Raw genomic sequence first — 230,686 nt, 5'->3', positions numbered from 1 at the left:
AAGGACGGCTTGACTCAGGTCGCAGTCAAGGCCGCTGGCAACAGGCTCAGCGAGAAGCTCGAAGAGAAACTCGACAAGGTCAACCCGCAGTTGAAAGACGCCCTTAAAGGCCTGTTCAAACGATGAGAAACGAGCAGTTTTCACAGGCAGTGCTGGACTGGTACGACCGCCACGGTCGCCATGACCTGCCCTGGCAACAAGGCATCACGCCTTACCGGGTGTGGGTCTCGGAGATCATGCTGCAACAGACCCAGGTCAGCACGGTGCTCAATTACTTCGACCGTTTCATGGCCTCACTGCCGACGGTCGAAGCCCTGGCCGCCGCGCCGGAAGACGAAGTGCTGCACCTGTGGACCGGCCTGGGTTACTACACCCGCGCACGCAACCTGCAGAAGACCGCCAAGATCGTCGTCGCCGAATACGGCGGCGAGTTTCCCAAGGACGTCGAAAAGCTCACTGAACTGCCCGGCATTGGTTTGTCTACCGCCGGTGCGATCGCCAGCCTGAGCATGGGCCTGCGCGCGCCGATCCTCGACGGCAACGTGAAACGCGTACTGGCGCGTTTTACCGCGCAAGAGGGCTACCCAGGCGAGCCCAAGGTCGCCAAGCAGCTTTGGGCGACCGCAGAGCGCTTTACGCCACACGATCGCGTCAACGCCTACACCCAGGCGATGATGGACATGGGCGCCACGCTCTGCACCCGCAGCAAACCGAGCTGCCTGCTGTGCCCGCTGGAAAAAGGCTGCGAAGCCCATATGCTCGGCCTGGAGACCCGCTACCCGATCCCCAAGCCGCGCAAGACCATCCCGCAAAAGCGCACGCTGATGCCGATGCTGGCCAATGCCGAGGGCGCGATTCTGCTTTACCGTCGCCCTTCCACGGGCCTGTGGGGCGGTTTGTGGAGCTTGCCGGAGCTGGACGACCTCCAAGACCTGGAACACTTGGCCAACCAGCACGCGCTCGAGCTGGGCACGCCGCATGAACTGCCGGGGCTGATCCACACCTTCAGCCATTTCCAGCTGGCTATCGAACCCTGGCTGGTCCAGGTCGAGGAATCCGCCCATCACGTGGCCGAGGCCGACTGGCTCTGGTATAACCTCGCCACCCCGCCGCGCCTGGGCCTTGCCGCCCCGGTGAAAAAACTGCTGAAGCGCGCGGCCGAAGTATTGAACGCAGGAGTTCCGTCATGACCCGCACCATCATGTGCCGCAAGTACCACAAAGAATTGCCCGGCCTCGAACGCCCTCCGTACCCAGGTGCCAAGGGCCAGGACATTTTCGAGCACATCTCTGCACAGGCCTGGGGCGACTGGCTGAAACACCAGACCCTGCTGATCAACGAAAAACGCCTGAACATGATGAACGCCGAAGACCGTAAATACCTGTCAGGCGAGATGGACAAGTTCTTTTCCGGCGAGGATTACGCCAAAGCCGACGGTTACGTACCGCCTGCTCAATAATTGATCAAAAACCGGGGTCGGCACGTAAGCGACGGTAATAATTAAATATTTTTTGAAAACTTGCTTGACGACCCCCTGAAAAACCCGTTTAATGCGCCCCGTTGCCCAGATAGCTCAGTCGGTAGAGCAGGGGATTGAAAATCCCCGTGTCGGCGGTTCGATTCCGTCTCTGGGCACCACTAATACCGAAAAACCCCAAGCGAAGATAATTCCTTGGGGTTTTTTATTGCCTGCGATTTAATGGCCGAGGCTTATTTATCGCCCGGCTCAATCGTTTAGCGGGTACTAAATTTTTTACTGCAAGGTAGTTATTGGATGACCCGGTACTTGTTCTGCACGCTATTACTGCTGACAGCGCTGCTCAGTGGATGCGCCACGCAAATGGACGTAGCGATCAACGCAACACCCGACCCGGACTATCACTTTGATCGACAGGCAACGGTGCTGGTAACGACCTCCGTTGGCGGCAGCGCAGAAAGCACGCTTAACGCCCGCTACTACCTGCGCGATATGGTCAGCGCCATGAAGGACCAGGGTTTTCAAAAAGTGTTTACCGACACCACCCTGCCCAAGAACCACGCACCGATCAAAATGACCATCCTCCTCGATGTCGACAGCCACCAGGTGACCTACCGCTACACCGCCACCGAATATGGCCAGGTGCCAACCAGCACCACCACTCAGTGCAAGAAGAACAAGAAAAAAGAAGACCAACTGACCTGCACCAGCAAACCGAACACCACCTATGGCCCGGTGGGCACCTCAGAGCGAACCGGCTACACCACGCTCACCACCTTCACGGCCACGGCACGCGATGAAGTCAGCAGGCGTGCGGTGTACCTGTTGCGGGCGACGTCCTACAACGAAGACTGCCAGGCTGCCAAGGTCGAGGCCTTTCTGGTGGAACAGGGGCTGCAGAACCTGAATTTCCATGACCGCGTGCAACGCAACTACACCGTCACGATGCCTGAGGGGTACCGCTGCAAATAGCCAGCGGCTCATCCCCTCTCCTTTGCCCGCTTATTTGAGTAAAAACACCATCAGCGGGTTGTCGTTCAGCCGGCCCTCGAAAACGGGGGCCTGCGACGCCATCGGTGTGCCCTTCAACAGCGCAGTCTCCTTGCGCGACACAACAACCCAGGACGGCCTTGGCAACGTCGCCAACTTTTCAAGCTCATAGCCCGCGACGAACAGCGGCTGCTCATCGTGATCCAGGTTCATCATGTAGCGCACCGCCCAGGTGTCGCGACCCAAATTGACGAACACCAAAGGCCCAGGCTCGGACACACGCAGCGCCTCGACCTGGCTGACAAACTTGTGGGTATCGAATTGCAGGTCCTTAGCCGGGTCGATCACCACCACCAACAGCAACCACTGCGCCGCCAGGGCGATCAGGCTGAGCCACACCAAGCGCACGGCACGGTGCCAGGCAATCAACGCCGCCACTTGCAGAACCACCAGCCCACCGATCAACAGCGGCAACGGCACGTCCGGCCAATAGCCGCGCTTGTGCCAGGACTGCCGACACACAAACAGCACCACCACGCACAACGCCGGCAGCGCGGCGACGAGCCCTTCATAGCAGCGACGCACGCCGACCAGCCAGTTTTGCGCCTGGAGCAGCCCATAGGCGGCCACAGCGGCAAACATCGGCACCATCGGCAGAATGTAGTAGGCGCGTTTGAAGTGCGGCACCGACAGCCCGAGCAAAATCATCAAGCCGCAGGCCCCCAGGCGCACGACCAGCTGGACGTCATCATTCACCCAACGTTCAGACCAGCGATGGCGCAGCGCAATCATCGTGGCCAGGGCCAACGGCACGACGGGGAAGTAGCGGTACAAACTCAGCTTGAAGTAAAAATAGAACGGCTCGCCGGACTCATCCAGGCGCCCGCCGACCTGCATCTTGAACACCTCATCGGCAAAGGCATCGCCCCCGCTGATCCGCGCCAACTTCATCAGCACCCACCAGCACGCCACCAGCAACGCCAGCCCAACGAAGCCGTGGATCAACACCTGCTTGACCCGCTGCCCCGGCCGACCGAGCGCCCAATACACGCAGACCACACCACAGACCTCGATCAGCCCCAGTGGCCCGCGAATCGCAAAGGCCAGGGCAAACAACGGGAATACGGCTAGCTGCCTCACTCGCGAGCCTAGACGCTCGCCGCTGTGCAGCAGGTAGAAACTGCCTACGCATAACAGCGCGATCATCAGGTCCAAGCAGACCGAGCGCGACTTATCGAGCAATTGGGTGGTGAGCAGCGTGAGCAGCACCGTCAGCAACGCCCAAGGCCGGCTGGACGGCGCCAGCAGGCGATAGACCACGGCAATCATGCCCGCCGAAGCAAGCGCGGTCGGCAGCACATTGGCCAGGTGATTCGGTGCACCGAACAAGCGCGCGAACACAAAGCTGAAGAAGGTCGCAGTACCGGGGTAATCCGCGTACGGCTGGCCGTAGGTGGTAGGGAAAAGACTCGCGCCATGGCGAAACATTTCCTGCATGAACAGCGCCCAACGCCCATCAAAGCCCTGGGGCTGCTCATCCCAGATGCCCCACGTGAACAACAACAAAGCAATCAGGAAAATGCCCAGGGACTCCAGGCGAAAACGGCTGCGGTGATCCATCGAATGTCCTTTCAGGTAGGCTGCGCCGACTCTATGGTGCCGACTCAGCCCCTGAATAGCGCCTGAACAAACCCGAACATTTATGGATTTAGCGACCGACGCGCCACACCAGCGCCGGAATCAGCCGGATATAGACCAGCTCGCCCACCAGTTCAAGCAGGGTTTGCAGGATGACCACCGTGGCCGCCAGCCCGCGCACGTCTTCAGGCAACGCCAACGCCAGGGGCAGCACCACCAAGGAGTTACGGGTCGACGCACTGAACGTGACCGCGCGCGCCGTCACCGCCGGCAACGCAAACAACCGTGCAGCCAACGCGCCCATCAGCGGCGCCAGCAATAGAAAGCCCACATACACCGGGATTACCGGCAATAACAAGCCGATATCGCGCACCACCGAGGTGATCTGCGAGGCGATCACCACAAACAGCACCAATGCCATCGCCGGTACCGGTAACCAGGCCCAGGCGTTGTTCCACGCGTTTATCACGCTTGAGCGCCGCGCCAGGGATGTCGTCAGCACCGCCAGGATCATCGGCAGCACAATCAACCACAGGAACGCTTCGACAAACGGCCCCACCGCCACCACCACGGCGGATTGCGCACCCAGCATGAAACCCAAGTAAACCGGCAACAGCACCAGTTGCAGCAACAACAGCACTGGCGTCGCCGCCAACATCAGCCGCGAATCGCCCTTGCCGATATGGGTAAACACCACCACGTAATCGATACACGGCGTGAGCAATACCAGCAACGCCCCCACCAGCAACGCCGGGCGCTCCAGCAGGCCACGGGTCAATGCCCACACCAGCAACGGCACCAGAATGAAATTGGCCAACAGTAACGCCGAAATAAAGCGCTTATTGCCCAAGCCTTGGCGCAGGTCCAGAAACGGAATTTGCAGGAACATCGCATACATCAGCACCGCAATGGCGGGCGTGACCAATACACCGAGGCCGTGGGCCGACAACGGCGCGAGCACACCAAATGCGGCCGCCAGGAGGACGGCGACGAAGTAGATGGGGATTTGGTGGTGTTCGAGGGTGTCGCGGGTCATGGGCCGACTCTGGCAGATCAATAGATCGCAAGCCTAAGCACCCAGGGAGCTAAGGTCGAGCATCACGATATTTCTTACGCCCATGCCGCCCTAAATTTGTTAATTTCGGTTTCTTATAAAAGCGCGTGGCCCTACAGCCCACACCAAAAGCGCAAGGATCAAGCCGACCTATGAACCTGCCCACCCGACCCGCCCCAGAAGCATTCCGCGAGCCCGCGCCGGATAACTACGCTGTTGGCGGCTTCACTTGGCGCCATGTCAGAACCGACCCGACACGCCCAGTCGTCATCATCAACGCCGCCACCTCCGTACGCTGCCGCCACTACTCACGCTTCGCCGACTACCTGTTTGCCAACGGCTTAGACGTGATCACCTACGACTACCGTGGCATCGGCGAATCCCGCAGCGGCTCACTGCGCGGCTTCAAGGCGTCGTGGTCGGATTGGGGCGTGCTGGATTTCGAGGCGATGTTGCAGCGCGCGCAACGGGAGTTTCCGGGGCAGCCGATTGATGTGGTCGGTCACAGTTTCGGCGGTTGCGCAGCAGGGCTGGGCGCGTCAGGTGCGGTGATTCGCCGAATCGTCACGGTCGGCGCGCAGTTTGCGTACTGGCGCGATTATGAAGCGAGCAGGCGCTGGCGAATGTTCGGCAAATGGCACGTGGTGATGCCGCTGGTGACCGCGCTGTGCGGTTACTTCCCGGGCAAGCGCCTGGGCTGGCTGGAGGATACGCCGGCTGGCGTGGTGCGCGACTGGGGCACGCCGACGCCCAGGTATGAAACCCGCCCCAGTGGGCGTGCCTTGGGTGAGTTGCCCTTTGCCCGCGTAAAGGCTCAGATGCTGGCCATCAGCATCACCGACGACCCGTTTGGCACGGTGGCGGCTATTGAGCGGTTGCTGAGCTATTTTGAAGGCAGCGCGCGTACTCATCTGCGCATTGCCCCCGAGGATATCGGTGAAAAAGCCGTCGGGCATTTCGCATTTTTCCGCAGTGAGTATCAGGATCGGCTGTGGCCGATTGCACTGGCTTGGCTGCAACGAGGCGAGTTGGCACAAAGCACCCCCGGCCAGCGCGTTTAGAAACCCTTGGGATTTCCCCCAACCTGCGCTTCAATACCCCACCCAGATCCTGAACAAAGGACGTGAGCCCATGGCCTCGCCGAACAAGCAGCAAAAACGTGCCCACCGGGCAAAAGCCAAGGCCAAGCAAAATCGTACCCAGCGCGCCGTTGCGACCAAGCCGGATGCGTTCTCCGGCGATGACAGCCGCATTGACCTAGAGTCAGTGGATTTGACCGAGTTGTTTGTAGAGATGCGTGCGGCGGGCGAGACCAGCCAGCAGGCGCTGTGTGCGGTGTTCCTGGCGCACCCACTGCTGGCGTTGGTGCTGGAGCAGGAAGGCGAAGAGGAAGCTACCGACTTTATCCTCGCGGCACTGATCGAGTATCGGCAGTGGGCGACGGATTCCGATGATGAGGCGGCGGCGTTGGCGTGGATCGAGTCGGAGGAGTTTCAGGCGGATTACGTGGCGGCGTCCCAAGCACTCGCCAACTCAGCAGACTGACACAAACCAAATGTGGGAGCCGGGCTTGCCCGCGATAGCGGTGTGTCAGCCGATGAAGATATCGACTGTCAGTCCGTCATCGCGGGCACGCCCGCTCCCACATTAAAAACCGCATTTCATTACATCAATTGAGTACCGCAGCGCCTACCTTCTGCGCCTTGCGACGGCTCGCCACAAACAACCCCGCCAGCACTACCAGCAAGCTCAGGATACCGGTCGCGATGATCTCGACCCGGTGCGCTTCCTGGAACAGCATGATGGTCAGCGTACCGACGATGAACACCATCACCGCATAGGTCAGGCCAGGGAACAGCCACATCTTGAAGACAATCTTCTCGCCCGCCGCCGTACGCTTCTGACGCATGCGCAGTTGCGACACGGCAATCACCAGGTACACCAGCAACGCGATAGCGCCGGAGCTGGCCAGCAAGAACTCGAACACCGCCGCCGGGGCCACGTAGTTGGCGAATACCGCCAGGAACGCCGCGCCAGTGGACAGCAGCACTGCACAATAAGGTGTGCCGCTTTTGTTGGTGCGCTTGGCCATGGCCGGTGCGTCACCGCGACGGCCGAGGGAGAACAGCATGCGCGAGGCGGTGTACAGCGCCGAGTTCAGGCAACTGGTCACGGCAACCAGAACCACCAGGTCGACGATCAGCTTGGCATTCGGGATGCCCATGCGTTCCAGCACGGTCTGGTAGGAACCTACGGCCGCCAGGGTCGGATCGTTCCATGGCACCAGGGACACAACGATGAAGATCGACAGCAGGTAGAACAAACCAATTCGCCAGATCACCGAGTTGGTGGCCTTGGTGATTTGCTGGCCTGGGTTTTTGGATTCAGCGGCAGCGATGGTGACAATCTCGGTGCCCATGAAGGAGAACATGGTGGTCAGGATGGCGGCCAGTACTGCGCCCATGCCGTTGGGCATGAAGCCTTGGGTGTCGAACAGGTGCGACACGCCGCTGACCTGGCTGGTCGGCAGGAAGCCGAAAATGGCGGCCAGGCCGAGGATCACAAAGGCCACAATCGCCACGACTTTGATCAGCGCAAACCAAAACTCGAATTCACCGTAGTTCTTCACGCTGAACAGGTTGGTCGCCGTCAGCAACAAAGTGATGATCAAGGTAAACGCCCAGATGGCCACGTCGGGGAACCAGGCGTGGAGGATGGTCGCAGCGGCGTTGGCTTCCAGCGGAATCACCAACACCCAGAACCACCAGTACAACCAGCCGATGGTGAAACCGGCCCAGTGACCGATCGCGCGGTCGGCGTAGGTAGAGAACGAACCGGTGTCGGGCGATGCTACCGCCATCTCGGCGAGCATGCGCATCACCAACACCACCAGCGTACCCGCAGCGGCGTAAGCCAGCAGCACTGCAGGGCCAGCGGCAGCAATCGCGTGGCCGGAGCCAACAAACAAACCGGCACCGATGACGCCGGCAATCGACAGCATGGTGACGTGCCGCGGTTTGAGCCCCTGTTCGAGGTCATTGGAGCTTTGCGTACTACTCATTGACACACCTTTACGAGGAATTGCGAAAACGGTCCACCCGGCGCGCGATCTTTTTCGTGAAAAGAAACCAACGGGGCGTTCTTTATTTTTTACGCAAGATTTGCGCCAAAATGTTACAGAGCCGCAATTGACGCGGCCTGTAGGACAATTGATCAGCCCTCGCAAGTCGTTGAGAACAATGGCATTCCGCTATAGCGTTACCGTGCGACCCACATTCCAGCCGCATGCGCGCACCAAAAACACACACAAAAAGTGCGTGACGCCCCACAAAAGGGCTGATGTGCACCGTTTGCCCGGTTAACCCTTCCAACACCCGCCCAAAGCTGGCACCATCGCGCCCTTTTTTACGCGAAGCCTGTGGATTTATCGGGTTCAAACGTCTGTTAGGTTGTTGATAGCGCGACACGCTGCTGCGCTGATGCGACACCCTGACGCAGACCACCTGTTAACCGTCCGCAGCGCTGTTGGCTGCCATCTGAGCGCTATGCTAGCTTGGCGCCTCGCCAGGAAGGCGGCCCAACAGCAAGAACGCACTGAACACAATGAGGACCGCACATGGCCGAGGCCGCGCCCGCGCTTGAAATCCGCAACTTGCATAAACGCTATGGTGAGCTGGAGGTGCTTAAAGGTATCTCGCTGACCGCTCGCGACGGTGACGTGATCTCGATCCTGGGCTCCTCCGGTTCCGGCAAGTCCACCTTCCTACGCTGCATCAACCTGCTCGAAAACCCGCACCAGGGGCAGATCTTCGTTGCCGGTGAAGAGCTCAAGCTCAAGGCCATGAAAAACGGCGAGCTGATGGCCGCCGACGGCAAACAGATCAACCGCCTGCGCAGTGAAATCGGTTTTGTGTTTCAAAACTTTAACCTGTGGCCGCACATGAGCATCCTCGATAACATCATCGAGGCGCCGCGCCGTGTGCTTGGCCAGAGCAAGGCCGAGGCGATAGAAGTAGCCGAAGCCCTGCTGGCCAAGGTCGGCATCGGCGACAAGCGCCACGCTTACCCTGCGCAACTGTCTGGCGGCCAGCAACAACGGGCCGCCATTGCGCGCACCCTGGCGATGCAACCCAAGGTCATCCTGTTCGACGAGCCGACATCGGCGCTTGACCCGGAAATGGTCCAGGAAGTACTTAATGTGATCCGCGCGCTGGCCGAAGAAGGCCGCACCATGCTGCTGGTCACCCATGAAATGGGCTTTGCCCGTCAGGTTTCCAGTGAAGTGGTGTTCCTGCACCAGGGCCTGGTCGAAGAGCAAGGATCGCCACAGCAGGTGTTTGAAAACCCGCTTTCGGCGCGCTGCAAACAATTCATGTCCAGCAACCGCTAACGGAGCAACATGCATGCAGAACTATAAAAAATTCCTTCTGGCCGCGGCCGTTTCGATGGCGTTCAGCGCCACGGCCATGGCAGAAACCTTGAAAATGGGGATCGAAGCGGCCTACCCGCCCTTCAACAATAAAGACGCCAGCGGCAACGTCGTCGGCTTCGACAAAGACATCGGCGACGCCCTGTGCGCGAAGATGAAAGTCGAGAAGTGCGAAGTGTATGTGTCTGACTGGGACGGCATCATCCCGGCCCTGAACGCCAAGAAGTTCGACTTCCTGGTGTCCTCGCTGTCCATCACCGATGAACGCAAGCAGGCTGTCGACTTCACCGACCCGTACTACTCCAACAAGCTGCAATTCATCGCGCCTAAAGCCACTGCGGACTTCAAGACTGACGCGGCTTACCTGAAGGGCAAGATCATCGGCGCCCAGCGCGCGACGCTGGCCGGTACTTATCTGGAAGACAAGCTGCCGGACACCGAGGCCAAGCTCTACGACACCCAGGAAAACGCCTACCTCGACCTGACGTCCGGCCGCTTGGACGGCATCCTCGCCGACAAATACGTGCAGTACGAATGGCTCAAGAGCAAAGACGGTTCGGCCTATGAATTCAAAGGCGACCCGGTTGTAGAAAGCGACAAGATCGGTATCGCCGTACGCAAAGGCGACCCACTGCGCGAACGCCTGAACAAAGCCCTGGCAGAGATCAAGGCAGACGGCACCTACAAGAAGATCAACGACAAGTACTTCCCGTTCAGCATCGAATGATCTGAACGGCCTGACCGGCGCGCTGCTTTGAGCGCGCCGGCTTTCAGCAATGCCTGCCGCGATATGAAAACACCATGAATTTCGATCTCTACGGATTCGGCCCGGCGCTCGCCGCCGGCGCGCTGATGACCGTCAAACTGGCGCTCACGGCCCTGTGCCTGGGGCTGGTGCTGGGCCTTGCCGGCGCCCTCGGCAAGACCTCCCCGTACAAGCCGCTGCAATGGCTTGGCGGCGCATACTCGACCATCGTTCGTGGCATTCCCGAACTGTTGTGGGTACTGCTGATTTATTTCGGCACGGTCAATTTGATGCGTGCCCTGGGGGAGTTTTTCGGTAACCCCGACCTTTCGCTCAGTGCCTTTGCCGCCGGGGTTATCGCCCTGGGCCTGTGCTTTGGCGCCTACGCCACCGAAGTGTTTCGTGGCGCGATCCTCGCCATTCCCAAGGGCCACCGCGAAGCCGGTGTGGCGTTGGGGCTGTCAAAGTTTCGGATTTTCACCCGCTTGATCATGCCGCAGATGTGGCGCATCGCCCTGCCGGGCCTGGGCAACCTGTTCATGATCCTGATGAAAGACACCGCACTGGTGTCGGTGATCGGCCTTGAAGAAATCATGCGCCATGCTCAGATCGGCGTGACCGTGACCAAACAGCCGTTCACCTTCTTTATGGTCGCCGCCTTCATGTACCTGGGCCTCACCGTGCTGGCCATGACCGGCATGTACTTCCTGGAAAAACGCGCCGCCCGCGGCTTTGCGAGGAGCACCCAATGAGCGGTGACTACAGCTGGCTGTCGCACTTCGACCTGGGCCTGAACTGGGCCGTGATCATCAAGTGGCTGCCCAAACTGGCCCAGGGCGCGACCCTGACCCTGGAACTGGTGGCCATCGCCGTGATCGCCGGTTTGCTGCTGGCGATCCCACTGGGCATTGCCCGCTCCTCGCGCCGTTGGTACGTGAGCGCCCTGCCCTACGCCTACATTTTCTTCTTCCGTGGTACGCCGCTGCTGGTGCAGTTGTTCCTGGTCTATTACGGCCTGGCGCAGTTCGATGCTGTGCGTGAGAGCATCATGTGGCCGTACCTGCGCGACCCGTTCTGGTGTGCCACCGCCACCATGACCCTGCACACCGCCGCCTACATCGCCGAGATCCTGCGCGGCGCGATCCAGGCCATCCCGCCGGGTGAAATCGAAGCGGCGCGCGCGCTGGGCATGTCCAAGCCCAAGACGCTGTTCTACATCATCCTGCCGCGTGCCTCGCGCATCGGCCTGCCGGCGTACAGCAACGAAGTGATCCTGATGCTCAAGGCCAGCGCCCTGGCCAGTACCGTGACCTTGCTGGAACTGACCGGCATGGCGCGGACCATCATCGCGCGCACCTACCTGCCGGTGGAGATCTTCTTCGCCGCAGGGCTGTTCTATCTGCTGATGGCTTACATCCTGGTACGCGGCTTCAAACTGCTCGAACGCTGGCTGCGCGTCGATGCTTGCCAAGGACGTTGAAGCACGCTTTGCGGCGCTGGATGCGTTTTTAATCGAGCACCAAGGGCTGTGGCGACCACGGCCCTTTACCCATCTGCATTTACCCTGGGAAACCCAGCACCCCGAGCTGGCCCAATGGCTGCGCCAACGCTCGTTAGCCGATGCCGACAGCTGCCACAACCACCCTCATGACCTGCCGGCGCCCGCGCCTTTTCCACAGCTGGCCGAACAGGCGCTGCAGCTCAGTGCTGTGGATAAATTACCGACACAGGCGCTGCAACCCGCTCGCCATCGACTGAATGTCGACGTGCCGGGCCGCAAGTGGCAACAGATCGAAGCCTTCGGCGCCGCGCTGCATTTCGCGCAAACGCCCACGCACTGGCTGGACTGGTGCGCCGGCAAAGGCCACCTCGGCCGCCGCCTGCTGCAACCCGGCCAGCAGCTGACGTGCCTGGAATACGACCCGGCCCTGATCGCCTCGGGTCAGGCCCTGAGCGAGCACCATGGTTTGCCTGTCACCCATCGCCTGCAAGACGTGATGGCGGATGTGACGATCAGCTCCGAGCAAACCCCCGTCGCCCTGCATGCCTGCGGCGACCTGCACGTGCGCCTGCTGCAATTGGCCAGCGCGGCTGGCTGCAAACAACTGGCGCTGGCGCCCTGCTGTTACAACCGCATCAATGCCGACCGCTATCAAGCCGTGTCTGGCGCGGGGCGCGTGTCGAAACTTAAGCTGTCGATTGATGACCTCGGCCTGCCGCTGAGCGAAACGGTCACCGCTGGCAACCGTGTACGCCAGCAACGGGACTCGTCCATGGCCCGGCGCCTGGGGTTCGATCAGCTACAACGGCAACTGCGCGGTTGCGACGAGTACCTGCCCACACCGTCCCTGCCCGCCAATTGGCTGGATAAACCCTTCGCTGACTATTGCCGAGCGCTGGCGAGCCTCAAAGGTTTATCCACAGGTGAACAGGATTGGGCGGCGCTGGAGGCGCACGGCTGGCGGCGCCTGGCCCACGTGCGAAACCTGGAGTTGGTGCGCGGTCTGTTTCGGCGCCCACTGGAGATGTGGCTGGTGCTGGATCGGGCACTTTTTCTGAAGGAACAGGGCTACAAGGTCAAGATAGGCAACTTCTGCGAAACGACGTTGACCCCGCGCAACTTGATGGTGCTGGCCGAGCGCGATTAGAGGGCAAAAATCTTACACGCGCCCTGTGGATAACTCTGTTGATGAAATCTTTACAGAGGCTGTAGTTATCAGCGCTACAGGGCAAAAGGTGCCCTGGTCATTTTTTGTTCATAAAATAAAATGCACACAAAACAGGCAGTTGCAGCGCATTGAGAACAGCGCCACAAAATGGCAGTTTGTGGGCAGGTTCAACCAACCGATTGTGCATAAGCATCTGGCGTTAAGCGTATAAACCGCACTTTAGGCGCGTCTTTTCGGCGCCTTCAGCACCCGACAAATCTCGCCGATATCGTCACTCGCCAAGCGTTTCGCCACGTTGTCCAGCGGGTCGGCGGCGAACGCCAGTGCCTCGTTGATTGCCATATCGCGATGAACCTCCAACGGCGCCGTGCCAAGGCGCTGTTTGAACGCCTCAACCATGTCCAGGCTGAAAGGGTTGCCCTCATCCACCTGATTGACCACCACCTGCACAGTCGGTGGGTTGTCGCCCTCAAGGTGCGGGGCGAGCAGCACATCCAGATGATCCAAGGTGCCAAGGCACGCGGCATCGGCTTGCACAATCACCAACACCACATCGGCGACGTTCAGCGCCTGATGGAAGTAGACGTTATTGCCGGCGGGGGTATCGATGATCACCGTCTGCCGCTCGCTCAGCCCCAAAGACGCAAGGCGCTGCGCCAACCAGGTGGGCTCGTGCTTGAGCCAACGCTCGAGGTTTTCCTGCTGCTGAATGTCGATATCGCCAAAGGTAATAACCTGGCAACCGGCAAAGCCGAGCTGCTGCAAAGGGCTCCACTGCCCGTGCTCCAGGCTGGTGCGGCCGATACCGGGCAACGCGGCACTGACGCCAAAGTGATGGTGCAAGGCGTTCTGCGGGTCCAGGTCCAGCGCCACAACGGATTCGCCATAACGCTGCAAACCGCTGCTCAAGGCCGTGGCCAGGGTGCTGCGGCCGACGCCGCCATTCATCGACACCAACGCCACCACTTTGGGGCGCAGCGCTGCGATATCGGTCAATTGGGAGTGGGCAGGGAGGGTTTCATTAGCAGGCACGCTGCCAAAAAAGTGCATGCGCGCATTAATGCCTTCGGCATCATGGGTGACGTTCTTGCCGAACAACGCCAGAAGTTCTTCGCTAAGGCTCATAGCCAGCTCCTCACGACGCAGCTTAAAGACGTGAAGGTCGGCAAGCAGGCACTTACCGCAGGTCTTATTATGGGCGTCTTAGTAAGGCATTCTGTGACAGGCGCAGGAAAGTGTCATTATTTTGATGTTTTGACTGGTTATTTTTTAGACAGGCGGTAAACAGTCAAATTAATGGCCTTGGTGCAGTCGCCCCTTCAAGGCCCGGCATAAAGCATTTATATCCTGGCCGCCAACACTGTTAAGCGACGGGTCGAGCGGGTCGCGCCCGTAGGCCTGGGCCTCGATGAAAGCAGGGTCGCGGTGCACCGCACCCAGCACCGCATCGCCCAGGCGCAGCTTGAACACCCCGGCCATGTCCTGGCTGAAGGCGTGGCCAGCGTCCACTTGGTTGATCACGTAAAACCGTTGCAGTGGAGATTCGCTGGCGAGGTAAGGCGCGAGCACTTCGTCCATTTTCGCCAAGCGGCGAAACGAAGCCGCGTCCGGCTGGACCACCACCAACACCGCATCCGCCACCGACAGCGCCTGGCTGAGGTACACCGAATTACCCGCAGGCACATCGATCACCACCGTGTCCTGCCCATTCAACCCGAGCCCGGCCAGACGCTTGCGCAGAAACTCGAGGTCCTGCCCCAGCCAGCGATTCAAACTTTGCTGCTGCACCGGGTCGGTCTCGCCAAAGGCCACCACACGGCACCCGGCAAACCCGCGCTTAGGCAAGGCCTCCCAGGTCTGGTTGAGCAGGCTCACAGCCCCGAGACCCGGCAAATCAAACCCCGGGCACAAGTGATCACGCAGCGCGTTTTGCGGGTCCAGGTCCAACGCCAACGCCGGATGCCCCTGACGCTGCAAACCACTGGCAAGCGCCGCCGCCAACGTGCTGCGCCCCACACCGCCCGTGGCAGAAACCACCACCACGACCGTCGGCGCCGAAGCATCCGAATACACCTCGCCATGCGGGCCTTCAACCACCTCAGGCGGGCGAAGAGATTGCGCAACGCCTTGGTTCAGTTGCTCGAGCAAACGCTGCAAAGGCTCAGCCAGCGCGGTGCTTGGTGTTGAACTGTGATCTGCACGCCCCACTGACTGCTCCCCGGCTTAAACCGCTGAATTATTGTGGCGCGCATTGTGTGATATCAAACTGATGCTGTCAGTATTTGGATGTTTGTAACGAAATGCTTTCAGATGAGTGGCATGACGCCACGCAATACACAACCCGACAAAACCCGCACACAGCCCAGCTACCTCCCAGGCATTCAATGAGCCCAACCCACCGTTGATGCCCCAGAGGACGCCCGCACGGGCTACGGCGTAGTGAATGCGCGGATGACGTATCTGGACTCCAAGGGCCAGGCGCAGATGCTGAAATAGCTGAAATTCACCGACGATTGCGGCGACGGGAATTGAGCTGATTTGCAGGCCCTGAAGCGACGAAAAAGCGGTGATCGCAAAAAAACCTTCACTTCTGCAAAAATAGTCAGAATTCAGGGGTTTACAGAAGCTTGCCAATCGCTATAATCGTCGCCCTAACACGCCGGTATAGCTCAGTTGGTAGAGCAACTGACTTGTAATCAGTAGGTCCCGGGTTCGACTCCTGGTGCCGGCACCATATAAGACGAAGCCCTCACAGCAATGTGAGGGCTTTGTTGTTTCTGGGGTTTGGGTGTACGTCATGCGTTGAAATAGACGGGTTATAGCCCCGGAAGCCACCTCCTCCGCTGGCACTTCTATCTTTATGCAAAATTATGGCTGGCCAATAATTATGGCGTATCCATAAAACAAATAATTTCCTCAGCAGCCTATCCATCCCGCTCGGATAGGCTAAAAAACAACCAATCCATTTTCCCGATTGCTCCCCTCTCCCCACCACGCTAACCTCCGCTCCGTCACTGCCAATGCAGCGACCGGGCCTGAGAACCCGATTTTGATGCAGGCGCCCAAAGCGCCACGTATTCGTTGAAACTACGAACGTGGTAGCTCTCACTCGATATGGGAGTCTCACCAATGACCGTTACAAATCCCTCCGCGTTAACCACCCTCGGCGTCACCCCTTTCTCCTTCCACTGCGATCAACCTCTATTCCGAGTTAACAGCGGCGTCCCTCTGCATGAAGCCTTGCACCACGTTTCCGATTTGCTCCACGTCGCCAAACTGCTAGCAGAAGATGCGGCGATGACGAAGGAGACGGACCGTTATGCTTGGGCATCGCATTATTTGCAGAAGATGGTAAAGGCGGTGATTGATGATGTGGTGAAGGTGTTGGAGTCGCCCTGCAATGCTGAGCAGTAAGATGTGAATGGGCTGGCCGGGCGGGCGCTATCGCGGGCAAGCCCGGCTCCCACAGGTGATCTACATAGGTAGTTGATAGAGCGCCCCGGTCTGAGCAGGCCGGGGCGTTTTTTGTCAGTGCCCGGCGCTTTGGCCGCCGTCCACGTGCAGGATCTCGCCGGTGACGAACCCGGCGTTTTCCAGGTAGATGATCGCCTGGGCAATGTCACTCGCTTCGCCCATGTGCCCGACCGGATGCAGGCTGCCCAACGCCGCGTGGGTTTCTTCGTCGTGCATGGGCGTTTTGATAATCCCGGGGCTCACTGCGTTCACGCGAATGCCGCGTTTGGCGTATTCAATTGCCAGGGATTTGGTCGCGGCGTTCAGGCCGCCTTTGGTCAGCGAGGCCAGCACTGACGGCACGCCGTCAATCGCGTGGTCGACCAGGCTGGTGGTGATGTTGACGATGTGCCCGGCGCCTTGTTTGAGCATTTCGGTGATCGCCAGTTGGGTGATGTAGAAGAAGCCGTTGAGGTTCACGGCCAGCACGTTTGCGTAGTCTTCGTGGGTGTAGTTGGTGAAGGGTTTGGCAACAAAGATGCCGGCGTTGTTGATCAGGCTGTCGATGCGGCCAAAGCGCGCCACGCCTTCACGGATCACGCGCTCGGCGGTGGCTGGGTCGGCGATGTCGCCGGCCACGGTGTGGATGTTCGGGTCGGTGTAGGCTGGATCGAGCGCGAGGTGGCGACCACGCGGTAATCGAGGGCGCGGTAGGCGTGGACCACGGCGGCGCCGATGCCTTGGGAGGCGCCGGTGATAATGACGACTTTGCTCATGACAATGCTCCGGTTCAGGCTTGGGATTTGCGGTATTGGGTGGTGGTGATACCGGCGTAGCCCCAGTTATCGGTGTCGACTTCTTCGATCACGATGTGGGTCAGGTCGGGGCGTTTGTTGAGGACGCGTTCGAGGGTTTCGGTGAATTCGGCGATGACCTGGGCTTTTTGCTCCGGGGTAACGCCGTCACGGGTGATGCGCAGGCTGACAAAGGGCATGGCAGTGGCTCCAGTGGCCGGCCATCGGGGTGATGGGCGGGCAAGTGGGGCTAATTTAGGCGTGCGCCTGAAGGGCATAAAGGTGGCGCGGAGTACTTCATTAGTACTGCGATGTAACAAGTCAGAGGCCGGTTGGCGCGCATAAAAAAACCCCGAACCAGTCGGGGTTTTTTATCGCCTGGAATCAGGCGCGACGCCGAATCAATTAGAAAACGTTGATTGGGTAGTCGGCGAACAGACGGATTTCGTTACCGCCTACGTTGTACTCGCTGGCGTTGCTGGAGACGCGCAACCAGGAGGCACGAGCGCGCAGGCTCAGGTCTTTGGCTGGGCCGCTCTGAACGACGTATTTGAACTGGTTGAAGATTTCACGCTCGGTGCCACGGCCGCGGTTGGTACCGTCGTCAATGTTGGTGCCGCGCACGTAGGCGATGTTGTAGGTCAGGCCAGGCACGCCGAAGGCGCTGAAGTCCAGGCCGTAACCTGCTTGCCAGGAGCGCTCGTCCTTACCGTTGAAGTCGGACCAGTAGGAGTTGGCCAGCAGGATGGTGTTGCCGCCGTCGCCGATGCCGCCAGCGTTGCGGTAGCCGCCGTACAGGTAGCCGGTGTCGCCGGTGCTGCGCTGGTGAGCGACGGTGAAGCTGTGCGGGCCAACAGCCCAGGTAGCGCCCAAGCTCCAGATTTTGTTGTCGCGGGCGTCTGCATCACCTTGGTTTTCCAGGGCGAAGCTGCGGTCCAGCTTGGTTTTGTAGCCGTTGAAGTCAAAGGTCAACGATTGCTTCTCTGGCAGGGCCAGCACGTAGTTGACGTTGACGTATTGCTTCTTCAGCACGTCTTGCATGTCGGAGGCATACAGAGCAGCCGACAGGCTTTCGGTGAATTTGTAGCTACCACCGATGTAGTCGATGCTTTTCAGGCGACCGCTGTCGGTGCCTTCGGCGCTCTTGCGCGCTTCTTTGGTGAAGTGACCGGCGTCCAGTTGCAGACCGGCGATCTCTTTGGAAACGATCGAGGTGCCCTCGTAGGTTTCCGACAGCAGACGCGAGCTGTCGTATTGCAGAACGGGTACGGCTGGCATCTGCTGACCGTATTTGATCACGGTGTTGGAGATGCGCGCCTTGACGGCTGCGCCGCCTTTGGCCAGGTCGTTGGCTGCTTCGCCGCTGTCGCCTCGTTTGAAGAAGTCGATACCGCCCGCGCCGCTGCGACCTTTACCACCGTCCAGACGAATAGCGTATTGACCGATCACGTCCACACCCACACCGACGGTGCCTTGGGTGAAGCCGGATTCGAACTTACCGATGAAGCCTTGGCCCCATTCGGCTTTGTCTTGCCTGCCGTTTTTGTAGTCACGGCTGATGTAGGCATTACGTGCTGCGATATTCAGGTGGCTGTCTTCAACAAAACCCTTGGATTGCTCCTGGTCGTTAGCCATTGCCTGAGTGGCGCTCAAAATCCCCAGAGCGATCAAACCCATCCGTTGCTTCAACATTTCTTATATTCCTTATTACTGGTTGAGTACGCGCTGTGACACCAGGCCCCGTGTTGCTTTTCTGGTGTCAACTTTCTCCAGGAAAAAGAAGGCCCGCGGACGACTGAACTGCCGCAGGCCTTTTTTATTGGATGAGTTATGGCTGTTAGCCACAGGCGTTGGGCGCAATCGTATGCGCGCGTTGAACTATGTGTCAATTTCGTGAATCGTCTGTATTTATTCAAAAAAAGTCTAAAGACGGCTCTAAACTGCTGATACAAAACGCTGAAAAATCTTCTTACACCTCTCAGAAACACATCAAGTAACAATATTTAGCGCCTACATGTTTGGGAATAGATAACGCACGCAAATGCAAAGCATTAACATTCGCGCGTTTTTTACTTCCCGAACTTTTTGGATGCCTGCCCCCATGCCTGCCTCTCGCCTGACGCCCATCACCCTTGGGCTTTCTGTTTTGCTGTCTGCCGGTTTTGCCGGCGCGACCACGGTCTTACCCGCCACTTCAATCAGCACCGAAGCTGACGAAGACGACCCACGCGTCAAAGAGACCAACACCGCCACCCGCACGGCCACGTCGGTGCGTTATGTGCCCCAGGCCATCGACTCGGTCAAAACCGAAAGCCTGCGCTCTTACGGCACAAACGACCTGGGCCAGGCACTCAGCGGGATTCCCAACGTCAGCAGCGGCGCCGACACGCGCTTCGACAGCCTGCGCATCCGTGGTTTTGACGCGAGCAATGACTTCTACCTGGACGGCATTCGCGACGACAGCCAGTACGTGCGCGACCTGCACAACATCGAGCGCATCGAAGTGCTCAAAGGCCCGGCAGCCGTGCTGTACGGGCGAGGCGGCCAGGGCGGCATCGTCAACCGCGTAAGCAAATTGCCCACGGCGGGGCAAAAATCCAGTATCGAAGCCCAAGGCGGCAGCAACGACCTGCGCAGCCTGTATGCCGACCTCAGCACCGACCCCACCGACACCATCAGCCTGCGCCTGAACATGGGCAACCAGGACAACAACAGCTTCCGTGATGGCGTCAGCGGCAACCGCCAGCTGTTCGCGCCGTCGATGAGCTGGCAGCTGACGCCCGACCTGAATTGGTTGGTGCAATACGAATACAGCCGCTACAACCGCACACCAGACCGTGGCATCCCCGGGGTCAACGGTCGCCCGGCGGACGTGAGCCGCAGCAGCACTTACTTTGACAGCCGCGACTACATCGACGACAAATCCCAGTCCCTGCGCTCCAAGCTTGCCTATGAACTCAACGCCAACTGGCAACTGCGCCACACCCTCGGCGTGTTCAAGCTCGACAGCGATTTCGACAACACCTACCAGACCGGCTACGACCCCAAAGCCAACCAGGTCACGCGCCAGCGTTGGCAGCAGGACCTGACCACCCGCAACGTGTTCAACAACCTTGAGCTGGAAGGTGGGTTTGACACCTTCGGCCTGGAGCACCGCCTGCTCACCGGTATAGAGCTGGGCAGCCAACGTCGCGATCCGAAGCTCTACAGCGCCACCGCCGTCAACCGGGGCGGCCAGGCCGTACCGAGCCTGGACCTCAACCAGCCCAACCGCCACCTGAGCCACACTGGGCGGATGAGCCTTTCAAGTAACAACCACACCGAAGTCGAAAGCCGTGCCGTGTACGTGCAGGACCAACTGCGCCTCAACGATCAATGGCAACTGCTGGCAGGCCTGCGTTACGACCACTTTGAAGTGGACACCACCAGCAAGGTGCTCAACACACAGCAGGACGTCGACAGCCGCAGCACCAGCCCGCGCGTAGGCTTGGTGTGGACGCCGCTGGAACAGCACTCGTTTTATGCCTCGTGGAGCAAGACCTTCTCCCCGGCAGGCGGCGGCCTGATTGGCATCACGCCGAATGCCGCCGGCAGCGTCAACGACCTGAGCCCCGAGCTGACCAAGCAAAAGGAAATCGGCGTAAAAAGCGACTGGCTCGACGACCGCCTGAGCACCACCCTCGCCGTGTACGAGCTTGAACTCTACAACCGCCGCACCAGCGACCCGCTGGACCGCACCATCACCCTGCTCAGCGGCCTGCAACGCTCACGCGGCGTGGAGCTGACCGCCACCGGCAAGATTGTGGATAACTGGTATGTGCGCGGTGGCGTCGGCCTGCAGGACGCCAAGGTCGAGAAAGACAACAACGGCTTTGCAGGCAAGCGTGTCAGCGATGTGGCCAAGCGTAATGCCAGCCTGTTTATCACCTGGAAACCGGAAATGGGTTGGTATGCAGAAACTGGTTTGACCTTGGTAGGCGACCGTTATGCCGACAGCCTCAACACTGTGGTGTTGCCGGGTTATGGTCGCTGGGATGCGTTGGCGGGGTTCCGCCAGAAGGAATGGGACGTGCGCGCGGCGCTGAACAATATCGCTGACAAAAACTACTACGCCTCGGCGACGAGTGCGGCGCAGATTCAGCCGGGTGAGCCGCGTAGCTTGGTGGTCACAGGCACCTACAGTTTCTAACGCCGATCACGCTCTAATGTGGGAGCAAGCTTGTGGTGAGGAGCGGGCTTGTTGTTGAAAGCGGGCTTGCTCGCGAAAGCGGTGGGTCAGTCAACATCCATGTTTGCTGGGCCGACGTCTTCGCGAGCAAGTCGAATCGTCGCACCGCCGCTCCCACAATTGATCGTGGTGCTTTTTCAGTTTTGCATCAACTCACACAACGCATGCACTTCATCCTCACTGAACAACCCTACCGGGTAACGTTCACTCATCACGCTGCGCAAGTCAGGCTGTTGCCTTGCCTGTCGCGAGCCGTTTGCCTTCAACCAAAGCGCCAGCGCCTGGATCGCCTCACCGTTGACCCGCGTGGGGTGGAATGGGCGCGTGTGGATCAGGTTGATATCGGCATTCATTTCAGCGCTCTCTCCTACTGCTTGAGCGGCTAACTTACTCAAGGTTTATGACAGAACTGTGCAGTCACGACCTTGGGTTACTGTGCCAACACCGATACAAGAGCTATGCCAATGTCCTGTGTTTATAGACATTCGAACACAAAAAAGCCCGCGGCCTTGCTGGGCCGCGGGCTTGCTGTGAGCGCTATAAACAGGTAGCGCCGGGGTTTCGCTCAAGCGCTGTTACAACTGCACTCAGTTTTTGTGCGGCGCCGGCTGTTGTTGGGTCAGGCAGTGGATATTGCCGCCGCCCAGTAACAGTTCGCGGCCCGGCACCATCACTACTTCGTGCTGCGGGAACAGGTTCTGCAGGATTTCCTTGGCCTGGCGGTCCATAGGGTCGTCGAAGCTCGGCGCGATGATGCCGCCGTTGACGATCAGGAAATTCACGTAGGAGCCGGCCAAGCGCACGCTCGGGTTACGTTCCTGGCTGCCATCCACCGGGTCCACACCGGCGCACTCTTCTTCGGTAGCGTACAACGGGCCGGGGATCGGCATTTTATGCACGGTGAACGCGCGTCCCTGAGCGTCGGTGCTGCTTTGCAGCACGTTCATGGCCGCGTGGCAGCGCGCGTAGTTCGGGTCTTGCGGGTCATCGGTCCAGGCCAGCAGCACTTCGCCCGGGCGTACGTAGCAGCAGAAGTTATCCACATGGCCGTCGGTTTCGTCGTTGAACAGGCCGTCCGGCAGCCAGATGATCTTATCCACAGCCAGGTTGGCGCTGAGCACCGCTTCGATGGCCGCGCGATCCAGGTGCGGGTTGCGATTGCGGTTCAACAGGCATTCTTCGGTGGTGATCAGCGTGCCTTCGCCGTCGACGTGGATCGAACCGCCTTCCAGCACAAAACCCTCAGTGCGGTAACGCGGCGCGCGCTCGATCTCGAGGATCTTGCCACCCACCTGCGAATCACGGTTCCACGGCGAGTACAGGCCGCCGTCAAAGCCGCCCCAGGCGTTGAAATCCCAGTTCACACCGCGCACTTCGCCGCTGTTGTTGATCACGAAGGTTGGGCCGGTGTCGCGCACCCAGGCGTCGTCGTTGGACATTTCCACCACACGGATATTGGGCACGTCCAAACGCGCACGCGCGTTTTCGTACTGCCCGGCGGACACACCGACCGTCACCGGCTCGAACCGCGCAATGGCCTTGGCCACGGCCGCGTGGGCCGCCTGCGCCGGCTTGCCGCCCAGGCGCCAGTTGTCGGGGCGCTCAGGCCAGATCATCCACGTTTGGGTCTGTGGCGCCCATTCGGCGGGCATGTAGAAGCCATCGGCGCGAGGTGTGCTGTGCAGGGTGGTCATGGCGTTCAGGACTCCGAATGGGATGAAGGCCGATTTTATAACGGATAAAAATCGGCCTTAAAAGCGATTGAATATAATAGCTGGCAAACATGACGGTTAATAGCCGATAACAATCGGCTATCTAGCGTAGCTCCTCCAGCACCTTCGACAGCATGTCGACAAAGAAATCCACACTGCGTTTAGAGGTGACCATTGGCGGTTTGATCTTCAAGATGTTGAGGTAGTCGCCGGTCGGCTGCATGAAAATCCCCAGTTCCCGCAAGCGATCACACAGCAGCGCGGTTTCTTCTGTGGCGGGTTCCAGGGTATCGCGGTCGCGCACCAACTCCAGGCCCAAATAGAAGCCGGAACCATGAACCGCCCCCACCAGCAGGTGGCGATCAATCAGTGCTTGCAGCCGAGCTTTGAAATGCCCACCAACTACTTGGGCGTTTTCCCACAGCTTTTCTTCCTCCATCACATCCAGCACGGCCATGCCGATGCGACAACTGACCGGGCTGCCGCCCGACGAGGAGAAGAAATACCCCTCGGCCTCCAGCGCTTCGGCGATTTCGCGCCGGGTAATCACCGCGCCCAGCGGCTGGCCGTTGCCCATGCCCTTGGCCATGGTGATGATGTCCGGCACCACGCCCTGCTCCTCAAAGCCCCAGAAGAAATGGCCCATGCGGCCGTAACCCACCTGCACTTCATCGGCGATGCACACGCCGCCCTGGGCGCGCACCAACCCGTACACCTGCTGCAAATAGCCCGGCGGCAGGGAGATGCCACCGGCGTTGCCGTACACCGGCTCGCAAATGAAACCCGCCAACTGGCGTTTGCTCTCGGCGATTTTCGCCAGGTTGTGTTCCACACTTCGCACGTAGTCAGGCGCACTGCCCTGCCCACGGAACTCGCCGCGATAGGTATTCGGCGCCGTCACCGGGTGCACCCAGTCCGGGCGGCTGCTCAGTGCCTGCGGGTTGTCGGCAATCGAGGTGGACACCGCATCCGACGCTACCGACCAGCCGTGGTAAGCCTCCAGCACGCTGAGCATGTCGCGCCCGCCGCTGTAGGCCCAGGCCAGGCGAATCGCCAGGTCATTGGCCTCGGTGCCGCTGTTGACCAGGAAGACCCGGTCCATGCCTTCCGGCGCCAACGCCAGCAAACGCTCGGAGAACTCTGCAATTGCTGCGTAGTGAAAGCGCGAGTTGGTGTTGAGCAGCGACCATTGCCGCGCCGCCACCGCCGCCATGCGTGGGTGGCCATGGCCCAGCACCGCCACGTTGTTGAGCATGTCCAGGTAGGAACGGCCCTGCATGTCGATCAGGTGGTTGCGCCAGCCGCGCTCGATGCGTGGCGGGTCGACGTAATAGTGTTTTTGCGAACGGGCGAAGCTGGCATCACGGCGCGCCAGCAAGGCCTCGGCGTCCAACTCGGGTTCAGCATCACAGGCCAGCCCCAGCAGCGTGGCGGGCGATGGGCAGAGGGCCTGCCAGGCCTGCGCCTGAGACGGCGTGCAGAACAACGGCGGCTCAAGGTCGGCGCGGCATAACTGCACGGTGAGCGGCGCGTGGACCTCACCGAGGAGTTGGCCTTTCACCAGCACCGCGCCCGGTTTCAACGCGGTGGTTACACCCCATAAACGCAGGCTCAACTGGGCGTCATGCACGCACAGCAAACCGTCGGCGCCCTGGCGCAGCGTCCCGCCAAACGGCGCGTCCAATACTGTGCCATGGGGCAGGTGCAATTCCACGTGAAGCGGGAACGTTTGCGGCTCGATGGCACTGTCGGCACAGGTCCGCGACAGCCGGTATTGCCCATAGCGGCTGGCCGCCAACCCATGCACTGCCGCCGCTTCATCCAGCAACCGCCGGTCTATGCCGGGCAACGCCCAATTGCCGGCCTCGAAATGCGGGCTGAGTACGCCCAAGTCGATCAGCGCAAATTCACGCCCCACCAGGCCCGGCAGCAAAGGTGCGAAGTCTTGGTCGGCCATCGGCGGCAATGCTTCACCGACACACCCCAGAACCGCCGCTTCCATCAGCTCAAACGGCACCGAGGTCGCCACATGGAAGATTTCCCACTCGTGCTCGGCGTTTTTCAGTAAGTAGGTGTTATCCGGATCCAGGCGTTGCTGCTGTTCGCTGCTGAGCACCAGCACCGCCGCGCGCGCCACGATCAACGGCCACAGCGCTTGCAGCTCCTGGCGCCGCAACGGTGTCACCGCGTGACACGCCTGGATCGCCGGCAGGATGGCAAACGGGTCACCGTCAGCGTGGTGCAACAGGGCTGCGCAGGTCACCGACAAGTCGGCAATGCGCCAGGTGTGCACCAGGTCGCCGAAATCAATCACGCCCTGAACCTGCCAGTGCCGCTGGGCGTCGCGCTGCCAGACCACATTGTCATCGGTAATGTCCATGTGCACGGCTTGCCACGGCAGGTGCTCGGCCAACGGCCGAATGCGCGCCTCTACGTGCTCGCCCACCCGCTCGATAGCGTCGCGATGCGGCAGGTTTTCCAAGGTGGCCAGCAGGTGCTTGATCAGTGCATGCGCATGGCGCGGGTCCCATTGCAACGTGCGGTCCAGGCCGGGGTGTTCGAACCGCGCGAGGGCATGGCTGACCTGGCCGCACAGTTCACCGAAGCCTGCGATTACGTCGCGGCCCAGGTGAGGTAAATGGGTCAGGGGCTGGCCGTCGATGTAGTCCAGCACCCTCAGGTGCACGGTTTGCCCGTCGACGGCCACGCTCAGCAACTCCTCACCGGTCAGTGCGCGGATAACCTTGGGTACGCGTACGTGTGCTTGCAGGTCATGGAGGGCGGCATGCTGGGCGTGCAGCTCAACCGCCGCGTAGTCACCCCGGCAGATTTTCAGAACAAACCGGCCACGGGCGCTGTCGATTCGGTAATTGAGGTCTTGTTGGCTGCCCAGCGACTGCAATGTGCCTGTCAGGCCGTAATGTTGCTCGAGCAACTGCGCAGCTTGATCAGCACTCACGTCTGGGCAAGGCAAGCTGGCACGGTGGATCAACGTGGCGAGTAACATTGTGGCGACCTCTGCGTTTTCAGGCGCCTATATCGCCATTGTTCGGGGGCGTTAATCAACCCCTCACGCATACCGCGCTTGCACGGGCCCGATTCACAACTCAAGCTATGTCTCATTCGCCCAGTGTCCGTCTAAGGAAAAGGCCCTCGACATGCGTATTCTCATCACCGGCGGTGCCGGCTTTATTGGCTCCGCCCTGGTTCGCCACCTGATTCAAAACACCGAGCACGAAGTGCTCAACTTGGACAAACTCACCTACGCCGGCAACCTGGAGTCGCTGACCAGCATCGCGTCCAACAGCCGCTATGAGTTCGTGCAGGCCGATATCATCGACCAGGCCGCTGTCAGCGCCGTGCTGGCGCGCTTTGAGCCCCAGGCGATCATGCACCTGGCCGCCGAGTCGCACGTCGACCGTTCCATTGACGGCCCGTCGGATTTTATCCAGACCAATATCGTCGGCACCTACAGCCTGCTGGAAGCCACTCGTGCTTATTGGCAAACGCTGCAAGAGCCGGCCAAGAGCGCGTTCCGCTTCCACCACATCTCCACCGACGAGGTCTACGGCGACCTGCATGGCGTGGACGACCTGTTCACTGAAACCACGCCTTACGCGCCCAGCTCGCCGTACTCCGCCAGCAAAGCGGCGTCCGACCACCTGGTTCGCGCCTGGCAGCGCACTTATGGCCTGCCGGTATTGCTGACTAACTGCTCGAACAACTACGGGCCGTTCCATTTCCCTGAGAAGTTGATCCCGCTGGTGATCCTCAACGCCCTCGCAGGCAAGCCACTGCCGGTCTACGGTGACGGTTTGCAGGTGCGCGACTGGCTGTTCGTCGAAGATCACGCCCGCGCGCTGTTAAAAGTCGTGACCGAAGGCGTGGTAGGCGAGACCTACAACATCGGTGGCCACAACGAGCAGAAGAACATCGATGTAGTGCGCGGCATTTGTGGCCTGTTGGAAGAGCTAGCGCCACAACGCCCGGCCGGTGTGGATAAATTCACCGACCTGATCACATTCGTCAAAGACCGCCCAGGCCATGACCAACGCTACGCAATCGATGCGAGCAAGATCGAGCGCGAATTGGGTTGGGTTCCGCAAGAAACCTTCGAAACCGGCCTGCGCAAAACCGTGCAGTGGTACCTCGATAACCTCGACTGGTGCGGCCGAGTCCAGGACGGTAGCTATCAAGGCGAACGGCTTGGCAACACCGAGCCAAAAGACCTGATCGCATAACAAAGCATCACGCACCACAGCTAGGCATAATGCGCCTGTACCCACAGGCGCACGACTCCCATGACTCCTCCCCTCCCGCGAAGACCCCGCTGGCGCAGCCTCGCCTTGTTGGCGTTGTGCCTGGCACCGCTGCTGTGGCCGCTGGAGCACTTGGCCGAGCGCTATTACCGCAGCGAACTCGCCGGGCAAAACCGCCAGACCCTCGACCTGTACGTCGCCAACCTGCTCGGCACGTTGCACCGCTATGAAGTGCTGCCGCAGATCCTCGGTGACTTGCCGGCCCTGCGCACCGTGCTGGATGCGCCCCACGTCAGCACCAACCTAGCCAATGCCAACCTGCTGCTCAAGGACGTCGCCACCCAGGCCGGGGTGGAAGTGATGTACCTGATGGACACCACCGGCAAGACCCTCGCCGCCTCCAACTGGGATAAACAGGACAGCTTTGTCGGCCGCAATTTCTCATTTCGCCCCTACTTCAGCGAAGCCATGGCCGGGCGCCTGGGGCGGTTTTTCGGCTTGGGCACCACGTCGGCCAAGCGCGGCTACTTCTTCGCCGCCGCCGTGCGCGATGGCGACACCATCATTGGCGTGCTGGTGGTCAAGGTCGACCTGGACCACACCGAAAGCCTGTGGGGCAACACGCCGGAACAACTGCTGGTCACCGACCATAACGGCGTGGTGATCCTCACCTCGCGCCCGCAATGGCGATTCCGCGCCACGCGGCCACTGACCGCCGAAGAGCACCAGGCAATCATCGCGATCCAGCCCTACCCAACCCGCGACCCGCAGCCGCTGGCACTCAGTTCCACGGCGTGGTTGCGCCAATCCACCGCCATCGCCGAGACCGGCTGGAATGTGGAAATCCTCGCGCCACGCTCGCTGATCAACCGCCCGGTGCGCACGGTGGTCGCTGTGGGTGGTGCGACGTTGCTGGTGTTGATGTTGCTGCTGGGGTTGATGATGCAACGCCGTCGCCATTACCTGGAGCGCATCGCCTTCGAAGCCAAGGCGCGCCGTGAGCTGGAAGCCCGTGTGGTCGAGCGCACCAGCGACCTGGAAGGCCTTAACCGGCGCCTGAAACAGGAAGTGCTCGAGCGCGAACACGCCCAGCAGGAGTTGGTTCGCGCCCAGGACGACCTGGTGCAAGCCGGCAAACTGTCGGCGCTGGGAACCATGTCGGCGAGCATCAGCCACGAACTCAATCAACCGCTTGCGGCGATTCGCAGCTATGCGGAAAACGCCGAGATCCTGCTCGACCACGAGCGCACCAATGACGCTCGCGGCAACCTAAAACTGATCAGCGAACTGACCGGGCGCATGGCCTCGATCATCGCGCATTTGCGTGCGTTCGCCCGGCGCGACCGTCACGCCCCGGAAAGCGTGGCCCTGCAGCCAGCGCTGGATGATGCGCTGGCGTTGCTGGCCAAGCGGCGGCGGTCGATGGAAGTCGAGCTGATCCGCGATTTGCCGGAGGCGACCCTGTGGGTGCAAGCCGGGGAAACCCGTCTGCGCCAGGTGCTGGGCAACTTGCTGGCCAACGCCCTCGACGCCCTCACCGAAAAAGGCCCGCCGCGCAAGCTCTGGCTGAGTGCCGAAGCCACCGAACAGGGCGTCAACCTGTACATTCGCGACAATGGCCCAGGCTTTTGCATGGAAGCCCTGGGCCGCGCCAGCGAGCCGTTCTACACCACCAAGACCCGCACCCAAGGCTTGGGGTTGGGGCTGGCGATTTGTGACACGCTGATGCGTGCCTTTGGCGGCGATTTGTCGTTCGCCAACCACAAGGAAGGCGGCGCGCTGTTAACCTTGAAATTGCGTGCCGGCTCGCCGGGCGTCAGTCTGCAACCGTCCGAGGACCGCAGTGTATGAGTATCGATAACCAGATTCAGGTGGTGCTGATCGACGACGATCCACACCTGCGTCAGGCCCTGTGCCAGACCCTGGACCTGGCCGGGCTGAACGTCCTGACTCTGGGCGAAGCCACCGGCCTCACCGCGCGCTTGTCGCGGGACTGGCCGGGCGTGGTGGTCAGTGACATCCGCATGCCTGGCATGGACGGCCTGGAGCTGCTCACCGAACTGCACGGCCAGGACCCGGAGCTGCCGGTGCTGTTGATCACCGGCCACGGCGACGTACCGCTGGCGGTGCAAGCGATGCGCGCCGGCGCTTACGACTTCCTGGAAAAACCCTTCGCCAGCGACGCGCTGCTCGACAGCGTGCGCCGCGCCCTGGCCCTGCGCCGGCTGGTGCTGGACAACCGCAGCCTGCGCCTGGCCCTCAGTGACCGCCAGCAATTGAGCACGCGGCTGGTGGGGCACTCGCCGCAGATGCTGCGCTTGCGCGAGCAGATCGGCGCCCTGGCCGCAACCCGCGCCGACGTGCTGATCCTCGGCGAAACCGGTGCCGGTAAGGAAGTGGTGGCGCGTGCGCTGCATGACCTGTCGAACCGGCGCAGCGGGCCGTTTGTGGCGATCAACGCTGGTGCCCTGGCCGAATCGGTGGTCGAAAGCGAGCTGTTCGGCCATGAGCCGGGCGCGTTTACCGGCGCGCAAAAACGCCGTATCGGCAAATTCGAATTCGCCAATGGCGGCACGCTGTTTCTCGATGAAATCGAAAGCATGAGCCTGGATGTGCAGGTCAAGCTGCTGCGCCTGTTGCAGGAGCGTGTGGTCGAACGCCTGGGCGGCAATCAGCTGATCCCGCTGGATATCCGCATCATCGCCGCCACCAAGGAAGACCTGCGACAGGCGGCCGATCAAGGCCGCTTCCGTGCCGACTTGTATTACCGCCTCAACGTCGCGCCGCTGCGCATTCCGCCGCTGCGCGAGCGCGGTGAAGATGCCTTGATGCTGTTCCAACATTTTGCCGACGAAGCCAGCAGCCGCCACGGCCTACCCTTGCACGAGCTGCAACCGGGCCAGCGGGCGCTGCTGTTGCGCCACAGTTGGCCGGGCAACGTGCGCGAGCTGCAAAATGCAGCCGAACGCTTTGCCCTTGGGTTGGAGCTGGCACTGGACGCCACAGCGGATAACCCCGCCGCCGGCGTGCTGACTTCCACCCCAGGTGGTTTGAGTGAGCAGGTCGAGCAGTTCGAAAAAAGCCTGATCGCCGCCGAACTGACCCGCCCCCACAGCTCCGTGCGCAGCCTCGCCGAAGCCCTGGGCATACCGCGCAAAACCCTGCACGACAAACTGCGCAAGCACGGCCTGAACTTCGCCGACAGCGCCAGCCACAGCGCCGACGACGAATGACCCCGCCCACCCGCCAAGAGGCCGCCATGAGCCGCAACAGCCGTTACCTGGAATCCATCCTCCACCACGACATCCCCTTGACCCGAGAAATGGGCCTCAAGGTGCTCGACTGGCAACACGGCCAACTGCAACTGCACCTGCCCTTGCAAGCCAACATCAACCACAAGAGCACCATGTTCGGTGGCAGCCTCTACTGCGGCACGGTGCTGGCGGGCTGGGGTTGGCTGCACCTGCAATTACGTGAAGAAGGTATTGAAGACGGGCATATCGTGATTCAGGAAGGGCAGATCAGTTACCCGCTGCCGGTCACGCGGGATGCGACGGTGGTGTGCCAGGCGCCAGAGGAGAAGGTGTGGAAGCGCTTTTTGGCGACGTACAGGCGTTATGGCCGGGCGCGGTTGACGCTGGAAACGTGGGTTGTGAATGAGGGCAGTGAGGAGCAGGCGGTGACCTTCACCGGCCAGTACGTCCTGCACCGCTAACCGCCACAACACAAAAACCAATGTGGGAGCTGGCTTGCCTGCGATAGCGGTAGATCAGTCACTTAAGCGGTGACTGTCAGATCGCTATCGCAGGCAAACCAGCTCCCACATTTTGATTTTTTGAGGCCTTAAGAACGGGCCAGGGTCAGCAGGCGCTCGCGCCAGGCGGCCTTCGCCGGCAACGCCAAAAAGAACGGGTTCAGCAACGATTCCCGCGCCGGATAGCTGAAGGGTTTACCACTCAACTCCAACACTTCGCCGCCCGCCCCTTCCAACACACCCTGGGCCGCAGCCGTGTCCCACTGCGAAGTCGGCGCCAAACGCGGATAGCAATCGGCGCTGCCCTCGGCCAACAGGCAGAATTTCAGCGAGCTGCCGATATTCGCCAGTTTCAGCTCACCCAAGCCTTCGCTCAAACCGTCGAGCAGGCGCTCCTGCTCCGGGCTGGTATGGCGACGGCTGGCCACCACGGTAAAAGCCTCGCCCGCTGCAGGGGCCCGACGAACTTGAATGTGCTTGGGCGCTTCATTCACATCGGAGCGCCACGCCCCCAGGCCCGCGCCACCAAAGTAGCACCGGCCACTGGTAGGCATCGACACCACGCCAAACACCACGCGGCCTTGTTCGATCAAGGCAATGTTGACGGTGAACTCTTCGCTGCCCGAGATAAATTCCTTGGTGCCATCCAACGGGTCCACCAGCCACCAGCGCTGCCAGGCCGCGCGTACACTTTGGTCGATATCCGCGTCTTCTTCGGACAACACCGGAATGCTTGGGTCGAGCGTGGTAAGGCCGGCGAGAATCAGGTGGTGAGCGGCCAGGTCCGCTGCCGTTACGGGCGAATCATCAGCCTTGGAGGTGACCGCCACATCGGCGCGCCAGTACGGCAGGATCACTTCACCGGCCTGGCGGGCCAGTTCAATCACAGGGGCGATTAACGGGTGGCCTAAAAACAGTTCGCTCATGCGCTAAACGCTCCACGCTGGGTCAACAAATCTCGTACCAGATACAGCGCAGCCAGGGCGCGGCCTTCGCTGAATTGCTCGTTTTGCGCCAGTTGCGACAACTCGCGCAGGTTGACCCGCTCCACGCGCATCGGCTCAGGCTCATCGCCTTCCAGGCGTTCTTCGTACAGGTCGGTGGCCAGCACCACCTGGATTTTCTGGCTCATGTAGCCAGGCGACAGCGACAGCTCGGTAATGTGTTCCAACTGCCGCGCACCGTAGCCGGCCTCTTCCTTGAGTTCACGGTCGGCGGCCGCCAGCACGTCTTCGCCGGGTTCAATCAGGCCCTTGGGCAACGACAACTCATATTCGTCGGTGCCGCCGCAGTATTCTTCGATCAGCAACGCGTGGTCCTCATCAATCATCGCCACGATCATCACCGCGCCGTAGCCGGCACCGCGGCCTACCAGGCGCTCGTAGGTCCGTTCAACGCCATTGGAAAAGCGCAATTGCACTTCCTCCACGCGGAACAAACGGCTACTGGCGACTATTTCGCGGGCGAGGACGGTGGGTTTCTGGCGCATAAGCGGCTCCTTGGCGTGATCGGGTTACTATACCGTGGCTTTTCCGATTGTCTGTGTCGGATATCTTTACTTACATGAGAACGCCCCATGCCCGCTTTGAACTGGCACGCCATCGACACCGTCTTGCTGGACATGGACGGCACCTTGCTCGACCTGCATTTCGACAACCACTTCTGGATGGAGCACCTGCCCCAGCGCTACGCCGAGCTGCACGGGGTGAGCCGCGCCATGGCGCAGATGGAATTGCAGCCGCTGTTCGAGCGTAACGCCGGACAGTTGCAATGGTATTGCCTGGACTTCTGGAGCACGGAGCTGAATATTCCGGTGCGCGAGCTCAAGTTGGAAACTGCCCACCTGATCGCCCTGCGCCCGGACGCGGACACGTTTCTGGCGGCGATCAAACAGGCCGGCAAGCGCGTGATTCTGATCACCAACGCTCATCGTGATTCGCTGTCATTGAAGTTGGAACGCATTGAACTGGCGCCGTATTTCGAGCGGCTGATCAGCTCCCATGACTACGGTTTCCCCAAGGAAAACCCGCAATTCTGGGCAGCCCTGCAAGCCGACATCCACTTCGACCCGGCCCGTAGCCTGTTTATTGATGACACCCTGCCGATCCTGCGCAGTGCCCGGGATTTTGGCGTGGGGCATTTGCTGGCGGTGAAAGAGCCGGACAGTAAGAAGGGGCCAAAGGACACGGCGGAATTTGCGGCAGTTGATGACTACCGGGACCTCATTGCCGGACTTTAATCAAATGTGTGCGCTGGCTTGCCCGCGATGCAGGCACCTCGGTTTATCAATTGCACCGAGGTGATGTTATCGCAGCGGTTCGACAAGCCAGCGCCCACACAAGCGCGCTCTACAGAGAGTGCTTACTTGGCTGGAATACGCAGCGTCTGCCCAGGGTAGATTTTGTCCGGATGCGACAACAGCGGCTTGTTGGCTTCGAAGATCTTGTTGTACAGATTCGCATCACCGTAAACAGTCTTGGAGATAGCGCTCAGGGTGTCGCCCTTTTTCACCACGACAAAGGTGGCTGCAGCGACTACAGGCCCAGAAACGGTGATCTGGTCATCTACACTGCCAACACCGGCAATATTGCCTGCCGCCAGGATGATTTTTTCTTTCTCTTCCTGGGTGGCAACTTCGCCTTTGACGGTGACTTTGTCGCCATCAACGGTTGCGGTGACATTCGGATTTCCAAGCCCAACATCGCTGATGTGCTTCTTCAACTCCTCACTTGCGTTCGCATTACCCGGCGTCAACAGGTCAATAAGCTTCTCGCCAGCTTCCTTAACAAAGCTAAAAATACTCATGGTGCGCTCTCCTTGGGGTTTAAGTTCCAGATGCCCAAGACTAGACCAGTCCTACAGGCTTGGGTTCCAGGCCGACCAAAGACCCAAACGCGCTAGAATCCCCCGCCATTGGAATAAGCCCGGAGCGAAGATGGACATCAAACAGCTGAAATTCCTCATCGCCCTCGACGAGACCCGGCACTTCGGCCAGGCGGCAGCGCGCTGCCACATCACCCAGCCGACCCTGTCGATGCGCCTGCGCAACCTCGAAGAAGAGTTGGATTTGCCGCTGGTCAATCGCGGCCAGCGCTTCGAAGGCTTTACCGCGCCGGGCGAACGCGTATTGGCATGGGCCCGCACCGTGCTGGCGGCGTATGACGGCTTGCAGGCCGAAGCAGCGGCGTGTCGCGGCAATTTGGTCGGTACGTTGCGCCTGGGCGTGGTGCCACTGTCGAGCTTCGACCCCTTGACGCTGATGCAGCAACTGCATAAAGAGCATCCGAGCCTGCGCTTTGAGCTGTCGGCATTAAGCTCCGAGCAAATCCTCGAACAACTGGCGAGCAATCGCCTGGACTTGGGCGTGTCCTACCTGGAACGCCTGGACAACGAGCGCTTCGACTCGCTGGCCCTGGGCGAAACCCGCATGGGCCTGCTCTACGACCAGCGTTTTTTTAGCTTCGGCGACAAGCCGTTGAGCTGGGAGGCGCTGATCGAATTGCCATTGGGCATGCTCACCAGCGGCATGCACTTTCGCCAATCCATCGACCACAACTTCCACAGCCGTGGGCTCAACCCGCAGCCTTTGTTGCAAACCGATGCGGTGCACCAATTGTTACAGGCCGTGCACGGCGGCCTGTGTTGCGCCGTGATGCCACTGGATGGCGGCCTTGATGCGCTGACCGAGCACCTGCGTCTGCAACCTATTGAGGACGCTCACACCCTAGCCCGCCTTGGGCTGATCATGCGTCGCAGCGCGCCGCGTTCGGCATTGGCAGAAGCTTGTTTTGCGCTGTTTCAGAAATCGCAGCAAGAGCCTTGATCGACGTCATCTATCGGTAGATCAGTACTGGCAATTAGACGCGACGCTTTGTCGCGCCTAGTCTGAACACTGATCAATCCGCCGGTGGTACTGCCCCATGAACGCCAAGCGCCCAGTCTGCGCGGCGCCCGCCCTCGAAACGCCCGCGCCCGCCGCCAGCCAGAGCTACCAGTTTTGCAACCTCGAACACACAGAAGTCGCCAGCACTGCGTTGGCGGAAGAAGTGGCGTTGGCGATTGCTTATAACGATATCAGCCAGGCCGTCATGCTGGTGACGCCGACGGACCTGGAAGACTTCATCGTCGGCTTCAGCATCGGAAGCGGCATTATCGCCGACGTTAGCGACATATATGATCTGAAACTCAGCGGTTCGGGCTCAGCCCAATACGCCCAGGTGCAGATTTCCAGCCGGGCCTTTTGGAACCTCAAGCAGCAGCGCCGCCAATTGGCCGGCACCAGCGGCTGCGGTTTGTGCGGTGTGGAGGCGGTAGAGCAAGCCTTGCCCGACCTTCAAGTGCTGCCCGGTGCGCCCTTGCCACCCGCCGAATGGCTCGACGGCCTGCGCCAACGCATCAGCGCGTTCCAGCCCTTGGGCCAGTACAGCGGCGCGGTGCATGCGGCGGTGTTTATGAATAACCAGGGCGAATTGCTCATGGGCCGCGAAGACATCGGCCGGCATAACGCCCTGGATAAACTGATCGGCGCCCTGATCCGCCAAAAAATTCCGACCGACGGCGGCCTGGCGATTGTTACCAGTCGCTGCAGCCTCGAATTGATCCAGAAAGTCTTGCGCGCGGGCATCCAGACCTTGGTCAGCCTGTCGTCGCCCACCGGCCTGGCCCTGCAATGGGCGCGCCGGCACAACCTCAACCTCATCCACCTGCCGCAGAAAAGTGCGCCGCGGGTCTACAGCCCCGCGATGGAGAACCAGCCATGAGCATGCATCACCAAGCCGACCAAACCCCGACCCCGCGCTACAAGCCCTACAAAGGCGCGGCCGGCGGCTGGGGCGCGCTGATCAGTGTGGCGCAGGCCTGGCTGAGCAGCGACAACGCGATGAAAAACCTGCGCATGATGCTCAAGACCAACCAGAACGGCGGCTTCGACTGCCCGGGCTGCGCGTGGGGCGATTCGCCGGAAAGCGGCATGGTCAAGTTCTGCGAAAACGGCGCTAAGGCAGTTAACTGGGAAGCCACCAAACGCCGTGTGGATGCTGCATTTTTTGCCAAGCACAGCGTCACCGCGCTGCTGGAGCAAAGCGACTATTGGCTGGAATACCAAGGCCGCCTGACCGAACCGATGCGCTATGACGCCGAAACTGACCGCTACAAGGCTATCAGTTGGGAAGCGGCGTTCGATCTGGTCGGCAAGCACCTCAACGCCTTGCCAAGCCCGGACATGGCCGAGTTCTACACCTCGGGCCGGGCCAGCAACGAAGCGGCGTACCTGTATCAGCTGTTTGTGCGCGCCTACGGCACCAACAACTTCCCGGACTGCTCGAACATGTGCCACGAAGCCAGCGGTGTGGCCCTGGCGCAAAGCGTGGGCGTGGGCAAAGGCACCGTGACCTTTGATGACTTCGAACACGCCGATGCGATTTTCGTGTGGGGCCAGAACCCCGGCACCAACCACCCGCGCATGCTCGAACCGCTGCGTGAAGCGGTTAAACGCGGCGCCCAGGTGGTGTGCGTCAACCCGCTGAAAGAGCGCGGGCTGGAACGCTTCCAGCACCCGCAACACCCGCTGGAAATGCTCACCAACGGCGACAAACCAACCAACACCGCGTACTTCCGCCCGGCGCTGGGTGGCGACATGGCCATCTTGCGTGGCATGGCTAAGTTCCTGCTGCTGTGGGAGCGCCAGGCCCAGGCCGAAGGCAAAGAAGCGGTGTTCGATCACGACTTCCTCAACGAGCACACCACCAACGTGCTCGAGTACCTCGGCCAGATCGACGACACCTCGTGGGATGAAATCGTCGAGCAGTCCGGCCTGACCTTGGTTGAGATCGAGCAAGCGGCGCGCATGTATGCCAAAGGCAAAAACGTGATCATGTGCTGGGCGATGGGCATCACCCAGCACCGCCATTCGGTGCCGACCATCCAGGAAATCGCCAACCTGATGCTGCTGCGCGGCAACATCGGCCGCCCAGGCGCAGGCCTGTGCCCGGTGCGTGGCCACAGTAACGTGCAGGGCGACCGCACCATGGGCATCAACGAACGTCCACCAGTGGCGTTCCTCGACTCACTGGAACGTCGCTTCCAGTTCCAGGTGCCGCGCCACAATGGCCATAACGTGGTCGAAGCGATCCACGCGATGCTCGAAGGCCGCTCCAAGGTGTTTATCGGCCTGGGCGGCAACTTCGCCCAAGCTACGCCAGACAGCCCGCGCACTTTCGAAGCCCTGCGCAGCTGCGACCTGACCGTGCAGATCAGCACCAAGCTCAACCGCAGCCACCTGATGCACGGTAAAGACGCGCTGATCCTGCCGTGCCTGGGCCGCACCGACATCGATATCCAGGCCGAAGGCCCGCAAGCGGTGACGGTGGAAGACTCGTTCAGCATGGTTCACGATTCCAATGGCCAGTTGCAGCCGCTGTCGAAGCTGATGAAATCCGAGCCTGCCATCCTCGCCGGTATTGCCGCCGCGACCCTGGGCAGCAAACCGGTGGACTGGAACTGGCTGGTGGCTGACTACGGGCGCATCCGCGACCTGATCGCCGACACCATCCCTGGCTTCAAGGATTTCAACGAACGCCTCAAACACCCGGGCGGTTTTTACCTGGGTAACTCCGCCGGTGCACGCCGTTGGAACACGCCTTCGGGCCGCGCCAACTTCCGCCCGAACGTGCTGCCCAAAGACCTGATCCACGAACGCACCCACGCCACAGGCCGGGTGCCGGACCTGATCATGCAATCGATGCGCTCCCACGATCAGTACAACACCACCATTTATGGCCTGGACGACCGCTACCGTGGCGTGAAAGGCCAGCGTGACGTGCTCTTCGTCAACGAAGCCGACATCATCCGCCTGGGCTTCAAACCGGGGCAGAAGGCTGACATCGTTTCGCTGTGGGAAGATGGTCGTGAACGCCGTGTGAAAGGCTTCACCTTGCTGGCGTTTGATATTCCGGCGGGGCAGGCAGCGGCTTATTACCCGGAAGTGAACCCACTGGTGCCGCTGGAAAGCACTGGGGATGGCAGCCATACGCCGACGTCTAAGTTTGTGGCGATTCGTTTGGAAGCGGCGAGCGCGACGGGCCTGATCATGGCGCATTCGGCCTGACTGGGATTGTTGCGGCGAGCCGGCTTGTCGAATCGTCGCACCGCCCCCAATAACGTCACCGCATTCTTTCAGTCAGAACGCAGTGCCTGGACCAGGGGCCGCTGCGCAGCCCAACGCGGGCGGTGCGACGATTCAACAAGCCCGGCCGCCACAATAAAGCGTTAACGACTACTAATTCCGCAGGCACAAAAAAGGCCGCTTTTGCATAAAAGCGGCCTTTCCCAAGTAGCTAAAGACTCGCAAAAACGACTTAAGTTCCTCATACAAAACAGTAACTTAGCAAATTGTATACAACCCATACCACCGGTCGGTTTTCGATTGTCAGCGCCTCGATACAACCTCAGGATCGCGCCGTCATCCTCTTGAGGTCTCCCTATGAAGTTCTCCTCGATTCTCTTGTTGTCCCTTGGCCTGGTCAGTGGCGCAGCCATGGCCGGTGGCACCACCGAAGCCGGTGTGGGCGGCGCATTGGGCGGGGTTCTAGGTTCGGTTGTCGGCCAGCAGATAGGCGGTAACACCGGTTCGGCCATCGGCGCAGCCTTGGGCGGCGCGGGCGGTAGTGCGGTCGGCGCCGACAAGCGCAGCCGTGGCGAAGCCGCTATCGGCGGCGCACTGGGCGCGGCAGGCGGCAACGTGGTAGGCCGCAGCATGGGCGGCAACACCGGCAGCCTGATCGGCGCAGCCGCCGGCGGTGGCGCAGGTGGTGCGCTGGGCAACTACATGGGCAACAAGAGCGATGACGACGACCGCCGTTATCGTGGGCGGGATAACCGTCGTTATGACCGCGATGATCATCGTGGCCGTGGTCATGCCTATGGGCATCGCAAGAACAAGCATCACTACCGTAATCATCGGTAAGCCAACGGTCTAAAGCACAAGGCAAATCCCTGTGGGAGCCGGGCTTGCCCGCGATGGCGTACTGTCAGGAAACACATTTGAACCTGACACATCGCTATCGCTGGCAAGCCAGCTCCCACAGTTGATCTTCGCTGATCAAAATGGCGAGTCACACCACCAACCGCTGCAACGCCTCGCGCAACGCCCCCGGAATCGTCACCGGCTGGTTCGTCGCCCGATCCACAAACACATGCACAAAGCGCCCAGCCGCGCAGGCGTCCTCTTCGCCTGACTTGAACACCGCCAACTCATACTGCACCGAGCTGTTACCCAACTTGCCGACCCGCAGGCCAATTTCCAGGCGGTCGGGAAACGCGATCGAGGCGAAATAATCACACGCCGAACTCACCACAAATCCCACCACTTCACCGTCATGAATATCCAACCCGCCCTCTTCAATCAGGTAGGTATTCACCGCCGTGTCGAAAAAGCTGTAGTAAGTAACGTTATTCACATGGCCGTACACATCGTTGTCGTGCCAACGCGTAATGATCGGCTGGAAGTGACGGTAGTCGGCGCGCAAAGGCATTGAGTCAGGCATGGACAAGTCTCGTGAAAGTGGGCTTACAGATCATTCAAATGGGCTTCGGCCCACTCGCGCACTTCGGCGTAGGGATAGTCCTCCAGCGCCGCAAAACCCGGAATCCCCCGCGCTTTGAGCTTGGTAAACAACGGCACGCTGATACCACCGAGGAAGCGCGCCAGTCGCTCCGCGCCAGGCAAACTCCCGGTGTGCTCATGATGCCTGTGGATAAAATCACCGCACAGCCCCATGAAGTTTTTATCCACAAGCGGCGGCAGGCTTGGCGGCGCCGGCAAATGCGCAACGTGGCCGTGGCACACCGAACAATGCCCGCACCGCAGCGGCGCGTTTTCATCGCCAAAGTACTGAGCCAAACGCTGCCCCAGGCAATGCTCGGTAGCGAACAGGTCAAGCATGGCGTGTATCCGCGCCACTTCCGTCACCTCGTGTTGCTTGAAGCCTGTGTATAACTCCTCGCTCAATACCTGCGGATCGAAATCGGTATTCAGTAAGCTGTAGACCTCGGTCATTTGCTTGCTTTCCAGCTCGATCAGGCCCTGTTCCTGGAAGTAATCCAGCGCCTTCACCACACGGCTGCGTTCAGCATTGTGCTGTTGATAAAGCGCGTCGAAATCCACGGTCGCCCAGGTCCTGGCGCGGCTGCACACCTGAACAATCGCCGCGACAAACTGCTGCCGCTCACCGGAAAAACGCGCCAGCAAGGCCTCGGGCTCAATCAGGTATTTGAAGCGGTATTCGGCATAAAACGCGTAGCGCGGCGCGATCACGCCCTTAAGCTCCAACTGCACCAACAGGGTCTTGAGCGGCAGTTCGCGGATGTTGCTGTGGTCCGACAGCGACCTCAGTAAGAACTCCCACTGCCCCTCGCCCCGCGCCGCCTGCAACTCCTCCAGCACACGACGAATGCCCTGCTGCTCCGGCGTGTCGCCGTACACAAAGTTTTCCAGCACGTTGAGGCTGTCACGGTTGGCCAATACCAGGCACTCGGACGGCTGCCCATCACGCCCTGCACGGCCGATTTCCTGGCTGTAGTTCTCGATGGATTTGGGCAAATCGAAGTGCACCACATTGCGGATATCACTTTTATCGATCCCCATGCCGAACGCGATGGTGGCAACGATGCAATTGGAGCGCCCGCCCATAAAGCGCTGCTGGATGCCCTCGCGCTTATCGTGGGGCAAACCCGCGTGATAGGCCTCGGCCTGAATACCGTTGCGGTTCAGGTGATCGGCTATCTGCTCGGCGGTTTTCTGCAAGGTGACGTAAACAATGCTCGGCTGATTGGCGCGTTCGCTCATCCATTCGACCAAGCGCCGACGCTTGTCGTGACCGCTCACCGGCTCCACCAGCAAGTTGAGGTTGGGCCGGTAGAAGCCCGTGGTGATGACATCGTCCGGCGCAATGGCGAACTTCGCCTGCATGTCGGCAATCACCTTGGGCGTGGCCGTAGCCGTCAGCAGCAAAGCTTGTGGGATATTGAACTGGCGCTGGTAGTCCGGCAGCTTCAAATAGTCCGGGCGGAAGTTGTGGCCCCACTCCGAAATACAGTGCGCCTCGTCCACCACCAGCAGCGAAATCTGCACGCTTTGCAGAAAATTACGGAAGCGCTCGTTCTTCAAGCGCTCCACGGAAATCATCAGGATTTTCAGCTCGCCGGAACGCGCACGTGCCATTACGTCATTGGCGTCTTCGCGGCTCTGCGCCGAGTCGATACTGCCCGCGCAAATGCCGTGGCGCTGCAGGAAACCCAGCTGGTCCTGCATCAACGCCAACAGCGGCGACACCACCAGCGTCAGGTGCGGCAGCAATACCGCCGACAGTTGATAGCAAAGAGACTTGCCCGAACCGGTGGGGAAAATCGCCGCCGCAGAGCGACCGGCCAGCACCGCGCTGACCGCTGCTTCCTGGCCCAAACGAAACTGTGGATAACCAAAGACCTGTTGGAGGGTGTTGTGCATAAGCTGTCACTCCATTGACCGCTGAACGAGTCAAAAACATAGTCCAGCGATCAGGAAAAGGTCGGGAATAAACGCTACAAACTGATACAGAGAAAACCAGCAAGCCTGCGCAAAAACGCAGACAGTAGCACGCCTGATCGCAAGCCCCGACAAGGAGTCGTGAATGCCCAACACACTCCTGTTTTCCCTGCAACGTGCCGCCTTGCCCGCATTGCCCTTGCTGCTGATGGGCTGTGCAACACCACCCAAACCACCATCCGAACAATTAGCCGCACATGCCTTTGAAACCCCCGAATACTTTGCCTCAAACGCCCTGCCCACCGTTAAGGCATCCACTCTCTACGCTCGCGGTGGCAACGGCCAGGGCGTGAAAGTGGCATTGATCGACTCGGGCCTCAACAGCACGTTGCCGCAGTTCCAAGGGCGCCTGGCCAGCATGGGTTACGACTTTGTAAGCCAACAGCCCGACGTCGTTGACATCAAGGGGCACGGCACGCAAATGGCCGGCATTCTTGCCGCCAACAAGAACGATCAAGGCATGCATGGGATCGCCTTCAACGCTCAGTTGATCCCTATGCGTTTCGGCGACGACAAGGAGCCGCTGTGACCTGCTGGAAGCAGCGCAGCACGTAAAGCTGCAACCGGCGGTCGATAAGCAACCACAACCAAGCCAGCCACTGAGCTAAAACCTGTAGGCGCTGGCGTGCCCTGCTCACTCATTTGATGGTTGCTGCCCAAAAAATCACTGGTAAATCGCAAATACCGGAAAAGGCCGTGAGAAACCGTCACACATCACGTAGTCCCCTTCCCAAACTACTTAAAACACCTGCTCCCCCCCTACATAACTCACCTGCGCATGACTGAAACTAGCGCCCTCTCAACTGTCCCGGCAGAAACAGCGTGAACTTTTATTTAGAGTTAGCCTTGATCGTCACTCTGCAACTGCTGACCTTTTGGCTGATAAAAAACTACAAGTATCGGATAGGCCTTGGGCTCACCTTGCTAGTCAGTGGGCTAGTACTGATATTCGCACCGATGCCCACGCCGACTTTTTCTGCACACGAGCCTATAAACAGTACCATCGCCTATATCATCCTCTTCACTGGCATTGGCTTTATGCTGGAACGAAACAAACACCGACGCGTAACGTCGCCCGGCCCAACCCACCCACTCCTGCGTGCCACCACCATGAACCTGGCCCCCAACTTCCCCGAAGACCCCGTCATGCAGCAGCTCCTGCAATTGCTGCACGAAGAAATCGGCCTACCGAAACACAAGACTCTTCGCCTCGAAACCTCGATCAACCTCGACCTCGGCTGCGACGGCGCCGAGGCTCAGCAATTGATGGAAGCGATGGAGCAAGCGTTTGCCCTCGACCTGGGCGACTACGACGCTTATCGTTACTTCAAACCACCGGCGTTCGATGTGTTCCTCAAGCGTCGGGCCAAAGGCCGTGGCGACAAGGTGCCGCTGACCATCGGCATGCTCTACCTGGCCATCAAGACCCATAGCTGGGACACGCAGACCCTGGAAAACCTCAGCTGACCCCAAGCCCGCTCCCACATTGGATATGCGCTAACCTGGCGAATTGCCTACCTATCAAGGACCGTACATGGACGTAATCATGGGCCTGCTGGCCGCCCTGCTCTGGGGCGGCACGGATTTCCTCGTGGGCCTCAACGCCCGGGCCGTCGGCGTTAAACGCGCCGTGTACTTCGGCCAAGCCCTCGGTTTTTTGATCATGACCCTGCTGCTGGTCATCTTCCCGGCCTACCTGTTCAAATCCCTGAATGCCCCGTTGAGCGTCTGGCTCCTGGGCCTCACGGCTGCGCTGCTCACCGTCTCCGGCGCCCTTGCGCTGTCCAAGGCCTTCGCCCTGGGCAAAGCCGCCATCGTCGCGCCGCTGGTGACGTCCTACGGCGTTGTCACCACACTGCTGTCCTGGGCCAGCGGTGAACACATCAGCCTGATCCAACTCGGCTGCATCGGCCTGTGCGTCGTCGGCGTAATCCTCTCCAGCATCCACAAAGACAACGGCGTCCCTCACAACAACCCGCGCCTGTCCATCGCCTACGCCCTGCTCGCCGCCTTGCTGTACGGCACCAGCTTCTGGCTGCAAGGCCGCTACACGTTGCCCGCACTGGGGCCGATCACCATGTTGTGGCTGGGTTACCTGGTGGGCCTGTGCGTACTGGTGGTGATGGTGCTGAAGATCAAGGACGGCCTGAAGATTCCGCCGCTGAAAAACTGCGCGACGTTGACCGGTGCGAGCTTGATGAACCTGGGTGGTTTCTCGGCGTTTTCGTGGGGCGTGATGGCGGGGTCGGTTTCGGTGGTGACGGTGATCAGTACGTTGTCGGGTGGGATTGCGGCGATTCTGGGGTTTGTGTTTTTCAAGGAGCGGTTGTCAGCGGTTCAGGTGCTGGGGGTGGTGTTAGTGCTGGTCGGTGCAGTGGTTTTGCACATCGCCGACTAACCCTTCGCGCACAAAAAAGCCGCCCACAAGAGGCGGCTTTTTCACAACAACCGAACCTTACAACTTAGGCCCAGCCGCCTTGATCGCGTCGCTCACTTCAAACTTCTTGAAGTTCTCGACGAACAGAGCCGCCAGCGCTTTCGCCGCTTCGTCGTAAGCAGCCTTGTCGGCCCAGGTGTTACGTGGGTTCAACAGGCCAGTCTCAACGCCCGGTACGGCCAATGGCACGTCGAGGTTGATGGTGTCGAGGTGTTCGGTTTGCGCACCGATCAACGCGCCGCTCTGGATCGCTGCGATGACGCCGCGAGTGGTCGGGATGTTGAAGCGTTTGCCGACGCCGTAGCCGCCGCCGGTCCAGCCGGTGTTGACCAGGTAGACCTTGGAGCCGAAGCCGCGCACGCGCTTGATCAGCAGTTCTGCGTATTCACCGGCCGGGCGAGGGAAGAATGGCGCGCCGAAGCAGGTGGAGAAGGTCGACTTGATGCCGCTGCCCGAACCCATTTCAGTCGAGCCCACCAGCGCGGTGTAGCCGGACAGGAAGTGGTAGGCCGCTTGTTCTTCGCTGAGGATCGACACGGGCGGCAGTACGCCGGTCAGGTCGCAGGTCAGGAAGATCACAGCGTTTGGCTCGCCGCCGAGGTTTTGCTCGGAGCGCTTGGCAACGTGCTCCAGCGGGTAGGCGGCACGGCTGTTCTGGGTCAGGCTGACATTGGTGTAGTCGGCGTGTTTGGCATCGTCGATTACCACGTTTTCGAGCACGGTGCCGTGCTTGATGGCTTTCCAGATAACCGGCTCGTTCTTCTCGGAGAGGTCGATGCACTTGGCATAGCAACCGCCTTCGATGTTGAACACCACGCCTTCGCCCCAGCCGTGTTCGTCGTCACCGATCAGGTAACGGCTTTCGTCGGCGGACAGGGTAGTTTTACCGGTGCCCGACAGGCCGAAGAACAGGGTCACGTCGCCTGCTTCGCCGATGTTGGCGGCGCAGTGCATTGGCAGCACGTCAGCGGCCGGCAGCAGGAAGTTCTGCACCGAGAACATGGCTTTTTTCATTTCACCGGCGTAGCGCATGCCGGCGATCAGGACTTTTTTCTGTGCGAAGTTGAGGATCACGCAACCGTCGGAGTTAGTGCCGTCACGCTCTGGCACGCACTCGAAGTTGGCCACGTTAAGCACTTGCCACTCGTCACGGCCGGCGGGGTTGTACTGGGCCGGGTTGATGAACAGGCAACGACCGAACAGATTCTGCCAGGCAGTCTGGGTGGTCATTTTCACGGCCAGGTAGTGGTCTTGCGCAGCCCCTACGTGAACGTGGGAAACGAAATGCTCTTGCGCGTTATTGAATGCTTCTACGCGGTTCCACAGGGCATCGAACTTGTCGGCCGGGAACTTGCGGTTGATCGGGCCCCAGGCGATTGCGTCCTGGGTAGAAGGCTCTTCAACGATGAAACGATCGACCGGAGAACGGCCGGTACGGTGACCGGTTTCTACGACCAGCGCGCCAGTATCGGCAAGCACGCCTTCACCGCGCTGCAGGGCTTCTTTGACCAGATCGTCAACACTCAGATCGGTGTATACGGCGTTATTGGCTTGCGTCATGAGGTTCCCCGTCGGCCTATGGCCGAGTGCTCCAAACGTTTTGTAGTAGAAAGTTGCGCACTACTACCGCGAAAAAAGTGGGCCGGATTATGCCAGAAAAGCCCAAAAAGAGTAGGGCCCTCCCGTCAGAACTGCGCTAATCCGGCGTTTGTCAGGTGATTTACCTGTGCTTAAACGTTTTAGTGGCGGGTATCGGAAGGGGTGTCAATGCCTGCACCGGCGAATAATTGGGCGACATCGGCGGCATCGAACAGGTAACGCTGGTTGCAGAACTGGCAGTCGATCTCAATATTGCCGCCGTGCTCCACCACCAGATTTTGTGCATCTTCCAGGCCCAGGCTGACCAAGGCATTCGCCGAACGCTCGCGCGAGCAACTGCAACGGAAGCGCAGGCCCTGTGCGTCGAACAGGCGCACGGCCTCCTCGTGGTACAGGCGATGCAGGATGGTTTCGTTGTCCAGGCCCAGCAGCTCTTCGGCGGTCAGGGTGCCGGCCAGGGCGGTCAGTTTGCGCCAGCTGTCGGTGCGCTCGTCGTCATCCTTGATGCGGTCGGCCGGCAGTTGTTGCAGCAGCAGGCCACGGGCGCGCTTGCCGTCGGCATTGAGCCAGAACTTGGTGCCGACTTGCTGGGACATCACGAAATAGTTGGTGAAGCAGTCCGACAGGGTTTCGCCGTCGAGGTCGACGATGCCCTGGTAACGCTGGCCTTCCGTCGGGTCGACGGTGATCGCCAGCACGCCGTTGGCCATCAGGTCGCCAAGGGTCGCGTCCGGCGCGATCAAGTCGGCGTCGTAACGGGCCAGGCCACGGATTTCGCGCTCGCTGGAGCACTCGATCATCAGCATCGGCACCGGGCCTTCGGAACGCGCCTGCAAAATCAGCAAACCGTCGAACTTCATGGTGCCCACCAGCAACGACGCCGCCGCCATCAGTTCACCGAGCAGCTGCGCGACCGGCTCCGGATAGGGATGCTTGGCGAGGACTTCGGCATAGCTGCGCTCCAGCGAGACCAGTTCGCCGCGGGCGTCGTTCTCGTCGAAGATGAAGCGTTGGGTGAAGTCGGTATCCGGTAGATCAGTCATAGGTCTGGGTATCTGAATTGATGACAAAATGATTACAAGGTTTATAAAATTAAACGCTTTAGCACCATATTGGTGCGGCTTTCTCCTGGAAACGGAGAGCTAAATAGAGCGAAGAGGGACAGTTTATGAACAATCCGGGTTTGTTCCAAGCCAAGTGGAACCTCCGGCGATGGGCTCTATGCAATCTACTCGCTATCGGGCTGCTGTGTTTTTGGCTGTGGCCCACTGGCCAGATGCTGTGTGTGATTTTCGACGAATGGCTGTTTCACCTGCTCAATGACCCACTGGCGAGCAATTCGACCTGGCTGCATGTGTGGGCAGTGGCCAGCTTGCGGCCGTTTGATGCCGTGGTCGGAGTGATTTTACTGGCGCTGCTGATTCGCGGTGATTGGGTGTTCAAGGCGGTTCAGGTACGCCAGGCGTTCTTTGGTTTCCTTGGCATTCTTCTGCTGTTGCTGTTTATCCGCATGCTGTTCTCCAAGCTTGCCGCGCAAATGGGCTGGCAACACAGCAGCCCGTCGATGATGATCAGTGGCGCGACTCACATGAGCGACTATTTCCCAGGGCTGGAGAAAACCTGGGAGCTGAAGGACCGTTCGGGTCAGAGTTTCCCTGGCGATCATGCGTCGGTACTGTTGATCTGGGGCATGTTCATGACGGTATTTGCCAAGCGCATCGGCCAAGTGCTGGTGATCTGGGGCCTGGCGCTGCTGTTCATGATGCCGCGACTGGTGGCGGGTGCGCATTGGGGGCAGGACGATTACATCGGCGGCGTGTTGCTGGCGTTGTTGGCGCTGGGGTGGGGTTACTACACGCCGTTTGCGGCGAAGGTGTCGGGCGCATTGTTGCGGGTGACGGCACCGTTGTTTGGGTTGCTGGGCAAGTTGCCGATAATCGGGCGATTGAGCGTCATGCGCACTGCCGCGTAACACCGCCTATTCATGTGGGAGCTGGGTTGCCGGCCCCCACAGTTGATCTCCTTGTTTGCTGCAGATTTGCACGATCAATCATCATTGCCACTGCCGCGAAATTTGAACAAATCGCGACGCTGCTTCTTGCTCGGTTTGCCATCGGTGGTCATGCCGGTAGCCCCCGCCTTACGCATGGCCGCCGCGTTTTCGCGCTTGGCGATGCTGGCTTCGGTTTCGGTGTACAGCGCCTGCGCTTGGGGTGCACCGCGACGCACAACGGACAGGGCCTGCACCACGACGGTCTTTTCATCAAACCCCACACGAATCTGCAGCTCATCACCGACGCGCGGTTCCTTGCCCGGCTTGCAGCGCTCCCCACGATGGTGCACTTTACCGCTCTCAATGGCGGCCTTGGCCAGGGCACGGGTTTTAAAGAAACGCGCGGCCCACAGCCACTTGTCCAAACGGACTTTTTCTTCCTCTTCCTGCTTTTGAGCCACTTGAATTCCTCGCTCTGAAAAATGTCGCAACTTTAACGTTGAAGACCTTCGACGCAGAAACCCCAACGCTCACCTAAGATACGCCAGGCACCACCCTGTTTTCGCGAGGATACGCTGTGACCGACTTCCCTGCCTCACTCACCTCGCCCGACCAGCGTTGCGTGGGTTGCCAGCAAAGCGAACCCCTGGGTTTCGATTTTGCGTTCGCCTATCAGCCTATCGTAGACCTTAGGGATCATTCGATCTTCGCCCACGAAGCCTTAGTGCGAGGCATCAATGGCGAAGGGGCGTTATCGGTGCTGGAGCAGGTCAACGAAAGCAACCGCTACCGCTTTGACCAGCGTTGCCGTACCAAGGCGATTGCCGGCGCCGCTGCCTTGGGGATGCAAACCCATCTTTCGATCAACTTTATGCCCAATGCCGTGTACCGGCCGGAGCTGTGCATTCGCAGCACCTTGGAGGCGGCCCGTGCGCATAATTTTCCGCTGAACCAGCTGATTTTTGAAACGCTGGAAAGCGAGCACGTAGATAACTATCGCCATTTGACCAATATTCTGCGTGAATACCGCGAATTCGGCTTCAAGACCGCCATCGACGATTTCGGCGCGGGCTATTCGGGGCTGAATCTGCTGGCCGATTTCCAACCTGACCTGATCAAACTCGACATGGCGCTGATTCGCGATGTCGACCAGGATCGTGTCCGCCAGGTAATCGTCCAGGGGATTGTCACAATCTGTGAGCAGTTGGGCGTTACTGTCATTGCCGAAGGCATCGAAAGTGCCGGCGAGCGTGACTTCCTGTCCGACTGCGGAATATTTCTGATGCAAGGCTACTGGTTCGCCAAGCCTGCATTCAAAGCCTTGGCCGAGGTTCCACCTCACGCCTGGGCGAACTGATCGGTTACCCATATTGAAGACATTTGACCATTTGACCGTTGTGGGTCTGCGTGAGTGGGTGGCACTTCCCGACTTGGGAGTGGCGGGCCTGCGCGCAAAGATCGACACCGGTGCCAGCACCTCGAGCCTGCACGCCACCGATATCGAGCCATTTGAGCGCGACGGTGAGAAGTGGGTGCGCTTTACCGCGCACCTGGGCAGCGTGGTGCAACTGCGTCACCGGCGCTGCGAGGCGCCGGTGGTGACGATGAAGACCATCAAGAGCTCCAACGGCCATGCGCAGGTGCGCTACGTGATCAGCACCACCCTGGCGCTGGGTGATCGGGTATGGCGGGTGGAATTCACCCTCGCCTGCCGCAAGGCCATGCGTTATCGCCTGTTGCTGGGCTCCAAGGCGCTGATTGACGGCCATTTGGTGGTCAGTCCCGGCGTCAAGTACGTTCAAGACAAGCCGGTGTTCCCGGTCTCTACTATTTCTGCCCCAGGTGCTGCATGAAGATTGCTGTGCTGTCGCGAAACCCGCGTCTGTATTCCACCCGCCGGCTGGTCGAGGCCGGCACCGAACGTGGCCACGAAATGGTGGTGATCGACACGTTGCGTGCCTACATGAACATTGCCAGCCACAAGCCGCAGATCCACTACCGGGGCAAGCCGCTGGAAGGCTTCGATGCGGTGATCCCGCGTATCGGTGCCTCGGTGACGTTTTATGGCTGCGCGGTGTTGCGCCAGTTTGAAATGATGGGCGTATTCCCCCTCAATGAATCGGTGGCCATTGCGCGCTCGCGGGACAAGCTGCGTTCGCTGCAGCTGCTGTCGCGGCGCGGTATCGGCCTGCCGGTGACCGGCTTTGCGCACTCCCCCGATGACATCCCCGACCTGATCGACATGGTCAACGGCGCGCCGCTGGTGATCAAGGTGCTGGAAGGCACCCAGGGCATTGGCGTGGTGCTGTGCGAAACCGCAACTGCGGCAGAGTCAGTGATCGAGGCGTTCATGGGCCTCAAGCAGAACATCATGGTGCAGGAATACATCAAGGAAGCCGGCGGTGCGGATATCCGCTGCTTTGTGGTGGGCGACAAGGTGATTGCGGCAATGAAGCGCCAGGCCAAGCCGGGGGAATTCCGTTCCAACCTGCACCGTGGCGGCAGTGCCAGCCTGATCAAGATCACCCCGGAGGAACGCATGACTGCGCTGCGGGCGGCCAAGGTGATGGGGCTGGCGGTAGCAGGCGTGGATATCCTGCGGTCAAACCATGGGCCGTTGGTGATGGAAGTGAACTCATCGCCGGGTCTGGAAGGGATTGAGACCACCACCGGGAAGGATGTGGCGGGGATCATCATTCAGCATCTGGAGAAGAATGGTGGGCCGAATATGACACGGACCAAGGGTAAGGGCTGAATCAGCTCATTTATCAAACACCACAAAACAGTGTGGGAGCTGGCTTGCCTGCGATAGCGGTGGGTCAGCAACCTATACGTTGACTGATACACCGCTATCGCCGGCAAGCCAGCTCCCACATTTGATTTCTGTTGCTTGTTAAACCGCGTCTCGCGGCAGCATCAGGCCAAGCGGCAACCGCACGCGCGCTTCCAGGCCGCCCTCCTCGCGGTTGCGCAGCTCAACATTGCCGCCATGCATCGAGGCAATCCGCCGCACAATCGCCAGGCCCAGGCCCGTGCCCTTGCCACCACGGGCACGGTCGCCACGGGTGAACGGGTTGAAAATACCTTCCAGCTCCGCCGGGTCGATACCCGCGCCACGGTCCATCACACTCAACACCACATAAGGCGCAGCACTGTCGCCGGACACATACGCTGCCACTTCCACATCGGAACCGGCATGGTGCAAGGCATTGCCGATCAGGTTGTTCAGCAGGCGCTTCATCGACACACGACGCAACGCAAACGGCTGGATCGGCTCCAGGCGCATGCGCACCTGTTCGCCGTTCTGGTTGTAGGGCGCTACCACTTCGCGCACTAGGTCCGTCAGGTCAACTTCTTCAACCACTTCATCGCGGCCATCGCGGATAAACGCCAGGAACTGGTCGAGAATCGCATCCATGTCCTCGATGTCACGCACCATGTCATCCGTGAGGTCGGTATGCTCGCCCATCAACTCCAGGGATAACCGCAACCGCGTCAACGGCGTGCGCAAGTCATGGGACACGCCCGCCAGCATCAGCTCGCGTTCGCGACCGGCCTGTTCGACGTCTTCCGCCATCTGATTGAAGGCGCCGTACACCTCAGTCATCTCACTGGGCGTGTCGCTGACCGGCAGGCGAACGCTGCGCCCCTGCCCTAATTGGCGGGCGGCAAATACCAGGCGTTTGAGCGGTTGGTTGAGCTGGCGCACGAAAATCCACGCGGACGCCGTTGAGAGCAAGCCTATCGCCAGGAACCAACCCAGCACGTTCCAGATCTTCTGCCCCCGCAACGGGTGCGGGTAAAGCGGCACCTTGATCCAGGCGTCCCCCAGGCTCGGCGCCCTCACCCATAGCGCTGGCGAAACATGCATGCGCAATCGCACCTCGGTATCGTCCCCCAGCTCAGCCTGCATCTGGCGCTGATAAATCTCGCTGTAAGGCCAATGCTGCTCGCCTTCAGGCACACCGGCGCCGTCGACCCGGATAAGCGTCGAGGCCTTGGCTACCTTTTCGCGGTTTTCGGGGTCGACGGCCCAATAGGCACGAAGCGTCAGGGCAACGCCGTGGCTGTACTGCCGATCCACCAGCACATCTTCGTTCATCAATAGATAAACCAGCGTCAGTGCCTTGGAAAACAGAACGACGATCAGCACCAACCAAAGGGTGCGGGAGAAGAAACTTTGCGGGAACCACAACGGGGTTTTCATAGGAGACTGCCAGACAGCTTGCAGAAACGAGCGGCGCTCGCAGAAATGCAGACGCCGGGCTGCCCGTCGACCCTCATGGAGTCAAACGCCGGGCTGCCCGCGCCTGCAAATCATCGATTACTTGGTTGCAGTGCCATCCGGCACAAACACATAACCCACGCCCCATACCGTCTGGATATAACGCGGCTTGGACGGGTCCGGCTCGATCATCCGGCGCAGACGGGAAATCTGCACGTCGATGGAGCGCTCCAGGGCGTCCCATTCCCGACCACGGGCCAGGTTCATCAGCTTGTCGCGCGTCAGCGGCTGACGAGCGTTCATCACCAGGGCCTTGAGCACGGCGAATTCGCCGGTGGTCAGCATGTGTACTTCTTCGCCACGCTTGAGCTCACGGGTCGCCAGCGACAGTTCGTAGTCGCCAAAGGTGACGCTTTCGTCTTCGCTGCCTGGCGCGCCCGGAACCGGTGCTGCCTGGCGGCGCAATACGGCTTTGACCCGGGCCATCAGCTCGTCCGGGTTGAACGGCTTGGCCAGGTAGTCATCCGCGCCCAGCTCGAGACCCTTGATGCGGCTCAGCTCATCACCCTTGGCAGTGAGCATGATGATTGGAATCTGGTTGTTCGCACCGCGCAGACGTTTGCAGGCGGTGAGGCCATCTTCGCCGGGCAGCATCAGGTCGAGCACGACCAGATTGAACACTTCACGCCCCAATAGGCGGTCCATTTGCTCGGTGTTCGGCACCGCGCGGGCACGGTAGCCCTTGGAGTTGAAGAAACGCTCCAGCAGGCTGCTCAGCCCCGGATCGTCGTCAACGATGAGAATTTTTTCGCCTTCAGCAGTTTGTGCAGTGCTGCTCATTAGATGCTCCTCTTATCTCGGCGCGCATTATGGCGTAGCTGCCGTTATACGCACCGTGTGCATTGTTAGCAGATTTTTCCTTCACTGCCAGTGAAGCCGTGCCCTGTAACCTCAGGCACAGTACCCCTCAAGGGCAGAACGCTGGTTATAATGCGCCGCCTTTGTAGGGGCTAATGTCAGACTTTACTGCTTACTGCCTCGCCAGTTTTTTCAGTGCCGGGCAGCAATTTTCCGATTTCGAGGGTCATAAGCGCGCCTCTTGACCCAGGCAGCGGCGCCAGTCGGGCCGCTCAACCAGCCTCGCAACGCCTTGTTTTCCGGGCCTGCGAGCTGCTTTCAGAATTTCAGGTGGTTTTATGGACAGCATCAACAGCCGCATCGCCGAGGAACTCGGTGTACGCCCACAACAGGTCGAAGCGGCCGTCGCTCTACTGGATGAAGGCTCCACGGTGCCTTTCATCGCCCGTTACCGTAAAGAAGTCACCGGCAGCCTCGATGATATCCAGTTGCGGCATCTGGAAGAGCGCCTGCGCTACCTGCGAGAACTCGACGAACGGCGCATCAGCATCCTCGCCAGCATCGAGGAACAGGGCAAGCTGACTCCGCAACTGGAACGCGACATCAAGCTCGCCGACACCAAGACCCGCCTCGAAGACCTCTACCTGCCGTACAAACAGAAGCGCCGCACCAAGGGCCAGATCGCCCTGGAAGCCGGCCTCGGCGACTTGGCTGACGGCTTGTTCAACGACCCGTCGCTGACCCCGGAAGCCGAAGCTGCACGCTTCATCGACGCCGAAAAAGGCGTCGCCGACGTCAAGGCGGCCCTCGAAGGCGCCAAGTACATCCTGATGGAGCGCTTCGCCGAAAACGCCGGCCTGCTGGAAAAATTGCGCACTTACTTGAAGCAGGAAGCCATCCTCAGCGCCCGCGTCATCGCCGGCAAAGAGGAAGAAGGCGCCAAGTTCCGCGACTATTTCGAACACGACGAACCGCTCAAAAGCATGCCGTCCCACCGTGCGCTGGCGATTTTCCGCGGCCGCAACGAAGGTATTCTCAGCTCCGCGCTGAAAGTCGGCGACGAGCTGCCAGGCACCATGCACCCCTGCGAAGGCATGATCGGGCAACAATTCGGCATCCAGAATCAGAACCGTCCTGCGGACAAGTGGCTCGGTGAAGTCGTGCGCTGGACCTGGAAGGTCAAGCTCTACACCCACCTGGAAACCGACCTGCTCGGCGAGCTGCGCGACGGCGCCGAAACCGAGGCGATCAACGTATTCGCCCACAACCTGCACGACCTGCTGCTGGCCGCCCCGGCCGGCCCACGCGCAACCCTGGGCCTCGACCCGGGCCTGCGTACCGGCTGCAAGGTGGCGGTGGTCGACTCCACCGGCAAGCTGCTGGACCACGCCACTGTGTATCCGCATGTGCCGCACAACAAGTGGGACCAGACCCTGGCCATCCTCGCCGCCCTGTGCGCCAAGCACTCGGTGGACCTGATCGCCATCGGCAACGGCACCGCCAGCCGTGAAACCGACAAGCTGGCCGCCGAGCTGATCAAAAAATACCCAGCCATGAAGATGACCAAAGTCATGGTCTCCGAGGCGGGCGCTTCGGTGTACTCGGCGTCGGAACTGGCCTCCAAGGAATTTCCGGACCTCGACGTGTCGATCCGTGGTGCCGTCTCCATCGCCCGTCGCCTGCAGGACCCGCTGGCCGAACTGGTGAAGATCGACCCTAAATCCATCGGCGTAGGCCAGTACCAGCACGACGTGTCGCAGCTGAAACTGGCGCGCGGCCTGGACGCGGTGGTGGAAGACTGCGTGAACAAGGTCGGCGTGGATGTGAACACGGCCTCGGTTGCGCTACTGGCCCGTATCTCCGGCCTCAATACCACCCTGGCGCAGAACATCGTCACTCATCGCGACGAAAACGGCGCGTTCAAAACCCGCGCGGCTCTGAAAAAAGTCGCACGCCTGGGTGAAAAAACCTTCGAACAGGCTGCCGGTTTCCTACGCGTGATGAACGGCGATAACCCGCTGGATGCCTCGGCAGTTCACCCGGAAGCCTACCCGCTGGTGCAACGCATTGCCGCCGAGACCGACCGCGACATCCGCTCGCTGATCGGCGACGCCGCGTTCCTCAAGCGCCTGGACCCGAAGAAGTACACCGACGAAACCTTCGGTGTGCCGACCATCACCGACATTCTGCAAGAGCTGGAAAAACCTGGCCGTGACCCGCGTCCCGAGTTCAAGACCGCCGAGTTCCAGGACGGCGTCGAAGACCTCAAGGACCTGCAACTGGGCATGATCCTCGAAGGCGTGGTCACCAACGTGACCAACTTCGGTGCTTTCGTGGATATCGGCGTGCATCAGGACGGTTTGGTGCATATCTCTGCGCTTTCGGAGAAGTTCATCAAAGACCCTCGCGAAGCGGTGAAAGCCGGTGATGTGGTCAAGGTCAAGGTCATGGAAGTCGATATCCCACGCAAACGCGTCGGCCTTTCGATGCGCATGAGCGACACGCCCGGCGAGAAAATCGACGGTGCCCGTGGCGCACGCCCAGGTTCCGCGCCGCGTCAGTCGCAAAACAACGCACCGCGTAAGGAAGCCGCCACCGCAGCGCCGAGCAACAACGCCATGGCGTCGCTGTTCGCCAATGCCAAGCAGTTGAAGAAGCGCTGATGGAAATTCCAGCCGGCTTGACCCAGAGCGCGTTCAGCGAGCTGATCGGCTGCCGCCTGCAACGCCTGGATGAAGGCGTTGCCGAGGTGGCCCTGACCCTGGAGCCGCAGCTGCGCAACCGCGCGGGCAAGCTCCATGGCGGGGCGATTTTCAGCCTGGTGGACATCACCATGGGGTTGGCGTGTTCCAGCGCCCATGGTTTCGACCAGCAGAGCGCGACCATCGAGTGCAAAATCAACTATATCCGTGCCGTAGAAGACGGTGACGTGCTGTGCACCAGCCGCGTGATTCACGCCGGTCGACGCACGCTGGTGGTCGAAGCCGATGTGCATCAAGGCGAAAGACTTATCGCAAAAGCACAAGGTACCTTCGCTGTCCTCTAGCTCCCCGCCCTCGATTTGAGTTAATTTCGGCGCTGTAACAACAGCGTCGGAATTTTCTTGCTGCGCTATAGCCCAATTCATGGAGTGAAGTAGGCTTTTTTCAAAGCGGGTCAAATCGACTCAAAACCAGGCGATAACGCCAGTTTCAACTTCACCCTTGTAGACCGTCCTGCCCACCCCCATATTGGGGCGACTGACGCGTGAAGGAATCCAACTTGAGCGAACTTCTCAACCGCCGCCTGGCTTTGCTCGGCAAGCGCGAACACCTCTCCCTGCTAGAGCAGTGCTTGCACGGCATCGAGCGCGAATGCCTACGCGTCACAGGTGAAGGTCGCCTGGCGCAAACGCCGCACCCCGAAGCCCTGGGCGCCGCGTTGACCCACGAGCAGATCACCACTGACTACTCGGAATCGCTGCTGGAGTTCATCACCCCAGCCCTGCCCAACCCGGCCGATACCCTGAGCAGCCTGGACAAAATCCATCGCTTTGCCTACAGCAAGCTCGGCAACGAGTACCTGTGGAGCCCTTCGATGCCGTGCCCGTTGCCGGCCGAGGAAGATATTCCGATTGCCTACTACGGCACCTCCAATATCGGACAGCTCAAGTACGTGTACCGCAAGGGCCTGGCCCTGCGTTACGGCAAGACCATGCAGTGCATCGCCGGCATCCACTACAACTTTTCCCTGCCGGAAGCGCTGTGGCCGTTGCTCAAGGAGACGGAAGGCTTCGTGGGCACCGACCGCGACTACCAGTCCACGGCCTATATCGCACTGATCCGTAATTTCCGTCGTTACAGCTGGCTGCTGATGTACCTGTTTGGTGCTTCGCCGGCCCTGGACGCCGGTTTCCTGCGCGGGCGCTCGCACCAGTTGGAAGTGCTGGACGCCGACACGCTCTACCTGCCCTACGCCACCAGCCTGCGCATGAGCGACCTGGGTTACCAGAGCAACGCCCAGGCCGGCCTCACACCGTGCTACAACGATCTGGCCAGCTACACCGACAGCCTGCGCGAAGCGGTGGCAACACCCTACGCGCCCTACGTCGAAGTCGGCACGCATAAGGACGGTGAGTGGGTTCAGCTCAACACCAACATCCTGCAGATCGAAAACGAGTACTACTCCAATATCCGCCCCAAGCGCGTGACCTACACCGGCGAGCGGCCGATCCAGGCGCTGATGGCGCGTGGCATCCAATACATCGAAGTGCGCTGCCTGGACATCAACCCGTTCCTGCCGATGGGCATCGACCTACCGGAGTCGCGTTTCCTCGACGCGTTCCTGCTGTATTGCGCATTGAACGACAGCCCGCTGTTCGCCAATAACGAATGCGGCAATGCCACCTCCAACTTCCTCAGCGTGGTCAAGGAAGGCCGTCGTCCGGGCCTGCAGTTGCAGCGTCAGGACCAGCCTGTGGACATGAAGGAATGGGCCACCGAGCTGCTGGAGCAGATCGCGCCGTTGGCGGCCCTGCTCGATGAGAGCCAGGGCATCACCGAGCACAGCCAGGCGTTGGATGTTCAGTTGGCGAAGGTCAAGGATCCGTCCCTGACGCCATCTGCCCAGGTGTTGGCGGCGATGGCAGAACGTAAAGAGAGTTTTGCGCAGTTCTCCCTGCACCAGAGCGAGGTGCACGCCGAATATTTCCGTAAAGAGCCGTTGCCGGCGCAAGAGCAGGCACGCTTTGAAGAACTGGCGCGCAATTCGCTGGCGCAGCAGGCGGAGTTGGAGCAGAACGAAGTGGGCGACTTTGATGTGTTTGTCGGGTCGTACCAGGCGAGCATCTTGGCGATCAGCAACTAAAAGCATCACGCCGCCCCTGTGGGAGCGGGCTTGCCTGCGATAGCATCAACTCGGTGCATCTGGAATACCGAGTCGTGCGCATCGCAGGCAAGCCCGCTCGCACATTTGGCCGATGCGCCCTCAACATCAGCATTCACTCTTATCCTAATAAGCTAATTCGAAAAGGTTATTTATTTTCGGATTCTTAGATCATTTAGTCTCCTCACACGCCGACCCTCGGCCGCCTGATTGAGGAGCTTCCCCTTGAAACGTTTAACCCCTCTGCGCCTCTTGGCCGCATTGTCCCTGGCCGGTGCCAGCCTGTTTGCCCAGGCGGCGGATGTGACGATCGCTTACCAGACCACCGTGGACCCGGCGAAAGTCGCCCAGGCCGACGGCGCGTATGAAAAAGCCACCAACGCCAAGATCGACTGGCGCAAATTCGACAATGGCGCCGACATCATCGCCGCCATCGCCTCCGGCGACGTGCAAATCGGCTACCTCGGTTCCAGCCCGCTGACCGCTGCCGTTACCCGCAAAGTTCCAGTGGAAACGTTCCTCGTGGCCACCCAAATCGGCGGCGCCGAAGCTTTGGTGGCGCGCAACGGTTCAGGGATCAACAGCCCGCAGGACCTGATCGGCAAAAAGATCGCCGTGCCGTTCGTGTCCACCGGCCACTACAGCCTGTTGGCCGCGTTGAAGCACTGGAACATCGACCCCGCGAAAGTCACCATCCTCAACCTCGCGCCGCCGGCAATCATCGCCGCGTGGAAACGCGGTGACATCGACGCCACCTACGTGTGGGACCCAGCCTTGGGCGTGGCCAAGGAAAACGGCAAGGTGCTGATCACCTCCGGCGAACTGGCCAAGTTCGGCGCGCCGACCTTCGATGCGTGGATCGTGCGTAAGGATTTCGCCGAGAAGCACCCGGAAATCGTCACGGCCTTCGCCAAGGTCACTCTGGATGCCTACGCCGCGTACCGCAAAGACCCACAAGCCTGGCTCGCCGATAAAGGCAACGTCGACAAGCTGGTGAAGCTCTCCGGCGCCAAGGCCAGTGACATCCCACTGCTGCTGCAAGGCAACGTCTACCCGCTGGCTGCTGACCAAGTGACCTTGCTGGGCGCACCGACCACCAAGGCTGTGACCGACACCGCCGTGTTCCTCAAGGAACAAGGCAAGGTCGACGCCGTGCTGCCGGACTACGCCCCGTACGTCAGCGCCAAGTTCATCAACAACTGATTCAGGAGTTCATTGCGATGGCCTTGCTACAACTGGAGCGCATCAGCGCACAGTACCCAGGCGCCACAGAACCGGTACTGTCTGATATTTCACTGGACCTTGGGCCCCAGCAATTGCTGGTGGCCCTGGGCCCGTCCGGCAGTGGCAAGACTTCGCTGTTGAACCTGATTGCCGGCTTTGTTGAACCCTCTGCCGGGCGCATCACCCTCGATGGCGTGCCGGTCAAAGGCCCAAGCGCCGAGCGCGGCGTGGTGTTCCAGGACGACGCCCTGCTGCCCTGGCAGGACGTACTGGCTAACGTCGGTTTCGGCCTCGAACTGGCTGGCGTGCCCAAGGCGCAACGCGAAGTGCGCGCCCGGGAAATGCTCGCGCTGGTCGACCTGGCGGGTTTCGGCAGCCGGCGCATTTGGCAGCTTTCCGGCGGCCAAAAGCAACGTGTGGGCCTGGCCCGCGCACTGGCGGCCGACCCGCGCGTGTTGCTGATGGACGAACCCTTCGGCGCCCTCGATGCTTTCACCCGCGAACAAATGCAGGAATTGCTCCTGCAAGTCTGGCGGCGCACGGCCAAGCCGGTGTTCCTGATTACCCACGACATTGAAGAAGCGGTGTTCCTCGCCACCGATTTGATCCTGCTGGCGCCCAACCCCGGCCAGATCGTCGAGCGACTGCACCTGGACTTCGGCCAGCGCTACGCCGCCGGTGAATCGGCGCGGGCGATCAAGTCCGACCCGCGCTTTATCGAAACCCGCGAACACGTGCTGAGCAAAGTGTTCTCGCAACGGCAGGTGTCCGCATGAGCAGCTACGAACTCCCCGCCACCGCCACCGCCGCCAAGCCGGCAGCGCACGCGGTTATTCCGGTGCGTCGCAGCCTGAGCACACATTGGGTCAGCGTACTCACCTTGGTCGTCTTGCTGGCGATCTGGTGGGCGGTGACCGCCACCGGCTTGATCGAACCGTTGTTCCTGCCACCGCCGTCCGCTGTGCTGCAAAAAGGCTGGCTGCTGGCGACCACCGGCTACATGGACTCCACCTTGTGGCAGCACTTGGGCGCAAGCCTGCAGCGTATCGGCCTGGGCCTCGGTTTTGCGGTGCTGACCGCCGTGCCGGTGGGCATTGCCATCGGTTCCAACCGCATCGCGCGCGGCATTCTCGACCCGCTGATCGAGTTTTACCGGCCGATTCCGCCCTTGGCCTACTTGCCGCTGATCGTGATCTGGTGCGGCATCGGCGAGCTGTCCAAGGTGCTGCTGATTTACCTGGCGATCTTTGCGCCCATCGCCATCGCCACTGCGACTGGCGTGCGCACCGTCGACCCCGCCAAGCTGCGTGCCGCTCAGTCGTTGGGCGCCACCCGTGCCCAGCTGATTCGCCATGTAATCCTGCCGAGTGCCCTGCCCGACATTCTCACCGGTGTGCGCATCGGCCTGGGTGTGGGCTGGTCGACATTGGTCGCCGCCGAGCTGATCGCAGCCACCAGCGGCCTGGGCTTCATGGTGCAGTCGGCGGCGCAGTTCCTGGTCACCGATGTGGTGGTGCTGGGGATTCTGGTGATCGCCCTGATCGCCTTCGCCATGGAAATGGGCCTGCGTGCCCTGCAGCGTAAATTAGTGCCTTGGCATGGCCAGGCACACTGAGTGAGAACCGCATGAGCAGCCTGACCGTTACGCCAATAAGCACCGCCTTGGGCGCCCTGATCAGTGGCGTCGATATCACCCAGCCGCTGAACCTTGAAGAACGCGACGCCATCGAGCAGGCGTTGCTCAAGCACTCGGTGCTGTTCTTCAGAGACCAAGCCATCAACCCGCAGCAACAGGCGCGGTTCGCGGCGAATTTTGGCGACCTGCATATTCATCCGATTTACCCCAACGTGCCGGAACAGCCCGAAGTGCTGATCCTCGACACCGCCGTCACCGACGTGCGCGACAACGCCGTGTGGCACACCGACGTAACCTTCCTGCCCACTCCGGCCCTCGGCGCGGTACTGAGTGCCAAGCTGTTGCCGGCGTTTGGCGGCGATACGCTGTGGGCCAGCGGGATTGCAGCGTATGAGGCGCTGTCGGCGCCGCTCAAGCGGCTGCTCGACGGATTGACTGCCACCCACGACTTCACCAAATCCTTCCCGCTGGAGCGCTTTGGCAATACCGTCGAGGACTTGGCCCGCTGGGAAGAAACCCGCAAGAAAAACCCACCGCTGTCGCACCCGGTGGTGCGCACGCATCCGGTGAGTGGGCGCAAGTCGCTGTTTGTCAGCGATGGGTTTACCACCAAGATCAACGAGCTGGAGCCGGCCGAAAGCGAAGCGATTTTGAAGCTGCTGTTCGCCCACGCGACCCGCCCCGAATTCACCATTCGCTGGCGCTGGCAGGAGAATGACGTCGCGTTCTGGGATAACCGCGTGACCCAGCATTACGCGGTGGATGACTACCGGCCGCAGCGGCGGGTGATGCATCGGGCGACGATTTTGGGCGACGTACCCTTCTAAGCCACACCGCAAATCAGCTGTGGGTGCTGGCTTGTCGAGTCGCCGCATCGCTGCGATAGCGGTGGGTCAGCCAATATCTTCATCGGCTGAAACACCGTCATCGCGGGCAAGCCCGCTCCCACATTGACCGAGTTATGCCTGCTAGATCGTTCCCACGCTCTGCTTGGGAACGCAGCCCACGGCGCTCTGCGCCTGCTTCTAGAGCCGTGACGCGGAGCGTCACAGGGGGCATTCCCACGCAGAGCGTGGGAACGATGTGGTGGGTTATTCAGCGGTGGATGGCTTCTCCCACAGGTTAATCCCGCCTTCCTGCGCAAACCGATCAATCTCCGCCAGCTCTTCCACGCTGAAGCTCAAGTTCTTCAACGCCCCTACGTTCTCGATGATCTGCTCCGGCCGGCTTGCGCCGATCAGCGCACTGGTCACCCGTGGGTCACGCAGGGTCCAGGCCAGCGCCAGTTGCGCCAGGCTCTGGCCGCGACGCTTGGCGATTTCATTCAGCGCACGCACGTGGGCGATGTTGGCTTCGGACAGGTGCTTGGCCTGTAACGAGCCGCCACCCGGGCGGTTAACCCGCGCATCCGCCGGCACGCCATTGAGGTACTTGTCGGTGAGCAAACCCTGGGCCAGCGGCGTGAACGCAATCACCCCGGCACCGAGTTCTTCGGTGGTCTCCAGCAGGTCTTTTTCCACCCAGCGGTTAAGCAGGTTGTAGGCCGGCTGGTGGATCAGCAGCGGCACTTTCCACTCGTTGAGCAAGGCTGCGATTTCACGGGTTTTCACGCCTGAATAAGACGAGATACCGATGTACAACGCCTTGCCTTGTTGCACGGCGGTAGCGAGGGCGCTGGCGGTTTCTTCCAGCGGGGTGTCGGGGTCAAAACGGTGGGAGTAGAAAATATCCACGTAGTCGACGCCCAGGCGTTGCAGGCTCTGATCCAGGCTCGCCAGTATGTATTTGCGCGAACCGCCGCCCTGGCCGTAAGGGCCGGGCCACATGTCCCAACCGGCTTTGCTGGAGATGATCAATTCATCGCGGTAGTGCTTGAAGTCTTCGCGCAGCAAACGGCCGAAGTTGATCTCGGCGCTGCCGTAGGGCGGGCCATAGTTGTTGGCCAGGTCGAAGTGGTTGATCCCCAGGTCGAACGCGGTGCGCAGCAAAGCGCGCTGGGTGTCGATTGGGGTGCTGTCGCCAAAGTTGTGCCACAGCCCCAAGGACAGTGCAGGTAGCACCAATCCACTGCGGCCTACGCGGCGATAGGGAATAGATTCATAGCGGTTTTCGGCAGCAATATACGTCATCGAATCCTCTCTGGGCTTAGGGCAAATAAGGCCTGGGAATAACGATATTCCCAGGCCTTTTAACCCGCTGAATCGCTTAACTATGCCCTTCCGTTTTACAGCAATTACCTACCAGAGTGGAACGACATAGCTGACATAGAAGCGATTTTCATCTTGCACGGTGGCACCGGTAATGTCCGGGCTGGCGTGCGCGTTTTTCCAGGTCACGCCAAGCCCTTTGAGGGTGCCGGTCGGTACTTGGTAGGCCACCGCAATGTTGCGTTCCCATTCGCTGGTGGTGCCTTGTGCAGTGCGGATGTCATCGCCGTGGGCATAGGCGGCGGAGAACGTCAGGCCAGCGAGACCGAGTTTGCCGAAGTCATATTTGTACTGCGCAAGCCAGGTGCGTTCGCCCGCGTGCTGGAATTTGTTCAACTGCATGTTGGTCAGTGCCGGGGTGTCGGCACCTGAGCCTGGGCCCTGGCGCGCGTCACCGCTGTTCAGGCCGGAATCGAGGTACGGGAAGTCGCTGTCACCGCTGTTTTTCTGGATGCCAAGGCCCACGGTATGGCCGTCCAGGCTGTAGCTCTCAAGCAAGCTGGCGGTGGTCTGGTTGATGCGGCCTTTGCTGGTGCCGTCACCGTAGAGGCCGGCACCGGCAAAGTCCTTGTCGCCATCGGTGTTGGCGCCCACACCCAGACTGCGGAACACCCGCACGTCGGTGTCGATCGCGCCCACAGACAATGCGTCATGACGCTTGGCGCCGAGGAAGAACTGCTGGTAGTAATTCTCAAGGTTGGAATACCACAGGCTGACGGTGGTGTTCTGGATGCCGGTGTAGTCCGCACCGCCGAACAGGAAGCGATCACTTTCTTGGGTACCACCGGCGGTGATCATGCCCTGGTCGCCGGTTTCGTTGCGAATCTTGGTCTTGAAGATATCGCCACCGGTAAAGGTGAAGTCGCTGAGGTCCTTGGACACCAGTTGCACACCGGTATTGGTCTGCTGGTACAGGCGCCCGTCAGTGTTGGCCAACACTGGGTTGTTGCCGTACAGCGTGCCCACGCGCAGCTCATCCTTGGCGAAGCGCATCTTGAACGTGGGGCTCAGCACGCCAAACTGGTCGGCGGATTTGCCGTCGTCCAGCGGGAACATGCTGCCGGGGTAACGGCCCTGGTGATCCTTGTCGTTGAGGTCACCACCGGAGTCCAGTTTCAAGCCGTAGAACGCCTGCAAGTCCAGACCAAACCCGACCGGCCCATCGGTGTAGCCGGACTTGAAGTTGAACTCGAAACCCTGGCCCCAATCACGCACGCTGTGGGCCTTGGCGTTGCTGTTCACCACATCACGCCCTTGCTGGTTGAGGTAGCGGTTGAGCAAGGTCACATCGGCGTGGCTGTCGTCAATAAAATCGGCGTGGGCGGACAGCATAAAGCTCGCCATGGCGACCCCCACCATGGGGCTTATTAACGTCTTCATTGTTACCGGTCTCCGTCACTGTTCTGAAATGAAAGCGTCAAACGCTTCACACAATTACGCAGTGGCCAGATGACAGTTGCGCGTCAAACCGGGGCTTGAGCGAATGAAATTAAATTTAAGAAAGCCCCGTAGGACGGGGCTTTGCGGGCTTTTTTGTGGGCGCGGGCTTGCCCGCGATGCAGGCAACTCGGTGTATCTCAAACACCGAGCTGATGCGATCACGGGCGAGCACAGGGGACTAGCGCACCAGGTGCAGGAACTGCAGGTGACGCTCGTACTGGTCGAGGATGTCGTTGATGATCTGCTCCTTGGTGTAGCCCACCAAGTCGTAGTCCTGGCTGCCCTCACTCAAGTGCACTTCCGCCCGATAATAGCGACGGTTGTTGAGCTGCTTAGAGCCCATGCCACCGCGTGCAAAGGACGGCGTGAAATAGCCACGCATCTGCACCTGATACACGAACGGATGCTCTTCGCCGTGGCCGATTTCCAGGCTGACGCTGTCGTTGGACGGGTCGGGCTGGGTGACGACGTTGAGGCCTTTTTCGACAAACACCGCCGTCACTTCTTCGATCGCCGGGCGCACCGTGGTTTCAAGGAACCGGTACACCTCATCGCGCGACGGGAAATGCACGGCCTGGGTCAGACGCTGGCGCCAACCGCCCGTGCCCTTGCGTGAACCGGACACCGGCGCGAGGGAATGCATCTGGGCGATCTGCTTTTGCGATTCGAGGTAGAACGCCTTGTGCAGCCCCCACATCATCAGCAACAGGATCAGCGAGAACGGCAACGAGGTCAGCACCACCGCGGATTTCAGCGAGTCGATACTGCCGGCGAACAGCAAAGCACTGGTGACCAATGCAGTCATCGCGCCCCAGAACACGCGTAGCCATTTCGGCCCGTCTTCATCGGCGTTGCCGCCTTTGGACGACAGGGTCGACAGCACCACGGTGCCGGAGTCGGCTGAGGTGACGAAGAACACGAAGCTGATAAACACCGTGACCGCGATGACCGTCTTGCTCCACGGGTAGGTCTCCAGCAGCAGGTAGAGGCTCATCGACGGGTCATCAATGGCCGACTGGCCGAGCGCGGTCATCCCGTGGTTGAGCACTTGGTCGATGGCACTGTTGCCAAAGATCGACATCCACGCCAGCGTGAAGCCGAGCGGGATCAGCAGCACGCCAAAGACGAACTCACGGATAGTGCGGCCACGGGAAATACGCGCGATAAACAGGCCCACGAACGGCGACCATGCGATCCACCAGGCCCAGTAGAACACCGTCCAACCGCCCAGCCAGTCGCTGGGTTTGTCGTAGGCGTACACATCGAAACTCTTGGTCGGCAAGGCGCCGAGGTAGTCACCGATGTTCTGGATCAGGGTGTTGAGCAAGTGCTGGGTGGGCCCGGCGAACAATACAAACAGCAGCAGCGCGCAGGCCAGCAGCATGTTGATGTCGGACATCACCCGCACGCCCTTGTCCACGCCAGCAACGGCGACGAGGATCGCGGCGCCCATCATCAGCGTGATCAGGCCAACCTGGATCCACTGGGTGTGGGCAATGCCGAACAGGTAATCCAAGCCCGAGTTGAGGTGCAACACACCAAAGCCCATGTCGGCGCCGAGGCCAAACACCGTGGCGATGATGCCGAAGCCATCCACCGCGTAGCCGATAGGGCCATTGATGCGCTTACCAATCAGCGGGTAAAGCGCCGAGCGCAACGCCAGCGGCAGGTTATGCCGGTAGGCGAAATACGCCAGGGCCATGCCGACAAAGGCGAACACGCCCCAGCCGTGCAGGCCCCAGTGCAGAAACAGGATCTGCATGGCCTGGCGGGCAGCATCGGCGTTCATCGGCGCGCCCTGAGGCGGTTGCACCAGGTGCGTCAGCGGCTCGGACACACAGAAGAAAAACAGCGTGATGCTGATCCCAGCGGCGAACAGCATGCCGGCCCAGGACAGGTAACTGAATTCGGGTTCGTCGTGGTCGGCACCGAGTTTTATCTTGCCGTAGCCCGATAGCGCGGTGACCACCACGAAGACCAGATACAGGGTCATCGCCAGCATGTAATACCAGCCGACCGTGTTGGCCGCCCAGTTTTGCGCGGCCAGCAGCCAGGCACCGGCCTGTTGCGGGATCGCGATGACCGTGATGCCAAATAGCAGGATGAAGCTGGCGGCAAAGTAGAAAACGGGCGCATTCATGCGCACCATGCCGCTGGATGGGGTGGACGATGCACTCATGAACGATGCACCCCTACGGTGTGGGATGTGGCTGTAAATAACGGACTCAGCAAAGGTAAGCCTCCTGTTGTGAGCGGGCAGCGAACCACCGGTTTAACTTGAACGAACATTCAAGTTAAACATGGATAGGCGGTCTGGGACTAATCGCAGGGCTGAGCGGTAGACAATTCCTACACTAGCTCAAGGATTGGTATGACGGGTGGAGATGGCAAATCGTTCAGCGATGGCTGAGTGAAAACCGGTTCAAATTTGAAATGCAGCCCAATGTGGGGGCTGGCTTGCCTGCGATGGCGGCGGATCAGACATACCGCTACCGCAGGCAATTCAGCTCCCACATTGGATCGGGTGTGTGGCTCAAGCACTACTTCTGCGCCCCATCCTCATGCTGCAAATTCGCCTGGGTAATATTCGCCCCCGCCGGCACGCTGCGGGTTAGCCACACATTGCCGCCAATCGTCGAGCCCTTGCCGATGGTAATTCGCCCCAGGATCGTCGCCCCGGCATAAATCACCACATCGTCCTCAACAATCGGATGGCGTGGATGGCCCTTCTGCAACTGCCCGTCCTCATCCGCCGGGAAGCGCTTGGCGCCCAAGGTCACCGCCTGATAAATGCGCACTCGCTCGCCGATGATCGCGGTTTCGCCAATCACCACGCCCGTGCCGTGGTCGATAAAGAAACTCGGGCCGATCTGCGCGCCGGGGTGAATGTCGATGCCGGTGGCCGAGTGGGCAATCTCCGCGCTGATCCGCGCCAGCAGTGGCAACCCGGCGCGATATAAGTGGTGCGCCAGGCGATGGTGAATCACCGCCAGAATCCCCGGGTAGCACAGCAGCACTTCATCCACACTGCGGGCGGCCGGGTCGCCGTGGTAGGCGGCCAACACGTCGGTGTCCAGCAGGCTGCGCAGGGAAGGCAAGGCCAGGGCAAAATCCTGGATCAGGCGGATGGCCAGGGCGTCGACCGCGCTGTCATCCTCGCCGCCCTGGCGTGCGGCGTAGCGCAGCTCCAGGCGCGCCTGGCCGAGCAAGGCATTCAAGGCGACGTCGAGGGTATGGCCGACGTAGAAATCTTCACTTTCCTCGCGCAAGTCCACCGGCCCCAGGCGCATCGGAAACAGCGCGCCGCACAGCGACTCAAGAATCTGCGCCACCGCCTCGCGCGACGGCAACTCTCGGCCGCCGTGCTCGCCACTCAAGCGGCCATTGCGCGTACGCCACTGGTCCCGGGCGCCGCGCAGTTGGCTGACGATGGTCTGCAATTGCCAATGGCTGGAACGCTCACTCACGGTATTCACTCCTGACGTAATGGCCATCACTTTACGGTATGCACCCTGGCCGCCCTTAAGAACCAATGGTGTGATGCAAAGAACCAGACGGAATAAGCGATTGGCGGTTGCCCGATGAAAAGTGCCTGCCTATAGTCGCCCAATCACTTAGCCACCGTGCGTAGCCATGATCAAACAACAGCTCGACCGTTTTAACCGCCTGGAACTGCTGGGCGGCGCCACTGCCCTGGAAAAACTCGAGCGGCTGTCGGCCTGGCTGGGCAGGGACATCTACGTCAAACGCGACGACACCACGCCGCTGGCCATGGGCGGCAACAAACTGCGCAAACTTGAATACCTGGCCGCCGATGCCATCGCCCAGGGTGCCGACACTTTGGTAACTGCCGGCGCCATCCAGTCCAACCACGTGCGCCAAACCGCTGCGCTGGCCGCCAAGCTCGGCCTGGGCTGCGTTGCGCTGCTGGAAAACCCCACTGGTACCGAAGACCCTAACTACCTGGCCAACGGCAACCGCCTGCTGCTGGAGCTGTTCGACGCCAAGGTTGAATTGGTCGAGAACCTCGACAACGTCGACGAGCAACTCAACGCCCTCGCCGATCGCCTGCGCAGCAACGGTAAAAAGCCGTACCTGGTGCCTATCGGCGGTTCCAATGCTCTCGGCGCCCTCGGCTATGTACGCGCCGGGCTGGAACTGGCCGGGCAGATCGAAGACAGCGGGATTGAATTCGCCGCTGTGGTACTCGCCTCGGGCAGTGCCGGCACCCACAGCGGCCTCGCCCTGGCCTTGAGTGAAGTGCTGCCGAATTTGCCGGTGGTGGGCATTACGGTGTCGCGCACCGAGCAAGCTCAGTTCCCGAAAGTGCAGGGCCTGGCCGAACGCACCGCCGAATTGCTCGGCGTGGATATCCCCGAGGCGTTCAACGTGATTTTGTGGGACGAATATTTCGGCCCGCGCTACGGCGAACCGAACGCCGGCACCCTCGCTGCGGTCAAGCTATTGGCGAGCCAGGAAGGCCTGCTGTTGGACCCGGTCTACACGGGCAAAGCCATGGCCGGTTTGCTGGATGGCATCGGGCGGCAGCGGTTTGAGGACGGTCCGATTATTTTCCTGCATACCGGCGGGGCGCCGGCGTTGTTTGCCTATGACTCTGTTCTAACGGACTGAACACGGACCACATGTGGGAGCTGGCTTGCCTGCTCCCACATTAGATTGAATGTCATATTCTAAAAAAGCATAACAAATTATATTTATATTATTTTCAAGTCTTAAAAACTCGCTTTATAGTCGCGCCGAAGGCGAAGACGCGCTTCGCGCTTTAAGGCAGGATACGACTACTGCGTCACCTGCTTCGCTCACCATAAAAACACAGGGGCTGTTCATGACTATTTCTGTATTGCGTCGCACGTTGCTGGTTGGCACATTGGGCTTGGCACTCGGGGCTGGCCTGATGGGCCAAGCCATCGCTGGTGAGCAGCTGGGCAACATCAAGAAAGCCGGCGAGATCAAGATCGGCCTGGAAGGCACCTACCCGCCGTTCAGCTTTGTCGATGAGAGCGGCAAGCTCAGCGGTTTCGAAGTGGAGCTGTCCGAAGCGCTGGCCAAGGAGCTGAGCGTGAAGGTCAAGCTGCAAGCCACGCCGTGGGACGGCATCCTCGCGGCCCTGGAGTCCAAGCGCCTGGACGCCGTGATCAACCAAGTGACCATCTCCGAAGAGCGCCAGAAGAAGTACGACTTCTCCAAGCCCTACACCGTTTCCGGTATTCAGGCGCTGGTGCTGAAGAAAAACGTCGACACCATCAAGACTGCCGACGACTTGGCCAGCAAAAAAGTCGGCGTAGGCCTGGGCACCAACTACGAACAATGGCTCAAGGACAACCAACCTAAAGCCATCATCAAGACCTACAACGATGACCCAACCAAGTTCCAGGACCTGCGCATCGGTCGTATCGACGCCATCCTGATCGACCGCCTGGCGGCACTTGAGTACGCCAAGAAAGCCCCGGACACCGCAGCAGCCGGTGATGCCTTCTCCCGTCAGGAAGCCGGTATTGCCCTGCGCAAAGGCGAGCCTGAACTGCTCGACGCGGTGAACAAGGCCCTCGACAAGCTGCGCGCCGACGGCACCTTGAAGAAGCTGTCCGAGAAGTACTTCAACGCTGACGTCACTCAATAATGGAAGCAGGTTTCCAACTCGCGCTGGACTCCGCGCCCTTTCTGCTCAAGGGCGCGTACTACACGGTGATTCTTAGCCTGGGCGGAATGTTCTTCGGCCTGCTGCTGGGCTTCGGCCTGGCCCTGATGCGGTTGTCACGCTTCAAGCTGGTCAGTTGGATTGCCCGCGTCTATGTGTCGTTCTTTCGCGGCACGCCCTTGCTGGTGCAGCTGTTTTTGATCTACTACGGCTTGCCGCAAGTGGGCATCGAGCTGGACCCGATTCCGGCCGCCATGATCGGCTTCTCGCTGAACATGGCCGCTTATGCCTGTGAAATCCTGCGCGCCGCGATCAGCTCCATCGAGCGCGGCCAGTGGGAAGCGGCAGCCAGTATCGGCATGACCCGCGCGCAGACCCTGCGCCGGGCCATCCTGCCGCAGGCCATGCGCACGGCATTGCCGCCGCTGGGCAACAGCTTTATTTCGCTGGTCAAGGACACGGCGCTGGCCGCCACCATTCAGGTGCCGGAGCTGTTTCGCCAGGCGCAACTGGTGTCGGCGCGTACCTTCGAAATTTTCACCATGTATCTGTCCGCCGCTCTGATCTACTGGGTACTGGCGAGCATCCTGGCGCATTTTCAAAATCGTCTGGAAGACCGGGTCAACCGGCATGACCTGGAGTCTTGAAGCATGATCGTGGTTGAAAAACTGACCAAACAATTCAAAGGTCAGGTGGTGCTCAACGGGATCGACCTTGAGGTCAAGGAGGGCGAAGTGGTCGCCATCATTGGCCCCAGCGGTTCCGGCAAGACCACCTTCCTGCGCTGCCTGAATTTCCTCGAAGAACCCACCAGCGGCCGCATCAAGGTGGGTGACATCGAGATCGACAGCAACAAGCCGCTCAACCAGCAACAAGGCCTGGTGCGGCGCTTGCGCCAGCACGTGGGTTTCGTGTTCCAGAACTTCAACCTGTTCCCGCACCGCACCGCGCTGGAAAACGTCATCGAAGGCCCGATCGTGGTCAAGAAGATGCCGCGCGAGGCCGCGATTGCGCTGGGTCGCAAGCTGCTGGCCAGAGTCGGCCTGGCGGGTAAAGAAGAGTCTTACCCGAGGCGCTTGTCCGGCGGCCAGCAACAGCGCGTGGCGATTGCCCGTGCACTGGCCATGGAGCCGGAGGTGATCCTGTTCGACGAACCCACCTCGGCCCTCGACCCGGAGTTGGTCGGCGAAGTGCTGGCGACCATCCGCAGCCTGGCCGAAGAAAACCGCACCATGGTTATCGTCACCCACGAAATGAGCTTTGCCCGCGATGTAGCCAACCGGGTGATCTTCTTCGACAAGGGCGTGATCGTGGAACAGGGCGAAGCCAAGGCGTTGTTTGCCAACCCCAAGGAAGAACGAACCAAGCAGTTCTTGAGCAAGTTTCTGGCTCATTAATTTCCTCAGAGCAGGCCCGCACTGTGGCGAGGGAGCTTGCTCCCGCTGGGCTGCGTAGCCGCCCCAAAATCTTGGGAGCGCTTCGCGCTACAGCGGGTGCAAGCTCCCTCGTCACAATAAGCCGCTCCTACACGAAATCCTCATTGCAACGCATAAAAATCACCGCTGTACCCGCCTCAAAATCCCCCGCCTCGTCAGACTCGTCTGAATCTACCCCAACCCGCCGTTTAGCCCTTTGCCGCCATTGACGCCCCCCGGCCAACCCTCTTATCTAGCGCCCAGAGGATTGGATCCTATCCCGGCTATTCACTGAATCGTTCCTTTCGGCACCCTGCGCACAACCGCGCCACGGGCGCCGGAACGATTGCTGCTGGCTGCATCAAGGAGATTACTTATGACGCGCACTGCAACCCCGGCCCTGCTCACCGCCCCGACCCTGCCACAGGCTCATCCACATGGCATCAATGCCCTCGCCGCCACCCAACTGCAGGTGGACATCGCCCCCTACCCCGGCATGGAGGAAGGCGACCTGATCGAGTTGTTCTGGAACAACTGCTTTGCCGACGCTCGGCGCGTGACCGCGTGCAAAATCGGCACACCCACACGCCTGCGGGTTCCGGAAAGTTTTGTGCTGGACGGACTGGCGCAGGTTCACTACCAAGTCATGCAGATCGGCCACGGCCCGGCATGCTCAGCCATCACGCACGTGCAGGTAAAAACCAACTACCCAGGGGGCCAGCCTTCGGCGCTCTTGCGCGACGAAAACCAGAACCTCGCGCCTGTGAGCCTGCCCGACACGATCCGACGCTACGGCATCAATGGCAGCCAGGTACGGCGCGGTATTCCGCTGACCATCGAGCCGTACCTGAATATGGCAAGCGGCGACGCCATTACCCTGCGGTGGGGTGACGTGCGTCTGGACCTGCCGACAATCCAAGCCAAAGGCGTCGGCCTGGCGGTACACGTATGGGTGCCCTCAACGGTGATCATCGAAGCGGGCGACGACAGCCGCCTGGACGTGACGTACTGCATCCTTGACCGTGTCGGTAATAATTCACGCTGGGCACCGGTGCGCAGCCTGACCATTGCCACCTGCTCTCCACAGACGCCGCCCCGCCCGGCCAGGGCCGCGTCGACCTACCAACCGCGCCAACCCGGTTCACCGTGCGAACCTGGGTGACAGCCCTTCTATGCATATTCCTATAAGTTAGTTTATTTAAAAATTTAACACGCTTAGGGTATATGCACCGGACCACCGGACATCTCTGATTTTTCTGTTTCTATTTCATTGAATGCGAGGTCGGTATGGTCAGAATTACCCCGGTGCATAACGCCAGGGCATTACGTGCAGCCAAGGAGCGGCGCTGATGTCTAACTTGGCTCTAACACCCCCCCAGAGTGATCTGGATGTAGCCCCATTGCTGTTGCCGGCCGCTGTGCTGCGCAACGACGCGCAAGCGTTGAGCGCAGCCCATGAATTGGCCCAGGCCGCGCGCCTGCAAGCGGCCAAGCGCGACCAGCAGCGCAAGCTGCCATGGGCACAAATCGAACAATTCACCCGCAGCGGGTTGGGCAGTATTTCCATTCCCCGTGAATACGGCGGCCCACAGGTGTCTTTCACCACCTTGGCCGACGTGTTCGCGATCATCAGCGCGGCGGACCCAGCCCTGGGGCAGATCCCGCAGAACCATTTCGGCATCCTGCACCTGGTGCAGGGCGCCGCCACCGAACGCCAGAAAAAGCAGCTGTTCCAGAGCGTCCTCGACGGCTGGCGCATCGGCAACGGCGGCCCGGAACGCGGCACTAAAAACACCCTGGAGCTCAAGGCGCGCATCACCGCTGAAGGCGACGGCTACGTGATCAGCGGCCAGAAGTTCTATTCCACCGGCGCGCTGTTTGCCCATTGGGTGGCGGTCAAGGCGCTGAACGATGACGGCAAGCAGGTCATGGCCTTTGTGCGCCGTGGCAGCGAAGGGCTGCGCATCGTTGACGATTGGTCGGGCTTTGGCCAACGCACCACCGCCAGCGGCACCGTACTGCTCGACCGAGTGCCGGTGGACGCGGAGCTGGTAGTGGAGAACTGGCGCATCGGCGAAAGCCCGAATATCCAGGGCGCCGTCTCGCAATTGATCCAGGCCGCCATCGACGCCGGCATCGCCCGTGGCGCGCTCGATGACACCATCGCATTCGTGCGTGAACGCTCACGCCCGTGGATCGACGCCAAGGTCGAACGCGCCAGTGATGATTTGTATGTAATCGCCGACATCGGCAAGCTGAAAATCGAACTGCACGCCGCCGAAGCCCTGTTGCGCAAGGCCGGCAAGGTGCTGGACGAGGTCAGTGCCGCGCCGATCACCGCGCAATCCGCTGCGCGGGCTTCGATTGCCGTGGCCGAGGCGAAAGTGCTGACCACTGAAGTGTCGTTGCTGGTCAGCGAAAAGCTCTTCGAACTGGCCGGCAGCCGCGCCACCCTCGCTGAATTCAACCTTGACCGCCACTGGCGCAACGCCCGGGTGCACACCCTGCACGACCCGGTGCGCTGGAAGTACCACGCCGTGGGCGCTTATCGACTGAACGGCACTTTGCCTGCTCGACATTCCTGGATCTGACCGACCAGACCTCTGGAGAAACTTATGACTTTTTCCCCTAACGTCGCGGTCATCACCAGCGACGAACAAGCCCTCATTGTCGCCAGCGACCTGGCCGAAGATTTCCGTCGCGACAGCGCCCAGCGCGACCGCGAACGTCGCCTGCCGCTGCCCGAGCTGGACGTGTTTTCGCGCTCCGGCCTGTGGGGCATCAGCGTACCGAAGGAGCACGGCGGTGCCGGTGTGTCCAACGTCACCCTGGCCAAGGTTATTGCGTTGATTGCCCAAGCGGATGCGTCGCTGGGCCAGATCCCGCAAAACCACTTCTACGCCCTGGAAGTGCTGCGCGTGAATGGCAGCCCGGCGCAGCAAAAACGCCTGTATGCCGAAGTGCTTGCCGGCCAACGTTTCGGCAATGCCTTGGCGGAGCTGGGCACCAAAACCGCTCACGACCGCGTGACCAAAATCACCCGCGACGGTGACGGTTTTCGCATCACCGGCCGCAAGTTCTACTCCACCGGCGCCATCTACGCCCAACGCATCCCCACCTCGGTGGTGGATGAACACGGCGTGCAGCAACTGGCGTTTGTGCCCCGTGACAGCGAAGGCCTGAGCGTAATCGACGACTGGAGCGGCTTCGGCCAGCGCACCACCGGCAGCGGCTCGGTGGTGTTCGACAACGTGTGGGTCGCAGCGCAAGACGTGATCCCGTTCCAGAGCGCCTTCGAGCGCCCGACCACCGTCGGCCCGCTGGCGCAGATCCTTCACGCCGCCATCGACACCGGCATCGCCCGCGCCGCCTTCGAGGACGCGCTGCACTTTGTGCGCACCAAGACCCGCCCGTGGATCGATTCCGGCAACGACAAGGCCACCGAAGACCCGTTGACGCTCAAAAGCTTCGGCCACCTGAGCATCCGCCTGCACGCGGCGCAAGCGTTGCTGGAACGCTCGGGCGAATTCCTCGACCGCGCCCAGGCCGACAGCACGGCCGAGACCGTTGCCGCCGCGTCCATTGCCGTCGCCGAAGCGCGCGCCCTGAGCACCGAGATCTCGCTGGCCGCCGGCAGCACCTTGTTCGAACTCGCCGGCAGCCAGGCGACCTTGGCCGAACACGGCCTCGATCGCCACTGGCGCAACGCCCGCGTGCATACCCTGCACGACCCGGTGCGCTGGAAGTACCACGCGGTGGGCAATTACTACCTCAATGATGAAAACCCGCCACTGCGGGGGACCCTCTAAATGGCAAAGAAAAAAATCCTGCTCAATGCCTTCAACATGAACTGCATCGGGCACATCAACCACGGCCTGTGGACGCATCCACGGGACACCTCGACGCAGTACAAAACCGTCGAGTACTGGACTGACCTGGCGCAAACCCTCGAACGCGGGCTATTCGATGGTTTGTTTATCGCCGACATCGTCGGCGTGTACGACGTTTACCAGAACTCCATCGACGTGCCGCTCAAAGAATCGATCCAACTGCCGGTCAATGACCCACTGCTGCTGGTCTCGGCCATGGCCGCCGTCACCAAAAATCTTGGCTTCGGCCTCACCGCCAACCTCACCTACGAGCCGCCGTATCTGTTCGCCCGGCGGATGTCCACCCTCGACCACCTGAGCCGTGGCCGGGTCGGCTGGAACATCGTCACCGGCTACCTCGACAGTGCCGCCAAGGCCATGGGCCTGACCGAACAGGTTGAGCATGACCGGCGCTACGACCAGGCCGATGAATACCTCCAGGTGCTGTACAAACTCTGGGAAGGCAGCTGGGAAGACGACGCGGTCATCAACGATCCGCAACAACGGGTCTATGCGCAGCCGGGCAAGGTGCACAAGGTCGAACACCACGGCGAGTTCTATCAGGTCGAGGGTTATCACCTCTGCGAGCCGTCGCCGCAACGCACGCCGGTGCTGTTCCAGGCCGGCAGTTCAGAGCGGGGCTTGCTGTTCGCCGGCCAGCATGCCGAGTGCGTGTTCATCAGCGGCCAGAACAAGGCCGCGACCAAGGCCCAAGTGGACAAGGTGCGCGCCAGCGCGGTCGAGGCCGGGCGTAACCCGGAGGACATCAAGGTGTTCATGGGCCTCAACGTGATCGTGGGTGCCACCGAAGCGCTGGCCTGGGCCAAGCACGCCGAGTACCTGAGCTATGCCAGCCCGGAGGCCGGTGTGGCGCATTTCTCGGCATCGACGGCGATTGATTTTGCCCAATACGAGATCGATGAACCGATCCAGTACGTGAAGAGCAACGCGATCCAGTCGGCCACCAAGAACCTGCAGAACAACGACTGGACCCGGCGCAAATTGCTCGAACAGCACGCCCTCGGCGGGCGCTATATCACCTTGGTCGGCTCGCCCGAACAGGTCGCCGATGAGCTGGAATCGTGGGTCAGTGAAACCGGGCTGGATGGCTTCAACCTCACGCGCATTGTGACGCCGGAAAGCTATGTGGACTTTATCGACCTGGTGGTGCCGGAGTTGCAGCGTCGGGGGTCGTACAAGACCGCTTACGAGCAGGGAACGCTGCGCGAAAAAGTGTTCCAGGGCTCCGCTCGCTTACCCGAACAACACACCGGTTCTACCTACCGTCACTAATCAAAAAATGTGGGAGCGGGCTTGCTTGCGATAGCAGTAGATCAGCTAAAAATTTGTGCCTGACAGACCGCTATCGCAGGCAAGCCAGCTCCCACAGTAGACCGCATTGTTCTTAACTAACCCCCTTATGACTGGAAAACCATTATGAAAAAGACACTGCTCACCCACCCAGTCAAAGCACTGGCCCTGGCCCTCGGTTTATTCAGCTCGGCAGTGTTTGCCGCCGATGCACCTTTAAAAGTCGGCACCACCCCCGCCTTCGCGATTCCTCTGGAAGCCGCCGTCGTCGAGGCCGGCAAGCAGGGCCTGAAGGTCGAGCTGGTGGAATTCACCGACTGGATCGCGCCCAACGTCAGCCTGGCCGCCGGCGATATCGACGTGAACTACTTCCAGCACATCCCGTTCCTGGAAAACGCCAAGGCCGCCGCCGGTTTTGACTTGGTGCCGTACGCGCCGGGCATCATCAACAACGTCGGGCTGTATTCGAAGAAGTACAAAAGCTTCAATGACCTGCCCCAAGGCGCCAGCGTGGCAATCGCCAACGACCCGATCAACAGCGGCCGCGGCCTGCAACTGCTGGCCAAGGCCGGGCTGATCACCCTCACGCCGGGCGTGGGCTACAAGGCCACCGAAGAAGACATCGTCGCCAACCCGAAAAAGATCAAGATCCTGCAGGTGGAAGCCGTACAACTGGTACGCGCCTATGACGATGCTGACCTGGTGCAGGGCTACCCGGCGTATATCCGCCTGTCCAAGACCTTCGATGCCGAGTCGGCGCTGCTGTTCGACGGCCTCGACCACCCGGAATACGTGATTCAATTTGTAATCCAGCCTAAAAGCAAAACCGACCCGCGCGTGATCAAGTTCGTCGACATCTACCAGCACTCGCCAGTAGTGCGTGCCGCGTTGGATAAATCCCTCGGCAAGCTCTACCAAGTGGGCTGGGAAGATAAAAAATGACCGCCGCCAACACTCAACTGCGCGACCTGGGTTTACCGCCCAGGGACGCCGAGCAGACCGAACTGCACCCGGATTTGAACCGCGCCCATGTGCGCTTTATCAACCTGGGCAAAACCTATGACGGCACTGTGCATGCACTGCAAGGCATCGACCTTGCTATCCAGCGCGGCGAAGTGTTCGGCATCATCGGCCGCAGCGGCGCCGGTAAGTCCTCGCTGATCCGCACCATCAACCGCCTGGAACAGCCCAGCAGCGGGCGGGTGTTGATCGATCAGGTGGACATCGGCGAATTTGACGAAGACCGCCTGGTGGCGCTGCGTCGGCGCATCGGCATGATCTTCCAGCACTTCAACTTGATGTCGGCCAAAACGGTTTGGCAGAACGTCGAGCTGCCGCTGAAAGTCGCCGGCGTGCCCAAGCCGCAGCGCGAGCAAAAAGTGCGCGAGCTGCTGGAACTGGTGGGCTTGCAGGACAAGCACAAGGCCTATCCGGCGCAGCTCTCCGGCGGCCAGAAACAGCGCGTGGGCATCGCCCGTTCGCTGGTGCATGACCCGCAGATCCTGCTATGCGACGAAGCCACCTCGGCCCTCGACCCGGAGACCACTCAGTCGATCCTCGGCCTGCTGCGCGAGATCAACCAGCGCCTGGGCCTGACCATCGTGTTGATCACCCATGAAATGGCGGTGATTCGCGAAATCTGCGACCGCGTGGTGGTGCTCGAACACGGCAGAATCGTTGAGCAGGGCCCGGTGTGGCAAGTGTTCGGCAACCCGCAACACGAGGTCAGCAAAACGTTGCTGGCGCCGCTGCAACACGGGCTGCCGGAAGAACTGCAAAGCCGTCTGCAACGCACCCAAACCTCGGCCGACGCGGCGTTGGTGCTGCGCCTGCAGTTCACCGGCAGCGCCGCCGATGAGCCCGACCTGGCTGCGTTGTTCAACGCCCTCGGCGGGCGCGTGCGCTTGCTGCAAGGCGGCGTAGAACGGATCCAGGGGCATGCCCTGGGGCAATTGCTGTTGGCGGTGAGTGGCTCACCGCACAACGCCGAAGAACTGCGCACCCTTGCCGGGCGTTGGGCGCAACAGGTGGAGGTGCTGGGCTATGTGGTTTGATCGTTTATTGCAGGGCGCCATCGACACCTTGTTGATGGTCGGTGTGTCGTCGTTGATCGCGTTGTTGGTGGGGATTCCGTTGGCGGTGTTTTTGGTCACCAGCGACAAAGGCGGCATCTATCAGGCACCCGCGCTGAACCGCGTGCTGGGCGCATTCGTCAACCTGTTCCGCTCCATTCCGTTTTTGATCCTGATGGTGGCGCTGATCCCGTTTACCCGACTGATCGTCGGCACGACCTATGGTGTGTGGGCGGCTGTAGTGCCGCTGACCATCGCCGCCACGCCGTTCTTCGCGCGCATTGGCGAAGTGAGCCTGCGTGAGGTCGACCACGGCTTGATCGAAGCCGCGCAAGCCATGGGCTGCCGCCGCTGGCACATCATCTGGCATGTGCTGTTGCCGGAGGCGCTGCCGGGCATCGTTGGCGGGTTCACGATTACGTTGGTGACAATGATCAACTCATCGGCCATGGCCGGTGCGATTGGCGCGGGCGGCTTGGGTGATATTGCCTACCGTTATGGCTACCAGCGTTTTGATACGCAGATCATGCTGACGGTAATCGTGCTGCTGGTGATTCTGGTGGCGGTGATTCAGTTGGGCGGGGATCGGTTGGCGCGAGTGCTTAACAAACGCTGAGTGCCGTTCAAATCGCCGCATACATGCATCGCCCCCACCAGGGCGATGCGCCACTCGTCGGCACTGTCAATTCTGACAGTAGATTCGGTTAATACCCCAAGCGCTTCATTCACCTTGCCCATCGCGCGGTTCCCGCGCGCCCTGAACCAGCAAGGTAATGATGATGACGACTCCAACCGGCTCAACCGTTGACATATCCCTGGATCCACCCACCGCGACCTTCGGCATCCAGCTTGATAAAACCGACCCGCCAGATAAGCTCGATTACCCTGAAAAAGCTAAATGGGCCTTGGGGCTACGCGCCAGCGACCCTTATGCCGAGTTCTCCTCCGAGGCTTGGTTCGCTGACACCATCGGTGACGAATTCTACCTGTACGGTAATGGCAAAGAGTTGAGCAAGGGCAGCATTACCACCAAGGCACCGCGTTACTTCTTGAACGTCCTCCTGAACAACCTCCTCCCGACCAGCCTGCAGGAGGGCTTAGTCGATGTTTACTGGGAAGTGGTGCGCAAGGCTAGCGGTCAGAGAAGTCGTTCGACTACCGAGAAGTATCTGGTCAAGAAAACCCGCCCTGCCGGCATAGACCGTAGGCCGGACATCTTCGGGCACGATGGATTGCGCGTGGTGGCTGAAGGTTTTTCGGCAGACGCGGATATTGATGCAAGCACAGCAGCAAACGGAATGTGGGCCCTGGTTGATAAGTATCAGAACGCCCGTGAGAACGACGAAATTTTCGTCTATTTGGACGGTATCGCCACCAAACGCCGTTTGAGCGCCGCAGAGGCCGCCGGGGCGGGGCCGTATCGAGTGTTTATTCCGTCGGCGGTTTTCCAGAGGATCAGTCAATCGGGCACCGTAGCGCTCATTTGCACCGTGATAGATGTGGCCGGAAACATCCCGGAGGGGAACGATAAGTTTTCGCCGCCCTACCTATTGAGCAGCAACCTGGACCCCGCGCTGTTTGATCCACCGTTGTTTTATGTCAATGGCCTTGAGTCAACGCTGTTGGACCTGGGCACCCAAAGTAATCTCCCACTCAGCGTGCTGGCGACAGTGCGACGCTCGATAGCAATCGCCAGCCCACCCAACCAGATCGTTGTGACGCTGACCCTGACCAAGGCTGACGGTACACAAACGAGCAAGCGCTTGGCGCCGTTTTCCCACACGCAAAGGGCCGGCAATCAAACGCCGGTGCCCAATGAATATTTCAAAGAGGAAGGGTTTGTTCGCATGTCGTTCGAGCTGTTCACCCCAACAGGGGTATTGCTTGGGCGCTCGGGCAGCAGCACGGTGCGGGTGCTGGGCACACCGGTATTGACGTATCCGGCGCCGGCCTTCGACAACATGTCAGGGCCTCAGACGATCACGCTACAGAACTATCTCAATGGCGCCGCTGTGGCGGTGACGTACCGGAGCATGTCCCCTGCCGATGTAATCCGCCTCATCTGGAGCATTCCAAATGGCAACGTCGTCAACATTGCGCCACAGACCGGGACAACCGGTGGAACAGTGCTATTCCCCATCAGTGCGCAAATCATCAACCAGAGCGCGGGCCAACTTAGCAAGTTAAGTTACCAAGTGACGGTGGGGGGCAAAACAACGACGTCAGATGTTCAAGAAGTGACGATAGTAGGCCAACTTAAGATTGCGCAAGAGCCCATGACTCTGAGTGGGCTGTCTATCAAAGTACCGTGGTGGGCAAAATCAACAGGATTGGAGTCAATCGGTAATTCGGGTAGTCGCGTCGCTACGGGTGGTTTGGGGACACTCACCTATACTTCCCGCAAGCCCAGCGTTGCATCAGTGAACGCCCAAGGGTTGGTAATCGGCAATGGCTGGGGTTCTACGACAATTGATGTGAGAGATCAGTATGGCACCATGGTCTCGTACCCCGTTAACGTCAGTAATGTATACCGCTTAGTGCCAAGCGAGGCGGGGACCGATTTCAATGTGGCACTCGGATTCATTAATTCCGGTCACAGGCAACTAGGCTGGGATGGCGTCGCTGATTTGCAACGTGTCTATGGCCCCAGACTGCCGGTGAATCAACATTATTGGTTTGGGCCTACCACAGACCCCTCCACCGCTGTTTTTTACCATTGGCAAAACGGCGGTATTGCTTCAGGCGGTCGTACTAACCACGTGTTCGGCGCTTGGACGTTGGTGCAATTAATCGGATAGTGGGCTGAGTACGCCATCAAAATACAACGGAGCGGAGGAGTACAACACTTATCCGCTCCGTTTTTTTTGAGCCCTGCCATGGCGTATAGTCAGCGTCTCTTCAGACCTCGAAGCCCCTCCATGAAACTCGCCCCCGACGACCTGAACCAGATTACCTCCGCGACCCTGGGCCACTACAACAATGTGGCCGAGGACTTCCGTGACGGCACCCGCGATCACGATGTGAGCCAGAACATCGACGCCCTGCTGCGACACATCCAAGGCACGGCGCCGTTTACCGTGCTGGATTTCGGCTGCGGGCCGGGGCGGGATTTGCAGACGTTTACACGCATGGGCCATATCGCCGTAGGGCTCGATGGCTCTGAACGGTTTGCGCAAATGGCGCGCGAGGACAGCGGCTGTGAGGTGTTGCAGCAGGACTTTCTCAAGTTGGAGCTGCCGGCTGAACGCTTCGACGGGGTGTTTGCCAATGCGGTGTTGTTTCATATTCCCAAGCAGGAATTGCCGCGCATTCTCAAGCAACTGCACAGTGCGTTGAAGCCTGGCGGTGTGTTGTTCAGTTCCAACCCACGCGGTGAAAACCAGGAAGGCTGGAATGGACCGCGGTATGGGTCTTATCACGACCTGCAAGCGTGGCGGGCACTGCTGACAGCGGCCGGCTTTGTGGAGTTGGAGCATTACTATCGGCCGGCCGGGCTGCCTCGGGAGCAGCAGCCTTGGTTGGCGAGTGTGTGGCGCAAACCATAGACTTTCGTCGCCCGGCCTGACATCTTCGCGAGCAAGCCCGCTCCCACAGGGGAATGCGTTCCAAATGTGGGGGCGGGCTTGCTCGCGAAGGCCTCACCGGCACCGCTAATGCGCCTGATACACCACAGGTTTTTCGCCCACCACCATTGCCGTCACACTGCGCCCGGCATAGCCCTGTTTTTCTTCAGCCGAGAAATTCGCCACCAACCGCGTGCCATCGGCAAACGTGGTCTCCTGCACCTGCTTGTCTACCGTCAGCCAGCGAAACCCCGTCATCGCCTGAGTCGCCAAGCGTTCATGCAGCGGCCTGAAAAACTGATCCTGGCGCTGCATCAACGGTATCCGCTGCTTAAGCGTCGCGGCACTGAGGTGATACAGCGGCGGCACGTTGTACAGCAGTTGGGTCAACTCATTCTCAGCCTGCACATTGCCGAGCTTGAGGCTATCGAACAGCCAATGGTGAGTGGTAATCACCGAGCCGTGGAACACCGCCTGATACAGCGGTAGACGCATCGTCGGCTCGAAATACACCGTGCGGAACGGCTCATTCAACGGCACCGTTTTGAAGAACACCGTGGGTTGCTCAGGCGGGTACCAGTTGCCGACGTAATAGGGCGACTGCTTGTCCTTGGTCATCTCCCGATCCCCCCAACCAATCACCGGCGTCTGCATGCCGTGGGCGAACAGAATGCCCTGGGCGGTGATGGCGTTGCCGTCTTCGGAACCGGCGGGCAGCTTGAGCGCCGTATTCAGCCAGCGGGACGCGTCGATATTGCCTTCGGCGTTTTGCGCCTGGGTCATTTCGGCACCGTCACGGTAGCTGTCAAAGAGCATGCTGGTGGCGTAGACATCGAGGAACCAGGCGTTGAAACCGGCCTTGGCTTGCACTGCCTTCACCCGCGCTTCCAGCAGTGGCCGTACGCAACGCGGGTCGGTGTAATGACCGGATTGCTGGAAGCCGGTCTTGAGCTTGCCGTCTTTCAACACGATAGCGCAGTCGCGATAGGCCTTGCTGCCCAGGTGGGCGGTGGTCCAATCCGGGTTTTCGGTGGTGGATAACGCGGTTTCATAGGAGTCGTACGGCGCCATCAGGTAACCCGCCTTAACGCCCGACTGAATCGCTTCGGGGTGCCAGAGGCCGCCTTCCCAGCCTTCGCCCAAAGTCAGCAAAAGGCGCTTCAGCCCAGCATCTTGCAGCGCTTTGACGGTCTTGGCCGACAGCGTGCTACCCCAGGTCTCGGGGCTGTCGCTCAAGGCGCCGGCAAACGCTGTGGCCAGTTCACGGCGAAGTACACCATAACCGTCGGCAAGCGTGAGCATGTCCGGCTCGTCGGTGGCCTGCCAGGTTTGCCGGGCCTTTTTATTGATCGCCGCGTTGAGGCCACGCAGCAGCACGGTCTTTTGATAGCCATCCAACGTGCCGGTTTGAGTCAGCACCTGCGTGGCCTCTTTGTCCAGCAAGCCCTTGAGTTCGTGGCCGCGCAGCAATTTCACCAGCAGCGGCCAGTCGCGCACATCCTCCGGCCCTAACAGGTCATTGCCCCACAGGTAGGCATGGCTGGCACCCAGCAGCTTTTCAGCCTCGGGAGTCTGGCGCAGCTTGTCCGCCAGCGGTTCATAACGCCCCTGCGCCACCAGCCACTCGCGATAGCGCTTGGCCCCGGCCAACGGGTCGGCATCGCCCAGGTGCAGGCGCAGGGTCATCGGTGCGGTGGGCTCAAGACGGGTGAACTCATGCGCCACTGAAAGCGCCAGCCCGCCACCGTCTGCTTGCCATTGCAGATGGTTGTTATAGGGATTGGTGAGCAACCAGTTAAGCGTGAAGCGCCCATGATCCACGCCCCATAACGGCAGGCTGAGGTCCTGCGTGGAATTGACCTCGCCCTGTTCCAGCAAAAACGCCTTCCATACAGGGTTATCAGCGGGAACGTAATGCCCTTCGGCCAAGGGCCAGATCAAGCCTTTGCCCATGGCCTCGGCGGGTTGGCGCAAAAGGGCTAACTCACCCGGCTCGCGTGCACTGATGGTCAGGGCAAGGTCGCGCTGCTCAAGGCGAGCGGTCAGGTGATAGCTGCCGTTGTCCCATTGCCAAGTGGCCTGTTCGGCATTGGCCTGCATCTCGGCGACGGCGTGCGCGGCTACACCGCTGGAGGCTTGCACCGAGGTTTCGCCTGAGGGCGTAACGCGCAGCGCTAACGTGGCGGGGTCGAGTTCGACGCGCCACTGCGCATTTTCCAGCACGGTGGCGGCAAAGAGTTGAGGAGACAGCAACAGGCTAAAAACCAGGACTAAACGGCGCATGACGCAGGCCTTCCAAACAAGATCAGGCCCGGAGGGTAAAACAGTTAACGCCAGGCGCGCTGTAGGGAAAGTGTTTCCAAGAGTCTTCCTACATCCTTGCAGGAAGGCACGGATGGTCAGGCCTGTTGTTTTTTCGGCTCGCGAATCTTGTACCACGCCACGTAAAGCGCGGGCAAAAACAGCAGCGTCAGCAAGGTGGCGATGATGATCCCGCCAATCATCGCGTAGGCCATCGGCCCCCAGAACACTTCACGCGCAATCGGGATCATGCCGAGGCTGGCCGCCGCTGCGGTCAGTAGGATCGGCCGACGCCGGTGCTCGGTGGCTTCCACCACCGCATCCCACGGCGTATAGCCGTCGCGCTCATATGCATCGATCTGCGTCACCAGAATCACCGAGTTACGGATGATGATGCCGATCAGCGCCAAGATGCCGAGGATCGCCACAAAACCCATGGGCGTGCCCGTGGGGATCAGCGCCAGCACCACGCCGATCAGCCCAAGCGGCGCGACACTCGCCACCAGGAACATCTTCTGCACGCTGTGCAGCTGGATCATCAGGAAGGTGGCCATCAAGAACAGCATCAGCGGCACCACTTTGGCGATAGGGCCTTGGGCCTTGCCGCTTTCTTCGACGGTGCCGCCAGTGGCGACGGTGTAGCCCACCGGCAGGCCGGCGCTGAACTTATCGATCTCGGGCTTGAGTTGTTTGACCAGGTCGGTCGGCTGCATCTCATCGCGCACCGAAGCCTTGATGGTGATGGTCGGCTTGCGATCACGGCGCCATACCAGCGGCTGCTCCAGCTCATACCGCACGGTGGCGAAAGCCAGCAACGGAATCGAGGTGCCGTTGGGCGTGACGATCTGCAGGTTCTGCAAGGTTTCCGGGGTGCCGCGTTCGGCGTCTTCGGCGCGCCCCACCACGTTGATCAGGTAAATATCGTCGTGCACCTGGGTCACCGAGGCACCGCTGACCACACTGTTCATCAGTTGCGCCACGTCTTCCGACGACAGCCCCAATTGCCGCGCCTTGTCTTGGGCGATGTCGACCCGCAGCACTTTGCCCGGCTCGTTCCAGTCGTAGATGATCTCGCCCAGGTGAGTGTTTTTATCCAGCAAGGTCGCCAGTTCAATGGCGTGTTTGCGCACCTGATCGGTGTCTTTACCGGACACGCGGTACTGGATCGGCCGCCCTACCGGCGGGCCCATTTCCAGTGGCTGCACATAACTGCCGATGCCGACAAAGTCATCACGCAGGCGTTTTTGCAGCCGCGCAATCAACGCGCCGCGCTCTTCCAGGCCTTTGCTGACGATCACCAGCTGCGCGTAGTAGGGGTTTTCCAATTGCTGGTCGAGGGGCAGATAGAAACGAATCGCGCCCTGGCCGATGTAGGTGCTCCAACGCGCAATGTCCGGGTCGTCCTTGATGATCGCTTCGAGGCGGTCGACAGCCTTGCGGGTCTCGTTGATCGAGGCGTTTTGCGGCAGGTTCAGGTCAACGAGAATTTCCGGGCGGTCCGACGAGGGGAAAAACTGGTTCTGCACAAACTGCATGGAAAACACCGAGGCCACAAACAGCCCCACGGTGATACCGATGGCCCACCAGCGGTGGCGCATGGCCCAAAGCATGCCGCCATTGAAGGCACGGCCGATACGCCCCGGTTCGGCATTATGCGGTTTCACGTTGGCACTGAGGATATGCACGCCAATCACCGGCGCAAACAGCACCGCCACCACCCACGACACCAGCATGGCCACGGCAATCACCGCAAACAGGGTGAAGGTGTACTCGCCCGCCGAACTGGCATTGAGGCCGATGGGCACGAAACCGGCCACGGTCACCAGCGTACCGGTGAGCATCGGGAACGCCGTGGAGGTGTAGGCGTAGGTCGCCGCCTGCTCCTTGGTTTCGCCTTTTTCCAGGCGCGTGATCATCATTTCCACGGTGATCATCGCGTCGTCCACCAACAGGCCAAGCGCAATGATCAAGGCACCCAGCGATACCCGCTGCATGGTGATGCCGCTGTATTCCATGAACACGAACACCAGCGCCAACACCAACGGAATCGAGCACGCCACCACCAGCCCGGCACGCATGCCGAGGCTGATAAAACTCACCACCAGCACGATGATCACCGCTTCAAACAGCGCGCTGGTGAAGCCGCCGACGGCCTCTTCCACCACTTCCGCCTGATCGGAGACTTTGTGCACGCCGACGCCCACCGGCAGGTCGGCGGTCAGTTCGTCCATGCGCGTGTGCAGGGCCTTGCCGAAGGACTGGATATTGCCGCCCTTCTGCATCGCAATGGCCAAGCCGATCGCCGGCTGGCCGTTAAAGCGGAACATCGGCCGCGCCGGGTCAACATAGCCACGGCTGATCTCGGCGATATCCGCCAAACGGTAGAAACGATCATTGAGCCGCAGGTTAACGTCCGCCAAGTCCTTCTCCGAGGCGAACTGGCCCGAGGTGCGCACGGAAATTCGCTCCGGCCCCGCCTCGATCACCCCGGCGGGGGTGACCGCGTTTTGCGATTGCAGGCTTTGCACAACCTGGCGCTGATCAATCCCCAATGCCGCCAGTTTGCGCGTGGAGAAGTTCAGGTAAATCACTTCGTCCTGCTGGCCGATCATCTCGACCTTGCCCAGCCCCGGCACCGCACGGATCTCGGCGCGCACCTGCTCCACATAGTCACGCAGCTGGCGCATAGAAAGGCCGTCGCCGGTAAAGGCGTACACCGAGCCGAACACGTCACCGAACTCATCGTTGAACGACGGCCCCTGCAAACCCTGGGGGAAAGTGCCGCGAATATCGTCGATCTTCTTGCGAACCTGGTACCAGATCTCCGGAATGGCCTTAGCGCTGGTGGTGTCCTTGAGGAACACAAACACCGTGGACTCACCCGGCCGCGTGTAGCTTTTCACGTAGTCGAGGGAGTCGAGTTCTTCGAGTTTTTTCTCGATGCGGTCGGTGACTTGCTTGAGGGTTTCTTCCTGGGTCGCGCCCGGCCAGCGGGTCTGGATCACCATGGTTTTGATGGTGAACGAAGGGTCTTCTTCGCGCCCGAGGTTCATGTAGGAAAACACGCCCATCAGCAGCGCGACGAACATCAGGTACCAGACGAAGGACTGATGCTTGAGGGCCCAGTCAGATAAGTTGAAGCTCCCTTTCATCGCGGGCTGTCCTCGTCGATTTTGACTTTTTGCCCGGGTTTCAGGCTGTTCACGCCGGCAGTGACGATGCGTTCGCCGGGGTTGACGCCACCGTTGAGCAAGGCACTGTCGGCGTCGCGGCTGACCACCGTGACGTCGCGCGGCTGCACGGTCTGGCTTTGGGTGTCGAGCAGCCAGATGCGGGTCTTACCGTCCACTTCCTGCAAGGCGCTCAGCGGCAGTTCGATACGCGGCGCGATGGCAGAACTCAAGGTCACGCTGATGGCGGTGCCAAGGCGAAAGGCCGGCGGTGTCTCGGCCAGGGTCAGGCGTGCGCGGCGGGTGCGCGTGGCGCTTTGCGCCTGGGGTTCGATCTCACGCACGATGGCGGTGGTGTGCACGTTCGGGTCGAGTTGCCCGGCGACCAGAAACACCACATCGGTGGGCAGGCGCTCGGCGAGGCCCGCCGGCAGGTCGATCACCGCTTCCTTGATATCCGGACGCGCCAGGGTCACCACTTGCTGGCCGGCGCTGACCACCTGGCCCGCCTCGGCATTCCAGGCGGTGACGATGCCGGCGTGGTCGGTGCGCAGTTGGGCGTAGTTGAGCTGGTCCTTGGCCTGGTTGACCGAAGCCTTGGCCTGATCGAGGGTGGCCTGGGTGGTTTTCAGGTCGGTCTGGGCCACATCCAACTGCGCCTGGGCGCCGACGCCACGGTTGAATAATTCCTGCTGACGGCGGGCGTTAGCTTGGGCATTGATGAACTGCGCCTGCACACGGGCGAGGTCGCCTTGGGCGGCGCGCAATTGGTTCTGCTGGTCGGTGGGGTCGAGCACGGCGAGCACGGCGCCCTTCTCCACTTCGGCGCCCACATCGACCGTGCGGCGGGCGATACGGCCGGGCACGCGAAAGCCCAGGTTGCTTTCGTAGCGGGCCTGGATAGTCCCAGCGAAGCGGCCAAGGTTTTCCTGGTCTTCGGCCTTCACTTGCATCGACAACACCGGGCGCACAGGTTCAGGCGCAGGTTCTTCCTTGGAGCAGGCCACCAGCAACAGGCTGGCGGCGAGTACAGCCGTCAGGTGTTTCATGGCTGCACTCCTTGGGCCTGGGCGTTGTCAGGCGGCTGGGCGATCTCGACAAGCATGCCGGGGTGCAGCAATTGCCCACCGGCCACCACGACCTTTTCGCCGCCTTTGAGGCCGTCGCCAATGATCACGTTGCCGGTGAGGTAACGCGCCACGCTGACCTTGTGCAGTTGCGCCTTGCCGTCACCGTCGATCAGCCACACAGCGGGTTCGTTAAGGTCTTTGGTCAAGGCCGACCACGGCAGCTCGATGCTGGCCTTGGCCGGGCCATTCGCGGTGGCACTGACCACAGAACCTAAGTGCATGCCTTTGGGCAGGGATTGCAGGGCGATTTTGACTTGCACGGTGCCGGTATTGGCCGCCACCGCCGGCGTGACTTCACGGACCTTACCCACGGCCTTGATGCTCGGGTTATCCAACAGGCTGACGGTGATCGGCGCATCTGCCGGCGGCTCTACCAGCAGCGACTCATAGACATCGAACACCGCATCACGCTCGCCATCGGTCGCCAGGCTGAAAATCGGCACGGTGGCCTGCACCACTTGGCCGACTTCAGCCTGTCGCGCCGTAATCACCCCGGGGGCATCGGCGATCAGCGAGGTGTAGCCCAGTTGTTCGCGGGCATTGGCCAACTGCGCTTGCGCGGCGGCCAGGGCGCTTTGGCTGCTGCGCAGCGCGGCTTGAGCGGCGTCGTATTCGCTGCGGCTGGTGTAGCCCTTGGGCAGCAGTTTTTCCTGACGCACAAAGGCGGCGGCGGTTTGCTTGACGCGCGCCTGTTCGGCCACGACCTGGGCCTGGGCGGAATCGACATTGGTCTGCAAATCCTTGGGGTCGAGCTTGGCCAGCACTTGCTTGGCGGTCACGCGGTCGCCCACGTCGACCATGCGTTGGATGATCTTGCCGCCCACGCGAAAGGACAAATCGGTTTGCACACGTGCCTGGATATCGCCGGTCAGCGTGACCGCCGCAGCAAAATCCGCCGGCTGCACCGTCTGCACAAACACCCGCGAATGGGCCTTGGGTTCGGCCTTTTCCTGGCCGCAGCCGCTCAACAGCGCCAACAAGCCAAGGCTGAGTACAACTATCGAAATGCGACCGCCCATGCAGGCTCCTTTGCGTGACGCGATGTGCCAGTGTGTATGCGACTGTGAGCTTAGATCAGGGTTCCTTATCTGCATGGAGGCTCCCATACTCCAATGGTTCCCACGCCGACTGAATACCTATGCTCAAAACCCTCGCAATCGCCAATTATCGCTCGATCAATAAATTGGTGGTGCCGCTGGACCGGCTGAACCTGGTCACCGGCCCCAATGGCAGCGGCAAGTCCAACTTGTACCGCGCCTTGCGCCTGCTGGCCGAAACCGCCCAAGGCAGCGTGATCAACGCGCTGGCCCGTGAAGGCGGGCTGGACTCGACCTTCTGGGCCGGGCCGGAAACCATCAGCCGGCGCATGCACAACGGCGAAGTGCCGGTGGAGGCGGTTGTGCGCCAAGGGGTAAAACGCCTGCGCCTGGGGTTTGCGGGGGATGATTTCAGCTATGCCATTTCCTTGGGGTTGCCGGAACCTGGCGCGTCGTGTTTCTCCCTGGACCCGGAAGTGAAGAAGGAATGTATCTGGGCCGGCCATATCTATCGCCCTGCCAGCCTGTTGGTGCAGCGCTCCGGCCCTATGGTGCGGGCCCGTGAGGGGCGCGCCTGGGATGTATTGGCCCAGCACACGCCCAACTATCACAGCCTGTTCGATCAGGTCGGCAGCCTGCGCGGCTCGCCGGAGGTGTTGCTGCTGCGCGAAAGCATTCGTGGCTGGCGCTTTTATGATCACTTTCGCAGCGATGTAGAGGCGCCCGTCCGCCAGCCACAATTGGGCACGCGCACGCCGGTGTTGCACCACGACGGGCGCGACCTGGCAGCGGCATTGCAGACCATTCGCGAGATTGGCGACCCCGAGGCGTTGCAGCGCGCGGTGAGCGATGCGTTCCCCGGCGCACGCTTGAATATCCATCCGTTGCAGGGCGGGCGCTTTGCAATTGAGTTTTATCAGGAAGGTTTGCTGCGGCCGTTATCAGCGGCGGAGTTGTCGGACGGCACCTTGCGTTACCTGCTGCTGATCGCGGCGCTGCTGACGCCCAGGCCGCCGACCATGATGGTGCTGAACGAGCCGGAAACCAGCCTGCACCCGGATTTGCTGCCAGCGTTGGCGCGCTTGATTATCCAGACATCGAACCACTGCCAGGTATGGGTCGTGTCGCATGCCAGCCGTTTGATTGCGGCGTTACAGCAGGATGAAGGGTGCAATTCGATTGTGTTGGAGAAGGTGATGGGAGAGACGCGGATAGTGGGGCAAGGGATTTTGGATGCACCGGCGTGGCATTGGCCGCAATAGTCGGCGCCTGCACAGGCCTCATCGCGGGCAAGCCCGCTCCCACATTTTGATTTTGAAGAGCGTCCCCACGCTCTGCGTGGGAACGCCTCCTGTGGCGCTGCGCATCACGACTTTAAAAGCGGACGCGGAGCGTCCAAAGCTGCATGCCCACGCAGAGCGTGGGAACGATCATCAGCCCTGCCACTTACCACCCTCAACAATCACGCTCTCAGGCTGGGTGTCATCGCTCAGCTCTTTACGCACATATTGGTCATACAGCTTGAGCAAGAACTTCTCCTCACCCAACTTAGCCAACTCGGCATTCACCCAGTCGCGCAGTTCGATATTGCCCTTCTTCACCGCCGGTGCAATCGGCGCTTCATCACCGAGCTTCTCTTCCAGCACCCGGTAGCCAGGGTTCTGCTTGGCCCAGCTGAACAGCACCAGGTTGTCTTGCGCATACGCATCACCACGGCCGGCCGACAGCGCTTGCAGCGACTCGGAGTTTTTCTCGAACTTGAGCAGCTTCCAGTCCGGGTGGTTCTTGGTCAGCCAGATATCCGCCGTGGTGCCGGTGGTGACGATGATGGTGCGAGTGGCCAGGTCATTCAGGCTTTTCACCGAGCTGTCCTGCGGCACCAAGGCCTGTACCGCGACTTTCAGGTTGGGGTTGGTGAAGTCCACCGCCTCCTTGCGTTCCGGCGTCACGGTCATGTTGGCGAGGATAAGGTCAACCTTGTCGCTCTGCAGGAACGGAATACGGCTGGCCGGCTCCACGGCAACGAATTCAACTTTGTTCTCGTCGCCCAGCAGGTCTTTGGCGAATTGGCGGCCGATGTCGGTATCAAAACCCACGTAGCGACCGGCTTCGTTCACAAAGCCGAACGGCGGTTTGTCGGTGAATACGCCGACGATCAGCTTGTCGCGCGCCTTGATCTTGTCGATGTAGCTGGCGGCAGCAGCCGCTGGTTTGGCGGGCTCTTCGGCCTTCTTATCGCAGCCGGCCAGCAAGACGACGGCAAACAGTGGCAGCAGTAACTTTTTCATATCAGCTCCAATTCCTTGGTTTTCTTGGGCAGTGTTGACACAAAGGAGAACTTCTCCAGGAACTGCTGCGCGCGTGCGGTTTGCGGGTTCGTAAAGAATTCTTCGGGGGTGTTGTGTTCGAGGATGCGACCGGCCTCCATAAACACCACGCGGTCGGCGACGGCGCGGGCGAAGGCCATTTCGTGGGTGACGATCAGCAAGGTCATGCCATCGCGGGCCAGGCCCTGGATCACCTCCAGCACTTCCTTGACCATCTCCGGGTCGAGGGCGGCGGTGACTTCGTCAAACAGCATCACTTGCGGGTTCATGCACAGCGAACGGACGATGGCGATGCGTTGTTGCTGGCCGCCGGACAGCTGACGCGGGAAGGCGTCGCGCTTGTCGGCCAGGCCTACGCGTTCCAGCAGTTTTTCCGCCTGGTCGCGGGCTTCACGCGGGTCGCGCTTCTGCACTTTCAGCGGGCCGAGCAGGATGTTGTCGAGCACGCTCATGTGCGGGAACAGGTGGTAGCTCTGGAACACCATGCCCACGTCCTGACGCACTTGGCGCCAGTCGGTGTGCTTGTCCAACAGTTCCTTACCGGCAAACCGCAGGCTGCCGCTGTGCGCCACTTCCAAGCCGTTGAGGCAGCGCAGCAAGGTGCTTTTGCCGCAGCCACTGGGGCCGAGGATCACCACCACTTCGCCGCTTTTCACGCTCAGGTCGATGCCCTTGAGCACCTGCTGCTCGCCGAAGAATTTGTTGAAACCCTGAAACTCGATCAATGCGCTCATGCTTGGGCCCAGCGCCGTTCCAGCACCTTGGAGGCGGCCGACAACGGGTAGCAAATAAAGAAGAAAAACAGGAACAGCACGCCGTAGATCAGCACCGACTCATAGGTGCGCTCGATGATTTGCTGGCCGACCTTGATCACGTCCACCACGCCGATCAGCACCGCAAGGGAGCTGGTCTTAATGATGCGCGTGTAGACGTTGATGGTTGGCGGCGTCAGGCGTTTGAGGGCTTGGGGCAGCAGCACGTAGCCGTACAGCTGCGGATCGGACAACCCAATCGACAACCCCGCTTCGCGCTGACCACGCGGCAGCGAATGCAGCGCACCACGGACCACTTCGCCCACCTCGCTGGCGCCCCACAGCGACAGCACCAGCACCGCGCACCAGAAGCTCGGAATGCTCAAGCCGAAGAAAATCGGCAGGCCGAAAAACAGCAGGTACAACCACACCAGCACCGGGATCGCGCGAAACAGCTCCAGGTAAACCCGCAGCACCGCGTTGATCAGTGTGTTGTTCAACGTGCGCAGCACGCCATACAACACGCCGCCGACCGTACTGAAGGCGATGCTTAAAAACGAAATCGACAGCGTTTGCGCAGCGCCCTTGCCCAGTTGCGGCAACGACACCCACAACAACTCAAGACCCGAACTGGCCATGCTGGAGCCTCCTTTCCAGGCGGCTGAGCAGCAGCGACAGCGGCAAGAACAACAACACGCAAATCAGCGTCAGCACGGCGAGCATTTCGTAAGTCTTGTAGTAGAGCGCGATGTAGCTCTTGGTGGTGTAGAGAATCTCCGGCACCGCCACGGCCGACACCACCGTGGTCTCCTTGAGCAGGAAAATGAAATTGGCGAACAGCGCCGGCAGGCTGAGGATGCCGGCCTGGGGCAAAATCACATGGCGCAGCAGTTGCCAGTCGGACAGGCCGATGGACTTGCCCGACTCGATCTGCGCCAGCGGCACCGCTTCCACACCGGCGCGCAGCACTTCGGTGAGGTAGGCGCCGCCGAGGAAGGTCATGGTGATAATCGCCGCCCAGAACCCGGAAATATTCAAACCCAGAGCCGGCAAGGCGAAATACACGAAGAACAGTTGGATCAGCAGCGGCGTGTTACGCGCCAGCTCCACATACAGCGCCACCAGGCGCGACAGGTACGGCGTGCGAAACACCAGCAGCGCGGCGTTGATCAACGCCACCAGCAAGGAGGTGGCAATAGCGATCAGGCCCACTTGCAGCGTCACCCCCACGGCGTTGAGAAACGCCGGCAAGGTGCTGAGGATAAAAGCGAAATCGAAGGTCATCGTGAGTCCATAACGCCGCAAGGGTAATGCGGCGAGCGCAGTCTGTTCCGGCGTGGGTAACGTCGGGTAGCGCGAACTTTAAAGGTATAAAAAGTAAAATTTAAATACCGAAATAGCATATTGATATCACGCAAAAAGATAACCGCCGGATTCGCGGGTTTGACCGGGGGCGGCTATGGTCTTGGGTCGAGGGAAAGCCGAATCGAGGGAATGAGAGATGAACGAGGCGAAACCGATTGATCCGCAGGAGCTGGTGAAGTGGTTGGTGGCGTTGCGCAGGGCGATCAATAGCCGGGCCGCATAGCCCCTGATCATTCCCACGCTCTGCGTGGGAATGCTGCCCAGGACGCTCTGCGTCCGCTTCTAACATTGTGACGCGGAGCGTCACAGCAGGCACTCCCACGCGGAGCGTGGGAACGATCAAAAAAACGCCGACGCTATGCAAGCCGTCGGCGTTGAAACCTTGAAGGGGGTTTTGTTTACATCAGAACGCAGGCACTACCGCGCCGCTGTACTTCTTCTCAATGAAGGCTTTGACTTCAGGGCTGGTCAGGGCCTTGGCCAGCTTCTGGATAGCGTCGCTGTTCTTGTTATCCGGGCGTGCCACCAGGAAGTTCACGTACGGCGACTTGGCGTCTTCGATGATCAGCGCGTCTTTGGCTGGGTTCAGGCCGGCTTCCAGGGCGTAGTTGGTATTGATCACGTCCAGGTCAACCTGGTCCAGCACGCGTGGCAGCAAGGCCGATTCCAACTCTTTGAATTTGAGATTTTTCGGGTTGCTGGCGATGTCTTTCGTCGTGGACAGGGGATTAGTCGGGTCTTTGAGCGTAATCAGGCCGTTCTTTTGCAGCAGCAACAGGGCACGGCCATTGTTGGAGCCTTCGTTCGGAATGGCCACGGTGGCGCCATCTTTGAGTTCGGAAATATTCTTGATCTTCTTCGAGTAACCACCGATGGGCTCAACGTGCACACCGATGACCGTGACCAGGTTGGTGCCCTTGCCCTTGTTGAAGGTTTCCAGGTACGGCAGGGTTTGGAAGTAGTTAGCGTCCAAGCGTTTCTCGGCAACCTGTGTGTTGGGCTGTACATAGTCAGTGAAGACTTTGATCTCAAGGTCCACGCCTTCTTTGGCCAGGGTCGGTTTGACCAGCTCAAGGATCTCGGCGTGCGGGATCGGAGTGGCGGCAACCACCAGTTTCTCGTTGGCCTGGGCGAAGCTTGCAGTCAGGGCAGCCGCCAGAGCGGTAAACAACAGAACCTTTTTCATGCAGTGTCCTTATCGAAATTCCGGGGCGTCTCTGACGACCGTTTTTATGGTGTGCCAGCGAAGTGCTATCGCGGCGTGGAATGGACAATACCTAGATTTTTTATTCCCGAACAATATCTTTTATTCACTTTGATATTCCATTTTGTTCATGTAGCTGCTGTTCATTTAGAAAGCTGAGCAGGGTCTGCTGCTCAGCCGGGCTGGCACTGGCGAAAATCTGCTGCACTTGCGCAAGCGGCGAACCCGCCGCCGGCAGATTCAGATGCTCGGGCAAAATTTCATCGCCACTGCTGACCAGCAACGCAAAGTGAATAACGTTTTCCAGCTCGCGGGTATTGCCCGGCCAGCTGTGGTGCTCCAGCACGCGCTGGGCGGCGTCGCTGATCAGCGGCACCGGCAGGTCCAGGCGCTGGCTGTAGATGCCCAGGAAGTATTCCGCCAGGGGCAGGATGTCGCCGACGCGCTCGCGCAACGCCGGCAAGTCCAGACGGCCTTCGCTCAAGTAGTGGAACAGGCGCTCATGAAACTTTCCCGCCGCCACGGCCTGGGCCAGGTCGATGCTGGTAGCGGCGACTAAGCGCACATCCACCGGGCTTGGCTGGTGGGCGCCGACGCGGGTGACTTCGTGATTTTCCAGGGCGGCGAGCAATTTCACCTGGATCGGCAGCGGCAAGTCGCCGATCTCATCCAGGTACAAAGTGCCGCCGTTGGCCGAGCCAAACCAGCCGGCGCGGCTGCTGGCTGCACCGCTGTGGCTGCCTGCGGCGTAGCCAAACAGTTCGGCGTCGGCGTAAGTAGGGCTGATCGCGCCGCAATTGACCGAGACAAACAGCCCGCTGCGGTCGCTGCCACGGTGGATATGCCGCGCCAGCAGCTCTTTACCGCTACCGGTCTCGCCGCGAATCAACACGGGCAAGGCGCGCGGCGCCAGGCTTTCCAGGTCTTCACGCAGTTGGCGCGAGCGCGGGTCGACAAACACCAGTGCTTTGGCACGGATGCTCAGCGGGCTCTTTTCGGCGTCGGGGAAGGTCAGCAGTGGCTGACCGAAGGTTTCATGACTCATGGCAGGCTCCCGCCCCAAATCCACTCAGGGACGGGGCGTTGAAAAGAATTTAGGCACTGCGCCGGGCGTGATGCTCGAGGCGGTTTTGCAGGCGATAGAGGTAGGCGAAACCCTGCTCCCAGCGCTGGTGGCCGGACTTCACATTGATATGCCCGGCACCGGACAAAATCCCGGCCTCCGCGCCCCAATTGCGCGCCAGTTCCAGAGCCCGAGGGGCGCTGACGGCGCTGTCGTTATCGGCGCTGACCACTTGGCTGGGAAACGGCAGCAGGTCGCTGGGTATCGGCGCAAAGTTGCGCAGGGCCGGTGAACAGGCAGGGCGCTCGACATCCGCCGGCGCCACCAGCAAGGCGCCGCGCACTTGACGCAAAAAATGCACAGGAGCGGTGGCCGCCCAATGGGCGACGGTGATGCAACCCAGGCTATGGGCGATCAGGATGACGGGGGTGCTGTCGGCGGCGATGGCCTCGGCCAGTGCAGCCACCCAGTCTTCGCGTCGCGGCGTCAGCCAATCGGCCTGCTCCACCCGCGCGCTGTTGGGCAGGCTGTTCTGCCAATGACTTTGCCAATGATCTTCTGGCGATCCTTGCCAGCCCGGCACGATCAGATAACGAATCGACTCGCTGTGCATGGGTGTGCCCTCCTGCAGCGTTTAACGTTGCTGACCAGTATAGGGACGAGGGTTATATTCGTTAAGGAATAAGAAGCTATTTATTAATAACCAAAATATCAAAACTACCGACATTCGAAATGTGGGGGCTGGCTTGCCTGCGATAGCGATCTTTCAGCGACAGAGGTGTTGGCTGATAAACCGCTATCGCAGGCAAGCCAGCTCCTACATTGACTGGGTTACACATTGGAAATTGGGATACCAGGTAAATCCCAGGCAAAAAAAAGGCCGCACCCTGCCAAGGAAAACGGCCAAAAACTTGTCGAGGCTTTTGAAACTAACGAGCAGTAATCACCGACAGCTTGGTAATGCCCGCACGCTCGATAGACGCCATGGCTCGCGCCACTTCGCCATAGTTAACGCCATCGTCAGCCTGCAGTTGCACCCGCACATCGGGGTCCTTGGCCTTGGCCGCCTGCAGGTTGAACTCCAGCAGGTCCGGCTGGATTTCGTCCTTGTTGATAAACAGTTTGCCGGCGCCGTCGATGCTCACCACCAGCGGGTCCTTTTGCTCAACCGGCGCGACCGCTTCGGTCTTGGGCAGGTTGATCGGAATCGCGTTGGTCAGCAGCGGCGCGGTGACGATAAACACCACCAGCAGCACCAGCATCACGTCCACCAGCGGTGTGACGTTGATCTCGCTCAGCACCTCATCACTGTCTTGCGTGGAGAAGGCCATCTCAGGACGCCTCCTTCACTTTTTGCGGGTTGCCCGCCGCGTTTTTGGTCAGCGCAGGGTGCAGCAGCACGCGGAAGGAATTCTTCTGCGCCAGGCTGTAGAAGTCGTGGGCAAAGTCATCAAGGTCAGCCGCCGTCAGCTTCAGGCGACGCAGGAAGTAGTTGTAGACCAGCACCGCCGGTACCGCGACGGCGATACCTACGCCGGTGGCGACCAGCGCCGCACCAATCGGCCCGGCTACAGTTTCCAGGCTGGCGGAACCGGCGGCGCTGATGCCCTTCAGCGCTTCCATGATCCCCCACACGGTGCCGAACAGGCCGATAAACGGCGAGGTGCTGCCGATACTGGCGACCACGGCCAGGCCGGTTTCCAGGGAGCGGCGTTCACGCACGATCTGCTGGCGCAGGGCGCGTTCGAGGCGGTCCTGGTGGTTGATCGCCTGGCTCAAATCTGCAGCGTGTGGCGCGTCACCGACCTGGATCGCGGCATAACCGGCCTGGGCCACACGGGCTGCGGCGCCGGGTTGGGTTTCGGCCAGTTCAGCGGCAGAGTCGAGACTCGACGCCGCCCAAAACTGTTTGTGGAATTTGCGATCCTGGGCCTTGAGGCGACCGAACTGCACGCCCTTGAGCAAGGCGAAGCCCCAGGTGGCGACCGAAAAGGCCACCAGCAGCCAGATCACCGTGCTTTCGATGGATTCAAGTGGAGATGCTAATGCCATGATGTTTTCCCTCTGTGCAGGTCGCGGCGTGTCCAACACACCGCTGCCGAATAGTTAGTGAATCTTGAAATCGACCGGAACGCTGACCCAGCCGTCCTGGGCCACATCGCCCTGCTTGGCCGGCACGAAGCTCCAACGCTTCACGGCGGTCAGTGCGGCGTCATCGAGTTGCTGGCGGCCGCTGCTTTTCTGGATCTGGATCTCACCCGGCTTGCCGCTGGCCAACACATGCACCCGCAACAACACCGTGCCTTCCCAACCGCGGCGCTGGGCCAGTGACGGGTATTCAGGCGCCGGGTTCTTCAGGTACGCGGCGTTGGCCGAGGCCGGTGTAACCGGTGCCGGCGACGGCGGTGCGGCGGGCGCGGGCGGTGCAGGTGGCGCTGGCTTCGGTGGCGCGGGTGGCTGCTCGACCGGTTTCGGTGCGGGCTTGGGCTCAGGCTTCGGTACCGGCTTGGGTTTAGGTTTTGGAATCGGTTTTGGCGGCGCCGGTTTGGCGGCCAATTCATCCACAACCGGCGGCGGTGGCTCGACCACGGGCGGTGGTGGCGGTGGGGGCGGAACAAGTGGGGGCGGTTCAACCACCGGCGGCGCCGGCTGGGAAAATTCGATGGTCATCGGCGGGATTTCCGGCGGCACAATCGGCAGCACCGGCGTGGGCTTCTGGCTCACCCAATAGATCACCGCGCCGTGCAAGGCCAACACCAGCAAGCCCAGCAGAAGCCCTTCACGACGGCTCGAGAAGCGCTTCGGGGTCTTCTGCAAACGCAACTGCCCTAGTGGTGCGCGGTGCGGCCGGCCAAGGTCGACCAACTCACCACCCGGTGCCTGGCGCCACTGCGCCTCTGGTGCACTGGCGGCGGTCTGGACATTGCCCATTGATTCACTCCCTACGGTTTTGAAACAAAAAAACCGACAGGCCTGCCAAAGCGGCCGTCGAGGGCTGAATCATCGGGGCCAGACGCTTATCTCTTAAAGTAATCTTTAAAGTTATACATAGATCTAAATTGAATAAACGAAACATCCTGATATGCCAAAGCCACGACCGGCGCGGCCTGTGGTGAAGGGGTTGTTTTTCAATGCTTTTCAGGCATGAAAAATATTCATCGAAGGCATGGGTTTGCCCTCGATTGTCAGTGTGCGCAGCGTTCGCTCCGAAGGGCGTCAGACCCGTCTTCGGCCTACTGGCGAAGGGTATTTATTCGCACACTCGCCTGGAACCCAAACCCGCCATGAACCACCAAGGGTTCAACACGGCGAGCTTGAGAGCACGTCGATACACATTCGATAACGCGCGCGAAAGGCTCCCTGGTGCTGGGAGATCGCTCTTAATTGGAAAACCCCATGAACATCGGCTCCCAACTCAGAAACTTGTTCGCTAGTTACTCGCCCCACGCTCCCCAGCCAGGCACGCAGGATTCCGCCCCGAACGTGCCACGCGCCCGACAGGGATCTCAGATTAACTTTGGTAGCGATAATAGCCCGGCACCCAACTCAGCCTTCAGTGCAGCGAATGCTGGGAACACGAACCCGGCCTCGCCGGAAGCCTGGGACCTAATCAGCTCTTTTATGAGCAAACTCGCAGCAATTTTGAGTGGTTCGGATCAGAACAAAGCTCAGCCGCAGGCGCAGACCTCAAACGCCAACAACCCGGGCTCCAGCCCTAATGCCATTAACTACGATAACTCGGCGAAGCGTGCGAGTGGGGCAGGCCAGAGCAATGCACAGCAAGGCGGGCAGGCTTCATACAGCGGCCAAGCGGGTGACGTGCCCAAAAAACGTGGCCCCTATAGCGAGACGGAACTTGTGGATGGATTTCGACAAGAAGGGGGCACGGAGAATTGTGTAACCGTCGGTGCGATAAAGGCAGCCATGCAAAAAGAGGGTGGCCCCAAAGAAGTATACGAATCGGTAGAAGAAAGCGGCGACGGCTTTGACGTCAAAATGAAAGACTCTGACAAAATCTACCATGTGAGCAAAGCAGAACTCGATGAAGCCGCCCAGAAATCAGGGTTCAAAGGCGATAACAAAGAGATGCTCAAAGATGCCAACTTCATGTATGCGGTCAGCGCCAAGCGGGAACAGGAGGAAAACGGTGGCAGTTTCGGCGATGCCTTGGGCGCTCTGAACCACTCTCAACCTGCCATAAACGGCTTTAAGCGCCTGGGCCTGCAAAACCATGTCGAGCAGGCGACTGCACGGGAGCTGGCCAATGGCGCGGCCGGGGTCATAGCCCAAAACGACCACGTTGCCGCAGTGCTCAATGGCAAAGTAGAAGACTACGGCACGTTGGGGCGCACGCCGGACGCAGGGGTTTTCGCCTTGAAGTTGGTTTAAGCGCCCTAGGACACACCCTGCCAGGCTTAGATTTAAATTCAAAATACCTCGACGGCTCCGCATACTGCATGCCTCTTTTGCGCACCCGAGAGGTCATGCATGCCGCTTAACCCATCACTCATGGGCAAACTCGCCGGCTGGGGCCTGCTGGTGGTCCTGGGCCTCAACCTGCGGCCGATCCTCAGTTCCATCAGCCCGTTGCTTGGCGAGATTCGCCAGGCCACCGGCCTGAGCTTTCAGAGCAGCGCCTTGCTCACCAGCCTGCCCGTGGTGTGCATGGGCCTGGTGGCGCTGGTCGGCGTGCGTGTGGAAGCGCGGCTGGGCGAACGGCGCGGCATCGCCCTGGGCTTGATGATGATTCTGCTGGCGTGCCTGGTACGCTGGCTGATGGGCCAGGCCTCGGCGCTGCTGGTCACCGCCTTGCTCGGCGGCGCCGGTGTGGCGCTGATCCAGGCGTTGGTGCCGGCGATGATCAAGCGTGAATTCCATCACCGTGTGCCGGTGGCGATGGGCGTGTACTCGGCGTCGTTGATGGCCGGTGGTGGGTTGGCGGCGCTGCTCAGCCCGGTGGTGGCCACGCACTTTCAGCAATGGCAGGCGGGGTTGGGCGTGTGGCTATTGCCGGCGCTGGGGGCATTGTTGCTGTGGGCGTGGCTGCCGTTGGGTGCGCCGAGAAAGCTGCAGGCAGCCCCCGCGTTCAAAGGCCTGCGCAATCGCCGCGCCTGGCTGTTGGCGTTGTATTTCGGTTTGGTCAACTGCGGCTACATGAGCATGGTGGCGTGGCTGCCTGCGTACTATCAGCAGCTGGGCTGGGCCGTATTGCCGAGTGGTTCGCTGTTGGCGTTCATGACCATCTTCCAGGTGATCGCCGCGCTGTTGATGCCGGTGTTGGCGCAGCGCGGTATCGACCGCCGCCCACTGCTCAGCATCAGCCTGTTGGCGCAGACCATCGGCTACCTCGGCCTGATCCTCGCGCCGCTGGAGTATCCGCACGTGTGGGTGGCGCTATGCGGCTTCGGCCTGGGCGCGTGTTTCGCCCTGAGCTTGCTGCTGACCCTCGACCACCACCGCGACCCACGCCAAGCCGGGCAACTGGCGGCCTTCGTGCAAGGCGTGGGCTTTTTGATCAACGCGGTTTCGCCGTGGCTGACCGGCTGGCTGCGCGAACTCACCGGCAATTTCGTCAGCGCCTGGGTGGTGCTGACGGTCACGGTGGTGGCGATGCTGCTGGTGACGCGGGTGTTCAGCCCGGCCACCTACCGCACCGGCTCAGAAGTCGTAGCGCCCGGTCACGCCTAGCGTACGCGGGGTGCCCAGCAGGCCTTCATAGCCGCCGTTACCGCCGGTCCACAGGGTGGTGTAGTAGGTTTTGTCGAAGGCATTTTTCAGCCACAACGACACATCCCACTGCCCTTGCTGGTAGTTGCCGCGCAGGCCGGTGGAGAGGTTGACCACCGCGTAGGCAGGGATCTGCCCGTAGTCGGAATCCTCCACGGTGCCCACCGCTTTGGAGCGGAACGCATAGCTGGCGGTGACGTAAGGTTCGAAGCCGTTAGCCAGGTTCCACTTGTATTCGCCGTTGGCGTTGGCGATCCATTTGGACGCGCCAACCACCTGGTGCCCGGTCAGGTCGCAGGACGCCGGTGCACCGCGGCGCAGGCTGATTTCCGGCGGGCACGGCGCATCTTTGTAAGACAGGTAACTCACATCGTTGAACGAGCCGTTGAGGTTCAGCGTCAGGCCCTTGATCGGCACCAGCGTGCTTTCCACTTCAACCCCGCGCGAGCGCACGGAGCCGGCATTGGTCAGGTACTGCACCCGGTTGTCCTGGTCGTAGGCGTTGGTCTGGTAGCCGTTGACCTGGGTCCAGAACAGGTTGGCGTTGAGCTGCAGGCGGCGGTCCCACAGCGTGCTCTTGAAGCCCAGTTCGGCGTTGTTGGCGCGCTCGGTGCCGATCAGCAAGGAATCGGCCCCGGCCGTCGGCGCGGAACCCACGGCCAGGTTGACCCCACCAGACTTCTCGCCGTGGGACAGCGTTGCGTAGCCGAGCAGGTTTTCGTTGAAGTGATACGTGAGGTTGAGCAGCCCTGACGGCGTGGCGCTGTACTGGCTGAGGTCGCCCGAGTCATACACCCCGGCACGCCCACGCTGCGCGGTGGCTGCCGCGCCGGTCACCGCAGCGCCACCCACTGGCGCGTTACGCGTGACCCAGGCGCTTTTCTCTTCATAGGTGCCGCGCAGGCCGGCGGTGAAATCCAGGCGCTCGGTCAGGTGCCAGGTGCCTTGGGCGAACAGCGCAAAACTGTCGGTGCGGATATGCCCGTTGCCGACGCTGCTCACATTGTTCAACGCACCGGTCGGCGTGCCATTCCAAATATCGGCCTTGGGCCCGTAGTAGGCGAAGGATTTGTTATCCAGCGAATTGCCGAAGTAGTAGGCGCCCAGCACATAGTCGAAGAAGCCGCCGGTGGGTGAGGCCAGTCGAAACTCCTGGGACCACTGTTTATCCTCCACCGACACGCCAGCGTTGTACGAGGCCGGGACGTTGAGCCCATCGTCGTTGCGCGGGGTGAAATTCCACCAGCGATAGGAACTGACCGAGGTCAGGGTGAAGTCACTCGGCAGGGTCCAATTGGCCTCCACCGATGTGCCGCCCTGGAACACCGTGACGTGCTGGTCGTTGTCCAGGTTGACCTTGCGGTGGGTGCCATTCACCAGGGTCGCCCCCGCCGCCGCTGCCCGGGCTTGATACAGGTTGGTGCCATTGATCGTCGGCCCGGTGCTATACAGCACGCGCGTGCCAGCGCTGGAATCTTCCTCGTTGTAGTCACCGATCCAGCGCAGGTTGAATGTCTCGCTGGGCTTGTACAGCAATTGCCCGCGAAAGCCCTGGCGTGAACCGCCATTGAGATCATGGCCGTTGTATTCGTTCTTGATGTCGCCGTCGCTGCGCGTGCGATAAGCCGAGAAACGCCCGGCCAAATCATCGGTGAGCGGGCCGGAAATGGTGCCCTTGGTCTGGAAATAACCGTCCTCGCCCAACGAGGTTTCGATGCTGCGCTCCGGGGTAAAACTCGGCGCGCGGGTGCTGATGTTGATCACGCCAGCGGTGGTGTTTTTGCCGAACAGCGTGCCCTGCGGGCCACGCAACACTTCAAGCTGCTCAATGTCCATCAAGTCGAACACCGCCATGCCCGGTCGCCCGAGGTACACGTTGTCGATGTACAGCCCCACGCTGCCCTCCAGGCCGTCGCTGGCCGGGTTGTTGCCCAGCCCACGGATCGACACGCTGGACTGACGCGCATGCATATAGGCGACGTTGACGCTGGGCACCAATTGCTGCAAATCCTGAATCCGATACACCCGTTGGCTCTCCAGCGCCTGGCCGCCGATCACGCTCATGGGCGTGGGCACCTCCTGAGCACTTTCGGTACGCCGCCGGGCGGTCACGGTGACTGTTTCAAGCCGGCCGCTGGCGCTTTCAAGCTGGCCGCTGGCGTTTTCGCCCTTGCTGGCAGGTGCGGGGGGTTCGGCCGCCTGAGTGGGCGACCAACTGGTGCTGCCGGCCACCAACATGGCCAGGGGCAAGGACTTCAACAGACTCATAAGCGGCTCCGAAACCCAGGAATATCCAACACCAGATATTCCATTAGGTTATTTATTTATGTTTTTACGAACATTTACTGCATAAGAGATAGCCTTTATAAGGAGTCGACCTAATGCATAGCCAATGCATTTCCCGGATATTTTTGATGTGAAAAATGCATATCGATTTGCGCCAGCTTCGCCACTTCATCGCCCTCGCTGAACAACGCAGTTTTGTCGCGGCTGCGTTGGCCGTGAACCTCTCGCAATCGGCGTTCAGTCGCAGTATCCAGGCGCTGGAACACAGTGCCGGTTGCCTGTTGGTGGACCGCGGCCGCAAGGACCTCGCGCCAACCAAACAAGGTCAGGTATTGCTGGAACATGCGCGGCGGCTGGTCAGCGGCGCCCAACAACTGGCCAACGAGATCAGCCAGTTCAATGGCCTGGAAGCCGGTGAGCTGCGCTTCGGTTGCGGCCCGGCCCCGGCGGGCGGGTTGATCCCGCGTGCCATCGGCAGTTTTATCGGGCGTTACCCCAAGGCCCGCGTGCAGTTCCAGGTGGATGACTGGCAAAACCTGAGCAAACGCCTGCTCAGCGAAGAGTTCGAATTCTTCGTCGCCGACACCCGCCACTTCGAAGCCAACCCGGACTATCACACCTACCGCCTGCGCGCGCGGCGTTGGTATTTCTGCTGCCGCGCCGGGCACCCGTTAGCGGCGCGCGACAGCGTAAGCGCCGCCGAGCTGATGAGTTATCCGCTGGCCGTGACCATCCGCCCACCGAACTTGCGCAAGGTCATCGTCGACCTCAGCGGCCGACCGGATTACCTACCCAATGTGGAATGCGAAAACGGCTACAGCCTGATGGGGGTGGTGCTGCGCTCGGACGCCATCGGCATCGTCAGCGCCAACAGCGATGTGCTGCACATGGCCCGGGGCGAGTTGGTGTGTTTGAAGATTGATGGGCTGGCTGAAGACTTGGAGGAGCGTTACACCCGCTATGGCATCGTCAGTCGCGCGGGGTATCGGTTGTCGCCGTTGGCGCAGGCGATGATTGAGCAGATCAAGCAGATGGATGAGTTGGATGAGGAGGTGTGTGCGCTGGAAAATGTCGCTGTCTGAAAGGGCGCTACCGCAGGCAAGCCAGCGCCCCCATTTGAAATGCATTCATTGCATATAACCCAGTCCTCAAATGCACTTGCCAGTGCCCCATCCGAACAGCGAAAACCGTCATCTTTCTTCTGTTCGGTGAAGCCCCATGTCTCAACCAAAACCCGTGCGCAATGTGCTCTACATCATGTGCGACCAACTGCGTCGCGATTACCTGTCGTGCTACGGCCACGCGCATTTGCACACGCCCAATATCGACCGCCTGGCCGCGGCCGGCGTGCGCTTCAGCCGCGCCTATACCCAAGGCACCATTTGCGGGCCATCGCGGATGTCGGCGTACACCGGGCGCTATGTCAGCAGCCATCAGGTGGCGTGGAACGCGGTGCCGCTGCCGCTGGAAGAGCTGACGATTGGCGACTACTTGCGCCCCCATGGCATCCGCACTGCGCTGGTGGGCAAGACCCACGCCACGCCGAATCTGGAGGCCTTGCAGCGCCTAAATATCGACCCCGACAGCGAGCAGGCCGAGCCGCTGAATGAGGTTGGCTTCGACGCCTATTTCCGTCACGACGGCATCTACCCCGACAGCCCGCTGTTCGACGACAAACGCGAGTCCGCGCCTTACACCCATTACCTGCGCGCGAAAGGCTACGACGGCACCAACCCGTGGCATGAATGGGCCAACGCCGCCGAGGGCGAAGGCGGTGAAGTACTCAGCGGCTGGCACATGCGCAATGCCGGGCTGCCCGCACGGGTGGCCGAGGAGCATTCGGAAACCGTCTACACCACCGATCGCGCCATCGACTTTATCCGCGAGCAGGCCGAGCAGCCGTGGTGCCTGCACCTGTCCTACATCAAGCCGCACTGGCCCTATATCGCCCCGGCGCCGTACCACGCGTTGTATGGCGCCGAGCATATCCAGGCGCCGATTCAGCCCCAGCACACGAGCGATCACCCGGTGTACCAGGCATTTCGTCAGCATCAGGAGAGCCAGAATTTCTCCCGTGATGAGGTGCGGCTCACGGTGATTCCGACCTACATGGGCCTGATCAAACAGATCGACGATCAACTCGGGCGGCTGTTCGACTTTCTGCAAAGCAACGGCCGTTGGGACGACACGTTGATCGTGTTCACCAGCGACCACGGCGACTTCCTCGGCGATCATTTCCTCGGTGAAAAAGAATTTTTGCTGGAGCCTGCGGTGGGTGTCCCGCTGATCGTGCGCGACCCGCGCGCCAGTGCCGACATCAGCCGTGGCTCGGTGGACGAACGCCTGGTGGAAACCATCGACGCCCTGCCCACCTTCCTCGACGCCCTGGGCCTGCCCAACGCCGACCATCGCCTCGAAGGCCGCTCGCTGATCCCACTGCTGCACGGCGCGCCCCTCACCTGGCGCACCTACGCCATCGCCGAATACGACTACGCCTTCCAGGCCCCGGCCCGCGAGCGCCTGGCGCAGCCGATCGACCGTTGCCGCATGACCATGGTGCGCAGCGAACGCTGGAAATACCTGGCGTATGACGGGTTTCGTCCACAGCTGTTTGACTTGGAAAATGATCCACAGGAGTTGCACGACTTGGGCGCCGACCCGGCCTATGCGGCGGTACGCGAGACGCACTTGGGGTATTTGTTCGAATGGCTGCGCGGGTTGAAACGGCGCACCACCATCAGCCACGCGGAGATTGATCAGCGTGGCCAATGGTTTCGGTATGGCGAGCCGGAGGCAGAGAAGGTCGTACAGATAGGCGTCTGGTAAACACCACAAATCAAATGTGGGAGCAGGCTTGCCTGCTCCCACACAAACCTGCTCCCACATTTGGAACTGTGTTCGCTTAGAGACCTTTGGTGGTCTGGCTACGCTGCCCTTGCACACCCACCGGCACATCGCCCTTGAGCGTCACCCGGCGCACGATGCGTTCCTGGGTGCCGTAGTCGTCCACTGCGTAATGCTGGGTGGCGCGGTTGTCCCAGATCGCCACGTCGCCGGTGTTCCAGCGCCAGCGCACGGTGTTTTCCAGGCGGGTGACGTGGCTTTGCAGCAGGTTGAACAGCTGCGTCGAGTCCGCCTGGGAGTAGCCTTTGAGGCGCTTGACGAAGTGCCCCAGCAGCAAGGTTTTTTCACCGCTGACCGGGTGCACGCGCACCACCGGGTGTTCGGTTTCGTACACCGTAGAGGTGAAGACCTTGCGGTATTCCTCAAGCTTTTCTACCGACACATCCGGCTTGCGCCCGGCGTAGTCGTATTCGTTGCTGTGCACCGCCCATAGGTTGTCGGCGAGTGCGCGCAGCTCCACGCTGAGGTCGTTGTAGGCGCTGGCGGTGTTGGCCCACACCGTGTCGCCACCGGCCTTGGGCGCCAGCACCGAACGCAAGATCGAGGCTTTCGGGTAGGCGTCGACGAAGGTCACGTCGGTGTGCCAGGAATTGGCGCGCTGGCCGCGCGTGCCGTCCAGTTCCAGCAGGAACCGCGTACCGTCACGCACCGGAACCGTCGGGTGGGCAATCGGCTCACCCAGCAAGTGGGCGAAGGCTTCCTGGCTCTGATCATCGAGGTGGGTCTGCTCGCGGAAGAAGATCACCTTGTACTGCACCAGCGCATGCTGGATGGCTGCGACGGTGGCGGCGTCCAGGTCACCGGACAGTTTGATGCCACGGATCTCGGCGCCGATGCGGCCGGCGACCGGGTGGATGTCGAGTGCCTGGGCGACGGGTTGAACAGCTAATGCGGCGTTGCTCATTGTGATGACCCTCTTGTGCCTGCTGATGGTGGGATGCTTTCCAACAACGCTCTATTCATATGCATTTTAGATCTAGCAATTGAACAAATGCTTCGTTGACGGAATAAGAGCTTGCATTTAAAACCTCAGCTCCCACGGTCGCAAATGCCTTCGACCTATTTTTCAAATGCCGGGAAAGCATATGGATCTTCGCCAACTTCGGTACTTCATCGCCCTCAACGAACACCGCAGTTTCGTGCGTGCGGCGGACGCCATGGGCATCACCCAACCGGCGTTCAGCCGCAGCATTCAGGGGCTGGAACAGGAGTTCGGCTGCGTGCTGGTAGACCGCGGCAACAAGGATTTGCGCCCCACGCCCGAAGGCCAAGTGGTGCTGCAACACGCCCTGAGCCTGGTGCACGGGGCCGCCTTGCTGAGCAGCGAAGTCACGCGTATGACCAAGCTCGACGCCGGCGACCTGCGCTTCGGCACCGGCCCGGCGCCGGCGGTGAAACTGGTGCCGGATGCGGTGGCGCGCTTTATCGGCGCGCACCCAAAAATCCGCACCAGTTTCCAGGTGGATAACTGGGAAAAACTCAGCCGTGCCTTAAGCCGTGAAGAGATCGAATTTTTTATCGCCGACATCCGCCAGTTCGAGCCGGACCCAAACTTCCAGACCCGCGCACTGACGCCCAAGCGCGGGGTGTTTTTCTGCCGCCCAGGGCACCCGCTATTGGCCAAGGACAGCCTGTCGACCAACGACATGTTCGACTACCCGCTGGCCTCGCCGCTGATCTCCCAAGGTATTCGCAAATTACTGGCGAACCTGAGCGGGCGCATGGATTTTTCACCAAGCATTCAGACCGAACATTTCCCGGCATTGGTAAAAATCGTGCTGCAGTCCAACGCCATCGGCGTGGGCACTGAGGAAGCGTTTGCCGAGGACATCGCAAGGGGCTCACTGGTACTGCTGCACTGGCGCAACCTGCCGCAGAACATGGAGACCATGAGCGCGCGGTGTGGGATTGTCAGCCGCACGGGGTCGCGGTTGTCACCGGCGGCGAAAGCGATGATTGAGACGTTGGTGGAGGTCGACAGGCAAGAGGTGAGTGTGGCGGTTTGAGGGCCTCATCGCAGACAAGCCAGCTCCCAAACTTTGAATGTAGGCACCGTTCAAAGGTGGGAGCTGGCTTGCCTGCGATAGCAATAGCCCATACACCACCCGACTCAGCGCCCCGCCGCAGCCAAGTTTGGCGCCACCCAATCACTCACCTGAAACGACTTGCGAATCAGCCGCTCTTTGGACGCCAGATCCACCGCGTCCTGCAATTTGCCGAGGAACACCGGGTCCAGGGTCGAGGGGAAAATCTCGCTGAGTTTCTGGTCTTTCAAATCATTGGCCAGGATGACCGGCGGGTAACTGGCCCGCCCCGACACCAGGTCAATGTAGGCCTGCTTGTTGCTGTCATCCGTCAGCCACTGCACCGCTTGCTGCTGGGCCTTGAGCAACTTGGCCACAACCTCCGGGTGTTCATCGACAAACTTGGCACTGCCCACCAGCACTGCCTGCACGCTGCCGGCGCCGCCGATGTCTTTGGTGGTCAGCGGGATCTCGGCCAGGCCCTTGGCTTGCAGCCCAGTGAGGCCGGAACCGCCCCAGGTAGCGTCAATCTGCTTGGCGGCCAGGGCGGCAATGGCTGCGCTGAAATCCAGGTTGATGACTTTGAGGTCCTTCTCACTCAGGCCCTGGCTGGCCAGCGCGGTGTCAAACGACAACTGGCTCGCCGTGCCACGGAACACCGCCACGCGCTTGCCCTTGAGGTCTTGCAAGGTCTTGATGCCAGAACCCGGCACCACGCCAAGGTAGTGCTTCACACCGCGCGCCGAGGCACTGAGCAGGCGAGTGTCCAGGCCATTGGAGCGGCCGATGATCGCCGCCAGATCGCCCAGGTAAGCCAGGTCCACCTGACCGTTGGCGAAAGCCTCATTGATCACGGGGCCTGCGCCCTTGAAGTAATTCCACTGGATCTTGATGCCCTGGTCGGCAAAGGCTTTTTCAAAGATCTGCTGACTTTGCAGCACGTCGGTCACTCCGCCGCCGCTGTGCTGGCTGCCCGCGCTGAGGTCGGGCACGGCAATGCGAATTTCCTTGAGGTCGGCAGCGTGCACCAGCCCGGCCAGGGCGGTGCCCGCGAACAGGCTGATCAGACGTTTGAAGGGCAGTTTCATAAGCGCAGCTCCTGGTGGGCGACGGTCGCCTGGGGAGCAGAAAGTAGGCACAGGCTGATCAAAACTTTAAATACTATAAATTCACAATTTAATAGCTTTTAGGACTATGCGAGCTAAAACGCAGGCTCCAGAGGGATATGCATAAACAGCATCGAAAATATTCTTCGAATGCATTGGATGCGTGCCGGGCGGAGGCTTTAAATGATTTTTCTTATCCCTCAATCATCTTGATTGCGTTTTTATAAGATCGAAATCACATAACGCCCTCGACGACAACGGAGGTCCTCCATGGCCCGAATTTCACTTCTGAGCCTACCTCTTGCGGCCCCCAGCCATGGCGCCGTAGCGCGCTGGCCGAAGCTGAACGAACGCCTGCTGCCATGGCTGCTACCACTGGGGCTGTTTGCGTTGTGGTGGCTGGCCAGCCGCAATCACTGGATGAGCGAGCAAATTCTGCCGCCTCCTTCGCTGGTGTGGAGCAGCGCGGTGGAACTGGCCGGCGGCGAGCTGTGGAGCCACTTGGCGATCAGCTTGCAGCGTTTGTTCTGGGGGCTGTTGGCGGGTGTGAGCGCCGGTGCGTTATTGGGCGCGCTGTTGGGTTTCAGCGCGCGGGCCGAGCGCTTGGTATTCCCGACGTTCAGCGCACTGTCGCAAGTGCCGACCCTGGCCTGGATCCCGCTGTTCATGGTGTTTTTCGGCATCGGCGAAACCCTGAAACTGGTGGTGCTGGTGAAGGCAATCGTGGTGCCCGTCACCCTGCATACCTTGGTCGGCGTGCGCGACGCCCAGCCCAACCTGCGTGAAGCCGCGCGCGTGCTGCGCCTGCCCACGCACCTGTTGATCCGCCGCCTGATCCTGCCCGCCGCGCTGCCGGCGTTCATGGCCGGTGTACGCCTGGCGCTGGCGGCCGGCTGGACGTCGCTGCTGGCGGTGGAGTTGCTGGCGTCGAGTGAAGGCATCGGCTACCTGATGGTCTGGGCGCGCCAGCTGTTCATGCTCGACATCGTCTTCGTGTGCATCGTGGTCATCGGCGTGTTAGGCGTGGTGATGGATCGCGGCATTGGCGGGCTGGATCGCAAGTGGGTGCACTGGCCGCACCCGACCACCGCGCAGATTCGGCGCGGGCCGCGCTATGAAGGTTGGCAGCGCCTGCAACCGTGGCTGTTGCCGCTGCTATTGCTGACGCTGTGGCAGGTGGCGACGCAACAGGGTTGGGTTGACCCGAATATTCTGATCAGCCCATGGTCGGTGCTGCACACCGCAGCCGCCGGCGTGTTGGATGGCAGCTTGTCCGGCGCCTTGGGCAAAAGCCTGGGGCGCACGCTGGGCGGCTTGATTCTGGGTGGCGGCTTGGGCTTTGCCATGGGGTTGTGGCTGGGGCTGTCGCGGCGCAGTGAGCGGGTACTTGGCCCGACCTTGGCCGCGCTGCGCCAGATCGCGATTTTCGCCTGGGTGCCGTTGCTCACCGCGTGGTTCGGCCTGGGTGAATTGGCCAAGTCGGTGTTTATCGCACTGGCGGCGTTTTTCCCGCTGTTTATCGCCACGCAACGCAGCGTGCTCAACCTCTCGCCGCAGCTGCGTGAAGCGGCGCAAGTACTGCGCCTGAGCCTGTTCCAACGCCTGCGCCGCTTGGTGTTACCGGGCGCGGCGGCGGGAATTTTCGCCGGCCTGCGCCTGAGCCTGATCTACGCCTGGCTGGGCACCATTGGCGCGGAATATTTCATGCCGTCCAACGGCGGCATCGGCAGCCTGATGATCGGCGCCCAACAGTTGCTGCGCATGGACGTGATCATGAGCGGCATGCTGCTGGTCGGCCTCACCGGCGCCACCCTCAATTTTATCGGCCAACGCATCGAAACCCGCGCCACCCGCTGGAGACACGCATGAACGCACCTATCGTCAGCTTCAACCAGGTGGGCAAGTCCTTCGACGTCGACGGCTTCGAGTTGGAAGCCATTCGTGAATTCAACCTGGAGATTGCCGAAGGCGAATTCGTCGCGATTGTCGGCTCCAGCGGTTGCGGCAAATCCACCCTGCTGCGCCTGTTGGTAGGGCTCGACACGCAGTTTCGCGGCGAGATTCAGGTCGACGGCAAAGCCGTGAGCGGCATCGGCGGCGAGCGCGGCATCGTGTTCCAGGAGCACCGCCTGTTTCCCTGGCTGACCGTGGCGCAAAACATCGGCCTAGGGCTGGTCAACGAGCCGCTGAGCGAGGCCGAGCGCAACCGGCGCATCAGTGATTTTATCGAGCTGGTCGGCCTTACCGATTTCACCCGCGCCTACCCTCACCAACTGTCCGGCGGCATGGCGCAACGCGTGGCGATTGCCCGGGGCCTGGTGGCCAGCCCGCGCATTTTGCTGCTGGATGAGCCCTTCGGCGCCCTCGATGCGCTGACCCGCCAGCAGATGCAGGACGAGCTATTGGCGATCCGCGCGCGCGCCAAGATCACCACGGTGTTGGTGACCCACGATGTGGAGGAGGCGATTTTCCTCGCCGACCGCGTGGTGGTGATGGAGCCCCGGCCCGGGCGCATCAAGCAAGTCGTCGATATCGCCCTGCCTCACCCGCGCCAGCGCAGCAGTTTCGAGTTCCACCAACTGCGCGAAGAACTGCTGCATGAACTGATCAGCGATGACCACTACCAGCCGCCCGTGCGCGAACAGATTCGTGACCTGCCGCTGGCTTTTATTGCTTGCTGAAAGAGAACTGCCTTTTCGTTGTTGTAGAGGCCTAAAGGACTCAATTCGCGAACGCGACAGTGACCACGGCGCACTAAACTTACTGTCGCTTTCGGGGCCTGGTCAAATGCCTAAGCCAGTATCGAGGCATTGCGACTGGCGGGCGTTTTTGCACAGGCGCCAGAGGCAACTGCCGACAATTGATCAGCCTGACAAGGGCGTACGCAGGGTGACAAACTCTTCCGCCGCTGTTGGGTGCACTCCGATAGTTTCATCGAAATGCTGCTTGGTCGCGCCCGCCTTGAGCGCGATAGCCAGTCCCTGGATGACTTCACCCGCATCCGGACCCACCATGTGGCAACCGAGGACCTTGTTAGTGTCTGCATCGACCACCAGCTTCATCAGTGTGAGCTCCTGGCACTGAGTCAACCTCAGTTTCATCGGCTGGAAGCGGCTTTCGAAAATCTGCACCGTATGGCCGTCAGCCTTGGCCTGCTCTTCGCTCAAGCCAACGGTGCCTATGTTCGGCAGGCTGAACACTGCCGTCGGGATCATCGTGTAATCCACTGGACGATAATGCTCAGGCTTGAACAGGCGACGAGCCAACGCCGTGCCTTCCGCCAGCGCTACTGGCGTCAATTGCACACGCCCGATCACATCGCCAATGGCCAGGATCGACGGCTCGGCCGTCTGGTACAGGTCGTCCACTTCAACGAAGCCACGCTCGTCCAGTTTGACGCCGGTGTTTTCCAACCCCAGGTTATCGAGCATCGGGCGTCGACCCGTGGCGTAAAATACACAATCGGCTTCCAGCACGCGGCCGTCTTTCAACGTAGCCCTGAGGCTACCGTCGGCCTGTTTGTCGATGCGTTCGATATCAGCATTGAACTGCAAGTCCATCCCACGTTTGGTCAGTTCCTCCTGCAAATGCCTGCGCACCGCGCCGTCAAAACCGCGCAGAAACAGATCGCCGCGATACAGCAGCGTCGTGTGTGCGCCAAGGCCATGGAAAATTCCGGCAAACTCCACCGCGATGTAACCCCCGCCCACCACCAGTACGCGCTTGGGCAACGTGTTGAGAAAGAAGGCTTCATTGGAGCCGATTGCATGCTCATGCCCCGGAATGTCCGGGATCTGCGGCCAGCCACCGGTGGCGATCAAAATGTGTTTGGCAGTGAAGCGCTCACCGTTGATCTCGACTTGATGAGGGGAAACCAGGCGCGCATGCCCTTCATGCAGGGTCACGCCGCTGTTGACCAACAGGTTGCGATAAATGCCATTGAGGCGATTGATCTCGCGGTCTTTGTTGGCAATCAAGGTTGCCCAATCAAAGTTTGCCTCTCCCAGGGACCAGCCAAAACCACTAGCCTGCTCGAAGTCTTCTGCAAAGTGAGCGCCGTAGACCAATAACTTCTTCGGTACGCAGCCGACGTTGACACACGTCCCGCCCAGGTAGCGGCTTTCAGCCACGGCCACCTTGGCACCAAAGCCTGCGGAAAAACGCGCAGCCCTGACACCGCCAGAACCGGCACCCACTACATAAAGATCAAAATCGTAGGCCATCTCACCCTCCTCGGCAGGCTAGCTGCAGACTCATTTACATAGCAAAAATTGCTGCGCTGTTAGACGACCAATCTTGGCCGTGACTACTCGGCGAAAGCGGCTTCTAGATTAAGTTTTGCCGCACCGCCTTCCCGTTGAAAGCCAGGCTGGTTCAACTTTACGGACCATACGTAGTCGTGTTTGGGACCCACGTTGTCGATGTGGCATTGGGCGCACTGGGCACGCGCTCGCGCTGGAGAAAATTGTTCATAGGGCGGCGCCTGATGCCCAAAACTGAAGTACGACCAACCGCCTGGCTCGTCGGGATAGCGTTTGCTGTCCTTGAGCATTAGGCTGAGCCCTGTTTGCCCGTGGGCAAAAATGACCTTACTGCTACCGAGGTTGCAAAGATAAGCTGGCGGACCATCGCAGTTCTTCGGATCAATACTCGTGATACTGAACTCCTTGACCATCAGAGAGCCTTCCGGCCATTTCCCTGTTTTCATGAAGGCGCGATAGGCATTTGGCTCAACATAGACGCTATGGAATTCGGGCGTCTTCGTTACGGTGCTGTCCAGGGGAGTTACAGTGATAGATTCCCACGCGGCATAGGCGTGCACCCACGAGCGGTAGCCTTTCGGGAGGGCCGCCTCACCGTCTTCGTTAAACACGAGCTTCACAGCTGGGAGAGGCTGTCCGACATCGTTGGATTGCTTCTCAATGGTTCCAGCCAGGGCATAGGTCCCCGCCAAGGCTACCGCCGCCATCATCAGCCCATAGGGCACTACTCGAGCCATACATCCTCCTAGAAACGCTGCCGGTGAGAACGTTCTCACTGCATCGTTCGTTTTCCTTCAAGGTAGAAATAATCGAAGTACTTGATCTTGAGTTCCGTTCTAATCGCTGGTCCACCTGTTGCTGTAGTGGACCAGTGACGGTTTTAGGCTAGAGCGCTGCATGCTCCCTATCAGTCTGTTTGGCGCGTGCCGTCAATTGTTGCGCCGCGTTCTTGAGCAGCACCAACGAGCCGGCCATCAACACCAGATCCTTGATCAGGAAAGAGGTGGCGCCGCCCATGGCGGGGAAACCTCCGGCCGAAGCCTCCCACCCACCCGGAGTGGTCAGGAGCAGACTGGCGGTTGTCAGATAAGTCACAGAGGAGGCCGCCGCGGCAATCAGTGTGACTCTCGATGACCATGCGCCGATGGCCAGACTCAGACCGATCGCCCATTCAGCTGTGCCTAGCGCATAACTCGCGCCCTGAATGCCAAACACACCGTACATCCAAGAAAGGAGGGGGCTGTTACTAATCAGCGGAATCAAAGCCTGGGCTTCGTAATCAAACCATTTTGTGTAGCCAAACATCAGAAATATCAAAACCAGCACCCAGCGCATGAACTCGACCTCAAACGGCTGACGAAGAAAACGGGAATACAGTGATGAGTGCATGGGGGTTTTTCCTTAATGACAATGAGAGTTACGGACGTAGAGTTAGATCAAAGCGATGCATTACAGTGTTTGTAATTTTTTTCGAAAAACGTAGGAGGTCACACTGGCTTTCTGGCCAAACGGCAACGATTGAATCACGCCCAGCCCAATGTTCTGACATAGTTGATTAACACTAAACCACATGCCAGGAAGCTATCGCACGCAGCATGGCAACGAATCCAACTATGCGTTGCGCCTATGTTTTTTTTCGATGGCGTGTTTGGCAAAACAATCAACCTCCAGCAAGTAGCTTTTACCCAACAGCTTCCCCGCTCCATACCAAGGCATTCGGTTGAAACTCAGGTTCAGCCCGTCGTATCCGAACTCAAAAAGATAGCCATTGTTGCTGGTGAACTTGAAGTTGCTATCGGAATACTCAACCAACGAGTACTGGGCATTCTGCCCCTGCGCATAAAGGTCCTTGACCCGCTGCAAGTACAGCGGGGCGATGGCCGCGAACTGTATTTTGGCCTGCTGAGTGTATTGCTCCAGCGTCAGGCCTGAGGTCTTCTCCAGCCGGGTGGCAATCAGCGCGAAAAAGTAAGCATCGGCTTTCGCGATGGCCAGTTGTATGCCCAGGAAATAGTTGAGTTTTTGCGGGTCGACGTTCAGCTTCTTCTTGCCCGAAACGGGCGCGGTGTTTGCCTCCACCATGAACTCGGACGTTTTTGGCAGCATCATCACTGAGGTGGCGATGTAGGCCGCACACGCGGTGATGCGCCGAGACAGATCCGGATCAACCAGTAACGACAGCGGGTGGCCTTGTTGAGGCACGCGACTCAGGTCAACGCCTTGTTGCAAAAGGTTCTGAGCCACCTGCTGCTGCGTGCTTTCGCCGCGTGCCAACGCACAGACCTGGCTCATCATCAATTCATTGCGCTGACCATCGGGCATTGGCACCAGCGACATGACAGCGCCTTGAATAATTGGCAGTGCCGGCAGCGCTACGCCTTGTTTACCTTGGGTGGCGACAGTATGAGAGCCGTTATCACAGCCGATAAGCAACACCACAGGGAGCAACCATCCAGACATCTTGAACAACGACATAGGGCATTAGCCTTGGGCGGTTATGGATAGCGCCAAGCTGCACGGGCGCAGCCTGGTCGTTCGGTACTAAGCCTTACCACTGGTAGCCGACACCAACGCCCACACCCGCATCACCCTGGGTATTAGTCGTAGCCTGAAGTTTGCCGACCCAATGGCCATTCCTGGAGATGCTCGATACACCAAACGACAGCGCCGATTGCCCACGATAATTGGCTGCACCGATAGACGTCATGCTCGCGCCGGGTGAGTAGGGCTGTGGCAGGCTCGCCATGGCCATGGCGCCGGCGATCCCCGCGCTCAAGGTGGCGTCCTGTTTCTTCAGGTCACGCTTGAGTTCCGAGTAGCGCTGGTCAGTGTAGGCATTCACGTTGTTGGTAACGTTCGACACGCTTTTATTGAGCTGATCGAAGTTCACCGCGTCAGTGCCCTGGGTGGCGGCCGCCACATTGGTGATCTGCCGTTCGCTGCCCTTCGCACCGACCGAGACGCTGTTATTGCGATCCGCCACCGAGTTGGCGCCCAGGGCCGTACTGTTGCTCCCCGTGGCGCTGGCGCCGTTACCAACAGCCACGGCGTTGGCCCCGGACGCCTTGGCATTGGTGCCGACTGCTGCACTGTTATTGCCGGAAGCCACCGAGCCAGCACCACCGGCAACTGCGTTGGCACCCGTGGCGGAAGGTTTGGCGCCAGCACCGGTGTTGTTCACCTGGAACATGCCGTCGGTGCCGTTCTGCACCTTGGTGACATTGCTTTCTACCTGGGTGACCCGGTTATCCACGGCGGTGATGGCACCCGTCACGTTCCCGATGTTGGTGTTGACGGTTTTCAGCGAATCGTCGGTGTACTGCTTGGACTCGGCCACCGCACCATCGAGTTGCCGCACGTTGACCGCATCGGTGGCCAACCGGCCATCGGCAACGTTGCTGATCGTGCGGGTCTGGCCTGTGGCGGCATTGCCCACCGAAACCGTGCCCACACTGGCGTTGCCGGCATTGGAGTATTTGCCGAGGTAGTTCTCCGCGCTGCGGCCGTTGTCACTGGCACCTTGGCCAACGGCTACGCTGCCATCGGCACTCGCCGTGGCGCCATTGCCGAGCGCCACCGCCCCTGCACCGGTTGCCTGGGCACCGTTGCCTGAGGCCACTGACGCAGCGCCCGACGCCTGGGCCCCCTTGCCCGAGGCTACCGCGCCATTGCCCGAAGCACTGGCATTGCCGCCGATCGCCACCGAGTCCACGCCGCTGGCTACCGAGTCAGCCTGGGTAGAGTTGGCGTGGAAGTACTTCACGCCACCACCGTTGGTGATGTTGTTGATATTGCCCTCAATGGAGGTGACCCGCCCGCCGAGGTTGGTGATGCTGGTGGTGTTTTGCGCCACTTGGTCACCCACTGCCGTCAGTTGCTCTACGTTCACCGCATCGTTCGGCGCTGAGCCCGCTGCTACGCCGGTGATTTTGCGATTACCCGTCACGGTGCCAATGCCCAACTCGCCGACAGACGTCTGCGGTGTGCTCAGGCCGTAAGCGGTGTAGCCGTTCTGGGCGCCAACCGTGGTGACCGAATTGGAGCCCAGCGCGATGCTGGTGGCTTGACTGGCCACCGCACCGGCACCGAGAGCCAGCGACTGCTCGCCCTGAGCCTGGGCCTGGGAACCGAGGGCAATGCCGGAGGCCAGCAGTACCTGAGTATTGCGACCAATCGCAATGCCGCCAGCACCTGCCTGGCCAACGGTGGCTTGGTTGCCGATGCCGATACCGTTATCGCCATTGACCATGGTGGCCGGGCCGACGGCAATCGATTCCTGCCCCACCGACAGCGCGTCTTGCGGGTTGGTTGAGTTGGCGTGGAAGTACATCGTACCGGTGGTACTGATCGAGCCAATCGCGCCGGTCAGTTGGCGCAACGTCACGGCATCCTGGGCGCTGGTACCGTCCGCTACGTTGGTGAGTTGACGGTACTGGCCAGTTTTACCCAGTGATACGGCACCTAATAAGGTTGCGTCGGAGGTGTCGTAGCGAATGGTGCCATTACCCACTGGAATCAAACCGGTGGAGGGCGCGATGGCACGATCCGAGACCGAGCCCTGGCCCAGCGCCACACCGCCCAGCACTTGCACGCTGCTCTGGTTACCCAGGGCAACGCTGCCCGTTGCGTTTGCCACTGCACCGGTGCCGGCCGCGAAGGACTGCGCGCCACCCGCTACCGATTGTGGACCAATGGCCACGCTGTCGATGCCCGTCGCGGAGCTATCGGCCAAGGTCGAATTGGCGTGGAAATACTTGATCCCCGTACCGTTGTTGATGATGTTGTTCACCGAAGTGCCAAGGCCATCGACTGCTGTATTGGTGGCGAACAATTGGCTACCGTTCACGGCATTGGTACTGGTCCCCGTGACTTGGCCGGCCGCTACGTTGGTGATTTGCCGTTCATTGCCCGCTGTGCCCAGGCTGAGTACACCCACTGGCGCGCCGCCGGCGTAGGTGTAGGCCGTGCCGTTGAGGGTGCCACCGGTGGTGGCATTGGCTGCGGCGGTGGCGGCACCATTACCCAGCGCAATACTGTTGGCGGTGTCGACATTTGCGCCCTCGCCTATCGCGATACCGTTGATAACACTGGCGATGGCCTGTGTACCGATCGCTATCGAGTTATCGGCACGCGCTGTCGCGTTGAAGCCTAAAGCGGCCGAATTGGCACCTAACGCTTCGGAGTCGTAACCCACGGCAGTAGCGTTATCACCGTTAGCCCACGTATCGCGGCCTACGGAGACAGCCCGATTCCCCAGCGCTTGCGTATTACTGGCACCGATGGCGATAGCATCCTGACCCGTTGCCGTTGGTTTGAAGCTGCTATTCGTCGACCCCGTGCCACCGATCGCGATGCTACCGTCACCTTCCGCCGACGTATTGCCCACCGAAATCGCTCGAATACCTGCTGCCGAAGCATTGGCGCCCAGAGCCGTGGTGTCCAGTCCGGTTGCGGACGTGTTGTAGCCGACAGCCGTCGAGGCGATGCCATCGGCGACAGCTAGCGGCCCCGCCGCCAGGCTGTTGGTACCGACTGCATTTGAATCGGGAGCCGTCGAGTTGGCATGGAAATACTTGATCCCCGAACCGTTATTGACGATGTTGTTCACCGTAGTGCCAAGGCCTTCTACAGTCGTATTGGTAGCAGACAACTGACTGCCGTTGACGGCTTCCTGACTGGCCGAGGAAATATCTCCGGCAGACAAATTAGTTATTTTGGCGCTGGAAACATCTACCGTACCTTGAGTGGATTTCAACGTTATGTTCGCCCCCGAGACGGTCGTACCGTCAGCGTTGACCACCACACTGTTCTCTCCAGAAGGGCCGCCACCAAACCAAAGACCACTACTTTTTGATCCTGCCCACACGCCCCCTCCGGTCTCGGACGACGCTGACGAGAGATAAGCTAACTTCAACCCCATAACATCAGTTGCGGTAGAGCTCCACTTCGCACAACCGCCTCGCCACGCAGCCCCAGGCGCATTAATGCAAGGTGATGAACTTCCCGTCTGCATGCCAATATAAGGATCCAACACGCCTGCATCAGCATAATTAAAAATACTTAATGAAACTGCCCAAAACGAGAGAATAAACCTTCCACTAACAAGTCTCGAAAGAGAAAATATATTCATTTTTCATCCCTGTTTTTTAAGCGCCATCAAGAGGTGGCCCGGCCACCTAGTTAGGCAGTAACGTTGGCTTATACACGTGAGTCGCTGAACGGATTAATACTCAGGCCATCAAGACTATATTTAGAGAAAGACCAAACTTTAAAAACAAAACCCAATCACCGACCAACAGTCCAGCACGACGATTGAACCAACTAAAGCATATTCGGCAGACTCAAGGGCAACCTCTGCACGGGCTATATAAACGCCCGTAACACAGACCCATAACAACAACACACCTGAATAACATTCTTGAAAAAGCGGTTGCCCTACACACTCTCAAACTAAAGAGTGCGCCCAAAGAAACCACTGACACAGACTCTTTACTGACTACCCTTTCAGCTTCACCGCTAAATCCGATTGCACGGCCTGGCCACACCAAACATCCTCGACGCCTATGGTCGATGGGATGGCATCGCTATACAAAACCGACAACACCCCTGCGGCAGTGAGCTTGATGCCACCTAAGCCTTAGTCGCCAAGCCTGTATTTTCCCTGAGCGATCGCCTCCCCCAGCGCAACGCTAGCCAGATTCACGGTATAGTCCGCGCGATAATTACCCTCTTACACACGATGTTACTTACCGGTAAGTAACATGTCAAGTGCAGCGGGACCTATACCAAAAAATAGGCGTTATGTGATGGCTAACACTTCAACGGACCAGGTACCGCCTGCCGAAAAATTGGCGAGTTCAATTCCGCCGCGAGAGAGAATCTTGCGTGCTGCAGGCGAGATGTTTCACAAATACGGCATTCACGCCGTCGGCGTTGAGGCGATTGCAGCAGCAGCGCAGAGCAACAAAATGACCTTGTATCGGCATTTTGCCTCTAAGGAGATGTTGATTGAAGCCACCATTCGAGAGCATCACAAAGCGAGTGAAGCTGCGTGGAAAGCCTTGCACGAGGCGCATCTGAATGATCCGCGTGGAGAACTCAACGGCTGGTTAGAAATGATGTATGCCTATATCCAGTCGCCAGACGAACCGACCTGCAAACTCATGGATAAGGCACTAGATGTCAGCGATGCTGAACATCCAGCGCGAGTGGCGCTTGATGAGATCAAGCACATACACCTCGATCATCTGATCGGGATGTGCCGTGCCGCAGGCTTCAAGAACCACGAGGTACTGGCTATCAATTTGCTCATTGTATTTGAGGGCGCACGGGAAAGCCGCTACGTGGGGACTCATCGTTTGGCACTATTGCTTCCCCAAACGGTACAAACGCTGATGGCATCCCACGAGCCGCATTAAAGGCCGCATCCGCCATGGGTTTAGCCGGTGCGCGCCACCCCGGCAAGCCGTGGTTGGGTTTCCTGGCGGACAAAACCGGCGCGGCACTCAGCGCATCGCCGTTTCAGCCGGATTAAGCCGGGGCTGCGAACGCTCCTGGCGTTCAAGCCGATTGGCCCGGGCAAAGGTGCCGAAATCATTGAAGCGCACGCCCATTTCGCGCATCACTTTATGCGCCACCTTGGCCGTCATCTGGCGGATGTAAAACGGCTCTTTCACCACAAAATGGTGAATGCCATGGGTGCTGCCGAAGTTGAAGCAGAACGCTTGCAGCGGCCACATCCACCACGGGTTCAGCACTTGGGTTTGCTGGATCACATTGCCCAGCTCCACGTCCCCGTAGTAGTGCATGTTGGAGCTGACAAAGTGCAGGCAAAAGGTGCGCAACACGTTAGGGCCAATGATCACCACGGCGGCGATGTCGATCACCTGCATCATCTGCAAGGTGCCGGCTGACCACTCGATCGGCGCGCCCATCAGGCTGGCAATGCCATTGGCCGCATGAAAGCCCAAAAACACATACCACGCGCCCCAATGCAGCAGTGCCAGCGGGGCGTACACCAGCAGCGCACGCTTGAGGATGTTGAATTTGTGCTTCCAGGTTTTGGCGCGCAGCATGCGGATGAAGGCTGACATGAGGTTGTCGCCCACCATCAGCAACCGCGCGATGCCCCAGGGCTCGCCGTTGGTGATGGCGCGCTCTTCCATGTCGGTCTCGGTGCCCGACACCTTGTGGTGATTGAGGTGCAGGTGCCGGCGTATCCACGGGTTGATGGTGCTCGGCCGCGCCAGCCACACCAGCCCCATCATCAGGTTGTGCGCCAGGCGCTGCTTGCGAAAGTACATGCTGTGGATCAGGTCGTGTTCCAGCTCGTGGGTCAGCGAGGCGAGGAAGGCGTTGAGCAGCAGGCACACCCACCAAGCCATATGGCCGCTGATGTAGAGCGCCGCCGAGCCGAGCATGCCGACCAGCGCAAACGCCAGGATGCCCGCGCCCAGCGCGTCCTGATGCAGCAGCCAGGGGTGCTGCTGGCGCAACCTGACGCCCTCGGCCAGCACCACTTCGCGGATATGCGCTGAGCGTTGTTGCGCGTTCATCTGTTGGGGGCTTGCACAAGTACCGTCCATGCTTCCATTCTCTTGTTCATTGATACGTCCATCCTGCCCCAAGCGATCTGGCAGGACGCTAGCCGCGGACGCCAACTTGTTGACCGCAAGCGCCAATCGTCATGACCGAAGCCACCTCACTCGCCAGCTGGACCCGCGCCCTGCGCAAGCAGCTCGATGCCCTGGACCTCGACAGCGCCGCGCTGTGCGCCCAGGCCGGGCTCGACCCGCAGCAGATGGATGACCCTAACGCGCGCTACCCGCTGTCGGCGACCACGCGGTTGTGGGCGCTGGCGGTGCAGGCCAGCGGTGATCCGGCGATCGGCTTGCGGGTGTCGCGGTTCGTCAGCCCCACCACCTTTCATGCACTGGGTTATGCATTGGTGGCCAGCGGCAGCTTGCGCGAGGTGTTCGAGCGGATCGTGCGCTACCACCAGGTGGTCAGCGATGCCCTGACGCTGGAACTTAGCCGAGACGGCGAACGCTACCGTTTTCGCTTGCTGCAACCGCCGGGCAACCCGGCACCGGCGCTGGAAGCGATTGATGCGTTTGCGGCAATTTATGTACGCACTTGCCGTAATCGGCTGGGCCGTGAATACGCGCCGCTGGCTGTTTATTTGCGCCGTCCGCAACCCATTGACCCCAAGCCCTGGCACACGGTCTTCCGCGCGCCGGTCTTCTTTGGCGCCGAAGAAGACCGCCTGGAGTTTGCCGCGCATGACTTCGACAGCCACCTGGATGACGCCAACCCGGAGCTGGCCGAACACAACGAAACCGTGCTCAAACGCACTCTCGCCCAACTGCAACCGCTGACCTGGGAGCGCAAGGTCCGCGCGGCCATTGAGGCGCAATTGCCGGAAGGTGAACCGAGTGCCGAACGGATTGCCCAGGCGCTGCACTTGAGTTTGCGCAGTTTGCAGCGGCATCTGGCGGATGAAGGGTGCCGGTTTGATGCGTTGCTCAATGAGTGCCGGGAGAATTTGGCGCTGCTGCACCTGCGGGACCCGCAGTGCTCATTGGCCGAGATCAGTCATTTGCTCGGGTTTGCCGACACTAGCAGCTTCAGCCGGGCGTTCAAGCGCTGGACGGGGATGACGCCGGGGCATTTTCGGGAAAGTGTGGGGTAACTGCGCCCCAAACTTATTGCTCCCTCTCGGCCACCCGTCCACTAGCCTAGCCAGTGAACTACAACACCGTGAATTTGATGATGCCCGAAAGTGGGGATCGCTCACGGTTAAAGCTTTGAAAGGCAATTACCGATTTAATGCCACGGTCAATTCTTTGGGTAAATTTCCATTTCCCCCCCGGATCGACGAGAGCACCTTGGAGCTGTTGATTAGCTGCATCAATTGGAACGAGTGTAAGCCAGACGAGCCAACCCGGAGCGCCAGTACCCGAAAACTCGACCATTTGCGAATACCTGCCATTTTGGGCCGGCGATATAACAACAGGAGCAGTATCCCTGCCGGAAGTAGTAGTTGACATGATGTTAATTCCTTGAGCGTCAAAATTGACAACTCAAGTGTGCTATTCCGATCATCGTTCATCTACTGTCAAACTTGACAGGTATGCACCTGTCAGCGGCCTCGATCTCGACGCAACAGCTTGGCTGATCGAGCCGCTAATGCACGGGCATCAAACGGCTTGAGCAAATAATCATCCTCATGTAATTCCAACCCACGCAGACGGTCTTCAATCCCGCCCGTCGTGGTCAGGAACAACACCGGCGTGGCACCCTTCAACCGAATAGCCTGCTGCAACTTCCAGGCATTCAAGCCCGGCAGCATCACATCCAGAATCACCAGCTCGTAGTCGGCGCTCTCCACTAAACGCAACGCCGCCATGCCGTTGGCTGCGACTTCGACGCTGTAGCCGGCCTCGTTCAAGCCTTGGGCCATCCGCTGTGCCTCTTCGGATTCGTGTTCCACTAACAGGACGCGCATAACACACCTCGATTAATCAGGCTTGCAGGCTACCACCCTCAGGTGTGCGCCGCCTCACGCAGTCGTTGGGCATCCAGGATTTCGATCTCGCCATAACCCAGGCGCACGATGCCCTGGGCTTGCAAGTCCTTGAGCAAGGCGTTGGTGGTCTGGCGCGACAGGCTCAACATCGCCGCCAAGTCTTCCTGGGGCAGTTGCACCACGCTTTTTGCGTGTTCGGTATCGCCGTAACCTTCAACGATCATCAACAAGCGGTGCGCCAGCCGCACCGAGGCCGGCATCAGGCTCAGTTGCTCGATATTGATAAAACTCAGGCGCAGCTTCTGGCTCATCAACAAGGCCAGGTCGCGCCAGTATTGCGGGGACTCATCGAGGATGTTCAGCAGCGCCTGCTGCGGCACCTGCAACAGCGTGCATGGCCCCACGGCGCAGGCGTCATGGGTGCGCGGCAGGCCGTCGAACAGGCAGATTTCGCCAAACCAGTACGGCAGCTCCACCAGGCTCAATAGCGCTTCCTTGCCATGCTCATTCACCGCGCTGATGCGCAAGGTGCCGTCGAGCACCGCATACAGGCCACACGGCGGGTCGCCGCGCTTGAACAGGTATTGCCCCGCCGCCAGCTGCCGCTGCCGGGCGTGGGCCAGCAGGCTATGCTGAAACGAGGCAGGCAAGTGGCTGAACCAATGACCCGTGGCCAGCCGCGAGTGCCATTTCTCTGTGCCCATGAGAACTCCGATGATTGTCGCCCAGCTGACAGTCAGGCGCAGGCTGGCAGGGCATGATCAAGCATCCTACAGGAGGAACAACAATGAAAAGCCTCGTCGACCACCTCAGTCAATACGCCGCCTACCACCGCGACCCACGCAATATCGCCAGCCACTTTATCGGCATCCCGCTGATTGTGGTCGCCGTGGCCGTGCTGCTGTCACGCCCCGAATGGGCAGTGGGCGGCCTCTGGCTGTCGCCAGCGGTGCTGCTCGCGTTGTTCTCGGCGTGGTTTTACCTGCGCCTGGAACTGGCGCTGGGCGTGCTGATGACGCTGTTGATGGGCTTGTCGGTGTGGGCCGGGCATGTACTGGCGGCGCAGAGCACGCTGGTGTGGCTCAGCAGCGGCATTGGGATGTTTGTGGTGGGCTGGGTGATCCAGTTTGTCGGCCACTATTACGAGGGCAAAAAGCCCGCGTTTGTGGATGACGTGTCGGGGCTGATCGTCGGGCCGTTGTTTGTGGTGGCGGAGTTGGCGTTTTTGCTGGGGTTGCGCCAGGGGCTTAAGCAGCAAATTGAGCAGCGGTCAGGGCCGGTGGCGGTGCGCGGAAAAAGGGCAGCGGTCTAAGGGTTAATAGAGATCCAATGTGGGAGCCGGGCTTGCCCGCGATGCAGGCACCTCGGTGCTTCAGTCACACCGAGGTGTTGCTATCGCAGCGGTGCGACGATTCGACAAGCCAGCTTCCCCATTGGTTTTTTGCAGGGTGCTTAAGCTTTTTGCCAGACCTTGGGTTTAAAGAACAGGGTCTCGCCACGGGCCAGGCCGGTCAGGCTGTCGTGGTCTTTCACCACTTCAGCCTCGATGAGTTCGCTTTGGCCTTCGACCTTGAGCGTTACCCGAGTGGTAGCGCCCAACGGCCGAATATCACGCACCTCAGCCGCGTGGTGATCCTCCAACTCATGCCGCGACAGCGACACTTCATGCGGCCGGAACAGCACGTGCTTGTCCTCGCCCAGATGCAGACGGTTGGAATCACCCAGGAAGTGGTACACAAAATCGCTGGCCGGGTTTTCGTAGACGTCACCCGGTGAGCCGATCTGTTCGATCACACCCTTGTTCATCACCACAATACGGTCGGCGACTTCCATGGCCTCTTCCTGGTCGTGGGTCACGAATACCGAGGTCAGGTTGATGTCTTCGTGCAGGCGCGCCAGCCAGCGGCGCAGCTCTTTACGCACCTTGGCGTCGAGGGCGCCGAAGGGTTCGTCCAGCAGCAGCACTTTGGGCTCTACCGCCAAGGCGCGGGCCAGGGCGATACGCTGGCGCTGGCCACCGGAGAGTTGCTCCGGGTAGCGATCAGACAGCCAATCCAACTGCACCATGTTCAGCAGCTCGTGCACCTTGACCGCAATCTGGCTCTCGTTCGGGCGCTGGTTTTTCGGCTTCATGCGCAGGCCGAAGGCGACGTTGTCAAACACGGTCATGTGGCGGAACAGCGCGTAGTGCTGGAATACAAAGCCGACGTTGCGATCACGCACGTCGTGGCCGGACACGTCTTCACCGTGGAACACGATGCTGCCGTCATCCGGGGTTTCCAGGCCGGCGATGATGCGCAGCAAAGTGGTCTTGCCGCAGCCGGACGGGCCCAGCAACGCCACCAGCTCGCCACTCTGGATGTCCAGATTGATGCTGTTCAGGGCCTTGAAGGCGTTGAAATTCTTGCTGACATTACGGACTTCAATCGACATGACTTATTCCTCACCGGCGCTTTTGCGCAGGCGGTTGATACGGTTCTCGCTCCACTGCTTGAGCAGCAGGATGAAGAGCGCCAGGATCAGCAACAGGCTCGCGACGGCAAACGCGGCAACGTGGTTGTATTCGTTGTAGAGGATCTCGACGTGCAGCGGCAAGGTGTTGGTCACGCCGCGAATGTGGCCGGACACCACCGACACCGCACCGAACTCACCCATGGCCCGTGCGGTACACAGCACCACGCCGTAAATCAGGCCCCATTTGATGTTCGGCACGGTCACATGCCAGAACATCTGCCAGCCATTGGCGCCGAGCAAGCGCGCCGCCTCTTCTTCCTGGGTGCCCTGCTCCTGCATCAGCGGGATCAGTTCACGGGCCACGAACGGCACGGTGACGAAGATGGTTGCCAGTACGATGCCGGGCAAGGCGAACACGATCTGGATGTCGTGGTCTTGCAGCCATGGGCCGAAGAAACCCTGGGCGCCGAACATCAGCACATAGACCAAACCCGCGATCACCGGCGATACCGAGAACGGCAAGTCGATCAGCGTGACCAGGATGCTCTTGCCACGGAACGAGTACTTGCTCACGCACCACGCGGCGCTGACGCCGAACACCACGTTGAGCGGCACAGAAATCAACACGGCGATTACTGTGAGTTTCAGTGCGGATAGCGCGTCGGGTTCCAGGATGGCGGTGAAGAACGCGCCGAGGCCATTCTTCAAGCCCTGGGACACCACGATAAACAGCGGCAGCAGCAGGAACAGGAAGAACACCAGCCAGCCCAGGCTGATCAGGATGCGCCGGGACACCGCGCTGCCACGACGGGCAGCGTTGGCCGAGGACGCAGCGGAAATAGACGATTGGGACATGTTCCGCGCCTCCTTATGGACGTTCGATGCGCCGCTGCAACAAGTTGATCAGCAGCAGCAAGACAAAGGAAACCACCAGCATCAACACGCCAATGGAGGTGGCACCGCGGTAGTCGTATTGGTCGAGCTTGACCATGATCAGCAGCGGCAGGATCTCGGTTTTCATCGGCATGTTGCCGGCGATGAAAATCACCGACCCGTACTCACCCACGCCACGGGCGAAAGCCAGCGCGAAGCCGGTCAGCCAGGCGGGCAGCAATGCGGGCACGAGGATGTAGCGGAACACCTGCAACGGCTTGGCGCCCAGGCAGGCGGCGGCTTCTTCGATTTCCCGGGGGATATCGGCCAGCACCGGCTGCACAGTGCGCACCACGAAGGGCAGCGTGACGAACGTCAGCGCCAGGGTGATACCCAACGGGCTGTAGGCGATTTTGAAGCCCAGGTCAGCGGCGAACTGGCCGACCAGGCCGGTCGGCGTGTACAACGCGGTCAGCGCAATACCGGCAACCGCCGTGGGCAGGGCAAAGGGCAGGTCGATCATCGCATCGATGATCTTGCGGCCGGGGAAGGTGTAGCGCACCAGCACCCAAGCCAGCAGCGTGCCGATCACGCCGTTGATCAGCGCAGCGTACAAAGCGGTGCTGAAACTCAGTTTCAACGCCGCCAGCACGCGTGGTGCGGAAATAATGGCCCAGAACTGATCCCAAGTGAGTTGAGCGGCGTGTACAAACATCGCCGCCAGGGGGATGAGTACGATCAGGCTGAGGTACACCACGGTGTAGCCCAGCGTCAGCCCGAAGCCGGGTATGACGGGGGAAGTACGACGCGACATAAGAGTCCTTGGTTAAAAGGTAGAAACCACGGTAGGAGCGCGCTTTCTGTGGGGGCCGGCTTTTCTGTGGGAGCCGGACTTGCCCGCGATACAGGCACCTTGGTGTGTCAGTCACACCGCGGTGATGCTATCGCAGCGGTGCGACGATTCGACAAGCCAGCTCCCATAGAAGCCCAGCGCCTACAGAAAATCAGGCCCCTACAGGTACTTTGGCTTACTGCGCCGAGTAAATCTGGTCGAACACGCCACCGTCATTGAAGAATTTCGGTTGGGCAGTTTTCCAGCCGCCGAAGTCTTTGTCGATAGTCACCAGGTCCAGTTTCGGGAACTGCTGGGCGTACTTGGCGGCGACTTTCTCATCGCGTGGGCGGTAGAAGTTCTTCGCCGCAATCTCCTGGCCAGCGGGGCTGTACAGGTGCTTGAGGTATTCAGTGGCGATTTCGGTGTTGCCCTTTTTCTCGGCGTTCTTGTCGACCACCGCCACTGGCGGCTCGGCGAGGATCGACAGGGAAGGCACGACGATGTCGAACTTGTCGGCGCCGCCGTCTTCTTTCAGCGCCAGGAAGGCTTCGTTTTCCCAGGCCAGCAACACGTCACCCTGACCGTTGTTGACGAACGTGATGGTCGAACCGCGAGCGCCGGTGTCGAGAATCGGCACGTGCTTGAACAGTTCTTTCACGTATTCCTGGGCCTTGGCTTCGCTGCCACCGGCTTTGAGGCCGTAGGCCCAGGCGGCGAGGAAGTTCCAGCGCGCACCGCCGGAGGTTTTCGGGTTCGGGGTGATCACGGAAACGTCTTTCTTGATCAGGTCGCCCCAATCCTTGATGCCTTTAGGGTTGCCCTTGCGCACCAAAAACACGATGGTCGAGGTGTACGGGGTGCTGGCGTCCGGCAGTCGGGTTTGCCAGTTTTCCGGCAGGGTCTTGGCCAATTTGGCGATTTCGTCGATGTCGCCGGCCAGGGCCAGGGTCACCACGTCGGCGCGCAGGCCGTCGATCACTGCTCGGCCTTGTTTGCCCGAACCACCGTGGGATTGCTGGATCTTGACGTTGTCGCCGGGGTGGGACTGTTTCCAGTGGTTGGTGAACTCAGCGTTGTAGTCCTGGTACAGCTCACGGGTAGGGTCGTACGAGACGTTGAGCAACTCGTAATCCTTGGCAACAGCGGAACCGGCAAACACGGCGCTGGCCAGTGCGGCCAGGGCGTAACGGCGAATCGACGACATAGAAGGCTCCTGAGAATTCTTGGTGTTGGCTTTTCTTATAGATGCGGGGGTCTATCGCCGTGAGTGCTTAGCTCGGTTTGTTACCCGGGTTTTGCAAACGGAATTTTTCCTTGCGTTCGATCTGTACCACTTGGGCGTTGTGCACAGTGATTTCCACCGCGCCAAACCGCAGGTCGCGCAAGGCGCTCTGGATCTCACGCAAAATGGCTGCTTCGTCCTGGCCGTCGACGCTACGTAGAGATGCGCTCATGGTCTCGCTCCTGAAATGAATAGTGCCTGGCAGTGGCGGCACTGCTTGCGGCGTGAGGGCGATAGTAGATAAGCGCGGATATTCTTAAAAATACTATTTAAGAATGTTTATATAACCAGAAAGAATTTTCTGGCAGGACGTGGGGTTGCGCGGGTTTTCGCGCGCTCGACACGGAAAATAAGCCGTGTCGAGATCCAAAGGTGGGAGCGGGCTTGCTCGCGAATGAGGTGGGTCAGCCACAGATGTATCGACTGACACTGCGCATTCGCGAGCAAGCCCGCTCCCACATTTCACTGTATTTCAGATTGAAAACGCGTCGACTATTGAATGGCAGGCGCACGCTCCCAATCAATTTCACTTGCAGGAATCGGGCGCCCAAACCAATACCCCTGCCCCATATCGCACTCCTGCTCCAACAAGAACCGCGCCTGCTCAACCTGCTCGATACCTTCGGCATGCACCTGCATGCCCATGCTTTTGGCCAGGGCGATCACCACGCGCACAATCGCCGCGTCGTCTTCGTCCCACGGCAACCCGGCGACGAAGCCCTGGTCGATCTTGAGCTTTTGCACCGGCAGGCGCTTGAGGCGCAGCAGCGAGGAATAGCCGGTGCCAAAATCGTCGATGGCCAGGCGCAAGCCCAGCTCACGCAGGCGGTGCAGTTGCTCAAGGGCGACCTCCGGGTCATCCATTACCGCGCTTTCGGTGACTTCCAGTTCCAGGAACGCCGGGTCGAGGCCGGTGGCGTGCAGCACCTGGGCGACTTGCTCGTACAGCTCGCGCCGGGCGAACAGACGGCTGGAAACATTCACCGCAATAAAGCTCAGCGGTGCGCCATCGGCCAGCCATCGGCACATCTGGCGGCAGGCCTGGTCCATCACCCAGGCGTCGATGTCGGCAATCAGCCCGGTACGCTCGGCAATCGGAATGAACTCGCCCGGTGGCACCAAGCCGCGCGCCGGGTGCTGCCAGCGCACCAGCGCTTCGACGCCGACCAGGCGGCTGCCGCGCAGGTCGTACACCGGCTGGTAGTAGACGCGCAGTTCCTGCTGATCGAGGGCGCGGCGCAGTTCGCTGGCGATTTCCACGCGGTTCTGCGCGTGGGCGGTCAGCTCTTCGGTGTACAGCGCGTAGCCTTCGCGCCCGGCGCTCTTGGCCTTGAACAACGCCGAATCGGCATTGCGCAGCAGCTGTTCGGCGCTCAACGCGTCGCTGGGGAACAGGCTGATGCCGATGCTGGCGCTGATAAACAACTGGTTGCCATCAAACACGAACGGCTCCTTCATCGCATCGAGCATGCGCTGCGCGATCGCGGCGGCCTGCACCACCTGTGGACAACTTTCCGCCAGCACAGCGAACTCGTCGCCACCCAAGCGCGCCAAGGTCACGCCGGGGCCGAACAGCCCTTTGAGCCGCTCGCCTACGGCCTTGAGAAACTGGTCGCCAACGTTATGGCCCAGGCTGTCGTTGATGATCTTGAAATGGTCCAAGTCCAGCAACAGCAAGGCACAGCCGCGTTTATGCACTTGCGCCGAGGCCAGCGCCTGCTCGGCACGGTCAGTGAACAACAGGCGGTTGGGCAAGTCGGTGAGCGGGTCGTGGTGGGCGAGGTGCGCCAGTTCGTGCTGGGAATCCTTGATGGCGCTGATATCGGAAAACACCGCAACGTAGTGGCTGACCTTGCCTTGGTCATCGCGGATCACGCGGATGGTTTGCCACTGTGGATAAATTTCACCGCTTTTGCGTCGGTTCCAGATTTCGCCGCTCCATTCGCCCGTTTGCTCCAGGGTCTGGAACATCTGCAGGTAGAAATTCGACGAATGGCGCCCCGACTTGAACAGGCTCGGCCGCTCGCCCATGACGTCCTTGCGGCTGTGGCCGGTGATCTCCATAAACGCCCGGTTGACGTGCACGATCAGCCCGTCGGCGTCGGTGACCAGCACGCCTTCGCGGGTGCAATCGAACACGGCAGCCGCCTGGCGCAGGCGCTCACGATTTTCTTTCAGGGGTTGCTGCACCTGGTGGGTGCGGGCAAAACGCGCGCACAGCAGGTAAATCGCCACCGCGCTCAGGGCCACCCACACATAGTCGCGCAGCTGCAGCCAGCGGACCAACTCCCGTGGGTCATCGAGAAAGTTGATCAATAGGTGGTGGCTGAGCTGAAGCCACACAATGGAAACCAGCAGATATACCAGCCCCACACGCAGGGCACCTCGGTATGAAAACAGCATAGAGTCAGTAATCCTTACCAAAAAACAAAATCGCCCCACAAAGGCTGCGGATTATAGAATAAGAAACATCCAGTCACTTCTATCTGAAAGGGCGGCTGGTTTTCTCTGTAGGCTTAGTGATAATGCGTGAGCTGTTTTTTTCTTTATCTGAGGGCCATACAGCCTATGTGGTACAACGGTTTTCTTGACTTGTCAGCCTGGCAACTGGTTGCAGTCACTCTGTTGATGACCCATGTGACCATCGTTGGGGTCACGGTCTATCTGCACCGCTATTCAGCCCATCGCTCCCTGGAGCTCAATGCCGGCCTGAAACACTTCTTCCGCTTCTGGCTGTGGCTGACCACGGCGCAGAACACCCGCGAGTGGACCGCTATCCACCGCAAACACCACGCCAAATGCGAAACCGTCGACGACCCGCACAGCCCGGTCATCAAAGGCCTGTCCACCGTGTTGCGCAAAGGTGCCGAGCTGTACCGCGCCGAGGCCGAAAACCCCGAAACCCTGCGCATCTACGGCAAGAACTGCCCGGATGACTGGATCGAACGCAAAATCTACACGCCTTACCCGCTGCTGGGCGTGGCGATCATGGGCGTGATCGACCTGCTGCTGTTCGGCACCATCGGCATCACCATCTGGGCGATCCAGATGATGTGGATTCCGTTCTGGGCCGCCGGCGTGATCAACGGCCTGGGGCATGCCGTGGGCTATCGCAATTTCGAATGCCGGGACGCGGCGACCAACCTGGTGCCGTGGGGCATCATTGTCGGCGGCGAAGAACTGCACAACAACCACCACACCTACCCCAACTCGGCCAAGCTGTCGGTGAAGAAGTGGGAGTTCGACCTGGGTTGGGCGTGGATCAAAGTGTTCAGCTTCCTGCGCCTGGCCAAGGTGCAGCGCGTGGCGCCTATCGCGCACCGCGTGGAGGGCAAAGGCCACCTGGACATGGACACCGCCATGGCGATCCTCAACAACCGCTTCCAGATCATGGCCCAGTACCGCAAGTTGGTGATCGGCCCACTGGTCAAGCAGGAGCTGGAAAAGGTCGATCATTCGGTGCGCCACCAGTTCCACCGCGCCAAGCGCCTGCTGTCGCGTGAAACCAGCTTGCTGGATGACCGCCATCACGTGCGCATCCAGAGCCTGCTGGAGCACAGCCAGGCGCTGACAGTGATCTACGAGAAGCGCCTGGCGTTGCAGCAGATCTGGCTGAAAACCAGTTCCAATGGCCACGACATGCTGGCCGCGATCAAGGAATGGGTGCATGAGGCCGAAGCCAGCGGCATCCAGTCACTGCGCGATTTTGCCCATCAATTGAAGACCTATTCGCTGCGCCCTGCAGCGGTCTGACCGGGCATGCACACCCCGCTCGTTCCTGTGGCGAGCGGGCTTGTTGCCACAACAAGCCCGCTCACTAAAACCGACCCATTCAGCACAGGGCTTGGCTTACCACCGGTTTTTGGCGCCATTTCTTAGTTAGCCCGCTCACGGAACTTCACTGCATTTACCCTCTCTCAGAGAACACTTCGCCATCATGGTGAACCCTTGTAGTGACCGCTGCTCCATCCTGCGGCGCGCCCAGAGAGAGTTGTACCGATGGTTCACGAACATCCCTACCTGCCAGATGCCCCTGCTGCCGAGGCTCCCCGCCCGGCCGCGGCGGCAACCCTGTTGGCGTTGATGCATGCCCAGGGTGAAGTCGAACGGTTGAGCGAACGCGAGCAGTTGCTGAGTTCGTTGCTGGTCAGTGTAAATGCCGTGCTGTGGGCCATCGATTGGGAAACGCGCCGTGTGCTGTATGTGAGCCCGGCCTATGAGCGGGTATTTGGCCGTACGGCCGGTTTGCTGCTCGCCGACTACCGCGAATGGCGCAACAGCGTTCACCCCGAAGACCTCGACTATGCCGAACACAGCCTCGCCCGCGTGCTGGAACAAGGCGCCGTGGAGGACCGCGAGTACCGCATCATCACCGCCGACGGGCAAATTCGCTGGCTGAGCGACAAGTGCTATATCAACCAGCAGGTCCAGCCCGGCAAGCCGGTGGTTGTGGTCGGCATGGCCGAAGACATCACCGAAAAGAAACAGATGGAGCTGGAACTGCACCGCCTCGCCACCACCGATGTGCTGACCCAAAGCAGCAACCGCAGGCACTTCTTCGAATGCGCCAACCAGGCCTTCGACAGCGCTTGTGCCCAGGGCGCACCGCTGGCGTTCCTGTTGCTGGACATCGATGATTTCAAAGACGTCAACGACACCTACGGCCATCTGGAGGGCGATCAGGTGTTGCGGCGTATCGCCGAGAGCGGTCGCAGTGTATTGCGCCGTGGCGACCTGTTCGGGCGCATTGGCGGCGAAGAATTCGCCGCCGTACTGCCCGGTTGTGCGCCGCACATGGCGTTGCAGGTGGCCGAGCGGCTGGGCAAGGAAATCCAGGCGCTGAGTTTCAGCTATGAAGGCCGGCAATTCACGGTGACCGTCAGCCAAGGCCTGGCCAACTTGCGCGAAGACGATTCAGCCCTGGACAGCCTGTTCGCGCGGGCTGATGCGGCCATGTATGAGGCCAAGCGCCAGGGCAAGAACCGCGTCATAGCGAGTTAGAACTCGGTCAAAAATGTGGGAGCGGGCTTGCTCGCGAATGCGGTGTGCCAGTCGCCGAAAATATTGACTGATCCACCGCATTCGCGAGCAAGCCCGCTCCCACACTTGATCCTCGTTGCCAGCTAGTTTTTGCGCACTCGCATCAACTCCGACAACCCGACCCTCAGCAACCGCGCAGTCTTGCTCCTCGCCAGCGCCTCAAGCCCTTCGTGCTCGGTCAGGCGCGCCATCTGCGCCGCCAGGTTCATCACCAACGCTTCACGCGAATACACCCCGCCTTCGAGCGAATAGATCGCCGCAATCAACTGGCGCAGCTCCAACGGCAAGCGCCAGCGCGCACGCAATGCCGAGCCGTAGGCCGCACCAAAGGTATCAAGGGACTCACCAATCGCCTCGTCATCCAACGCCCCGCCGCCCTGGCGCCAATCCTCCAGGCAACGCAGCAACGCCAAGTCACCCAGCCGGTGCAGGATGCCGGCGCAGTAACAGCGCTCGTGGTCCAGCTCGAGCAAGCGCGCCAGGCGGCGGGCGTAGTCGGCGGTGTCTTCTGACAACTGCCAGTGGCGCTCGGCATAGTCCACCAGCGCAGGGTCGCCCAGCACCACGTTGTGCTTGAGGGCTAGGCCCAGGATCAAGTTCATGCTCTGCCCGGCCGCCAGCTTGTGCAGCGCAGCCGACAGGGTTTGCACCGGCGTGCCGTGATGCCCGGCGCTGTTGGCGGCGGCGATCAGTACGGCGGTAATCTGTGGGTCCATGCGCACCTGGTCTTCCAGGCGCTTGAGGTCCAGGCCATCAGGTTCAAGGCTGTGTTGCACGGCGGCTTTCACGTCGACGCGCAGCGGCGCGCCGTCGGAGGCTTCGCGGCGCCGCTCCAGGAACACCGGCAAGGTCACGCCAGGCGCCAGCGGCGGAATTTCGCAATACACGCTTTCGCCTTCGTTGAGCAGCAGGTCTTGCAGGCGCTGGGTCAGGCCTTCCATGTTCAGCGGTTTGGTCAGGTACGCGGTAGGCGCCAGCGGCAAGGCTTCGCGCACGCTGGCACTGTCGTTGCGACTGCTCAGCAGGATAAACGGCAGCGAACGGCGCTGCTGGCGTACGTTGCGCAGCAAGCTCAGACCATCGATGCCCGGCAGCTCCCAATCCGCCAGGATCAGGTCGTAGGTTTTTTCTCGCAACAGCGTCGCTGCTTGCTGCCCGTCACCACATACATCCAGCCGTGCGTCGCAGCGCACGTTCAACAACACTTGCTTGAGCAAATCCCGCGACCAAGGGTCCGCTTCAGCAATCAACACTCGGGGTACAGCCGGTAAATCAACAGCAGTCATCCAGCACGCTCCATCGGCAATGCTTGCACCTTAGACAATCAAGCCGCCTACGTACAATGAACAAGGCCTGAATGTGTTGCATCGGCCACAAAAAAACCCGCCGAAGCGGGTTTTTTTTGTCGATCAGGTCAATCCGCTTACAGCTCGGAGAAGCACTCTTCGATGATCGCCAAACCTTTGTCCAACTGCTCGTCCGGCGAGGTCAGCGGAACCAGCACGCGCAACACGTTGCCGTAGGTACCGCACGACAGCAGGATCAGGCCTTTGTCGCGCGCCTTGGCCACCACGGAGGCAACGGCAGCGGCGTTCGGCTTGTGGCTGTCGCCCTCTTCGAACAGCTCCACGGCGATCATCGCGCCCAGGGCACGCACTTCGCCGATCACCGGGTACTTGCCTTGAATGGCTTTCAGGCCGGTTACCAAACGCTCGCCGACCGCTTTACAACGGTCCAGCAGATGTTCTTCTTCGAACACTTCCATCACCGCCAGCGCCGCGGCGCAAGCGATCGGGCTACCGGCATAGGTGCCGCCCAGGCCGCCTGGAGCGATGGCGTCCATGTATTCAGCCTTGCCGCACACACCGGCCAACGGGAAGCCGCCGGCGATGGATTTGGCGAAGGTGGTCAGGTCGGCAGCAACGCCCATCTGTTCCATGGCGAAGAAGGTACCGGTACGGCCAGCGCCGGTTTGCACTTCGTCGGCGATCAGCAGGATGCCGTGCTTGTCGCACAGTTCGCGCAGGCGCTTCATGAAGGTTTTAGGCGCGACGTAGAAACCGCCTTCGCCCTGCACCGGCTCGATGATGATGGCAGCGATATCACGCGGCTCGGCATCGTTCTTGAAGATACGTTCGATGCTGGCGATGGCGTCGTCGTCGCTCACACCGTGCAGTTCGTTCGGGAACAGCGCGCGGAATACGCCGCCTGGCATCAGGCCCATCCCAGCCGAGTAAGGCACGACTTTACCGGTCAAGCCCAGGGTCATCATGGTGCGGCCGTGATAGGCGCCGGTGAAGGCGATCACACCGGCACGGCCAGTGGCGGCGCGGGCGATTTTCACGGCGTTCTCAACGGCTTCGGAACCGGTGGTGACCAGCAGGGTTTTCTTGGCGAAGTCGCCTGGCACCTTGGCGTTGATTTTTTCGCACAGTTCCACGTAAGGCTCGTAGGCCAGTACCTGGAAGCAGGTGTGGGTCAGCTTGTTCAGCTGCGCGGTCACGGCGGCGATGATTTTCGGGTGCACGTGGCCGGTGTTCAGCACGGCGATACCGCCGGCGAAGTCGATGAACTCGCGACCTTCAACGTCGGTCACGGTGGCGTTCTTCGCGGATTCGGCGAAGATCGGGTGAATCTGGCCAACACCGCGCGGTACAGCGGCTTCGCGGCGTTTCATCAGGGATGCGTTGGTCTTGCTCATAAAGTCCTCATTCGCCACTCATCGGGTGGCGTGGTCCAAGGAATACGTGGCGGGGAGGCAACTACGGCAGCATGCGATGATCGACTGCCACAGCTTTCCCGGCCACTACGAATTACGGTTTGAAACACGCAAAGGGACAGCGCTCTCGTGCCCTCTGCGTTTACTGCATGCTCGTGCCTGGCTTAGATGCCCAGGCAGAGGTATTTGATTTCCAGGTAATCCTCGATCCCATACTTGGAACCTTCACGGCCAAGGCCCGAGGCCTTGATGCCGCCGAACGGCGCCACTTCGTTGGAGATCAACCCGGTGTTGACGCCGACCATGCCGTATTCCAGGGCTTCGGCCACACGGAACACACGGCCTAGGTCGCGGGCATAGAAGTAGGACGCCAGGCCGAACTCGGTGTCGTTGGACATCGCGATCACTTCGGCTTCGTCTTTGAAGCGGAACAGCGGCGCCAGTGGGCCGAAGGTTTCTTCCTTGGCCACGGCAGCGTCTTTCGGCACGTTGACCAGGATGGTCGGCTCAAAGAAGTTGCCTTCCATGACCTTGCCACCGGCCAACAGCTTGGCGCCTTTGCTCAGGGCATCAGCGATGTGCTCCTGAACCTTGGCCACGGCTTTTTCGTCGATCAGCGGGCCGGTGGTGGTGCCTTCTTCCAGACCGTTGCCAATCTTGAGCTTGGCCACGGCCACTTTGAGTTTTTCCGCGAAGGCGTCGTACACCGAATCCTGGATGTACAGGCGGTTGGCACAGACGCAGGTCTGGCCGTTGTTGCGGTATTTGGAAATGATCGCGCCTTCGACGGCCTTATCCAGGTCCGCGTCGTCAAACACGATGAACGGCGCGTTGCCGCCCAACTCCAGGGAGACTTTCTTGATGTCCTTGGCGCATTCGGCCATCAGCTGGCGACCGATTTCGGTGGAGCCGGTGAAGGACAATTTACGCACGATCGGGTTGCTGGTCAGCTCGCTGCCGATATCGCCGGCGCTGCCGGAGACCACGCTGAACACACCTTTAGGGATACCTGCACGCTGGGCCAGTTCAGCCAGGGCAAACGCCGAGAACGGGGTTTGCGACGCCGGCTTGAGCACCATGGTGCAACCGGCGGCCAGGGCCGGGCCGGCTTTACGGGTGATCATCGCGGCCGGGAAGTTCCACGGCGTGATAGCCGCGGTAACACCGATCGGCTGCTTGATCACGATCAGGCGCTTGTCCGGCTGATGGCCCGGAATCACATCACCGTAGATGCGCTTGGCTTCTTCGGCGAACCACTCGATAAACGAGGCGGCGTAAACGATTTCGCCTTTGGCTTCAGCCAGTGGCTTGCCCTGTTCTAGGGTCATCAGGCGAGCCAGGTCATCCTGGTTCTCGATGATCAGCTCAAACCAACGACGCAGCTTGTTGGCGCGGTCCTTGGCGGTGAGTGCACGCCAGGCCGGCAGAGCCTTGTCGGCCGCTTCGATGGCGCGGCGCGTTTCGGCCGCACCCATCTTCGGCACAGTACCGAGAATCTCGCCCGTGGCCGGGTTATTGACCTTGATGGTTTGACCGTTGTCCGCATCCACCCAAGCGCCATCAATAAAGGCTTGCTGGCGGAACAACTGGGTATCTTTGAGCTGCATGTCGGCTTTCCTTAACAGCACCGCGCGCACGCGGAGCGAATTAGAGTTGTTGAAAGGCGCCTTGTGGGCTGCCGTCAGGGAAATCAGCCCCAGCACGCGGGAAAAGTGAAAGAGCGCACGGGAGACAGAGCGTTTGAAATCTCAAACGAATCCTAGGATCAATGGGGGTACAGGGCAATAGTCTGTTCGAAAAAAAGAACGAAAACGGCGCATTTACCAGATCTTTCTGATCCGCGTGATTCAGCCGGGTTCCACCGCAGCGACCACTGGCACCCGGCGCAGGGCCTCTGGGGGGCAAATTCCTACCTATAAAGGGCCAAAGACCGGCATGGACGCCCAAGGTCGACATGGGTATGATGTCGCCCGCACAAGCATCCGTAGCTCAGCTGGATAGAGTACTGCCCTCCGAAGGCAGGGGTCGTGGGTTCGAATCCCGCCGGGTGCACCATCTTCTTTCCCTTGTATTACAAGGGGATAGCGCTCCTGACAGAAACCTGTCCTAGTCCTGAAAGTCGTTTTTGCCACAAATTTGCCACACTTGAACGTGGCGGGATTGGTCGAAATGGCAACAATCAGGAATCGTGGCGAGTATCAGTGGGAAGCGCAAATACGCCGTAAGGGCTACCCAGCCCAGCGCAAAACCTTCGAAACCAAATCCGATGCCCAGGCCTGGGCACGCATGATCGAAAGCGAAATCGACCGGGGGATTTTTGTCTCTCGAGTTGAGGCTGAACGCACCGCCTTTCATCAACTCATTGATCGATACATTTCCGAGATCGCACCGAAACACAAAGGCGCGTATTCGGAAACCAAACGTCTGGAAGCGCTCAAGCGTCATCCGCTGGCGACACGCATCGTTGCCACCCTCACCTCTTCAGATTTTGCACGCTACCGCGACGAGCGCCTGAAGATTCGGAAGGGCAATACGGTGAAACGTGAACTCGCACTGTTCCAATGCGTGATTGAGGTCGCTCGCCGCGAATGGGGAATTCATCTTGCCGAGAACCCAGTCAGGATGGTCAGCCGTCCCAGCTACAACGACGAACGCTCGCGGCGGCTCGACCCAATTGAAGAGGAATACATCCTCAACGCCCTGGAGCTTCGTGAGCGCCGTGCTGACGGCACCTATGCCGACGCCTCCCACAATCCATGGATACGGCCCATTGTCCAACTGGCAATTGAGACAGCCATGCGCCGTGGCGAAATTTTCGAGCTGCGCTGGAAGCATGTGAACCTAGATCGCAGGACCGCGCATCTTCCAGCGACCAAGAACGGACTGCCCAGAACCGTCCCGCTTTCACCAAAGGCTATTCAGCTGCTGAAGGACTTGCCGCGCTCGCTGTGCGGTCGAGTCTTCCCCACCACCGCCGACGCTCTCAAGAAGGCCTTTGTGCGAGGCCTGGAGCGAGCGAGGCAGAAATACCTGGGGGATTGTGGGGCGGCGCAGGTAACGCCTCAGGAAGACTTCCTGATCAATCTACGCTTTCACGATCTGCGGCATGAAGCGACATGTCGGCTTGCGACCAAGCTGCCGAATTTGATCGAGCTTGCCAGCGTGACGGGCCATCGGGAGGTGAACATGCTGAAGCGTTACTACAACATCACCGCAGAAGAGCTCGCGGCAAAGCTGGCTTGATCAGACCTATGGCTACTTCTCAGTGGTCAGCTTGGAGCTGACCACTGATCTTGCAACACGCCCGCGCGAACCCAGCATAGGTCTACGAGGCGCTGTTGCCGAGTCAACAATCGCCTCTTGTCGCGGCCCCGTCCTTCAGAAAACCTTTCATCTGTTAAAAAGCTGTCCTAGTGATTGAGCGTCTGATTGGCAAAAGCTGGCCTCACCAGATCAATCGAGCGATAAAGCGATGACAGTAGATTATGAAACCATCCAGAAAATACAGAAGCTTGGCGACGACGTTCTGATTGGCGTGGTTGAAGTTGCGGCGCTGACCGGCTTCAGCGTGCTTACGGTCCGTCAGCGAAAATTGCCGGGGCTTGAGCCTGTACCGGGACTGTCAAGGTTGAGATGGAGACTGGGTGACCTGAGAACTTGGATGCGCACCGGCAACACCGAGAGTCGAGATTCAGCCACCGTCATCGCACCTTTTTCACATCAGAAACGCACAGGGAGGCCCACAAAGAAAGCACAGGTGGAGGGGCGACAATGACCTGTCCTGGCTGGATTCATCTCCTTTGCACCGGGAGCAGTGAGCATGAGTAGACAACGAACCATTCGGGACCAGAATTTTTGGCGCTCCCCACGTTTACTGAATTGCACCACAGAGGACAAAGTTGCTTTGCTTCACCTGTTAACTGCTCCTGACAGCAACATTACGGGCGTGTACCCACTTGTTCCACGCATTGCCGGAGCAGAAATTGGATGGACGGCGGATCAGTGGTTGCAGGTCATCCACCGCCTCCAGGATGAAGACCTAGCCAGGTATGACAACGTGAGACTCATCGTTTGGGTAAAAATCTGGTGGGATCACCACTCTGCTACTCAAGTGACAGGGCCGAAACTACGAGCTAGAGCGTTGGAAGAAATTCGCCGTGTCCCAAGCGAGTGGCTAGACGACTTTCTGAATGACTTCAAAGAAAGACTGAGCGACGACCAGCAGGATTGGATAGATGAATCCCTCCGGCCGCGCTCAAAGCGATACGTAGAAGAGGACTCGATATCACACGGATGCCATATCGATATCGTATCAGCCAATGTCATACCTAACACTAAACCTCAACCCAAACTCTCAACCAAAACACCAACGTCTTTGCCCACCTCTTACGAATTGGATATGTCAGGAATCCCTCCTGAACATCGGACGGATGTCCACAGAGCACTTGTGAAGGCGAAGGTAAGCGGAAAACTTAGACATAGGCCGCAACTCGTAGTCAACGCGATGGCAGAAAATTACCGATCTGCTTCAGGTAAACCGCATAACGCCATGGCCTTAACTCTGTATCTGTCCGAGAATCTGAATGGCGGTAACGAAGTGAACTAGGTTTGTCTGAAGCCAACTCAAACGGGGAGGATGAATGCCATGGCTAGAAGGGGTCGTGCCGCTGTTGAGCGAATAATCCTCCAAGCTCGGATATGGGGGTGGGATATGTCCTGGTCGTTCAGCATGGCCACGCGGACCGATACAAGAACAATCGGCCACCATTATTCAGAGCATACTGTGATCAGGCTTTACGGCTCCATTCGATACCCCGAAACATTCAAATACCCGACCCTAGAATGCTACCTATACGTTGATCCACTGCTCCTAAGCGAAAAGTCGGTTCCTCTCTGCATCGGCTCCATGCAGGCGACGGGTAGTAGGCTTATCGCATATGTCGCCGTTCACAATGATCGTTTCAACAGCTTGGTCACCGCTGCTAATCGACTTGTTGCCCTGGAGATAAATGCGGAGCCGTTGAAATACCGCAAAGCCAAGGTGATGGGTATCCACCTAAGCACCGAGCTGGAGTCTGATTGGTGATGGTTTTTTGATCATAGGGGCGCTAGTGTCCGGCGCCCGTGCACTAGCTCTGCCCCGGTAGAGAGAAACGTATGTCGAGGCCAAAAATCCTCATTCCTCGTCGAAGTAATCGCTATCCAATTTCGGCAGTTTGAGAAGCCGAGACGTTACCCCAACCTCATGGTCCATCATGAGGTTGACCAAGCGGATGCCGTCCACCAGCACCATGCCTTCCACTGAGCGGACAAAGTCGATGCCTTGAGCAGTGAAGCCCGAAGTAGTGATAAAGACCCCTCGCTTAGCCTTTTGCCCAGCAAGTGCTCCATAGAACGCTTGCAACTCGGGACGGCCTACAGTGCCTTGCCAGCGCTTTGCTTGGACATAGACTTTTTCCAGTCCGAGCTTATCAAGCGAAATTACGCCGTCAATTCCGCCATCTCCGCTTCCACCAACACGCTGCAAGTCGTTTCGGCTAGCCCCGTAGCCAAGGCTGTGCAACACGTCGAGAACAATGACTTCAAAGCGGTTGGGGCTGACTTGTAGCAGGTTATCCAGTAGATCTGCAGCTGTCGCATTGCGTAGCTCACGCAGAGCCTGCTCCAACCGATCGTCTGGGCTTACAGTTGCTGATATCGGTGTGTCTGCCCCCTGATCACGTTCATCTAGCGGGACAGCATCGGAGGCGCTCCTAAGCTTCACGTCCATGAAGCCGATGGCAAGTTGTTCAACCTGATCCGTAGTGAGCGGTGAAGGGTGCTGCTTGGAATAAACAACGCCAGCTTCGGTTAGCTTCCAGTAGCCTCGTTTGGCGCTGGAGGATAATCCTGCGCGTTTGAGACGGTCATGAGCCCATCCTGCGCGGTTCTTATAGGTCGCTTGTCCACTCGCAATCAGCTCTTGAAGCTGTGGTTCGGATAAATTCAAAGCCCGGGCCGCAGCTTCATGCGCGTCGCGTGCTGTCGCACCTTCCGGATTAGCCGCTAGGTAACGCAAGATCGGCTCAATGAATTTGTCGTATGTAGGAACGGACATCAGGATTCCTTTCACTTGGTTGCTAACGTGGGAAAATGCAGTAAGCAGCATATTATTCGGAGCCATCGGTGACTTCGAGGCCTATTGAGCTTGCTAGCTCTCGCGCTTCTGAATCTACTCGTAAACGGCTTGCTACTGCTTGCGCTCGCTCCTTCTCTTTGGCCAGATACTCCTGGGTGAAGCACTCAAAAATCTGCTCCTGAGTCAGGCTTGGCGCCGATATCTGGCGCTTGCGCCTGTTCAGAATTTTGCGGGCGCTGAGTTGGGCCGCCTCCCGCAGATATGCCCCGAATAGAAGATCGCGAAAAACCCATTCAGAGATCCATCCCTTCGCGAATGCCCAAAACAACAACCGATGGTAGGTATCCCAGGCCATGCGCGAATGGCCACTCACATAACGTCGCAGGATTCGACCGTCGGCGTCCCTAAAACCATAAATCCCAAGCTCAGTAAGCAATCGCTCCAGCTTGACCTTGGACATGCCCGACTTCAGAGCAATACCGGAGAACAGGTACTCGACCATATCCACAGGAACGCGGACAACGAAATTTTTCCTACCGGTATCCTCATGACGCTTAATCTCGCGAAAGACGAACTGGAAGGCTTCTGTTGGGTCGATGTCCGGATGAGATAGCTGCATTTCGATATTGTTTGGCTAATGGGCGCAGCTGTCAAAGGAGTGCCCAACAGGTCAGCCAATACAAGTTCGGCACTGGAAACGCGAAACCCACGAAACTTGGAAGCTCACCAAAGTGCTATGTCGCACGTCTGATACTTTGAGCGCCGCACAAAATGAGCCCGGTAAATCATTCGAGCACATCATCCAAGGTGAATTGATGCACATCGCTCCACAATGATCCCGGTGCGGAAAAAACATAGTGGAATGAATCCAAAGGACAACTGCTGCCTACTACCGCCCATGCAGAGCCTGGGCAATAGCAGGCAGCCTGACCATTAACGATTACGACCTCGAGATACTCTATGAAACGTACGATCTCCGCGATGAAAACGGCGACCCGCTTGCCGCTTCTCGCGAAAATCGTTCAACACGTGAGGAGCTATTTTCCTCTCACGAACGCTGGCGGGGCGATACGCTGTCGGCGCTGCATAGGATCGGCAGAGTCACGCAGAACGTCCTTAATGCGCTGAGCAGAAATCTCAAGTTCTTCAGGGGAGGCATTCTGGATTGCACGAATCAACCGCTCACGATTGGAGCGCTTCATACGCATAATCTCGGCGAAGCTACTTTCGTCGTCACTGGGTTGTTCCATAACAACCTCCAAGGCATCTTGAGATGCATCACCGGAGAACTAAACTGCAGTGTCAAATAGCTCTCTCAGATTCGTCACTTTAGCGCTTGTGCTTCCGCATCACCACAACCGTCCAAAAATCGCCTCACGCTTATCAACGTCAAGCGTGCACACATGCTGCTTACCTCCTAGCTCTGTGTTAGAAAGTCGCTCAAGGTTAGGGGCAATTCGGTAAATCCTAGCCGTCGCTCTACCGTCTTTCTCGCCGTCCAATCGTCGTATCCTCAGCCGCTGATGGATGATGTTTTTTTGCTTATGTAATTGTTTTGAATTCGTGTTTTTTTCGTCCCCATAGCGTCCCCTCAATGCCAATGCCTCTTTCATCCTAGCTGTAACCGAGTGATGCAAAACTTATCTAAATACGGAAAGGAAAGACTAGGACAAGGTAGGGTTTGCTATACCGCCAGTACCTGGCGCCTCACAACCGGCGCGCACCAGTCGTTCCACTCCCTCTGCATTGCCTACCGTCCCTGCTCAGGGCAAGCCCCGAGCCCCCGACACCTGGAATAGGAAAGCTTATGAGCCGTAGCGGACGACGCCGACGCACAGGTTGGCTGCCGGCAATTCGTTGCTTTGAGGAAGAAGAAGCACTGGTATGCGAAAAAGCCCACGACAGCGGAATGAGTGTTGGTCAGTTCGTGCTGGCCGCCGCACCGAAGCGACAGACCAGAAGCAAAATTGACTCCCACGTAATCAATGAGCTGCAGCGCCTAGGTGGCCTTCAAAAGCATCTTTTCACAGAGGGCAACGGCGCGCTTTCCAAAGAGTCCGCAAACGTCTTGGTTGAGATTACCGAGGCCATTAAGCGTATAGGGTGTTGAGGTAAACCCGTTGGCGCCTTGGTGACTTACAGCTCTGTCCTTATCTCATGCAATGCCAGGACTTCGTACTCTGCTAGACCATGACTGCGCAGCTCCAACCCTGCAATAGAGCTGAGCACTTGATGCTCGACTTCCTGTTGCTCCAACAATCTTCCCAACAAGATGATCTCTCCGCCCGCCTCCAGCTTACAAAGCTGCTCTGGACAGTCAAACGCCCAACGATCAAGTATTTTCCAGCCACGGGCGTTATAAGACGGAGAGCGCAGAACAGATTCAAGGGTCGCACGCGCCAACACATTGGCAGCGATAGATAACGGCAAGCTGTTACTGAGCATACGAGTCTCCAATCTTACGAAGGTGTGTAATCATTCTTATGTTTTGTGCCATCGAGGAAGAGCGGAATCCACCTTTTTTCTTAAGCTCTCTGACGTGCTGAACAGAGAATCCGAGGGCAAAAAGGGTGGCAACATCATCGCGTGCCAGGGCCAGATTAGCCGAGCGCATCATCGCATTCGCCTGCTCCAGTCGAATGATATCTGCCAGCACAGGAGTGCTTCTGACGGGATTGCTCATGATTGCTCCTACTGAATGATGAACTGACTCTCAGGAACGGTAGTCCAGCGCCGCCACTAGGTGCCGAGCAAGGTATCGAGTCTAGCCTCAGTATTGAGTACCTCTGTCGGCCTCATAACGAGGCTGAACACAGGAACATCAAGATTGCTGGTCAGCAGCTCCAACCGATGATTGTGCTTCCCTACCGGGACGATCCGCCAAGAATTAATTTCATCGAACCTAAAAAAATGCTCTGCGCCTTTGACTGGATAGGCCAACAGTCTACGTGCAGATCCATCGATACCCAGGTAGGCATCGTTAATCTTTGCGAATACTTCGAGCTGCGGTTGAAAACCCGCGCTCTGGAAACCTGCAACCAGTTGCTTCAGCTTCTCTGCATAGCGTTGGTTAACACGCCAAAACAACCAACCCCCTCCGGCGAAGTAGAAAGCCAGGGCCCAGAACAACCATCGAACGGCCGGATCAGCACCGCCAGAAAACCCCAAAAGGAACGGCAGGTTGAAACCGCACAAAACCACCACAACCAGCAGCAACGCACCGACCGGCAGACCTCCAACAATCCATAGCACTCGCAATAGTTCCCAAATCTGCCTCATCACTTTTCCTCCAGCTAATATTCAGCAAGAAAATATCTGATAATCAGATATCTTAAAAGCAGATATAGCTTAGCAAGCCGCCCCTCCAGATATGCGGCCATGACCAAAGCGATCTATCGACGTGAGCACGAAATTTTTCTTCAAGTGCTAAAACACATGCGCGTCGAGTCCGAAATGACTCAAGCACAGTGCTCTGCTGCCCTGGGGAGGCCGCAATCGTTTATGAGTGATGTCGAGCGAGGAGTCCGAAGGCTCGATATCGTTCAGCTTCGCGATCTTTGTCTCGTTCTTAAGACTGATCTCTCAAGCTTTTCCAGAACGTATGAGCAAGCCCTTAAAGAGGGGTAATACATCCCAATCCTGATTGTATCCAGCAGGACAAACCGGCAGAGATCGCCCCTAAGCGACTTTTCCCGAGGGCAGCAATCGGCCGGTACTGTTGAAAAAGTCGACTTTGGTTTCCACGGCAGAAAAGTACGCTTCAGAGATTGAAATCCTTACTTTTGGCTGAGGCTTCCGGGCTCATATTTTACGTAGCCGCGAGCAAAAATGGCGTTTTGCCCAGTCAATTTCCGGACAGTTCGAGCGGAGCGACTTTTTCAACACTATCGGCCAAAAGCAGCCAGCCAAAAGCGTCTAGGAAATCATGGGGCGACGCACTCAGCTATGAGAACATGAAGGAATGAACCAGAATTTCAACCCTCACCTTTCACTCAGCACGGCAGCATTGGCCGAGTCTGTTAACAAATCGGTTGCCCCAGGCTTCCCGAACATCGATGGGTGAAGACACCTTTTATTCACGCTACTGCGTGAAATCCGAGTCAGGAAGAGCCTGTGCTGAAGGCAAGGATTTCAATCAACGACGCGTACTATTCGTCCATTGGATCCAAACCGGAGTTTTTGGCCCGTTTGCTATCCTGTCCGCCTGCTGAAGATCTGCGTGTGCGGGCAGCTCAACCGTATACCGGCCGGCACCTCGAATGCGAAGCAGGGTAACGCCGAAATTTGACCTAATGACTACCGTTGCGATAGCTGGAGGGTCACAATAATCAATATTGAGTGAGCCGAGTTGGTGAAGATGACGCAAAAAGAAAATCAGATCGAACGAAGCCTGATCGCCAAGCTAATCGATCTCAAATATACCTACCGCGACGACATCCGTGACAAGGCCACCCTTCAGCATAACTTTCGGCAGAAGTTTAATGCGTTAAACCGCGTCCATCTCACAGATGATGAATTCGACCGTCTGCGCCTCGAGATCATAACCCCCGATGTTTTTGCAGCCGCACAGGCTTTGCGTGAGAAGGGCAAATTCACTCGTGAGGATGGCACCCCGCTAGAATACATGCTGGTCAATATCCGTGACTGGTGCAAGAACGAGTTCGAAGTTATCAGCCAGCTTCGCATCAATACCGAGAACAGCCACCACCGCTACGACGTCGTCATCCTAATCAACGGCTTGCCGATGGTGCAAATCGAGCTGAAAACTCAGAAAATTAGCCCGCGTCGCGCCATGGAGCAAATCGTCGAATACAAAAACGAGCCCGGTAACGGCTACACCAATTCGCTACTTTGTTTCATACAGTTGTTCATCGTCAGCAACGAAAGCGACACCCGCTACTTTGCCAACAACTGCAACCAGCATTTCAGTTTCAACGCTGAAGAGCGCTTTTTGCCGATCTACCAGCATGCCGACGATAGAAACAACAAAATCGCACACCTGCACGACTTTGCAGACGACTTCCTTGAAAAGTGCAGCCTAGGCCGCTTGATCAGTCGTTATATGGTCCTGGTTCAAAGCGAGCAAAAAATCCTCATCATGCGCCCTTATCAAATCTATGCGGTTAAGGCCATCGTTGAGTGTATCCACCAGAATCGCGGTAACGGATATATCTGGCACACCACCGGCAGCGGCAAGACCCTTACCTCGTTCAAGGCCTCCACCCTGCTGAAAGACAACCCCGACATCGAAAAATGCATGTTCGTGGTAGATCGTAAAGACCTCGACCGTCAGACCCGCGAGGAATTTAACAAATTCCAGGAAGGCTGTGTCGAGCACAATACCAACACCGAAGCCATGGTGCGCCGCATGCTGTCGGACGACTACTCCGACAAGGTGATCGTCACCACCATCCAGAAGCTGGGCCTCGCACTGGACGAAAACAGCAAGCGCAACACGGCAAAGCAAAAGGCGGGCAAACAGACTTACAAGGAACGTCTCGAACCTATGCGCGATAAGCGTGTCGTCTTTATTTTCGACGAATGTCATCGCTCCCAGTTCGGCGAGAACCATAAGACAATCAAGGAATTCTTTCCCAAGGCACAATTGTTCGGATTTACTGGCACGCCCATCTTTGACGAAAACGCCACCTATCAGCAGTTTGATGGCACTGTCGGCTCATTCAAAACCACCAAAGACATCTTCGAAAAAGAATTGCACGCTTACACTATCACCCACGCCATCGACGACAAAAACGTTCTGAGTTTCCACATCGACTACTTCGGCAAAGAGGGGGATAAAAAGCCCAAGAAGGGGAAGACACCGCCGCCCGAAGCCGTCATAAACGCCATACTGCAAAAACACGACAGCGCCACCAACAATCGTCGCTTCAACGCGATACTTGCCACATCCTCCATCAACAATGCCATTGAATACTACGAGCTATTCAAAGCCATACAGGCAAAAAGGCAGGCCGAAGATGAAGCCTTCGAGCCACTCCTCATCGCCTGCGTTTTCTCGCCCCCTGCAGATGGGAACAAAGACGTACAGCAGCTACAGGAAGATCTCGTGCAGGAAAAGGAGGACAACAAGCAAGATCCAGAGAGAAAGAAGGTCGCGCTCAAAACCATTATTGGCGACTACAATCGCCAATACGACAGCAATCACAGCATCAACGAATTCGACCTCTACTATCAGGATGTGCAGCAACGCATCAAGGATCAGAAATACAGCACCGCCGATTACTCGCGTAAAAACAAGATCGATATCACCATCGTGGTGGACATGCTGCTCACCGGCTTCGACTCCAAATACCTCAACACACTGTACGTGGATAAAAATCTCAAACATCACGGCTTGATCCAAGCCTTATCACGCACCAATCGAGTGCTCAACGACAGCAAGCCATGGGGCAACATCCTCGATTTCCGCTATCAGGAAAGCGAAGTAGACGACGCCATCAAACTCTTTTCTGGTGCGGCCATAGACCGAGCGCGGGAAATCTGGCTGGTCGACCCCGCCCCAAAGGTAGTGAAAGAATACCAAGCAGCAGTGGACAACCTGAAAACTTTTATGGCCTCCAAGGGACTTCCCTGCGAACCTTCGCAAGTACTCAACCTCAGGGGCGACACTGCTAAAGCGGAATTCATCAACCATTTTAAAGAAGTGCAAAAGCTCAAGACCCAACTAGAGCAATACACCGATCTTGATGAGCATAGCAAACAGACAATCGAAGAAAAGTTGCCCACCGATAGCCTGCGCAGCTTCAAAGCCATGTATCTCGATACCGCACAAGAACTCAAGCGTAAGCAAGGAAAAGGCGACGAAACCTCTCCGGAGGTGGAACAACTGGAGTTCGACCTGGTGCTGTTCGCATCCAGTCTCATAGATTACGACTACATCATGGGGCTGATTGCCAAGTCTACCCAGAAGACCGGCAAGCAGAAGATGACCCGCACACAAATCATCGAGCTGATTAGCGCAAACGCGAACATGATGGAAGAACGCGAAGAGATAATCGCCTACATCAACAGTTTAAAAACTGGCGAAGTGCTGAGTGAAAAAGAGATACATGCAGGCTATCAGGCATTCAAAACGCAAAAGGCTGCTGCTGACTTGGCAAACCTCGCCCACACACACGGCCTGCAAACCGAAACGCTTCAAGCTTTTGTCGACTCAATTATGGGGCGCATGATTTTCGACGGCGAACAGCTCACGGACCTGCTTGCCCCGCTTGGGCTGGGTTGGAAAGCACGGCGTGAAGCCGAATTGGCATTAATGCAAGACCTAGTGCCTTATCTGCAAAAGCTCGCGGATGGGCGCGAGATATCGGGATTGAATGCATATGAGTAAGCAAGAGAAGAAGGAATTGGTGCCTGAGCGTCGCTTTCCGAAGTTTCGGGATGACGGGGAGTGGCAACTAAAAACCTTTAATGAGTTGTTTACCATTGGAAATGGAAGAGATTACAAGCATCTGACAAGCGGTGAGATCCCAGTTTACGGCTCTGGCGGCTATATGCTTTCAGTTAATGATTACCTATATGATGGTGAAAGTGCTTGCATCGGCCGAAAAGGCACAATTGATAACCCAATCTTCCTTGCGGGTAAATTCTGGACTGTCGATACCCTTTTCTACACCCACTCTTTCAAAGAGTGCTTGCCAAAATTTATTTATGCAATTTTCCAGCAAATTAACTGGGTAAGTCATAATGAAGCAGGTGGTGTTCCAAGCCTGTCAAAAACCAATATCGGAAAAATAAAAGTTGCAGTACCGAAGCCGGCCGAACAACAAAAAATCACCGACTGTATTTCCTCCATCGATGAACTGATCATCGTCCAAACTCAAAAAATCGAATCCCTAAAGACCTATAAAAAAGGCCTGATGCAGCAACTCCTCCCCGCCGCAGGCAGCACCATGCCAAAACTCCGCTTCCCAGAGTTTCGGAATAAAGGAGAGTGGGTAACATCAACAATCGGAGATATTTGTCGCAATGTTGCATCGGGGGGAACACCATCTAGAACGATACAAGAATATTGGAATGGAGACATTCCCTGGGTTTCGACCACGCTGATCGATTTCAACACAATTCAAAACGTGAATGAGTACATCAGCAAAAGTGGACTAAGTAACTCACCTGCAAAAATCTTTCCCAAGAATACAATATTGATGGCGATGTATGGCCAAGGAAAAACACGGGGCAAGGTAGCAGTTCTTGGTATAAACGCAGCAACCAACCAAGCGTGTGCGGCACTTTTATTGAACAAGGGAATGAATACCGAGTTTGTGTTCCAGAACCTTGCCGTTCGATATGATGAGATCAGGAGGATAAGTAATCCCGGGGGACAAGAAAATTTAAGTGCGACCTTAATAAAAAGTATACCATTTTCTTATCCGGATATAGAAAGTGGGGAACAGCAAAAAATTGCTGACTGCCTAGCCTCCATTGACAAGATTATTATAGAGCAAGCACAAAAAATCGAATTTCTCAGGGCCCATAAAAAAGGCCTGATGCAGCAGCTTTTCTCGGCCATTGATGAGGCGGATGTATGAGTGTTAGGCCAAAAATCCATAAATATAAAACCCTTCGCAATACTGTAGTGCGATTAAGGGATGATCTGAGAGACGCTGCTAATGGTGGTGTCGATTTTGTATTGCTCTATGCATATAACGGCACTGGTAAAACTCGCTTATCAATGGAGTTTAAGGACGCAGGCAAACGCAAAAAAGGTATTAATCGAGACACACTTTACTTCAATGCGTTCACTGAAGATCTTTTTAATTGGGACAATGACCTTGAAAATGACACTGAACGGACTTTAGATATCAACTCCGCCTCTAGATTTTTTGCTGGATTTAGAGAGCTTGCGCTAGAACAAAAAATTTTCGCATACCTGGAAAGATATGCTACGTTTAATTTCAAGATTAATTACGACACATGGAAAATTTCTTTCAGCAAAGTGATCGCCAACCCAAGGTTTCGCCCTGGCTCTGACGAACCAGAAACAATCATCCAGAATAACATTAAGATATCTCGCGGTGAAGAAAATATATTTATCTGGTGTATTTACCTAGCAATCTGTGAACTAGTGCTAGATGGAGCAGAGGCTTACAATTGGGTTAAGTATCTTTACATTGATGATCCCATCTCATCACTCGACGACAATAATGCAATAGCCGTTGGATCGGATTTGGCTAAACTGCTAAGGCGATGTGCAGGGAAGGTTAAGACTGTCATATCGTCGCACCACAGTTTGTTTTTTAATGTGATGTGTAATGAGCTAAAAAAAACGGCACACACGTCATATTTTATCTTTGGAACACACAATAACGGGTATAGCCTGCAATCAACTACCGACACTCCATTTTTCCATCATGTAGCGATGCTCAGCGAGTTGAAGAAGGCATCAGATACTGGGAAGCTATATTCTAATCACTTCAACGTTCTGCGCGGCATTCTAGAAAAAACCTCTTCCTTTTTTGGATTTGAAGCTTTTTCAAGCTGTATTCATGGCATAGAGGATGAAATTTTATTCTCGCGCGCCTTGAATCTATTAAGTCATAGTGATTATTCACTCTTCGACCCAAAAGAATTAACTGAAGATAACAAACAACTGTTTAAAAATATCTTACAGGGATTTCTGAGTCGCTATGCGTTTGACTTACCAGAAGTCCACCCCTAAATTTTGAGCAGCTGATTCAACTATGACTAATGACGAACTTAACAACCTCGGTAAAGCTCTTTGGGATATTGCCGACCATTTACGCGGCGCGATGAATGCGGATGACTTCCGCGATTATATGCTCTCGTTCCTGTTTTTACGCTACCTCTCGGACAACTACGAGATGGCAGTGAAAAGGGAGTTAGGCAAAGATTATCCCACACCTCAAGCGGGAGATAGGCGCTCGCCACTGGCAATTTGGTACGAGGAAAATCCCGCAGATACCGAAGACTTTGAAAAGCAGATGCGCCTCAAGGTGCACTATGTGATTGAACCGCAATACCTTTGGAGCAGCGTTGCCGAGATGGCACGTACGCACAATCATGACTTGTTGGATACCCTGTGGAAGGGGTTCAAGTACATCGAGGAGAAATCATTCGAGAGTACGTTTCAGGGGCTGTTTTCCGAAATCAACTTGCACTCCGAGAAGCTTGGCAGGAAACCGGCAGACCGGAACGCCAAACTCTGTAACATCATTCAGAAGATCGCTGAAGGTATCTCGAAATTCAGCACCAACACCGATATCTTGGGTGATGCTTACGAATACCTGATCGGCGAATTTGCCGCAGGTTCAGGCAAAAAGGCGGGCGAGTTTTATACCCCTCAACAGATTTCCACCATTCTTTCCGAAATCGTCACGCTGGACAGCCAAGAACCAGCCAACGGCAAAAAGAAAAAACTGAGTAAGGTGTTGGACTTCGCCTGCGGCTCAGGTTCGCTGCTGCTCAATGTAAGGAAGCAGCTTCGTGAAGAAGGTGGGACTATTGGAAAGATTTACGGGCAAGAAAAAAACATAACCACCTATAACCTAGCACGTATGAACATGCTACTTCATGGGGTCAAGGATACCGAGTTCGAGATACACCATGGTGATTCACTGCTCAACGACTGGGAAATCCTTAATGAGATGAACCCAGCGAAAAAGATGCAGTTCGACGCCGTGGTGGCCAATCCACCTTTCAGCTACCGCTGGGAACCCACCGAAGCATTGGGCGAAAATTTTCGTTTCAAGAATTATGGCCTTGCGCCGAAGTCCGCAGCCGATTTCGCCTTTTTATTGCACGGTTTTCACTTCCTTAGCGACAGTGGCGTAATGGCAATCATCCTGCCCCACGGTGTACTTTTCCGTGGTGGTGCAGAAGAGCGTATCCGCACCAAGCTACTCAAAGACGGCCACATCGACACAGTGATCGGTCTGCCCGCCAATCTGTTTTTCTCCACCGGCATCCCAGTCTGCATACTTGTTTTGAAAAAATGCAAAAAGTCGGATGACATCCTATTCATTAACGCTAACTCTGAAGGAAATTTCGAGAAGGGTAAACGTCAAAACCGCCTGTTGCCGGAACACATCGATAAGATAGTGAGCACCTACCAATATCGTAATGAAGAAGCGCACTACTCTCGGCGGGTTTCGATGGAGGAGATTGAGAAAAATGATTTCAACCTGAATATTTCCCGTTACGTTAGCGCCGCCATAGCAGAGAAAAAAATTGATCTACAGGTTGTGAACACTGAACTCAAGGAAATTGAAAAGCGTGCCGCAAAAGCGGCTGAACTTCATAATAGCTTTCTCAAAGAATTGGGGTTGCCGCCAATCTAATTACAATGAACAGTTCTCATAACCTCCTAGGAGGGCTGGAAGTATTTTTCTTCCGGCCCCACAATATCCTGCGCCAAGATTTCAGACCGTGGGGCAGGAAGAGGAAGATCTATTTATACGAAAAATTCGTTCTTCACGGATTACCGGGAAAGACACTCTTGATCTTCATGAAAAGTAATTCGCTATCCCTATAACCGTACGCCATCCGTTTGATGACCTTTATTCGATTGCTTATCCCTTCCAACTGACCAGTATGCAAGGCCAACGCACCCTGCTCACGATGCCCTGCCAGTAGCCCTTTAGTCGCTTTGTGAGCAGGATCAGTGCGGGTATCCCACTTTCCTGAACGTGACGTACCCACTGTTTGCGCCACAAATCAAAACAGTCCAATAACCAGTTGAGTTCTTGAAGCGTCAGCACGATGGCTTCATCCGAACAATTCGGCGATGTTTTGAAGCGCTCGGACTCCAGTAGCTTTAGTCAAAGGCAAAAGCCGTTGCGCTACCAATACAAATTCTTCACTCGATTTCGAGGTTTTTTGAGGACCGCGAAAAGTCCCGTGGCAAACACTGCGACATTAATGTCCAGTTCGACCAGAGCCGCGAGGCCATCAATGGATTTCGGAAGTCAACGGGCTTGGGGTAGAGATAGACTTTTTCGATTTTTGTTTCAGGTCGCATCATGAGGTGCTGGCTCCGGAACGGAATCGGGAGCACAGCATCGAGGATAGGGTGGTGACTTTGAATGTGGGGTTTATGGAGCTCTTACTGAAATTTTTAGGGGAAAGTACCGTGGAACACATACCGACTCTTTTTTCCGGAAGGCGCGAGCTCGTAATGTACCGGTATACCTTTTCGACCGGAGACTATGGAGTCTATTTTTCGCATAACGGAGCCAATTGCCCCAGCCCCTCCAAAGTTTCTGGACGCACTACCGAACGATTCTAAATCCAAGCTACGCCACTTCTGGCCATCAAAAATATAACCATCAATATAGCCGGTTTTATTCGCGCCAGGGTGGAGGCGTACGTCACCTATCGAAGCAAAAGGCGTATTGCCATGAAAGACAACACCAGAAATTATCAACTCTTGCGGTGCGGTAGTGCTCATTCTCTTTCCTTGAGTTTCTGGATGCTAAATTGGCCGCCCAGTTCTACAGTTAAGGAGGAAAGCGGCCAGACCTATATGGAGGTTACAAAAATCGTAGACAGTGTGCCTGTTCTCGGTTCGGGGTTGATCGCCCCATCTGTAAACGTCTGTTTTAGCCGACGGTTGCACTACCCTATCAGCTAATCTGGATGGTGTTAGTCGATTATGATGGGGAGGAGCAAAAATAATGATCAAATGCCACAAAATTGCCACACTCGCCTCACTAACAGGAGTGAAATCCAGCTAACCCCAGCTAACACAACCCATTGATTCTCCAGCTAATCCCCGCTAACGTATTGATTCTAAACGTCGACTTTTAGGACTCCGAAGGCAGGGGTCGTGGGTTCGAATCCCGCCGGGGCACCAGATACAGATGAAAAAGCCCCAGGTCGAAAGGCCTGGGGCTTTTTTGTGGGCGCCGATTTAACGCTTCTGCAACACCTCCAACCGCGCCGGCAAGTCTTCCTTGGGAAAGCGCTTATGCAACGCCAGCAGCTTCTCATCCGCCGCTCTGCTCTCCCCAGCCAGGCGCAGATTCACAATCTCCTGCAGCCCCTGCTCCAACGATGGCAGCGCAACCGCCGCACGCTTGCTGAGTTTCGCTGCGGACTCATCCGCCAACGCGCCGGCGACCTCAGCCTGAACTGGCGGTGCGGCGGCCATCCGGGCCATGGGCGCAGGTGCAGGCGCCGAATACGCTTGGACCACCGGGCGTGCGGCTTCCTGCTGAGGCGCAGAGAACGTCGCGGTGGATAACTCGGGTTGTGGCATTGGCGAGCGCATTACCACGCCGATCATCAGTGCCACGCCTGCGACGGTGGCGAATGCCATCTGCCAGCGTGGCTGGCGGCAGGCGTGCAGCCAGCGTTGCCACAGGCTTGGCTGTGGCGCCGGGGCTTCGCGGCGGGCGGTGTTGAGGATGAAGGCGTCGAGGGACGCAGGCGGTTCGCCTGTGCTGTGTTGACGAAAGTGTTGGAGTAACACGTCGTCTGGGTCCTGGGTGTGTCGGGAGTCGGTCATGCGGGTATCTCCTCGGCCAGCAGGCGGCGCAGTTTCTGCTGGGCGTAACGCAGGCGGCTTTTTACGGTTTCCAGAGGCGCTTGGGTGAGGGCGGCGATTTGCGGCACCTCAAGGTCGCCGTGCAGGCGCAGCAGGAAGACTTCGCGCTGGTCTTCGGGCAAGTCCTGCAGCGCGGCGTCGAGGCGCGCCTGGTCGCGGCTCAGGCTCAGTTGCTGCTCGGGGCCGGCGCTGTCGTCGGGCTGGGCGTGCAGTTGCTCATCGTAGCTGTCGTGCAATGGGTTGTGCACGCCGTGCTTGCGCCAGTGGTCGATCAGGCGGTTGCGGGCAATCTGGAACAGCCACGTACGAAAACTCGCCCGGCCTTGGGGCTGGGTGCTGCTGCGGATCAGGCTGAGCCAGGTCTCCTGATAAACCTCTTCGGCCAGTTCGGCTTTGTTGCTCAGGGACACCAGGAACCGGTACAGGCCTTGGCGGTGCCGCGCGTACAAAAGCTCGAACGCGGCACCGTCACCGGCTCGGTAGCGGGCCAGCAGCGATTCGTCGCTGGGTGAATCATCTGGAACGGCCATGTAGGTGGCGAACTCCTTTCTAGACGTTGAAACCCTTGAATTGTGGGAGCCGGGCTTGCCCGCGATAGCGGTCGGTCAGTACCGCAGATGTCGCCTGGCCCACCGCTATCGCGGGCAAGCCCGGCTCCCACATTGGATCTTCATTGGACCCAATGATTAGTGCTTGAGGCTCTGCGCCAACTCCACCAATTGCACGAACTCGTTGCGCAGGCCGAACGGGTCATCGCCTCGGGCTGAGCGGGCCAGTGCGGCGGTGTCCTGCAGGCTCATGCTGCCAGTGTAGCGGCCATCGCCCTTGAGCTGTTGGGCGAAAGCTGCAACGGCCGCCGAGAAGCGCAGATCATCGCTGGCTTTGGTCGACTCGGTGCTGATGGGCCGCTCAATCAGCTGGCTGTCACCGCCCGCCGCCGGTTTGTAGCGCACGCGCAGCATCGCCAACTCAGTGGAGGTGTTTTGCGCCGTAGGTGCAGCGGCGTAGCGCAAAGGCTCCAGCCAGCCCTTCTGGCCCTTCGGCACAATTTCGTACAGCGCGGTCACGGTATGCCCTGCGCCGATCTCGCCAGCATCGACTTTGTCGTTGTTGAAATCCTCACGTTTCAAGGCGCGGTTTTCATAGCCCAGCAGCCGGTATTCGCTGACCTTGGCGGGGTTGAATTCCACCTGCAATTTCACATCCCGCGCGACAACGGCCAGGGTTGAGCTGAGCTGATCCACGAGCACTTTTCGCGCTTCACGCAGGTTGTCGATGTAGGCGTAATTGCCATCGCCTGCGTCGGCCAGTTGTTCCATCAGGTGTTCGTTGTAGTTATCCACACCGAAGCCCAGGGTGGTCAGGGACACGCCGCTTTTACGCTGGTCGGCGGCCATTTGCTTGAGGCTGTCGAAGTCGCTGACGCCCACATTGAAGTCACCGTCGGTGGCCAGCAGGATGCGGTTGATGCCTTTGTCGATAAAGCCTGTGCGGGCCATCTGGTAGGCCAGCTCGATGCCGGACGCGCCCGCCGTGGAGCCGCCCGCCGTGAGTTGGTCGATGGCGTTACGGATCTTGGTTTTGTCGCGGCCGGACGTAGGTTCGAGCACTACGCGAGACTCACCGGCATAGACCACCAGCGACACACGGTCTTGGTCGCGGAGCTGGTCCACCAGCAATTTCAGCGTGCTTTTGACCAGCGGCAAACCTTCGCGGCGGTCCATGGAGCCGGACACATCCACCAAGAACACCAAGTTGGCCGGCGCCAGGTCAGCCACCGCGCGGTCGGATGCCTTGATGCCGATGCGCAGCAGTTGGGTGTGCGGGTTCCACGGCGTGGTGGCGACTTCGGTGGTCACGCCAAAGGGCGAGCCGTCGGTGGGTCGGGCGTAGTCGTAGGGGAAGTAATTGACCATTTCCTCCAGTCGCACAGCACCTTCAGGCGGTAGGCGGCCCTGGCTGAGGAAGCGTCTTACGTTGGCATAACTGCCGGTGTCGACATCGACACTGAACGTCGAGACGGGGGTTTCGGCAACACGATGCACCGGGTTGTCCGGCAGGTTTGCGTATTGCTCGCGGGGCTCGCTGCGGTAGGCCATCGCGGCCGAATCCTGACTCATCAGGCGCATGGCCATCGGCGTAGGCATCGGCATACGTTTGCTCAGCGCACCCTGCACAGGTTCGCTTTGCAGTTCTGCGACAGGTGCAGCGTGCTCAGGCTTGGCGACATCACGGGAAGAAGACAACCCACAACCGGCCAGTGCAACCAGCAAGGTAACGGTGAAGCCCTGGGCGACAGGACGCACGTGCAAAAGAGGGCGGGACATTGGCTTAACCTCGTGAATGAATAATGCGATCACAAGGTAAGACGCGAGGCCTCATAGGTTCGGGTTAATGACCTGCACCTTTTTGGGAAATCGCCACAAACACGTAAGACAAATCAGCCTCCTATTGCGCCCCTAGCTGTGACGAGCCTAAACGTTGAGAACAAGCAGCACGGGTATAAAAATCTAGTCACTTCATGCCGTTATAAACCAGACGCTAAAGATTTACTCAGTCACATATTGGTCTTTGGAAATTTCTTCTAACGCTGCCAGCTTTGCGCTTAGCGCAACGGAGTTTGCGAACTTTTTATGTAGGGAGAACAACAAATAAACACTGGGAATTATCACGTTGAGAATAGATTTCAGAGCGCCTTTCTTTCCCCCCCAACCGGATGCCGCCCAACAGGCCCAAGGAACTTCTGGCCCGGCCTCTTTTCGGACGATCTACCGGCCATTGACTCAACCTGCGCGCGCCCACCGTTTTGTGCGTGCGCCTCAACAGCAAAACGCTCAAGCGAATCGCCGTTGGGACGCACCAGGCGCAAGCAGTAATACTAATGGGGGTAATTATGACGCCACCCTGCGCGAAAACGACCCATACATCAGCAGAGCCAACAGGCAGTCCTTTGATAAACAGCGGGCTGTAGAGCAGCTCACACGGGGCGCGTATAAATGGAGGGATTGGAACCAAAATAATAAGACCGAAATTTCCTATTCCTTCTTGGCCGGCGGATTCGACGAATACCAAAAACAAGACGCCCGGCGCTCCATCCAATCCTGGGGCGATGTGGCGAATCTGGCCTTCACGGAAAACGGCGGGCAAGCCGAAGGACGCTTGACCTTCCGACTTTCTGACGAACCCGGCGCACGGGGCGCTTATCCCGGCCCTTATCACGACAGCGGCGATACCACTTACAATCCGGGCTTTCTGGCTCGCCATGTGATGACTCACGAAATCGGTCACACCCTCGGCCTGACTCACCCGGGGAAATACGATGCCAGCGGCAAATGGAGCCATTCAGACCGTGTTTATGCACAGGACTCTAAAGCCCACACCGTCATGAGCTACTTCCTTGCTGAAGACAGTGGCAAACGTATGGGCGTCATACCCAATGCCCCCATGATGGATGACATCAGTGCCATCCAACAAAACTATGGCGCCAACTATCAAACCCGCAGAGAAAACAACACCTACGGTTTCAACTCCAACACCGGAAGGGACTACTACTCGCTGCGGAGCAACCGTGACGCTGCTGCTTTTTGCATCTGGGACGGCGCCGGCAACGACACGCTGGACGTCTCGGGCTATGGCACTAACCAAGTCATCAACCTCAAGGCCGGTTCGTTCTCTGATGTGGGCCACGGCCGGGGCAATGTCTCTATCGCCCGGGGCGTCAGCATCGAAAATGCGATAGGGGGTTCAGGCCATGATGCGCTGATCGGTAACGACCAGATTAACCGACTCACCGGTGGCGGCGGCGCCGATCGATTACGCGGCGGCGGCGGTGCCGATAGTTTTGTGTATAACCACGCCAGCGATTCCACGCCGCAAAACCCGGATGAGATCATGGATTTCACCAGCGGCAGCGACAAGATCGACGTAACGCAGGCGCTGAGGAATGCGGGCCTGTCCTCACTGTCCGTTGTGAATGCCTGGAGCGGCAAAGCGGGTGAGGCGCTGCTCACCTACGATGAAAGAAGCGGCATGGGCTCCGTGTCCATCGACCTCAACGGCAATGGCAGAGCTGACCTGTTTATCAAGACCCATGGGCAAGTCAGGCCAAGTGACCTCGTGCCCCACAGAGCTGGCAGGGTAACAACACGTAGCCTGCCCCCAGCGCCTACGACGCGCGCTCAGCCACCCGTGAGTAACCCAGTGTCAGAACCGCGTTTCGTCTTCAACAGCGCCCGCGATTCGACCTTTTTCAATGCTCGGTTACTGACGGATTTCACCACCGGCACTGACAGTATTGACCTTCGCGGGGTGGAGAAGGAGGCCAACACGCGCCTCACGCTCGTCGAAGAGTTTACCGGGCGCATTGGCGATACCCGGGTGACCTACAACCCGCAAAGCGGCCGCTACTTCATCGCCATCGACCTGACCGGCAACCGCACCACGGACTTCCTGATGAAAAGTACGCAACTGATCAGGCCCAAAGACATCATTGTGCACTGACGGCGATGCGTGATGCTGGCCTGTGAGGGCCAGCAAACGCTTTTCACGCAGGCACAGGCAAATCAGTCGGTGCCGTACTTCGGGTTACGTGGGCCGTACAGAATCCCGGTGCGCTGCCCCGCCGACAGCAGGCGCGCACTGGTGATACCGGCAATCGGGTGCGCCGCATCAGTGGAGCTGTTGATCACTTGCTTGACCGCCGCCGTGATCAGCATGCCCACCAGGCCGCCGCTGTTGTTGTTGCCTTCCTCACTGGAGGCCCGCGCCGAACCGGTCCACAAGGTGGTGCCGGTGCGCAGGTCCACCAGTTTGGCCGAGGCCGTCACGCTGGTGTCGCTGGAGATCAGCATGTACTTGGTGCCGTACTCACTCACGGTGATGTACAGCGCCGCGTCCGCACCAAAAATGTCATGCAGTTTGGCCGGTGGCACGCCCTGGATATCGTTGGCGGTGGTCAGGCCGTTCTGGCGGAAGGTTTCGTCCACCAGGGCAATCGGCAACACGTAATAGCCAGCTTCGGCCAACGGGTAGGTGACCTGCGACACCATGCTGTAGGACGCCTGCACTTCCGGTGACTCATTGATCGGCGGCAGTACTAGGATCGACTTCGGCCGCGCCTGTTTGTATGCCGTGTAATCAATGGTCTTGGGGGCTGCGCAACCGCCGAGCAAAGCCAGGGCCAGCAAGGCGCCGGTGAGTTTTAACAGGCTCATTTAGTGGCGACTCCGGTCTTGGCGTTTTTCAGCAGAAAGTCCATGTAGGAAGCAGACTCGGGGAACAGCGCCTTCTCGGTGCGGAACTCCTGCACCATCTGGTCATCCTTGCCCATGGTCATGTACAGCATGCCCAGGTGCGCGTGGTAACCCGGCGGAGCCTTGCGGCCACTGGCGTTGATCTTTTGCAGGTCGCGTTCCAGCGCCTCTACCTGTGCTTCCTTGGGCTCGCCCTTGAAGTACTCGTAAACCTGCGGCTGGTAGCTTTCCCATTGATACAGGGGTTGGGGCGCCGTGTGGCACCCGGCGACCGTCGCGATTGCTGTCAGCATCAGCGCCAACTTAACTGCCTTGCTCATCCGTGTACTGCTCCTTGAGGTGCTGCTGATCAGTTGCGCGGGTTCCAGGCGCCGGCATTGATGCCGTCGACGAGGCGGTTGATAGCTTCGCGCATGGCCAGGTCCAGGACCTTGCCATTGAGGGTGGAGTCGTAGCTTGCAGTGCCGCCAAAGCCGATGACTTCACGGTTCGACAGGGCGTATTCACCAGCGCCCTGGGTGGAATACACCACTTCGGAGGTGCTGATGTTGACGATGTTCAACGCGACTTTGGCGTAAGCCACTTGGGTTTTGCCACGGCCGAGAATGCCGAACAACTGGCGGTCGCCGGTTTCTTTGCGGCCGAACTCGGTCACGTCACCCGTCACCACGTAGTCAGCACCTTTAAGCTTTTGCACGGTGCCTTTGATCGCGGCTTCCTGGGATATTTCGCCCATGTTGTCGCGGTCCAGCACGCTGAAGCGGTTGGTCTGCTGCAGGTGGGTGATCAGGATGGTCTTGGCTTGGCCACCGAGGCGGTCAACGCCGTCGGAGAAGATGCCGCGCATGTAGCTCGAACGGTTATCGAACTTGCCCACGGCAATGGGTACGCGCACGCCGGAATAGCCGATGTTGGCGCTGGCGACTTGCTCAACCGGCATCGCGCGGTTGCTCTCCGTGGCACAACCGGCCACGGTCAGCAGCGCTGCGGCGGTAAGGCCCGACAGCAGGATTTTGGACAGTGTTTTCACAGGGTGCTCCTAGAGTGAGAAATCGGGTGCAGCAGGTAACGCTAGCGAGACGGGATGTTGCGTAAGTCATCAACGATGAAGCGGCTCAACAATCCGGTGTAATAGGACTCCACGCTCGAGTTGCCGGAGTTGGTCAGCACACCGGCCATGGTTTTCATGTTTTGCCAGTCGCCCCTGTAACCTGCGGGCATCAGCCCCTGGCGAGCTTGTGAGAAATGCAGTATCTCGGCGTCGGCCTTCTTGATCTTGACCGAATAGTTAAAGTCGACACTGGCGAGGATCGTGTTGTCGTCGACGATGGCGGTCATGAAGCCACCTTGGGTGTCTTGGATGCGCCGCGTATAGATAACGTCAATGTCGAGCAGGTAGTCGGCCTTGTCTTTACTGGTGGCGTAGCGCTTGGCCTGGAGCAGGCGATTGACCAGGTCAACGCCCAATTGCTGGCGAACCTTGGCATCCGGCATAAAGCGCTCGTTCTTGCCCACCACCTCAACGTCGAAGGTGTCGAGCCAGTAGGTGGCGGTCTTGGGAATGGTGACCGGCGCCGGGGAGATGTAGTAATCCGGCTTGGAGGCGCAGCCGGCCATCAGGCAGATGGCCAGGAGAAAGGCAAAAACGCGCATTGCTTTATTCGTCCCTGAAAGGTGGCATGTTGCTCGTGCCGCGGCATTTTACGGGGTTGCCCAACGTACTCAAGCGGTTTCGGTGCGTCGAGCAGGCGGGCTGTTGATAACAATCGTCTTCGCCAGCATGTCACCCAAGCGGCGGCGCATGCCGAACAACACAAAAAGGCCATCCAACAGGCTGAACAGCAGTTTGGGCACATTGCGCAAAAACGATTGGAACACGGTGCAGTTGGTGGGGTACGGGTAACCCACCACAGAGGTGCGGCACAGGCGTTTGCCCAGGCTTTGCCCATTGGGCAAGGCATCGCAGAACAGCATGTAACCTACCGCCAGCCAAAACAGCAGGAAGTGCAGGTAGTGAAATACCACGGCGCTGCCTGCTGAAGAAAAATACACCGCGACGTAGTCCAGCAAACCCTTCAAGAACAGCAGGAAAAACACCACGGCCATATCGATGACGTAGCCCAAAAGGCGCTTGCCTGGGCTGGCAAGGTCGTAGCCGGCGGAGGCCGAAACTGAGTCGTTCATAACGCTGTTGATCCCTACGGTGAGAAAGGAAGGTGTATGCCCCGATTGACGCGGCGGTTTAACGCCTACTTGGGAATTATGATCGGAATAAACATCGGCGCAGGCGCAGGCGGCGGCTTGATCTGGCCTTCGCTTTCCACCACGGTGATGCCTTTGCCTTTCAGGGTTTCAAACAACCGCTCGGTCGCCGCTCCGTCGTCATAGCCACCGTCATCGATGGTGACGCTAAAGCCCAACAGACGCTGGCTTTCGGTGAGCTGCACCTGCCGCGCGCGGAAGAACGACCAGATCGAGATCTTCTTCAGGGCCGACAACTCCACGTTCGCCAGCGACTCATACTTCATGGTCTTGCCGTTCCAACCCATCACGTACAGGTCATTGGCTGTCAGCGCAAAGGTGCAGAAATAATAGGTGCCGGTATTGGAGTTGGGCGTGGTCATCACCACGGCACAACGGCCATGTTGAACAATGGGGTCCGTGATGCCTGGGAAGTCTTTCACCAGGTCGGCAGGGTACTGCGCGCGGTCGTAATACACCGTCGCCCGGTCGTAGGGTGTGGTGTTGCAGCCGGCAAGTAACAGCGCAACACCCAGCAAAATCCATGCAGCAAAACGCATTGAGTACTCCCTATGGCAGCTGGTTTTTTAACGCAGCTGCGCTGTCCATAAATCCTAGGCTTTTAAAGTGATAGCTCCGAGCCACCAATGTATCGGCAACCCAGGCAAACACATGAGCAAGGGTTGCTAACCTCATCGACGGGCAGCTCAAACCCCTCAATAGCCGCCAGCGTCGATGCTGGCGATTGCCAGCCACGCGGCGACCACGCGATCAAACGCTTCATCACCTGCCTTCACCTGCAACTGAACAATCGCGCGCCTGGCATCCGCAATCGACCAGCCCGTGGAGTTCAACGTCAACCAGGCGCAATCAAGACGCCCGGCGGCAAGGAACCCTTCGAACAGAGCCTTTTTATCCTGCTGCGGATCAAACCAGGCGGGCAGTTCCACACCGGGTGGCGTGAGCATGTCCCGATGCACGATTTCGAAGGAGCAACTGCTGTTCCACCAAGCCCTGGACGCATTCGACGGGTCAGGAAAACCCCCGGTATAAGCCACACCGCTGCCGGGCACACTGTCGAGTGGCGTCAGTGTTCTGAACAGCTCGAGCTCAGCAAACCCTTTTGGATCGTCGCCGCTTTTCAACGACAACGCATCCAGCTCAGCCAGGCAATCCAGCCCCACCGCGTCGGCGAACTGCTCAAGCTGCGGGGTGATGCCGTCATCCACACTCATCGCCATCATCGCGATCACCGCAAACAACTGCGCGGGGGTTCTGGCGATTTCATAGGTCATGCACCCGGAGTCGACATACAGCTTTACGAAGCACGGCTCGCGGTCCACGAACCAGTGTTGCCAGTAGCCGATGTAAGTGGGGCCGGAGCCGTCGCTCCAGATGGGCGTGAGCGCAGGTGGGTAGACGTACCAGAGCGCCGGGGCTTCCAGCGTGCAGATAGGCACGCTGATAGTGCCTTGCGCGCAGGCCAGTAGCGTATCGGGCAGGTTCAACGGGCTAACCGCATAAACAGGTCGGGCACATCCCGCGCGACCGGCTCGGCGTACTGGCGCTCCATGCCGACCAAGGGGATGCGCACAATCGGCATCAACGCATCATCGGTGTCGAAGCCATAACCTTCAACACCGCCATCGGAGCCAAATAGAAAAATGCCCGGGGCATAGGTTTCGACCTCGTACTCGCGATTGAAGTCAGCCAGCTCCTGCGCTTGCCAGAAAACAATGTAGTGCTCGCCGATAAAGCCTTCACCGCCATTGTGGGTATTGAGGAAATCGAGGTAGCTCGGCGGGAGCGCGACGCTCAGGCTGTCTACCAACGCTGAGTCGGCGCGGGCGTTCAACTGGCCTTCGGTGAGGTTATAGGGCTGCAATTTTATTTATCTCCTCGGTTAGAGCGCGTGGCGCCGTTGCTTCATCAGCGCTGGCACCCGGGTCAGTGAGCATTGCCACCGGCGCTTTTGCCGTCGTCATAAATATCGGCAAGGCTGCGAACCTGGGTCAGGTTGCCGGTTTGAACCACGATGGTCTTGGCGAACATGTCCCCCAGACGGGTTCTGGACTCGAGAAAAATCCACACCCAGTCGATGATCACCAGCACCCCGGCATTGCGGGTAAATGACTGTGAAAGGCTGCAGCCCTTGCGGGTTTTACGGTCCACCACGGCGATGCTCAGCAAGCGCTTGCCCAGGCTCTGACCCTTGGGCAGCGCGTCTGCGAGCAAGAGGTAAGCCGCGCCTGCGAAGAATGCTGCGAGGAACCCGCCCTTGGCCGTCACGGCAGGCACGAACGCCGACAGCGCCTCGGCGCTGAACTTGACGATGAAAAAGATCAGCAGCGTGATTGCGCCGTCGATGACCCTCGCCAACAGGCGACGGCGGATGCTGGCCAAAATGGTCGGTCGTTTGGCGGGGCTATTCGTATCCATACCGTGTTTATTTCCCTTCAAAAGAACGAGCGTAACGTGACGTAAAGCATCAACGCCCACAGCGCCGCACCCGGCACCATGATCAGGTAGTTCCAGACATTGAAGCGGGCATTGCTCGAGCCGTCGGCATCGCCGGCCGCAAAGTTGAGCATCGCCTGGCCCTTTTGCATCAGGTAAGCGCGCAGCGGGATCGAGATAAACAGCCAGGCCGCAACCGCTGCCGTGCTTTCGATGTGATCAGACAGCCTGTCGGCGATATGCGCCGCCACCGTGATCACCACCAGCATCGTCGCCCACTGCTCAAAATCAAAAATATACGAGCGGCCCGTGATGCGAATCTGATGGTCGGCACGCCGGTACAACTTATGCACAAAGAAAATACACAGCAGCCCGCGCGCCCAGGGCCAGATATCGGCCTGGGTGGCCTTCTTGTAATTGCTCCAGTGCTTGAACGACCAGAAATACATGTAGAGGCCCAAGCTCAAGACCGACAAAATAAACAGCTTTCGCTCGGCGATGACATAAAACTCAGGCGAGGCCTGTGGGGCAACGTCAAGATTGGCAGTAGGGGTGGCGAAAACGTTTTCGGTCATTGTTCAGTCCTTGATGATGAAGTTGAAGCCGCCGGTAAAAGCAGCGCTCAACGCGCTTCACGCTCGCGCTGCTCCGCGCAAAATTGCTCCCAACCTTTCACGATAGTGCCGGTGTACTCGCCACAGCTCGCCCCCTCCAGGCTCTCGTCGAGCGCGTCGCGCTCAGGTGCAAACCACACCGAGTCGACCAGGTACGCCGCGCCCGCTGCCAGCATGAGCACCACCGCCAAACGCGTCACCATGTAGCGCGCCGTGGCCCGAGGCGTGCGCGTGCGCTCAAATACAAACGCGAACAGCAGCCCAATGGCGCCCATCAGGAAAACACCCAGCGCCGAGCCGAAAGCGCCGGAGGTAGAGCTGTCGAAGTAGGCCCATGCCACCATAGAGACGCTGGCACTGCCGAACATCAGCAGCAGGCAAATTCCCTGCGCCAACCGCCACCCTATTACCGCTAAACCTGCCATTGAAACCTCACGCGTCATGGGAACCTCGTACCAATGCGCACCGGTTCATTCGAGAACCAGATGCCGGTGACTTTGCCGACCACATCCTCAACAGCCACCTGGCCCATGAAGCGGCTGTCATTGCTCACATCGCGGTTGTCGCCCAGCAGGTACACGTGCCCCGGCTCGACCAAAAACGGCGCCAGTGTCAAGGAGTAGTCCTTCTTCACCCGCTCGGCCGGGGCGTGGAACAACCCCAGGTTTTCGCCATTGCGGATCAGCTCGCCGTTGACGATCGCCAGCGTGTCGCCGCCGACACCAGCCACACGCTTGACCGCCTCGGTGCCGTTCCAGCGATACACCACGATATCGCCGGCCTTGGGTGCGCCGGGGCGCAAGTCGGACACGATGTAATCACCGATCGACAGCGTAGGAATCATCGAGCCCGAGGGTATGTAATAGTTTTTGAAACCCAGTAGCGGCGCGCGAAACGCGTCAAATATCAGCAAGGTGATCGCGATCAGCACGCCGACGTACAGTACATGGAAACGCTTGCGTGGCACGCCCGGTGGGCCGTCGTAACGGCGGGCCAGCACCGCGGAGGCAATCGCGGAGGCCAGCTTAACGAGGATGATGAACGCCAAGAGCACGTAGAGCCCGACAGGCGTGGCGGCCAACCCGGTGACCCCCAGCAACACCACGCCGACATACAGCAACGCCGCAACCCGAATGCCCCATTTGATGCGGCCGACATACACCAACCCCCAGCCGACGACCAGGCAGGACATCAGGAAGGCGAGAAGGGAGAACTTGCTGGATTTCATTGATCATCCTTGATGACAGGATTCATTCCGTGAGCTTTTTACGCGGCAGGTTACTGACGTGTGGGCTTATTTGAGTTCTTTCACCAGATACCCACTGGAGATCTGCGTGATACCCCTGAGCGCGCGGCGCAATGCCTCAGGGTCGGTGCAATACGTGAGCGGCCGAGCCTGGAGCCCGACCGCCTCAAGCGTTTTTAACTCACTTGCTTTCTTTTGCCACGGTGCCCAAGGACGCATCCTTGACCAGATAACGGCCTTCCACATCGCTCAGCACTTTGAGGCTGTTGCGCGCCACGGCGAAGCCCATTTCGACTTCCTGCTTGAGGTAAACCACCTCACCGGCCTTGACGTTGATCGGCATGTCGGCCCAGTTTTCAGCTTTGGAGCTGATCACGTGCTGGCCCGGCGTCACGAAGAAATAAATGTACTGGTTGCCGCGGTTGTAACCCATCTCCGAGTCGGCTTCCTTGTCATCCAGGAACACGTTGAACCGCACCATCATCCCCACGTTGCTTGGGCGTACCACGTACACCAGGCCTTTGTCGGCGACAGCAGCCTTGGGCAGCGAGTAGTTCGCCACGTCCGCCTGCATTTTCTCTACCGACGGTGTCGAGGAGCAGCCAAACAGCGTGGCCAGGGACATTACAACAGCAGCTTTGCAGAACAGCTTGATCATGTACTTCTTCCTTGTGGTGTAACGGTAGAGCGGGTTGATGCGACGGCGATTGACCGACGCGGGTGCTTTGATGCGTTTAATCATCGCCAGTGTGTCGGCCATGGGGCTGAAGACATGAGGCAATGAACGTGGGCCAGTACTTTGATGCCTTGCGTGGGTTTGGGCGTGGGGCTTATAGTCCGGCCCGTCGCCCAAATGGCGATCAGGTTTGGCGACCTGACAACAGAGTGCAAAAGCAACCCGCTTCTATGCAGGTGTTTTTGCACCCGCAAAGCTGTGCATGTTATGGCGGCTGTGCGCGGGAGACCTTCGGGTCTGCCGGTTTTCTCTGTTGCCGGTTCGCCAACCTGCGTACAGCTGCCACCCTTTCGTTTGGCGACGAATGAGTGGTGGCTTAATCCACTAACAGAGAACTGAAAATGAACCAATACATGCCCCTTACGGGCCACGACAGCACCGTCCCCGCTCTGCTCATCGACACCTGTGCGCCCCTCGACGTCCTCCACGACGCCGCCGTGTACCGGATTCGAGCCGTCACCCAACTGCTGGAAAACCTGGCCTTCCGAGAACAGCTCAGCAGCGATGCTGTGGTGCTTCAAGACTTCGCCCAATTGCTGGCTATTCCGCTGCGCGATGGGTGTGATTTGCTTGATGTCATCGTTCGCAGGCTCCATGCCGATCCATCCTGAGTAAAAGCCGGGCGGCCTTAGCGTCGCCCGCTTTATGCGTAGGCCTACTTATTTCCCCACAGCTACTATTTTTTACGGCTGCACCTCATGTTCTCGGGTCACCGACCGCCACGTCACCAACCCATCCAAACCGTGTTCAGACTTCAGGAATTTGAGTACGTTTTGCGCCTCGGCCTTTTCCTCAAACGGCCCTGCGTAAAGGTGTGGCGGCTCATCAAGCACGGTCGGTATATCGATGAGCGCCATCTGTGCCGCCATGCGTTCAAATGCCTCATCCGTATCGGCGGTCATGCGTGCGACCCAACCGCTGCGATCTCTCAGGGCAATCGGCTCCACGTCGGCGCCGCAGTGCTTACAGCGAGATGCCGCCGCTTGGATCGGTTGGTTGCAGGCGGGGCAAGGGCGCAGGTCCGGGTGCACCAAGGCGTCAACACCGGTCTTTGCCAACCGGGGCATTAACAACACGGCTACCAAGGCGACGCCGGGAAGGAAGAGTGAGATTGCAAACCACCGGGGCCCTGAGCGCCCGCGTGTGCTTGCAACGTAAGCCGTGACGGCGGTGATAATGAGCCAGAAGGGGAGTGAGATGCCCATTGAACTTCCTTGTTTTAATAGTGGAGTGGTGCGCACGTTGAACGAGCAGATAATAGGAAAAAATCAGGCCTCTTCATTTTAGCGACAGAGGGCTAAAAAGTTAACCTACGCTCGCTCATTTCAACGCCTATAAAAATGCACCTCCCGGCTGTTAACCTTACTTCCGCTTTCGTCTAACGTGAGTTCTCCACGCCTCCTTCTTTATCACGAGCCAATCCAGAAAGTGCGTTCTTATACTCAACATTAAAACGCCTTGAAGACAACACATAATAAGCAGCCAAACTTACTCGACTGCGAGCACTCTCTTTATTTTTATGGAGAATACCTAAAATAACTTTAGCCCGCAGACGGTAAACAAACAGTCCTAACACATAGTATTTAATCTCATTACTGCCTCCATTGACCAGCAGCCGAGACAACAACGCCGCCTGCTGCACAGGAGCTAAATGCGTTCGGCGCGCTACCGCGGCCGCTAGCCGAACATTTGCCGCCCCCAATACCTCGACGACTTTTAATTTGTCACTTTCTGACACCTGACGCACTAAATGGCACAGTTCATTTTCAACTGACGAAACTCGCCACACTAGCAAACTACGGACAAGCTCATCGACTCTCTTTCTTTCAGCCTCGGACCTCATATACAACTCTCACTCAACGGGTACGAACTTATCTTGAGGCAAGTCAACTCTCTTGGCGGCCGTTTCGGGCGGCTGATAATGGCCTGACATGTTATCCCAACTCTTCAATCCGCCCTTCTGAGAAAATTGAACCTGCCCAGCGAAATCGACATCTGCACCTCTCGACAAGGCGACGTGACCCGACACATTACTATCATTTTTTTGTACCGCCACATAGATTTTTCCATCCGACTGAATAAAATCATATTGCCCTTTGGGCGTTCTGAGTTCTCCGCTAGGCAGGCGATACTTAAAACCTCCCGAATCGGTTTTGATCAATTCATAGCGCGGACCAGGAACTATCGGATCATCAGGAAACATGTTTTTAAACTTAGCCGTTTCCGTGCTTTTTGCGAGCTGCTGATCAAGTACCGTGTTTGGAACCTTATCCGTTAAATCAGCGCCTTTCGGATTGTCTGCAATGCGTTTCAGAGCTTCCTTCTCGGCGTTGACTAATGCCTCTGCTTTTTTTGCATCTTGCTGGTCAAGTACCGTATTAGGAGCTTTATCTGTTAAATCAGGTCCCTTAGGATTGCTCCCAATGCGTTCCAAAGCAGCCTTTTCGGTGTTAACCAATGCTTCCGCTTCTTTTGCATCGCGATGTCCAGCAGAAAGCACTCCATAGTCTGGCGTGGAGGCTTCAGCCACTTCACGGCTAGCTTTAAACTCAAGTAGACGTTCCTTCAACGTTATCTTTTCGGCACTCGCCAGTATTTCTCGCGCTGCCAGCTCTTTCACTGCAACTGGGAAGCTGGCTTCTACCGGTCGACCTTTGAACAATAACGCTGACAGAATTTCTAAATCTATATTTCCGTTAGCCTTATCGCCAGAATGGAGGTGGTCTCGCAACGTCGCCCACTGCTCCGAAGAAAGATCCGCATCACTGTTGGCGGCGCTAATTTCTCGCAATTTTTTGGTAGCAACTACTTCACCATATTGCTCGACCCATTTATCAGGAACGATACTCGCCCCGCCCTCAGCATTTTTATAGGTCGTTTCGCTGGAAGAGTTAAACAGAAGCGAATCTGCGTATTGCTTTGGCGTCGCGCCAAATGCATAGACTTTCTCTCCATTGGCCACGATGGGTGAACCATCTGTCCACGTGAGTAAGACCTTTTCGTTCTGTATTTGAGTAATCACTTTTTGAGCGGTACTCAGGTCCTCTAGCAGACGCTGACCGGTCGGGCTGTTTGGATTATATTTGTCCAACGCATCACTCAGCTGCCCAGACGATTGCTTGTCAACTTCGCCTGCGGCCACATAGGTGAGCAAATCCCCCCAGGCGAGTCCGGACTGACTTTCCCCAGAACCGTTAAGTTTTTTAGCCTCTTCATCAAGACGTTTTCGCTCAAGAGCGTGAAGCTTCCGGTTGTACGATTGTGCATTCCCAGCGATCTCAGAGCCCATGGCTACATCGCCATTAACACTGGCCGCAGCGAGTAGACCCACCAGCTTGGACGCCGCATTGACCAGTCGATCGTGCTCAGCTGGATCACTGCTACTGAGCAGAGGCGACTTATCCAGCGCCACAATAAGCGCCTCATTAGCACCCGCGGCCATCGCCCCCGTTTTGAAGTCGCCGCCCATTGCTTCCGAAAGCAACCCACCCACAACGGCGTGCAGTGCTGTTTTACTCAGGCCACTGTCTTGCAGTTTGAAAGCGTTGCCAAAATCACCAACGCCTGTGAACGCGGTCGCCTGCAGTACATCGAAAAGGCTGCCTTTCATGGCGTCCTTGAAGCTGCCTTGCCCAAGCGCTTCAGAAAGCGTGCCGCGCACGGCTCCGCCCGCCAATTGGATCGTTCCGAAACGCCCAATAGCGGCCGGGTCGTTCCAGTGAGGCACTACGCTGGGACCGCTCACTTTGTTGGTAACAGGGTCGCTTTGCGCGCCGAACCAATTGCCACTGGCGTAATTCACGAAGCCTGCTGAGGCGCCAGCGATCAGCGCCTGTTTCATGCTGTCGCTGCTAAAGGTTTCCTTGAACGCCGCCCCGAGGTTGCCCTTGTTATTGATCGTGCTGACCGCGCCCGTGCTCGCCAAAGAGGTCAAGGAGGCAGTCGCAATGATGTTGCCGAGGCCGGCGGACGTTGCGCCGACTACGGCACCCGATGCCGAAACAGTTCCGGCTGTCGCCGCAGCCATGGTCGAGCCGGCACCCACAGCACTGCCAGCTGATGCGGCAAGTGCACTCGCAGCGCCTGCGGTCAGTACGGTGACAACAATGATGATCGCCAGCATTGCACCCTGGCCGAGGCTGGAATGACTGTATTTGAAGGAATCGTGCAGTTCCTTCACATGCCGCCAATCAACATCCCCACGCTTCTCGGCTTCTTTCAACCAAGCCAACTGAGGATCTGCTTTCACCATCACATCAATCGTCTGGCTGACTGTGTTCTGATCGATCTGCTTGATATCAATCTTCAGGCCATCAACTGCTTTGATCGCCAGTTGCCCCTGCGCCATCAACTCACTCTGGCGCAGCGTCTCGTCGGTATTGCCCTTACCCTTGGCGCTGGTCCACGCCAGGTCGCTCTTACTCTTCTCGTGGCTCTCTTGATGCAGGTCCTTGACCGCTTCAAACGTCACCGCGCCGCCGCTGGCAATCGTCAGATCGTTGCCACTGCTGAGCTTGGCGCGCTGATACAGCTGGTCGCCGCCACTGGCCAATGTCAGGTCACCGCCGGTCTTGATCTCAGTGCCGACGTTGGTGACGCGGGTGACTTCATCGCGCTTGGTTTTCTTCGCGCCCCACCCACCGTTCTCCTTCATGTCATACAACGTATGCGTGCTGTTCTGCGCCGCCAGCAGGTTCAACTTATCGCCGCTGTACAGATACGCTTCATTGCCCGCACTGATCTTGCTCGCCACCAGCGTCGTATCGCGCCCGGCCTGGCTGGTAAAGTCGCCGCCCGCCGTCAACACGCTGGCCACTTGCGTGGTCTGCTCGTCCGCCGTCTTGATGCGTTTTTTGCCGTGTTTTTCTTTGCCCTCGACGTTGTGCATGTCGCTGACGGAGGCGACGTTGAAGTCGCGCCCAGCCTGGATATTCAGGTCTTTGCCGGCAGTGGCATCGCTGCCGATGATGTTGACGTCTTGCCCGGCTTGCATGTTGAGGTTGCCGCCTGCCGTGACGGTAGCGGCGAGGTTTTTGACGTCGGTGGTGATGCTGGATTTGTGCCCGCCGTTGCTGAATTCATGTTTCACGCTGGTATCGCTGGCGGCGACGAGGTTGAGGTCGCGGCCAGCAGCGAGGGTGGCGTCGTTACCGGCGACCAGTGCGCCGCGGTTGGTGAGGTCGCGCCCGGCATCGATGGCCAGGTTGCCACGCGCGGTGATAGTGCTCGCGCTGGCATCGGTGAGGGTGCGCATGCCGGCGCCGTCACGTACTTGAATCGCGGTGTTGTCGTTGGTGATGTCGCCTTTGATGGCAGCAAGGCTGACTTGGCTGCCACGAATTTCGCCGCCCATGGCGTTGCGGATGCTGTCTTGGGCCAGCAGACTCAGGTTGTTGCCGGCTTCGATCAGGCCGCCGTTGTAGATGCTGCCACTGCTGACGGCGGAGAGGTTGTTGCTGGCGCGCAGGGTGCCGACGTTAACCAGGTCGCCACCGGTGACGAGGTTGAGGTCGCGACCCTGGATCAGGCTGTTGCCACGCACGTTGCGCGATTCGGCCTGTGCCAGGTAGAGCACCGGCACGAGCACGGTTTGGCCGTCGACCACGCGGTTTTCCATCCACACGATGTCGTGGGTCAGGGCGCCGACTTGCTGGCCGGTGAGTGTCACGCCGACGCTCAGGCGCAGCGCGTCTTTGCTGGCTAAGGCGTTGTCCATCAGGTAGCGGAACTGGTCGGCGTCGCTGAGCAGGCCGCCCGCCAGGAAGCGCTGGCCGGTTTGTGCGAGTACCGCGTCGCGAATCAGGCGGGTCTCGTATTGGCCATCGCCGAGGCGGCGCCAGGCGTTGTCGGCGGTGTAGCCGAGTTTGCCGAGCATGTAGTCGGAGCTAAAGAAGCCCGATGCGGTGGTGAACTCGGGGTTGGTTTCGATCAGGTAATGGCTGGTGGGGTCGGCGCTTTTGACGAACAGGCCGTAGTCACCCTTGGGCAGTTGGAAATACGGCGAGGTGGTGGGGTCGACCGGGGCGAACGGCGTGCCGGTGTAGTCCACGGGTACGAAGCCGCCGCCCGGCGCGAGGGTCACCACGGGCAGCACGGAGCCTGGCGCTTGGGCGCTGGCATCGTTGGCGTGCTTGCTGAGGCTGATATTGATGCCACCGACGGGGATGCCGGTCTGGTCGTCGCCGAGGGTGCCGGTCAGTTGTGCTTTTTGGTTTTCAAGCAGCGTGCCGTTCTGCACGTTGTTGGCGACTTTGGACAGGTCGACGGTGCCACCTGCCTGCAATGTGGCGTTGTAGGCATTGCCGTCGTTGGCGGTCCAGGTGGTGACGTTGCTCATCTCCACAAATCGCTCATCGCTGGAGCGTGCCTTGAGCGCTTCGAACTTCGCCAGGTCAAAACCGCCCGCTGCGACGGCAGCGTTGTAGGCCGGAATCTCGGTGAACTGCACCAGGTCCCAGTAATCCTTGTCGATCTTCATGCGGTTGCCGATGACGATATGGTTCTGCCCGGTACGGGTGCCTGCGCCTTGGTTGAGCAGGTCGTTGGCGATAATGCTCAGGTTGCGGTTGGCGGCCATCAGGCTGTAGCGGTTCTGTACGTTATCGCCCTGGATCAACAGGTCGGCCCCGGCTACAAGGCGTGCGGCGGCCGAGTCTTTGATCGCCGATTCAACGTAGGTTTGGTCGATAAAAGTCTGGCCGCGCTTGAACCAATCATGCCCCTTGCAATGCTGGATGCACTGCCACACCACGCTGCCGCTGGTCAGGGTTTTACCCAGTTCGAATTCAGCCTTGGCGTTTTCGACGAACGCGGCGCTGATGCCGATGTTGCCCTCACTTTCGACAGTGCCCGACAGGTTGCTGAATACCACCGCACGCCCGCCATCCGCGCCCGCAAACGTGAGGTTGCCTTTGCTGTAGACGTCGCCGTAGCTGTTGGCGAAACCATTGGCGCGCAGCGTCAGGTCGCCACCGCTGAACAGCAGCGAATCGGCGCCGTTGGTGATGCCGTTGACGGCAGTGAGGTTCACCGCGCCTTGGGCGCCCATCGTGCCACGGTTGCCGATTTGTGCCGCCGCGATGTCCAGCTGCTGACGCGCAGTAAGGAAACCGAGGTTGTCGAGGGTGCCGCTCAGTTTGAGCTGGGTGTTGTTGCCCGCCAAGCGCCCGCCATTCTGGCTGAGGTTGTTAGCCGTCACGCTGAGGTTTTGCTGGGTCGCAATGCGGCCGCTGTTGTTCAGGTCGCCGCTGAGCGTGATGCTCACGTTGCCGTCGCTGAGCAGTTCGCCGCCGTTGTTCAGGCTGGCCACGTCGAGGGTCAAGCCCTTGCTGCTGGCCATGCGGTCGCCGGCCTTAAGGTTCAGGCCTTGGCTGCTTTTGTAGGTGAGGGCTTCGTTGAGTTGCACGCGGCCCAGGCCATCGACGTTGCCAAACGCCCAGTCAGCCGTGCCCAGGCCATTGATGCTGCCCTGGCTGCCGGTGAGGCTGGCGGTGTTGATGCGGAACAGGCCGGTGCCCGCGTGTTGCAACTGGCCGCCTTGGTTGTTCAGTTGCGTGGCGTCGAGGCTGAACGCCGCGCTGCCGAATTCGAGGGTGCCGTTCTGGTTGTTGAGGCTGTTACTGAGGTTAAGGCTGCTGCTGGCGCCGCCCAGCGCGCGCAGTTGCCCGCCTGCGCTGTTGTCGAGGTTGCCGCCGTTGAGGGTCAGGCCCTGGTTGGCTTCGATCAGGCCGCCTCGGTTGGTGAGCGTGTCGCGTGAGGCCAGGTTGAGCTGGTTGCCGCTGATCTGGCCTTGGGCGCTGTTGTCGAGCGTGGCACCGCTGATCGTCACCTGTTCTTTACCGAACAATTTGCCGCCACGGTTGGCCAAGGCTTCGACGGTCAATTGCAGGTTGCCGAGCAGGCTGGCCATCAAGCCGCCGCTGCTGTTATCGACCGTGTTGGCAGTGACGGTCAGGGTGTCGCCTTGCACGGTGCCGCCGAGGTTATCCAGGCTGGCGGTGTCGAGCTGAGTGTGGGCGCCGCCGCTGAGGATCAAGCCTTTGCGGTTGCTCACGTCCTGGCCGCTGTAGCTCAGGCCTTGGTTGCCGGCAAGCAGTTGGCCGGCGTCGTTGTTCAGGTGCTGCGCGGCGATGTCGAGGCGCTTGCCGCGCAAGGTGCCGCCGCTGTTGTTCAGCGTAGTGAGGGCCTTGACCAGCACGCTGCGCTCGCCCGCGTCGATCACGCCGCCAGCATTGGTCAGCAGGTTGCTGACGTTGAGGGTTACGTCGCCGTCGTTGCTGACCAGCGAGCCTGTGTTGCTGTTGTTGAGGTGCTGCGCGGTGACGTCAACCGACGTGCCGATCAGGATGCCGGCGCTGTTGTCCAGGCGCTCGCCTTGCAGCTGCAACAGGCCTTCGCTTTGAATGCGGCCTTGGGCGTTGAGCAATTGGCCCGGGCCTTTGAGCAGCAGGCTCACACCCGGCGCGCCACCGGCCAGCAGGCCGGCGTTGCGGTTGTCCAGGCCCGAGGCGCGCACGTCGAGGTGGTCACCCACCACGCGCCCGGCGCGGTTGTCGATGTCGCCGCCGCTTACGTCGAGCAGCAGTTGCTTGCCGACGATCACGCCGCTCTGGTTATCCAGGTTCGCCGCATGCAGCTCGACATCGCCCTGCCCCGCCTGCAAGCGGCCCTGGGCGTTGTTGAGCTGTTGCGCGGTGGCGAGGGTCAACTTGCCGGTGTTGGCGCTCAGCACGCCGTTGGCGTTGCTGCTGAGGCTGCCGGTGTTGAGGTTCAGATCGGTGCTGGCCTGGGCGAACCCCTGGCTGTTGTTGAAGGCATTGGCGACGGTGAGGTTCAGCGCGCCGTTGTCAGCCTGGATCAAGCCCTTGAGGCTGTTGTCGAGGTCGCCGGCATTCACGGTGAGGGCACTGGCCACCAGCACACCGTTCTGGTTGTTCAGGCTGCCCGCGTTGACGGTCAGGTTGTTGGCGATGACTTGCCCGCCGCTGTTATTGAGCGCGGCACTGGTCAGCACCAGGCTGCCGCCAGCCATTTCGATGCGGCCTTGGCGGTTGTCCAGGGCGGCGCTGTCGAGGGTCGCGGCCTGGCCTTCACCGAAGCGAATCAGCCCGCCAAGGTTGGCGATGGCCGGCGCGCTGAGCGCCAGGTTTTGCTCGCCGTACACGCGCGCGGTGGCGCCTTGGTTGGTCAGCTTGGCGGTGCTGACGCTGACGGTTTTGGCCTGGATGATCGCGCCCTGGTTGGTCAGCGTTTGCGCGGCGCTGATCGCCAAGGCGCGGCTGGCCAGCAGATTGCCGCTGGTGTTGACGGTCTGCGCGTTCACCACCAGGTCGCCAGTGGCGTTGCGGCTGTTGTCCGCTGCCACACCGGCTTCGATGATACCGGGGTTGGTGACGGTGGTCGCGTTGAGTTCGATGCGTTGGCCGGCAGCCACGCTCTGCTGGTTGACCAAGCCTTGGGCGCTGGTGATCTGCACGTTGCCGGTGGCGTAGACCTTGTCGGTAAGGTTGACGTTCTGCGCGGTGACTTTGACGTTACCGGTGGCCGACGTCTGCGCCATGCTCAAGTGGCCGTTGGCATCCAGCTGGATATCGCCGCCGCTGGCGGCCAGTGTGCCGTCGAGTTTCACGCCCACACCGGCTTCGGTGCCGACCAGTTTGATCGCACCGGCGTACATGCCGCCCAGCGCCGAGGAATCGATGGCCAATTCTGGTTTGGCGCTGCCGTCGTCAGCGCGCGCGGTGGTTTTCAGGCTTTGGGCATCGACGTCGTTACGCCCGGCGATCACGGTCAATTCACGCGCGTTGATCTGCGCATTGATCTTGGCCGAGCGGGTGATGATTTCGAAACGGTCGACGTTACTGGCGTTGAGGCCCTGGCCGTCGATGGTCACGGCGCCGCCGTCGACCTGATAACGCTGCAACTGGCCGCTCGCGTCGAGCACCGGCTTGCCGGTGGTCAGGGTCACGTTGGGGGTGTTGATAAAACCGCAACCGCTGCACGTGATGCCGTAAGGGTTGGCGACGATGACCTTGGCCGACTGCCCCGCCACTTCGGTGTAACCGCGCAACTGGCTTGGGCTGCCGCCGTTGACTTCGTTGAGGATAACGCTGGCCGCGCCCCCCTTGAGGTTCGGGTTGCCGACGATGTAGCCGCCCAGCTGGGTGTTGGTGACCGCGCCCGTGGCATTGTTGAGGATCACGCCGTTGGGGCCGACGTTGTAGTCCTTGAATTGGTTATGCGACAAGCCACTGCCATTGGGCGTGGCGATGTTCACCACGGGCACGCCATTGCCGGCTTGGCCAACAGTGGTGCCCGGCGCGCTGACCACAATGCCTTCGGCCTGGGCCAGCAGCGGCTGCCAGAACAGCGCGTTGGCCAGGATCAGCACCAAGCCGCGCTTGGGCAAGCCGAAGAACGAATCTCGCGGCTTCAGCGCAGCAGAAGGTTGGCGGGCCAGGAAGGCAAAGTGGCGAACATCCATTGTCATAGTCTCGATGTAACGGGGCGTTGAATTACAGGAAGAAATCCATGCGGAAGTAGATCGGCGCTTCGCGCTCGCTCATCACTGCCGGGCGTTCCAAAGAGTGCGCAAAGGTCACGCTGGTGCTGACGTATTTGCCACGGGCGAACAGCTCCAACGAGTTGCTGGAGACCCGGCCGTGCACTTCGCCGTTGTAGCGGCCGTTGCTGATCACGCCTTGGTCGTAGCCGACGCTGGCGCCGTACTCGGCAAAGGCTGGGCGCATCCAATCCCAGGTCACCGGGCGGGCCCAGCGCACGTCGTTGCGCCAGTAACCGCCGCTGTCGCCGTTGAGTTGCTGGTCTTTGAAACCGCGCACCGAGGCCGAGCCACCCAGGCTCATGCGCTGGGGGCTGAACAAGATGTCTTCGCTGTGTTGGCCGGTGGCCAGGCTGGAAAAGCTGAACGACTCGCCCCACAACGTGAACGGCTGCAGGTAGCTGACGGTGGCGGTGTATTTGCGATAGCGCGCACTGGGCTGGCGATTGCCGTACGCGTCGCGCTCGTCGTTGGCTTGAGCATCGAAGGCACCGATGCCGTTTTGCATGCCCAAGTCGAGGTTGACGAACGCATTGCCGATACGCCGGCCATGGTTGATGCCCAGTTGCAGTTCGCTGAGGCGGTTGCTGCTGGTCTCGAGGTGAGCCTCATTGATGTAGTTGTTGGTGCGCAGGTGCGCCAGGCCAACGTTGAGCGAGGTCTTGCTCACGTCGTCACGATGGATCACCCGCTCGGCGCGAAACTGGTGGTTCTGGTTGTCGCCCGACTGTTTGAACTTGAAGGTGTTGGTGTAACCCAGGGCGCGGTAATCGCTCTCGCTGTAGGTGTAACTGAAGTTCCACCAGCCCCACGGCACGTTGTAGTAGAGCATGGTGTTTTTCGAGGTTTTCTGGTGGTCGCTGACGGCATCGTGGCCGCCGCGCAGTACCAGTTGGTCAGCCAGGCCGAGCGGGCTGTCCCACTCAAGGCCAGCGCCCCACTGCTGTTCGCCGGTGCTTTTCTGGCCGTCGTTGTTACGCGACAGGCTGGCGCGCCAGGGCTTTTGCGCGGTGTTCTTGACCACCACGTCGCTGCCGCCGATCTGGCGGCCGGGGGTCAGTTCCATTTGCGCCTGCTTGGAGGGCAAGCGATTCAGTTGGTCCACCAGTTGCTCGACTTCGCGCAGGTTCAGCGCCTCGCCGACCTTGCCGGGAAAGGCCATGGCCAGTTCGCGGTCGGTCACCGTGCTGCCTTCGGCGCTTTTCAAGGCTTCGAGTTTGCCTTCGACCACCAGCACTTGCAGATGGCCGCTGGAGAGGTCTTGTTGCGGCAGGTAGGCGCGGCTGGTGACGCGGCCTTTGGTGATGTAGTAGTCGGTGATGACCTTAAGCAACTCATTGAGCTGCGAGACGCCCAGGCACTCGCCGATGTAGGGCTTGAGCAGGCGCTCGCGGTCTGCGGCGGCCAGGCTGTCGGCGCCCTTGAGTTCGATGTCTTTGATCGGGAAGCAGCGCGTGTCCGCCGGCAAGGCCGGGGCCTGGGGCTTGGCTTCTTTGCCGGGCAGGTCCTGCAGTTCTTGCAGGCGCCGTTGCTGCTCTTCGAGCAAGCGGTTTTGCCGGTCACGGATCAGGTCTTGATCCCCAGGTGTGGGGGCGGCCATGGCAGTGTTCAGGCTCAAGTAAGCGAGCAGAAAAGTGCACAGCAAGTACCGAGTCCGTGGCAATAACGAAGACATGTTCGATCCATCGAAAATCAAGGGGCGGCAAACTAACATCGAACTTGCGCTTATCCAAGAAACTGGATTAGTTGCACATTCGTACTAGTTACACCTGCAAACCATTGATAGATAACAATAAATAATTATCAAAAAAGAGTTACAGCCTGTTGCTGGAAGTTTTATTCCGACAAGCGGCTACTGTTTTGATAGCGTTTCGAACAAGTACTGATGAAATGCCATTAGTTAGCCATCAAGTTCTTGTCGAGATAGATTAGTACCGAGGAATACAGAAAAGTTCGCGGTGGTTTTGTGAATTGGATCCCATTTATCGGATTAGTCTGGCGCAGGGCTTGTTGTGGCGAGCGGGCTTGCCCCGCGTTGGGTGGCGAAGCCGCCCCTATCAGAACCTCTGCGGTGTGTCAGGCAAGAACGTGTCATAAGGTTTGGGGCTGCTGCGCAGCCCAACGCGGGGCAAGCCCGCTCGCCACAACACCCCCTCAGCCGGCGCCTTTGTCTTTTTCCATCCCCGGCACCAACGTCAGCGCCGGGCGCTCGACGTCTCGGGACACGTGCGACTTCACGTCTTCCACACCGCCGTCTTCGTCGTTGTGGATCACCAGTACACCCGGCTTGCGGAACTGCTCCAGGTGGCCGTCGCCGAGGTTGAAACTCTCACTCATTTGCTTGTCGCTGAGGGCATTGGCCTCGGCGCGGCGTTGGGCGAACTTGCGGCCCCGGCGTTGCTGATAACGCGCCCAGCTGATGAGGATCACCGCATTGAACAGGGCAATCCACAGGTAGATCTGCAAGGTGTTGAGCGCCGCAAAAATTGGCGCTTCAATGCGTGGGCCGCCGTGGGTTTCCAGCATCGCGGTCATCCCACGCGCCAACAGCCAAATCAGCCCAGCCCAGGCCAGCAGGGTCAGCAGCACATCGATGACCCACATCACTGAGTTTTGGCGAGTTCTGACCAGTTTCATGGTCACGCCTCCTCTTCACTAGGTTTAATACCACGGTCCGGGCTGACCCAGCGCGCGCGTTTCTGGTGCTGGTTGAAGAGCACCTTAGGAAAGCTGACCAAGGTGGTGAACAAGCTGACCAGCCAGAACACCATTGGGTACCACACGGTCCAGAACAGGGTTTTCCACAGGCCTTTCTCGTAGCGCCGGTCGATCAGGATGCTCACCGCAAACTGCAGCAGGCACACCATCGCCAACACCAGCCCGGTAAACGCCGGTGGCATCAGCGAATCCACAGCAATCGCCTGTGGCAGCACCACGAATTTACCCACGCCCCAGAAGATCACCGACAGCAGGAAGGTGAAGGCCCAACCGGTGGACAGGCAGTATTCGAACAGCAGCGGCCACAGGTAGCGGTGGCGCCATTGCCAGATGCCACGAATGTTTTTGAACAGCACCTCGGCGCCGCCCTGGGCCCAGCGCAGGCGTTGTTTCCACAGGCCGCCGACGGTTTCGGGCATGAGGATCCAACACAAGGCGCGGGGTTCGTAGAAGATCGCCCAGTGATCGAGTTGCAGCTTCCAACTGACATCGATGTCCTCGGTGATCATGTCGGTGCTCCAGTAGTCGATGCGGTCCAGCGCCTTCTTGCGAAACGCCACCACCACACCCGACACCGTGAAGATCCGACCGAACACCCGCTGGGTCCGCTTGATCAAGCCGATGATCGAGGAGAACTCGCCCACCTGCACCCGACCGATCAGCGTCGAACGCGTGCGAATGCGTGGGTTGCCGGTCACGGCGCCCAGGCGCGGGTTATCCAGCATCGGCGCCACCAAGTAGGCCGCCGCGTTTTTATCGAGCAAAGCATCGCCGTCAATGCACACCAGGTATTCACTGCGCGCGGCCACGGCGCCCATGCGCAAGGCCACGGCTTTGCCCTGGTTCTGCGCCAGGTGCAGCACGCGCAGGCGTGGGTGTTCCAATGCCAGCGCATCGAGGACCGCCGCGGTGTTGTCTTTGGAGCCATCGTTGACGGCGATCACTTCGATGTTCGGGTACAACTGGCCCAGCGCCGCGTGAATCGTTTCGGCGGCGTTATCGCCCTCGTTGTAACAAGGAATGATGATCGAGATCAGCGGGTTACCGGCCAGGGTCGGCGCGGGGGTGTCTTCTTTCCAGGGCCAGTGACGCTCCCAGTGCAACCAGAAGTACAGCCCGCCGGCGATCCACAGCGCCGACATGAAGAGCGGGTAGAAAAACACGAAGTCCATCAGGAACTGCCCGGTGACCAAAAAGATCAGGCCAAGGGGCACACCCAACACCAATGCCAGCACGAATAAAGCCAGGAGTCTGTCGAACATGGTCAAGGGTTCCATTGGTTGGACAGGGCCGGACGGACTGTCTTCAAGTCCGGCGAGTTTTCCAGGAAGTTGTCCGGGTAGTAGCCAAAACTCTTGACTCCCTGGCGCTTGAGCACACCCATCCATTCGGCCATTTGCGCACCGCTGAGGTCCGGGGCGGCGGGGGTACGCCAGTCCTTGGCTTGCAACTCGAAAACGGTTTTGTCCAATGCGCCGGGGCGCGCCTTGACCGTGGCGACCAACTTTTCCAACCAGGCGTTGGACGTTTTCAGTTCCTGCCCTTCCATCAGCGGCATCGCCATCGGCGCGGTCCAGTCGTAGGCCTGAAGGAAATCATCGAGGTTCTGTGCGAACCAGGCTTCGCTGGCCGGGTTGAGCATTGGCTCGGCGAAGATATTGCGCGCGGTCAATATCTGCGGGCCACCGATGGCGCGGACCTTGGCGGTCAGCTCATGGGTGAAGTCGATCAAGTAGCGGCTCTTGAAGCGCGTCCAGCGTTGCATCACCGCCGGGTCAGCGCGCAGTGCAGCGATGCTGTCCGGCAAGCCGTTGGCGGCATAGGCCTTGAGCGCGGCGGGGCTGGCGTCTTCGAAGTCGGAGAGCACCGCATCGTCGTGGTACAGCACACCGTCGATGGCACTGTTGCGCACCAGGTCTTCGTAGATCTCGCCAATGATCTTGCGTACCTGCGGATCAAACGGCGACAAGCGCTTGTATTGATCCGGGTCGATGCCAACCTTGCCGGTTTCCGGGTCCCAGCGGGTCACACGTGGCAGCTTGGGATCGAGGGCGAAACTGAGCACGGGCATCCACGCATACACACTGGCATGGGCACGAGTATGCAACTGCCAGGAAACGCGGTTGAACAGGTCGGCGCGCACCGGCAAGTGACGGTTGGGGAAGTACAGCGAATGCACCAGGCCGTCACCCTTGGGGTCGGCGAACGCTTGCAGGAACACGGTGCCTGCGCCCATATCCACCACCCGTTGCACCAGTTGGTCGAGGTTACGCGCTTCTTGGGCTGGGTCCGGGTCGTAGACGTTGTCCAGGTCCACGTGCAGCACGCGCAGCGGAGCCTGGGCTTGCACCGCCACCATGCTGTTAGCGAAGTGCTCGCCGTCCGGGTCGGAAGCCACCAGGAAGCGTGGGCTGTTCATCAGGTTGCCAAGGCTGTCGAGGCCGTCTTCCAGGGTCAGGGCCATCTGGTAGCCCTGCTCACCGACGATCGCCAGCGACGTGCCCTTGGCTGCGCCGTATGGCCACACCCATACGCGTGGTGCTTTACCGGTCACGGTGCGGATCTTGTTGGAGATCGCCGCGACATCAGCCCGCATGCGCGCATCGAATTTCGCCTGATCTTCATAACGCCCGGTGGCCGGGTCAAAGCGCAGGCTGGTCGCCGCAGGCTCTAGGTTGCCCTGGGGGTTGGCGAGGATCCCTTTGTGGTTGTTGTCGGTATGCGCGGCGATTTCCACCAGGCCGGACTGGGACACCTCGCGAATCTGTTGCCAGGTGAGGAATTCCCCACGTGGGCGCGGCGAGCCGGCGAAGTCCACTGGTTGATTGAGCGGCGTATCGATCCAATACCCCACCGGCGCCAGCAAGGCCGGCCAGTGATAGGCGCGCAGAATCGGCATGACGCGGGTGTAGAAGCTGGAGTAGCCGTCATCGAAGCTGAGCATGATGGCTTTGGGCGGCAACTCGGGGCCGCCACGACGCGCGGCCAGAATCTGGTCGACGCTAACGGCCTGGTAGCCATTCTCGCGCAGCCAGGCCAGTTGCTCGATCAAACGTTCGGTACGCACTGCCACCACCGCCTGGTCGGGGTCGCGATCCTCGACGTCATGGTAGGCAATGCCCAGGAAATGGTTTTTCGGCCACGGCGCTTCATTGGCCAGTGTCGGCCGCTCGGCAGGTGGGGTAAATGGCGCGGGTTGTTGAGCGCAGGCACTGGCCAGCACTAAACCCAGGACCAACAAGCAACGGCTGAGGACGGTCATGGTCAGGCTCTTTTAGAAACGGTAAGTGAGGTCGACGAGCAAGCGCAGATCGCGTTCGCGATTACCGTCATAAGGTCGGCTGATCAGGCTCAGGTTGGCGCCCACGTCCAGCACATCGTTCCAGCGAAAGCGCTGGCCATACCCGATCAAACCGACGCCACCGGTGGAGTAATCCCGCTGGCTGTAGGTACCCGCACCGAGTTGGAACTGCTGACTCCACTGGGTCTCGTAGCGGTGATAGAGCACATGGTTGACCGTGACGGTGGGCAACACGCTGAGGTCAGACTTGGGGTTGAAGTACACCGTGTCTTCCTTGGTGTTGCGGCTGGCGCCGACTTCCAGGCCCAGGTCCACTTGCACGCCCGGCGAGCTGTAGATGCCCTCGCGGCCGGTGAGCAAGGCTTCAAGCCGGTTGTTGCCGTCGCTGAAGTGCGACGGGCTCAAGGACAGCTTCCACTCGCGGCTTTCATTCGCGCGCCAGCGGATAAAACCACTGCCACCGTTGGCCGTGACATCAGCGTTCAGTGCCCGTAACGGTGTGGTGGTCAGCAGGTAGCCGAGGCTGCCGCCGTACTGCCAGTTGTCGTTGATGTCGCGGGCAATCGAAACGCTCGCGCCTTGTTTGGAGCCATAACCATAGGAGTGGTTGGAGACTGCGGCTTCGAGGGTCATGTCACGGGTACGCCGCTCCACGCCCACAACTTGCCAGCGATGCTGGCCGCTGCCTTCGCTGAAGTCGGCCGTGGCATACCCGGCACCGGCGAACACCCGCCAGTCTTCGTCGATGGGCGGGGTGTAGATCCGACTTTCAATGCCCCAATCCCGGCTGCCCGCTACCGCACCGACGTCGCCGTTATTGCCGCCGCCGTAGCTTTTACCGGTGTAGGCCTCGACACGCAGTTCGGCCATGTCGTGCACATCCCTTAGGCGGCTCAGGCGCTGCACCTGCCGGCTGTCCGGGTTGCGGGCCAGCACGTCATCGGTCAGCACGTCCATTTGCCGCCACTCCTGCAGGTCCATGGCGGTGTAGGCTTGGCTCACTTCCAGGCCGATGTCACGCGGGGTCTGGGCTTCGGTTTCCTTGAGTATGCCCTCGGCGCGCCGGGGCAAATCACGGGCGCGGTACATATCAGCCTGGGCCAGGCGTAGGCCGACGTTACCTGGGGCTTTTGCCACCAACGCTTCCAGGCCGGCTTCGCTGCCAGGCAGGTCGCCGCCATAGACGCCGGCCTGGGCCGACAGTTGTTGCGCATCCATCCAGGCATCGTTGGGGTTACCGATGGGCAAGCCCTTGAGTTCGACCCGAGGCTTCTGGCTATTGGCGAGGCCATTGGCGACTTCGCGCGCATCGGCGCCTTTATCGCTTTCCTGTAAGGCGTAGAACAACGCCGTGGTGTCTTCAACCCGGTCATCGGGCTCGGCATCGGCGGCACTCAGCGCCTGGCGATACAGCGGCTCAGCCTTTTCCGGTTGGCGCTGGTCGAGGTAAGACGCCGCCACCCAACGCACGGCGTAAGTGGGCAATTGCACGCCTTCGCCCTTGAGGGTTTCGTAATCACGGACCACATCAGCCGTGCGCGTGCGTGCCTTGAGGGCGCCCAGGCGGTCGATGCGCCAGCGCACCACATCGTCATGGGCGCTGGCATCCGGGGTCCAGCGGGCGAGCAGTTTGTCGTAGTCCTGCAGCGCGCGATCGGCAATGACGTAACGTTCTTTCTCGGTGCGCGTCGCGAACTCGGCCATGCGCACACGCTCGGCGGCGAGGTCACCTTCAAGCCGGCGCTGGGTCACGGCGTCGAGCACGCCCGGGTGCTTGGCCGACAGGCGCAAGGCCGGTTCCGGCAGGCGGGCCCGTTGCAGGGCGATGATGTATTCGCGGATCACGTCAGGTTTGTCGCCAGCGCGAATAAAGGCCTGGTCGAACTCAAACAGCGCGTCGTAGTTCAGGCCCGCGCGGGTCAGCGCATAGCCCAGGGCCATGCGGCGGTTGGGGTCATTCGGTTGCGCCGCCACCAGTGCGCGGGTGCGTTGCACCGCTTCATTGGTTTGGCCGCCGTCGGCCTGGGTCAGGGCCTGGCCCAGTTGCAGGTCGACATTGTTCGGCTCACGCACCAGCGCCTGCTGATACACCGCCAAGGCCTGCGGCCACTGCTTTTGATTGCGGTAGGTACGGGCCACGGTGGCCAGTGCCTGGGTGGTCAGGTTGCGGTTTTTGCCTTGGGCCTCATACACCTTCAGCACTTCGGCGTCTTGCCCGGCCCACCCGGCAATCACAAGGTGATCGCTGATCTGGCCCGGTGTCTGGCGCTCGGCAGGCAGTTGACGTAATTGAGTGAGGGCCGGCGTGAAGTTGCCGTTGCGCGCCTGAATGATCAGGGCATCGTAGGCGGGATCGGCCACGGCAAGGGCGGGCATCAACAATTGACTGCATAAGGCGGCCCCGATGAGCAGTCGCAACCGGCCTGAAGCACTGATGGGTAGGGTTTGCAACATATCGTGAGCTTCCTTACACACGGAAAGCTATAACGATAGGTGGTCCTGAGCTGTTTGCATCAGGGCGCCGGCGTCTAATGACCCGACCAAGCTTTCCTGTAGGAACTATCCCCTAGTGACGTAGGGAAATGCCTAATTCAGAACAATTGTTCAGAATTGTGCGCACAACAGAAAAGCCAATGGGGGAGCAGACTTGCCTGAGCTGATCGGTCAGCGTCGGCCTATACGCCGACTGTTTGACCGCTGCCTCAGGCAACGCTGCTCCCCCACTATTTATTTCTTACTGGTGTAAGAAATCTTACTGCGCGCTGCTGACCGCACCCGCTTTAGCCATCACAAAACCAATGAATTGCTCGACGGTCATCTTCTGGCCGTTGAAGGTCACTTCATTGTTGGCGTAATGCAGCTTGGAGACCACGTCAGTGCCCACCAGGGTTGCCAGTTGAGTGCCGACGGCCATGCCGCTGACCATCTCGGCGGCCATCTGCGATTGCTGCTCGATGGCTTTAGGGTCGGTCACGCCGCCTACCTGCGCTTGCAGGGCAGCCACGTCGCCGATCATTGGCTTGGACAGGGTCAGGTTGGCATCCAACAGCGCGATGACCTGCTTGCCCAGCTCAACCGGCGGCAGCTCCATAGTCGAAGGTTTGGCCAGGTCCAACACCAGGTTGAATTTGCTTTCGCCATGGGTGGTTTTCAGCGACAGGTTTTCCACCGCCACTTGCGGCTTGGCAGCCAGCACTTGGTTGACGTTGGCCTCGGCCAGGGTCTGCTCGGCTTCGGTCAGTTGCAGCTCAGGCACCGGCTGGCCGGCAGCGGCGGCGGCTTGCACCGGCTGCATCTTGTCTTGGTAGAGCTTGGTCAGCACCAGCATCGCCGGAATGTCGACGTTCTTCATGCTCAGGGCCATGGCGGCCGACCCGACAGGCTTACCCTGGTAACCAATCTCGTCGATCTTGTAGTCGACGCGGCCGGCCAGGTTGTTGTCTTTGGCCTCGCTGGTGTCTTTTTGCTCGAAGCCTTTGAGGGTCAGCACGGCTTTCTGCGGGCCGAAGGTGACCTTGGTGTCGGTCAGCTCAACGGTGTTTTGCCCGGTGTAGAAACCGAACGAGGTTTTCTCCAGGTTGCTGGCCACGGTCAGGCCGGACAGTTCAGCTTCGAACGGCGCGCCGTTGGCATCGATCACCGCGACTTTCAGGCTGTTCATATAGCCTTCAGCCTTGACCTTCTGACCTTCGGCGGTGCCGTCGAAGTCCAGGTTGGCGCCCGAGAAGCTGACCGAAGACTTGTCGTCCTTGAGCTCCAGAGGCAGCAGTTCAACGTTGCCGCTGACCGAGCGGGTGTAGCCGATGTTGACCACGCCTTTGAGAGGCGATACGTCTTTGCTGGCGGCGAACCATTTTTCAGTGGTGGCGTTCTTTTCCAGCGCGTAGTGACTGGTGGCCATGACCGGCAGCCATTTCAGCGAGACCAGACGCGAGAACGGCAGCGGGCCGTGTTCGATGTGGTCGACAAACAGCAGCTCTGGGTTCGGGTTATCTTCACCGAATACGCTGCCTTGGCCCTTCAGACGGTAGTGCGCGGTGCTGCTGAACAGGCCACGGTCCAGGGACACCAGCTCCAGGTTCACGCTGCCGTCGACGCCGGCCATGGAGCTCTGTAGTTCTTTGTTGGCGTTCTGGATCGCGGTTTGCAGCACCGGCTCCAGTTGCTTACCGGTGTACCAGGCGCCGCCTGCACTGACGACGCCAACGGCGACAACGAAACCCAAAAGAACAACTGCTGGCTTATTCATGAAGTGACCTGATCAAATCCTGTGAGAAGTGGGCTGTCTTCCTTGAACCCCGAAAGGGTTGGCTCAAGCCCGCCGAAAACGGGGGAAGATTAGCACTGGCGGCCGAGAACGGCCCAGCTTTTCAGAGGGGTCAGGTCTGCAGTTGGTTCAGGTGTACTCCAATTCAATCTCGTCGAGCTGGTGATCAAAACTCTTCAAACGTGCCGTCCAGGTGTACACCAACACCTCAAATTCACGGTGTATCACGGCGTTTCCGGGGGTGTCGGCCTTGGGATTGCAGAAGTCCAGCTGGTAGCGCTCGCGCGCCATGGCGTTGGCCACGTCGGACAATTCCCGAGCGTTATTCAGCCAATGCCTACCTTCGGCGACCTGCTGGTCGAGCAGCACACATTGCTTTTTCAGGGCTTCGAGGCTTTTTTCCAGGGGCGTGCCGGTGAGTTCACCCATGACTTCCTGGAACGTGCGCCCGGGCTGCCAGTAGCTGCCCCAGAAATAGCGGTCGAACACGGTTTCGACACGGCGCAGGGCGACCTTGGTGTCCCAGATCGCCACACGGGTCTTGCCTTGTTCGAGGAGCTTTTTCTTCACCCGTTGGTTTTGATAAGACGCCCACGCCACCACGCCGATAGACAAGGTGCCTATCACCAGGCACGCGCTGTCGAGAAAGACCATGGCCGTGTCGATTTGATGGGCAAGCATGACGCCGTAGAAATAGGCAGCCGATAACAACACCAGTGCGAAACACACGCACCAGAAAGCGGGAGCATAAGGGTTTTTCATTATTGGAATCCCCATGAGCAAACGCGAGCAGTGACGAGCGAGCCGTCACAGCGGCTCACAGGTCAAAGCATAGCTATTCGCTCAGGGTTTGCCGGGCTGTGACGCTTGCGTTCGTCCGCTTTCCCAACCGCCGCCCAAAGCCAGGAACAGATCGATCTGGCTCATGGCAACCTGGGTGTTTGCCGCTGCCAGCTGCGCACGCACATCGGTGTAGGTACGCGTAGCTTGCAGGTCGGCGAGGAACGAGGCGCGGCCGGCCTGGAAGAAGCGGTGCGTCTGCTGCGAGGCTTCCTTGGCCGACTCGCCGGCATCGGCCAGCGCGTCACGGCGTTGCAACTGCGCGGTGTACTGCGCAAGGCCGGTCTGGGTCTCGCGGATGGCGTTGAGCACCACGCCGTCGAAGTGGGCCAGGGCGCCCTGGGTCGCGGCTTCGGCTTCGTGGATGCGTGCGCGGGCGCCGTTGGTCGGCACCGACCAACTGATCAGCGGGCCAAAGCCCCAGCGGTTGGTCGCAGGCGTACCCAGGTCATCGAGCAGACCGACCGTGCCCACGGTGGCGCCGATACTGATGTCCGGGTACAGCGCGCCGGTGGCCACGCCGATACGCGCGGTGGCGGCGGCCAGTTGGCGCTCAGCCTGGCGTACGTCGGGGCGGCGTTTGAGCAGGGTCGCGCCGTCGCCCACAGGCAGCAACTGGGCGATGTGCGGCAGCTCGGCGCAGGTGCCGGTGCCCGAGGGTAATTGGTCTACAGGCTTGGCCAGCAGCATCGACAAACGGAACAAGCCCGCTTGGCGCAACGCTTCGTAGCGCGGCATGTCGGCGCGCAAGGATTTGTATTGGGTTTGCGAACGCGTCACCTGGGTTTCGTCACCACGCCCGGCGTCGCGCAGGCGCTGGGTCAGCTTGGTGCTCTGGGCTTGCAGGTCGAGGGACTCGTTGGCAATCGCCAGTTCTTCGTTGGCCGCGCACACCTGGGTGTAGGAGCGCACCACATCCGCTACCAGCGTAATGCGCGCAGTGTCAGCCGCAGCCTGGGCGGCGTCGGTGGTGGCCTGGGCGCTTTCGATGCCGCGCTGCAAGGTACCGAACAAGTCGAACTGGTAGGAGGTGCTAATGCTGGCGCTGCCGATGTTGCCGACCGGGACTTTTTCTGTCAGCAAAAACGCTTCGCCCGATTCCTGCAGGCGCTGGGCCTCAGCCTTGACGCCCGCGTTCCAACCGCCTGCGGATTGCGCCTCTTGGGTCTGGAAACGCGCGCGTTGCAGGTTGGCGGCGGCCACACGCAGGTCGGTGTTGGACGCCATGGCCTGGCGTACCAACTCATCCAGGCGCGGGTCTTTGTACAGCTTCCACCAGTCGGCTGGCACCGGCGCCGAGACCACGTTGCCACCCTCGCCTGCGATCTGCCCTTGCAGGTCGCCACGGTTGATGGCGGCCTTATCCGGCAGTTTGTAATCGGGCCCCACCACTTGGCAGGCCGACAGCAGCAAACCCAAGCCGGCCGTGGCCAGCAACGCCGCCGGTTTCATGGTTTTTCTCCCTGCTGCGCTTTTTCTTTGGCGGCGGTCTTGTCGTCAATGATCGACACCGTGGCCGTACGCCCGGCGATCATGCGAAAGTCCGCCGGCACGTCATCAAAGGCAATGCGCACCGGAATCCGCTGGGCCAGGCGCACCCAGCTGAATGCCGGGTTGACGTTGGGCAACAGGTTAGAGCCACTGGTGCGGTCACGGTCTTCGATACCGGCGACGATGCTCTGCACATGGCCACGCAGACGCGCGTTGTCGCCGATCACGCGGATATCCACGGCCATACCGACGTGAATGCCGTCGAGTTTGGTCTCTTCGAAGTAACCGTCGATGTGGAACGAGTTGCTGTCCACCACCGACAACACCGGGCGCCCGGCGGTGACGAACTCCTGATTACGCGGCGCACGGTCGTTGACGTAGCCGTCCACGGGGCTGCGGATCACCGAGCGGTCGAGGTTGAGCTGGGCGGCGTCCACCGTCACCTGCGCCTCGGCCAAGGCCGATTGGGCGCGTGCCACGCGGGACTGGCTTTCTTCCAGTTGCTCGCTCGGCACCAGGTTGCCCAGGCCACGGTTACGTTTGTTTTCGCGTTGGGCCTGGGCCAGGGTTTCCTGGCGGTCGGCCACGGCAGCCTGGGCTTGGCGCAGGGCCAGCTTGAAGCGGTCCTGGTCCACGGCAAACAGCACCTGACCTTTGGTCACAAGCTGGTTGTCGCGCACGTCGACTTGCTGGATCAACCCGGACACGTCCGGGGCGATCTGCACGATGTCGGCACGGATATGCCCGTCACGCGTCCAGGGCGCAAACATGTAGTACATGACCATGCGCCACACAACGACGACAGCAAAGGTCACTATCAATAACGTCAGGACAACACGGCCGATGGTCAAAAAAGGTTTTTTCATGTCATCAGATATCGACTGAGTGAGTCCACCGCGCCCAGCAACAGCGCGTAGAGCCCCACATTGAACAATGCCCGGTGCCAGACCAGGCGATAGAAGTGAATGCGCGTCAACAACCCGTGCACCACCAGAAACAACGCGTACGTAATGCCCATCAGCACTAGCAGCGTGGGCAGGAACACCCCGCTGATATCCAGATCACCGATCATAAAGGCGCTCCATCAGGCAGCGGCGCTTCCATTTCGGTGCCGCCAATAAATTCCACGCCGGGCAGCAACGACAGGCGCAAGCCGGCCAACGCGTGCAGCAGATGCAGGCGGGTGTCATCTTCGTCTTGCAGGCCTTGCCCGTTGAGGGCGCGGCGCGTGCGGTCGAGGGTCATCAGCAGACCGCTCGGCGCGGGCAAGCGTTCACCCGCCTTGAGGCAGGCTTTGAAGTAACCGCCGACGCCTTCCACCACCTGGTTGAGCAGCACCCGGGGCACGCCGTAGATGCGCGGCGAGTAGGCCAACAGGTCAAGCAGGTTCAGCGCCACGCGCAAATCGCGCAGGGCGGTGCCGGTGTCCTGGCCGATGAGGCCCAGGCGCGGCAGGTGCTGCATCAGGCGGTCAAGCATTTGCGCGGCCATGTGCCGGTGTTCGGCCAGGGTCGCAGGCTCGGTCAAGGTGACGATGTCGCGCCAGCTGAAACGGGTCAGGCGCTTGGCCGCCAGTTCGGCGCCGAACGGCCGTGCAATCAAGGTCCATACAAAGGCGAACAGTAAGCCCACCGGCCCGGCCAGGTTGACGTTAGCGAAGTTCAGGAAGTCCGCGTCGTAGGCGCCCTGGATGCTGATAAACGACGAGGTGTTGACCAGCGTCAGCAGCATGCCGAGGTAGAAACGCGGCTGCACCGTGAGCGTGCCGATGCAGATAAACGGCACCGCGAACGCCAGCACCAGCATCGGGAAATCGTGCAGGTTGGGTAGCACCAAAAACAGATAGAGGCTGGCGAACAGCACCGACATCGCGGTCCAGAAGAAAAACCGATAGATCTGCGGCGCCGGGTCGTCCATCGACGCGAAAAAGCTGCAGGCCACGGCGGCGAGAATCACCGCGCTGCCGCCGTCGGTCCAGCCCAGAAGGATCCACAGCACCGAGGCGACGATGATCGCGGTGACGGTGGAAAATGCCGAGTAGAACATCAGGCCACGGTCGAGGAACGGCGTCAGCCGGCCCAGGCGCCAGTGGCGGTACACGGCGCGCCAGGTGTCCTGGCTTTCGCACTGGATGGCGGCCTGCAGGCTGCGGCAGTCTTGCCACAGGTCGATCCACTCGGCCAGGCGATACAAGGCGTTGGAGAACAGCAACGTGTGGCGGTCGTCCAGCGCTTCGCCTTGAGGTTGCAGGGCGTCGACCTTGTCGCGCAGCACGCGCCAACGTTCGAGGGGTGCCTCTTCGGTGGTGCTTTGCAGCCAAACATTGGCCTCTTCCAGCAATGGCGTGAGCTGATCGAGAAATTCCGGGGCTCGGTGTTCGATTGCGTAGACCGCGTCGTCCAAGGCGTCGATCACCGGCAGCAGGTGAATCATGCGCCCACGCAACTCCTTGGTGTTGCGCACCGTCTGCGGCCGCGCGCCTTCGTGGGGCAACTGGCCGATCATCAATTCCAGGGTGTTGAAAGTGGCGACCATGCCGCCGCGCAAGGTGCTGACCTCTTCAGGCGCCACGTTGCGCGTCAAAAAGCGCAGGCTGTAGACCTGGGCGTCGGCAAACCACTTGGCCACCGAGCCATCGAACACCGGCATCAGGCGCCGTGGCCAGAACATCGCGCCCACCACCGCGGCGACCGCGATGCCGAGGAAGATTTCTTCCGTACGTGCCTCGGCCACGTCCCACACCGCCAGCGGGTTATCCACCACCGGCAGCGCGATCAACGGCAAGGTGTAGCCGGCGAGCATCAGCGCGTAGTTATTGGCGGTACGCAGGTGCATGGACAGGAACAGCAAAATGCCCGTCCACAACGCAATCACCACCACCAGCACATACGGCGCCTGCACAAACATGGGCACAAAAATCACCGCCGCCGCCGCGCCCATAAAGGTGCCGATGGCGCGGTACAAAGCCTTGGAGCTGGTAGGGCCGACGAACGGGCTGGAGACGATGTACACCGTGGCCATCGCCCAGTAAGGACGTGGCATTTGCATGAGCATGGCGATGTACAACGCGATCATCGACGCCGCGAACGTACGCACCCCATAGAACCAGTCGCGGGCGGGCGGGAAGCCGGCAAAAAATCCGTTCAAGGCGATGCAACCCCAGCCGCTTCAAACGCCCGCAGCACACGCAGGGCGGCCTCAAGGTCGCTGTTGGCGATATCCGCCAACACTTCCCGGCGCAGGCGCACCAGTTGCACTTCCACCGCTTGCACCAGCTCACGGCCGCGCTCGGTGAGGCTCAAGGCCTTGGCGCGGCGATCATGGACGTCTTCGGTACGGCACACGTAGCCGCCGCTGCACAGCTGGTCGAGCAGACGCACCAGCGACGGGCTTTCCATCCCGGACGCCTGGGCGACTTTTACCTGATGCACACCGTCGCCCAAGCGGCCGATCATCAACAATGGCACGGCGCAGGCTTCGGAAATACCGTAACTCACCAGCGTGGTCTGGCAGATTTTGCGCCAATGACGGGCGCCCACCACCATGCTGCTGCTGAGGTTCATGTGGAGTTGTTCGAGGGTTTGAGGCACTGGAGTGTTCGCATACAGTTAGTTTGCTAACTATCAATATGGTGGATGGATCCAAAGCAGTCAAGTTTTGAAACAAATTTGTGATGGGTGGTGCGGGGTTGGGGTAAGTAAAGCGGGTTTCGGAAGGGATGTTGGATGTTCAGCGGTATTGATCGTTCCCACGCTCTGCGTGGGAGTGCATCCGCGTCCGCTCTTAAAGTCGTGACGCAGAGCGTCACAGGCGGCATTCCCACGCGGAGCGTAGGAACGATCAATGCCTTTTTGAAAAGATTTTTTACGCCTCTCGCCCTGCCCGCAACAACACACTCAACTGATCCACGACTTCCGCCCAATCCGCATCTTCCCGAATCCCATCGCGCAAAAACGCTCTCTGACTGGGCGTCCAGAAAAACGCATCCGCCAAATGCAGTTCAGGCTTTAGCGGTGAATGAACCGTCACAAACTTCTCGATACTCACCGGGTCATGCGGCAGCCCAAGCTGTTTGAACAGTGAAGGTAAGCTGTGCACAGGCGATTCCATGGCAAGCTCCAGATAAAGAAGTGTTAACTGAGTCTAGCGGCAACCTTCGGGTTGCGGCTGCGGTACGTTGCACAGCACGAACAGCCGCGCCCTGGCACCGCCGCCGTCCTGACGGCTCAGCTCGCGCCAGCCATCGGGCAGTGGTGCGAAATCATCCGGCGCTTCGTTGCTGCTGATCAGCCACACGCGGCGGGTATCGGCGGGCAATGCCGACAAACGGTCGAGGTAGATGCGCCCACCATCCTGGTCCACCAGCGTACCGAAGCCGTAGGCGTTCGGCCGGGTCGGCGTGCCGTCGGGTTTGGGCGGTGTGTAGAGCTGCAATTGGGCGTCGGTCTGGTCGTAATACACATAGCTGAGGTACCACAGCATGTCACTCAGAACGATGCGGTCGTCCTCCTGGTAGTTGCGATTGACGAACTCCACGGGGACGTTGAACTGGTCATGTTCATCGACAGTGAAATTGTTCTTCAACCCCACCAGTTCCACCCCCACGAACAACACAAGAAAGGCCGCGCCCAACCAAGACAGGCGCGCCGGTAAGCGGTCGATGGCGAGTGCCACAAGGATAGGCAAACCCAACGCGTAGACAGTGAGGTAACGTTCGATAAACACCGGGGAAATAAAGGACACCCCGTACACCAACAGCAACGGCAGCAGGAAAAACAGCGCCAGCAAGGTGGCCGGCCGATAACCCTCGCGGTCTCGCCAGGCAGTCACCAGCACGATCGCAACGAGCAGCAGCGGGAACAGCCAAAACAGCGGCGGCCAGAAGCCAATACCCTCGTCCTGCGCCACAAATTGCCAGATCATCGACGGCATGGAGAGCAGATTAACCGGTTCCTCCCAGCCAATATCACCGCCCACCTTGAGCTGTTCGACGTGTTGCACCAGGCCCCACAAGTTCGGCAACCAAGGCAGGTACACCAACACAATCGCGGCGTTGGCCGCCCACCACGCAGGCCGCCCGAGCAGGCGCTGGCCTCCTGGTTGCGCGCGGTACAGCACACCCAGGTAAGCCCAATGCACCAGCACACACAGGGCGGTGAAGTAATGGGTGTAAAACCCGGCACTCATCAGCACGGCATACGCCACCAGATAACGCGTGCGCTCGGGCTGACGCACCCAGTACACCAGCGCCAACGTGGCGGCCAGCAGCCACACACCCAGCAGTGAGTACATGCGTACTTCCTGGCTATAGCGCACCGCTGTCGGCAGCAGCGCCAGCAACACACCCGCCAGCACGGCCGCACGCCGGGTGGACAGCGCGCGCGTCAGCCAGGTGCCCAGGCCCACGGCGACCACACCGGGGATCGCGCTCATGCCACGAATCGACCAGATGCTGTCGCCGAACAGCTCGATCCAGCCGCGCAGCATGAAAAAGTACAACGGTGGGTGCACATCATGGGCGGCGTGAAACCACAGGTCGTCCACGGCGTATTCACTGAGCAACAGGCTGGAGCCTTCGTCGCCCCAGATCGCCGCCGCCGTCAGGCTGTAAAAACGCAGGGCCATGGCCAGTGCCAGGATCGGCACCCACCACAGGCGACTGACCCAACCGGTGCCTTCCCAGGCACCGGTGAGGCGATTGAATGCGGGCATTGCCGCAATCTTTTCATCTTGCTCTACCACAGACCGTCGCACCTCAATTCCCCTACCCTTGCCTTTTAAGGCCGGCAAACAAGCCCCATGCGTGAATGACCGCCACTCTAGGACAAAAGCCCATTATTCGCTGCTGGAATCGGACAAATCAGCGATTTGTGTAGGCCTTCACCGATGCACTTGTCGGATCACGCTATGATTGGCCCCTCAAAGGACTAAGGATCAAGGACACGTCATGCGTATCGGTTTTCTGTCTCCCCTGGCCCTGGCGCTGCTCGCCGGCCTTTCCTTCCAGGCCCAAGCCAGTGGCGATGACTCGTGCTACCCCGACTGGCGGGTATCGCGCGACAGCCTCGAAGGGTGCAGCAACCTGCCCTTTCTGAGCCCGGGCAATGACAGCCGGGTCAACCTGCGCCTGTTGCTGGCCGACAAGCAGGTGGCGCCCCTGACGCCGAATGCGCTGGGTGAAACGGATCTGGAAGAAGGCTTCGGCCCGGTGCCGTTCCCGGTGTATCGCCTCACACCGATGACCGATGCCAGCGCCGAAAAACCCGAGGCGACGCCTGCGCCCAACAAGCTCGATGAGCTGTTGGCCTCGCAGGGTATCGCGCGTGAAAGCGACAAAGCTGCGGGTGATACCTTCCTGAGCGGCGAAGGCAGCCGCTGCCGCAGCAACGACGACAGCAGCGCTACGGCGTTCGTCAGCCAGGTAATCAAGGCCGACCTGCCCGAGCCGGAACGCCGCTTACTGATCGCGGGCCGCCTGCACCTGCTTGGCGCCTGTACCTGGGAAGGCGCAAGCCTGGGCGACCCGGAGCAAATCCAGTCAGCCCCAGGCCGCGAGCTGCGCACCTACCTTCAAGCCGCCGGCGATTTCTACAGCGGCCGGTTCGGCGACGCGCAACGCGGCTTTGTCGCGGCCGCCGCCGGCAGCCTGCCGTGGGTCAAGGAAACGGCGCTGTACATGATCGCCCGTACCGAGCTGAACCAAGCCCAGGAAAACGCCTTCGATGAATACGGCATGCCGCAGTTGGAGCGTGTGGATAAGTCGGTGTTGGCCAATAGCGAAACCAGCTTCAACCTGTACCTGAAAACTTACCCACAGGGCGAATACGCCGCCTCCGCCCAAGGCCTGTTGCGCCGCGTGCATTGGCTGGCGGGCGATACCGACAAGCTGGCGAACGCGCTGGCTGCGCAATTGAGCGCTGAGCCGCGCAACGTGTCGCTGGATGACCTGGTGCAGGAAACCGACAACAAACTGCTGAGCGCTACCCAAACACCTGCGGCCAACCCACTGATGCTGGCGCTCAATGACTTGATGTGGATGCGCGCCGGCAACCCGCCCAAACTGACCCGCGAGGCCTTGACCGAGCAGAAGGCGGTGTTCGCCCAGGAACCGGCGCTGTACGACTACGTGCAAGCCGCCTTTGCCCTGTACGTCGAGCATCAACCCGACCACGCCTTGAAACTGCTGCCTCAGGACGTGCCTGCGAGCCTGAACTACTTCGCCTTCAGCCAGCAGACCCTGCGCGGCCTCGCCTTGGAAGCCAAGCAAGACTGGAACAGCGCCGAAGCGCTGTGGTTGAAACTCTTGCCACTGGCCAAGCAACCCTTGCAGCGCGACCAGTTGGAGCTGGCCCTGGCGATGAATTACGAGCGCAGCGGCCAACTGGCCAAAGTGTTCGCGAGCGACTCGCCGATCAGCGCTAAACAGGTGCGCTATATCTTGCTGCGCAACATCGCAGGCCAGGAACTGCTGCGTCAGCAGATCACCCAGGCCAGCGACCCGGCCGAACGCGAAACCGCCCAATTTGTGCTGCTCTACAAAGACCTGCTGCGCGGCCAATACGCCACCTTCGCCGAAGACCTCAAGCAACTGCCAGCCTCGGCGCCAGAGGACAAACTCGGCACCAGCCTGGGTTACGTCTACAGCGATGGCTACTCGCTGAAGCTGTTCCAATGGAACGGCGACAAAGCCGAATCCGGCTACGCCTGCCCGAGCATTGCGCAAATCGCCAGCACTCTGCAGGCCGATCCGAAAAACCCCAAGGGCCTGAACTGCCTGGGTGAGTTCATCCTCAGCAACCATCTGGACGGCATGCCGCTGGACCAGGCGCGCGCCGCCGGCAGCCTGGGCAGCACTGCCTCGCTGTTCAAAGGCGAAGCCTTTTCGCGGCTCGACGGTTACCGCCAGGTCATCGCCAACCCCAAGGCTGCGCATAACGACAAGGCCTACGCACTGTTTCGCGCGATCAACTGCTATGCGCGGTCCGGCTATAACAACTGCGGCGGTGAGGATGTGGATAAATCCGTACGCAAAGGCTGGTTCCGCCAGCTGAAAACCGGGTTTGCCGACACCGAGTGGGCCGAGTCACTGAAGTACTACTGGTGAAACACCTGTGGCTAGGCTTGCTGTTGCTGGCAAGCCCGGCCTTTGCTGCGGTTGACGCCCGCGACTACGACGCCTTCTGGCTGTGGAGTGGCGTCACACCGCAGCCGGTGCTCAAGCAGGCGAAAACCCTGTACATCCTCCAGGGCCAGATCAACTCCACCCGCCGCGCCCCTCAGCGCGGCGTGCAGTTCATCGCCCAAGGCATCAGCGTACCGCGCATTACCCAGGGTGAAGTTTGGGTGGTCTACCGCGCCCACACCCTGCACTGGCCGGAGCAGGTCTACAGCCAATTGCTCGGCCAAGTGCAACGCTGGCGCGACGCCGGCAACCCAGTGGTCGGCATCCAGATCGACTTCGACGCTCGCACCCAGTACCTGCACGAATACGCCGACTTCCTGCGCGACCTGCGCCAACGCTTGCCGACTGACCTTCGCCTGAGCATCACCGGCCTGATGGACTGGAGCAGCAACGCCGACCCAACCGCCATCGCCCAGCTCAAAGGCGTGGTGGATGAAGTGGTGGTGCAGACGTACCAAGGGCGCCACAGCATCCCAGATTACGCGGCGTATCTGCCACGGATGAACCGGCTGGGGCTGCCGTTCAAGTTCGGGTTGATTCAGGGTGGCGTGTGGGAGGAACCGGGGTATTTGAAGGGGAGTGAGTGGTTTCGGGGGTATGTGGTGTTTTTGCAGAACCCGTAATCACGCAATATCCCCTGTGGGAGCGGGCTTGCCCGCGATAGCGTCAGTTCAGTCAACGTGGTGTTGAATGATACGTCCTCATCGCGGCATGGGCATCTACGCAACTTTTTGTGTTGCGCTAAGTTTTTGGCGGGGTTTTTAGGTAGATGTGAGTACATATCCGTTGCTGCGGTAACGGCTGCTTAGGGTTCCGCCCTTACGGCGGGTCACTTTTGGAAAAGAGCCCCAAAAGTAACCAAAAGGGCTCTTGCCCCACCACTCGGTGCCTCGCCTAGGCTCGGCATGCCCTTGTAAGATGATTTTCATCTGCTTCAGACCGTTATGCCCTCGGATTTCGAGATCGTGAGTGAGCGTGGGTCGAAGCAGATTCCTTCCTAAACTAGTCCGAACGGTTGCCAGGGCGCGAAGCCCGATTCTGCAAGGTTGGACGTGAGGAAAACACCATGGACCATGACTCTGCGTTTGTCGGAATTGATGTTTCCAAAAACAAGCTCGACTCATTTGTCAGCACCACTGGCCAAGTCGAACAGTTTTTCAATACTCAAGAAGATATCCAGCGTTTAGCTAAACATCTCAAGGCTCAGGAGCCGGTTTTGGTGGTGTTGGAAGCAACTGGGGGATATGAGCGGCTTGCGGCTGCGGAGCTTTGCGCTGCGGGACTGCCAGTCGTTGTCGTCAACCCCCGCCAGGTGCGTGATTTCGCCAAAGCTACCGGTCGGTTGGCTAAAACCGATGCTCTGGATGCCCAGGTGATTGCGGAGTTTGCCCAGGCGGTCAAACCCGAGATTCGAGAGATGCCAGATGAACACACTCGTGAGCTGGCAGATCTACTCACTCGACGCCGCCAACTCATCGACATGATCGTGGCGGAGGAGTCTCGGCTGAAGCAGGCGGTATTCAAGGCACTTCGAAGAGACATCAAGGCACATATCACCTGGCTTCAAAAGCGGCTTAAAAGCACAGACGATGACTTGCACGAAGCCATCAAGGCTTCCCCGGTCTGGAAGGCCAATTATGATTTGCTACGCGAGGTCGCTGGTGTTGGCAACGTGCTCGCACTTTCGCTGCTGGCGATGGTTCCGGAGCTGGGCAAGGTTAATCGCAAACAAGTGGCTGCCTTGGTTGGTGTGGCGCCTTTTAACTGCGATAGCGGCCTCTACAAAGGGCGTAGACGGATATGGGGTGGTCGAGCTGAGGTTCGAAGTGTGCTTTACATGGCCGTCTTGTCCTCGAAGAGCCATAACCCGGTGATCGAGAGGTTCTACAACCATCTGCTTGCTGCAGGAAAGACGAAGAAAGTAGCGCTGGTTGCATGCATGAGAAAGCTGCTGACGATCTTGAATGCGATGGTGCGCGATCAAAAGCATTTCGCTGAAATGGCTTGAATTTCGACACGGTTGCTCACTCCGGCTTGAATCCGTGGGCCGCCGCCATGGGCCATCCTTGGCCCATCGCGGCTAACCCGGCGTCCTGCCGGGTTACCCACGGATTCAAGCCTGCGTTCGGCCATCGTGGTTAACGGGGCGCCTCAGATCAAGATCAAGATCAAGATCAAAAGCAAGAGCACGGCGGCCTAGTAGCCGACCTGAGTGGTAGAAGCAAAAGCAGGGCAAAGGCACAGCAGCACACTCTCCGTCTGATGTACCGAGATCCAACTGTGGGAGCGGGCTTGGCTGCCAGCACCGCAGTGCTCTGCTTTTCTGTGGGAGCTGGCTTGCCTGCGATGCAAGCACCTCGGTGTGTCAGGCATAACCAGCCGATGCCATCGCAGGCAAGCCAGCTCCCACATTAGATTGAGTTCAGTTTCAAATATCAGGTCGGCTGTCAGGCCGCCTTGGCTTCGCTTTTGATTTAACCACTCAGGTCGGCTACTAGGCCGCCGTGCTCTTGCTTTTGATCTTGATCTTGATCTTGATCTGAGGCGCCCCGTTAAACCACGCTGGCCGAACGCAGGCTTTGGAGCGGGGGTAAACCGGCAGGACGCCGGTTTAGCCGCGATGGGCCAAGGATGGCCCATGGCGGCGGCCCCCGCTCCAAAGCCGGAGTGAGGGCACACCGAGCCTAAGCGAGGTGCCGAGTGGTGGGGCAAGAGCCCTTTTGGTTACTTTTGGGGCTCTTTTCCAAAAGTGACCCGCCGTAAGGGCGGAACCCATAGCAGCCGTTACCCAAATAACGGATATGTACCCAGCGCCCCCGCGGCAACCAAAGAACTCAACCCACAAAAAGATGTGTAGATACCTATGCTCATCGCGGGCAAGCCCGCTCCCACATGGCGTTGTATTCAGCCTGCAGGAAGGGAGGCTGTTTCAGGATAGACGGATTGCCAACCGCCACCCAACGCCTTGTACAACCCGACCATGGCCAATGACACACCGGTGGAGCTTTCCACCCACTGCTCCTGCGTTGCCAATAGCGCACTTTGCACGGTCAGCACGTTGACAAAATCCACCACGCCTTCGACGTACTGCTGTTGCGCGGTGCTCAAGGCGATCTGGTTTTGGCGCACCGCTTCGGCAAGGCTGTCGCGGCGCAGTTGGCTGGCGTTGTAGCGGGTCAGTTGGTCGTCGATCTCATGCCAGGCGCGCAGCACGGTTTGCTGGTAGGCGAGCGCGGCTTCCTGTTGCTGCGCTTCACGCAGGTTCAACACGCCTTGCAGCCGGCCGCCATTGAACAGCGGCAGGCTGAACTGTGGGCCGAAGGCAAACGCGCGCGAGCCCCACGAGCCGAAATCCGACAGTTGCATGGCCTGTGAACCGAGGCTGCCGGACAAGGTGATACGCGGGTAGAAATCCCCCTTGGCCACGCCGATAGTGGCGGTTGCGGCGTGCAGGCGCGCCTCGGCCTGGCGGATGTCTGGGCGGCGTTCGGCAAGTTCCGACGGCAGGCCAATGGCGACCTGGCGTTGGGTTTGCGGCACGGCAGCATCCTTGGACAATTGCGCATGCAGCGCTTGCGGCGGCTCGCCCATCAACAGGCTCAGGGCGTTGATCAGTTGGTCCTGGCGCTGCTGCAAATCCGGCAGCCGTGCTTCGATGGCGGCTACTTGGGCGGCGGCTTCGGCCACGTCCAGGTCAGTCGCTACGCCGTCGGCCAGGCGCAGTTGCGAGAGCTTGAGGCTGTGGCGCGCAACATCGAGGTTTTGCTCGGTGACGGCGCGGGTGTTCTGCACACCGCGCAGTTGGATGTAGTCCTGGGCGGTCTCGGCAAGCACCGACAGCAGCACGGCGCGGCGGTCGTTTTCGGCGACTTGCAGGGTGGCGTCAGCGGCTTCGGTTTCGCGTTTGACCCGGCCCCAGAGGTCCAGCTCCCAGGCGGCGGAGAAGCCCATGTCCCACTGGTTGAACGCCGAACGGCCGTTCTCGCCGGAGGGGTCGCTCAAGCCTTTGCCGCTATTGCGTTTGCGCTGGTAAGCCCCCGTGGCATCGACATTGGGATAGCGCTCGGCGGTGGTCACCTGGCGCACGGCACGGCTTTGTTGCAAGCGGCTGCTGGCCAGTTTCAGGTCAAGGTTGTCGGTAAGGGCGCGGCGTGTGAGGGCCGAGAGCTGTTCGTCGTGAAACACGTCCCACCAACGCTCTTGCAAAGGATCGGTGACGGCGCGGCTGGCAGCCTGCCGGCCCTGGGGCTCGCTCCATTGGGTGACTTGCGGGCTTTGTGGCCGCTGGAAATCCGGGCCGACGGTGCAGGCGCTCAGGCTGATCAGGCTCAAGGTGAGCCAGGCAAACGGCTTCATTGCTGGGCCACCTCACGCGGCTGCGCGACTGATTGGGTGTCGACGCTGGCTTCCACCGACATGCCGACACGCAGGCGCTCGGTCAGTGGCTGATTGGGTTCGAGCACGATTTTCACTGGGATGCGTTGCACCACCTTGGTGAAGTTACCGGTGGCGTTGTCGGGTTTGACCGACGCAAAGGTCACCCCGGTAGCCGGCGCGAGGCTTTCCAGGTGGCCCTTGAGCAGTTCGCCGTCGAGGCTGTCGACGCGCACCTGCACGGCTTGGCCGGCGTGCATATGCCACAGTTGGGTTTCCTGAAAGTTGGCCACCACATAAGCCTCGGCCAACGGCACCACGGCGAGGATCTTGCTGCCCGGCGTCACATACGCACCGACGCGCACCGCGCGTTCACCGACCATGCCATCCACCGGCGCCACAATGCGCGTGTAGGACAGCTGATAGCTGGCCATTTCCAACGCCGCCTGGGCGCGCTTGAGCCCACCTTCGGCGGCATCGCGCTGGGCGGTGAGGATCTCCACCTGCTTGCGCTCGGCCGCCAGCACCGCCGTGGCATTGGCCAGGCGTGCGGTGGCCTGGTCGATGCGGGTCTTGGCCTGCTGGGCGTTCTGTACGGTGCCCGCGCCCACACCGGCGAGGTGGTTGTAGCGGTTCAGTTCGTGCTCGGCGAAGGCCACTTCGGCGCGGTCTGCCGCCACGGTGGCCTGGGCCTGGGCGATCACCGAGCTCTGGCGCTCAAGGGTCGCGGTGGCGTTTTTCAGTTGGGCTTGGGCGACAAGCGTGTCGGCGTCGGCAGCCTGCGCGGCGGCGCGAAAGTCGCGGTCGTCGATCAGCGCCAACAGTTGGCCAGCCTTGACCCGCTGGTTGTCTTCTACCAGCACTTCCTTGATAAAACCGGCTACGCGCGGCGCCACCAGGGTGAAGTCGGCGGCGACGAAGGCGTCGTTGGTGGTCTGGCGCTTGCTGCCCAACAGGCCGGGCGCGACCAGGTACACCAGCACGCCGACGGCAAACACGGCGATAACGGAGACGGCAATTTTGTCTTTGCGTTTCATGAAAATTCCTTGTGCTAGGTCGGTGCGCGCGGCGGAAAAATCCGCGTGGGCATCCAGAAAATCAGCAGGATCAACGCCACTGCGACACCCGCCATGACGTAATAAAGGTCCGAAGAGGTCAGCACCACGGCCTGCTCATGCAGCCGGTGCGCCAGGCCCGGCGCGTCGCCGTCGGCCAGGGGCGAGTTGCCCAGTCGGTCCACCAGCATGGTTGAGTGAAAGTGCAGGCGCTGGGTGGTCAGCACATCAATCACGGCGGTGGCGACCACCGCCGCAAGGCCTTTGACGGTGTTGAACCAAGCCGAGGCGAACGGCCCATCTATCGGTTGGATGCTGCCGGTGGACAGCATCAGCAGCGGCAACACCGCCATGGGTTGCCCGAAGATTTGCAGCAGGTACAGGCCATAGAAGTCGTCGCGAATCCACTCCGAGGTCAGGTGCGCGCTGCCAATGCAACACAGCACCAGCATGCTCAACCCGATCCCCAGTACCCACCGGCAATCGACCCAGCGCAGGTTGCACAGCGCCGCCACCAGCGGCAGCGCGATCAACTGCGGCAACGCCATCAGCAGCATCACTGGCGCGGTTTGCAGCGGCCGGTAACCCTGGACCTGGGCGAGGAAGCTCGAGGGGATGATGATCACTGAGGTCAGCACCATCAGCACGCCCGCCAGCACGATCAAGGCAAAGGCCAGGTTGCGCAGGCCGAGCATCTGCAACTTGAAGAACGGAATCGGCTGCGACCATTCATTCACCAGAAACAGCACCAGCAACAGCGTGCCCGCGCTCAACAGGAAGGTGATCAGGCCGGACTCGAACCAGTCCAGGCGATTGCCCTGCAACAGGCCGATCACCAGCATGCAGATTGCCGGGAAGCCCAGCAGCAGGCCGCGCCAGTTGAACTGCTTGAAGCGCTCCAGGCGCAGCGGATCCTGCGGTAAGCCGTAGGCCACGGCAGCCATCGCCAGCAGGCACGGCGCAACGATTTGCCAGAACGCCCACTGCCAGCCGACGTATTCGGTCCACAGCGCAGCCAACGGCGTGCCCAGGCTTGGGCCGAAGGTGGCGGTGAGCGCGTAGCCGGCCAGGCCGTACAGTTTGACGTTGGCCGGCAGGAAGCGCAGCGCCACGGTCATCAACATCGGCGGCAACGCGCCACCGGCCAGGCCTTGCACGGTGCGCAGCAGCAGCAGGGTCTCGTAGTTCGGCGCAAACGGGCACAGGATGCCCAGCACCGTGAACAGGCCGATGGCGCACAGCGTGAAGCGGCGCAGGGAAAACGTCACCGAGCACCACGGCGCAAACGCCATGGCCGCCACCGAGGTCGCGGTGTAGGCGGCGACCAGCCAGGTGCCTTCGTCAAAGCCGATGTACAGCGCACCACGGATATCCGCGAGGGCCACCTTGGTGACCATCTCATTGAGGCCGGACACCAGCACCGCCAACAGCACGCCGACCAGGCCGATGATGATGCGTGGGCCGAACACGGGCGGGTTGAGCGCAGTGGGTTTGGCTGCAGCCTGGAGAGCGGGGGCAGCGAGGGATGTCATGAACAAGTAACTCGGGATTAGAAATACCCGAGCAGTTTAATCAGGCACACACATGACAAAAAAGTTACTTGTCGGCAGGTTATAAGTGCGTCAGACGCAACTGTTGGCCGTAGCTTGATCCTGTGGGCGCCGGGCTTGCCAGCGATGCAAACAATTCGGTCTGCCTGCAAAAGTGCGGTGATGCTATCGCAGGCAAGCCAGCTCCCACATTTTGATCGAGTGCACCTGAGATTCAGGTGGGCTGGGCTTCCAGCCAGGTGGCATGGCAGCTCTCGCGCATGGTTTCGCGCAGCCATTTGTGGGCCGGGTCTTTGTCGAAACGTGGGTGCCAGGATTGCGCGAGCACCAGGGTCGGCAGGGAAATCGGCAGCGGGAATGAGCGCAGTGGCAGGTTCAGGCGGGTGGCGCTCAAGAGGGCTTCCTTGGGCACCGGCAGCAGCAGGTCGGAGTCGGTCAGCATGAACATCGCGCCATGGAAGCCTGGGGCGATCATCGCCACGCGGCGCTCCAGGCCCTGGGCATTCAACGCGGTGTCGATCGGCCCGCGAGCGATGCCGCGCCGCGAAATGCTGATGTGGGAATAGCTGGCAAAACGTGCGGCGGTGATTTCTTCGTCGAACAACGGGTGATCTTGCCGCGCCAGGCCGACAAAGGTGGTGGAGAACAGGTTCTGCACCTTCACTTCGGGGCTGGAGGGCATGGTGTTGCTTACTCGCAGGTCCAGCCGCCCTTCGCGCAGCGCCTCGTCGTCGGTGTCGCCTTCGGGCACGAAGCACAGCTCGCACAGCGGTGCCACGCGTTCCATGGTGTCGAACAGGCGACCGCCATACACACCGATAAAGAAGTCATTGGCACGCACGCTGAAACGCCGGCGCAAGGTGCTCAGGTCAACCTGATCCGCCGAGCGAAACAACAACGCCGCCTGCTCCACCACACTGCGCACCTGGCCTTGCAGCTGCAGGGCCTTGGGCGTCGGCACCAGGCCGCGACCGGCGCGCACCAGGATCGGATCGCCCACCGCCTCGCGAATGCGTGTGAGGGTGCGGCTCATGGCCGCCGGGCTGAGGTTCATGCGCCGCGCGGCGCCGACCACGCTGCCCTCGTCGAGCAAGGCGTCGAGGGCGACCAACAGGTTCATGTCCGGAAGTTGCATGCCAAGCACTCGTGGTCAGTGGGGAGTGTATTGCGTGCAATCGTAGCAGGCTTGAGCGTCGGGGTTACAGGCGTACGCGCACGGTTTCGGGAAGGTGATCGATGAAGCGCCCCTTAGGTTGGCTGCGGCACTTGCGCACGATCTCCGGCAAAGCGTTATCGAAATCGTCCGTGGCCGACAAGCTGGCGGGGTATTCAATGCTGCCGCTCAGTACCGGCAATACCATGTAGGCATGCACCAGCGCGAAACTGCGCATTGCACTGAGCGGGCGGCTGGGCTGATCGCGGCGCCATTGCGCGACCTCATCGTTGAGTGCATTGCAGGTTTGCGATACCACGGCGGTGACCGGTTTTTGAAACGGGATGGTGATGTCGTTCTGCGGTGCAAAGATCATGTCGTTGTTGGCGTCGATGATCGCAGGCATATCGGCAGAGGGCGTCCACGGTTTGAAGCGCCACAACTTGGCGGCGTTGATAGCGGCATCGGCAAAAGCCGGATGGGTGGCGTTGAGCACCTTCACGTCGCTGACCGAGCCGTCGTTGTGCAGGTTGAGGCTGATTCGCGCGTGGCCGCGAATGTTGCTCATGCCCTCCGGGTACACCGGCTTGGGCATGTATAACGCCTCAGGGCTGGTGGTCGCCAGCACCTGAAATGAGCAGAATAATGCCGCCGCCAACACCAGAAATCGCATGTTCGTAAATCCCTTTACCAGACCATTGCGACGCCCCCAAGGCGCCGAACTCAGTCGGCATTATCGGGTTCATAAGCACCGCAGGGCAATTATTCCTATTTAGCGCTGCATGCCCCAGCGTTTCACCGTCAGCCGTTCGAAGGTGTCGAACACCAGGTTCTCCACCAGCAAGCCGATCAGAATCACCACCGCCAACCCGGCAAACACCTTGTCGGTGTACAGCTCGTTGCGGTTCTGGAAGATGTACCAACCCAACCCGCCCTTGCCGCTGGTGGCGCCGAACACCAGCTCGGCGGCGATCAACGTACGCCAGGCGAAAGCCCAGCCGATCTTGAGGCCGGCGAGGATCGACGGCAGCGCCGCCGGGATCAGGATGAACAGCACAAAACGCATACCCTTGAGGCCGTAGTTGCGCCCGGCCATGCGCAGGGTTTCGGACACGCCGAGAAACCCGGAATAGGTGTTCAGCGCCAAGGCCCACAGCACCGAATGCACCAGCACGAAAATCAGGCTGTTCTGCCCCAAGCCGAACCACAGCAGCGCCAGTGGCAGTAATGCAATCGCCGGCAACGGGTTGAACATCGAGGTCAGGGTGCTGAGCAGGTCGCGGCCCAACTGGGTCGACACCGCCAACGTGGTCAGGGCAAACGCCAGCACAATGCCGATCAGGTAGCCCTTGATCAGCACCGCCAGCGAGATGCTCACTTTGCTCAGCAGCTCGCCACTGAGCAGGCCATCAAACAGCGCCTGGGCCGTCTGCAAAAAGCTCGGCAGCAGCAAATCGTTGTTCTGGTAACGGGCAACCGCTTCCCACAGGATCGCCAGCACGATCAGGATCAGGCCCTTGCGCAGCCAGCCTTGTTGCCACAGACGTTGACGCAAGGGCAGTTCGCGCTCCACGGGGACGCTGAGCAGCGGTTGGAGGTTAACTTCAAATTCCTGGCGCATGGGCGGCCCCTTCAGTAAGCGATGCAGATATCGGCGAAACCCAACTCACGTTCGGCCTCGGGCGCTTCATCGAACAACAGGCGATGAATACGCCGCGCCGACGCCTGGAATTCCACACCGCCGAGGCTGTGCAGGTCGTATTGATGGCTGTGGATTTGCGCCCGCACGCGCCCAGGGTGTGGCGACAGCAACAGGATGCGATTGCCCACCACCAGGGCTTCTTCGATGGAGTGGGTGACGAACAACAGCGTGAAGCGCACCTCCTCCCAGAGCAGCAACAATTCTTCCTGCATCTTGCGCCGGGTCAGGGCGTCGAGGGCGGCGAAGGGTTCGTCCATCAGCAGGATTTTCGGCTGCATGGCCAGCGCGCGCGCGATGGCTACACGGGCTTTCATGCCGCCGGACAGGGTGTGTGGGTAGGCATCGGCGAAGGCCGTGAGGCCGACTTTTTCGAGGTAGTGCAGCGCGCGTTCTTCGGCTTCGCGGCGCTTCAAGGTTTTCGACGCCAACAGCGGGAACATCACGTTCTGTTTGACGGTTTTCCACGGCGGCAGCTGGTCGAACTCCTGGAACACCACGATGCGATCCGGGCCAGGCTCTTCGACCTTTTGCCCGAGCAGGCGGATCTCGCCTTCGCAGGGTTTGATAAACCCGGCGATCGACTTGAGCAAGGTGGATTTGCCGCAGCCCGAAGGGCCGAGCAACACGTAGCGATCGGCCGGGTCGATTTCGAAACTGACCTGGTGGGTGGCCCGCACCACGCGCTCGGGCGTGCGGTATTCGAGGCTGACATGGTCCACCGCCAGCAACGGTTCGGCGGTGTTCAGGTTGCTGGCCGCGTGGCCTTGCAGGGGCGCGTTCATTTCAACTCTCTTGCAGGGGGTTAGAAAGGCGCATCGCCCTGGATGGTGGTGCGAAACAGCTTGCGGCGCAGATGGCTCGGGCAACCGGCCGCCAGGTGGATCAGCGAGCGGTTGTCCCAGAACACCAGGTCATGGGGCTGCCACTGGTGGCGGTAGATGTTGTGCGCCAGCACGCTGTGGGCGTAGAGCTGGGCCAGCAGGTCGCGGCTTTCATCCTCCGGCAGGTCGACGATGCGGGTGGTAAAGCCTTCGCTGACGAACAGCGCTTTGCGGCCGTTTTCCGGGTGGGTGCGCACAATTGGGTGCACCACTTCGGCCACTTGGGCGAGCTGTTCGGGGGTCAGCGTTGGGCGCCAGTTGCCTTCGAATTTAGTCTCGCTGTAGCGCGCGGTATATGAATGCGCGGCGCTGCGGCCTTCCACGGCATTGCGCAGGTGCTTGGGCAGTTGGTCCCAGGCTTTGTGCATGTCGGCGAACAACGTGTCGCCGCCTTCAGAGGGCAGTTCCTGGGCGTGCAGCATCGAGCCCAGGCTTGGCAGTTCCTTATAGGACAGGTCCGAATGCCAGAACTTGCCCGCATCGCCCAGGCCGATGGATTGGCCGTTTTCGATGATGTTGGAGACGATCAGGATTTCCGGGTGGTTGGCCAGCAGGAACTGTTTGAGCACATGGATCTGCAACACGCCGAAGCGGCGGCTGAAGGCGATCTGTTGTTCGGGGGTGATGCGTTGGTCGCGAAATACCACGACGTGGTGGTCCAGGTGCGCGCGGTGGATGCGTGCGAAGTCCTGGTCGTTGACCGGGTGGGATAAATCCAGGCCGATGATCTCGGCGCCGACGCTGCCGGGGAATGGGCGGATGTCGAAGGACTGAGCGGTAGAGGTCGCTGTTGGAACAGTAGAGGTGGCGGACATGAAGGCACTCCCGGTCGGACAGGGGAGTGACTTTATAGATATAAGAACGGGCGATTAAATACCGTTAGTGAATATCGATATGCATTAGGGTTGGGATCTGCGGTGATGCTGATGGCGCCATCGCAGGCAAGCCAGCTCCCACATTTTGATTTGTGAACACATTCAAATGTGGGAGCTGGCTTGCCTGCGATGAGGCCCTGGCAGGCGATAGAGATTACCGCTCGTGCAACGCCTCGGCCCGCGCCTTGATGATCGGCTTGAGCAGGTAGCTCAGGATGCTTTTCTTGCCGGTAATGATATCCACCGAGGCGACCATGCCGGGGATGATCAGCAGTGGCTTCTCATCGGTGCCCAAGTGGCTGCGGTCGGTGCGCAGGGTGATCATGTAGTAGGTGGTTTTCTTGTCTTCATCGGTGATGGTGTCAGCGCCGATGCGTTCGAGCTTGGCCTTGAGGCCGCCATAGATGGTGTAGTCATAGGCGGTGAATTTGACGATCGCTTCTTGCCCCGGGTGCAGGAAGGCGATGTCTTGCGGGCGAATCTTGGCTTCCACCAGCAGGGTGTCGTTGAGCGGCACGATTTCGACCATGTCGCTGCCCGGCTGGATCACGCCGCCGACGGTGTTGACCAGCAATTGCTTGACGATACCGCGTACCGGCGAGGTGACCAGCGTACGGCTGACGCGATCTTCCAGGGCGCGACCGGTGGATTCGGCCTTGTTCAGTTCGGTGCGGGCTTCGTTGAGCTGGGTCAGCGCTTCGCTGCGGAATTTGCCACGGGTTTCGTCGATCTTGCGCTGCACTTCCTTGATCGCCGATTCGGCGCGGGGAATCGCCAGGGTGGTGGCGTCCAACTGGCCACGGGTTTCCATTTCGGCACGCTTGAGGCGCAGCACTTCCACCGGCGATACCGCGCCCTGGGCCACCAGCGGCTCGGACATGTTGATTTCCTGGCGTTGCAGGGACAACTGGCTGCGGTACTGGCCTTGCTTGGAGCTGAACTCGCGCAGTTCCTGTTGGCGCTGCACCAGTTGCTCCTGCAAACCACCGACTTCGTCTTTCAACTGCTGGCGGCGGCTTTCATACAAGGAGCGCTCGTTGGCGGCCTGGCTCGGCGCGGCCTTGAGCACGTCATCGGGGATGTTCAGCGGGCGGTCATCCACCTGCGCACTCAAGCGCTCAACGCGCAGTTGCATGGCCAGGCGCAAGGCTTCGGTTTCACCAGCGTTGGAGACAAACCGCGTGTCGTCGAGGCGAATCAACGGCGCGCCAGCCTCTACGATCTGGCCTTCCTTGACGTACAACTCGGAGACGATACCGCCTTCCAGGTTCTGGATTTTCTGCAGCTTGGACGACGGAATCGCCTTGCCGTCGCCTCGGGTGACTTCGTCGATGCTGGAGAAACCCGCCCACACCACCAGGAATACGAAGAACGCGATGATCGCCCAGATGGTCAGGCGGATTACCCGCGGTGCATCTTCGATCAGCGCTTTGTTGACCTCAGGCAGGGGCTGGCCCTGCAACGAGTCGGTGCCTTTGAAGTAGCGGCCAACCGCGCTTTTGATGGAGTTAAGCAACACTGATCTGCCCCTTTTTCAACGCTTCCATAACCACGGCTTTCGGGCCGTCCGCGAGGATCTGCCCACGGTCGACCACCAGCAGGCGGTCCACCAGGGAGAGCAGTGAGGCACGGTGGGTGACCAGCACCACGGTCTTGTTTTGCACCACGGCTTGCAGGCGTTGTTTCAAGCGTTCTTCACCGGTGTTGTCCATGGCGCTGGTGGGTTCGTCCAACAGCAGGATGGGCGGGTTGAGCAATAGCGCGCGCGCCAGTGCGACGTTTTGCCGCTGGCCGCCGGACAGGTTCTGCCCACGCTCGCCAACTTGCAGCTCATAACCTTGGGGGTGCAGGCGCGCGAATTCGTGCACACCGGCCAGTTCGGCAGCTTGCAGGACCATTTCGTCTTCTACATAACGCGCACCCGAGACCAGGTTGTCGCGCAGGGTGCCGGCCAGCAATTGGATGTCTTGGGCGACGTAGCCGATGTTGTGGCGCAGTTCGCTCACGTCGATCTGGCGTACGTCCACGCCGTCCACCAGCAAGGCGCCGGAGTCGGGCTGGTAAAGGCCGACGATCAGTTTGGCGAGGGAGCTTTTACCCGAGCCACTGCGGCCGATAATGCCGATTTTTTCGCCCGGTTTGATCACCAGGTTGATGTTTTTCAACGCGGCGTTCTGTTGGTTCGGGTAGGTGAAGTTCAGGCCCCGGCACTCGATGGCACCTTGCAGGGTGCGACGGCTCATCGGGCGCTCTTCGAAATTGCGCTCTTGGGGCAGCTCCATCATCTGGTCCACCGAGGTAATGGTGACCTTGGCTTGCTGGTAACGGGTCAGCAGGCCCGACAGTGAGGCCAGTGGGCTCAAGGCGCGGCCACTGAGCATGTAGCAGGCAATCAGGCCGCCCATGCTGAGGTTGCCGTCGATGATCTGGTACACGCCGAACACGATCATGATCACGCCGGCCAGTTGCTGGATCAGCAGGGTCATGTTCATCGACAGGCCCGACAGCAATTTCACGCGCAGCTCAAGGCGGCTGAGGGTGCCGATGGTCTGTTCCCAACCGTACTGACGCTCGCTCTCGGCGTTGTTGACCTTGACCGCGTCCAACCCGGCGAGGGTTTCGATCAGGCTCGACTGGCGCTCGGCGGCCAGGGCCATGGTTCGTTCCATAGTCGCCACCAGCGGTTTTTGCAGGGCGTAGCCGATGCCCAGGGCAATGGGGAACGCCAGCACCGGCACCCATACCAAGTGGCCGCCGAGGATGGCGATCACCAAGAAGATCAGCAGGGTAAACGGCAGGTCGATCAGGCTGGTGAGGGTCAGCGAGGCGAGAAAATCGCGCAGGCTCTGAAACTCATGGATGTTCTGCGCGAAGCTGCCGACCCGTGCCGGCCGGTACTTCATGGACATGCCGACAATGCGCTCGAACAGCGTGGCCGAAATGATCAGGTCGGTCTTTTTACCGGCCAGGTCCAGGCACAGGCTGCGCAGGCTTTTGAGGATCAGGTCAAACAGGTACGCGCCGCAGATACCCACGGCCAGCACCCACAAGGTCGCCGTGGCCTGGTTGGGCACCACACGGTCGTACACGTTCATCACGAACAACGGCGCGGCCATCGCGATGATGTTGATCAGGAAGCTGGCGGCAATGGCGTCGGTGTAGAGCCAGCGCGAACGCTTGAGGGTGTCACGGAACCACGAACGCGCCCGAGGGATCAGGGTGCCGTGGTTGACGTCGAATTTGTGCTGCGGCTGGGCAAAGAAGACTTTGCCGATGTAGTCATCGGCCAACGCCTCGCGCTTGATCAGCACTTCACCGCCGTCGCTTTCGCTGAGCAGGATCCGTGCTTCATCTTCGCCTTGCCAACCCACCAATACGGCACTGCGACCGTCTTTGAGCAACAGCAGCGCCGGCAGTGCAATCGTCGGGATCTGTTCCAGCTTGCGTTGCAGCACACGGCCTTGCAGCCCGGCGCGCGCGGCTGCACGCGGCAGCAGCTCGGCACTCAGGCGCTGCGAGGGCAACGGCAGGCCCGTGGTGAGCATGGCCGCGCTGGCCGGTTTTTGATGCAGGGCACAGAGCGCCAACAACCCGTCTAATAACGGGTCGTCGTGCAGCGTGCGTGGATCATGACTGAGATGAACTCGACCGACTTCGGATTCCACGCGCTGCACTCTCGACTAACAATTGGGCTATAGGTGTAGCTCAATTCATCCCGGGCAGTTGGACTTTAGGCTTCACGTCGTTCTGCACGACGGAGGCCATCGGTGCGACCACTCCCTGGCTCTTGAGCAATTCACCCATGGTCGCCTTGATTCGATATTGAGTAAATAACTGAATGTTCTTGATCTCTTCCAAACGACGCGAAGCGGTGAACAATTCGTTCTCGCTGTCGAGCAAATCCAGCAGGGTTCGCTGACCCAGACTAAACTGCTGCTGATAGGAGGTACGCACACGGGTGCTGTGATCCACATACTGCTGGGCCACCGGCAACTGCGAATTCGCGTTGTTCAAGGCGTTCCAGGCCAAGCCCAGTTCTTCGTTGAGCTGGCGCAAAGCGTTGTTGCGGATGTCCAGTGCCTGGCTTGCCTGGTACGACTTGGATTGCAGGTCAGCCTTGTTGCTGCCACCGGCAAACAGGTTGAAGCGCATGCGCACCATGGCTTCCCAGCCGTTGTTGTGGCTGGCATCGCCGGAAACGTTGTTGTCGGCGTTGGTACCAAGCTCGGCATCAAAGCGCGGGTAGAAGCTGGATTTGGCGGCTTCGTACTGGCTTTCGGCGGCGGAGATATCCGACTCGGCCGAACGCAGGATCGGGCTGTTGTCGAGCATCTGGCGACGCGCTTCATTCAGGTCAGCCGGCAGCATGGCCATGAACGGCGCCGGGCGCTCGAGCTGGTCGGGCATCTGGCCGACGGCGCTGAGGTAGTTGACCTGCGAGTCGGAGAGGTTGGTCTGCTCGGTGATCAGGTTGTTGCGGGCTTGGGCCAGACGCGCTTCGGCCTGGTCCTGGTCGGCACCGTTGCCGACGCCGCGCTGGGTGCGCAACTTGATCTGGTCGTAAATGCGTTCGTGGTTGCGCAGGTTTTCTTCAGCCAGGCGCACGAACTCACGACGGGTCAGTACATCCAGGTACACCTGGGCGACGGTCAACCCGGTGCGCTCGGAGGTGCCGAGTAGGGAGTAGGCACGGGAATTGACGTTGGCTTGTTGACGGCCGACTTCGCTGGACGTGGCGAAGCCGTCAAAAATCATTTGCTGCAGGCGCAGGCTGGACTCGCCGCGGTTGAGCGTGTCCCAGTGGTTGCCGTTTGGGCCGTTGACGGCGCGAGTGGTGGAGTTGTCGGTGCCTTCACGGCCGTAACCGGCGTTCAGGTCAACGCGAGGCAGGTAACCACCTTGTGCGGCGCGCAATTGGTAATCGGCAGCGATACGGCTGTTCACCCCGGCTTGGATTTCCGGGTGCACATCCAGGGCCTGTTGCATGGCCTGGGGCAATGTTTGGGCTTGTACAAAACTGGCGGCGAGAACGAACGGTATTGCCTTGAACAGGTGACGACGCATTTAAAAAATTCCCCAGGACTTCTTGTCTTAAATCACAGCGATTGGCACCGCTGCGTCGGATAATGGCTACCGTAATGACCGTACGTCGGAAAGTTCAAAGAGCGGAACTGCTTCACACATGTAGGACGGTTCGCCGCATAAATATCAATGTGACATTACGGAAGCGATTGTTTAGGATGGCGACCAGAAGGTCAATAGTTTGGCATAAACTAGATTGCTAAAAAATCTAGCCAATTATTTGACGTCATTAACATCATAGACTACGCCCCTCCTATCTGGCGTCCTAACTTGGGCTGCCACATGGATTTCATCAGAACGGAACACCGGAGAAAATTTTAATGAGCAGTGTTGTTGCCATCGTCAAAAGCATTGTTGGTCAAGTTTTCGTTATTTCTCCGGAGGGGGCGCGCCGCGTTCTGGTTGAAGGCGACCGCCTGTTCGCGGGTGACCAGATAGACACTGGCATGTCCGGCGCGGTCAGCCTTGAACTGGCCGATGGCCGCACGCTGGACTTGGGTCGGGATACTCAGTGGAGCGCCGATCTGCCGGACTCCAGCCTCGACTTGGCCGCCGCCACCGAGCAAGCCGCGCCTTCGGTTGCCGAGCTGCAGCAAGCCATCGCCGCCGGCGCCGACCCGACCACCGACCTGGAAGCCACTGCCGCAGGCGCCAACGCTACGGGTACCGGCGCGGCGGGCGGCGGCCACAGCTTCGTAGTGCTGGACGCGACCGCCGGCCGCGTCGACCCAACCATCGGCTTCCCGACCGGCCCGCTTGGCCAGGGCACCTCGACGCAAACTCAACTCACGGGCGCCCAAGGCTCCAGCGAAACAGGCAACCTGGTGTTGCAGCCCTCGACCCTGACCCTGAGCGCGACCCCGACCATCACCGAGGCGGGCGGCGTACTGACCTACACCGCCACTGTGACCCAGGCGCCGTCCAGCAACCTGAGCATCACCCTGTCCAACGGTGCGGTGATCACTATCCCTGCCGGCCAGACGACCGGCACCGTCAATGTACCGCTGGCGCCAAATGACAGCCCGTACATCGACCCAAGCCAGATCAGCGTCACCGTCACCGGCACCACCGGCGGCAACAACCTGGTGCTGACCATCGACCCTAACCCGGCCGTGACGCAGATTACCGACACCATCGACACCACCACCGTCACGCTGACGGCGGGTGAGACGGTGACTGAAGGCGGCCAGATCACCTACACCGCCACCTTGACCAACCCGGCGCAAACGCCGGTGACTGTCACCTTGAGCAATGGCTCGGTGATTACCATCAAGGCCGGCGAGTCCGTCGGCACGGTGGTCGTGGATACCCCGGCTAACGACGTTTACAACAATGGTTCGACCGTCTCGACCACCATTACTGGCGCGACCGGCGGCAACTTTGAAAATCTGGTACCGAGCACTACGCCTGCGGTTACTACGATTACGGACTCGATCGACACCACGACTGTCACGCTGACTGCTGGCCAGACCGTGACTGAAGGCGGGCAGATTACTTACACCGCGACCTTAACCAACCCCGCGCAGACTCCGGTGACTGTCACTTTGAGCAATGGCTCGGTGATCACCATCAAGGCCGGTGAGTCGGTTGGCACCGTAGTCGTGGATACGCCGGCTAACGACGTCTACAACAACGGTTCGACCGTCACGACCACCATTACCGGTGCGACCGGCGGTAACTTTGAAAATCTGGTACCGAGCACTACGCCTGCGGTCACCACGATTACGGACTCGATCGACACCACCACGGTCACGCTGACCGCAGGCGAGACCGTGACCGAAGGCGGCCAGATCACCTACACCGCCACCTTGACCAACCCGGCGCAGACGCCAGTGACTGTCACTTTGAGCAATGGCTCGGTGATCACCATCAAGGCAGGCGAGTCGGTTGGCACTGTAGTCGTGGAGACGCCGGCTAACGATGTTTACAACAACGGTTCTACCGTCAGCACCACAATTACCGGTGCAACCGGCGGTAACTTTGAGAACTTGGTGCCGAGCACCACGCCTGCGGTCACCACCATTGTTGATTCGATCGACACCACTACAGTCACGTTGACGGCCGGTGAGACCGTGACCGAAGGTGGCCAGATCACCTACACCGCCACGTTGACCAACCCAGCGCAGACGCCAGTGACTGTCACCTTGAGCAATGGCTCGGTGATCACGATCAAAGCGGGTGAGTCGGTCGGCACCGTAGTCGTCGACACCCCGCCGAACGATGTCTACGTCAACGGCAGCACTGTCAGCACCACTATTACGGGCGCGACGGGCGGCAACTTCGAAAACCTGGTGCCGAGCACGACACCAGCGGTCACCACCATCACAGATTCGATCGACACCACAACCGTGACGCTGACCGCGCCCACCGAGGCGAACGAAGGTGGTCAGATTACGTACACCGCTACGCTTTCTAACAAAGCGGGCACTGACGTCACTCTGAAACTCGATAATGGTTCGACCATTACCATCAAGGCTGGCGATACCGTCGGCACGGTGACTGTTCCGGCGCCTAGTGATGACGTGTTCATCGACAAGAGCACCCAGACGGTCAAGATCACTGACACTACTGGCGGCAACTTCGAGAAGTTGGAAGTTGCGGGCAATGGTGCGACCACGACGATTAACGACACCATCGACAAAGTTGATGTGGTTCTGACCGCGACCAACACTATCGGCGAAGGCGGCAACATCATTTACACCGCTTCGCTGGTCGACAAGTCGGGTAACGCGGTGACCAACATCACCAACCCGTTGACCGTGACACTGGATAACGGCCAAACAATCACCATCGGCGTTAATCAGTCGAGCGGCACCGTCACGGTCGTAGCTCCTGATGATGTCTATAAAGGCGATCAAACCGTTACCACCGCTATCAAAGGTGTAACCGGCGGCGAGCACTTTGAAAATCTGGTTCCAGGGACCGATAAAGTCACCACAACTGTGACTGATACTCCGAGCACCGATAACACCACCACCGTTACGCTGACCGCCCCTGGCGCAGTTAACGAGGGCGGTGAGATTACGTACACCGCTACGCTTTCTAACAAAGCGGGCACTGACGTCACTCTGAAACTCGATAATGGCTCGACCATCACCATCAAGGCGGGCGACACCGTCGGGACCGTTACTGTCCCAGCACCTAGCGATGACGTGTTCATCGATAAGAGCACTCAGACGGTCAAGATCACCGACACCGCTGGCGGCAACTTCGAGAAGTTGGAAGTTGCGGGCAATGGTGCGACCACGACGATTAACGACACCATCGACAAAGTTGATGTGGTTCTGACCGCGACCAACACTATCGGCGAAGGCGGCAACATCATTTACACCGCTTCGCTGGTCGACAAGTCGGGTAACGCGGTGACCAACATCACCAACCCGTTGACCGTGACACTGGATAACGGCCAAACAATCACCATCGGCGTTAATCAGTCGAGCGGCACCGTCACGGTCGTAGCTCCTGATGATGTCTATAAAGGCGATCAAACCGTTACCACCGCTATCAAAGGTGTAACCGGCGGCGAGCACTTTGAAAATCTGGTTCCAGGGACCGATAAAGTCACCACAACTGTGACTGATACTCCGAGCACCGATAACACCACCACCGTTACGCTGACCGCCCCTGGCGCAGTTAACGAGGGCGGTGAGATTACGTACACCGCTACGCTTTCTAACAAAGCGGGCACTGACGTCACTCTGAAACTCGATAATGGCTCGACCATCACCATCAAGGCGGGCGACACCGTCGGGACCGTTACTGTCCCAGCACCTAGCGATGACGTGTTCATCGATAAGAGCACTCAGACGGTCAAGATCACCGACACCGCTGGCGGCAACTTCGAGAAGTTGGAAGTTGCGGGCAATGGTGCGACCACGACGATTAACGACACCATCGACAAAGTTGATGTGGTTCTGACCGCGACCAACACTATCGGCGAAGGCGGCAACATCGTTTACACCGCTTCGCTGGTCGACAAGTCGGGTAACGCGGTGACCAACATCACCAACCCGTTGACCGTGACACTGGATAACGGCCAAACAATCACCATCGGCGTTAATCAGTCGAGCGGCAACGTCACGGTCGTAGCTCCTGATGATGTCTACAAAGGCGATCAAACCGTCACCACCGCTATCAAAGGTGTAACCGGCGGCGAGCATTTCGAAAATCTGGTTCCTGGGACCGATAAAGTCACCACAACTGTGACTGATACTCCGAGCACCGATAACACCACCACCGTTACGCTGACCGCCCCTGGCGCAGTTAACGAGGGCGGTGAGATTACGTATACCGCTACGCTTTCTAACAAAGCGGGCACTGACGTTACTCTGAAACTCGACAACGGCTCGACCATCACCATCAAGGCTGGCGATACCGTCGGCACGGTGACTGTTCCGGCGCCTAGCGATGACGTGTTCATCGACAAGAGCACCCAGACGGTCAAGATCACTGACACTACTGGCGGCAACTTCGAGAAGTTGGAAGTTGCGGGCAATGGTGCGACCACGACGATTAACGACACCATCGACAAAGTTGATGTGGTTCTGACCGCGACCAACACTATCGGCGAAGGCGGCAACATCGTTTACACCGCTTCGCTGGTCGACAAGTCGGGTAACGCGGTGACCAACATCACCAACCCGTTGACCGTGACACTGGATAACGGCCAAACAATCACCATCGGCGTTAATCAGTCGAGCGGCACCGTCACGGTCGTAGCTCCTGATGATGTCTATAAAGGCGATCAAACCGTTACCACCGCTATCAAAGGTGTAACCGGCGGCGAGCATTTCGAAAATCTGGTTCCTGGGACCGATAAAGTCACCACAACTGTGACTGATACTCCGAGCACCGATAACACCACCACCGTTACGCTGACCGCCCCTGGCGCAGTTAACGAGGGCGGTGAGATTACGTACACCGCTACGCTTTCTAACAAAGCGGGCACTGACGTTACTCTGAAACTCGATAATGGTTCGACCATTACCATCAAGGCTGGCGATACCGTCGGCACGGTGACTGTTCCGGCGCCTAGCGATGACGTGTTCATCGACAAGAGCACCCAGACCGTCAAAATCACCGACACCGCTGGCGGCAACTTCGAGAAACTGGAAGTTGCAGGCAACGGCGCCACCACCACGATCAATGACACCATCGACAAGGTTGATGTCGTACTGACCGCGACCACCACCGTTGGCGAAGGCGGCAACATCGTTTACACCGCCAGCCTTGTGGATAAAAACGGCACGCCGGTGACTAACATCACCAACCCGCTGACCGTCACTCTGGATAACGGTAAAACCATCACCATTGGTGTGAACCAGTCCAGCGGCAACGTCACGGTTGTAGCTCCTGATGATGTCTACAAAGGCGATCAAACCGTTACCACGGCCATCAAAGGCGTGACTGGCGGCGAGCATTTCGAAAATCTGGTTCCTGGGACCGATAAAGTCACCACGACTGTGACTGACACACCAGGTACTGATAACACCACGACCGTTACCCTGACTGCTCCGACTGAGGTTAGCGAAGGTGGCCAGATCACCTACACCGCGACCTTGAGCAACAAGGCCGGCACCGACGTCACCCTCAAGTTGGATAATGGCTCGAGCATCACCATTAAGGCGGGCGACACCGTCGGCACCGTGACTGTCCCAGCGCCAAGCGATGACGTGTTCATCGATAAGAGCACTCAGACGGTCAAGATCACCGACACCGCTGGCGGTAACTTCGAGAAATTGGAAGTTGCAGGCGATGGCGCGACTACCACGATCAACGACACCATCGACAAAGTCGATGTCGTCCTGACCGCGACCACCACTATTGGTGAAGGCGGCAACATCGTTTATACCGCCAGCCTTGTGGATAAAAACGGCGCGCCGGTGACTAACATCACCAACCCGCTGACCGTCACTCTGGATAACGGTAAAACCATCACCATCGGTGTGAACCAGTCCAGCGGCAACGTCACGGTTGTAGCTCCTGATGATGTCTATAAAGGTGATCAAACCGTTACCACGGCCATCAAAGGCGTGACTGGCGGCGAGCACTTTGAAAACCTGGTGCCAGGCACCACGCCGGTTAACACCACCGTCACCGACACACCAGGCACAGACAACACCACGACGGTAACTCTGACTGCTCCGACTGAGGTCAGCGAAGGTGGCCAGATCACCTACACCGCGACCTTGAGCAACAAGGCGGGCACTGACGTCACCCTCAAGTTGGATAATGGCTCGAGCATCACCATTAAGGCGGGCGACACCGTCGGCACCGTGACTGTCCCAGCGCCTAGCGATGACGTGTTCATCGATAAGAGCACTCAGACCGTCAAGATCACTGACACTACCGGCGGCAACTTCGAGAAACTGGAAGTTGCAGGCAACGGCGCAACTACCACGATCAATGACACCATCGACAAGGTTGATGTCGTACTGACCGCGACCACCACTATCGGCGAAGGCGGCAACATCGTTTACACCGCCAGCCTTGTGGATAAAAACGGCGCGCCGGTGACTAACATCACCAACCCGCTGACCGTCACTCTGGATAACGGTAAAACCATCACCATCGGTGTGAACCAGTCCAGCGGCAATGTCACGGTTGTAGCTCCTGATGATGTCTACAAAGGCGATCAAACCGTTACCACGGCCATCAAAGGCGTGACTGGCGGCGAGCATTTCGAAAATCTGGTTCCTGGGACCGATAAAGTCACCACGACTGTGACTGACACACCAGGTACTGATAACACCACCACCGTTACGCTGACCGCCCCTGGCGCAGTTAACGAGGGCGGTGAGATTACGTACACCGCTACGCTTTCCAATAAAGCGGGCACCGACGTAACGCTGAAACTCGACAACGGCTCGACCATCACCATCAAGGCGGGCGATACCGTCGGCACTGTGACTGTGCCAGCGCCAAGCGATGACGTGTTCATCGATAAAAGCACTCAGACGGTCAAGATCACCGACACTACTGGCGGCAACTTCGAAAAACTCGAAGTCGCGGGCAATGGTGCGACCACGACGATCAACGACACTATCGACAAGGTCGATGTCGTCCTGACCGCCACCACCACTGTTGGCGAAGGCGGCAACATCGTCTACACCGCCAGCCTTGTGGATAAAAACGGCACGCCGGTGACTAACATCACCAACCCGCTGACCGTCACTCTGGATAACGGTAAAACCATCACCATCGGTGTGAACCAGTCCAGCGGCAACGTCACGGTTGTAGCTCCTGATGATGTCTACAAAGGCGACCAAACCGTTACCACCGCTATCAAAGGTGTAACCGGCGGCGAGCACTTTGAAAACTTAGTACCTGGCACCACGCCGGTTAACACCACCGTCACGGATACTCCGGGCACCGATAACACCACCACCGTTACGCTGACCGCCCCTGGCGCAGTTAACGAGGGCGGTGAGATTACGTACACCGCTACGCTTTCCAATAAAGCGGGCACCGACGTAACGCTGAAACTCGACAACGGCTCGACCATCACCATCAAGGCGGGCGACACCGTCGGCACTGTGACTGTCCCAGCGCCTAGCGATGACGTGTTCATCGATAAAAGCACTCAGACGGTCAAGATCACCGACACCGCTGGCGGCAACTTCGAAAAACTCGAAGTCGCGGGCAATGGTGCGACCACGACGATCAACGACACTATCGACAAGGTCGATGTCGTACTGACCGCGACCACCACTGTTGGCGAAGGCGGCAACATCGTCTACACCGCCAGCCTTGTGGATAAAAACGGCACGCCGGTGACTAACATCACCAACCCGCTGACCGTCACTCTGGATAACGGTAAAACCATCACCATCGGTGTGAACCAGTCCAGCGGCAACGTCACGGTTGTAGCTCCTGATGATGTCTACAAAGGCGACCAAACCGTTACCACCGCTATCAAAGGTGTAACCGGCGGCGAGCACTTTGAAAACTTAGTACCTGGCACCACGCCGGTTAACACCACCGTCACGGATACTCCGGGCACCGATAACACCACCACCGTTACGCTGACCGCCCCTGGCGCAGTTAACGAGGGCGGTGAGATTACGTACACCGCTACGCTTTCCAATAAAGCGGGCACCGACGTAACGCTGAAACTCGACAACGGCTCGACCATCACCATCAAGGCGGGCGACACCGTCGGCACTGTGACTGTCCCAGCGCCTAGCGATGACGTGTTCATCGATAAAAGCACTCAGACGGTCAAGATCACCGACACCGCTGGCGGCAACTTCGAAAAACTCGAAGTCGCGGGCAATGGTGCGACCACGACGATCAACGACACTATCGACAAGGTCGATGTCGTACTGACCGCGACCACCACTGTTGGCGAAGGCGGCAACATCGTCTACACCGCCAGCCTTGTGGATAAAAACGGCACGCCGGTGACTAACATCACCAACCCGCTGACCGTCACTCTGGATAACGGTAAAACCATCACCATCGGTGTGAACCAGTCCAGCGGCAACGTCACGGTTGTAGCTCCTGATGATGTCTACAAAGGCGACCAAACCGTTACCACCGCTATCAAAGGTGTAACCGGCGGCGAGCACTTTGAAAACTTAGTACCTGGCACCACGCCGGTTAACACCACCGTCACGGATACTCCGGGCACCGATAACACCACCACCGTTACGCTGACCGCCCCTGGCGCAGTTAACGAGGGCGGTGAGATTACGTACACCGCTACGCTTTCCAATAAAGCGGGCACCGACGTAACGCTGAAACTCGACAACGGCTCGACCATCACCATCAAGGCGGGCGACACCGTCGGCACTGTGACTGTCCCAGCGCCTAGCGATGACGTGTTCATCGATAAAAGCACTCAGACGGTCAAGATCACCGACACCGCTGGCGGCAACTTCGAAAAACTCGAAGTCGCGGGCAATGGTGCGACCACGACGATCAACGACACTATCGACAAGGTCGATGTCGTACTGACCGCGACCACCACTGTTGGCGAAGGCGGCAATATCGTTTACACCGCCAGCCTTGTGGATAAAAACGGCACGCCGGTGACTAACATCACCAACCCGCTGACCGTCACTCTGGATAACGGTAAAACCATCACCATCGGTGTGAACCAGTCCAGCGGCAACGTCACGGTTGTAGCTCCAGATGATGTGTACAAAGGCGATCAAACCGTCACCACCGCTATCAAAGGTGTAACCGGCGGCGAGCATTTCGAAAATCTGGTTCCTGGGACCGATAAAGTCACCACGACTGTGACTGACACACCAGGTACTGATAACACCACCACCGTTACGCTGACCGCGCCGAGCGCAGTGAACGAGGGTGGCCAGATCACCTACACCGCGACATTGAGCAACAAGGCCGGCACCGACGTCACCCTCAAGTTGGATAATGGCTCGAGCATCACCATTAAGGCGGGCGATACCGTCGGCACCGTGACTGTTCCGGCGCCAAGCGATGACGTGTTCATCGATAAGAGCACTCAGACGGTCAAGATCACTGACACTACTGGCGGCAACTTCGAGAAACTGGAAGTTGCAGGCAACGGCGCCACCACGACGATCAATGACACCATCGACAAGGTCGATGTCGTACTGACCGCGACCACCACTATCGGCGAAGGCGGCAACATCGTTTACACCGCCAGCCTTGTGGATAAAAACGGCGCGCCGGTGACTAACATCACCAACCCGCTGACCGTCACTCTGGATAACGGTAAAACCATCACCATCGGTGTGAACCAGTCCAGCGGCAATGTCACGGTTGTAGCTCCTGATGATGTCTACAAAGGTGATCAAACCGTCACCACCGCTATCAAAGGTGTAACCGGCGGCGAGCATTTCGAAATGCTGGTTCCAGGGACCGATAAAGTCACCACGACTGTGACTGACACACCAGGTACTGATAACACCACCACCGTTACGCTGACCGCCCCTGGCGCAGTTAACGAGGGCGGTGAGATTACGTACACCGCTACGCTTTCCAATAAAGCGGGCACCGACGTAACGCTGAAACTCGACAACGGCTCGACCATCACCATCAAGGCGGGCGACACCGTCGGCACTGTGACTGTCCCAGCGCCTAGCGATGACGTGTTCATCGATAAGAGCACTCAGACCGTCAAGATCACCGACACCGCTGGCGGCAACTTCGAGAAACTGGAAGTTGCAGGCAACGGCGCCACCACGACGATCAATGACACCATCGACAAGGTCGATGTCGTACTGACCGCGACCACCACTATCGGCGAAGGCGGCAACATCGTTTACACCGCCAGCCTTGTGGATAAAAACGGCGCCCTGGTGACCAACATCACCAGCCCGCTGACCGTCACCCTGGATAACGGCAAAACCATCACCATCGGTGTGAACCAGTCCAGCGGTACCGTCACGGCTGTTGCGCCAAACGACGTGTACAAGGGCGATCAAACCGTCACTACCGCCATCAAAGGCGTGACTGGCGGCGAGCACTTTGAAAACCTGGTGCCAGGCACTACCCCGGTTAACACTACCGTTACCGATACACCGAGTACTGCTGATACCACTACCGTCACGCTGACCGCGCCGAGCGCAGTGAACGAGGGTGGCCAGATTACGTACACCGCTACGCTTTCCAATAAAGCGGGCACTGACGTAACGCTGAAACTCGACAACGGCTCGACCATCACCATCAAGGCAGGCGATACCGTCGGCACTGTGACTGTCCCAGCGCCTAGCGATGACGTGTTCATCGATAAGAGCACTCAGACCGTCAAGATCACCGACACCGCTGGCGGCAACTTCGAGAAACTGGAAGTTGCAGGCAACGGCGCAACCACGACGATCAATGACACCATCGACAAGGTCGATGTCGTACTGACCGCGACCACCACTATCGGCGAAGGCGGCAACATCGTTTACACCGCCAGCCTTGTGGATAAAAACGGCGCCCTGGTGACCAACATCACCAGCCCGCTGACCGTCACCCTGGATAACGGCAAAACCATCACCATCGGTGTGAACCAGTCCAGCGGTACCGTCACCGTCGTAGCACCGAACGACGTCTACAAAGGCGACCAGACCGTCACCACCGCGATCACTAACGTGACGGGCGGCGCGCATTTCGAAAACCTGGTGCCAGGTACCACGCCGGTTAACACCACGGTCACGGACACCCCGGGCACCACCGATCTCACCAGTGTCACGCTGACTGCCCCAACGGCCGTCAACGAAGGTGGCCAGATCACCTATACCGCCACCTTGAGCAACAAGGCCGGCAGCGACATGGTGGTCCAACTCGATAACGGTTCGAGCATCACCATCAAGCAAGGCGCGACCGTGGGTACAGTGACTGTCCCAGCGCCTAGCGATGACGTGTTCATCGACAAGAGCACCCAGACCGTCAAGATCACCGGCACTACCGGCGGTAACTTCGAGGGTGTGACTGTCACTCCAGGCGGCGCGACCACCACCATCAACGACACCATCGATGATGTGACCGTGGTGCTCAAGGCCACCGGTTCGGTGAGTGAAGGCGGTCAGATCGTCTACACCGCGTCCCTGGTCGACAAGAACGGTGCAGCGGTGAACAACGTCGGTTCCGACCTGGTGGTGAAGCTGGATAACGGCTCGACCATCACCATCGGCAACGGCAAGTCCAGCAGCACCACCACTGCCACCGCGCCTAACGACGTGTATGTCGGTGCCAACGATGTCAGCACCAAGATCACCAACGTGGTCAGCGGCGGCGACAAGTACGAGCACTTGATTGTCGACGGCAGCACCGTGACCACCAAGGTCACCGATGTGGTCACCAACACCACCATCAGCATCACCGGCGACGCGTCGGTGACGGAAGGCGGCACGGCGCACTACACCCTGACGCTGAGCAACCCAGCGCAAACCGACGTGACCGTAACGCTCAAGTACAGCGGCACCGCTACCGACGGTTCG

General features: G+C 59.5%; 188 protein-coding genes, 3 tRNA genes and 3 pseudogenes (2 of these 194 running past the window's edge). 81 read left to right on the top strand and 113 right to left on the bottom strand.

Going from position 1 to position 230,686, the window contains the following annotated elements:
* The 5 genes from K0P33_RS02810 to K0P33_RS02790 form a co-directional block, all read left to right on the top strand.
* Positions 1-126, top strand: the end of a protein-coding gene (locus tag K0P33_RS02810) for an AsmA family protein (RefSeq protein WP_094952173.1). Its footprint begins 2,091 nt before the window's first position; the window shows 126 of its 2,217 coding nt (coding positions 2,092-2,217); its start codon lies off the left edge, out of view; the stop codon is at positions 124-126.
* Positions 123-1,190, top strand: coding sequence for an A/G-specific adenine glycosylase (gene mutY / locus K0P33_RS02805; RefSeq protein ID WP_242153942.1), 1,068 nt, complete (start codon positions 123-125; stop codon positions 1,188-1,190). Before K0P33_RS02810 ends, mutY begins: the two co-directional genes overlap by 4 nt.
* Positions 1,187-1,459: an oxidative damage protection protein gene (locus K0P33_RS02800; RefSeq protein ID WP_094952171.1), complete on the top strand. Its 273-nt coding sequence runs from the start codon at positions 1,187-1,189 to the stop codon at positions 1,457-1,459. The genes mutY and K0P33_RS02800 overlap by 4 nt, the downstream gene beginning before the upstream one ends.
* 103 nt (positions 1,460-1,562) lie before the next feature.
* Positions 1,563-1,638, top strand: a tRNA-Phe gene (locus K0P33_RS02795).
* 136 nt (positions 1,639-1,774) lie between these two features.
* Positions 1,775-2,449, top strand: coding sequence for a hypothetical protein (locus K0P33_RS02790; protein ID WP_083355727.1), 675 nt, complete (start codon positions 1,775-1,777; stop codon positions 2,447-2,449).
* Between the two features lie 30 nt (positions 2,450-2,479).
* Here K0P33_RS02790 and K0P33_RS02785 read toward each other — a convergent pair whose 3' ends face one another.
* On the bottom strand, positions 2,480-4,087 hold the full coding sequence (locus K0P33_RS02785) for a glycosyltransferase family 39 protein (RefSeq protein WP_094953832.1): 1,608 nt from the start codon (positions 4,085-4,087) through the stop codon (positions 2,480-2,482).
* A gap of 88 nt (positions 4,088-4,175) precedes the next feature.
* The gene (locus K0P33_RS02780; protein ID WP_242153940.1) at positions 4,176-5,141 is read right to left on the bottom strand and encodes an arsenic resistance protein; all 966 of its coding nucleotides are present in this window, start codon (positions 5,139-5,141) and stop codon (positions 4,176-4,178) included.
* A gap of 170 nt (positions 5,142-5,311) precedes the next feature.
* On the opposite strand from K0P33_RS02780, the gene K0P33_RS02775 reads away from it, so the two are divergent.
* Positions 5,312-6,220 (top strand): alpha/beta fold hydrolase, encoded by a 909-nt coding sequence (locus K0P33_RS02775; RefSeq protein ID WP_347341849.1) that lies wholly within the window; start codon positions 5,312-5,314, stop codon positions 6,218-6,220.
* 70 nt (positions 6,221-6,290) lie between these two features.
* Positions 6,291-6,704: a hypothetical protein gene (locus K0P33_RS02770; protein WP_094953835.1), complete on the top strand. Its 414-nt coding sequence runs from the start codon at positions 6,291-6,293 to the stop codon at positions 6,702-6,704.
* A 124-nt stretch (positions 6,705-6,828) separates the two neighbouring features.
* On the opposite strand, the gene gabP is transcribed toward K0P33_RS02770, so the two are convergent.
* Positions 6,829-8,220, bottom strand: a complete 1,392-nt coding sequence (gene gabP, locus K0P33_RS02765; protein WP_094952842.1) for a GABA permease — start codon at positions 8,218-8,220, stop codon at positions 6,829-6,831.
* A gap of 555 nt (positions 8,221-8,775) precedes the next feature.
* On the opposite strand from gabP, the gene K0P33_RS02760 reads away from it, so the two are divergent.
* The 5 genes from K0P33_RS02760 to K0P33_RS02740 all read left to right on the top strand — a co-directional run bounded on the left by K0P33_RS02760 (position 8,776) and on the right by K0P33_RS02740 (position 12,981).
* On the top strand, positions 8,776-9,549 hold the full coding sequence (locus tag K0P33_RS02760) for an ABC transporter ATP-binding protein (protein ID WP_094952841.1): 774 nt from the start codon (positions 8,776-8,778) through the stop codon (positions 9,547-9,549).
* Positions 9,550-9,562: 13 nt separating this feature from the next.
* Positions 9,563-10,315, top strand: coding sequence for an ABC transporter substrate-binding protein (locus tag K0P33_RS02755; protein WP_064450233.1), 753 nt, complete (start codon positions 9,563-9,565; stop codon positions 10,313-10,315).
* Between the two features lie 74 nt (positions 10,316-10,389).
* Positions 10,390-11,085: an ABC transporter permease gene (locus tag K0P33_RS02750; RefSeq protein ID WP_094952839.1), complete on the top strand. Its 696-nt coding sequence runs from the start codon at positions 10,390-10,392 to the stop codon at positions 11,083-11,085.
* 38 nt (positions 11,086-11,123) lie between these two features.
* Positions 11,124-11,813: an ABC transporter permease gene (locus tag K0P33_RS02745; protein ID WP_242155989.1), complete on the top strand. Its 690-nt coding sequence runs from the start codon at positions 11,124-11,126 to the stop codon at positions 11,811-11,813.
* Positions 11,794-12,981 (top strand): methyltransferase, encoded by a 1,188-nt coding sequence (locus K0P33_RS02740; RefSeq protein ID WP_242153939.1) that lies wholly within the window; start codon positions 11,794-11,796, stop codon positions 12,979-12,981. Before K0P33_RS02745 ends, K0P33_RS02740 begins: the two co-directional genes overlap by 20 nt.
* 240 nt (positions 12,982-13,221) lie before the next feature.
* On the opposite strand, the gene bcsQ (K0P33_RS02735) is transcribed toward K0P33_RS02740, so the two are convergent.
* From bcsQ (K0P33_RS02735) to K0P33_RS31405, 3 genes are all read right to left on the bottom strand, one after another.
* Positions 13,222-14,127, bottom strand: a complete 906-nt coding sequence (gene bcsQ / locus K0P33_RS02735; protein ID WP_094952837.1) for a cellulose biosynthesis protein BcsQ — start codon at positions 14,125-14,127, stop codon at positions 13,222-13,224.
* Positions 14,128-14,295: 168 nt separating this feature from the next.
* Positions 14,296-15,210, bottom strand: a complete 915-nt coding sequence (bcsQ, locus tag K0P33_RS02730; protein WP_242153937.1) for a cellulose biosynthesis protein BcsQ — start codon at positions 15,208-15,210, stop codon at positions 14,296-14,298.
* A gap of 15 nt (positions 15,211-15,225) precedes the next feature.
* Positions 15,226-15,636, bottom strand: coding sequence for a hypothetical protein (locus K0P33_RS31405; RefSeq protein ID WP_347341848.1), 411 nt, complete (start codon positions 15,634-15,636; stop codon positions 15,226-15,228).
* Between the two features lie 24 nt (positions 15,637-15,660).
* On the opposite strand from K0P33_RS31405, the gene K0P33_RS02720 reads away from it, so the two are divergent.
* Positions 15,661-15,736, top strand: a tRNA-Thr gene (locus K0P33_RS02720).
* Between the two features lie 395 nt (positions 15,737-16,131).
* Positions 16,132-16,416 carry a DUF3077 domain-containing protein gene (locus K0P33_RS02715; protein WP_242153935.1) on the top strand — a complete coding sequence of 95 codons (285 nt, stop codon included), beginning with the start codon at positions 16,132-16,134 and terminating at the stop codon, positions 16,414-16,416.
* A 114-nt stretch (positions 16,417-16,530) separates the two neighbouring features.
* Here K0P33_RS02715 and K0P33_RS02710 read toward each other — a convergent pair.
* The 3 genes and pseudogenes from K0P33_RS02710 to K0P33_RS02700 form a co-directional block, all read right to left on the bottom strand.
* Positions 16,531-17,231: pseudogene (locus K0P33_RS02710) on the bottom strand (SDR family oxidoreductase).
* Positions 17,232-17,245: 14 nt separating this feature from the next.
* The gene (locus K0P33_RS02705; RefSeq protein ID WP_242153933.1) at positions 17,246-17,449 is read right to left on the bottom strand and encodes a 4-oxalocrotonate tautomerase family protein; all 204 of its coding nucleotides are present in this window, start codon (positions 17,447-17,449) and stop codon (positions 17,246-17,248) included.
* 205 nt (positions 17,450-17,654) lie between these two features.
* Positions 17,655-18,941, bottom strand: coding sequence for an OprD family porin (locus K0P33_RS02700; protein ID WP_242153931.1), 1,287 nt, complete (start codon positions 18,939-18,941; stop codon positions 17,655-17,657).
* A 409-nt stretch (positions 18,942-19,350) separates the two neighbouring features.
* Here K0P33_RS02700 and K0P33_RS02695 point away from each other — a divergent pair, with 409 nt between their 5' ends.
* Positions 19,351-21,438 carry a TonB-dependent siderophore receptor gene (locus tag K0P33_RS02695; RefSeq protein ID WP_094950901.1) on the top strand — a complete coding sequence of 696 codons (2,088 nt, stop codon included), beginning with the start codon at positions 19,351-19,353 and terminating at the stop codon, positions 21,436-21,438.
* 176 nt (positions 21,439-21,614) lie between these two features.
* On the opposite strand, the gene K0P33_RS02690 is transcribed toward K0P33_RS02695, so the two are convergent.
* The 3 genes from K0P33_RS02690 to K0P33_RS02680 all read right to left on the bottom strand — a co-directional run bounded on the left by K0P33_RS02690 (position 21,615) and on the right by K0P33_RS02680 (position 26,196).
* A complete protein-coding gene (locus K0P33_RS02690) occupies positions 21,615-21,830 on the bottom strand; it encodes a hypothetical protein (protein WP_094950900.1) in 216 nt (71 codons plus the stop codon).
* A gap of 234 nt (positions 21,831-22,064) precedes the next feature.
* Positions 22,065-23,171, bottom strand: coding sequence for an agmatine deiminase (aguA, locus tag K0P33_RS02685; protein ID WP_242153929.1), 1,107 nt, complete (start codon positions 23,169-23,171; stop codon positions 22,065-22,067).
* Positions 23,172-23,292: 121 nt separating this feature from the next.
* Positions 23,293-26,196: an aminotransferase gene (locus K0P33_RS02680; protein WP_242153927.1), complete on the bottom strand. Its 2,904-nt coding sequence runs from the start codon at positions 26,194-26,196 to the stop codon at positions 23,293-23,295.
* Between the two features lie 151 nt (positions 26,197-26,347).
* On the opposite strand from K0P33_RS02680, the gene rfbB reads away from it, so the two are divergent.
* From rfbB to K0P33_RS02660, 4 genes are read left to right on the top strand one after another with little or no spacing between them, the layout of a single operon-like run.
* On the top strand, positions 26,348-27,430 hold the full coding sequence (gene rfbB / locus K0P33_RS02675) for a dTDP-glucose 4,6-dehydratase (RefSeq protein WP_094950897.1): 1,083 nt from the start codon (positions 26,348-26,350) through the stop codon (positions 27,428-27,430).
* A 60-nt stretch (positions 27,431-27,490) separates the two neighbouring features.
* The gene (locus K0P33_RS02670) at positions 27,491-29,299 is read left to right on the top strand and encodes an ATP-binding protein (protein ID WP_242153925.1); all 1,809 of its coding nucleotides are present in this window, start codon (positions 27,491-27,493) and stop codon (positions 29,297-29,299) included.
* Entirely contained in the window at positions 29,296-30,681 is a 1,386-nt protein-coding gene (locus tag K0P33_RS02665; RefSeq protein WP_083355757.1) for a sigma-54 dependent transcriptional regulator, read from the top strand. Before K0P33_RS02670 ends, K0P33_RS02665 begins: the two co-directional genes overlap by 4 nt.
* A gap of 26 nt (positions 30,682-30,707) precedes the next feature.
* On the top strand, positions 30,708-31,163 hold the full coding sequence (locus K0P33_RS02660) for a YiiD C-terminal domain-containing protein (RefSeq protein ID WP_094950895.1): 456 nt from the start codon (positions 30,708-30,710) through the stop codon (positions 31,161-31,163).
* Positions 31,164-31,291: 128 nt separating this feature from the next.
* Here K0P33_RS02660 and cysQ read toward each other — a convergent pair whose 3' ends face one another.
* The gene (gene cysQ / locus K0P33_RS02655) at positions 31,292-32,128 is read right to left on the bottom strand and encodes a 3'(2'),5'-bisphosphate nucleotidase CysQ (protein WP_094950894.1); all 837 of its coding nucleotides are present in this window, start codon (positions 32,126-32,128) and stop codon (positions 31,292-31,294) included.
* Complete coding sequence (gene nudE / locus K0P33_RS02650; RefSeq protein ID WP_094950893.1) at positions 32,125-32,691, bottom strand: ADP compounds hydrolase NudE; 567 nt, start codon at positions 32,689-32,691, stop codon at positions 32,125-32,127. The genes cysQ and nudE overlap by 4 nt, the downstream gene beginning before the upstream one ends.
* A gap of 87 nt (positions 32,692-32,778) precedes the next feature.
* Here nudE and yrfG point away from each other — a divergent pair, with 87 nt between their 5' ends.
* Entirely contained in the window at positions 32,779-33,441 is a 663-nt protein-coding gene (yrfG, locus tag K0P33_RS02645; protein ID WP_242153923.1) for a GMP/IMP nucleotidase, read from the top strand.
* A gap of 122 nt (positions 33,442-33,563) precedes the next feature.
* Here the strand turns inward: yrfG and lysM are convergent, their stop codons facing one another.
* Entirely contained in the window at positions 33,564-34,007 is a 444-nt protein-coding gene (gene lysM / locus K0P33_RS02640) for a peptidoglycan-binding protein LysM (protein WP_094950891.1), read from the bottom strand.
* 130 nt (positions 34,008-34,137) lie between these two features.
* Between lysM and K0P33_RS02635 the strand changes: the two genes are divergently transcribed.
* The 4 genes from K0P33_RS02635 (at position 34,138) to K0P33_RS02620 (ending at position 39,165) form a co-directional block, all read left to right on the top strand.
* Positions 34,138-35,025, top strand: a complete 888-nt coding sequence (locus K0P33_RS02635; RefSeq protein ID WP_094950890.1) for a LysR family transcriptional regulator — start codon at positions 34,138-34,140, stop codon at positions 35,023-35,025.
* 97 nt (positions 35,026-35,122) lie between these two features.
* Positions 35,123-35,962, top strand: a complete 840-nt coding sequence (fdhD, locus tag K0P33_RS02630; RefSeq protein WP_094950889.1) for a formate dehydrogenase accessory sulfurtransferase FdhD — start codon at positions 35,123-35,125, stop codon at positions 35,960-35,962.
* Positions 35,959-38,307, top strand: coding sequence for an FdhF/YdeP family oxidoreductase (locus tag K0P33_RS02625; RefSeq protein ID WP_242153920.1), 2,349 nt, complete (start codon positions 35,959-35,961; stop codon positions 38,305-38,307). Before fdhD ends, K0P33_RS02625 begins: the two co-directional genes overlap by 4 nt.
* A 375-nt stretch (positions 38,308-38,682) precedes the next feature.
* On the top strand, positions 38,683-39,165 hold the full coding sequence (locus K0P33_RS02620; protein WP_094950887.1) for a YMGG-like glycine zipper-containing protein: 483 nt from the start codon (positions 38,683-38,685) through the stop codon (positions 39,163-39,165).
* A gap of 148 nt (positions 39,166-39,313) precedes the next feature.
* On the opposite strand, the gene K0P33_RS02615 is transcribed toward K0P33_RS02620, so the two are convergent.
* Both K0P33_RS02615 and K0P33_RS02610 read right to left on the bottom strand, forming a co-directional pair.
* On the bottom strand, positions 39,314-39,745 hold the full coding sequence (locus K0P33_RS02615; RefSeq protein WP_094950886.1) for a thioesterase family protein: 432 nt from the start codon (positions 39,743-39,745) through the stop codon (positions 39,314-39,316).
* Positions 39,746-39,768: 23 nt separating this feature from the next.
* On the bottom strand, positions 39,769-41,706 hold the full coding sequence (locus K0P33_RS02610) for a RecQ family ATP-dependent DNA helicase (RefSeq protein ID WP_242153918.1): 1,938 nt from the start codon (positions 41,704-41,706) through the stop codon (positions 39,769-39,771).
* 163 nt (positions 41,707-41,869) lie between these two features.
* Here K0P33_RS02610 and K0P33_RS02605 point away from each other — a divergent pair.
* The 3 genes and pseudogenes from K0P33_RS02605 to K0P33_RS02595 form a co-directional block, all read left to right on the top strand.
* Positions 41,870-42,307 (top strand): annotated as a pseudogene (locus K0P33_RS02605) (S8 family serine peptidase); the annotation flags it as partial.
* Positions 42,308-42,894: 587 nt separating this feature from the next.
* The gene (locus tag K0P33_RS02600; protein WP_094950907.1) at positions 42,895-43,251 is read left to right on the top strand and encodes a DUF1493 family protein; all 357 of its coding nucleotides are present in this window, start codon (positions 42,895-42,897) and stop codon (positions 43,249-43,251) included.
* A 67-nt stretch (positions 43,252-43,318) separates the two neighbouring features.
* Positions 43,319-44,182, top strand: a complete 864-nt coding sequence (locus K0P33_RS02595) for an EamA family transporter (protein ID WP_242153914.1) — start codon at positions 43,319-43,321, stop codon at positions 44,180-44,182.
* Between the two features lie 57 nt (positions 44,183-44,239).
* On the opposite strand, the gene K0P33_RS02590 is transcribed toward K0P33_RS02595, so the two are convergent.
* Both K0P33_RS02590 and hslO read right to left on the bottom strand, forming a co-directional pair.
* Complete coding sequence (locus K0P33_RS02590; RefSeq protein WP_242153912.1) at positions 44,240-45,781, bottom strand: phosphoenolpyruvate carboxykinase; 1,542 nt, start codon at positions 45,779-45,781, stop codon at positions 44,240-44,242.
* A gap of 179 nt (positions 45,782-45,960) precedes the next feature.
* A complete protein-coding gene (hslO, locus tag K0P33_RS02585; RefSeq protein ID WP_094950882.1) occupies positions 45,961-46,863 on the bottom strand; it encodes an Hsp33 family molecular chaperone HslO in 903 nt (300 codons plus the stop codon).
* A 125-nt stretch (positions 46,864-46,988) separates the two neighbouring features.
* Here hslO and K0P33_RS02580 point away from each other — a divergent pair, with 125 nt between their 5' ends.
* Positions 46,989-47,792 carry a phosphatase PAP2 family protein gene (locus tag K0P33_RS02580; protein ID WP_242153910.1) on the top strand — a complete coding sequence of 268 codons (804 nt, stop codon included), beginning with the start codon at positions 46,989-46,991 and terminating at the stop codon, positions 47,790-47,792.
* 74 nt (positions 47,793-47,866) lie between these two features.
* Here K0P33_RS02580 and K0P33_RS02575 read toward each other — a convergent pair whose 3' ends face one another.
* A complete protein-coding gene (locus K0P33_RS02575) occupies positions 47,867-48,274 on the bottom strand; it encodes a S4 domain-containing protein (RefSeq protein ID WP_094950880.1) in 408 nt (135 codons plus the stop codon).
* 116 nt (positions 48,275-48,390) lie between these two features.
* Here K0P33_RS02575 and K0P33_RS02570 point away from each other — a divergent pair, with 116 nt between their 5' ends.
* Genes K0P33_RS02570 through rimK form a run of 3 tightly spaced genes read left to right on the top strand, consistent with a single transcriptional unit; the run spans position 48,391 to position 50,568 of the window.
* Positions 48,391-49,170, top strand: coding sequence for an EAL domain-containing protein (locus tag K0P33_RS02570; RefSeq protein WP_094950879.1), 780 nt, complete (start codon positions 48,391-48,393; stop codon positions 49,168-49,170).
* A 13-nt stretch (positions 49,171-49,183) separates the two neighbouring features.
* Positions 49,184-49,666, top strand: a complete 483-nt coding sequence (locus tag K0P33_RS02565; RefSeq protein ID WP_094950878.1) for an ATP-dependent zinc protease — start codon at positions 49,184-49,186, stop codon at positions 49,664-49,666.
* Positions 49,663-50,568 (top strand): 30S ribosomal protein S6--L-glutamate ligase, encoded by a 906-nt coding sequence (gene rimK, locus K0P33_RS02560; RefSeq protein WP_025855543.1) that lies wholly within the window; start codon positions 49,663-49,665, stop codon positions 50,566-50,568. Before K0P33_RS02565 ends, rimK begins: the two co-directional genes overlap by 4 nt.
* Positions 50,569-50,706: 138 nt before the next feature.
* On the opposite strand, the gene K0P33_RS02555 is transcribed toward rimK, so the two are convergent.
* Together K0P33_RS02555 and ompR are read right to left on the bottom strand one after the other, a co-directional pair.
* Positions 50,707-52,020, bottom strand: a complete 1,314-nt coding sequence (locus tag K0P33_RS02555; protein WP_094950877.1) for an ATP-binding protein — start codon at positions 52,018-52,020, stop codon at positions 50,707-50,709.
* A gap of 117 nt (positions 52,021-52,137) precedes the next feature.
* The gene (gene ompR / locus K0P33_RS02550) at positions 52,138-52,878 is read right to left on the bottom strand and encodes a two-component system response regulator OmpR (protein WP_053255745.1); all 741 of its coding nucleotides are present in this window, start codon (positions 52,876-52,878) and stop codon (positions 52,138-52,140) included.
* A gap of 356 nt (positions 52,879-53,234) precedes the next feature.
* Between ompR and K0P33_RS02545 the strand changes: the two genes are divergently transcribed.
* The 7 genes from K0P33_RS02545 (at position 53,235) to tauD (ending at position 61,446) form a co-directional block, all read left to right on the top strand.
* Positions 53,235-55,559, top strand: coding sequence for a Tex family protein (locus K0P33_RS02545; RefSeq protein WP_242153908.1), 2,325 nt, complete (start codon positions 53,235-53,237; stop codon positions 55,557-55,559).
* Positions 55,559-55,942, top strand: a complete 384-nt coding sequence (locus K0P33_RS02540; RefSeq protein ID WP_094950875.1) for a PaaI family thioesterase — start codon at positions 55,559-55,561, stop codon at positions 55,940-55,942. Before K0P33_RS02545 ends, K0P33_RS02540 begins: the two co-directional genes overlap by 1 nt.
* 215 nt (positions 55,943-56,157) lie before the next feature.
* A complete protein-coding gene (gene gshA, locus K0P33_RS02535; protein ID WP_094950874.1) occupies positions 56,158-57,741 on the top strand; it encodes a glutamate--cysteine ligase in 1,584 nt (527 codons plus the stop codon).
* A 243-nt stretch (positions 57,742-57,984) separates the two neighbouring features.
* Positions 57,985-58,962, top strand: a complete 978-nt coding sequence (tauA, locus tag K0P33_RS02530; RefSeq protein WP_094950873.1) for a taurine ABC transporter substrate-binding protein — start codon at positions 57,985-57,987, stop codon at positions 58,960-58,962.
* A 17-nt stretch (positions 58,963-58,979) separates the two neighbouring features.
* The gene (gene tauB / locus K0P33_RS02525; protein WP_094950872.1) at positions 58,980-59,759 is read left to right on the top strand and encodes a taurine ABC transporter ATP-binding subunit; all 780 of its coding nucleotides are present in this window, start codon (positions 58,980-58,982) and stop codon (positions 59,757-59,759) included.
* Positions 59,756-60,598, top strand: coding sequence for a taurine ABC transporter permease TauC (gene tauC, locus K0P33_RS02520; protein WP_242153906.1), 843 nt, complete (start codon positions 59,756-59,758; stop codon positions 60,596-60,598). The genes tauB and tauC overlap by 4 nt, the downstream gene beginning before the upstream one ends.
* Positions 60,599-60,609: 11 nt before the next feature.
* On the top strand, positions 60,610-61,446 hold the full coding sequence (tauD, locus tag K0P33_RS02515) for a taurine dioxygenase (RefSeq protein WP_242153904.1): 837 nt from the start codon (positions 60,610-60,612) through the stop codon (positions 61,444-61,446).
* A 264-nt stretch (positions 61,447-61,710) separates the two neighbouring features.
* Here tauD and mgrA read toward each other — a convergent pair whose 3' ends face one another.
* The 4 genes from mgrA to epsC all read right to left on the bottom strand — a co-directional run bounded on the left by mgrA (position 61,711) and on the right by epsC (position 67,733).
* Positions 61,711-62,748: an L-glyceraldehyde 3-phosphate reductase gene (gene mgrA, locus K0P33_RS02510; RefSeq protein WP_094950869.1), complete on the bottom strand. Its 1,038-nt coding sequence runs from the start codon at positions 62,746-62,748 to the stop codon at positions 61,711-61,713.
* A 108-nt stretch (positions 62,749-62,856) separates the two neighbouring features.
* Positions 62,857-64,185, bottom strand: coding sequence for an OprD family outer membrane porin (locus tag K0P33_RS02505; RefSeq protein WP_242155988.1), 1,329 nt, complete (start codon positions 64,183-64,185; stop codon positions 62,857-62,859).
* 259 nt (positions 64,186-64,444) lie between these two features.
* On the bottom strand, positions 64,445-66,406 hold the full coding sequence (gene betT, locus K0P33_RS02500) for a choline transporter BetT (protein ID WP_176462930.1): 1,962 nt from the start codon (positions 66,404-66,406) through the stop codon (positions 64,445-64,447).
* 400 nt (positions 66,407-66,806) lie between these two features.
* Positions 66,807-67,733, bottom strand: a complete 927-nt coding sequence (epsC, locus tag K0P33_RS02495; RefSeq protein ID WP_242153902.1) for a serine O-acetyltransferase EpsC — start codon at positions 67,731-67,733, stop codon at positions 66,807-66,809.
* Between the two features lie 166 nt (positions 67,734-67,899).
* Here epsC and K0P33_RS02490 point away from each other — a divergent pair, with 166 nt between their 5' ends.
* From K0P33_RS02490 to K0P33_RS02430, 13 genes are all read left to right on the top strand, one after another.
* Positions 67,900-68,898 carry a D-cysteine desulfhydrase gene (locus tag K0P33_RS02490; RefSeq protein ID WP_094950865.1) on the top strand — a complete coding sequence of 333 codons (999 nt, stop codon included), beginning with the start codon at positions 67,900-67,902 and terminating at the stop codon, positions 68,896-68,898.
* Positions 68,899-69,112: 214 nt separating this feature from the next.
* A complete protein-coding gene (gene tcyJ, locus K0P33_RS02485; protein WP_242153901.1) occupies positions 69,113-69,907 on the top strand; it encodes a cystine ABC transporter substrate-binding protein in 795 nt (264 codons plus the stop codon).
* Entirely contained in the window at positions 69,907-70,572 is a 666-nt protein-coding gene (tcyL, locus tag K0P33_RS02480; RefSeq protein WP_242153899.1) for a cystine ABC transporter permease, read from the top strand. Before tcyJ ends, tcyL begins: the two co-directional genes overlap by 1 nt.
* 3 nt (positions 70,573-70,575) lie before the next feature.
* Positions 70,576-71,322 carry an L-cystine ABC transporter ATP-binding protein TcyN gene (gene tcyN, locus K0P33_RS02475; protein ID WP_083355796.1) on the top strand — a complete coding sequence of 249 codons (747 nt, stop codon included), beginning with the start codon at positions 70,576-70,578 and terminating at the stop codon, positions 71,320-71,322.
* A gap of 394 nt (positions 71,323-71,716) precedes the next feature.
* The gene (locus tag K0P33_RS02470; RefSeq protein WP_094950862.1) at positions 71,717-72,502 is read left to right on the top strand and encodes a hypothetical protein; all 786 of its coding nucleotides are present in this window, start codon (positions 71,717-71,719) and stop codon (positions 72,500-72,502) included.
* Between the two features lie 187 nt (positions 72,503-72,689).
* On the top strand, positions 72,690-73,931 hold the full coding sequence (locus tag K0P33_RS02465; protein WP_094950861.1) for an SfnB family sulfur acquisition oxidoreductase: 1,242 nt from the start codon (positions 72,690-72,692) through the stop codon (positions 73,929-73,931).
* 24 nt (positions 73,932-73,955) lie between these two features.
* Positions 73,956-75,149, top strand: a complete 1,194-nt coding sequence (locus K0P33_RS02460; protein WP_242153897.1) for an SfnB family sulfur acquisition oxidoreductase — start codon at positions 73,956-73,958, stop codon at positions 75,147-75,149.
* Positions 75,150-76,502: an LLM class flavin-dependent oxidoreductase gene (locus K0P33_RS02455; protein ID WP_094950859.1), complete on the top strand. Its 1,353-nt coding sequence runs from the start codon at positions 75,150-75,152 to the stop codon at positions 76,500-76,502. It begins immediately after the preceding gene.
* A gap of 144 nt (positions 76,503-76,646) precedes the next feature.
* Positions 76,647-77,462 (top strand): MetQ/NlpA family ABC transporter substrate-binding protein, encoded by an 816-nt coding sequence (locus K0P33_RS02450; RefSeq protein WP_242153895.1) that lies wholly within the window; start codon positions 76,647-76,649, stop codon positions 77,460-77,462.
* On the top strand, positions 77,459-78,574 hold the full coding sequence (locus K0P33_RS02445) for an ATP-binding cassette domain-containing protein (protein ID WP_094950857.1): 1,116 nt from the start codon (positions 77,459-77,461) through the stop codon (positions 78,572-78,574). The genes K0P33_RS02450 and K0P33_RS02445 overlap by 4 nt, the downstream gene beginning before the upstream one ends.
* A complete protein-coding gene (locus K0P33_RS02440; protein WP_094950856.1) occupies positions 78,564-79,208 on the top strand; it encodes a methionine ABC transporter permease in 645 nt (214 codons plus the stop codon). The genes K0P33_RS02445 and K0P33_RS02440 overlap by 11 nt, the downstream gene beginning before the upstream one ends.
* A 157-nt stretch (positions 79,209-79,365) precedes the next feature.
* Entirely contained in the window at positions 79,366-81,390 is a 2,025-nt protein-coding gene (locus K0P33_RS02435; RefSeq protein WP_242153892.1) for a hypothetical protein, read from the top strand.
* 120 nt (positions 81,391-81,510) lie between these two features.
* Positions 81,511-82,137, top strand: a complete 627-nt coding sequence (locus tag K0P33_RS02430; protein WP_094953580.1) for a class I SAM-dependent methyltransferase — start codon at positions 81,511-81,513, stop codon at positions 82,135-82,137.
* A 105-nt stretch (positions 82,138-82,242) separates the two neighbouring features.
* Here K0P33_RS02430 and K0P33_RS02425 read toward each other — a convergent pair whose 3' ends face one another.
* The 4 genes from K0P33_RS02425 to K0P33_RS02410 all read right to left on the bottom strand — a co-directional run bounded on the left by K0P33_RS02425 (position 82,243) and on the right by K0P33_RS02410 (position 89,775).
* A complete protein-coding gene (locus K0P33_RS02425; RefSeq protein WP_242153890.1) occupies positions 82,243-84,438 on the bottom strand; it encodes a glycoside hydrolase in 2,196 nt (731 codons plus the stop codon).
* A 116-nt stretch (positions 84,439-84,554) separates the two neighbouring features.
* The gene (locus K0P33_RS02420) at positions 84,555-87,608 is read right to left on the bottom strand and encodes an efflux RND transporter permease subunit (RefSeq protein WP_094953578.1); all 3,054 of its coding nucleotides are present in this window, start codon (positions 87,606-87,608) and stop codon (positions 84,555-84,557) included.
* Positions 87,605-88,675 carry an efflux RND transporter periplasmic adaptor subunit gene (locus K0P33_RS02415; protein ID WP_242153887.1) on the bottom strand — a complete coding sequence of 357 codons (1,071 nt, stop codon included), beginning with the start codon at positions 88,673-88,675 and terminating at the stop codon, positions 87,605-87,607. Before K0P33_RS02415 ends, K0P33_RS02420 begins: the two co-directional genes overlap by 4 nt.
* Positions 88,672-89,775, bottom strand: coding sequence for an efflux RND transporter periplasmic adaptor subunit (locus K0P33_RS02410; protein WP_242153885.1), 1,104 nt, complete (start codon positions 89,773-89,775; stop codon positions 88,672-88,674). Before K0P33_RS02410 ends, K0P33_RS02415 begins: the two co-directional genes overlap by 4 nt.
* 119 nt (positions 89,776-89,894) lie before the next feature.
* On the opposite strand from K0P33_RS02410, the gene K0P33_RS02405 reads away from it, so the two are divergent.
* On the top strand, positions 89,895-91,055 hold the full coding sequence (locus tag K0P33_RS02405) for an AAA family ATPase (RefSeq protein WP_242153884.1): 1,161 nt from the start codon (positions 89,895-89,897) through the stop codon (positions 91,053-91,055).
* A 171-nt stretch (positions 91,056-91,226) separates the two neighbouring features.
* Here K0P33_RS02405 and K0P33_RS02400 read toward each other — a convergent pair whose 3' ends face one another.
* The 10 genes from K0P33_RS02400 to K0P33_RS02355 all read right to left on the bottom strand — a co-directional run bounded on the left by K0P33_RS02400 (position 91,227) and on the right by K0P33_RS02355 (position 99,435).
* A complete protein-coding gene (locus K0P33_RS02400) occupies positions 91,227-92,081 on the bottom strand; it encodes a transporter substrate-binding domain-containing protein (protein WP_242153882.1) in 855 nt (284 codons plus the stop codon).
* Positions 92,078-92,854 (bottom strand): amino acid ABC transporter ATP-binding protein, encoded by a 777-nt coding sequence (locus K0P33_RS02395; RefSeq protein ID WP_094951122.1) that lies wholly within the window; start codon positions 92,852-92,854, stop codon positions 92,078-92,080. Before K0P33_RS02395 ends, K0P33_RS02400 begins: the two co-directional genes overlap by 4 nt.
* On the bottom strand, positions 92,851-93,510 hold the full coding sequence (locus K0P33_RS02390) for an amino acid ABC transporter permease (RefSeq protein ID WP_094951121.1): 660 nt from the start codon (positions 93,508-93,510) through the stop codon (positions 92,851-92,853). Before K0P33_RS02390 ends, K0P33_RS02395 begins: the two co-directional genes overlap by 4 nt.
* On the bottom strand, positions 93,491-94,156 hold the full coding sequence (locus K0P33_RS02385; RefSeq protein WP_065941074.1) for an amino acid ABC transporter permease: 666 nt from the start codon (positions 94,154-94,156) through the stop codon (positions 93,491-93,493). The genes K0P33_RS02390 and K0P33_RS02385 overlap by 20 nt, the downstream gene beginning before the upstream one ends.
* A 484-nt stretch (positions 94,157-94,640) precedes the next feature.
* Positions 94,641-95,423 carry a MetQ/NlpA family ABC transporter substrate-binding protein gene (locus tag K0P33_RS02380; RefSeq protein ID WP_094951120.1) on the bottom strand — a complete coding sequence of 261 codons (783 nt, stop codon included), beginning with the start codon at positions 95,421-95,423 and terminating at the stop codon, positions 94,641-94,643.
* Between the two features lie 124 nt (positions 95,424-95,547).
* Complete coding sequence (locus K0P33_RS02375) at positions 95,548-96,486, bottom strand: sigma-54 dependent transcriptional regulator (protein WP_094951119.1); 939 nt, start codon at positions 96,484-96,486, stop codon at positions 95,548-95,550.
* A 49-nt stretch (positions 96,487-96,535) separates the two neighbouring features.
* Entirely contained in the window at positions 96,536-97,117 is a 582-nt protein-coding gene (locus tag K0P33_RS02370) for an alpha/beta hydrolase (RefSeq protein ID WP_242153880.1), read from the bottom strand.
* A 316-nt stretch (positions 97,118-97,433) separates the two neighbouring features.
* A complete protein-coding gene (locus K0P33_RS02365; protein ID WP_010565408.1) occupies positions 97,434-97,835 on the bottom strand; it encodes a biopolymer transporter ExbD in 402 nt (133 codons plus the stop codon).
* Position 97,836: 1 nt separating this feature from the next.
* Complete coding sequence (locus tag K0P33_RS02360; protein WP_094951125.1) at positions 97,837-98,559, bottom strand: MotA/TolQ/ExbB proton channel family protein; 723 nt, start codon at positions 98,557-98,559, stop codon at positions 97,837-97,839.
* A 51-nt stretch (positions 98,560-98,610) separates the two neighbouring features.
* The gene (locus K0P33_RS02355) at positions 98,611-99,435 is read right to left on the bottom strand and encodes an energy transducer TonB (protein WP_242153878.1); all 825 of its coding nucleotides are present in this window, start codon (positions 99,433-99,435) and stop codon (positions 98,611-98,613) included.
* A 690-nt stretch (positions 99,436-100,125) separates the two neighbouring features.
* Between K0P33_RS02355 and K0P33_RS02350 the strand changes: the two genes are divergently transcribed.
* Entirely contained in the window at positions 100,126-100,893 is a 768-nt protein-coding gene (locus tag K0P33_RS02350; RefSeq protein WP_094951116.1) for a hypothetical protein, read from the top strand.
* Between the two features lie 99 nt (positions 100,894-100,992).
* The gene (locus tag K0P33_RS02345) at positions 100,993-102,192 is read left to right on the top strand and encodes a CynX/NimT family MFS transporter (RefSeq protein ID WP_242153876.1); all 1,200 of its coding nucleotides are present in this window, start codon (positions 100,993-100,995) and stop codon (positions 102,190-102,192) included.
* On the opposite strand, the gene K0P33_RS02340 is transcribed toward K0P33_RS02345, so the two are convergent.
* Positions 102,163-104,499 (bottom strand): TonB-dependent receptor, encoded by a 2,337-nt coding sequence (locus K0P33_RS02340; RefSeq protein WP_242153874.1) that lies wholly within the window; start codon positions 104,497-104,499, stop codon positions 102,163-102,165. The two genes, K0P33_RS02345 and K0P33_RS02340, sit on opposite strands and share 30 nt — an antisense overlap.
* Positions 104,500-104,654: 155 nt before the next feature.
* Between K0P33_RS02340 and K0P33_RS02335 the strand changes: the two genes are divergently transcribed.
* A complete protein-coding gene (locus tag K0P33_RS02335) occupies positions 104,655-105,599 on the top strand; it encodes a LysR family transcriptional regulator (RefSeq protein ID WP_094951113.1) in 945 nt (314 codons plus the stop codon).
* 136 nt (positions 105,600-105,735) lie between these two features.
* The gene (locus tag K0P33_RS02330) at positions 105,736-107,343 is read left to right on the top strand and encodes an alkaline phosphatase family protein (protein ID WP_242153872.1); all 1,608 of its coding nucleotides are present in this window, start codon (positions 105,736-105,738) and stop codon (positions 107,341-107,343) included.
* A 76-nt stretch (positions 107,344-107,419) separates the two neighbouring features.
* On the opposite strand, the gene K0P33_RS02325 is transcribed toward K0P33_RS02330, so the two are convergent.
* A complete protein-coding gene (locus K0P33_RS02325) occupies positions 107,420-108,325 on the bottom strand; it encodes a TauD/TfdA family dioxygenase (RefSeq protein ID WP_242153871.1) in 906 nt (301 codons plus the stop codon).
* Positions 108,326-108,506: 181 nt separating this feature from the next.
* Between K0P33_RS02325 and K0P33_RS02320 the strand changes: the two genes are divergently transcribed.
* Positions 108,507-109,427 (top strand): LysR family transcriptional regulator, encoded by a 921-nt coding sequence (locus K0P33_RS02320; RefSeq protein WP_242153869.1) that lies wholly within the window; start codon positions 108,507-108,509, stop codon positions 109,425-109,427.
* Between the two features lie 104 nt (positions 109,428-109,531).
* Here K0P33_RS02320 and K0P33_RS02315 read toward each other — a convergent pair whose 3' ends face one another.
* Positions 109,532-110,533 carry an ABC transporter substrate-binding protein gene (locus K0P33_RS02315; RefSeq protein ID WP_242153866.1) on the bottom strand — a complete coding sequence of 334 codons (1,002 nt, stop codon included), beginning with the start codon at positions 110,531-110,533 and terminating at the stop codon, positions 109,532-109,534.
* Between the two features lie 288 nt (positions 110,534-110,821).
* On the opposite strand from K0P33_RS02315, the gene K0P33_RS02310 reads away from it, so the two are divergent.
* On the top strand, positions 110,822-112,420 hold the full coding sequence (locus K0P33_RS02310; protein WP_242153865.1) for an ABC transporter permease: 1,599 nt from the start codon (positions 110,822-110,824) through the stop codon (positions 112,418-112,420).
* Complete coding sequence (locus K0P33_RS02305) at positions 112,417-113,232, top strand: ABC transporter ATP-binding protein (protein WP_242153863.1); 816 nt, start codon at positions 112,417-112,419, stop codon at positions 113,230-113,232. The genes K0P33_RS02310 and K0P33_RS02305 overlap by 4 nt, the downstream gene beginning before the upstream one ends.
* A gap of 183 nt (positions 113,233-113,415) precedes the next feature.
* Here K0P33_RS02305 and gorA read toward each other — a convergent pair whose 3' ends face one another.
* From gorA to K0P33_RS02280, 5 genes are all read right to left on the bottom strand, one after another.
* Complete coding sequence (gene gorA / locus K0P33_RS02300; protein ID WP_242153861.1) at positions 113,416-114,774, bottom strand: glutathione-disulfide reductase; 1,359 nt, start codon at positions 114,772-114,774, stop codon at positions 113,416-113,418.
* Positions 114,775-114,857: 83 nt separating this feature from the next.
* A complete protein-coding gene (locus K0P33_RS02295) occupies positions 114,858-115,550 on the bottom strand; it encodes a cytochrome P460 family protein (protein WP_242153859.1) in 693 nt (230 codons plus the stop codon).
* A gap of 148 nt (positions 115,551-115,698) precedes the next feature.
* Complete coding sequence (locus K0P33_RS02290) at positions 115,699-116,202, bottom strand: DUF417 family protein (protein WP_094951104.1); 504 nt, start codon at positions 116,200-116,202, stop codon at positions 115,699-115,701.
* A 222-nt stretch (positions 116,203-116,424) separates the two neighbouring features.
* A complete protein-coding gene (locus tag K0P33_RS02285) occupies positions 116,425-117,288 on the bottom strand; it encodes a hypothetical protein (RefSeq protein ID WP_242153857.1) in 864 nt (287 codons plus the stop codon).
* Between the two features lie 73 nt (positions 117,289-117,361).
* Entirely contained in the window at positions 117,362-120,517 is a 3,156-nt protein-coding gene (locus tag K0P33_RS02280; RefSeq protein WP_242153855.1) for a YadA-like family protein, read from the bottom strand.
* Between the two features lie 1,102 nt (positions 120,518-121,619).
* Between K0P33_RS02280 and K0P33_RS02275 the strand changes: the two genes are divergently transcribed.
* Positions 121,620-122,231, top strand: a complete 612-nt coding sequence (locus tag K0P33_RS02275; RefSeq protein WP_176462938.1) for a TetR/AcrR family transcriptional regulator — start codon at positions 121,620-121,622, stop codon at positions 122,229-122,231.
* Positions 122,232-122,318: 87 nt separating this feature from the next.
* On the opposite strand, the gene K0P33_RS02270 is transcribed toward K0P33_RS02275, so the two are convergent.
* Positions 122,319-123,398, bottom strand: coding sequence for a fatty acid desaturase (locus tag K0P33_RS02270; RefSeq protein WP_094951100.1), 1,080 nt, complete (start codon positions 123,396-123,398; stop codon positions 122,319-122,321).
* A gap of 101 nt (positions 123,399-123,499) precedes the next feature.
* Between K0P33_RS02270 and K0P33_RS02265 the strand changes: the two genes are divergently transcribed.
* Positions 123,500-124,504: an AraC family transcriptional regulator gene (locus K0P33_RS02265; protein WP_094951099.1), complete on the top strand. Its 1,005-nt coding sequence runs from the start codon at positions 123,500-123,502 to the stop codon at positions 124,502-124,504.
* Between the two features lie 58 nt (positions 124,505-124,562).
* Here K0P33_RS02265 and K0P33_RS02260 read toward each other — a convergent pair whose 3' ends face one another.
* The 3 genes from K0P33_RS02260 to K0P33_RS02250 form a co-directional block, all read right to left on the bottom strand.
* Positions 124,563-124,862: a hypothetical protein gene (locus K0P33_RS02260; RefSeq protein ID WP_141240547.1), complete on the bottom strand. Its 300-nt coding sequence runs from the start codon at positions 124,860-124,862 to the stop codon at positions 124,563-124,565.
* A 92-nt stretch (positions 124,863-124,954) separates the two neighbouring features.
* Positions 124,955-125,320 carry a response regulator gene (locus K0P33_RS02255; protein WP_094951098.1) on the bottom strand — a complete coding sequence of 122 codons (366 nt, stop codon included), beginning with the start codon at positions 125,318-125,320 and terminating at the stop codon, positions 124,955-124,957.
* A 38-nt stretch (positions 125,321-125,358) separates the two neighbouring features.
* Positions 125,359-126,045: a Crp/Fnr family transcriptional regulator gene (locus K0P33_RS02250; protein ID WP_242153853.1), complete on the bottom strand. Its 687-nt coding sequence runs from the start codon at positions 126,043-126,045 to the stop codon at positions 125,359-125,361.
* Positions 126,046-126,128: 83 nt separating this feature from the next.
* Here K0P33_RS02250 and K0P33_RS02245 point away from each other — a divergent pair, with 83 nt between their 5' ends.
* The gene (locus tag K0P33_RS02245) at positions 126,129-126,653 is read left to right on the top strand and encodes an Mpo1-like protein (RefSeq protein ID WP_094951096.1); all 525 of its coding nucleotides are present in this window, start codon (positions 126,129-126,131) and stop codon (positions 126,651-126,653) included.
* 140 nt (positions 126,654-126,793) lie between these two features.
* Here K0P33_RS02245 and K0P33_RS02240 read toward each other — a convergent pair whose 3' ends face one another.
* The 6 genes from K0P33_RS02240 to dibA form a co-directional block, all read right to left on the bottom strand.
* Positions 126,794-127,774: a sulfate ABC transporter ATP-binding protein gene (locus tag K0P33_RS02240; RefSeq protein WP_028615256.1), complete on the bottom strand. Its 981-nt coding sequence runs from the start codon at positions 127,772-127,774 to the stop codon at positions 126,794-126,796.
* Positions 127,775-127,777: 3 nt separating this feature from the next.
* Entirely contained in the window at positions 127,778-128,650 is an 873-nt protein-coding gene (gene cysW, locus K0P33_RS02235; protein WP_094951095.1) for a sulfate ABC transporter permease subunit CysW, read from the bottom strand.
* A 13-nt stretch (positions 128,651-128,663) separates the two neighbouring features.
* Positions 128,664-129,482: a sulfate ABC transporter permease subunit CysT gene (gene cysT, locus K0P33_RS02230; protein ID WP_094951094.1), complete on the bottom strand. Its 819-nt coding sequence runs from the start codon at positions 129,480-129,482 to the stop codon at positions 128,664-128,666.
* Positions 129,483-129,696: 214 nt separating this feature from the next.
* On the bottom strand, positions 129,697-130,707 hold the full coding sequence (locus K0P33_RS02225) for a sulfate ABC transporter substrate-binding protein (protein WP_242153851.1): 1,011 nt from the start codon (positions 130,705-130,707) through the stop codon (positions 129,697-129,699).
* A gap of 67 nt (positions 130,708-130,774) precedes the next feature.
* Complete coding sequence (gene oscA, locus K0P33_RS02220; RefSeq protein ID WP_003170956.1) at positions 130,775-130,957, bottom strand: sulfur starvation response protein OscA; 183 nt, start codon at positions 130,955-130,957, stop codon at positions 130,775-130,777.
* A 320-nt stretch (positions 130,958-131,277) separates the two neighbouring features.
* Positions 131,278-133,188, bottom strand: a complete 1,911-nt coding sequence (gene dibA, locus K0P33_RS02215; RefSeq protein WP_242153849.1) for a phosphodiesterase DibA — start codon at positions 133,186-133,188, stop codon at positions 131,278-131,280.
* A gap of 165 nt (positions 133,189-133,353) precedes the next feature.
* Between dibA and desA the strand changes: the two genes are divergently transcribed.
* Together desA and K0P33_RS02205 are read left to right on the top strand one after the other, a co-directional pair.
* Entirely contained in the window at positions 133,354-134,538 is a 1,185-nt protein-coding gene (gene desA / locus K0P33_RS02210) for a delta-9 fatty acid desaturase DesA (protein ID WP_094951091.1), read from the top strand.
* A 246-nt stretch (positions 134,539-134,784) separates the two neighbouring features.
* A complete protein-coding gene (locus K0P33_RS02205) occupies positions 134,785-135,786 on the top strand; it encodes a sensor domain-containing diguanylate cyclase (RefSeq protein ID WP_242153847.1) in 1,002 nt (333 codons plus the stop codon).
* 122 nt (positions 135,787-135,908) lie between these two features.
* Here K0P33_RS02205 and K0P33_RS02200 read toward each other — a convergent pair whose 3' ends face one another.
* The 3 genes from K0P33_RS02200 to gabD form a co-directional block, all read right to left on the bottom strand.
* Positions 135,909-137,111 (bottom strand): HDOD domain-containing protein, encoded by a 1,203-nt coding sequence (locus tag K0P33_RS02200; RefSeq protein WP_242153845.1) that lies wholly within the window; start codon positions 137,109-137,111, stop codon positions 135,909-135,911.
* A 137-nt stretch (positions 137,112-137,248) separates the two neighbouring features.
* Positions 137,249-138,526, bottom strand: a complete 1,278-nt coding sequence (gabT, locus tag K0P33_RS02195; RefSeq protein ID WP_242153843.1) for a 4-aminobutyrate--2-oxoglutarate transaminase — start codon at positions 138,524-138,526, stop codon at positions 137,249-137,251.
* Between the two features lie 182 nt (positions 138,527-138,708).
* A complete protein-coding gene (gene gabD, locus K0P33_RS02190; protein WP_242153841.1) occupies positions 138,709-140,151 on the bottom strand; it encodes an NADP-dependent succinate-semialdehyde dehydrogenase in 1,443 nt (480 codons plus the stop codon).
* A 371-nt stretch (positions 140,152-140,522) separates the two neighbouring features.
* Here gabD and K0P33_RS02185 point away from each other — a divergent pair.
* The 5 genes from K0P33_RS02185 (at position 140,523) to K0P33_RS02165 (ending at position 143,630) form a co-directional block, all read left to right on the top strand.
* Positions 140,523-140,599: transfer RNA gene (locus K0P33_RS02185), tRNA-Arg, on the top strand.
* 114 nt (positions 140,600-140,713) lie between these two features.
* Complete coding sequence (locus K0P33_RS02180) at positions 140,714-141,787, top strand: site-specific integrase (protein WP_242153840.1); 1,074 nt, start codon at positions 140,714-140,716, stop codon at positions 141,785-141,787.
* Positions 141,788-142,016: 229 nt separating this feature from the next.
* Complete coding sequence (locus K0P33_RS02175) at positions 142,017-142,319, top strand: hypothetical protein (RefSeq protein WP_242153838.1); 303 nt, start codon at positions 142,017-142,019, stop codon at positions 142,317-142,319.
* A gap of 45 nt (positions 142,320-142,364) precedes the next feature.
* Positions 142,365-143,150: a hypothetical protein gene (locus K0P33_RS02170; protein ID WP_242153836.1), complete on the top strand. Its 786-nt coding sequence runs from the start codon at positions 142,365-142,367 to the stop codon at positions 143,148-143,150.
* 105 nt (positions 143,151-143,255) lie between these two features.
* Positions 143,256-143,630 carry a hypothetical protein gene (locus tag K0P33_RS02165; RefSeq protein ID WP_242153834.1) on the top strand — a complete coding sequence of 125 codons (375 nt, stop codon included), beginning with the start codon at positions 143,256-143,258 and terminating at the stop codon, positions 143,628-143,630.
* 90 nt (positions 143,631-143,720) lie between these two features.
* Here the strand turns inward: K0P33_RS02165 and K0P33_RS02160 are convergent, their stop codons facing one another.
* From K0P33_RS02160 to K0P33_RS02150, 3 genes are all read right to left on the bottom strand, one after another.
* Positions 143,721-144,641, bottom strand: coding sequence for a restriction endonuclease (locus K0P33_RS02160; RefSeq protein ID WP_242153832.1), 921 nt, complete (start codon positions 144,639-144,641; stop codon positions 143,721-143,723).
* Positions 144,642-144,693: 52 nt separating this feature from the next.
* Entirely contained in the window at positions 144,694-145,281 is a 588-nt protein-coding gene (locus K0P33_RS02155) for a hypothetical protein (RefSeq protein WP_242153830.1), read from the bottom strand.
* 418 nt (positions 145,282-145,699) lie between these two features.
* A complete protein-coding gene (locus K0P33_RS02150; protein ID WP_242153828.1) occupies positions 145,700-145,912 on the bottom strand; it encodes a hypothetical protein in 213 nt (70 codons plus the stop codon).
* Positions 145,913-146,469: 557 nt separating this feature from the next.
* Here K0P33_RS02150 and mobA point away from each other — a divergent pair.
* The gene (gene mobA / locus K0P33_RS02145; RefSeq protein ID WP_242153826.1) at positions 146,470-146,772 is read left to right on the top strand and encodes a plasmid mobilization protein MobA; all 303 of its coding nucleotides are present in this window, start codon (positions 146,470-146,472) and stop codon (positions 146,770-146,772) included.
* Positions 146,773-146,798: 26 nt separating this feature from the next.
* Here mobA and K0P33_RS02140 read toward each other — a convergent pair whose 3' ends face one another.
* The 3 genes from K0P33_RS02140 to K0P33_RS02130 are packed head-to-tail and all read right to left on the bottom strand — an operon-like array spanning position 146,799 to position 147,941.
* Positions 146,799-147,107 carry a hypothetical protein gene (locus tag K0P33_RS02140; protein ID WP_242153824.1) on the bottom strand — a complete coding sequence of 103 codons (309 nt, stop codon included), beginning with the start codon at positions 147,105-147,107 and terminating at the stop codon, positions 146,799-146,801.
* On the bottom strand, positions 147,097-147,345 hold the full coding sequence (locus K0P33_RS02135; RefSeq protein WP_242153821.1) for a hypothetical protein: 249 nt from the start codon (positions 147,343-147,345) through the stop codon (positions 147,097-147,099). Before K0P33_RS02135 ends, K0P33_RS02140 begins: the two co-directional genes overlap by 11 nt.
* Before the next feature lie 56 nt (positions 147,346-147,401).
* Positions 147,402-147,941: a hypothetical protein gene (locus K0P33_RS02130; RefSeq protein ID WP_242153819.1), complete on the bottom strand. Its 540-nt coding sequence runs from the start codon at positions 147,939-147,941 to the stop codon at positions 147,402-147,404.
* A 99-nt stretch (positions 147,942-148,040) separates the two neighbouring features.
* On the opposite strand from K0P33_RS02130, the gene K0P33_RS02125 reads away from it, so the two are divergent.
* The 5 genes from K0P33_RS02125 (at position 148,041) to K0P33_RS02105 (ending at position 155,980) form a co-directional block, all read left to right on the top strand.
* Positions 148,041-148,289 (top strand): helix-turn-helix transcriptional regulator, encoded by a 249-nt coding sequence (locus K0P33_RS02125; protein ID WP_242153817.1) that lies wholly within the window; start codon positions 148,041-148,043, stop codon positions 148,287-148,289.
* A 730-nt stretch (positions 148,290-149,019) separates the two neighbouring features.
* Positions 149,020-152,013 carry a type I restriction endonuclease subunit R gene (locus tag K0P33_RS02120; RefSeq protein WP_242153815.1) on the top strand — a complete coding sequence of 998 codons (2,994 nt, stop codon included), beginning with the start codon at positions 149,020-149,022 and terminating at the stop codon, positions 152,011-152,013.
* The gene (locus tag K0P33_RS02115; protein WP_242153813.1) at positions 152,006-153,211 is read left to right on the top strand and encodes a restriction endonuclease subunit S; all 1,206 of its coding nucleotides are present in this window, start codon (positions 152,006-152,008) and stop codon (positions 153,209-153,211) included. The genes K0P33_RS02120 and K0P33_RS02115 overlap by 8 nt, the downstream gene beginning before the upstream one ends.
* Entirely contained in the window at positions 153,208-154,341 is a 1,134-nt protein-coding gene (locus K0P33_RS02110) for an AAA family ATPase (RefSeq protein ID WP_242153812.1), read from the top strand. Before K0P33_RS02115 ends, K0P33_RS02110 begins: the two co-directional genes overlap by 4 nt.
* Positions 154,342-154,363: 22 nt before the next feature.
* Positions 154,364-155,980 carry a type I restriction-modification system subunit M gene (locus tag K0P33_RS02105; protein WP_242153810.1) on the top strand — a complete coding sequence of 539 codons (1,617 nt, stop codon included), beginning with the start codon at positions 154,364-154,366 and terminating at the stop codon, positions 155,978-155,980.
* 133 nt (positions 155,981-156,113) lie between these two features.
* Here the strand turns inward: K0P33_RS02105 and K0P33_RS02100 are convergent.
* From K0P33_RS02100 to K0P33_RS02080, 5 genes and pseudogenes are all read right to left on the bottom strand, one after another.
* Positions 156,114-156,355: pseudogene (locus tag K0P33_RS02100) on the bottom strand (transposase); the annotation flags it as partial.
* Between the two features lie 401 nt (positions 156,356-156,756).
* Positions 156,757-157,089 carry a hypothetical protein gene (locus K0P33_RS02095; protein ID WP_242153809.1) on the bottom strand — a complete coding sequence of 111 codons (333 nt, stop codon included), beginning with the start codon at positions 157,087-157,089 and terminating at the stop codon, positions 156,757-156,759.
* A 462-nt stretch (positions 157,090-157,551) separates the two neighbouring features.
* The gene (locus K0P33_RS02090) at positions 157,552-158,148 is read right to left on the bottom strand and encodes a hypothetical protein (protein ID WP_242153807.1); all 597 of its coding nucleotides are present in this window, start codon (positions 158,146-158,148) and stop codon (positions 157,552-157,554) included.
* Positions 158,145-158,717, bottom strand: a complete 573-nt coding sequence (locus K0P33_RS02085; RefSeq protein WP_242153804.1) for an RNA polymerase sigma factor — start codon at positions 158,715-158,717, stop codon at positions 158,145-158,147. The genes K0P33_RS02090 and K0P33_RS02085 overlap by 4 nt, the downstream gene beginning before the upstream one ends.
* 156 nt (positions 158,718-158,873) lie before the next feature.
* Positions 158,874-160,514: a VWA domain-containing protein gene (locus K0P33_RS02080; protein ID WP_242153802.1), complete on the bottom strand. Its 1,641-nt coding sequence runs from the start codon at positions 160,512-160,514 to the stop codon at positions 158,874-158,876.
* Between the two features lie 481 nt (positions 160,515-160,995).
* On the opposite strand from K0P33_RS02080, the gene K0P33_RS02075 reads away from it, so the two are divergent.
* Complete coding sequence (locus K0P33_RS02075) at positions 160,996-162,687, top strand: M10 family metallopeptidase C-terminal domain-containing protein (protein WP_242153800.1); 1,692 nt, start codon at positions 160,996-160,998, stop codon at positions 162,685-162,687.
* Between the two features lie 62 nt (positions 162,688-162,749).
* Here the strand turns inward: K0P33_RS02075 and K0P33_RS02070 are convergent, their stop codons facing one another.
* The 13 genes from K0P33_RS02070 to K0P33_RS02010 all read right to left on the bottom strand — a co-directional run bounded on the left by K0P33_RS02070 (position 162,750) and on the right by K0P33_RS02010 (position 170,571).
* The gene (locus K0P33_RS02070) at positions 162,750-163,400 is read right to left on the bottom strand and encodes a DUF799 domain-containing protein (protein WP_242153798.1); all 651 of its coding nucleotides are present in this window, start codon (positions 163,398-163,400) and stop codon (positions 162,750-162,752) included.
* On the bottom strand, positions 163,397-163,759 hold the full coding sequence (locus tag K0P33_RS02065) for a DUF4810 domain-containing protein (protein ID WP_110622924.1): 363 nt from the start codon (positions 163,757-163,759) through the stop codon (positions 163,397-163,399). The genes K0P33_RS02070 and K0P33_RS02065 overlap by 4 nt, the downstream gene beginning before the upstream one ends.
* Before the next feature lie 29 nt (positions 163,760-163,788).
* Complete coding sequence (locus tag K0P33_RS02060) at positions 163,789-164,469, bottom strand: CsgG/HfaB family protein (protein ID WP_242153796.1); 681 nt, start codon at positions 164,467-164,469, stop codon at positions 163,789-163,791.
* A gap of 41 nt (positions 164,470-164,510) precedes the next feature.
* Positions 164,511-165,092, bottom strand: coding sequence for a hypothetical protein (locus tag K0P33_RS02055; protein WP_242153794.1), 582 nt, complete (start codon positions 165,090-165,092; stop codon positions 164,511-164,513).
* A 69-nt stretch (positions 165,093-165,161) separates the two neighbouring features.
* The gene (locus K0P33_RS02050) at positions 165,162-165,623 is read right to left on the bottom strand and encodes an RDD family protein (RefSeq protein WP_242153792.1); all 462 of its coding nucleotides are present in this window, start codon (positions 165,621-165,623) and stop codon (positions 165,162-165,164) included.
* 65 nt (positions 165,624-165,688) lie between these two features.
* Positions 165,689-166,240, bottom strand: coding sequence for a hypothetical protein (locus K0P33_RS02045; RefSeq protein ID WP_242153790.1), 552 nt, complete (start codon positions 166,238-166,240; stop codon positions 165,689-165,691).
* A gap of 156 nt (positions 166,241-166,396) precedes the next feature.
* The gene (locus K0P33_RS02040) at positions 166,397-167,188 is read right to left on the bottom strand and encodes a hypothetical protein (RefSeq protein WP_242153789.1); all 792 of its coding nucleotides are present in this window, start codon (positions 167,186-167,188) and stop codon (positions 166,397-166,399) included.
* Positions 167,185-167,565: an SMI1/KNR4 family protein gene (locus tag K0P33_RS02035; protein WP_242153787.1), complete on the bottom strand. Its 381-nt coding sequence runs from the start codon at positions 167,563-167,565 to the stop codon at positions 167,185-167,187. Before K0P33_RS02035 ends, K0P33_RS02040 begins: the two co-directional genes overlap by 4 nt.
* Positions 167,566-167,627: 62 nt before the next feature.
* Positions 167,628-168,119: an RDD family protein gene (locus K0P33_RS02030; protein ID WP_242153785.1), complete on the bottom strand. Its 492-nt coding sequence runs from the start codon at positions 168,117-168,119 to the stop codon at positions 167,628-167,630.
* Positions 168,120-168,136: 17 nt separating this feature from the next.
* Complete coding sequence (locus tag K0P33_RS02025) at positions 168,137-168,712, bottom strand: hypothetical protein (protein ID WP_242153783.1); 576 nt, start codon at positions 168,710-168,712, stop codon at positions 168,137-168,139.
* Between the two features lie 47 nt (positions 168,713-168,759).
* Positions 168,760-169,146: a hypothetical protein gene (locus K0P33_RS02020; RefSeq protein WP_242153781.1), complete on the bottom strand. Its 387-nt coding sequence runs from the start codon at positions 169,144-169,146 to the stop codon at positions 168,760-168,762.
* A 44-nt stretch (positions 169,147-169,190) separates the two neighbouring features.
* Positions 169,191-169,979 carry a signal peptidase I gene (lepB, locus tag K0P33_RS02015; RefSeq protein ID WP_083355850.1) on the bottom strand — a complete coding sequence of 263 codons (789 nt, stop codon included), beginning with the start codon at positions 169,977-169,979 and terminating at the stop codon, positions 169,191-169,193.
* A gap of 199 nt (positions 169,980-170,178) precedes the next feature.
* Positions 170,179-170,571, bottom strand: coding sequence for a DUF2846 domain-containing protein (locus K0P33_RS02010; RefSeq protein ID WP_169876735.1), 393 nt, complete (start codon positions 170,569-170,571; stop codon positions 170,179-170,181).
* A 515-nt stretch (positions 170,572-171,086) separates the two neighbouring features.
* Between K0P33_RS02010 and K0P33_RS02005 the strand changes: the two genes are divergently transcribed.
* On the top strand, positions 171,087-171,344 hold the full coding sequence (locus K0P33_RS02005) for a hypothetical protein (protein WP_094952063.1): 258 nt from the start codon (positions 171,087-171,089) through the stop codon (positions 171,342-171,344).
* 72 nt (positions 171,345-171,416) lie between these two features.
* On the opposite strand, the gene K0P33_RS02000 is transcribed toward K0P33_RS02005, so the two are convergent.
* The 17 genes from K0P33_RS02000 to K0P33_RS01920 form a co-directional block, all read right to left on the bottom strand.
* Positions 171,417-171,800, bottom strand: coding sequence for a zinc ribbon domain-containing protein (locus K0P33_RS02000; RefSeq protein WP_242153779.1), 384 nt, complete (start codon positions 171,798-171,800; stop codon positions 171,417-171,419).
* 311 nt (positions 171,801-172,111) lie between these two features.
* On the bottom strand, positions 172,112-172,576 hold the full coding sequence (locus tag K0P33_RS01995; protein WP_141240579.1) for a hypothetical protein: 465 nt from the start codon (positions 172,574-172,576) through the stop codon (positions 172,112-172,114).
* 9 nt (positions 172,577-172,585) lie between these two features.
* Positions 172,586-181,216, bottom strand: a complete 8,631-nt coding sequence (locus K0P33_RS01990) for a hemagglutinin repeat-containing protein (protein WP_242153777.1) — start codon at positions 181,214-181,216, stop codon at positions 172,586-172,588.
* A gap of 31 nt (positions 181,217-181,247) precedes the next feature.
* Positions 181,248-182,969: a ShlB/FhaC/HecB family hemolysin secretion/activation protein gene (locus tag K0P33_RS01985; RefSeq protein ID WP_277933787.1), complete on the bottom strand. Its 1,722-nt coding sequence runs from the start codon at positions 182,967-182,969 to the stop codon at positions 181,248-181,250.
* A 479-nt stretch (positions 182,970-183,448) separates the two neighbouring features.
* Positions 183,449-183,931 (bottom strand): poly-beta-1,6-N-acetyl-D-glucosamine biosynthesis protein PgaD, encoded by a 483-nt coding sequence (gene pgaD / locus K0P33_RS01980; protein ID WP_094952048.1) that lies wholly within the window; start codon positions 183,929-183,931, stop codon positions 183,449-183,451.
* A 2-nt stretch (positions 183,932-183,933) separates the two neighbouring features.
* A complete protein-coding gene (pgaC, locus tag K0P33_RS01975) occupies positions 183,934-185,274 on the bottom strand; it encodes a poly-beta-1,6-N-acetyl-D-glucosamine synthase (RefSeq protein ID WP_094952049.1) in 1,341 nt (446 codons plus the stop codon).
* A gap of 2 nt (positions 185,275-185,276) precedes the next feature.
* Positions 185,277-187,274, bottom strand: coding sequence for a poly-beta-1,6-N-acetyl-D-glucosamine N-deacetylase PgaB (pgaB, locus tag K0P33_RS01970; protein WP_242153775.1), 1,998 nt, complete (start codon positions 187,272-187,274; stop codon positions 185,277-185,279).
* Between the two features lie 12 nt (positions 187,275-187,286).
* Complete coding sequence (gene pgaA / locus K0P33_RS01965) at positions 187,287-189,767, bottom strand: poly-beta-1,6 N-acetyl-D-glucosamine export porin PgaA (protein WP_242153773.1); 2,481 nt, start codon at positions 189,765-189,767, stop codon at positions 187,287-187,289.
* 298 nt (positions 189,768-190,065) lie between these two features.
* Complete coding sequence (locus K0P33_RS01960) at positions 190,066-191,562, bottom strand: YdgA family protein (protein WP_242153771.1); 1,497 nt, start codon at positions 191,560-191,562, stop codon at positions 190,066-190,068.
* 147 nt (positions 191,563-191,709) lie between these two features.
* Complete coding sequence (locus K0P33_RS01955) at positions 191,710-192,342, bottom strand: NADH:ubiquinone oxidoreductase subunit N (protein ID WP_094952053.1); 633 nt, start codon at positions 192,340-192,342, stop codon at positions 191,710-191,712.
* 81 nt (positions 192,343-192,423) lie between these two features.
* Positions 192,424-193,872 (bottom strand): efflux transporter outer membrane subunit, encoded by a 1,449-nt coding sequence (locus K0P33_RS01950; protein WP_242153768.1) that lies wholly within the window; start codon positions 193,870-193,872, stop codon positions 192,424-192,426.
* Positions 193,869-194,777 carry an efflux RND transporter periplasmic adaptor subunit gene (locus K0P33_RS01945; RefSeq protein ID WP_094952055.1) on the bottom strand — a complete coding sequence of 303 codons (909 nt, stop codon included), beginning with the start codon at positions 194,775-194,777 and terminating at the stop codon, positions 193,869-193,871. Before K0P33_RS01945 ends, K0P33_RS01950 begins: the two co-directional genes overlap by 4 nt.
* Positions 194,774-194,983: a DUF1656 domain-containing protein gene (locus K0P33_RS01940; protein ID WP_242153766.1), complete on the bottom strand. Its 210-nt coding sequence runs from the start codon at positions 194,981-194,983 to the stop codon at positions 194,774-194,776. The genes K0P33_RS01945 and K0P33_RS01940 overlap by 4 nt, the downstream gene beginning before the upstream one ends.
* A complete protein-coding gene (locus tag K0P33_RS01935; protein ID WP_242153763.1) occupies positions 194,980-197,058 on the bottom strand; it encodes an FUSC family protein in 2,079 nt (692 codons plus the stop codon). The genes K0P33_RS01940 and K0P33_RS01935 overlap by 4 nt, the downstream gene beginning before the upstream one ends.
* Positions 197,055-197,474, bottom strand: coding sequence for a MarR family transcriptional regulator (locus tag K0P33_RS01930; protein WP_094952057.1), 420 nt, complete (start codon positions 197,472-197,474; stop codon positions 197,055-197,057). The genes K0P33_RS01935 and K0P33_RS01930 overlap by 4 nt, the downstream gene beginning before the upstream one ends.
* 301 nt (positions 197,475-197,775) lie before the next feature.
* On the bottom strand, positions 197,776-198,021 hold the full coding sequence (locus K0P33_RS01925) for a DUF2789 domain-containing protein (protein ID WP_094952058.1): 246 nt from the start codon (positions 198,019-198,021) through the stop codon (positions 197,776-197,778).
* A 33-nt stretch (positions 198,022-198,054) separates the two neighbouring features.
* The gene (locus tag K0P33_RS01920) at positions 198,055-199,665 is read right to left on the bottom strand and encodes a glycosyltransferase family 39 protein (protein ID WP_242153762.1); all 1,611 of its coding nucleotides are present in this window, start codon (positions 199,663-199,665) and stop codon (positions 198,055-198,057) included.
* A 193-nt stretch (positions 199,666-199,858) separates the two neighbouring features.
* Here K0P33_RS01920 and K0P33_RS01915 point away from each other — a divergent pair, with 193 nt between their 5' ends.
* The 3 genes from K0P33_RS01915 to K0P33_RS01905 all read left to right on the top strand — a co-directional run bounded on the left by K0P33_RS01915 (position 199,859) and on the right by K0P33_RS01905 (position 204,101).
* Positions 199,859-202,015: an outer membrane assembly lipoprotein YfiO gene (locus K0P33_RS01915; RefSeq protein ID WP_242153760.1), complete on the top strand. Its 2,157-nt coding sequence runs from the start codon at positions 199,859-199,861 to the stop codon at positions 202,013-202,015.
* Entirely contained in the window at positions 202,012-202,716 is a 705-nt protein-coding gene (locus tag K0P33_RS01910) for a DUF3142 domain-containing protein (RefSeq protein WP_242153758.1), read from the top strand. Before K0P33_RS01915 ends, K0P33_RS01910 begins: the two co-directional genes overlap by 4 nt.
* Before the next feature lie 443 nt (positions 202,717-203,159).
* Positions 203,160-204,101, top strand: a complete 942-nt coding sequence (locus K0P33_RS01905; protein ID WP_094953916.1) for an IS110 family transposase — start codon at positions 203,160-203,162, stop codon at positions 204,099-204,101.
* Positions 204,102-204,997: 896 nt separating this feature from the next.
* On the opposite strand, the gene K0P33_RS01900 is transcribed toward K0P33_RS01905, so the two are convergent.
* The 11 genes from K0P33_RS01900 to K0P33_RS01850 all read right to left on the bottom strand — a co-directional run bounded on the left by K0P33_RS01900 (position 204,998) and on the right by K0P33_RS01850 (position 218,747).
* Positions 204,998-206,449, bottom strand: coding sequence for an efflux transporter outer membrane subunit (locus K0P33_RS01900; protein WP_242153756.1), 1,452 nt, complete (start codon positions 206,447-206,449; stop codon positions 204,998-205,000).
* Positions 206,446-207,504, bottom strand: a complete 1,059-nt coding sequence (locus tag K0P33_RS01895; protein WP_242153755.1) for an HlyD family secretion protein — start codon at positions 207,502-207,504, stop codon at positions 206,446-206,448. Before K0P33_RS01895 ends, K0P33_RS01900 begins: the two co-directional genes overlap by 4 nt.
* 14 nt (positions 207,505-207,518) lie before the next feature.
* Positions 207,519-209,054: an MFS transporter gene (locus tag K0P33_RS01890; RefSeq protein ID WP_242153752.1), complete on the bottom strand. Its 1,536-nt coding sequence runs from the start codon at positions 209,052-209,054 to the stop codon at positions 207,519-207,521.
* Positions 209,055-209,286: 232 nt separating this feature from the next.
* Entirely contained in the window at positions 209,287-210,207 is a 921-nt protein-coding gene (locus K0P33_RS01885) for a LysR family transcriptional regulator (RefSeq protein WP_094953066.1), read from the bottom strand.
* A gap of 64 nt (positions 210,208-210,271) precedes the next feature.
* Positions 210,272-210,898, bottom strand: a complete 627-nt coding sequence (locus tag K0P33_RS01880; RefSeq protein ID WP_242153750.1) for a TonB family protein — start codon at positions 210,896-210,898, stop codon at positions 210,272-210,274.
* Between the two features lie 99 nt (positions 210,899-210,997).
* Positions 210,998-211,846 carry an ABC transporter permease gene (locus tag K0P33_RS01875; RefSeq protein ID WP_094953068.1) on the bottom strand — a complete coding sequence of 283 codons (849 nt, stop codon included), beginning with the start codon at positions 211,844-211,846 and terminating at the stop codon, positions 210,998-211,000.
* An 11-nt stretch (positions 211,847-211,857) separates the two neighbouring features.
* Positions 211,858-212,709 (bottom strand): ABC transporter ATP-binding protein, encoded by an 852-nt coding sequence (locus K0P33_RS01870; protein WP_242153748.1) that lies wholly within the window; start codon positions 212,707-212,709, stop codon positions 211,858-211,860.
* Positions 212,710-212,729: 20 nt separating this feature from the next.
* Positions 212,730-213,623, bottom strand: a complete 894-nt coding sequence (locus tag K0P33_RS01865) for a TauD/TfdA family dioxygenase (RefSeq protein ID WP_242153746.1) — start codon at positions 213,621-213,623, stop codon at positions 212,730-212,732.
* Positions 213,624-213,837: 214 nt separating this feature from the next.
* Positions 213,838-215,202: an HlyD family type I secretion periplasmic adaptor subunit gene (locus K0P33_RS01860; RefSeq protein ID WP_094953071.1), complete on the bottom strand. Its 1,365-nt coding sequence runs from the start codon at positions 215,200-215,202 to the stop codon at positions 213,838-213,840.
* Entirely contained in the window at positions 215,192-217,348 is a 2,157-nt protein-coding gene (locus K0P33_RS01855; protein ID WP_242153744.1) for a type I secretion system permease/ATPase, read from the bottom strand. Before K0P33_RS01855 ends, K0P33_RS01860 begins: the two co-directional genes overlap by 11 nt.
* A gap of 40 nt (positions 217,349-217,388) precedes the next feature.
* On the bottom strand, positions 217,389-218,747 hold the full coding sequence (locus K0P33_RS01850) for a TolC family outer membrane protein (protein ID WP_094953072.1): 1,359 nt from the start codon (positions 218,745-218,747) through the stop codon (positions 217,389-217,391).
* Between the two features lie 338 nt (positions 218,748-219,085).
* Between K0P33_RS01850 and K0P33_RS01845 the strand changes: the two genes are divergently transcribed.
* Positions 219,086-230,686 carry the 5' portion of a retention module-containing protein gene (locus tag K0P33_RS01845; protein WP_242153742.1) on the top strand. It continues 3,567 nt past the right edge of the window, so the window shows 11,601 of its 15,168 coding nt (coding positions 1-11,601); its start codon is at positions 219,086-219,088; its stop codon lies beyond the right edge, outside the window.

The organism is Pseudomonas sp. ArH3a (assembly GCF_022648765.1).
GTDB lineage: Bacteria > Pseudomonadota > Gammaproteobacteria > Pseudomonadales > Pseudomonadaceae > Aquipseudomonas.
This window is presented reverse-complemented; position numbering and strand designations above follow the sequence as displayed.

Excerpts from the sequence above, each read along its gene's own strand:
- K0P33_RS02445 (WP_094950857.1), top strand. The coding sequence starts at position 77,459 with ATGACCGCCGCCAACACTCAACTGCGCGACCTGGGTTTACCGCCCAGG.
- K0P33_RS02555 (WP_094950877.1), bottom strand. The coding sequence starts at position 52,020 with ATGAAAACCCCGTTGTGGTTCCCGCAAAGTTTCTTCTCCCGCACCCTT.
- K0P33_RS02395 (WP_094951122.1), bottom strand. The coding sequence starts at position 92,854 with ATGAGCGCATTGATCGAGTTTCAGGGTTTCAACAAATTCTTCGGCGAG.
- K0P33_RS02135 (WP_242153821.1), bottom strand. The coding sequence starts at position 147,345 with ATGAGCAATCCCGTCAGAAGCACTCCTGTGCTGGCAGATATCATTCGA.
- K0P33_RS02680 (WP_242153927.1), bottom strand. The coding sequence starts at position 26,196 with ATGTTACTCGCCACGTTGATCCACCGTGCCAGCTTGCCTTGCCCAGAC.
- K0P33_RS02320 (WP_242153869.1), top strand. The coding sequence starts at position 108,507 with ATGGATCTTCGCCAACTTCGGTACTTCATCGCCCTCAACGAACACCGC.
- K0P33_RS02095 (WP_242153809.1), bottom strand. The coding sequence starts at position 157,089 with ATGAGCACTACCGCACCGCAAGAGTTGATAATTTCTGGTGTTGTCTTT.
- mgrA (WP_094950869.1), bottom strand. The coding sequence starts at position 62,748 with ATGACGTATATTGCTGCCGAAAACCGCTATGAATCTATTCCCTATCGC.
- K0P33_RS01895 (WP_242153755.1), bottom strand. The coding sequence starts at position 207,504 with ATGAAACGCAAAGACAAAATTGCCGTCTCCGTTATCGCCGTGTTTGCC.
- K0P33_RS02785 (WP_094953832.1), bottom strand. The coding sequence starts at position 4,087 with ATGGATCACCGCAGCCGTTTTCGCCTGGAGTCCCTGGGCATTTTCCTG.
- K0P33_RS01890 (WP_242153752.1), bottom strand. The coding sequence starts at position 209,054 with ATGACATCCCTCGCTGCCCCCGCTCTCCAGGCTGCAGCCAAACCCACT.
- K0P33_RS02615 (WP_094950886.1), bottom strand. The coding sequence starts at position 39,745 with ATGCCTGACTCAATGCCTTTGCGCGCCGACTACCGTCACTTCCAGCCG.
- K0P33_RS02275 (WP_176462938.1), top strand. The coding sequence starts at position 121,620 with ATGGCTAACACTTCAACGGACCAGGTACCGCCTGCCGAAAAATTGGCG.
- K0P33_RS02155 (WP_242153830.1), bottom strand. The coding sequence starts at position 145,281 with ATGCAGCTATCTCATCCGGACATCGACCCAACAGAAGCCTTCCAGTTC.
- K0P33_RS02750 (WP_094952839.1), top strand. The coding sequence starts at position 10,390 with ATGAATTTCGATCTCTACGGATTCGGCCCGGCGCTCGCCGCCGGCGCG.
- K0P33_RS02260 (WP_141240547.1), bottom strand. The coding sequence starts at position 124,862 with ATGTCAACTACTACTTCCGGCAGGGATACTGCTCCTGTTGTTATATCG.
- K0P33_RS01945 (WP_094952055.1), bottom strand. The coding sequence starts at position 194,777 with ATGAAAAAACCTTTTTTGACCATCGGCCGTGTTGTCCTGACGTTATTG.
- K0P33_RS02755 (WP_064450233.1), top strand. The coding sequence starts at position 9,563 with ATGCAGAACTATAAAAAATTCCTTCTGGCCGCGGCCGTTTCGATGGCG.
- K0P33_RS02780 (WP_242153940.1), bottom strand. The coding sequence starts at position 5,141 with ATGACCCGCGACACCCTCGAACACCACCAAATCCCCATCTACTTCGTC.
- mobA (WP_242153826.1), top strand. The coding sequence starts at position 146,470 with ATGAGCCGTAGCGGACGACGCCGACGCACAGGTTGGCTGCCGGCAATT.
- K0P33_RS02000 (WP_242153779.1), bottom strand. The coding sequence starts at position 171,800 with ATGCCCCGGTTGGCAAAGACCGGTGTTGACGCCTTGGTGCACCCGGAC.
- K0P33_RS02325 (WP_242153871.1), bottom strand. The coding sequence starts at position 108,325 with ATGAGCAACGCCGCATTAGCTGTTCAACCCGTCGCCCAGGCACTCGAC.
- K0P33_RS02775 (WP_347341849.1), top strand. The coding sequence starts at position 5,312 with ATGAACCTGCCCACCCGACCCGCCCCAGAAGCATTCCGCGAGCCCGCG.
- K0P33_RS02205 (WP_242153847.1), top strand. The coding sequence starts at position 134,785 with ATGGTTCACGAACATCCCTACCTGCCAGATGCCCCTGCTGCCGAGGCT.
- K0P33_RS02600 (WP_094950907.1), top strand. The coding sequence starts at position 42,895 with ATGAACCTGGCCCCCAACTTCCCCGAAGACCCCGTCATGCAGCAGCTC.
- pgaB (WP_242153775.1), bottom strand. The coding sequence starts at position 187,274 with ATGACCGTCCTCAGCCGTTGCTTGTTGGTCCTGGGTTTAGTGCTGGCC.
- K0P33_RS02245 (WP_094951096.1), top strand. The coding sequence starts at position 126,129 with ATGAAAAGCCTCGTCGACCACCTCAGTCAATACGCCGCCTACCACCGC.
- K0P33_RS02435 (WP_242153892.1), top strand. The coding sequence starts at position 79,366 with ATGATGATGACGACTCCAACCGGCTCAACCGTTGACATATCCCTGGAT.
- K0P33_RS01905 (WP_094953916.1), top strand. The coding sequence starts at position 203,160 with ATGGACCATGACTCTGCGTTTGTCGGAATTGATGTTTCCAAAAACAAG.
- K0P33_RS01950 (WP_242153768.1), bottom strand. The coding sequence starts at position 193,872 with ATGAAACCGGCGGCGTTGCTGGCCACGGCCGGCTTGGGTTTGCTGCTG.
- K0P33_RS02415 (WP_242153887.1), bottom strand. The coding sequence starts at position 88,675 with ATGAAACACCTGACGGCTGTACTCGCCGCCAGCCTGTTGCTGGTGGCC.
- K0P33_RS02025 (WP_242153783.1), bottom strand. The coding sequence starts at position 168,712 with ATGACCGAAAACGTTTTCGCCACCCCTACTGCCAATCTTGACGTTGCC.
- K0P33_RS02080 (WP_242153802.1), bottom strand. The coding sequence starts at position 160,514 with ATGTCCCGCCCTCTTTTGCACGTGCGTCCTGTCGCCCAGGGCTTCACC.
- K0P33_RS02715 (WP_242153935.1), top strand. The coding sequence starts at position 16,132 with ATGACCGTTACAAATCCCTCCGCGTTAACCACCCTCGGCGTCACCCCT.
- ompR (WP_053255745.1), bottom strand. The coding sequence starts at position 52,878 with ATGAGCAGCACTGCACAAACTGCTGAAGGCGAAAAAATTCTCATCGTT.
- K0P33_RS02250 (WP_242153853.1), bottom strand. The coding sequence starts at position 126,045 with ATGGGCACAGAGAAATGGCACTCGCGGCTGGCCACGGGTCATTGGTTC.
- K0P33_RS02240 (WP_028615256.1), bottom strand. The coding sequence starts at position 127,774 with ATGTCGATTGAAGTCCGTAATGTCAGCAAGAATTTCAACGCCTTCAAG.
- K0P33_RS02160 (WP_242153832.1), bottom strand. The coding sequence starts at position 144,641 with ATGTCCGTTCCTACATACGACAAATTCATTGAGCCGATCTTGCGTTAC.
- K0P33_RS02405 (WP_242153884.1), top strand. The coding sequence starts at position 89,895 with ATGCTCAAAACCCTCGCAATCGCCAATTATCGCTCGATCAATAAATTG.
- K0P33_RS02355 (WP_242153878.1), bottom strand. The coding sequence starts at position 99,435 with ATGGGCAATGTCCAGACCGCCGCCAGTGCACCAGAGGCGCAGTGGCGC.
- K0P33_RS02265 (WP_094951099.1), top strand. The coding sequence starts at position 123,500 with ATGACCGAAGCCACCTCACTCGCCAGCTGGACCCGCGCCCTGCGCAAG.
- K0P33_RS02460 (WP_242153897.1), top strand. The coding sequence starts at position 73,956 with ATGACTTTTTCCCCTAACGTCGCGGTCATCACCAGCGACGAACAAGCC.
- mutY (WP_242153942.1), top strand. The coding sequence starts at position 123 with ATGAGAAACGAGCAGTTTTCACAGGCAGTGCTGGACTGGTACGACCGC.
- K0P33_RS02420 (WP_094953578.1), bottom strand. The coding sequence starts at position 87,608 with ATGAAAGGGAGCTTCAACTTATCTGACTGGGCCCTCAAGCATCAGTCC.
- K0P33_RS02295 (WP_242153859.1), bottom strand. The coding sequence starts at position 115,550 with ATGGCTCGAGTAGTGCCCTATGGGCTGATGATGGCGGCGGTAGCCTTG.
- K0P33_RS02540 (WP_094950875.1), top strand. The coding sequence starts at position 55,559 with ATGGAAATTCCAGCCGGCTTGACCCAGAGCGCGTTCAGCGAGCTGATC.
- K0P33_RS02150 (WP_242153828.1), bottom strand. The coding sequence starts at position 145,912 with ATGGAACAACCCAGTGACGACGAAAGTAGCTTCGCCGAGATTATGCGT.
- tauB (WP_094950872.1), top strand. The coding sequence starts at position 58,980 with ATGGCCTTGCTACAACTGGAGCGCATCAGCGCACAGTACCCAGGCGCC.
- K0P33_RS02425 (WP_242153890.1), bottom strand. The coding sequence starts at position 84,438 with ATGCGCCGTTTAGTCCTGGTTTTTAGCCTGTTGCTGTCTCCTCAACTC.
- K0P33_RS02390 (WP_094951121.1), bottom strand. The coding sequence starts at position 93,510 with ATGGCCAGTTCGGGTCTTGAGTTGTTGTGGGTGTCGTTGCCGCAACTG.
- K0P33_RS02465 (WP_094950861.1), top strand. The coding sequence starts at position 72,690 with ATGTCTAACTTGGCTCTAACACCCCCCCAGAGTGATCTGGATGTAGCC.
- K0P33_RS02625 (WP_242153920.1), top strand. The coding sequence starts at position 35,959 with ATGAGCATGCATCACCAAGCCGACCAAACCCCGACCCCGCGCTACAAG.
- K0P33_RS02345 (WP_242153876.1), top strand. The coding sequence starts at position 100,993 with ATGCCGCTTAACCCATCACTCATGGGCAAACTCGCCGGCTGGGGCCTG.
- K0P33_RS02175 (WP_242153838.1), top strand. The coding sequence starts at position 142,017 with ATGACAGTAGATTATGAAACCATCCAGAAAATACAGAAGCTTGGCGAC.
- K0P33_RS02665 (WP_083355757.1), top strand. The coding sequence starts at position 29,296 with ATGAGTATCGATAACCAGATTCAGGTGGTGCTGATCGACGACGATCCA.
- tcyN (WP_083355796.1), top strand. The coding sequence starts at position 70,576 with ATGATCGTGGTTGAAAAACTGACCAAACAATTCAAAGGTCAGGTGGTG.
- K0P33_RS02110 (WP_242153812.1), top strand. The coding sequence starts at position 153,208 with ATGAGTGTTAGGCCAAAAATCCATAAATATAAAACCCTTCGCAATACT.
- K0P33_RS01940 (WP_242153766.1), bottom strand. The coding sequence starts at position 194,983 with ATGATCGGTGATCTGGATATCAGCGGGGTGTTCCTGCCCACGCTGCTA.
- K0P33_RS02305 (WP_242153863.1), top strand. The coding sequence starts at position 112,417 with ATGAACGCACCTATCGTCAGCTTCAACCAGGTGGGCAAGTCCTTCGAC.
- K0P33_RS02400 (WP_242153882.1), bottom strand. The coding sequence starts at position 92,081 with ATGAAAAAGTTACTGCTGCCACTGTTTGCCGTCGTCTTGCTGGCCGGC.
- K0P33_RS02695 (WP_094950901.1), top strand. The coding sequence starts at position 19,351 with ATGCCTGCCTCTCGCCTGACGCCCATCACCCTTGGGCTTTCTGTTTTG.
- K0P33_RS01990 (WP_242153777.1), bottom strand. The coding sequence starts at position 181,216 with ATGGATGTTCGCCACTTTGCCTTCCTGGCCCGCCAACCTTCTGCTGCG.
- K0P33_RS02085 (WP_242153804.1), bottom strand. The coding sequence starts at position 158,717 with ATGGCCGTTCCAGATGATTCACCCAGCGACGAATCGCTGCTGGCCCGC.
- aguA (WP_242153929.1), bottom strand. The coding sequence starts at position 23,171 with ATGACCACCCTGCACAGCACACCTCGCGCCGATGGCTTCTACATGCCC.
- gabP (WP_094952842.1), bottom strand. The coding sequence starts at position 8,220 with ATGAGTAGTACGCAAAGCTCCAATGACCTCGAACAGGGGCTCAAACCG.
- K0P33_RS02430 (WP_094953580.1), top strand. The coding sequence starts at position 81,511 with ATGAAACTCGCCCCCGACGACCTGAACCAGATTACCTCCGCGACCCTG.
- K0P33_RS02030 (WP_242153785.1), bottom strand. The coding sequence starts at position 168,119 with ATGGATACGAATAGCCCCGCCAAACGACCGACCATTTTGGCCAGCATC.
- K0P33_RS02700 (WP_242153931.1), bottom strand. The coding sequence starts at position 18,941 with ATGTTGAAGCAACGGATGGGTTTGATCGCTCTGGGGATTTTGAGCGCC.
- K0P33_RS02370 (WP_242153880.1), bottom strand. The coding sequence starts at position 97,117 with ATGCACAGCGAGTCGATTCGTTATCTGATCGTGCCGGGCTGGCAAGGA.
- K0P33_RS01885 (WP_094953066.1), bottom strand. The coding sequence starts at position 210,207 with ATGCAACTTCCGGACATGAACCTGTTGGTCGCCCTCGACGCCTTGCTC.
- K0P33_RS02055 (WP_242153794.1), bottom strand. The coding sequence starts at position 165,092 with ATGCGCGTTTTTGCCTTTCTCCTGGCCATCTGCCTGATGGCCGGCTGC.
- K0P33_RS02385 (WP_065941074.1), bottom strand. The coding sequence starts at position 94,156 with ATGACCTTCGATTTCGCTTTTATCCTCAGCACCTTGCCGGCGTTTCTC.
- cysT (WP_094951094.1), bottom strand. The coding sequence starts at position 129,482 with ATGTCGCGTCGTACTTCCCCCGTCATACCCGGCTTCGGGCTGACGCTG.
- gabT (WP_242153843.1), bottom strand. The coding sequence starts at position 138,526 with ATGAGCAAGACCAACGCATCCCTGATGAAACGCCGCGAAGCCGCTGTA.
- K0P33_RS02140 (WP_242153824.1), bottom strand. The coding sequence starts at position 147,107 with ATGCTCAGTAACAGCTTGCCGTTATCTATCGCTGCCAATGTGTTGGCG.
- K0P33_RS01995 (WP_141240579.1), bottom strand. The coding sequence starts at position 172,576 with ATGAGGTCCGAGGCTGAAAGAAAGAGAGTCGATGAGCTTGTCCGTAGT.
- fdhD (WP_094950889.1), top strand. The coding sequence starts at position 35,123 with ATGAACGCCAAGCGCCCAGTCTGCGCGGCGCCCGCCCTCGAAACGCCC.
- K0P33_RS02375 (WP_094951119.1), bottom strand. The coding sequence starts at position 96,486 with ATGAGTCATGAAACCTTCGGTCAGCCACTGCTGACCTTCCCCGACGCC.
- K0P33_RS02690 (WP_094950900.1), bottom strand. The coding sequence starts at position 21,830 with ATGAATGCCGATATCAACCTGATCCACACGCGCCCATTCCACCCCACG.
- desA (WP_094951091.1), top strand. The coding sequence starts at position 133,354 with ATGTGGTACAACGGTTTTCTTGACTTGTCAGCCTGGCAACTGGTTGCA.
- K0P33_RS02120 (WP_242153815.1), top strand. The coding sequence starts at position 149,020 with ATGACGCAAAAAGAAAATCAGATCGAACGAAGCCTGATCGCCAAGCTA.
- K0P33_RS02770 (WP_094953835.1), top strand. The coding sequence starts at position 6,291 with ATGGCCTCGCCGAACAAGCAGCAAAAACGTGCCCACCGGGCAAAAGCC.
- K0P33_RS02010 (WP_169876735.1), bottom strand. The coding sequence starts at position 170,571 with ATGCAGGCGGACGTGGCGAACTACTCGCTGCCCAAGGCTGCTGTCGCC.
- K0P33_RS02800 (WP_094952171.1), top strand. The coding sequence starts at position 1,187 with ATGACCCGCACCATCATGTGCCGCAAGTACCACAAAGAATTGCCCGGC.
- K0P33_RS02090 (WP_242153807.1), bottom strand. The coding sequence starts at position 158,148 with ATGACCGACTCCCGACACACCCAGGACCCAGACGACGTGTTACTCCAA.
- K0P33_RS01865 (WP_242153746.1), bottom strand. The coding sequence starts at position 213,623 with ATGTCCGCCACCTCTACTGTTCCAACAGCGACCTCTACCGCTCAGTCC.
- K0P33_RS02455 (WP_094950859.1), top strand. The coding sequence starts at position 75,150 with ATGGCAAAGAAAAAAATCCTGCTCAATGCCTTCAACATGAACTGCATC.
- K0P33_RS02350 (WP_094951116.1), top strand. The coding sequence starts at position 100,126 with ATGAGCAAACTCGCAGCAATTTTGAGTGGTTCGGATCAGAACAAAGCT.
- K0P33_RS02125 (WP_242153817.1), top strand. The coding sequence starts at position 148,041 with ATGACCAAAGCGATCTATCGACGTGAGCACGAAATTTTTCTTCAAGTG.
- yrfG (WP_242153923.1), top strand. The coding sequence starts at position 32,779 with ATGCCCGCTTTGAACTGGCACGCCATCGACACCGTCTTGCTGGACATG.
- K0P33_RS02285 (WP_242153857.1), bottom strand. The coding sequence starts at position 117,288 with ATGTCGTTGTTCAAGATGTCTGGATGGTTGCTCCCTGTGGTGTTGCTT.
- K0P33_RS02410 (WP_242153885.1), bottom strand. The coding sequence starts at position 89,775 with ATGGGCGGTCGCATTTCGATAGTTGTACTCAGCCTTGGCTTGTTGGCG.
- K0P33_RS01930 (WP_094952057.1), bottom strand. The coding sequence starts at position 197,474 with ATGAACCTCAGCAGCAGCATGGTGGTGGGCGCCCGTCATTGGCGCAAA.
- K0P33_RS02545 (WP_242153908.1), top strand. The coding sequence starts at position 53,235 with ATGGACAGCATCAACAGCCGCATCGCCGAGGAACTCGGTGTACGCCCA.
- K0P33_RS02760 (WP_094952841.1), top strand. The coding sequence starts at position 8,776 with ATGGCCGAGGCCGCGCCCGCGCTTGAAATCCGCAACTTGCATAAACGC.
- K0P33_RS02610 (WP_242153918.1), bottom strand. The coding sequence starts at position 41,706 with ATGCACAACACCCTCCAACAGGTCTTTGGTTATCCACAGTTTCGTTTG.
- K0P33_RS02450 (WP_242153895.1), top strand. The coding sequence starts at position 76,647 with ATGAAAAAGACACTGCTCACCCACCCAGTCAAAGCACTGGCCCTGGCC.
- K0P33_RS01880 (WP_242153750.1), bottom strand. The coding sequence starts at position 210,898 with ATGCGATTTCTGGTGTTGGCGGCGGCATTATTCTGCTCATTTCAGGTG.
- K0P33_RS02130 (WP_242153819.1), bottom strand. The coding sequence starts at position 147,941 with ATGAGGCAGATTTGGGAACTATTGCGAGTGCTATGGATTGTTGGAGGT.
- K0P33_RS02490 (WP_094950865.1), top strand. The coding sequence starts at position 67,900 with ATGATCAAACAACAGCTCGACCGTTTTAACCGCCTGGAACTGCTGGGC.
- K0P33_RS02255 (WP_094951098.1), bottom strand. The coding sequence starts at position 125,320 with ATGCGCGTCCTGTTAGTGGAACACGAATCCGAAGAGGCACAGCGGATG.
- K0P33_RS02660 (WP_094950895.1), top strand. The coding sequence starts at position 30,708 with ATGAGCCGCAACAGCCGTTACCTGGAATCCATCCTCCACCACGACATC.
- K0P33_RS02580 (WP_242153910.1), top strand. The coding sequence starts at position 46,989 with ATGAACAATCCGGGTTTGTTCCAAGCCAAGTGGAACCTCCGGCGATGG.
- K0P33_RS02440 (WP_094950856.1), top strand. The coding sequence starts at position 78,564 with ATGTGGTTTGATCGTTTATTGCAGGGCGCCATCGACACCTTGTTGATG.
- K0P33_RS02115 (WP_242153813.1), top strand. The coding sequence starts at position 152,006 with ATGAGTAAGCAAGAGAAGAAGGAATTGGTGCCTGAGCGTCGCTTTCCG.
- K0P33_RS02595 (WP_242153914.1), top strand. The coding sequence starts at position 43,319 with ATGGACGTAATCATGGGCCTGCTGGCCGCCCTGCTCTGGGGCGGCACG.
- K0P33_RS02335 (WP_094951113.1), top strand. The coding sequence starts at position 104,655 with ATGCATATCGATTTGCGCCAGCTTCGCCACTTCATCGCCCTCGCTGAA.
- K0P33_RS02330 (WP_242153872.1), top strand. The coding sequence starts at position 105,736 with ATGTCTCAACCAAAACCCGTGCGCAATGTGCTCTACATCATGTGCGAC.
- K0P33_RS01960 (WP_242153771.1), bottom strand. The coding sequence starts at position 191,562 with ATGAATAAGCCAGCAGTTGTTCTTTTGGGTTTCGTTGTCGCCGTTGGC.
- K0P33_RS02790 (WP_083355727.1), top strand. The coding sequence starts at position 1,775 with ATGACCCGGTACTTGTTCTGCACGCTATTACTGCTGACAGCGCTGCTC.
- K0P33_RS02045 (WP_242153790.1), bottom strand. The coding sequence starts at position 166,240 with ATGCGTTTTGCTGCATGGATTTTGCTGGGTGTTGCGCTGTTACTTGCC.
- K0P33_RS02225 (WP_242153851.1), bottom strand. The coding sequence starts at position 130,707 with ATGTCGTCGATTCGCCGTTACGCCCTGGCCGCACTGGCCAGCGCCGTG.
- lepB (WP_083355850.1), bottom strand. The coding sequence starts at position 169,979 with ATGAAATCCAGCAAGTTCTCCCTTCTCGCCTTCCTGATGTCCTGCCTG.
- dibA (WP_242153849.1), bottom strand. The coding sequence starts at position 133,188 with ATGCTGTTTTCATACCGAGGTGCCCTGCGTGTGGGGCTGGTATATCTG.
- gabD (WP_242153841.1), bottom strand. The coding sequence starts at position 140,151 with ATGCAGCTCAAAGATACCCAGTTGTTCCGCCAGCAAGCCTTTATTGAT.
- nudE (WP_094950893.1), bottom strand. The coding sequence starts at position 32,691 with ATGCGCCAGAAACCCACCGTCCTCGCCCGCGAAATAGTCGCCAGTAGC.
- tcyL (WP_242153899.1), top strand. The coding sequence starts at position 69,907 with ATGGAAGCAGGTTTCCAACTCGCGCTGGACTCCGCGCCCTTTCTGCTC.
- K0P33_RS02620 (WP_094950887.1), top strand. The coding sequence starts at position 38,683 with ATGAAGTTCTCCTCGATTCTCTTGTTGTCCCTTGGCCTGGTCAGTGGC.
- K0P33_RS02670 (WP_242153925.1), top strand. The coding sequence starts at position 27,491 with ATGACTCCTCCCCTCCCGCGAAGACCCCGCTGGCGCAGCCTCGCCTTG.
- K0P33_RS02270 (WP_094951100.1), bottom strand. The coding sequence starts at position 123,398 with ATGGACGGTACTTGTGCAAGCCCCCAACAGATGAACGCGCAACAACGC.
- bcsQ (WP_094952837.1), bottom strand. The coding sequence starts at position 14,127 with ATGAGCCTTAGCGAAGAACTTCTGGCGTTGTTCGGCAAGAACGTCACC.
- tauD (WP_242153904.1), top strand. The coding sequence starts at position 60,610 with ATGAGCAGCCTGACCGTTACGCCAATAAGCACCGCCTTGGGCGCCCTG.
- K0P33_RS02380 (WP_094951120.1), bottom strand. The coding sequence starts at position 95,423 with ATGAAAAAGGTTCTGTTGTTTACCGCTCTGGCGGCTGCCCTGACTGCA.
- K0P33_RS02365 (WP_010565408.1), bottom strand. The coding sequence starts at position 97,835 with ATGGCCTTCTCCACGCAAGACAGTGATGAGGTGCTGAGCGAGATCAAC.
- K0P33_RS01925 (WP_094952058.1), bottom strand. The coding sequence starts at position 198,021 with ATGGAATCGCCTGTGCACAGCTTACCTTCACTGTTCAAACAGCTTGGG.
- K0P33_RS02070 (WP_242153798.1), bottom strand. The coding sequence starts at position 163,400 with ATGAGCCTGTTAAAACTCACCGGCGCCTTGCTGGCCCTGGCTTTGCTC.
- K0P33_RS02065 (WP_110622924.1), bottom strand. The coding sequence starts at position 163,759 with ATGAGCAAGGCAGTTAAGTTGGCGCTGATGCTGACAGCAATCGCGACG.
- oscA (WP_003170956.1), bottom strand. The coding sequence starts at position 130,957 with ATGAGCGCATCTCTACGTAGCGTCGACGGCCAGGACGAAGCAGCCATT.
- rfbB (WP_094950897.1), top strand. The coding sequence starts at position 26,348 with ATGCGTATTCTCATCACCGGCGGTGCCGGCTTTATTGGCTCCGCCCTG.
- pgaD (WP_094952048.1), bottom strand. The coding sequence starts at position 183,931 with ATGAAACTGGTCAGAACTCGCCAAAACTCAGTGATGTGGGTCATCGAT.
- K0P33_RS02310 (WP_242153865.1), top strand. The coding sequence starts at position 110,822 with ATGGCCCGAATTTCACTTCTGAGCCTACCTCTTGCGGCCCCCAGCCAT.
- cysW (WP_094951095.1), bottom strand. The coding sequence starts at position 128,650 with ATGTCCCAATCGTCTATTTCCGCTGCGTCCTCGGCCAACGCTGCCCGT.
- tauC (WP_242153906.1), top strand. The coding sequence starts at position 59,756 with ATGAGCAGCTACGAACTCCCCGCCACCGCCACCGCCGCCAAGCCGGCA.
- lysM (WP_094950891.1), bottom strand. The coding sequence starts at position 34,007 with ATGAGTATTTTTAGCTTTGTTAAGGAAGCTGGCGAGAAGCTTATTGAC.
- K0P33_RS01870 (WP_242153748.1), bottom strand. The coding sequence starts at position 212,709 with ATGAACGCGCCCCTGCAAGGCCACGCGGCCAGCAACCTGAACACCGCC.
- K0P33_RS02705 (WP_242153933.1), bottom strand. The coding sequence starts at position 17,449 with ATGCCCTTTGTCAGCCTGCGCATCACCCGTGACGGCGTTACCCCGGAG.
- K0P33_RS01875 (WP_094953068.1), bottom strand. The coding sequence starts at position 211,846 with ATGCGCCAGGAATTTGAAGTTAACCTCCAACCGCTGCTCAGCGTCCCC.
- pgaC (WP_094952049.1), bottom strand. The coding sequence starts at position 185,274 with ATGTTCGACAGACTCCTGGCTTTATTCGTGCTGGCATTGGTGTTGGGT.
- K0P33_RS02170 (WP_242153836.1), top strand. The coding sequence starts at position 142,365 with ATGAGTAGACAACGAACCATTCGGGACCAGAATTTTTGGCGCTCCCCA.
- K0P33_RS02050 (WP_242153792.1), bottom strand. The coding sequence starts at position 165,623 with ATGAACGACTCAGTTTCGGCCTCCGCCGGCTACGACCTTGCCAGCCCA.
- K0P33_RS02505 (WP_242155988.1), bottom strand. The coding sequence starts at position 64,185 with ATGGTGGGGGTCGCCATGGCGAGCTTTATGCTGTCCGCCCACGCCGAT.
- K0P33_RS02105 (WP_242153810.1), top strand. The coding sequence starts at position 154,364 with ATGACTAATGACGAACTTAACAACCTCGGTAAAGCTCTTTGGGATATT.
- tcyJ (WP_242153901.1), top strand. The coding sequence starts at position 69,113 with ATGACTATTTCTGTATTGCGTCGCACGTTGCTGGTTGGCACATTGGGC.
- K0P33_RS02290 (WP_094951104.1), bottom strand. The coding sequence starts at position 116,202 with ATGCACTCATCACTGTATTCCCGTTTTCTTCGTCAGCCGTTTGAGGTC.
- K0P33_RS02340 (WP_242153874.1), bottom strand. The coding sequence starts at position 104,499 with ATGAGTCTGTTGAAGTCCTTGCCCCTGGCCATGTTGGTGGCCGGCAGC.
- K0P33_RS02165 (WP_242153834.1), top strand. The coding sequence starts at position 143,256 with ATGTCCTGGTCGTTCAGCATGGCCACGCGGACCGATACAAGAACAATC.
- K0P33_RS02005 (WP_094952063.1), top strand. The coding sequence starts at position 171,087 with ATGCCCCTTACGGGCCACGACAGCACCGTCCCCGCTCTGCTCATCGAC.
- K0P33_RS01900 (WP_242153756.1), bottom strand. The coding sequence starts at position 206,449 with ATGAAGCCGTTTGCCTGGCTCACCTTGAGCCTGATCAGCCTGAGCGCC.
- K0P33_RS01955 (WP_094952053.1), bottom strand. The coding sequence starts at position 192,342 with ATGAAAAACCCTTATGCTCCCGCTTTCTGGTGCGTGTGTTTCGCACTG.
- K0P33_RS02635 (WP_094950890.1), top strand. The coding sequence starts at position 34,138 with ATGGACATCAAACAGCTGAAATTCCTCATCGCCCTCGACGAGACCCGG.
- K0P33_RS02470 (WP_094950862.1), top strand. The coding sequence starts at position 71,717 with ATGACGCGCACTGCAACCCCGGCCCTGCTCACCGCCCCGACCCTGCCA.
- hslO (WP_094950882.1), bottom strand. The coding sequence starts at position 46,863 with ATGACTGATCTACCGGATACCGACTTCACCCAACGCTTCATCTTCGAC.
- K0P33_RS02180 (WP_242153840.1), top strand. The coding sequence starts at position 140,714 with ATGGCAACAATCAGGAATCGTGGCGAGTATCAGTGGGAAGCGCAAATA.
- K0P33_RS02590 (WP_242153912.1), bottom strand. The coding sequence starts at position 45,781 with ATGACGCAAGCCAATAACGCCGTATACACCGATCTGAGTGTTGACGAT.
- K0P33_RS02740 (WP_242153939.1), top strand. The coding sequence starts at position 11,794 with ATGCTTGCCAAGGACGTTGAAGCACGCTTTGCGGCGCTGGATGCGTTT.
- pgaA (WP_242153773.1), bottom strand. The coding sequence starts at position 189,767 with ATGTTGCAAACCCTACCCATCAGTGCTTCAGGCCGGTTGCGACTGCTC.
- K0P33_RS02315 (WP_242153866.1), bottom strand. The coding sequence starts at position 110,533 with ATGAAACTGCCCTTCAAACGTCTGATCAGCCTGTTCGCGGGCACCGCC.
- betT (WP_176462930.1), bottom strand. The coding sequence starts at position 66,406 with ATGAATGCGCCCGTTTTCTACTTTGCCGCCAGCTTCATCCTGCTATTT.
- K0P33_RS01985 (WP_277933787.1), bottom strand. The coding sequence starts at position 182,969 with ATGTCTTCGTTATTGCCACGGACTCGGTACTTGCTGTGCACTTTTCTG.
- K0P33_RS02200 (WP_242153845.1), bottom strand. The coding sequence starts at position 137,111 with ATGACTGCTGTTGATTTACCGGCTGTACCCCGAGTGTTGATTGCTGAA.
- rimK (WP_025855543.1), top strand. The coding sequence starts at position 49,663 with ATGAAGATTGCTGTGCTGTCGCGAAACCCGCGTCTGTATTCCACCCGC.
- cysQ (WP_094950894.1), bottom strand. The coding sequence starts at position 32,128 with ATGAGCGAACTGTTTTTAGGCCACCCGTTAATCGCCCCTGTGATTGAA.
- K0P33_RS01915 (WP_242153760.1), top strand. The coding sequence starts at position 199,859 with ATGCGTATCGGTTTTCTGTCTCCCCTGGCCCTGGCGCTGCTCGCCGGC.
- K0P33_RS01850 (WP_094953072.1), bottom strand. The coding sequence starts at position 218,747 with ATGCGTCGTCACCTGTTCAAGGCAATACCGTTCGTTCTCGCCGCCAGT.
- gorA (WP_242153861.1), bottom strand. The coding sequence starts at position 114,774 with ATGGCCTACGATTTTGATCTTTATGTAGTGGGTGCCGGTTCTGGCGGT.